General features: G+C 61.0%; 166 protein-coding genes, 4 tRNA genes, 1 rRNA gene and 3 pseudogenes. 98 read left to right on the forward strand and 76 right to left on the reverse strand.

Features of this window, described 5'->3' with window-relative positions; translation table 11 throughout:
* The first annotated feature begins 97 nt into the window (after positions 1 to 97).
* Positions 98 to 213: ribosomal RNA gene (rrf, locus tag BK665_RS28390) — 5S ribosomal RNA — on the forward strand.
* 154 nt (positions 214 to 367) lie between these two features.
* On the opposite strand, the gene BK665_RS28395 is transcribed toward rrf, so the two are convergent.
* Positions 368 to 1,291, reverse strand: a complete 924-nt coding sequence (locus BK665_RS28395) for a TIGR03571 family LLM class oxidoreductase (protein ID WP_123409842.1) — start codon at positions 1,289 to 1,291, stop codon at positions 368 to 370.
* Between the two features lie 276 nt (positions 1,292 to 1,567).
* On the opposite strand from BK665_RS28395, the gene mrdA reads away from it, so the two are divergent.
* Positions 1,568 to 3,460 carry a penicillin-binding protein 2 gene (mrdA, locus tag BK665_RS28400; RefSeq protein ID WP_123409843.1) on the forward strand — a complete coding sequence of 631 codons (1,893 nt, stop codon included), beginning with the start codon at positions 1,568 to 1,570 and terminating at the stop codon, positions 3,458 to 3,460.
* 12 nt (positions 3,461 to 3,472) lie between these two features.
* On the opposite strand, the gene BK665_RS28405 is transcribed toward mrdA, so the two are convergent.
* On the reverse strand, positions 3,473 to 4,432 hold the full coding sequence (locus BK665_RS28405; protein ID WP_123409844.1) for a LysR family transcriptional regulator: 960 nt from the start codon (positions 4,430 to 4,432) through the stop codon (positions 3,473 to 3,475).
* A 156-nt stretch (positions 4,433 to 4,588) separates the two neighbouring features.
* Here BK665_RS28405 and BK665_RS28410 point away from each other — a divergent pair, with 156 nt between their 5' ends.
* The 6 genes from BK665_RS28410 (at position 4,589) to BK665_RS28435 (ending at position 10,052) form a co-directional block, all read left to right on the forward strand.
* Positions 4,589 to 5,890 carry an MFS transporter gene (locus BK665_RS28410; protein ID WP_123409845.1) on the forward strand — a complete coding sequence of 434 codons (1,302 nt, stop codon included), beginning with the start codon at positions 4,589 to 4,591 and terminating at the stop codon, positions 5,888 to 5,890.
* The gene (locus BK665_RS28415; protein ID WP_123409846.1) at positions 5,887 to 6,642 is read left to right on the forward strand and encodes a class II aldolase/adducin family protein; all 756 of its coding nucleotides are present in this window, start codon (positions 5,887 to 5,889) and stop codon (positions 6,640 to 6,642) included. Before BK665_RS28410 ends, BK665_RS28415 begins: the two co-directional genes overlap by 4 nt.
* A complete protein-coding gene (locus BK665_RS28420) occupies positions 6,639 to 7,568 on the forward strand; it encodes a 2-hydroxyacid dehydrogenase (protein ID WP_123409847.1) in 930 nt (309 codons plus the stop codon). The genes BK665_RS28415 and BK665_RS28420 overlap by 4 nt, the downstream gene beginning before the upstream one ends.
* Before the next feature lie 104 nt (positions 7,569 to 7,672).
* A complete protein-coding gene (locus tag BK665_RS28425) occupies positions 7,673 to 9,037 on the forward strand; it encodes an MFS transporter (protein ID WP_123409848.1) in 1,365 nt (454 codons plus the stop codon).
* Positions 9,038 to 9,055: 18 nt separating this feature from the next.
* Complete coding sequence (locus BK665_RS28430; protein WP_123409849.1) at positions 9,056 to 9,448, forward strand: RidA family protein; 393 nt, start codon at positions 9,056 to 9,058, stop codon at positions 9,446 to 9,448.
* A complete protein-coding gene (locus BK665_RS28435; RefSeq protein WP_123409850.1) occupies positions 9,441 to 10,052 on the forward strand; it encodes an RraA family protein in 612 nt (203 codons plus the stop codon). Before BK665_RS28430 ends, BK665_RS28435 begins: the two co-directional genes overlap by 8 nt.
* On the opposite strand, the gene BK665_RS28440 is transcribed toward BK665_RS28435, so the two are convergent.
* Positions 10,049 to 10,981, reverse strand: coding sequence for a LysR family transcriptional regulator (locus BK665_RS28440; RefSeq protein ID WP_123409851.1), 933 nt, complete (start codon positions 10,979 to 10,981; stop codon positions 10,049 to 10,051). The two genes, BK665_RS28435 and BK665_RS28440, sit on opposite strands and share 4 nt — an antisense overlap.
* Before the next feature lie 163 nt (positions 10,982 to 11,144).
* Here BK665_RS28440 and BK665_RS28445 point away from each other — a divergent pair, with 163 nt between their 5' ends.
* The 7 genes from BK665_RS28445 (at position 11,145) to qhpG (ending at position 20,706) form a co-directional block, all read left to right on the forward strand.
* Positions 11,145 to 12,455, forward strand: coding sequence for an MFS transporter (locus BK665_RS28445; protein WP_123409852.1), 1,311 nt, complete (start codon positions 11,145 to 11,147; stop codon positions 12,453 to 12,455).
* 23 nt (positions 12,456 to 12,478) lie between these two features.
* Positions 12,479 to 13,708, forward strand: coding sequence for a Zn-dependent hydrolase (locus BK665_RS28450; RefSeq protein ID WP_123409853.1), 1,230 nt, complete (start codon positions 12,479 to 12,481; stop codon positions 13,706 to 13,708).
* A 155-nt stretch (positions 13,709 to 13,863) separates the two neighbouring features.
* Entirely contained in the window at positions 13,864 to 14,889 is a 1,026-nt protein-coding gene (locus tag BK665_RS28460) for a histone deacetylase family protein (RefSeq protein ID WP_123409854.1), read from the forward strand.
* Between the two features lie 241 nt (positions 14,890 to 15,130).
* Positions 15,131 to 17,035, forward strand: coding sequence for a sigma-54-dependent Fis family transcriptional regulator (locus BK665_RS28465; protein ID WP_123409855.1), 1,905 nt, complete (start codon positions 15,131 to 15,133; stop codon positions 17,033 to 17,035).
* On the forward strand, positions 17,035 to 18,753 hold the full coding sequence (locus BK665_RS28470; protein WP_123409856.1) for an ABC transporter ATP-binding protein: 1,719 nt from the start codon (positions 17,035 to 17,037) through the stop codon (positions 18,751 to 18,753). The genes BK665_RS28465 and BK665_RS28470 overlap by 1 nt, the downstream gene beginning before the upstream one ends.
* Complete coding sequence (gene qhpE / locus BK665_RS28475) at positions 18,743 to 19,420, forward strand: subtilisin-like serine protease QhpE (RefSeq protein ID WP_123409857.1); 678 nt, start codon at positions 18,743 to 18,745, stop codon at positions 19,418 to 19,420. The genes BK665_RS28470 and qhpE overlap by 11 nt, the downstream gene beginning before the upstream one ends.
* Entirely contained in the window at positions 19,417 to 20,706 is a 1,290-nt protein-coding gene (gene qhpG / locus BK665_RS28480; RefSeq protein WP_123409858.1) for a flavin-dependent monooxygenase QhpG, read from the forward strand. Before qhpE ends, qhpG begins: the two co-directional genes overlap by 4 nt.
* Positions 20,707 to 20,820: 114 nt before the next feature.
* Here the strand turns inward: qhpG and BK665_RS28485 are convergent, their stop codons facing one another.
* Complete coding sequence (locus BK665_RS28485) at positions 20,821 to 22,311, reverse strand: aldehyde dehydrogenase family protein (RefSeq protein ID WP_123409859.1); 1,491 nt, start codon at positions 22,309 to 22,311, stop codon at positions 20,821 to 20,823.
* Positions 22,312 to 22,584: 273 nt separating this feature from the next.
* Between BK665_RS28485 and BK665_RS28490 the strand changes: the two genes are divergently transcribed.
* The 5 genes from BK665_RS28490 (at position 22,585) to peaD (ending at position 27,741) form a co-directional block, all read left to right on the forward strand.
* Positions 22,585 to 22,839 (forward strand): DUF1652 domain-containing protein, encoded by a 255-nt coding sequence (locus BK665_RS28490; RefSeq protein WP_123409860.1) that lies wholly within the window; start codon positions 22,585 to 22,587, stop codon positions 22,837 to 22,839.
* A 342-nt stretch (positions 22,840 to 23,181) separates the two neighbouring features.
* Complete coding sequence (gene peaA / locus BK665_RS28495; protein ID WP_123409861.1) at positions 23,182 to 24,762, forward strand: quinohemoprotein amine dehydrogenase subunit alpha; 1,581 nt, start codon at positions 23,182 to 23,184, stop codon at positions 24,760 to 24,762.
* An 81-nt stretch (positions 24,763 to 24,843) separates the two neighbouring features.
* Positions 24,844 to 26,274: a quinohemoprotein amine dehydrogenase maturation protein gene (gene peaB, locus BK665_RS28500; RefSeq protein ID WP_123409862.1), complete on the forward strand. Its 1,431-nt coding sequence runs from the start codon at positions 24,844 to 24,846 to the stop codon at positions 26,272 to 26,274.
* A 1-nt stretch (position 26,275) separates the two neighbouring features.
* A complete protein-coding gene (gene qhpC / locus BK665_RS28505; protein ID WP_123409863.1) occupies positions 26,276 to 26,599 on the forward strand; it encodes a quinohemoprotein amine dehydrogenase subunit gamma in 324 nt (107 codons plus the stop codon).
* Between the two features lie 23 nt (positions 26,600 to 26,622).
* Positions 26,623 to 27,741, forward strand: a complete 1,119-nt coding sequence (peaD, locus tag BK665_RS28510; RefSeq protein ID WP_123409864.1) for a quinohemoprotein amine dehydrogenase subunit beta — start codon at positions 26,623 to 26,625, stop codon at positions 27,739 to 27,741.
* 112 nt (positions 27,742 to 27,853) lie between these two features.
* On the opposite strand, the gene BK665_RS28515 is transcribed toward peaD, so the two are convergent.
* The gene (locus BK665_RS28515) at positions 27,854 to 28,255 is read right to left on the reverse strand and encodes a lysozyme inhibitor LprI family protein (protein ID WP_123409865.1); all 402 of its coding nucleotides are present in this window, start codon (positions 28,253 to 28,255) and stop codon (positions 27,854 to 27,856) included.
* 187 nt (positions 28,256 to 28,442) lie between these two features.
* Positions 28,443 to 29,369, reverse strand: coding sequence for an ADP-ribosylglycohydrolase family protein (locus BK665_RS28525; protein ID WP_123409867.1), 927 nt, complete (start codon positions 29,367 to 29,369; stop codon positions 28,443 to 28,445).
* Between the two features lie 197 nt (positions 29,370 to 29,566).
* Between BK665_RS28525 and BK665_RS28530 the strand changes: the two genes are divergently transcribed.
* From BK665_RS28530 to BK665_RS28550, 3 genes are all read left to right on the forward strand, one after another.
* Complete coding sequence (locus BK665_RS28530; protein WP_123409868.1) at positions 29,567 to 30,055, forward strand: SRPBCC family protein; 489 nt, start codon at positions 29,567 to 29,569, stop codon at positions 30,053 to 30,055.
* Positions 30,056 to 30,856: an aminoglycoside phosphotransferase family protein gene (locus tag BK665_RS28535; RefSeq protein WP_123409869.1), complete on the forward strand. Its 801-nt coding sequence runs from the start codon at positions 30,056 to 30,058 to the stop codon at positions 30,854 to 30,856.
* A 1,128-nt stretch (positions 30,857 to 31,984) separates the two neighbouring features.
* Positions 31,985 to 33,379, forward strand: coding sequence for a delta-60 repeat domain-containing protein (locus BK665_RS28550; protein ID WP_185076670.1), 1,395 nt, complete (start codon positions 31,985 to 31,987; stop codon positions 33,377 to 33,379).
* Between the two features lie 154 nt (positions 33,380 to 33,533).
* Here BK665_RS28550 and inhA read toward each other — a convergent pair whose 3' ends face one another.
* Positions 33,534 to 34,217, reverse strand: coding sequence for an isonitrile hydratase (gene inhA, locus BK665_RS28555; protein WP_123409872.1), 684 nt, complete (start codon positions 34,215 to 34,217; stop codon positions 33,534 to 33,536).
* Between the two features lie 90 nt (positions 34,218 to 34,307).
* Here inhA and BK665_RS28560 point away from each other — a divergent pair, with 90 nt between their 5' ends.
* On the forward strand, positions 34,308 to 35,291 hold the full coding sequence (locus BK665_RS28560) for a GlxA family transcriptional regulator (RefSeq protein ID WP_123409873.1): 984 nt from the start codon (positions 34,308 to 34,310) through the stop codon (positions 35,289 to 35,291).
* On the opposite strand, the gene BK665_RS28565 is transcribed toward BK665_RS28560, so the two are convergent.
* From BK665_RS28565 to BK665_RS28585, 5 genes are all read right to left on the reverse strand, one after another.
* Positions 35,260 to 36,162, reverse strand: a complete 903-nt coding sequence (locus BK665_RS28565; RefSeq protein ID WP_259699671.1) for an alpha/beta fold hydrolase — start codon at positions 36,160 to 36,162, stop codon at positions 35,260 to 35,262. The two genes, BK665_RS28560 and BK665_RS28565, sit on opposite strands and share 32 nt — an antisense overlap.
* 55 nt (positions 36,163 to 36,217) lie before the next feature.
* Complete coding sequence (locus BK665_RS28570) at positions 36,218 to 36,607, reverse strand: hypothetical protein (RefSeq protein WP_123409874.1); 390 nt, start codon at positions 36,605 to 36,607, stop codon at positions 36,218 to 36,220.
* 421 nt (positions 36,608 to 37,028) lie between these two features.
* The gene (locus BK665_RS28575) at positions 37,029 to 37,898 is read right to left on the reverse strand and encodes a PI-PLC domain-containing protein (RefSeq protein WP_148053260.1); all 870 of its coding nucleotides are present in this window, start codon (positions 37,896 to 37,898) and stop codon (positions 37,029 to 37,031) included.
* 206 nt (positions 37,899 to 38,104) lie between these two features.
* Positions 38,105 to 39,931 carry a glycoside hydrolase family 15 protein gene (locus BK665_RS28580; RefSeq protein ID WP_123409876.1) on the reverse strand — a complete coding sequence of 609 codons (1,827 nt, stop codon included), beginning with the start codon at positions 39,929 to 39,931 and terminating at the stop codon, positions 38,105 to 38,107.
* Positions 39,924 to 40,724, reverse strand: coding sequence for a glucose 1-dehydrogenase (locus BK665_RS28585; RefSeq protein ID WP_123409877.1), 801 nt, complete (start codon positions 40,722 to 40,724; stop codon positions 39,924 to 39,926). The genes BK665_RS28580 and BK665_RS28585 overlap by 8 nt, the downstream gene beginning before the upstream one ends.
* Positions 40,725 to 40,992: 268 nt before the next feature.
* On the opposite strand from BK665_RS28585, the gene BK665_RS28590 reads away from it, so the two are divergent.
* On the forward strand, positions 40,993 to 42,165 hold the full coding sequence (locus BK665_RS28590; RefSeq protein ID WP_123409878.1) for an MFS transporter: 1,173 nt from the start codon (positions 40,993 to 40,995) through the stop codon (positions 42,163 to 42,165).
* Between the two features lie 110 nt (positions 42,166 to 42,275).
* Here the strand turns inward: BK665_RS28590 and BK665_RS28600 are convergent, their stop codons facing one another.
* Positions 42,276 to 43,409 (reverse strand): cupin-like domain-containing protein, encoded by a 1,134-nt coding sequence (locus BK665_RS28600; protein WP_123409879.1) that lies wholly within the window; start codon positions 43,407 to 43,409, stop codon positions 42,276 to 42,278.
* Positions 43,410 to 43,541: 132 nt separating this feature from the next.
* On the opposite strand from BK665_RS28600, the gene BK665_RS28605 reads away from it, so the two are divergent.
* The 4 genes from BK665_RS28605 to BK665_RS28625 all read left to right on the forward strand — a co-directional run bounded on the left by BK665_RS28605 (position 43,542) and on the right by BK665_RS28625 (position 72,938).
* Entirely contained in the window at positions 43,542 to 44,276 is a 735-nt protein-coding gene (locus BK665_RS28605) for a thioesterase II family protein (protein ID WP_123409880.1), read from the forward strand.
* A 255-nt stretch (positions 44,277 to 44,531) separates the two neighbouring features.
* Positions 44,532 to 56,903 carry a non-ribosomal peptide synthetase gene (locus tag BK665_RS28615; protein ID WP_123409881.1) on the forward strand — a complete coding sequence of 4,124 codons (12,372 nt, stop codon included), beginning with the start codon at positions 44,532 to 44,534 and terminating at the stop codon, positions 56,901 to 56,903.
* Positions 56,903 to 71,938 (forward strand): non-ribosomal peptide synthase/polyketide synthase, encoded by a 15,036-nt coding sequence (locus BK665_RS28620; protein ID WP_123409882.1) that lies wholly within the window; start codon positions 56,903 to 56,905, stop codon positions 71,936 to 71,938. The genes BK665_RS28615 and BK665_RS28620 overlap by 1 nt, the downstream gene beginning before the upstream one ends.
* A 49-nt stretch (positions 71,939 to 71,987) precedes the next feature.
* Complete coding sequence (locus tag BK665_RS28625) at positions 71,988 to 72,938, forward strand: alpha/beta hydrolase (RefSeq protein ID WP_123409883.1); 951 nt, start codon at positions 71,988 to 71,990, stop codon at positions 72,936 to 72,938.
* A 347-nt stretch (positions 72,939 to 73,285) separates the two neighbouring features.
* On the opposite strand, the gene BK665_RS28630 is transcribed toward BK665_RS28625, so the two are convergent.
* The 5 genes from BK665_RS28630 to pvdM all read right to left on the reverse strand — a co-directional run bounded on the left by BK665_RS28630 (position 73,286) and on the right by pvdM (position 81,197).
* Positions 73,286 to 75,748: a TonB-dependent siderophore receptor gene (locus tag BK665_RS28630; RefSeq protein WP_123409884.1), complete on the reverse strand. Its 2,463-nt coding sequence runs from the start codon at positions 75,746 to 75,748 to the stop codon at positions 73,286 to 73,288.
* A 117-nt stretch (positions 75,749 to 75,865) separates the two neighbouring features.
* Positions 75,866 to 77,515, reverse strand: coding sequence for a cyclic peptide export ABC transporter (locus BK665_RS28635; protein WP_123409885.1), 1,650 nt, complete (start codon positions 77,513 to 77,515; stop codon positions 75,866 to 75,868).
* A gap of 127 nt (positions 77,516 to 77,642) precedes the next feature.
* The gene (gene pvdO / locus BK665_RS28640; RefSeq protein WP_123409886.1) at positions 77,643 to 78,530 is read right to left on the reverse strand and encodes a dihydropyoverdine dehydrogenase; all 888 of its coding nucleotides are present in this window, start codon (positions 78,528 to 78,530) and stop codon (positions 77,643 to 77,645) included.
* Positions 78,531 to 78,549: 19 nt separating this feature from the next.
* Positions 78,550 to 79,830 carry a pyoverdine-tailoring periplasmic protein PvdN gene (gene pvdN, locus BK665_RS28645; protein WP_123409887.1) on the reverse strand — a complete coding sequence of 427 codons (1,281 nt, stop codon included), beginning with the start codon at positions 79,828 to 79,830 and terminating at the stop codon, positions 78,550 to 78,552.
* A complete protein-coding gene (gene pvdM, locus BK665_RS28650) occupies positions 79,827 to 81,197 on the reverse strand; it encodes a pyoverdine-tailoring dipeptidase-like protein PvdM (protein ID WP_123409888.1) in 1,371 nt (456 codons plus the stop codon). Before pvdM ends, pvdN begins: the two co-directional genes overlap by 4 nt.
* A 243-nt stretch (positions 81,198 to 81,440) precedes the next feature.
* Here pvdM and pvdP point away from each other — a divergent pair, with 243 nt between their 5' ends.
* Positions 81,441 to 83,060, forward strand: coding sequence for a pyoverdine maturation tyrosinase PvdP (pvdP, locus tag BK665_RS28655; protein WP_123409889.1), 1,620 nt, complete (start codon positions 81,441 to 81,443; stop codon positions 83,058 to 83,060).
* 668 nt (positions 83,061 to 83,728) lie between these two features.
* Here the strand turns inward: pvdP and BK665_RS28665 are convergent.
* Genes BK665_RS28665 through BK665_RS28675 form a run of 3 tightly spaced genes read right to left on the reverse strand, consistent with a single transcriptional unit; the run spans position 83,729 to position 88,277 of the window.
* Positions 83,729 to 85,123 (reverse strand): efflux transporter outer membrane subunit, encoded by a 1,395-nt coding sequence (locus tag BK665_RS28665; RefSeq protein ID WP_123409891.1) that lies wholly within the window; start codon positions 85,121 to 85,123, stop codon positions 83,729 to 83,731.
* 7 nt (positions 85,124 to 85,130) lie between these two features.
* The gene (locus tag BK665_RS28670) at positions 85,131 to 87,104 is read right to left on the reverse strand and encodes a MacB family efflux pump subunit (protein WP_123409892.1); all 1,974 of its coding nucleotides are present in this window, start codon (positions 87,102 to 87,104) and stop codon (positions 85,131 to 85,133) included.
* Positions 87,105 to 88,277 (reverse strand): efflux RND transporter periplasmic adaptor subunit, encoded by a 1,173-nt coding sequence (locus tag BK665_RS28675; RefSeq protein WP_123409893.1) that lies wholly within the window; start codon positions 88,275 to 88,277, stop codon positions 87,105 to 87,107.
* 318 nt (positions 88,278 to 88,595) lie between these two features.
* On the opposite strand from BK665_RS28675, the gene BK665_RS28680 reads away from it, so the two are divergent.
* Both BK665_RS28680 and BK665_RS28685 read left to right on the forward strand, forming a co-directional pair.
* Positions 88,596 to 89,078: a sigma-70 family RNA polymerase sigma factor gene (locus BK665_RS28680; protein WP_123409894.1), complete on the forward strand. Its 483-nt coding sequence runs from the start codon at positions 88,596 to 88,598 to the stop codon at positions 89,076 to 89,078.
* A 146-nt stretch (positions 89,079 to 89,224) separates the two neighbouring features.
* Complete coding sequence (locus BK665_RS28685; protein ID WP_123409895.1) at positions 89,225 to 90,562, forward strand: lysine N(6)-hydroxylase/L-ornithine N(5)-oxygenase family protein; 1,338 nt, start codon at positions 89,225 to 89,227, stop codon at positions 90,560 to 90,562.
* 340 nt (positions 90,563 to 90,902) lie between these two features.
* Here the strand turns inward: BK665_RS28685 and BK665_RS34555 are convergent, their stop codons facing one another.
* Positions 90,903 to 91,067 carry a hypothetical protein gene (locus tag BK665_RS34555; RefSeq protein WP_185076672.1) on the reverse strand — a complete coding sequence of 55 codons (165 nt, stop codon included), beginning with the start codon at positions 91,065 to 91,067 and terminating at the stop codon, positions 90,903 to 90,905.
* On the opposite strand from BK665_RS34555, the gene mgtA reads away from it, so the two are divergent.
* From mgtA to BK665_RS28705, 4 genes are all read left to right on the forward strand, one after another.
* Positions 91,066 to 93,771, forward strand: coding sequence for a magnesium-translocating P-type ATPase (mgtA, locus tag BK665_RS28690; protein ID WP_123409896.1), 2,706 nt, complete (start codon positions 91,066 to 91,068; stop codon positions 93,769 to 93,771). The genes BK665_RS34555 and mgtA overlap by 2 nt on opposite strands.
* A gap of 328 nt (positions 93,772 to 94,099) precedes the next feature.
* Positions 94,100 to 94,531 carry an ANTAR domain-containing protein gene (locus BK665_RS28695; protein WP_123409897.1) on the forward strand — a complete coding sequence of 144 codons (432 nt, stop codon included), beginning with the start codon at positions 94,100 to 94,102 and terminating at the stop codon, positions 94,529 to 94,531.
* Between the two features lie 142 nt (positions 94,532 to 94,673).
* Entirely contained in the window at positions 94,674 to 95,294 is a 621-nt protein-coding gene (locus BK665_RS28700) for a response regulator transcription factor (RefSeq protein ID WP_123409898.1), read from the forward strand.
* A 36-nt stretch (positions 95,295 to 95,330) separates the two neighbouring features.
* Positions 95,331 to 98,507, forward strand: coding sequence for a transporter substrate-binding domain-containing protein (locus BK665_RS28705; protein ID WP_375538957.1), 3,177 nt, complete (start codon positions 95,331 to 95,333; stop codon positions 98,505 to 98,507).
* A 3-nt stretch (positions 98,508 to 98,510) separates the two neighbouring features.
* Here BK665_RS28705 and dkgB read toward each other — a convergent pair whose 3' ends face one another.
* Both dkgB and BK665_RS28715 read right to left on the reverse strand, forming a co-directional pair.
* The gene (gene dkgB, locus BK665_RS28710; RefSeq protein WP_123409900.1) at positions 98,511 to 99,314 is read right to left on the reverse strand and encodes a 2,5-didehydrogluconate reductase DkgB; all 804 of its coding nucleotides are present in this window, start codon (positions 99,312 to 99,314) and stop codon (positions 98,511 to 98,513) included.
* A 220-nt stretch (positions 99,315 to 99,534) separates the two neighbouring features.
* On the reverse strand, positions 99,535 to 100,074 hold the full coding sequence (locus tag BK665_RS28715; RefSeq protein WP_123409901.1) for a PaaI family thioesterase: 540 nt from the start codon (positions 100,072 to 100,074) through the stop codon (positions 99,535 to 99,537).
* A 203-nt stretch (positions 100,075 to 100,277) separates the two neighbouring features.
* On the opposite strand from BK665_RS28715, the gene BK665_RS28720 reads away from it, so the two are divergent.
* The 3 genes from BK665_RS28720 (at position 100,278) to BK665_RS28730 (ending at position 103,497) form a co-directional block, all read left to right on the forward strand.
* Positions 100,278 to 101,144, forward strand: a complete 867-nt coding sequence (locus BK665_RS28720) for a pirin family protein (RefSeq protein ID WP_123409902.1) — start codon at positions 100,278 to 100,280, stop codon at positions 101,142 to 101,144.
* 208 nt (positions 101,145 to 101,352) lie between these two features.
* Positions 101,353 to 102,801 carry a mechanosensitive ion channel family protein gene (locus BK665_RS28725; RefSeq protein ID WP_123409903.1) on the forward strand — a complete coding sequence of 483 codons (1,449 nt, stop codon included), beginning with the start codon at positions 101,353 to 101,355 and terminating at the stop codon, positions 102,799 to 102,801.
* 255 nt (positions 102,802 to 103,056) lie between these two features.
* A complete protein-coding gene (locus BK665_RS28730) occupies positions 103,057 to 103,497 on the forward strand; it encodes a carboxymuconolactone decarboxylase family protein (RefSeq protein ID WP_054051525.1) in 441 nt (146 codons plus the stop codon).
* Here BK665_RS28730 and BK665_RS28735 read toward each other — a convergent pair whose 3' ends face one another.
* The 3 genes from BK665_RS28735 to BK665_RS28745 all read right to left on the reverse strand — a co-directional run bounded on the left by BK665_RS28735 (position 103,498) and on the right by BK665_RS28745 (position 107,062).
* A complete protein-coding gene (locus BK665_RS28735; protein ID WP_123409904.1) occupies positions 103,498 to 105,087 on the reverse strand; it encodes a DHA2 family efflux MFS transporter permease subunit in 1,590 nt (529 codons plus the stop codon).
* Positions 105,084 to 106,202, reverse strand: coding sequence for an HlyD family secretion protein (locus BK665_RS28740; RefSeq protein ID WP_123409905.1), 1,119 nt, complete (start codon positions 106,200 to 106,202; stop codon positions 105,084 to 105,086). The genes BK665_RS28735 and BK665_RS28740 overlap by 4 nt, the downstream gene beginning before the upstream one ends.
* Positions 106,203 to 106,297: 95 nt before the next feature.
* Positions 106,298 to 107,062, reverse strand: coding sequence for an AraC family transcriptional regulator (locus tag BK665_RS28745; RefSeq protein ID WP_123409906.1), 765 nt, complete (start codon positions 107,060 to 107,062; stop codon positions 106,298 to 106,300).
* Between the two features lie 100 nt (positions 107,063 to 107,162).
* Here BK665_RS28745 and BK665_RS28750 point away from each other — a divergent pair, with 100 nt between their 5' ends.
* Together BK665_RS28750 and BK665_RS28755 are read left to right on the forward strand one after the other, a co-directional pair.
* A complete protein-coding gene (locus tag BK665_RS28750) occupies positions 107,163 to 108,284 on the forward strand; it encodes an MFS transporter (protein WP_123409907.1) in 1,122 nt (373 codons plus the stop codon).
* A gap of 284 nt (positions 108,285 to 108,568) precedes the next feature.
* Complete coding sequence (locus BK665_RS28755; RefSeq protein WP_123409908.1) at positions 108,569 to 109,306, forward strand: class II aldolase and adducin N-terminal domain-containing protein; 738 nt, start codon at positions 108,569 to 108,571, stop codon at positions 109,304 to 109,306.
* A 30-nt stretch (positions 109,307 to 109,336) separates the two neighbouring features.
* Here the strand turns inward: BK665_RS28755 and BK665_RS28760 are convergent, their stop codons facing one another.
* From BK665_RS28760 to BK665_RS28770, 3 genes are all read right to left on the reverse strand, one after another.
* Positions 109,337 to 110,401 carry a GlxA family transcriptional regulator gene (locus BK665_RS28760; protein ID WP_123409909.1) on the reverse strand — a complete coding sequence of 355 codons (1,065 nt, stop codon included), beginning with the start codon at positions 110,399 to 110,401 and terminating at the stop codon, positions 109,337 to 109,339.
* Between the two features lie 9 nt (positions 110,402 to 110,410).
* Positions 110,411 to 112,072, reverse strand: a complete 1,662-nt coding sequence (locus tag BK665_RS28765; protein WP_123409910.1) for a choline dehydrogenase — start codon at positions 112,070 to 112,072, stop codon at positions 110,411 to 110,413.
* A gap of 148 nt (positions 112,073 to 112,220) precedes the next feature.
* Positions 112,221 to 113,390: an aromatic ring-hydroxylating oxygenase subunit alpha gene (locus tag BK665_RS28770; RefSeq protein ID WP_123409911.1), complete on the reverse strand. Its 1,170-nt coding sequence runs from the start codon at positions 113,388 to 113,390 to the stop codon at positions 112,221 to 112,223.
* Between the two features lie 248 nt (positions 113,391 to 113,638).
* On the opposite strand from BK665_RS28770, the gene BK665_RS28775 reads away from it, so the two are divergent.
* From BK665_RS28775 to BK665_RS28785, 3 genes are all read left to right on the forward strand, one after another.
* Positions 113,639 to 114,139 carry a sigma-70 family RNA polymerase sigma factor gene (locus tag BK665_RS28775; protein WP_054617329.1) on the forward strand — a complete coding sequence of 167 codons (501 nt, stop codon included), beginning with the start codon at positions 113,639 to 113,641 and terminating at the stop codon, positions 114,137 to 114,139.
* A gap of 40 nt (positions 114,140 to 114,179) precedes the next feature.
* The gene (locus BK665_RS28780; protein WP_123409912.1) at positions 114,180 to 115,154 is read left to right on the forward strand and encodes a FecR family protein; all 975 of its coding nucleotides are present in this window, start codon (positions 114,180 to 114,182) and stop codon (positions 115,152 to 115,154) included.
* Between the two features lie 97 nt (positions 115,155 to 115,251).
* Positions 115,252 to 117,678 carry a TonB-dependent siderophore receptor gene (locus BK665_RS28785; RefSeq protein ID WP_123409913.1) on the forward strand — a complete coding sequence of 809 codons (2,427 nt, stop codon included), beginning with the start codon at positions 115,252 to 115,254 and terminating at the stop codon, positions 117,676 to 117,678.
* 525 nt (positions 117,679 to 118,203) lie between these two features.
* Here the strand turns inward: BK665_RS28785 and BK665_RS28795 are convergent.
* Together BK665_RS28795 and BK665_RS28800 are read right to left on the reverse strand one after the other, a co-directional pair.
* Entirely contained in the window at positions 118,204 to 119,355 is a 1,152-nt protein-coding gene (locus tag BK665_RS28795; protein WP_123409914.1) for an MFS transporter, read from the reverse strand.
* 137 nt (positions 119,356 to 119,492) lie between these two features.
* Positions 119,493 to 119,744 carry a hypothetical protein gene (locus tag BK665_RS28800; protein WP_123409915.1) on the reverse strand — a complete coding sequence of 84 codons (252 nt, stop codon included), beginning with the start codon at positions 119,742 to 119,744 and terminating at the stop codon, positions 119,493 to 119,495.
* A gap of 92 nt (positions 119,745 to 119,836) precedes the next feature.
* Between BK665_RS28800 and BK665_RS28805 the strand changes: the two genes are divergently transcribed.
* On the forward strand, positions 119,837 to 120,613 hold the full coding sequence (locus BK665_RS28805; protein WP_123409916.1) for an AraC family transcriptional regulator: 777 nt from the start codon (positions 119,837 to 119,839) through the stop codon (positions 120,611 to 120,613).
* Between the two features lie 6 nt (positions 120,614 to 120,619).
* On the opposite strand, the gene BK665_RS28810 is transcribed toward BK665_RS28805, so the two are convergent.
* Genes BK665_RS28810 through BK665_RS28825 form a run of 4 tightly spaced genes read right to left on the reverse strand, consistent with a single transcriptional unit; the run spans position 120,620 to position 126,337 of the window.
* Positions 120,620 to 120,835 carry a hypothetical protein gene (locus tag BK665_RS28810; RefSeq protein ID WP_123409917.1) on the reverse strand — a complete coding sequence of 72 codons (216 nt, stop codon included), beginning with the start codon at positions 120,833 to 120,835 and terminating at the stop codon, positions 120,620 to 120,622.
* Between the two features lie 42 nt (positions 120,836 to 120,877).
* Positions 120,878 to 121,714: a tetratricopeptide repeat protein gene (locus BK665_RS28815; protein WP_259699672.1), complete on the reverse strand. Its 837-nt coding sequence runs from the start codon at positions 121,712 to 121,714 to the stop codon at positions 120,878 to 120,880.
* Positions 121,715 to 121,769: 55 nt separating this feature from the next.
* Positions 121,770 to 123,959, reverse strand: coding sequence for a phospholipase D-like domain-containing protein (locus BK665_RS28820; RefSeq protein ID WP_123409919.1), 2,190 nt, complete (start codon positions 123,957 to 123,959; stop codon positions 121,770 to 121,772).
* Positions 123,960 to 123,976: 17 nt separating this feature from the next.
* Complete coding sequence (locus tag BK665_RS28825) at positions 123,977 to 126,337, reverse strand: type VI secretion system Vgr family protein (RefSeq protein WP_123409920.1); 2,361 nt, start codon at positions 126,335 to 126,337, stop codon at positions 123,977 to 123,979.
* A 263-nt stretch (positions 126,338 to 126,600) separates the two neighbouring features.
* On the opposite strand from BK665_RS28825, the gene BK665_RS28830 reads away from it, so the two are divergent.
* Entirely contained in the window at positions 126,601 to 127,593 is a 993-nt protein-coding gene (locus BK665_RS28830; protein ID WP_123409921.1) for a diaminopimelate epimerase, read from the forward strand.
* 102 nt (positions 127,594 to 127,695) lie between these two features.
* On the opposite strand, the gene codA is transcribed toward BK665_RS28830, so the two are convergent.
* The 6 genes from codA to BK665_RS28880 form a co-directional block, all read right to left on the reverse strand.
* Positions 127,696 to 128,940, reverse strand: a complete 1,245-nt coding sequence (codA, locus tag BK665_RS28835) for a cytosine deaminase (protein WP_123409922.1) — start codon at positions 128,938 to 128,940, stop codon at positions 127,696 to 127,698.
* Between the two features lie 13 nt (positions 128,941 to 128,953).
* Positions 128,954 to 130,225, reverse strand: a complete 1,272-nt coding sequence (gene codB / locus BK665_RS28840; RefSeq protein ID WP_123409923.1) for a cytosine permease — start codon at positions 130,223 to 130,225, stop codon at positions 128,954 to 128,956.
* A gap of 240 nt (positions 130,226 to 130,465) precedes the next feature.
* The gene (locus BK665_RS28845; RefSeq protein WP_123409924.1) at positions 130,466 to 131,296 is read right to left on the reverse strand and encodes an alpha/beta fold hydrolase; all 831 of its coding nucleotides are present in this window, start codon (positions 131,294 to 131,296) and stop codon (positions 130,466 to 130,468) included.
* Positions 131,297 to 132,025: 729 nt separating this feature from the next.
* Positions 132,026 to 132,478: a GNAT family N-acetyltransferase gene (locus BK665_RS28870; RefSeq protein WP_123409925.1), complete on the reverse strand. Its 453-nt coding sequence runs from the start codon at positions 132,476 to 132,478 to the stop codon at positions 132,026 to 132,028.
* A 111-nt stretch (positions 132,479 to 132,589) separates the two neighbouring features.
* The gene (gene queD, locus BK665_RS28875; RefSeq protein ID WP_123409926.1) at positions 132,590 to 132,946 is read right to left on the reverse strand and encodes a 6-carboxytetrahydropterin synthase QueD; all 357 of its coding nucleotides are present in this window, start codon (positions 132,944 to 132,946) and stop codon (positions 132,590 to 132,592) included.
* A gap of 85 nt (positions 132,947 to 133,031) precedes the next feature.
* Positions 133,032 to 134,111, reverse strand: coding sequence for a patatin-like phospholipase family protein (locus BK665_RS28880; protein WP_123409927.1), 1,080 nt, complete (start codon positions 134,109 to 134,111; stop codon positions 133,032 to 133,034).
* Between the two features lie 262 nt (positions 134,112 to 134,373).
* On the opposite strand from BK665_RS28880, the gene BK665_RS28890 reads away from it, so the two are divergent.
* From BK665_RS28890 to BK665_RS28905, 4 genes are read left to right on the forward strand one after another with little or no spacing between them, the layout of a single operon-like run.
* The gene (locus BK665_RS28890) at positions 134,374 to 134,682 is read left to right on the forward strand and encodes a PepSY domain-containing protein (protein WP_123409929.1); all 309 of its coding nucleotides are present in this window, start codon (positions 134,374 to 134,376) and stop codon (positions 134,680 to 134,682) included.
* Positions 134,682 to 134,987 carry a PepSY domain-containing protein gene (locus BK665_RS28895; RefSeq protein ID WP_123409930.1) on the forward strand — a complete coding sequence of 102 codons (306 nt, stop codon included), beginning with the start codon at positions 134,682 to 134,684 and terminating at the stop codon, positions 134,985 to 134,987. The genes BK665_RS28890 and BK665_RS28895 overlap by 1 nt, the downstream gene beginning before the upstream one ends.
* Before the next feature lie 3 nt (positions 134,988 to 134,990).
* The gene (locus BK665_RS28900) at positions 134,991 to 135,659 is read left to right on the forward strand and encodes a response regulator transcription factor (protein ID WP_123409931.1); all 669 of its coding nucleotides are present in this window, start codon (positions 134,991 to 134,993) and stop codon (positions 135,657 to 135,659) included.
* Entirely contained in the window at positions 135,656 to 136,969 is a 1,314-nt protein-coding gene (locus BK665_RS28905; RefSeq protein ID WP_123409932.1) for a sensor histidine kinase, read from the forward strand. Before BK665_RS28900 ends, BK665_RS28905 begins: the two co-directional genes overlap by 4 nt.
* A 173-nt stretch (positions 136,970 to 137,142) precedes the next feature.
* On the opposite strand, the gene BK665_RS28910 is transcribed toward BK665_RS28905, so the two are convergent.
* The 3 genes and pseudogenes from BK665_RS28910 to BK665_RS35450 form a co-directional block, all read right to left on the reverse strand.
* Positions 137,143 to 138,825 carry an MFS transporter gene (locus BK665_RS28910; RefSeq protein ID WP_123409933.1) on the reverse strand — a complete coding sequence of 561 codons (1,683 nt, stop codon included), beginning with the start codon at positions 138,823 to 138,825 and terminating at the stop codon, positions 137,143 to 137,145.
* A gap of 535 nt (positions 138,826 to 139,360) precedes the next feature.
* Positions 139,361 to 140,116: a methyl-accepting chemotaxis protein gene (locus BK665_RS35445; RefSeq protein ID WP_375538958.1), complete on the reverse strand. Its 756-nt coding sequence runs from the start codon at positions 140,114 to 140,116 to the stop codon at positions 139,361 to 139,363.
* A 102-nt stretch (positions 140,117 to 140,218) separates the two neighbouring features.
* A pseudogene (locus tag BK665_RS35450) lies at positions 140,219 to 141,508 on the reverse strand (methyl-accepting chemotaxis protein); the annotation flags it as partial.
* Positions 141,509 to 141,858: 350 nt separating this feature from the next.
* Here BK665_RS35450 and BK665_RS28920 point away from each other — a divergent pair.
* Together BK665_RS28920 and ctpM are read left to right on the forward strand one after the other, a co-directional pair.
* Positions 141,859 to 143,178: a Na+/H+ antiporter family protein gene (locus BK665_RS28920; RefSeq protein WP_185076678.1), complete on the forward strand. Its 1,320-nt coding sequence runs from the start codon at positions 141,859 to 141,861 to the stop codon at positions 143,176 to 143,178.
* A 199-nt stretch (positions 143,179 to 143,377) separates the two neighbouring features.
* The gene (gene ctpM / locus BK665_RS35545) at positions 143,378 to 145,054 is read left to right on the forward strand and encodes a methyl-accepting chemotaxis protein CtpM (RefSeq protein WP_511261982.1); all 1,677 of its coding nucleotides are present in this window, start codon (positions 143,378 to 143,380) and stop codon (positions 145,052 to 145,054) included.
* A gap of 144 nt (positions 145,055 to 145,198) precedes the next feature.
* On the opposite strand, the gene BK665_RS28930 is transcribed toward ctpM, so the two are convergent.
* Entirely contained in the window at positions 145,199 to 146,134 is a 936-nt protein-coding gene (locus tag BK665_RS28930) for a LysR family transcriptional regulator (RefSeq protein WP_123409937.1), read from the reverse strand.
* Between the two features lie 289 nt (positions 146,135 to 146,423).
* On the opposite strand from BK665_RS28930, the gene BK665_RS28940 reads away from it, so the two are divergent.
* From BK665_RS28940 to BK665_RS28955, 3 genes are all read left to right on the forward strand, one after another.
* On the forward strand, positions 146,424 to 146,918 hold the full coding sequence (locus tag BK665_RS28940; RefSeq protein WP_123409938.1) for a DMT family transporter: 495 nt from the start codon (positions 146,424 to 146,426) through the stop codon (positions 146,916 to 146,918).
* A complete protein-coding gene (locus BK665_RS28945) occupies positions 146,918 to 147,376 on the forward strand; it encodes a DMT family transporter (RefSeq protein ID WP_123409939.1) in 459 nt (152 codons plus the stop codon). Before BK665_RS28940 ends, BK665_RS28945 begins: the two co-directional genes overlap by 1 nt.
* A 274-nt stretch (positions 147,377 to 147,650) precedes the next feature.
* A complete protein-coding gene (locus tag BK665_RS28955; protein WP_123409940.1) occupies positions 147,651 to 147,815 on the forward strand; it encodes a metallothionein in 165 nt (54 codons plus the stop codon).
* Positions 147,816 to 147,891: 76 nt separating this feature from the next.
* Here BK665_RS28955 and BK665_RS28960 read toward each other — a convergent pair whose 3' ends face one another.
* The gene (locus tag BK665_RS28960; RefSeq protein ID WP_123409941.1) at positions 147,892 to 148,119 is read right to left on the reverse strand and encodes a DUF6555 family protein; all 228 of its coding nucleotides are present in this window, start codon (positions 148,117 to 148,119) and stop codon (positions 147,892 to 147,894) included.
* A gap of 145 nt (positions 148,120 to 148,264) precedes the next feature.
* Between BK665_RS28960 and BK665_RS28965 the strand changes: the two genes are divergently transcribed.
* The 3 genes from BK665_RS28965 (at position 148,265) to BK665_RS28975 (ending at position 150,402) form a co-directional block, all read left to right on the forward strand.
* Positions 148,265 to 149,035, forward strand: coding sequence for an AraC family transcriptional regulator (locus BK665_RS28965; protein WP_123409942.1), 771 nt, complete (start codon positions 148,265 to 148,267; stop codon positions 149,033 to 149,035).
* 205 nt (positions 149,036 to 149,240) lie between these two features.
* Positions 149,241 to 149,414 (forward strand): DUF1427 family protein, encoded by a 174-nt coding sequence (locus BK665_RS28970; protein ID WP_123409943.1) that lies wholly within the window; start codon positions 149,241 to 149,243, stop codon positions 149,412 to 149,414.
* Between the two features lie 31 nt (positions 149,415 to 149,445).
* A complete protein-coding gene (locus BK665_RS28975; RefSeq protein WP_123409944.1) occupies positions 149,446 to 150,402 on the forward strand; it encodes a quinone oxidoreductase family protein in 957 nt (318 codons plus the stop codon).
* Between the two features lie 119 nt (positions 150,403 to 150,521).
* On the opposite strand, the gene BK665_RS28980 is transcribed toward BK665_RS28975, so the two are convergent.
* Both BK665_RS28980 and BK665_RS28985 read right to left on the reverse strand, forming a co-directional pair.
* Positions 150,522 to 151,556 carry a purine-nucleoside phosphorylase gene (locus BK665_RS28980; RefSeq protein WP_123409945.1) on the reverse strand — a complete coding sequence of 345 codons (1,035 nt, stop codon included), beginning with the start codon at positions 151,554 to 151,556 and terminating at the stop codon, positions 150,522 to 150,524.
* Positions 151,557 to 151,565: 9 nt separating this feature from the next.
* A complete protein-coding gene (locus tag BK665_RS28985) occupies positions 151,566 to 152,522 on the reverse strand; it encodes a nucleoside-specific channel-forming protein Tsx (RefSeq protein WP_123409946.1) in 957 nt (318 codons plus the stop codon).
* Positions 152,523 to 153,085: 563 nt separating this feature from the next.
* Here BK665_RS28985 and BK665_RS28990 point away from each other — a divergent pair.
* The 3 genes from BK665_RS28990 (at position 153,086) to mnmH (ending at position 165,972) form a co-directional block, all read left to right on the forward strand.
* Positions 153,086 to 163,537 (forward strand): autotransporter-associated beta strand repeat-containing protein, encoded by a 10,452-nt coding sequence (locus BK665_RS28990; protein ID WP_259699674.1) that lies wholly within the window; start codon positions 153,086 to 153,088, stop codon positions 163,535 to 163,537.
* Positions 163,538 to 163,834: 297 nt separating this feature from the next.
* On the forward strand, positions 163,835 to 164,869 hold the full coding sequence (gene selD / locus BK665_RS28995; protein ID WP_123409948.1) for a selenide, water dikinase SelD: 1,035 nt from the start codon (positions 163,835 to 163,837) through the stop codon (positions 164,867 to 164,869).
* Positions 164,869 to 165,972: a tRNA 2-selenouridine(34) synthase MnmH gene (gene mnmH / locus BK665_RS29000; protein WP_123409949.1), complete on the forward strand. Its 1,104-nt coding sequence runs from the start codon at positions 164,869 to 164,871 to the stop codon at positions 165,970 to 165,972. The genes selD and mnmH overlap by 1 nt, the downstream gene beginning before the upstream one ends.
* A gap of 136 nt (positions 165,973 to 166,108) precedes the next feature.
* Here mnmH and BK665_RS29005 read toward each other — a convergent pair whose 3' ends face one another.
* Positions 166,109 to 167,164 (reverse strand): permease, encoded by a 1,056-nt coding sequence (locus BK665_RS29005; protein WP_123409950.1) that lies wholly within the window; start codon positions 167,162 to 167,164, stop codon positions 166,109 to 166,111.
* A 91-nt stretch (positions 167,165 to 167,255) separates the two neighbouring features.
* A complete protein-coding gene (locus BK665_RS29010; protein WP_123409951.1) occupies positions 167,256 to 167,930 on the reverse strand; it encodes a histidine phosphatase family protein in 675 nt (224 codons plus the stop codon).
* A 306-nt stretch (positions 167,931 to 168,236) separates the two neighbouring features.
* Here BK665_RS29010 and BK665_RS29015 point away from each other — a divergent pair, with 306 nt between their 5' ends.
* From BK665_RS29015 to hemB, 3 genes are all read left to right on the forward strand, one after another.
* Complete coding sequence (locus BK665_RS29015) at positions 168,237 to 168,935, forward strand: glutathione binding-like protein (protein ID WP_123409952.1); 699 nt, start codon at positions 168,237 to 168,239, stop codon at positions 168,933 to 168,935.
* A gap of 24 nt (positions 168,936 to 168,959) precedes the next feature.
* On the forward strand, positions 168,960 to 169,802 hold the full coding sequence (locus BK665_RS29020) for a PhzF family protein (RefSeq protein WP_123409953.1): 843 nt from the start codon (positions 168,960 to 168,962) through the stop codon (positions 169,800 to 169,802).
* A gap of 265 nt (positions 169,803 to 170,067) precedes the next feature.
* Entirely contained in the window at positions 170,068 to 171,042 is a 975-nt protein-coding gene (gene hemB, locus BK665_RS29030) for a porphobilinogen synthase (protein WP_123409954.1), read from the forward strand.
* A 268-nt stretch (positions 171,043 to 171,310) separates the two neighbouring features.
* Here the strand turns inward: hemB and BK665_RS29040 are convergent, their stop codons facing one another.
* Together BK665_RS29040 and BK665_RS29045 are read right to left on the reverse strand one after the other, a co-directional pair.
* Complete coding sequence (locus BK665_RS29040; protein WP_123409956.1) at positions 171,311 to 172,840, reverse strand: FAD-dependent oxidoreductase; 1,530 nt, start codon at positions 172,838 to 172,840, stop codon at positions 171,311 to 171,313.
* Between the two features lie 164 nt (positions 172,841 to 173,004).
* Positions 173,005 to 175,218 carry a TonB-dependent receptor gene (locus BK665_RS29045; protein ID WP_123409957.1) on the reverse strand — a complete coding sequence of 738 codons (2,214 nt, stop codon included), beginning with the start codon at positions 175,216 to 175,218 and terminating at the stop codon, positions 173,005 to 173,007.
* 342 nt (positions 175,219 to 175,560) lie between these two features.
* Between BK665_RS29045 and BK665_RS29050 the strand changes: the two genes are divergently transcribed.
* Positions 175,561 to 176,652, forward strand: coding sequence for a DUF1615 domain-containing protein (locus tag BK665_RS29050; protein WP_123409958.1), 1,092 nt, complete (start codon positions 175,561 to 175,563; stop codon positions 176,650 to 176,652).
* An 80-nt stretch (positions 176,653 to 176,732) separates the two neighbouring features.
* Here BK665_RS29050 and BK665_RS29055 read toward each other — a convergent pair whose 3' ends face one another.
* Positions 176,733 to 177,170 (reverse strand): phage infection protein, encoded by a 438-nt coding sequence (locus BK665_RS29055; protein WP_123409959.1) that lies wholly within the window; start codon positions 177,168 to 177,170, stop codon positions 176,733 to 176,735.
* Between the two features lie 275 nt (positions 177,171 to 177,445).
* Positions 177,446 to 178,240 (reverse strand): DUF4349 domain-containing protein, encoded by a 795-nt coding sequence (locus BK665_RS29060; protein ID WP_123409960.1) that lies wholly within the window; start codon positions 178,238 to 178,240, stop codon positions 177,446 to 177,448.
* A gap of 148 nt (positions 178,241 to 178,388) precedes the next feature.
* Here BK665_RS29060 and BK665_RS29065 point away from each other — a divergent pair, with 148 nt between their 5' ends.
* Positions 178,389 to 179,012 (forward strand): glutathione S-transferase, encoded by a 624-nt coding sequence (locus tag BK665_RS29065; protein WP_123409961.1) that lies wholly within the window; start codon positions 178,389 to 178,391, stop codon positions 179,010 to 179,012.
* 131 nt (positions 179,013 to 179,143) lie between these two features.
* Here BK665_RS29065 and BK665_RS29075 read toward each other — a convergent pair whose 3' ends face one another.
* Together BK665_RS29075 and BK665_RS29080 are read right to left on the reverse strand one after the other, a co-directional pair.
* Positions 179,144 to 179,584, reverse strand: a complete 441-nt coding sequence (locus BK665_RS29075) for a CBS domain-containing protein (protein ID WP_123409962.1) — start codon at positions 179,582 to 179,584, stop codon at positions 179,144 to 179,146.
* A 111-nt stretch (positions 179,585 to 179,695) separates the two neighbouring features.
* Positions 179,696 to 180,586, reverse strand: a complete 891-nt coding sequence (locus tag BK665_RS29080) for a LysR family transcriptional regulator (RefSeq protein ID WP_123409963.1) — start codon at positions 180,584 to 180,586, stop codon at positions 179,696 to 179,698.
* A 216-nt stretch (positions 180,587 to 180,802) separates the two neighbouring features.
* Between BK665_RS29080 and BK665_RS29085 the strand changes: the two genes are divergently transcribed.
* Both BK665_RS29085 and BK665_RS29090 read left to right on the forward strand, forming a co-directional pair.
* On the forward strand, positions 180,803 to 181,630 hold the full coding sequence (locus tag BK665_RS29085) for an SDR family oxidoreductase (RefSeq protein ID WP_123409964.1): 828 nt from the start codon (positions 180,803 to 180,805) through the stop codon (positions 181,628 to 181,630).
* 174 nt (positions 181,631 to 181,804) lie between these two features.
* The gene (locus tag BK665_RS29090) at positions 181,805 to 184,165 is read left to right on the forward strand and encodes a DNA polymerase II (RefSeq protein ID WP_185076674.1); all 2,361 of its coding nucleotides are present in this window, start codon (positions 181,805 to 181,807) and stop codon (positions 184,163 to 184,165) included.
* Here BK665_RS29090 and BK665_RS29095 read toward each other — a convergent pair.
* The 3 genes from BK665_RS29095 to BK665_RS29115 form a co-directional block, all read right to left on the reverse strand.
* Complete coding sequence (locus BK665_RS29095) at positions 184,130 to 184,600, reverse strand: DUF1810 domain-containing protein (protein WP_123409966.1); 471 nt, start codon at positions 184,598 to 184,600, stop codon at positions 184,130 to 184,132. The two genes, BK665_RS29090 and BK665_RS29095, sit on opposite strands and share 36 nt — an antisense overlap.
* 28 nt (positions 184,601 to 184,628) lie before the next feature.
* Positions 184,629 to 185,450 carry an aldo/keto reductase gene (locus BK665_RS29100; protein ID WP_123409967.1) on the reverse strand — a complete coding sequence of 274 codons (822 nt, stop codon included), beginning with the start codon at positions 185,448 to 185,450 and terminating at the stop codon, positions 184,629 to 184,631.
* A 621-nt stretch (positions 185,451 to 186,071) separates the two neighbouring features.
* Complete coding sequence (locus BK665_RS29115; protein ID WP_123409969.1) at positions 186,072 to 187,220, reverse strand: aldose epimerase family protein; 1,149 nt, start codon at positions 187,218 to 187,220, stop codon at positions 186,072 to 186,074.
* A gap of 236 nt (positions 187,221 to 187,456) precedes the next feature.
* On the opposite strand from BK665_RS29115, the gene BK665_RS29120 reads away from it, so the two are divergent.
* The 5 genes and pseudogenes from BK665_RS29120 to BK665_RS29140 all read left to right on the forward strand — a co-directional run bounded on the left by BK665_RS29120 (position 187,457) and on the right by BK665_RS29140 (position 193,223).
* On the forward strand, positions 187,457 to 188,194 hold the full coding sequence (locus BK665_RS29120; RefSeq protein WP_123409970.1) for a hypothetical protein: 738 nt from the start codon (positions 187,457 to 187,459) through the stop codon (positions 188,192 to 188,194).
* A gap of 229 nt (positions 188,195 to 188,423) precedes the next feature.
* Entirely contained in the window at positions 188,424 to 189,209 is a 786-nt protein-coding gene (locus BK665_RS29125) for a sulfite exporter TauE/SafE family protein (RefSeq protein WP_123410059.1), read from the forward strand.
* Positions 189,210 to 189,535: 326 nt separating this feature from the next.
* Complete coding sequence (locus BK665_RS29130) at positions 189,536 to 190,135, forward strand: biliverdin-producing heme oxygenase (RefSeq protein ID WP_259699673.1); 600 nt, start codon at positions 189,536 to 189,538, stop codon at positions 190,133 to 190,135.
* Positions 190,132 to 192,370 (forward strand): annotated as a pseudogene (locus BK665_RS29135) (ATP-binding protein). The gene BK665_RS29130 and the pseudogene BK665_RS29135 overlap by 4 nt, the downstream one beginning before the upstream one ends.
* Before the next feature lie 289 nt (positions 192,371 to 192,659).
* Positions 192,660 to 193,223, forward strand: coding sequence for a DUF4174 domain-containing protein (locus tag BK665_RS29140; protein WP_123409971.1), 564 nt, complete (start codon positions 192,660 to 192,662; stop codon positions 193,221 to 193,223).
* 118 nt (positions 193,224 to 193,341) lie between these two features.
* Here BK665_RS29140 and BK665_RS29145 read toward each other — a convergent pair whose 3' ends face one another.
* Positions 193,342 to 194,136 (reverse strand): SDR family NAD(P)-dependent oxidoreductase, encoded by a 795-nt coding sequence (locus tag BK665_RS29145; protein WP_123409972.1) that lies wholly within the window; start codon positions 194,134 to 194,136, stop codon positions 193,342 to 193,344.
* 189 nt (positions 194,137 to 194,325) lie between these two features.
* Here BK665_RS29145 and BK665_RS29150 point away from each other — a divergent pair, with 189 nt between their 5' ends.
* On the forward strand, positions 194,326 to 195,453 hold the full coding sequence (locus BK665_RS29150; RefSeq protein WP_123409973.1) for an MFS transporter: 1,128 nt from the start codon (positions 194,326 to 194,328) through the stop codon (positions 195,451 to 195,453).
* Positions 195,454 to 195,568: 115 nt separating this feature from the next.
* On the opposite strand, the gene ampC is transcribed toward BK665_RS29150, so the two are convergent.
* A complete protein-coding gene (gene ampC, locus BK665_RS29155; protein ID WP_123409974.1) occupies positions 195,569 to 196,738 on the reverse strand; it encodes a class C beta-lactamase in 1,170 nt (389 codons plus the stop codon).
* A gap of 135 nt (positions 196,739 to 196,873) precedes the next feature.
* Here ampC and BK665_RS29160 point away from each other — a divergent pair, with 135 nt between their 5' ends.
* On the forward strand, positions 196,874 to 197,749 hold the full coding sequence (locus BK665_RS29160) for a LysR family transcriptional regulator (protein WP_123409975.1): 876 nt from the start codon (positions 196,874 to 196,876) through the stop codon (positions 197,747 to 197,749).
* Positions 197,750 to 197,870: 121 nt separating this feature from the next.
* Here the strand turns inward: BK665_RS29160 and gudD are convergent, their stop codons facing one another.
* Positions 197,871 to 199,214: a glucarate dehydratase gene (gene gudD / locus BK665_RS29170; RefSeq protein WP_123409976.1), complete on the reverse strand. Its 1,344-nt coding sequence runs from the start codon at positions 199,212 to 199,214 to the stop codon at positions 197,871 to 197,873.
* Between the two features lie 25 nt (positions 199,215 to 199,239).
* Positions 199,240 to 200,562: an MFS transporter gene (locus BK665_RS29175; protein WP_375538959.1), complete on the reverse strand. Its 1,323-nt coding sequence runs from the start codon at positions 200,560 to 200,562 to the stop codon at positions 199,240 to 199,242.
* Positions 200,563 to 200,854: 292 nt separating this feature from the next.
* Between BK665_RS29175 and BK665_RS29180 the strand changes: the two genes are divergently transcribed.
* Entirely contained in the window at positions 200,855 to 201,568 is a 714-nt protein-coding gene (locus BK665_RS29180) for a FadR/GntR family transcriptional regulator (protein ID WP_123410061.1), read from the forward strand.
* A gap of 92 nt (positions 201,569 to 201,660) precedes the next feature.
* Complete coding sequence (locus BK665_RS29185; RefSeq protein ID WP_123409978.1) at positions 201,661 to 201,891, forward strand: hypothetical protein; 231 nt, start codon at positions 201,661 to 201,663, stop codon at positions 201,889 to 201,891.
* 172 nt (positions 201,892 to 202,063) lie between these two features.
* On the opposite strand, the gene BK665_RS29195 is transcribed toward BK665_RS29185, so the two are convergent.
* Positions 202,064 to 202,981 carry a DMT family transporter gene (locus BK665_RS29195; protein WP_123409979.1) on the reverse strand — a complete coding sequence of 306 codons (918 nt, stop codon included), beginning with the start codon at positions 202,979 to 202,981 and terminating at the stop codon, positions 202,064 to 202,066.
* Positions 202,982 to 203,077: 96 nt separating this feature from the next.
* Between BK665_RS29195 and BK665_RS29200 the strand changes: the two genes are divergently transcribed.
* Positions 203,078 to 203,941, forward strand: coding sequence for a LysR family transcriptional regulator (locus tag BK665_RS29200; RefSeq protein ID WP_123409980.1), 864 nt, complete (start codon positions 203,078 to 203,080; stop codon positions 203,939 to 203,941).
* A 131-nt stretch (positions 203,942 to 204,072) separates the two neighbouring features.
* On the opposite strand, the gene trhP is transcribed toward BK665_RS29200, so the two are convergent.
* Positions 204,073 to 205,392, reverse strand: coding sequence for a prephenate-dependent tRNA uridine(34) hydroxylase TrhP (gene trhP, locus BK665_RS29210; RefSeq protein ID WP_123409981.1), 1,320 nt, complete (start codon positions 205,390 to 205,392; stop codon positions 204,073 to 204,075).
* Positions 205,393 to 205,560: 168 nt separating this feature from the next.
* Here trhP and BK665_RS29215 point away from each other — a divergent pair, with 168 nt between their 5' ends.
* Entirely contained in the window at positions 205,561 to 206,622 is a 1,062-nt protein-coding gene (locus BK665_RS29215; protein ID WP_123409982.1) for an AI-2E family transporter, read from the forward strand.
* Here BK665_RS29215 and BK665_RS29220 read toward each other — a convergent pair.
* From BK665_RS29220 to BK665_RS29230, 3 genes are all read right to left on the reverse strand, one after another.
* Positions 206,619 to 206,801 (reverse strand): hypothetical protein, encoded by a 183-nt coding sequence (locus BK665_RS29220; RefSeq protein WP_123410062.1) that lies wholly within the window; start codon positions 206,799 to 206,801, stop codon positions 206,619 to 206,621. The genes BK665_RS29215 and BK665_RS29220 overlap by 4 nt on opposite strands.
* Before the next feature lie 103 nt (positions 206,802 to 206,904).
* Positions 206,905 to 207,099 (reverse strand): hypothetical protein, encoded by a 195-nt coding sequence (locus BK665_RS29225; RefSeq protein ID WP_123409983.1) that lies wholly within the window; start codon positions 207,097 to 207,099, stop codon positions 206,905 to 206,907.
* A 235-nt stretch (positions 207,100 to 207,334) separates the two neighbouring features.
* Positions 207,335 to 207,694, reverse strand: a complete 360-nt coding sequence (locus tag BK665_RS29230) for a hypothetical protein (protein ID WP_123409984.1) — start codon at positions 207,692 to 207,694, stop codon at positions 207,335 to 207,337.
* 245 nt (positions 207,695 to 207,939) lie between these two features.
* Here BK665_RS29230 and BK665_RS29235 point away from each other — a divergent pair, with 245 nt between their 5' ends.
* Positions 207,940 to 208,758: a shikimate 5-dehydrogenase gene (locus tag BK665_RS29235; RefSeq protein WP_123409985.1), complete on the forward strand. Its 819-nt coding sequence runs from the start codon at positions 207,940 to 207,942 to the stop codon at positions 208,756 to 208,758.
* 186 nt (positions 208,759 to 208,944) lie between these two features.
* Here the strand turns inward: BK665_RS29235 and BK665_RS29240 are convergent, their stop codons facing one another.
* A complete protein-coding gene (locus tag BK665_RS29240) occupies positions 208,945 to 209,592 on the reverse strand; it encodes a YceH family protein (RefSeq protein WP_123409986.1) in 648 nt (215 codons plus the stop codon).
* A gap of 140 nt (positions 209,593 to 209,732) precedes the next feature.
* On the opposite strand from BK665_RS29240, the gene BK665_RS29245 reads away from it, so the two are divergent.
* A complete protein-coding gene (locus tag BK665_RS29245; RefSeq protein ID WP_123409987.1) occupies positions 209,733 to 210,242 on the forward strand; it encodes a DUF1993 domain-containing protein in 510 nt (169 codons plus the stop codon).
* Positions 210,243 to 210,429: 187 nt separating this feature from the next.
* Here the strand turns inward: BK665_RS29245 and sstT are convergent, their stop codons facing one another.
* Positions 210,430 to 211,662, reverse strand: coding sequence for a serine/threonine transporter SstT (sstT, locus tag BK665_RS29250; RefSeq protein WP_123409988.1), 1,233 nt, complete (start codon positions 211,660 to 211,662; stop codon positions 210,430 to 210,432).
* A 330-nt stretch (positions 211,663 to 211,992) separates the two neighbouring features.
* On the opposite strand from sstT, the gene BK665_RS29255 reads away from it, so the two are divergent.
* On the forward strand, positions 211,993 to 213,153 hold the full coding sequence (locus tag BK665_RS29255; RefSeq protein ID WP_123409989.1) for an MFS transporter: 1,161 nt from the start codon (positions 211,993 to 211,995) through the stop codon (positions 213,151 to 213,153).
* Here the strand turns inward: BK665_RS29255 and nhaR are convergent.
* Positions 213,140 to 214,039 (reverse strand): transcriptional activator NhaR, encoded by a 900-nt coding sequence (nhaR, locus tag BK665_RS29260; protein ID WP_123409990.1) that lies wholly within the window; start codon positions 214,037 to 214,039, stop codon positions 213,140 to 213,142. The genes BK665_RS29255 and nhaR overlap by 14 nt on opposite strands.
* A gap of 134 nt (positions 214,040 to 214,173) precedes the next feature.
* On the opposite strand from nhaR, the gene BK665_RS29265 reads away from it, so the two are divergent.
* Together BK665_RS29265 and BK665_RS29270 are read left to right on the forward strand one after the other, a co-directional pair.
* Positions 214,174 to 214,416 carry a hypothetical protein gene (locus BK665_RS29265; RefSeq protein ID WP_123409991.1) on the forward strand — a complete coding sequence of 81 codons (243 nt, stop codon included), beginning with the start codon at positions 214,174 to 214,176 and terminating at the stop codon, positions 214,414 to 214,416.
* A 28-nt stretch (positions 214,417 to 214,444) separates the two neighbouring features.
* Complete coding sequence (locus BK665_RS29270) at positions 214,445 to 215,194, forward strand: TerC family protein (RefSeq protein WP_123409992.1); 750 nt, start codon at positions 214,445 to 214,447, stop codon at positions 215,192 to 215,194.
* A 78-nt stretch (positions 215,195 to 215,272) separates the two neighbouring features.
* On the opposite strand, the gene BK665_RS34560 is transcribed toward BK665_RS29270, so the two are convergent.
* A complete protein-coding gene (locus tag BK665_RS34560; RefSeq protein ID WP_185076676.1) occupies positions 215,273 to 215,464 on the reverse strand; it encodes a hypothetical protein in 192 nt (63 codons plus the stop codon).
* Positions 215,465 to 215,607: 143 nt separating this feature from the next.
* On the opposite strand from BK665_RS34560, the pseudogene BK665_RS29275 reads away from it, so the two are divergent.
* From BK665_RS29275 to BK665_RS29285, 3 genes and pseudogenes are all read left to right on the forward strand, one after another.
* Positions 215,608 to 216,335 (forward strand): annotated as a pseudogene (locus tag BK665_RS29275) (peptidase C39 family protein).
* Between the two features lie 92 nt (positions 216,336 to 216,427).
* On the forward strand, positions 216,428 to 216,634 hold the full coding sequence (locus BK665_RS29280) for a DUF6021 family protein (protein WP_123409994.1): 207 nt from the start codon (positions 216,428 to 216,430) through the stop codon (positions 216,632 to 216,634).
* Between the two features lie 18 nt (positions 216,635 to 216,652).
* On the forward strand, positions 216,653 to 216,868 hold the full coding sequence (locus BK665_RS29285) for a hypothetical protein (RefSeq protein WP_123409995.1): 216 nt from the start codon (positions 216,653 to 216,655) through the stop codon (positions 216,866 to 216,868).
* Between the two features lie 54 nt (positions 216,869 to 216,922).
* Here the strand turns inward: BK665_RS29285 and pbpG are convergent, their stop codons facing one another.
* The 3 genes from pbpG to folD all read right to left on the reverse strand — a co-directional run bounded on the left by pbpG (position 216,923) and on the right by folD (position 219,804).
* A complete protein-coding gene (pbpG, locus tag BK665_RS29290) occupies positions 216,923 to 217,861 on the reverse strand; it encodes a D-alanyl-D-alanine endopeptidase (RefSeq protein ID WP_123409996.1) in 939 nt (312 codons plus the stop codon).
* Between the two features lie 128 nt (positions 217,862 to 217,989).
* Positions 217,990 to 218,778 carry a methanethiol S-methyltransferase gene (mddA, locus tag BK665_RS29295; RefSeq protein WP_123409997.1) on the reverse strand — a complete coding sequence of 263 codons (789 nt, stop codon included), beginning with the start codon at positions 218,776 to 218,778 and terminating at the stop codon, positions 217,990 to 217,992.
* 171 nt (positions 218,779 to 218,949) lie between these two features.
* On the reverse strand, positions 218,950 to 219,804 hold the full coding sequence (folD, locus tag BK665_RS29300) for a bifunctional methylenetetrahydrofolate dehydrogenase/methenyltetrahydrofolate cyclohydrolase FolD (RefSeq protein ID WP_123409998.1): 855 nt from the start codon (positions 219,802 to 219,804) through the stop codon (positions 218,950 to 218,952).
* A gap of 275 nt (positions 219,805 to 220,079) precedes the next feature.
* On the opposite strand from folD, the gene BK665_RS29305 reads away from it, so the two are divergent.
* From BK665_RS29305 to BK665_RS29355, 11 genes are all read left to right on the forward strand, one after another.
* Positions 220,080 to 220,156, forward strand: a tRNA-Arg gene (locus tag BK665_RS29305).
* 32 nt (positions 220,157 to 220,188) lie between these two features.
* A tRNA-His gene (locus tag BK665_RS29310) sits at positions 220,189 to 220,264 on the forward strand.
* A gap of 57 nt (positions 220,265 to 220,321) precedes the next feature.
* Positions 220,322 to 220,406, forward strand: a tRNA-Leu gene (locus BK665_RS29315).
* 77 nt (positions 220,407 to 220,483) lie between these two features.
* Positions 220,484 to 220,559 (forward strand) — tRNA-His (locus BK665_RS29320).
* Positions 220,560 to 220,962: 403 nt separating this feature from the next.
* Positions 220,963 to 222,273, forward strand: coding sequence for a trigger factor (gene tig, locus BK665_RS29325; RefSeq protein ID WP_123409999.1), 1,311 nt, complete (start codon positions 220,963 to 220,965; stop codon positions 222,271 to 222,273).
* Between the two features lie 93 nt (positions 222,274 to 222,366).
* Positions 222,367 to 223,002, forward strand: coding sequence for an ATP-dependent Clp endopeptidase proteolytic subunit ClpP (gene clpP / locus BK665_RS29330; protein WP_008148423.1), 636 nt, complete (start codon positions 222,367 to 222,369; stop codon positions 223,000 to 223,002).
* A 112-nt stretch (positions 223,003 to 223,114) separates the two neighbouring features.
* Positions 223,115 to 224,398, forward strand: a complete 1,284-nt coding sequence (gene clpX, locus BK665_RS29335) for an ATP-dependent Clp protease ATP-binding subunit ClpX (protein WP_007901798.1) — start codon at positions 223,115 to 223,117, stop codon at positions 224,396 to 224,398.
* Positions 224,399 to 224,560: 162 nt separating this feature from the next.
* Positions 224,561 to 226,957, forward strand: coding sequence for an endopeptidase La (lon, locus tag BK665_RS29340; protein ID WP_123410000.1), 2,397 nt, complete (start codon positions 224,561 to 224,563; stop codon positions 226,955 to 226,957).
* A gap of 148 nt (positions 226,958 to 227,105) precedes the next feature.
* Positions 227,106 to 227,378 carry an HU family DNA-binding protein gene (locus tag BK665_RS29345; protein ID WP_002552737.1) on the forward strand — a complete coding sequence of 91 codons (273 nt, stop codon included), beginning with the start codon at positions 227,106 to 227,108 and terminating at the stop codon, positions 227,376 to 227,378.
* Positions 227,379 to 227,611: 233 nt separating this feature from the next.
* Positions 227,612 to 229,483 carry a SurA N-terminal domain-containing protein gene (locus BK665_RS29350; RefSeq protein ID WP_123410001.1) on the forward strand — a complete coding sequence of 624 codons (1,872 nt, stop codon included), beginning with the start codon at positions 227,612 to 227,614 and terminating at the stop codon, positions 229,481 to 229,483.
* A gap of 227 nt (positions 229,484 to 229,710) precedes the next feature.
* Positions 229,711 to 230,532, forward strand: coding sequence for a DUF2242 domain-containing protein (locus BK665_RS29355; RefSeq protein WP_123410002.1), 822 nt, complete (start codon positions 229,711 to 229,713; stop codon positions 230,530 to 230,532).
* Positions 230,533 to 230,686: the final 154 nt, after the last annotated feature.

Consider the following 230,686-nt stretch of genomic DNA (forward strand, 5'->3'; position numbering starts at 1 on the left):
ATGAACCGAAAGTTCGCAGCAAAAAAACACACAAAGCTGTCACATACCCATTCGCTGGAGCGTGATCCGCAAGGAAAACGAGCCGGCTACCGAATTTCTTGACGACCATAGAGCATTGGAACCACCTGATCCCATCCCGAACTCAGCAGTGAAACGATGCATCGCCGATGGTAGTGTGGGGTTTCCCCATGTGAGAGTAGGTCATCGTCAAGATTAAATTCCGAAACCCCTATCTGCGTATGCAGGTAGGGGTTTTGTTTTGCCTGCGAGAAAGTACGCTGCATTAAAAAGCCCCACACAGGAATCTCTGGTGGGGCTTTTTCGTTCCTGACTACTAAGCGTGATCAGGGTTTCCCCAGCCGCACCCTCACTGAAACTTCGGAAGAATGTGTTCAGCAATCTCTTCAATCACCTCCGCCACTGGCCGTTCACTACGACGCATATGCAATCCAACATGCTGCACCCCTGCGTCACGCAAAGCCTGTAGTTCATCAATCAACGCCAGTCGCCCGCAACTGCCGCCAAAACGCACGCGCCGCATTGGCGCATAAGGATTTGCTTCCAGATCCAGATGAACAAAGCTGATATAAGGCTTATCGCCGCCGACCTCACGCCACAGCCCCACTCGACGACGATGCTCATCCGGAGTGCCAGGGTAGGCGAGCCAACCGTCCATATGCTGGCCAATCCAGGCCGGAGACTGCTGCCCCAGTCCCGCCACCAGCAACGGCACCGGCTGATCACGCTCCGGTAGCAGGCGAGCGCCTTCCGGCAAGCGACCTTCACCCTGGCTACGCAACAACTCGACCGTGTCGCGAAAGATCTCGCCACGCTGCCCGTAGTCGACCCCAAACAACGGATATTCCATCGGACGGTCACCACTGGCGACCCCAAGGAGTAACCGCCCGTCACTCAGCTCATCAACGCTATTGGCAGCCTTGAGCGTCAACCACGGCTGACGTAACGGCAACACCACCGCTGCCGTCCCCAACATGATGTTGTCAGTAATCCCCGCCAGATAACCCAAATACGAAAAGGCTTCGAATACCTGCGCTGCATCGCCGAAATTGGGGTCATAGACCGGTACGTCGCGCACCCAAAGCGCCGCAAACCCAGCCTTGTCAGCCAAGCGTGCCATCGCGGCATGTTGCTTCAGATCGGGAACACCGAAAGGCCTGTCCTCGACCGCCCGAAGCCGTTGCCCAGCCGTGGACCAATCGTTATCCAGCGGCAGTTCCAGGCCAATGGAAAACCCGGTCGAGCCCAGTAATCGTTGAAATCGTGAGTGCATGGAAAGCTCCAAAAAAGGGAATCACATGCACTCAGTATCTACAGGCCCAACCACAAGAAAAATGCATGAATGGGAATATCAATCTTGAGTAAAACGCACGAGTTCACCAAAAAACCACACACACCCGACCGTCGTTTTGGCCCTCAAGGACAACCGTTTGAGGAAATCGCGCTAAAGTGCTGGCGTCATTTTTGGTATGGTGCAGCTCGTTTTTTAATGGACTGATTACAACGCTGAGGATCGGCCCCCCTTCATAGTCAAAGAGCTGCTGCAGAAATGCCCGAACCAATACCGATCAAGGATCACGAAAAAGAGACGCGCCTGGTCAATAAAAGACTGATGGCCTGCGCCTTGTTTGTGGTCGCCATCACCTGCGCCCTGGTCGTGCGCATGTACGTGCTGCAAGTGGTCGAATTCGATTACCACTCGACCATTTCCGAAAACAACCGCGTCCACGTTTTGCCGATCACCCCGACCCGAGGACTGATCTATGACCGCAATGGCGTGGTTCTGGCGGATAACCGCCCCAGCTTCAACCTGACCATCACCCGCGAACGCGCCACGGATGTCAAAGAAGAACTGGATGAGGTGATCAACCTCCTGCATCTGCCCGCCGAAGACCGCACGTTGTTTGACAAGGCCATGAAACAGGCACGGCATCCGTTCGTTCCAGTGACCTTGTTCTACGAACTCACCGAAGAGCAGATCGCCGTGCTTGCGGTCAACGAGTTCCGTCTGCCGGGGCTGGATGTTGAGCCGCAATTCGTCCGCCACTACCCGATGGGCGCGCACTTTGCCCACTCGATCGGTTACGTCGGTCGTATCAACGAGAAAGAATCCAAGGCCCTGGACGGTGTGGAATACCGTGGCACCCAGTCCATCGGCAAGACCGGCATCGAGAAATTCTACGAATCCGAGTTGCACGGCCACGTCGGTTACGAAGAAGTCGAGACCAACGCCCAGGGCCGCGTGCTGCGGGTGCTTAAGCACACCGATCCGACCCCCGGCAAAAACATCGTTCTGAGCCTCGACGTGCACCTTCAGGAAGCCGCCGAGGATGCCTTGGGGGATCGCCGTGGTTCTGTGGTCGCCCTCGATCCATCGACCGGCGAAGTGCTGGCCATGGTCAGCAAGCCAAGCTTCGATCCGAACATGTTCGTGACTGGTATCAGCTTCAAGGAATACGCGGCGCTGCATGACTCCATCGACCGGCCGCTGTTCAACCGCGTCCTGCGCGGCCTCTATGCGCCGGGCTCGACCATCAAGCCGGAAGTGGCCATCGCCGGCCTCGACGCCGGCGTGGTCACCCCGCAGACCCGCGTCTTCGATCCCGGCTATTACCAACTACCGGACTTCGATCACAAATACCGCAACTGGAACCACAGCGGCGACGGCTGGGTGGACATGGACGCAGCGATTATGCGTTCCAACGACACCTACTTCTACGACCTGGCGCACAAGCTCGGCATCGACCGCCTGCATGACTACATGGCCATGTTCGGCCTCGGCGAGAAAGTCTCCCTGGACATGTTCGAAGAATCCCCCGGTCTGATGCCGTCCCAGGCCTGGAAACGTGCGACACGCCGTCAGCCATGGTTCCCCGGTGAAACCGTGATCCTGGGCATTGGCCAGGGCTACATGCAGGTCACGCCGCTGCAACTGGCCCAGGCCACGGCGCTGATTGCCAACAAAGGCGTGTGGAACCGACCGCACCTGGCCAAGACCGTCGATGGCGTTGCGCCGGTGGACGAGAACCCGATGCCGAACATCCTGCTCAAAGATCCGCGTGATTGGGAGCAGGTCAACCACGGCATGCAAATGGTGATGCACGATGCCCGCGGCATTGCCCGCGCCGCAGCGGTGGGCGCCCAGTACCGCATCGCCGGCAAGAGTGGTACGGCGCAGGTGGTGGCGATCAAGCAGGGCGAGCGTTACAACCGGGCGAAAACCCTGGAACGTAACCGCGACAACGCCTTGTTCGTCGGTTTCGCCCCGGCCGAACATCCGAAGATTGTGATCTCGGTGATGATCGAAAACGGCGAAGCCGGTGGTCGGGTGGCCGGTCCAGTGGTGCGGCAGATCATGGACGCCTGGCTACTCGACCAGGACGGCCATCTCAAGCCGCAGTACGCCACGCCCGCCAAAGCGCCGGGCGATCCTCACGTCTAAGTGGTCGGGGCTTCACAGCACAGGCTCACGGATGCTGAGCATGTGCTGGAAGCTCTCCAGGAACACCGTTTCCGCTTGAGTCATCTTCTGCTCGCGATTCCACAGCAGTTGGATATCGAAATCCACCACGCCGTCTTCCGGCGGCAAACGCCAGAGCAAACCTTGCTCGACATCCCGCCGCACCAAGTGCACCGGTAAACACCCAATTCCAAACCCTGCGCAGATCAAGCGGTAAATCTCTTCGAAACTGGTGGAGGACGCGACGATCTTGCCGGTAAAGCCCTGTTCATCGCGAAACAGCGTCAACGGTGAAAGATTGCCGCCCAGTTGATCGCTGGTAAAGCTGACGAAGTTCTCCGCCGCCAGTTGCTCCAGGGTCAGGTTTTCCTGACCGAACAACCGATGACGCTGGCCGCAGAAGTACGCATAGCGCTCGCGAAACAGCACCCGCTGTTCCAGCCGTGGCTGCGGTAATCGGCACAGGCCGACGCCAATGGTCGCGGTCTTTTGCAGCAATGAACTGATGATGTTCGAGCTGCCCATCACCTCGACTTCCAGTTCGATTTTCGGGTGGGTTTCATGGAAGTCCGCAAGGAATTCATCGTAGTGCCGCGCCTGCACGCCACTGACGGTGAGAATGCGGATCTTGCCCACCACATCGTCATGCCGACTTTCCACCACCGTGCCCAAACGGGAAATATCGCCGTAGATATCCGCCGCAATGCGCAGGACTTCTTCCCCGGTTTCCGTCAGATCAAAGCGTCGGCCGCTGCGGGCAATCAGCACACATTCCAATTGTTCTTCCAGACGTTTCAGCGCCTGGCTCACCGCCGACTGGGTGATGTGCAAACGCGCGGCAGCGCGGCTCATGCTGCCTTCCTGGCCAATCACCAGATAAGTGCGAAGCAGGTTCCAATCGAGGCGGTCATTGAGAAATCGACGACCGACCCACGGGTTCGAAGTGGAGGACATAAATGATCCATGTAGTAGCACAGCTAATAGTAAAGATAAGAATTTGAAAATTGACTAATCCTGGCATGGAAGCGATAAAGCCCACAAGCGCCACAGAGTGCAACCGTATCCAGCCTTCAGTACCTGCCCAAAACTATAAATACACAGGGTCCTTGCATGCACACCACCCCTCAACCGCGACGCGCCGCGGCCGCTGCCTTCATTGGCACGACCATCGAGTTCTACGACTTCTACATCTACGCCACTGCGGCGGCGCTGGTGCTCGGGCAAGTGTTCTTTCCCAGCAGTGACCCGGTGATGAGCACCTTGGCCGCGTTCGGCAGTTTCGCCGTCGGCTTCATTGCCCGCCCCATGGCCGGCATGGTCTTCGGTCACTTGGGTGATCGCCTCGGTCGCAAGAAAATGCTGCTGGTGACCATGGCGCTGATGGGCCTGGCCACCGCCGGTATCGGTTTGCTGCCCAGCTACGCCAGCGTTGGCATTTGGGCGCCGGTCGGTCTGATCGTGCTGCGTTTGATCCAGGGTATTTCCGTCGGCGGCGAGTGGGGCGGGGCAGTGCTGATGGCCAGTGAGCACGCACCGGCCAAGCGCAAAACTTTCTACGCTTCGTTCGCCCAACTCGGCAGCCCGGCGGGTTTGCTGCTGGCGTTGATCGCTTTTCGTTTGGTGACATCCCTTGAGCCCGCGGACTTCCTGGCTTGGGGCTGGCGTCTGCCGTTCCTCGCCAGCGGTGTGCTGATGATGGTTGGCTTGATGATCCGTTCCGGGGTCCACGAATCACCGGAATTCGCCAAGGCCAGGGACAACAACGAAACGGCCCAATACCCGGTGAAGGACGTGATCCGTACCTGCTGGCGGCAGATCCTGTTCGCCGCTGCGGCCGTGACCATCGGTTCCGCCGGGTTCTTCTTCACCAACACCTTCATGATCACCTACGTCACCCAATACCAGGGCATCCCGCGCTCGACCATTCTCGATTGCCTGTTCCTGGTGACGGTCATTCAATTGCTCTCGCAACCACTCTCCGCATTGCTCGCCGAGCGCATCGGTGAAGGTCGCTTCCTCAAACTCGTCGCGCTGTTGTGCATGGTCACGCCGTACCCGATGTTCCTGCTGGTCGGCACGCAAAATATCGTGTTGATGACCCTCGGCATCGCCTTGGCGGTGGTGATCCTCTCGGCGCTGTACGCGGTGATTGCCGGGTACATGACCCAAGCGTTCCCGGTGCACCTGCGCTACTCGGGCATTTCCATCGCTTACCAGTTGAGCTGCGCCCTGGCCGGCGGCACCACGCCGCTGATCGGCACGCTGCTGGCCAGCAAGTTTTCCGGGCAATGGTGGCCGCTGGCGGTGTTCTTCACCTTGCTCTCGGCCCTGTCCCTGATCGGTGTTTGCGGCCTGGCCCGCCTGCGCGCCAACCCGGTCGTCACCCACGCTGCTAAAGAGGTGTATTCGTGAGTAAACCCGCACACATCGACCCGATTGAATGGCAAGCCCGTTGCGAACTGGCGGCGCTGTATCGCTTGGTCGCGCACTTTCGCATGACCGACCTGATCGACACCCACATCACCCTGCGCATTCCGGGACCGGAGCATCATTTCCTGATCAACCGCTACGGGGTGATTTTCGACCGCATGCGCGCCTCGGACCTGGTGCGCATCGATCAGGACGGACGCATCGTCGATCCCGAATACGCCGGTCACCGGGTCAACGCCGCAGGATTTGTCATTCACTCGGCGATCCACATGGCGCGTCCGGACCTGAACTGCGTAATCCACACGCACACCGCCGCTGGCATGGCCGTCGCGGCGCAGAAACAAGGCTTGCTGCCGATCACTCAGCATGCGCTGAAGTTCTACGGAAAATTGGCTTATCACACCTACGAAGGCATCGCGTTGTCGCTGGATGAGCGCGAGCGTTTGATTGCCGATCTTGGACCGCACCGGGCGATGATTCTGCGCAATCACGGCTTGCTGGTCGGCGGCTCCGGTGTGGCCCAGGCGTTCCAGGAAATCCACTTCCTGGAGCGTGCCTGTCAGGCGCAAGTGGCGGCGCTGGCCGGTGGTTCGGCGTTGCATTACCCGTCGCCGGAAGTCTGCGCCCACACCGCCGAACAGTTTGACCGTGATGAACAGGACAACATCATCGACCTGGCCTGGGAGGCCGCCTTGACCCTGATCGAATCCCAGCGCGAGTCCTACCTTTCATGAACACCGTCGTCCTGCTGTCCCGCGACAGCCTGTTACTCAAGCAACTGCAAGCCGCGTTCGCCCGCAGCGCGCCGCAACTCACCACGGTGCTGGCCGATGATCCGCTGGCCAAGAATGCGCAGATCGCCGCGTGCTGGTTTCCCTTGCCCGGCAGTCTCGCGGCATTGCCGAACCTGCAAGTGATTCACTCGGTCGCCGCCGGTATTGATCACTTGGAGCACGACTCGTCGTGCCCGGATTTGCCGGTGTGCCGGGTGGTCGATCCCGGCCACCGCCAGGGCATGACCGAGTACGTGCGCTGGGCGGTGATTCACTATCACCGGGGCTTCGACCAAATACTGGAGCAACAGCGGCAGCAACACTGGGAACGCCCGCTGCAACGGGCGGCGGGGCAATTCAAGGTCGGGGTGATGGGGCTTGGTTCGCTGGGCAGCGCGATTGCCGAGGATCTGGCCAGCGCGGGTTACGACGTTCGTGGTTGGGCACGTCGTGGCAAGGATCTGAGCGGTGTCCAGACCTTCGCCGGTGCGGAGCAACTGAACCCATTCCTCGATGGCTTGGAACTGCTAATCAACCTACTGCCATTGACTAGCGAAACTCGCGGCATTCTTGGCAATGCAACCTTCGAACACCTGGCCAATGGCGCCGCGCTAATCAATTGCGGACGCGGCGGCCATCTGAATATCGATGACCTCGAACACGCCCTGAAACGAGGGAAACTGCGCGGCGCTTTGCTGGATGTTTTCGAACAGGAACCGTTGCCCGCTGATCATCGACTCTGGAGCATGCCCGGCGTCACGATCACGCCACACATGGCCTCGGCAGCTTCCCACGATTGTATTGCCGAACAAATAGCAGAGAACTTTCGCCGTTTAAGCGCCGATGAACCGCTTTTGAATTGCGCCGACCGAACACTCGGTTACTAACAACAAACTCGCCCACTAAGTTGGGCGAGGCATAACAACAATCCCTCACTCTCAAACGATTTACTGCCAGTAAAAAACAATTAATCAAATTCCTGGAGTCAGTGATGAGCGATCTATCGTCCGCAGAAAAGTCCGGCGACCCGCCGATCAGTATGAAAAAAGTTGCTGTGGCCAGTGTCATCGGCACCACCGTTGAATGGTACGACCTGTTTGTTTTCGCTACGGCGTCGGCGCTGGTGTTCAACAAAGTGTTCTTCCCGGATTTTGTGCCGTTGATCGGCACGTTACTGGCCTTCGGCACGTTCGCTTCGGCGTACCTGGCGCGGATCGTCGGCGCAGCGTTGTTCGGGCACTTCGGTGACAAACTGGGACGCAAGTCGATGTTGCTGATTTCCCTGCTGACCATGGGCGCCGCCACGTTCGCCATCGGTTTGTTGCCCAACTACGCGGCTATCGGCATCTGGGCGCCGATCCTGCTGTTATTGCTCAGGGTGATTCAAGGTTTGGCGCTGGGTGGCGAGTGGGGCGGGGCGGTGTTGATGGCGGTAGAACATGCACCGGCCAACAAGCGCGGCTTGTACGGTTCGTGGGTGCAAATCGGCGTCCCGGCCGGAACCATGATCGCCAACCTGGCCTTCCTGTTGATCGCGGCCTACCTGTCCCCGGAAGACCTGTTGGCCTGGGGCTGGCGCATTCCATTTCTCGCCAGCATTTTGCTGATCGCCGTGGGTTTGTACATCCGCTTGAACATCGCCGAAACCCCGGCTTTCAACAAGGTCAAGGAGGCCGAAGTGCAGGTGAAAATGCCCCTGGCCGAAGTGTTTCGCAAGTACTGGAAGCAAGTGGTGCTCGGCGGCATCGCGACGATGTCGACCGGTGCGTCATTCAACATCATCGTCGCGTTCGGCCTGACCTACGGCACGCAGAATCTCGGCTTCAGTCGCAGCACGATGCTCGGCGTGGTGTTGCTGTCCTGCGCCTGGTGCATCGTGATGTTGCCGGTGTTCGGCGCGCTGTCGGACCGCTACGGTCGCAAGCCGATCATCGTCGCCGGCATCGTTGCTGAAGCCCTGGTGGCGTTCCCGATGTTCTGGTTGATGGACACCAAAGAGCTGCCGTTGGTGATCTTCGGTTACCTGATGTTGATGACCGCGTTCGCCGCCAACTACGGACCGATTGCGACGTTCCTCGCCGAATTGTTCGGCACGCGGGTGCGCTATTCGGGGTTGTCGATCAGCTACATGTTGTCCGGTTTGCTCGGCAGCGCGGCGACGCCGATTGTCACCACCGCTTTATTGGCGGCGACTGGCAAAGGGTCTTCGGTGGCCTGGTACATGATCGGCGCGGCAGCGATTTCATTGCTGGCATTGTTGCTACTGACCGAGACCTTCAAGCGCGACATCAGCGAAGTCCCAGTCGAGGCTCCGGCCGACCCGCAACACAAACCCTTCAAATCGGCTGCGGCCTAAACCCAGGAGTTCCAAAGCATGCGCAGAATCCAATCCGCCCCGGGTTTCATCGGCCCGGTCGGGCCTTACTCCCAAGCGGTGGTCAGCGGTCATCTGGTATTCACCGCCGGGCAGATTCCGGCTCAGAGTGGGCTCGACGATCAACCCGCCGAATTCCCCGAACAAGTGCGACAAACCTTGCGCAACCTGGAGGCGATCCTGATTGAAGCCGGCTCCGATTTCAGCCATGTGATCAAGGTCAACGCCTACCTCACCGATCCGGCGCAACTGGAACCGTTCAACGCCGTGTATCGCGAACTCCTCGGCCATGCGCCGCCGGCACGCACCACGGTGTGCGTGACGTTGTGGGGTGTGTCGCTGGAAATCGAGTGTGTCGCCGAGTTGATAACGAAGGAGTTGCACAATGGATGAGTCGAAACTGATCGAGCAGCTCAAAGCAGTGAGCTTTCCAACCCTCGGGCATTTCCTGGAGGAGGGCTTCGCCGATTCGCAACTGCGGGCGATGGTGCCCAATGTGAAAGTGGTCGGTCGCGCACTGACCCTGAAACTGGTCGGTGCCGATGCCATCGCGGTCAACCAGGCGTTGGCGCTGATCAAACCCGGTGATGTGCTGGTGATCGACACCGGAGGCGATCACCGGCACGCCCCGGTCGGCGCGGTGACCAGTTGCGCCGCGAGATGCGCCGGGGTTGTGGGGATTGTGGTGGACGGGGCGGTGACTGATCTGCTGGAACTGCGTGAGGCGGGTCTACCGGTGTTCGCTCGCGGCACCAGCCTGCTGACCACCAAGCTGCATGGGCGCGGCGATAGCCAGATCAATCAGCCGATCCACTGTGCTGGCGTCACGGTAAATCCCGGGGATTTGGTGTTGGCAGACGACAACGGCGTGCTGTTTCTCGACTGGCTAACCGCTGCGACGGTCATCGATCAAGCCCTGGCTTCCGATCACGCCGAGCCGCGTTTGCTGGAACGGTTAAAATCTGGCGAACCGGTTGCACAGGTTTTAAAAACTTAAGCCGTCAAACACGCCTGCAAGCTCTCGATAAACAACGTCTCCGCACGACTCATGCGCTGCTCGCGGTTCCACAACAAATGAATGTCCACATCGGCAATCCCTTCGTGGGGCGGCAGGCGCCAGAGCAATCCGACGTCGACGTCCGCCGCCACCACATGCTCGGGCAGACAGCCGATGCCGAACCCGGCGATCACCAGTCGCCGGACTTCTTCGAGGCTCGGCGACGACGCCACAATGCGTCCGCTGAAACCCTGCTGATCACGAAAAATCGTCAGCGGCGACAGCATGCCGCCAATCTGATCGCTGGTGAAACTGACGAAATTCTCCCGCTGCAAATCCCCCTCAGCGACGTTCTGCTGGCCGAATAATGCATGGTGCTTGCCGCAGAAAAACGCATAGCGCTGCCGCAGGAACAGCCGCTGTTCCAGACGCGGTTGTGGCCGGCGATTGAGACTCAAACCGAGGGTCGCGGTTTTCTCCTGCAAGGCGCTGACGATGTCGGAACTGCGCATCACGTCCACTTCCAGATCCACCCGTGGGTGCTGACGGTGAAAGTCGGCGAGGAAGTCATCGAAACGCTCAGAGAAGATCCGACTGATGATCAGCAACCGCACCTTGCCGATCACTTCGTCGGCCGGTTGCTCCAGCACGCTGCTGACTTGCGACATCTGCCCATAGATTTCACCGGCCAGTTCGAAGATCTGCTCGCCGACCTCGGTCAGGGCAAATCGCGGTCCGCGCCGGGCGATCAATTGTCGGCCCAGTTGTTCTTCCAGCCGCTTCAACGCCTGGCTCACCGCCGGTTGCGTGAGGTGCAGGCGTGCGGCGGCGCGGCTGATGCTCAGTTCCTGGCCGATGACCCGAAAGGTGCGCAGCAGGTTCCAGTCGAGGCGGTCATTGAGCAGGCGTTGCAATTCGCGTTCGGCCATGGTGACCCTCGATTATAAGCTGGCGTAATAGTCCGCATAATAAATAGAAAATTGACTAATCATAGCCCCGAGACGATAAATCAACTCCAAGACAGGCGCCGCCAGAGTGCCTTGATGCATCCGATTTCCTCCTGCCAAAAAAACAATCAAAGGAGCCCGACCCATGACGCCTCAAGCTTCGTCCCAACCGCGCCGTGCGGCAGCCGCAGCCTTCATCGGCACCATGATCGAGTGGTATGACTTTTACATCTACGCCACCGCCGCCGCCCTGGTGTTCGGTGCGCTGTTCTTCCCCTCCGACGACAAACTGTTCAGCACCATGGCCGCGTTCGGCACCTTCGCCGTGGGTTTCTTCGCGCGACCGTTGGGCGGGATTATCTTTGGCCATATCGGCGACCGTATCGGGCGCAAGAAGTCGCTGATCATCACCTTGTTGATGATGGGTGTGGTCACGGTGTGCATCGGTTTGCTGCCGACCTACGCGCAAATCGGCGTTGCGGCGCCAGTGCTGTTGATCCTGTTGCGCATCGTCCAGGGCATTGCCGTCGGCGGCGAGTGGGGCGGGGCGGTGTTGATGGCCGGCGAGCATGCGCCCAAGGGCCGTCGCAACTTCTTCGCTTCCTTTGCACAACTGGGCAGCCCGGCGGGTTTGATCCTGTCGTTGCTGGCTTTCAGTGCAGTCACTCGCTTGCCGGAAGAAGACTTGATGAGTTGGGGCTGGCGCCTGCCGTTCCTCGCCAGTTCGCTGTTGTTGCTGGTGGGTTTGGCGATTCGACTCGGTGTGAATGAATCGCCGGAATTCCTCGCCAGCCGCGAACTGGCCAGCAAAAGCACACGCAAGGAGCAGGCGCCGGTGATGGAAGTGCTGCGTACTGCGTGGCGTCCGCTGCTGCTGTGTATCGGCGCCAACACCCTCGGGATCGCCGGGGTGTATTTCACCAACACTTTCATGATCGCCTACACCACCCAGCAACTGGAGTTGCCGCGCTCACTGATCCTCGAGTGCCTGTTTGTGGTGGCGATTATTCAGTTCTGCATTCAGCCATTGGCGGCGTGGGTCGCGGAGAAAATCGGGGCGACGCGTTTCCTCTGCCTGATGTCACTGTTGGCGATGGCCTCTCCGTATCCGATGTTTGTGCTGGTCAGCTCGGCCCAGCCGTCGCTGATCATCCTCGGCATCGCCCTGGCGGTGGTGTGCATGGCCTCGTTCTACGCGGTGATCGCCGGTTACGTCAGCGGCATGTTCGAGACCCGCGTGCGCTACACCGCGATCTCCCTGGCTTATCAGATTTGCGGTGCGCTGGCCGGTGGCCTGACGCCGCTGATCGGCACGATGCTGGCGCATAAATTCGCCGGCCAATGGTGGCCGCTGGCGGTGTTCTACAGCCTGATCGCCGCCACTTCGCTGATCTGCGTCTTGTCCCTTGCTCGCCGCCATGCCAGTGCTGAACGTATCGAATTGGCCAACGCTTAATCCCGATTTTCGAGGAGTTATTTATGTTGAAGATTAATGGTGAACGCCTGTGGGCGAGCCTGATGGCCATGGCCGAAATCGGCGCCACGCCCCGGGGTGGCAGTTGCCGGTTGGCCTTGAGCGATGAAGACAAGGCCGGCCGCGAACTCTTCGCCCACTGGTGTCGCGAAGCCGGGATGACCCTGAGCGTGGACGCCATCGGCAACCTGTTCGCCCGCCGCGAAGGCACCGACCCGGATGCTGCGCCGGTGATGATGGGCAGCCACCTCGACACCCAGCCTGAAGGTGGCCGCTTCGATGGCGTCTACGGCGTGCTTGCCGGCCTGGAAGTGGTTCGCTGCCTTAATGACCTCGGCATTCAGACCCGCAAACCGCTGGAAGTGGCGGTGTGGACCAACGAAGAAGGTGCGCGCTTCACCCCGGCGATGTTCGGCTCGGCGGTGTTCACCGGCATCATGCAACTGGACGCGGCGCTGGCGGTGCGTGACATCGACGGCATCAGCGTTGCCGAAGCCCTGCAACGCACCGGTTATGCCGGCGAGCGTCCGTTGGGCGGTGCGGTGGATGCCTACTTTGAAGCGCATATCGAGCAAGGGCCGATCCTTGAAGACAACGCCAAGAGCATTGGCGTGGTCACGGGCGGCCAGGCGATTCGCTGGCTCGACGTGCGGGTTGAAGGCATGGCGGCTCACGCCGGTACTACGCCGATGCCATTGCGCAAGGACGCCCTGTACGGCGTGGCGCGGATGATCCAGGCCATCGAGGTTCTGGCTGCCGATTTCGCCCCCGAAGGCCTGACCACGGTGGGCGAGTTGAGCATTAACAAATCTTCGCGCAACACCATTCCGGGGTTGGTGAATTTCACGGTTGATCTGCGCCATCACCGCGACGAAGCCATCGAGGCGATGGAACAGCAAGTGCGCGCACGACTGCAGGCGATTGCCGACGGTCGCAGGTTGAACCTGACGATCACCCCGCACTGGATCAGCCCGGCGACACCGTTCGACGCCGAGTGCGTGGCAGCGGTGCAGCATGCGGTGGATGCCCTGGGCTACGCTCAGCAATCGATTGTCAGTGGCGCCGGGCATGACGCGATTCACTTGGCGCGGTACTGCCCGACGGCGATGGTGTTTATCCCGTGTGTCGGTGGTTTGAGCCATAACGAAGCCGAGGATGTGCTGCCTGAGGATGTGCGCCAGGGCACTGACGTGCTGCTCAACGCCGTACTGGCCCGCGCCTTAAAAACTGAATAGACCCAATCCCTAATGTGGGAGCGGGCTTGCTCGCGAATGCGGTGTGTCATTCAACAATGATGTCGACTGACACTCCCTCTTCGCGAGCAAGCCCGCTCCCACAGTTGAACGCATTCTGTTTCAAGATCCATGACTAACTGACAGGAATTCACCCCATGCGCAGTTTTTTCCACCCCGAACAATTGCTCCATCACCCACGCAGCTACTACTCCCGCGGGCAGATGCGCACGCCGCAGGAAGTCCCGGAGCGTGCGCAACGGCTGGTACAGGCCTCGCATTCCCTGGGCTTCAACGTCGAGCAACCCGCTGACGCCGGACTTGCGCCATTACTGGCGGTCCACGGTGCGCCATACCTGACGTTCCTCCAGGAAGCCCATCAACGCTGGAAGGAAATCCCCGAAGACTGGGGCGATGAAGTCATGTCGAACATCTTCGTCCGCGAGCCCAATGCCCTGCGCGGGATTCTCGCCCAAGCCGCTCGTTATCTGGCCGATGGCAGTTGCCCGGTGGGCGAGCAGACCTGGCGCTCGGCCTATTGGTCGGCGCAAAGCGCAATTGCCGGGGCTCAGGCGTTGCTCGATGGCGAGTCGGCGGCGTATGCCTTGTGCCGTCCGCCAGGTCACCATGCTCGGGCCGAGGCGGCCGGTGGTTTCTGCTACCTCAACAACGCAGCAGTGGCGGCGCAGGTCTTGCGCGCAGGGTTTGAGCGGGTGGCGGTGCTGGATACCGACATGCATCACGGCCAAGGCATTCAAGAGATTTTCTACGACCGTGACGACGTGCTGTACGTCTCGGTGCATGGCGATCCGACCAATTTCTATCCGGGCGTGGCCGGGTTTTCCGATGAGCGCGGCGTTGGCGCGGGGGAGGGGTTCAACCTCAATCTGCCGATGGCCCACGGCGCCAGTGAAGCGGATTTCCTCGGGCAACTTGAGGTGGCGCTCGCGGCGGTGAAAGATTTTGGCGCCGAGGTGCTGGTGCTGTCCCTGGGCTTCGATATTTTCGAGCTGGACCCGCAGAGCAAAGTGGCGGTGACCCGGGAAGGGTTTGCGCTGCTGGGCGAGCGGATTCGTAGCCTTGGGTTGCCGTGTTTGATTGTGCAGGAGGGTGGGTATCACCTGGAGAGTCTTGAAGATAATGCGCGGGCGTTTTTTGTTGGGCCGGAGGTTTGGCAGCTCTGAGTTTTTGAGTTGTCCGGGAGATTGCCTTCGCGAGCAAGCCCGCTCCCACAGGTTGACCGCGTTCCCATGGGGGTACTCGGTCACCTGTGGGAGCGGGCTTGCTCGCGAAGAACGATAACGCGGTCCCCCAGATGCGACACAAACGCCCTACGGCACTTGCCATCGCCCTGACGTTAACGTAAAGATTGACGCCACGGCGCTGATCTCAAAAAGCGCAAAGCGGACCGCTGCGGAGCGCTTGATGACGCTAATAAAAACAACACACCCCAAACCCCATCAGGAAGCCCGGCTGGCCCGGGAAAAGCTTCACCTCGAAGGCGAAGTCCCTGATGGCGTATTGCGTGCGGAAATCGACGCCTCATGGCGGCGCAGCCTCAGCCACGGCGTGCATTTCAACGGCAAGCACGAGCTGACCCTGGAATCGAGCGCCAGCCTTGAAGTGCTGTTGGCGAGCAACCGCTTGCTGATCGACGCCGCGATGCCGGCCATCGATTACTTGGCCGAACGCCAAGGTAAAGAAGGCCTGATCATCCTCGCCAATTCCGACGCGACCATCCTCGCCGTCGAAGGCCGCGCCGATCGTCTCAAGGGCTCCGGCCTGCAAGACATCACCCTTGGCGCCTGTTGGAGCGAAGCCGCTCGCGGCACCAACGCCCTCGGCACCGCGTTGGTGGAAGCCCGGCCAACCCTGATCGATTGCGGCGAACATTACCTGGATCGGCTGAGCGATTTTTCCTGCACTTCGGTGCCGATTCACTGCCCCCAGGGCGATATCCTCGGCGTCCTCGACCTGACCCGCGAAGGCCCTCTCGGCCGGGTCCACGACAGCACCGCGCTGCTGGCCATGGCCGTCAGCCAGATCGAGAGCCGGGTGTTCAACGCCAGTTACCCGGACCAGATCGTCCTCGCGTTCCACAGCCGTCGGCAGTACCTCGAATCCCCGTGGCAGGGCCTGTTGGCGGTGAGCCTCGGCGGACAAATTCTCGCGGTCAGCGCCCAGGCCTGTCAGTTGCTGCGCGCCGAACGCTCGGCGCTGGTGGGGCATCGCTGCGAAGAGTTTCTCGGGGTCGATGGCTTGCAACTGCTGGCGCGTTTGCAGCAGGGCGGCGTCGGCAGTCTGCAAACCGCCAAGGGCGAATTCTTCTACAAAACCCTGCGCGCACCCCAGCGGTCGATCAACGTTGGCACCACAACCCGCCCGGTGGCCAAACCCGCCAAACCCCAACCGGATCTTGAATCCCTGGCCGGCAGCAATGTCCGTTATGCCCGGGCGTTGCGCATGGCCCGCCAAGGTCTGGCTAACGAGTTACCGGTGTTGCTGCTCGGCGAAACCGGCACCGGCAAGGAAGTCATCGCCCGTGCCTTGCACATGGCCGGCAGCCGTTGCGATAAACCCTTCGTCGCAGTGAATTGCGCGGCGATTCCCGAAGGCCTGATCGAGTCAGAACTGTTCGGCTACCGCGAAGGCGCGTTCACCGGTTCCCGCCGTGGGGGCATGGTCGGGCGCCTGCAACAGGCCCATGGCGGCACCTTGTTCCTCGATGAAATCGGCGACATGCCGTTGGCCTTGCAGGCCCGGTTATTGCGCGTCTTGCAGGACCGCAAAGTCGCACCATTGGGCGCCGGCGAAGAGCAGGACATCGACGTCGCCCTGATCTGCGCCACCCACCGCGACCTCAAGCGCCTGGTCGAGGACAAACACTTTCGCGAAGACTTGTTCTACCGGGTCAACGGCATCAGCGTGATGCTCCCGGCCCTGCGCGAGCGCGAGGATTTCAGCGGTCTGGTCGGTCGTCTGCTGGCCAAACTCGACGCGCCGACGGTCACACTGCATGAAGACCTGAGCAAACTGCTCGGCGGCTATCACTGGCCGGGCAATATCCGGCAGTTGGAGATGGTGTTGCGGACGGCGCTGGCGATGCGCGAACCGGGCGACAGCGTGCTCACCCTCGACCACTTGCCCGACAGCATGCTCGACGACTTGACGGCCACCGAACGCCCCCAGGCCGGCAGCATTCGTGAAAACGAACTGGAGTTGATTCGCCAATCCCTGGACGCGCATCAGGGCAACGTCTCGGCCGCCGCCGATGCGTTGGGGATCAGCCGCGCGACCCTGTACCGCAAGCTCAAACAGTTGCGCCTGTGATGCAGCGCCTGATCGTGCGCTTGATCGACAGCCGCGACCCGCAAGCCCTGCAAGCGGCACTGCGCTGGCTATACAGCTTTGTGCGCCCCCATCGGCTGGCGATTGCCGGGTTGCTCGGCTTGTCGGTCTGCGCCTCGCTGCTGGTGCTGGTGCAACCGTGGCTGACCAAACTGCTGATCGACGATGGCCTGCTGGGGCGCAATTTCCCGGTGCTGGTGCTGATTGCCGGTTTGATGATCGTCGCGGGTTTGCTCGGCACCGCGCTGTCGGGGATCAACCGTTATCTGCACACGCGGTTGTCGGGGCGGATTCTGTTTGCTTTGCGCGATGATCTTTATCGGCACTTGCAGACGTTATCGCCGAGCTTCTACGGTCAGCGACGCATTGGCGACTTGATGTCGCGCCTGGATGGCGACGTGGCGGAGATTCAGCGCTTTGCCGTGGACTCGTTGTTTTCGGCGGTATCGAGCGTCATCGGCCTGTTCTTTTCCGTGGCGATGCTGCTGACCTTGTCGTGGAAACTGTCGCTGCTGGCGCTGGTGCTGATCCCCCTCGACGTGCTGTGGCTGCGCTGGATGCGGCGCAAGGTCGAGCGCGATGTGCGGCAGTTGCGCGAGCGTTCGGCGGACATGTCCTCGTTCATGGTCGAAACCTTGCCGGTGATGAAATTCATCCAGTCCGCCGGTCAGCAACAGCGCGAAGCGCGACGGCTGGAGACCTTGGGCCAGGGCTACATGAGCCAGTTGCTGCGCCTGCAAGTCACCGAGTTTTTCACCCAGGCTGTGCCGGGAACCCTGACTTCCTTGTCCCGCGCTTGTGCGTTCTTGATCGGCGGTTATTGGGTGGTGCAGGGCACGTGGCAACTCGGCGCGCTGATCGCGTTTTCGACCTACCTCGGCATGGCGGTGGGGCCGGTGCAGAGTCTGCTCGGGCTCTACGTCGCGATCCAGCGCATGACCGTCAGCCTCGGCCGGGTGATGGAGTTGCGTGGCGAAGAACCGACCGTGCTGACCCCTGTCACGCCGCAGCCGATGCCGAGCTCCGGTGAGCTGCGTTTCGACAATGTGCATTTCAGCCATCCGGGGCGCCCGAGCACCTTGAGCGGGATCGATGCGCGCATTCCCTACGGCTTGAAAGTCGCCCTGAGCGGCGGCTCCGGCGTCGGCAAAACGACCCTGATCGACCTGTTGCAACGGCATCACGATCCACAGTCGGGTCGGGTGTTGCTTGGGGACGTGGACCTGCGGGATCTGGACCTGTTTCAACTGCGGCGGCGCATTGCGGTGGTCAGTCAGGACATCGTGCTGTTTCGCGGCAGCCTCGCCGACAACCTGGCCTACGCGGTGCCGGACGCCAGTCGCGAAGCGATTGCCGAAGTGGCGCGGCTGGCGCAACTCGACAGCCTGATCGCGTCTTTGCCCGAAGGCCTCGACAGTCCCTTGGGCGAGCGTGGCCAGCAGTTGTCCGGTGGGCAGAAACAACGGATCGCCATTGCCCGCGCCTTGTTGCAGGACCCGTTGATTCTGGTGCTCGACGAGGCCACCTCGGCGGTGGATGAAGCCACCGAGCGCGAAGTGATCGAAGCCATCGACCGCTTGTTTGCCGGACGCACGCGTATCCTTATCAGCCATCGCCCATCGACGTTGGCCGATGCTGATCTGCGTTTTGAATTGCTCGACGGCGTGCTCACGTCGAAAACGGTGCTGCATGAAGCCTGAACTGCGAATTGGCGTGGTGGACAGCGGACACTCGGCGGCGCAGCGGGTGCAGGTTGTCGCGGGGCGCAGGTTTTCGTTGCTTGAGGATGGGCTGGCGGAAGGGGATTTGCGCGACGATCCGCTCGGTCACGGTAGCGCGGTGATCGAAGCGATTGGGCGGCGGGCGCCGGCGGCGGTGTTTTGTGTGGCGCAGGTGTTCGACCAGCGTGGCGTGACCAGTGCCTTGCAGATTGCCACGGCGATTGACTGGCTGGTGGCGCAGGACGTGCGGTTGATCAATTTGAGTCTTGGCTTGCGCCAGGATCGCAGTCTGTTGCGTGAAGCCTGTGGCCTGGCGGTGGCGCGGGGGGTGTTGCTGTGTGCATCGAGCCCGGCCCAGGGAGAGGGGGTGTTCCCGGCGAAGTATCCGCAGGTGGTGCGGGTGACCGGTGATGCCCGTTGCGCCGAGCATGAATGGTCCTGGCTCAACAGCGCCCAGGCAGATTTCGCGGCGTGTGTGCATGGGACCTATCCGGGGCAATCCGGCGCCAGTCTGGGGTGTGCGGCTTTAAGTGGGCACATCGCCGGTTTCCTGGTGGCGCATCCCGATGCGAGCAATCAGCAGGTCATCGAATGGCTGCGGGATCACGCCCGTTACCGTGGGCCTGAACGGCGTTTCGGGCCGTGATTTGCGTTCTTGGCGCAGGACCGGCGGGCGCGGCGGTGGCCTTGGGTTTGCGTCGGCTCGGTTACCCGGTGACGCTGGTCAGTGAATGGCGCCGTTTTGCCGCGCTCGAAGGGGTTTCCATGCGCGTGCTGGAGGCTTTGCGCGGCGCCGGTTTGCATCAGGTGTTGGCGGATGCGGCGCTGCCTTCGCAACGGCAGGTGTCGTGGAACGGCCAGCAGCATGCGCAGAACATCGAATTTTTACTGGATCGCCCGAGTTTTGATCGAGGCCTGCGCGAGGATCTGCGTGGGGCTGGGGTCGAGTTGATCGAGGGGCGGGTGTTGATCGTGCAGTCCTCGGCGGCGGGACATCGAATCGAGATCGAAGGGCACGCAGCGTTGCTCGCGGATTTCCTGGTGGAGGCTCGGGGGCGTTCAGCTCCAGCCCTCGGCAAAGGCCTGCGCGGACCGGAGACGGTCAGCCTGCTCAATCGCTGGCAGGCCACGCCGGGCGACACCGCCAGCGCCGTGGAAAGTCTTGAGGACGGTTGGGCCTGGATGGCGCGACGGGCCGACGGTCAGTGTTATTGGCAATGGACGGTGGACGTGGCCAGCGCTGAGTTGCCGGGTAAGGCGCGGTTGCTTGATTACTGTCGTCAGCGACGCCACGCCTCGGAAGTAGCTCGGGCGTTTTTTGGCGATGGGCCGCAAACCGATCTGCAACTGCATGCCCGCAGCAGCACCGCGATCCTGTGCCCACAGGTGTGCGGCGAGAACTGGATTCGCGTGGGCGATGCGGCGATGGCGGTGGATCCGTTGTCGGGCAACGGGATTTTCCAGTCCCTGTCCTCGGCGTTACAGGCGCCGACGGTGATCAACACCTTGCTGCGTAAACCCGAGCGAGCGGCGCTGGCACAGCGCTTTCACCAGCAACGGGTGGAGCAATTGTTTTTGCGCTTTGCCCGGATCGGGCGGGACTTTTATGCCGATGAACGGCGGTGGTGGGAGCAGCCGTTCTGGCAGGCGCGGCGGTGTTGGCCGGATGCTGAAGTGGCGCATGCAGAGGCGGATTTTGCTTCATTGCGGATTGAGCGGGCACCGGTATTGCGCGATGGGTTTGTGGATGAGGCCGAGGTGGTGATCACGGCGGATCAGCCGCTGGGAATCTGGCATGTGCAGGGGGTTGAGATGGCGCCGTTGCTGCGGCGGTTGTGGAATGAGCCTGCCGAGCAGGCGTTGGCGGGGTTGACGGTGGAGCAGGGGCGGGTGGTTCGGGGGTGGTTGTTGGCTCAGGGGTTCAAGCCCTGATATTTGCGTTGTTTGAAATGGCCTCTTCGCGAGCAAGCCCGCTCCCACAGGGGAATGCATTCCAAATGTGGGAGCGGGCTTGCTCGCGAAGGCGGCCTAAAGAACGACAAAGATTCAGAGCTTGATCAACACCGACTTCAACTCGGTGTAATGCTCAATCGCTGCATACCCCATCTCGCGCCCGACCCCGGACATTTTGTACCCACCAAACGGCAATGCCGGATCCAGCGCACTGTGGCAATTGACCCACACCGACCCTGACTTGATACGCGGAATCATCCGATGCACCGCCGCCAAATCATTCGACCAGATACTCGCCCCCAACCCGTAAGGGCTGTCATTGGCCATGCGCAACGCATCCGCCTCATCATCAAACGGAATCGCCACCAGCACCGGCCCGAAAATCTCTTCCTGCACCAATGAATGCTTCTGATCGACGTCGACAATCACCGTCGGCTTGACGAAGAACCCAGGCCCGAATTGTTCGCCACCGCAGGCAATCGTCGCGCCGCTTTCCCGGCCCTTTTCGATGTAGCCGTAAACCCGTTCCTGCTGCCGCTTCGAAATCAACGGCCCCATGTCGACCGTCGGGTCCATGCCGTTGCCGAGCTTCATGGCGTTGGCGATGTCGGCGATGTCTGCCACCACGTTGTCGAAATGCTTGCGCTGCACATACAGCCGCGAACCGGCGCAGCAGACCTGGCCCTGGTTGAAGAAAATCGCACTGGCAGCGCCGGCGGCGGCGATCTTCAGATCGGCGTCGGCCATGACGATGGTCGGCGATTTACCGCCCAGTTCCAGGGTCACGCGGGTCATGGACTCCATGGCGATCTTGCCGATCTGCTTGCCCACAGCGGTGGAGCCGGTGAAGGTCAACTTGTCCACCAAAGGATTGTGGGTCAGCGCCGAGCCGGCGGTGATGCCGGTGCCGGTCACGACGTTGAACACGCCTTCGGGGTAGCCGGCTTCCAGCACCAGTTCGGCGAGTTTCAGCGCGCTCAGCGGGGTTTCATCCGCAGGCTTGAGCACCACCGTGCAACCGGTGGCCAGGGCCGGGCCGAGTTTCCAGCAGGCCAGCAGCAACGGGAAGTTCCAGGCAACGATGGCGCCGACTACGCCCACCGCTTCACGACGGATAAAACTGTGGAATTGATCATTGGGCATCAGCGGCAACGACACCTCGACGCTGGAACCTTCGATCTTGGTCGCCCAACCCGCCATGTAGCGCAGGAAATCGATGGACAGTTGCACGTCCATCACCTGGGCCACCGCCGCGCTCTTGCCGTTGTTCAGGCATTCCAGTTGCGCCAGCAGCTCGGCGTCGCGCTCCATCAGGTCGGCGAGTTTCCACAGCAGATTCTGTCTTTCCCGAGGGCGGGTGCGGGTCCAGGTTGAATCGTCGAAGGCATGACGGGCGGCGAGCACGGCGCGGTCAACGTCGTCCGGAGTGGCCCGTGGCACCACACACAAAATTTCACCCGTGGCGGGGTTGTGCAGGGGCATGGTCTGGCCATCGGCGGCCTCGACCCAGTCACCGCCGATCAGCATGCGCGGAGCGCGCTGGATAAACGCCGAGGTGGCGGGATGCAAATAAGGGAGGGACATGGCGAGCGCTCTTTTTATTCGTGAGATCCAGGCTTTCGCAATGGCTGTGCCAAGTGCCGGAAACGGCAGGATGGCCCTTGATTGACCGGGTTTGGCGGGTTTTAACGAATGATGCAGCTCTGGATTTTTTCGCAATTTGCGACAGCGGCTGAGACGACGAGCAACCGGGTTGCGCCCTTGAGCGCCCCAACATTGAGGACTAGAATTTTCAGGCTCGGTGGGCGAACGAGGGAGTCTTCGCCCGGCCACACATCTGGCGTGAGGGAGGTAACAATGTTCCTTTCAACCCTGGAAATTCAAAACATCATTGAACACAGCTTTTTGCCTTCGGTGTGCACCTGCAAGATGGAGGCAGACCAATCCCTGACCATTCGGGTCTGCGACTGCATGACCGGTAAAGTCGACATGGTGGCGACCCATGTCCCGCTCTGGACCCTGGACAGTCCGCATGCCATCGCCTCGTTGGTGGCGGACATGCGCCAGGAAATCGAGGTCCACAAAGGCGTTCACCCGACCTTCTACATCTGAACCGACGGCATGCCGCCCTTTCGCACAGGACGGCATGCCGCCGAACGTTCAGGCCGCTATTTTCCGCACGACCCCGGCGAGTGCATCGTGGCAGCTACGCTTGTCTCAGACTGCAACAGTTGTCGCGATATTAGACGCGGGTGATCGGCTCCACACCGGGCCTTCGGCTTTCATATTTACGTAACTGATTGATTAAAAACGATATCGGTAAGCTGGCACGCTCCGTGTATTGCTCATCGCAGACGTTTCTCTTGCCTCCGTCTGCGGTGCGCCGCCGGCGGCAGAAACCATAAAAACGATAAGCCACAACAATAAGAAAGCACCGTGCGAGGTTCGACGTTGATGAAGAGAAGAATCCGATCAGGCATGAGCGCCGGCCTGCTGGCCGTGGCCGCTTGTGTGGCGCTGCATTCGCCTGACAGCCTGGCAGCCCGCGATGCCCAGACCATCCTCAAGGAAACCTGTCAGGGCTGTCACACCCCCGAAGCCGATAACGCCCTGAGCCGCATCAGCCACCAGCGCAAAACCCCCGAGGGCTGGCTGATGAGCATCGCCCGGATGCAGACCATGCACGGTTTGCAGATCAGCGATGACGACCGCCGCACCCTGGTCAAATACCTGGCCGACACCCAAGGCCTGGCGCCGAGCGAAACCGATGGCGTGCGCTATGCACTGGAACGGCGGCTTAACACTGTCGAGCATTTCGACGATCAAACCAGCCAGATGTGCGGCCGCTGCCACTCCGGTGCGCGGGTCGCCCTGCAACGGCGTCCGGCCCAGGAATGGGAACGCCTGGTGAATTTCCACCTCGGCCAATGGCCGTCCCTGGAATACCAGGCCCTGGCCCGGGATCGCGACTGGTTTGATATCGCCCGCAAGGACATGGTGCCGCTGCTGGCCAAGCGTTATCCGCTGGACAATCCGGCCTGGAAAAAATGGCTGAGCACCGCGCCGAAAAGCGACGCGCTGGTCGGCGACTGGAGCTTCAGCGGTCACTTGCCGGGCAAAGGGGAATTGGCCGGGGTGATGAGCGTCAGCGCCGATGCCGGTGACACCTTCAAGGTCAACGTCAAAGGCCAATACGCCGATGGCAGCCCGTTCAACGGCGACGGCAGCGCGATTCTCTACAGCGGCTACGAATGGCGCGGCAACGTGACCGTCGACGGCGTGACCATGCGCCAGGTATTCGCCGCCCAGGGCAACGCGATGCAAGGCCGGATGTTCGAGGCCGAGCACGATGAGCGGGGGCTGGATTTTGTTGCCGCCAAGCAGGGTTCGAGTCGGTTACTGGCCGTTCAACCCGGTTACCTGAAGGCTGGCGCTGAAACTGAAGTGACGTTGGTCGGCAGCGGTCTTACCGGCAAACCGAACTTCGGCAAAGGTGTGGAAGTGGTCGCCGTCGTCGAGCAAAGTCCTGAGCGTATACGCGTCAAACTCAAGGCTGCCGCCAACGCTCAACCGGGTCTGCGCAACGTCACCGTCGGCACACTGAAAGGCCCGACCCTGTCGGTGTACAACTCGATAGCCAGCGTCAAAGTCGTGCCGGAATTCTCCGTGGCGCGGATCGGCGAGGGCGGCGGTTCAACCCCGAAAGTCCAGGGCCGTTTCGACGCTGAAGCCTGGGGCAAGGGCGCCGATGGCAAGCCGTATCGCATCGGCGTGTTCCCGGCGCAGTGGAAGGTCGAGGCCTTCGACGACCGCGCCAAGGAAGACGAAGACGTTAAGTTCGCCGGCACCATGCAGGCTGACAGCGGCGTGTTTACACCGGGCGATGCCGGGCCGAACCCGCAGCGCAAAATGTCCACCAACAATGCCGGCAACCTCAAGGTGATCGCCGCCGTCGACGATGCAGGAAAATCCCTGACCGGCGAAGGCCACATGATCGTCACGGTGCAACGCTGGAACAATCCACCCATTCCATGAGTTGGCTGATCGTTAACGGTTTCAGACACTTTTCGGAATGACCGCAGGCTCCGCCAAGCGGGGTTTGCACAGGAGGTTGCAATGGGCGCTATTTTGAATCTGGTCGAACGGAATCTGCACGAAGTGCACGTCGATGCCGACCGCATGCTGTTTCATATCCCTAGCAGTTCGCTGTTCGCCAGCGATGAACTGACCGGCACCATCATCGACACCTTGCGCGGTCCCGGCTGTTCGTCGGATGACCTGATCGAGCGCCTGGCCGCACGCTTCAACGGCGAGGAAATCACCGAAACCCTGCGCGAGCTGATGGCCCTGGAACTGGTCAGCGACGGCTCGCCACTGACCCCGGACATCGGCACCACACGGGTCGAGCGTACGGCGATCAACACCGTGGTGCTCAACGTCAATACCGGTTGCAATTTGAGCTGCACCTACTGCTACAAGGAAGACCTCGACAAACCGTCGGCGGGCAAGAAAATGGATATCGAAACCGCGGTGGCTTCGGTGGAAATGCTGCTGCGTGAATCCCCGGATGAAGAGCGTTTCACCGTGGTGTTCTTTGGCGGCGAACCGCTGAGCAATCGCAAGCTGATCGAGTACATGGTCGACTACTGTGAGAAGCGGTTTTCGGAGGCCGGCAAGTTCGTCGAATTCGTCATGACCACCAACGCCACGCTGCTCACCGAAGACACCGTGGACTACCTAAACGCCCACCGTTTCGGGCTCTCGGTGAGTATCGACGGGCCGAAAACCGTGCACGACCGCAACCGCATCACCGTGGGCGGGCAGGGCACCTACGACGTGGTGCGGCGCAAGGCCGAGATGCTGCTGTCGCGCTATAACAGCCGTCCGGTGGGGGCGCGGGTGACCCTGACCACTGGCGTCACCGATATCGAAACCATCTGGGATCACCTGTTCAACGAACTGGGGTTCGCCGAAGTCGGGTTTGCCCCGGTGACTTCGGGTGACATCAGCACCTTCAACCTCTCCAGCGACGAATTGATCGAAGTCTTCGCCAACATGAAGAAGCTCGGTCGGCGCTATCTGGAAGCGGCGCTGGAACACCGCAATATCGGTTTCTCCAACCTGCACCAGTTGATCACCGACATCCACGAAGGCCACAAAAAAGCCCTGCCGTGCGGCGCCGGTTTGAAGATGCTGGCGGTGGATCACAAGGGTGAGCTGAACCTGTGCCACCGCTTTACCGGTTCGTCATTGCCGACCTTCGGCAACGTCCACAGCGGTGTGAAGCAGGTGGAATTGAACGACTTCCTGTCCCAGCGTCTGGACCGCACCAACACCGGGTGCGAGGACTGTCAGATCCGCAACCTGTGCTCCGGCGGCTGCTATCACGAAAGCTATGCCCGTTACGGCGACCCGACTCACCCGACCTATCATTACTGCGAACTGATGCGTGACTGGGTCGACTTCGGCATCGAGGTCTACACCCGGATCATGGCCCACAACCCTGCGTTTATCAGCAGCTACATCACTCCGCGCAAGGCTCACTGATATGAAACATCTCAAGGCAATCAATAACAAAGCGCTGAAGCTCGACCAGGCCGCGGCGGAAAACCGCATTGAAGAAGTGGTGGCGATGAGTTCTGTCGCGGGCTGTGCCTCGACCACCGACCCGGGTTGGGAAATCGATGCGTTTGGCGGGGTGTCGTCGCTGTGCCAGCCGATGGAAGCGGACTTGTATGGCTGCTCCGACCCGTGCTGGTGGCCGGCCCAGGTGCCCGACATGATGAGCACCTACCCGGACTGGAACAAGGACGCCCAAGCCTCCAACGACAACTGGCGCAACCTCGGGACTGTCTTTCCAAAAGACAAGTGATCGGACCTCAGAAGGATTCCAGCATGCTGACTGCAAAAGCCTGCGGCCTGGCCGCGTTCGCCGTCCTGAGCGCCTGTTCGCTCAACGTTCTGGCCGATGAAAATTCCGCGTTGCAAGACGGTCACGAGTACATGTTGACCACCAATTACCCGAACAACCTGCACGTGATCGACCTGGCAACCGACAGCCTGTTCAAGACCTGCAAAATGCCGGACGCCTTTGGTCCGGGCACCGTGCAACTGTCGCCGGACCGCAAGACCGCTTACGTGTTGAACAATCACTACGCGGACATTTACGGCGTCGAACTCGACAGCTGCAAACAGGTGTTCCACGCCAGCATCACCCAGAAGCCGGGGGAAAAAGCGAAGTCCATGTTCGCCTTCACCCTCAGCCACGACGGCAAGGAACTGTTTGCCATCGCCAACCCGACGCTGATGCTCAACGACCGCTATGAAGTGCAGCAGCCTCGGCTGGATGTGTATGCCACCGACGCCGGCATGAACGCCAAACCGGTGCGCAGTTTCCCGGCGCCGCGGCAGTTGACCATCATGCAAAGTGGCGATGACGGCACGCTGTATGTGGCGGGGGCGGACGTCTACAAGGTCGATATCAAAACCGGCAAGTTCGACGTGCTGATCCCCAGCCGTCACTGGAAACGCGAAAACTACAGCGCGCCGGACGTGCTCTACGTGTGGAACCAGCAGACCTATCGCCACGACTTCTCGCTGCTCTACACCGCAGCGAAATTCAAGGACAAAAAGCAGGACCCGCTGACCGCCGAATACCTCTACGGGCTGTTCAGCATCGACCTGAAAACCGGCAAGACCGAAACCACCGACTTCGGCCCGTTGACGGAAATCTACTTCAGCGGCATGCGCTCGCCCAAGGACCCGAACCTGATGTTTGGCGTGCTCAACCGTCTGGCCAAGTACGACATCAAGCAGAAAAAAATGCTCCAGGCCGCGACGCTGGATCACTCCTACTACTGCATTTCCTTCAACAAGGATGGCAGCAAGATCTACCTGGCCGGGACGTTCAATGACGTGGCGATTTTTGATGCCGAGAGTTTGAAGCAGGTGGGGAGCATCAAGTTGCCGGGTGGGGATATGGCGATTACCACGGCGCAGATATTTGTTCGGTAATTGCGGCGCTCGGGCTGACGCCTTCGCGAGCAAGCCCGCTCCCACATTGGAATGCATTTCAACTGTGGGAGCGGGCTTGCTCGCGAAGAGGCCCTAAAAAACAATCGAGAAATTACTGCCCCGGCACCGGGCAACTCAAATCCCCTTCCTCACACTTCAAATAATTCTTGAACGCCTCGACCCGCGCCTTGGTCAGGCTGGTGGTGCAGTTGCTATAGATCAGCGGATACACACTCCCGCCATCCACCCCGGAGGCCGAAAACTTGCACTCCGCATCCCGAAACGCCACCCAACTCCGTTGCGCACTGACCAGCAGCTTCTTCGCATCGGGACTGTCCTTCAAGCGTTGGGTGATCTGCTGATACAGCGTATTCAGCTCTTTATCCGCAGTCTTGTATTGCTGGCCGGCGCACTGATTCATATCGCCCTGGGTCGTGGCATTGTCACAGTCCACGGCGTGAGCGGCGGTGATAAACAGCAGCGGCGTCAGCGCCAGGAGAAAGCGTGGGTGCATGGGGGATTCTCGTGGTGAGGTTGGAAAGTGAAGGGCAGTGTAGCGAATCTACGACTCACCACTCACCCTGTGGGAGCGGGCTTGCTCGCGAAAGCGGTGTGTCAGGCTGCATTACTGTCGACTGACACGCCCTCTTCGCGAGCAAGCCCGCTCCCACAGGGATTTGTGCAGTCTGGTGAATGGTGGTTCATGGCGATTCTCCGGTAGAGCCCGATGCTGCGTGAAACAAGTCTTGAGCCATGGCGTCGATATCATCGCCCTGATGCAATTTCGTCAGCCAACTCGGGGGAATTCCTTGCACCCCATAATAGGCTCCGGCCAGCTGCCCAACGATGGCAGCGGTCGTATCAGCATCGTCGCCCAGATTGGCGGCTTCCAGGATGGCCGTTTCAAAACTGTCCGTATGTTGAAAACACCACAATGCCGCTTCCAGCGAAGCGACGCAGTAACCAGAGCCACGGATATCGTTTTTTGACTTGCCCAGATAGTCGCCTCGGGCGATGGCTGCGACTTTGGGCTCAACGAATGCCAACTCTGGCAGGCTGCGTAAATCCACTTTAGGCGCGCCTTGCAATGCTTTGCCAATCAACTCGGCAAACAACTGACAACATTCGATTGCTTCCGGTGCCCCATGGGTGGTCTTGGAGCTGTCTGCGGCCAATACGCTAATTCGCTCTCGATGGGGAAAGTAATACAGCACCACCGGCACTAGCCTCATCAACGATCCATTGCCGGCGCTGTGCGGATCGATAGCGCCGGCAAAAGGTTCGCCGGACTCCTGATAACGGGTCAGGGCATCACGCACGGTCATGCCAATGTCGAAGCATTCTCCGGTTGAGCTCAGATAACCCCAATGCCACCAATTGAGGTATCGGGTCATTTGATCGATCGCGTTGAAGCCGTTTTTGGTCAGCAGGCTTTCCGTCAGGCAAAGCGCCATCGATGTGTCGTCGGTCCATTGTCCCGGCTTCAAGTTGAAGGGGCCGCCACCCACCATGTCAGTCTGGGGCGGGAACGAGCCACGGGGCTGGAATTCGACACTGGTGCCCACGGCATCACCACAAGCCAGCCCCAGCAGGGCTCCGCGATAACGTTCCAAAAGTGTTGGCTGCATGAATCTTCCTTGTCTGGGTCCACTTCGCTGCGAACGTTAGCAGTTTTGGCTGGCTGACTCTTGTTCCTGATCCAGAACTCATGATCTGAAATACGGCCTGATATTTCAGGCTATGTTGATAGTCGCACTGGCTTGATACAACTTTAGGGTTGGTCTTGTGGTCTTACAGGCCTACTGTTCAGTACAGGAGGTGACTTATGAATCCAGCATCAGATCGCATCGAAAGAAAGATTTTGCTCAAGGCGCCGCGTACGCATGTGTGGCGCGTGTTGGCTAATGCCGAGGCGTTTGGCCAGTGGTTTGGCGTGGCGCTGGAGGGCAAGCGCTTTGTCGCCGGTGAATGGACCCAGGGGCAGATTACCTATCCGGGTTATGAGCACTTGCTGTGGAATGTCCTGGTGGAGCGGGTCGAGCCGGAGCGGGTGTTTTCGTTTCGCTGGCATCCGTATGCCGTGGAGCCTCACATCGACTACTCCCAGGAACCCACCACCCTGGTGCTGTTCGAACTCGAAGACATGGATGACGGCACCTTGCTCAAGGTCACCGAGTCTGGTTTCGATCACATTCCCCAAGAGCGCAGGCTCAAGGCATTCCGCATGGACAGCCGGGGTTGGGATGAACAGATGAACAATATCGAAGAGTTTTTGAAGACCAGCGCCAAGGCCCGCGAACATCAAGGGGAGTAAATGTTTGAACCCTGGTTGAAGCGCTGGGCGCTGGTGCCGGACGGCGAGCCGATGATCACGCCCGGCAGTCGGTTGCTGCCGGTGCGGATGGGGGAAGTACCGGCGATGTTGAAGGTGGCGGTGGATGCCGAAGAGAAGTTCGGCAATCTGCTGATGACCTGGTGGGACGGTGAGGGGGCAGCCCAGGTGTTCGCCCATCATGGTGATGGGTTGTTGCTTGAACGTGCCATTGGCCGGCGTTCGTTGATGAACATGGCGCTCAACGGCCAGGACGACGAAGCCAGCCAGATTCTTTGTGCAGCGGTGGCGCGGTTGCATGCGCCGCGCCCGTCGCCCTTGCCGCCGCTGGTGCCGTTGGCGCAATGGTTCAAATCGTTACGCTTGGCAGCCGCGCAGCACGGCGGCCTCTATTCCCTGAGTCTTAGCACCGCTGAAGCCTTGCTGGCCGAGCCACAAGATGTGGTTGTGCTGCACGGCGACATCCATCACGAAAACATTCTGGATTTCGGCCCGCGAGGCTGGCTGGCCATCGACCCCAAACGGGTGATCGGCGAGCGCGGTTTCGATTACGCCAACCTGATTTGCAACCCGGAACTGCCCACGGCGACGGATCCACTGCGTTTTGCGCGACAAATCAAGGTCGTGGCGAAAGCGGCAGGGCTTGAGCGCCGGCGTTTGCTGCAATGGGTGCTGGCGTTTGCAGGATTGTCGGCGGCGTGGTTTCTGGAGGATGGCGACACCCTGGCAGCCGAAGGTCAGCTGCAGGTCGCTAAACTCGCGGCTTGCAGGCTGAATGCCTGAGGTGACTAAGGGTTTTCGGAAGGGGCGGTATAGCGAATGTCTTACACGCGGTAGTAGCTATGTCGTCTATTGCACATTGGATCCGAAGCGTAATCTAGCCTCATCAACTGAAGCACAGGGAGTGCTCAGGATCACGGATGATCGACCATAAGCAAGGATTCGCTGCCGACAGGGAGTCGTAATGGTCTTGGGAAAAACCCGCTTCGGCGGGTTTTTTTTCGTCTGTCGAAAATGGGTTGGCTTTGTGGGGCGGGCTTGCTCGCGACAGCGGTGGTTCAGTGACATTGATGCGGGATGTGCCGCCGTATTCGCGAGCAAGCCCGCTCCCACAATAGATCTCTGCCACGCCCAAATATCGCGCCGAACCGAAATCCCCCTGTGGGAGCGGGCTTGCTGGCGAAGAGGCCATCCCATGCAAAATGGATGTTGGCTGACCCACCGCTTTCGCGAGCAGGCTCGCTCCCACAGTAAATCGCTGCCATCCCCAAATACCGCGCCGAACCCAAATCCCCTGTAGGAGCAAGGCTTGCCCGCGAAGAGGCCCTCACATCCAACATCAATGCCGACTGACCCACCGCTTTCGCGAGCAAGCCCGCTCCCACAGTAAATCGCTGCCATCCCCAAATACCGCGCCGAACCCAAATCCCACAGGGAAAAGCGGCCACCAATGGTCAATCGCTTACACGCACTCGCGGGTATGTCGTCTGTTTAAGCTTCGGCGATGCGCCTATTCTGGATCCATCAACTGAAGCACAGGGAGTGCTCAGGATCACGGATGATCGACCATTAGCCAGGAAGGCTGCCGACAGGATGTCGCAATGGTCTTGAGAAACCCGCTTCGGCGGGTTTTTTTATGCCCGAAAGAATATCGCCTGCGATGTCGCGCTAATCATTACAACGCTCTCGTGCAGGAATTCACCTGGAATACTTCCCGTCCCTCCCTATGCCGACCATAGAAGTTCTTCGGAAACGATCCTATGGGGTAACAACACGGTATCGTCCCTAAAGACAAGTGTTTGGCCTGCAAAGATACTAGAACTGTCATTTATAACAGCTTAGCAGGCAACGATTTGCTTGATTCACTGGTAACCCATGTCCAATCGGACATCGTTTATCAGGAGAACAATTATGGAAAACAAACTGCAACCAGTGTCGGCCGGTACGCTCGACCCTTCTTTCGGTAAACAAGGCGTACTGGAGTTCCCGGTTCCGGCGATTTCAGCGCTCGAACCCTTGGCCATTCTTAATCTTCCAAATAATAAGTTGTTGGTAGCGCTATCGTTGGTATCGGAGGAGGGAGGTATCGCGATAGCACGACTTCATGAGAACGGGACGTTTGATCTTGAGTTTGGCGAGAACAAACACGGGTTCGTGGAGGTGCTATTTGATGGACTACATGAGTCTACTGTATGGGGTCTGACACCATTGGCCGATGGTGGCTGGCTGGTCCTCGGTCAGTATTCAAAGCTGCCCGCTGAACCGGGTTTTCCCATGGATGGCGGCTTGTTTCTGGTCCGGCAACGTGCGGATGGTAGTCTGGATGCATCATTCGGCCAAAATGGCATCCAGCTACTCAGCTATTTCACTATTGGATATCCTGAAGGAAAGAGTGCTGGCAGCATCCGTCCCGCCGCAAAAATCTTCAACGCAGCCAATCAAGTCACCAGTGGAGTCGGGGTGGTTGAACAACCCGACGGCAAAATTGTGTTGGCCACGAACACTACCAATACAGCGGCACCAATAGGCATGTCAGGAGTTGTATTACGACTCAATTTGGACGGTTCCTACGACAAGACTTTCAACAAAACCGGCTATGCAACTATCAAGCTAGCAGGCATCAATCATTCCTGGAGCGAAGCAAGAGGGGTTGCCGTTCAGGCGGATGGTCGGGTGCTGGTGTGTGGACACTTTGCCAGAAAAGATTTCTCACCCCTCCATGCCTTTGTCACTCGTTTAACCTCTGAAGGTCGCGTTGATACGGACTTTAACAACGGCCAGGCAGTGACGGTTTTTGAGCCGAAATTTTACTGGCATACGTTTAATGCCATTACCGTGAGGGAAAGTGACGGCATGATTGTGGCGGTTGGCGAAGCTCGTCGCTCAGAGTACCGTAAAGCCGATGGATTAATCGTCGCATTGAATCCCAGCGGATCTTTCAATCTGATATTCAATGATGGCAAACCCTTGTTTTCTGATCCGCATCACAACGGTGTTCTGTGGAGGGGCTGTAGAGTACAAAAGAACGGGGCGCTGATTGTCGTCGGAATAACGGGAAACGGTTATGTAGGTGAGGAGCTTTCAGCCATCACGGCTCGATATCTTTCAAACGGCACCCTGGATCGAGACTTCAACGGCGGTCAGGGTTATACCGTTTACCTTTCGGATCAAGGGTTCACCGCAACGAAAGGTATGGCGTTGTATGAGGATGGCCGGATCACTGTTAACGGTATTTCGCGCAGATTTTTAGACGATAGTCCTTTACCAATAGGGGCGGGTGGCTGGGTGGTGCGTTATCTGGCATGAAACACTTGCCTGACTAGCATTGGAACCCTTCGCGGTGACGATAGTGGTCTTGCTGTTATATAAAAGGGACGCACTGCGTCCCTTCCCAAGTCCGATTAAAGCATGCCCGCGCGTAAGCGTAGACATGACCATCAACTAGCAAGAAGGCCGGAGACTATCCAAATAACTTGGCGGCGGCTCGCTCGACTATCAGCTTGCGCTGCACATACGATGGCGCCGCTCGCCGTTGTGCTTCATCCACGATGCTCTGCGGCGCGGTTTCCGGGCTGCCGGACTGAAACGGTGGCGACGGGGCGTATTCCAGTTGCAGTTGAATCACTTGCGCAATGTCCTTATCGAACAACTCCGCAGCCAACGTCAGCGCGAAGTCGATGCCCGCCGTGATCCCGCCACCGGTAAACAGATTACCGTCGCGTACCACCCGATCCTTCACCGGGATCGCCCCCAGGGGCGCGAGCAAATCGTGGTAAGCCCAGTGCGTGGTGGCGCGTTTGCCTTGCAACAGGCCAGCCGCACCCAACACCAGTGAGCCGGTGCACACCGATGTCACGTAACGGGCGTTGGCCGCCTGAGCCTTGATAAAAGCCAGGGTGACTTCATCTTCCATTAACGGCCCGACACCGCTGCCGCCGGGAATGCAGATCACGTCCAGCGCCGGGCAATCGTCGAACGTGGTGGTCGGTTTCAGCACCAGCCCAGTGCTGGCGGTGACTGGCACCAGGTCCTTCCAGATCAGATGCACCTTCACGTCTGGCAGCGAGGCCAGTACGTCATAGGGGCCGGTCAGGTCCAGTTGTTGAACCTGTGGAAACAACAGAAAACCGATCTGCAACGTCATGGCACTTATCTCCTGATGGGGGTGGACGGCTTCACTGTAGGCTCGTAGCATCTGGCGTATCCGCCAATCACCCCACGAATTACGCCAATCATGCCCAAACCCATTCATGTACTCGCGTTTGCCAACGTCCAGGTGCTGGACGTCACCGGACCGTTGCAGGTATTCGCCTCGGCCAACGATATCGCCCGTCAACTGGGTTTGCCAGCGCCCTATGCGCCGTCGGTGATTGCCAGCGGTGGCGGGGCGGTGATGTCGTCGGCGGGGTTGGCGCTGTTGGCGGAACCGTTGCCCTCGGGCGGCAGTGACACGTTGATCATCGCCGGCGGTTGGGGCGTTTACTCGGCGTCGGAAGACGCGCGGCTGGTGGCGTGGGTACGCGAACACGCGGCGAGTTGTCGTCGGGTTTCCTCGGTGTGCACCGGCGCATTTTTACTGGCGGCCAGTGGCTGGCTTGACGGTCGGCGGGTGGTGACTCACTGGACCCGTTGCGAGGAACTGGCGCAAAAGCACCCGCGCCTGCAAGTCGAGCCTAACCCGATCTTTATCAACGACGGCCCGGTGTGGACCTCGGCTGGGGTCACCGCCGGCATCGACCTGGCGCTGGCCATGGTCGAAGAAGACCTTGGCCGTGCCATGGCCCTCGATGTTGCGCGGCATTTGGTGGTGTTTCTGAAGCGTCCGGGCGGTCAGTCGCAGTTCAGCGTGACCCTGTCGTTGCAACAAGAAGGCAACCGCTTCGACGAACTTCATGTCTGGATCAGCGAAAATCTCACCAAGGATCTCGGCGTCCCGACCCTGGCCCTGCAAGCCGGTATGAGCGAACGCAGCTTTATCCGTCACTACCGCACCGACACGGGCCAGACCCCGGCCCGGGCGATCGAACTGATTCGGGTCGAAACCGCGCGCCGATTGCTCAGCGACACCGGCGTACCGATCAAACGGGTCGCGGTGCAATGCGGGTTTGGCAGCGAAGAAACCCTGCGCCGCAGTTTCCTGCGAGCCATGGGCGTGACGCCCCAGGCGTATCGCGAGCGCTTCAGCGTCAGCCTTTCAGTAGATCCAGTAATGCCTTGATCGTCGCGTCGGGCGCTTCTTCGGGAATGTTGTGCCCAACGCCTGCCAACACGCGGCGTTCGTAGGGGCCAGTGAAGTGTTCGAGGTCATCGTCGGCCTCCGGCGCCGGCCCCACACCATCGTCGGCCCCGCACAGGGAAATCGTTGGCACGCTGATCGGTGGTTGCTTGGCCAGCGCTTCCTCCATCCATTCCAGCGCCGGGTCGCCCGCAACGTACATGAAGCGATGCCGGTAAGAGTGAATCACCACCTCGACGAAATCCGGGTTATCGAAGGCCGGCGCACTCAAGGGATAACGCTCGTCGTTCCTGGCCCAGGTCGGCGACCACAGGCGCCAGAGCAATTCGCAAAAGGCCCGGCGATTTTGGGTCAAGCCGTCAACACCGCGCTGGGTGTGAAAGTAGAACTGATACCAGAGACGATGCTCGGTTTCCGGGGCCCGTGGCCGGATCGAGCCGGGAATATTCTGCAACTTGTAGCCATCGCCGGTGACCAGGCAGCGAACCCGCTCCGGCCACAACGCCGCCGCGATACACGCCGCGCGACCACCCCAGTCATAGCCGCAAAGCGCGGCTTGGGGGAGGCCGAGGGCGTCCATCAGGTCCAGCAAATCCTGGGCGAGCGCGGCTTGCTGACCGGAGCGCAGGGTGTCGGGGCTGTTGAAACGGGTCGGGCCGTAGCCGCGCAGGTATGGAACGATGACGCGATAGCCCTGCGCGGCGAGGGCCGGGGCGATTTCGTCGTAGCCCCTGGGCGAGTAGGGGAAGCCGTGGAGCAGGATGACAGGATCGCCGGTGGTGGGGCCGTGATGTTCGTAGGCGATAGTCAGTTGAGGCGTTTCAATGTGTTGAATGACGGGCGATTGGGTCACGACCGAACTCCTGAGCATGGGCATCCGAGCACATTAGCTGATGAATTGTGTCATCTCAGGCTTCCACTTCCGCCACCTGATTAAAGTACTTCGCCCGATCCGGCGTAAACGTCACCACCATTTTCGTTCGCGAGCAGGTCAACGCCCGCTCCGTCGCCAAATCAATATCCAGATCTTCCCCGCGCAAACCCTGCCATTGCGCCAGGTACTTAAGCGATCCGTATTTTTCGAGTTTTTTCAGGCTGCGGCTCACGCCACCTTTCCAGCCCAGCACCGGCAATTCGCCGGCGAGGCACTGTTGGGCGACGTCGGGAAATCGCGCGGCGCGTTGGCGGCCGATTTCCCAGCATTTGATCAGTCCCTTGTCGTGGGCTTCCCACAGTGCATCCCGGTTCAGGCCGGTGCGCAGTGGGTTGTCGATGGTGCGGTGGATACGCTGGGTCATTCTTGTTCCTTGAATTCGGGTTTTGTTGGACAGCTCCGCTGTGCCCGTTGACGGTGGATGGTAGGGGTGGATGTAACAGCTGGCAACAAGGTATTTGCGGGTGTAGGCAACATTCGTAGAGGGTGAAACGCTTGGTTTGTTTGGCCGCTGTAGGATCATGTCCTGCGCGACTTTGTGGCGAGGGGGCTTGCCCCCGTTTGGCTGCGAAGCAGTCGCAGACCAGCAAATGCGCTGCTTTTGGAGAAATGAGTTGGCAGGTTTGGGGGGCGCTGCGCACTCAAACGGGGGCAAGCCCCCTCGCCACAGGGGGGCCGGCGGTCAGATGAACCGCATTTTTTTGGTCGCATTGACCAGAAGAAGAGACATTTCCGACAAGCGCTGTAGGTTATGTATGACCCTCAATGTCGATTTAAACGCCTCATCAGTAAGGTCGTTTCAACTCGGGCTCCCGAACCAGGCGACTGTTGGCGCCAATGCAATATTCCACGAGTTTGCTTTCATCAAAAAAGTCGACGCTGATAATACTCGAGCGATAAAGGAAATAGCTGTCCATATCAAACCAGGCATTAATTTCCTTGGTTAATTTAGTGGGGCCAAAAGCAAGGGTATATTGCGTCATGGACAGTCTCCACGGATAAGTGGACGTGGGTGGATTCTGCATCACTTTCGTGATGTATTTTGCAAGCTCTGCAGCGGTGACATATTTATCTCCCTGCCAGCGGTTGCTAAAAGCGGGCCAGAACAGTTCGGAGTTAAACTTCTCATAGTATTCAATCGAAAGAATGACCCGGCGTTTCGGGCTGATTTTTTTCAATTGTGCGAAATCCAGGTGTCTGTCGCGATGTGGGATCAGACGCTCTTCCAACCCTCGAAGTACTTCGGCTTTGAACGCCTGGTGATCAAACCGGTTACTTTTTTCGTCAAGCAGTTTGTTGAAGTCCAGAATAATGAACTCATCTGGATTTTCATCGAGGAAGGTATTGACTGAGGCGATGATTTCCTTGAGCCGTCGACCGCGGATCAGCGAGTGAAAAGTCATGAATTCATTCTTGCGGGTCATCATGCGCAGATCAAACGACCGGGCGCCGTTTCTCATCTGCCACAGCAAGTCGTGATTTTGACAAAGTGACCAATGGGCCGATGTGGATTCCGGAAACGGATGGCCGATGTCCCAATCCATACCCGCGTTGTGGCAGCCTGGCCAGATAAATTGGCCGATCGTCAGACTGTCAATGTGCGGGGTGGTACTCATCCAATTAGCGTAGTTGTTGTGTGTGACTGAATTGTTCATGATAAATAATCTAATAATTAGTTGCGCGGCCGGTTTGTGAGTTGCCGGGTCTGGCAACTTTATAGTCGAACATACGGGTTGAATTAAAGTCGGAAAGTGTGGCAATAAAATACAACGGAGATAGGGCGATTATAGTTCGGCGGTGTTGGTTGTAAGTTTAACTTGAGAGTCGCCGGCATTCAGCAAGGTAATGCCGGCGACGCAGCTCAAGGTTGCCAGTAATTCTTTTCCCCACTCAACTTTCGATCAAGGAAACTGGCTGCACTAATTAACGCCAGATGCGTCAGCGCTTGCGGTGTATTGCCCAAATGCCGGGCATGACTGTCGAACTCTTCGGCATACAACCCCAACGGGTTGGCGTACCTCAGTAACTGTTCAAACTCCAAATGGGCCTTTTCCACCTGACCGGCCCGGGCCAGGCATTCGACATACCAGAACGAGCACGCAGCGAAGGCGCCTTCGGTGCCGGACAAACCGTCGATCTGGCTGTCGTCGTTGCGGTAGCGGTAGACCATGCCGTCGCGCACCAGGGTTTTCTGGATCGCTTCCAGGGTCGAGAGCCAGCGCGGATCCTTGGCACTGACGAAACGCACCAGCGGCATCAGCAGCATCGAGCCGTCGAGGGCAGTGCCGCCGATGTGCTGCACGAAATGTCCGCGCTCTTCGTTCCAGAAGTTTTCCCAAATGTCGGCGTAGATCGCTTGACGGGTCTGGTCCCAGCGGGCGAACGGAGCGGGCAACGAGCGTTTCGAGGCCAGGCGAATGGCGCGGTCCACGGCGACCCAGCACATCAGTCGCGAGTGCAGGAAGTGATGCTGCTCGCCGCGCATCTCCCAGATGCCGACGTCCTTGCTCTGCCAGGTTTCGCAGACCTGATCCACCACTTCCACGACGTGCCTCCAGCCTTCATGGGAAATCGCTTCGCCGTACTTGTTGACCAGGTACACGGCGTCCATCAGCTCACCGAATATGTCGAGCTGGATCTGGTCGTAAGCCTGGTTGCCGATGCGCACCGGTTTTGCGCCGCCGTGGCCGCTCAGGTGGGTGAGTTCGGTTTCCGGCAATTCCTGGCGGCCGTCGATGGCGTAGAGGATGTTGATTTTCATCGACTGGCCGTGGCAATCGCTGACCCGATGGCGCATCCATTTCATGTAGGCGTTGGCCTCCTCGACAAAGCCCAGACGCATGAAGGCGTAAACGGTGAACGAGGCGTCGCGGATCCAGGTGTAGCGGTAGTCCCAGTTACGTTCGCCGCCGGGCGATTCCGGGAGGCCGAAAGTTGCAGCGGCGAGGATCGCGCCGTGTTTGCGCGAGGTCAGCAGCTTCAAGGCCAGGGCCGAGCGGTTGACCATTTCCCGCCAGCGCCCGCGATAGTTGGACTGGCCGATCCAGTCGCGCCAGAACTTCAAGGTGCGTTCCATGCACAATTCGGCGGCGCCTTCCTTGAAGCGTGGGTCGTCGATGGCACCCAGCAGAAACGCCGCGCTGTCACCTTGTTTGAGGGTGAATTCGGCGATGGCGGCATTGCCTTCGATGCTCAGCACCTGATCCGAAGACAGGCGCAGGGACGGTTGATCCGCCGCCTCGAAGGCCACGTACTTTTCATCCATGCGCGCGCGGGTCTTGGCGCGGGCGTAGTCATGCCGCACCGCGCAACGCATGCGCATCGTCGCGGTGCCGCTGACCACCCGCACCCGGCGCATCAGCATCGGCAGGTCATCCTCGCTGTCGCCGATAGGCAGCAGGTCGGTGACTTCGACCACGGCACGGTCGCTCAGCCAACGGGTTTGCAGCACGTTGGTGTCCGGCAGGTAGATTTGCTCGCGGCGGGCGTCGGGCAGGTCCGGGGACAGTTGGAAAATCCCGGCCTCGGGCGTGTCGAGCAGCGAGCAGAAAATCGACGGGCTGTCGAACTCCGGCCAGCAGAAAAAATCCACGCTGCCCTTGTCGTTGACCAGCGCCGCACTGCGCATATCGCCAATGATGCCGTGGGCGTCGATGGCGCTTTGTCGTTCGGGATGATGATCAGCCATTGCCACGGAACTCCGGATAGAGGCTCATGCCGCCGTCGATAAACAGGGTTGTGCCGACGATGTAGTCGGAGGCATCGGACGCGAGAAAGACCACGGCGCTGGCGATGTCGTCGACGTCACCGATACGGCCGTAAGGAATGAGTTTGAGCAGTTCCTGCGCGGCATCGCCCTCGGTGGCGGCGCGGTTGATCGCCGTGCGAATCGCCCCCGGCGCGATGCCGTTGATGCGGATCTTCTGGTGGCTGACTTCCTGGGCCAGGGTCTGCATCAGCATATCGACGCCGCCCTTGGACGCGGCGTAATTGACATGCCCGGCCCAGGGAATGCGCTGGTGTACCGAGCTCATGTGAATGATCTTGCCGGCAGCCTTGGACACGCCTTCGCGAACGCCTTGTTGATTGAAAATCCGCAGGGCGGCGCGGGCGCAGAGGAACTGGCCGGTGAGGTTGACGCCGATCACCTGGTTCCAGTCGGCGAGGCTCATGTCCACGGCGTTGGCGTCTTTCTGCATCCCGGAGTTGGCTACCAGGATATCGAGGAAACCGAAGGCTTCGAGGGTCTGGGCGAACAGGCGTTCGACGTCTTCTTCTTTCGAGACATCGGCGCCGATGGCGATGGCGCGACCACCGCTTTCATTGATCTGCCGGGCCAATGCTTCGGCGGGTTCGGCCTGGGAGTTGTAGTTGATGACCACCGCTGCACCGGCAGCGGCCAGGGCTTTGGCGGCCCCGGCACCGATGCCGGAACTGGCGCCGGTGACCAGCGCCACTTGTTGATCGAGGGAAATCTGCATGAGCGTTAGCGCCTTGAAGGGAGGGCCTAAGTAGCTGACTTGCTTACGGGGCAGAGAGTTCATTTGTGGGTGGTAGTGCCGGCCTCTTCGCGAGCAAGCCCGCTCCCACAGGTTGGGTGGTGCTCACACAAGAGTGTTCACACCGCAAATCCACTGTGGGAGCGGGCTTGCTCGCGAAGGGGTCTTAACATTCAACCAACAATTCCCCGCTTTCCCCTCAACCAGCCTTTATGGCAACTTGCACACCCGAATCAAGGCCCGCACCCCCATGGCAAACCCCTACCGCGAACTGTTTAAAGCCCCTGGCGCCGGGGCCTTCGTGCTGGCCGGGATGATTGCGCGCATGCCGATTTCCATGACCGGCATCGGCCTGATCACCATGCTCTCGCAGATAAAGGGCGGCTACGGATTGGCCGGCGCCGTGGCGGCGACCTTCGCCCTGGCCACGGCATTCTGTGCGCCGCAAGTATCGCGGCTGGTAGATCGTTACGGCCAGGGCCGGATTCTGCCGGTGTCGGCACTGTTGGGCGGGGGTTCGCTGTTGCTGCTCTTGTTGTGCACAAGGTTGCAGGCGCCGCACTGGACGCTGTTCCTGTTCGCCGCCCTGGCTGGGTGCATGCCGAGCATGTCAGCCATGGTGCGGGCGCGCTGGACCGAGCTGTATCGCGGTCAGCCGCAACTGCAAACTGCCTATGCCCTGGAATCGGTGCTGGATGAGGTCTGCTTTATCGTCGGGCCGCCGCTGTCGGTGGGCCTGTGCGTGGTGGCGTTCCCCGAGGCCGGGCCGTTGGCCGCATTGTTGATGCTGGCCATCGGCGTCACCGCGTTTGTCTTGCAACGCAGCACCGAGCCATCGGTGCATCCCCATGAAATTCACCATCAGGGCTCGATCATTCGCTCCGGGGAAATCCGCCTGTTGATGCTGTTGATGACCGCCATGGGCGTGATTGTCGGCGTGGTGGACGTGGTCAGCGTCGCCTTCGCTCAGCAGCAGGGCCAACCGGCGGCGGCGAGTATTGTGTTGTCGGTGTATGCCATCGGCTCGTGCCTGGCGGGGTTGGTGTTCGGCGCGTTGCGCTCGAAATTGCCGCTGCCGAGGCTGTTCCTGTATGGCGGTGTGATGACCGCCGTGACCACCTTGCCATTGCTGTTGGCGACCAATATTTTCGGCTTGGCCCTGGCGGTGTTTGTCGCGGGGATGTTCTTTGCGCCGACGTTGATTGTGGCGATGGCGTTGGTGGAGCGCATCGTAACCCCGGCCAAACTGACCGAAGGCCTGACGTGGCTGATCACCGGGCTGAGCATCGGCGTGGCGATTGGCGCGGCGAGTTCCGGGTGGCTGGTGGATGCGTTTGGGGCGCGTAGCGGGTTTTGGGTGGCGATTGCGGCGGGGGTTGTGGTGTTGGGCTCGGCGATCCAGAGCTTCCGCCATTTGAAATGAGATCTAAATGTGGGAGCGGGCTTGCTCGCGAAAGCGGTATGTCATTCAGCAAAGATGTTGACTGACACACCGCTTTCGCGAGCAAGCCCGCTCCCACAGGGGACTCTGGGTTACCAGCCCCGGCCTGAGTTGACCCAGAAGTTCACCGACAACGACGTCGACACCGATTCCACCTGATGGAACCAGCCCTCGGGCAAAAACAGCAAATCCCCGGCCTCCAGGGTCACGCGCAAAAACGTCACGTCCCGGGCCTTGGGGAAGCGCTGGTAATCCGGCGCATCCGGGTTGAAGTCGCAACCGTCCAGCCCGCCCTCGGGCGCGGTGGACCAGGTGCCCAAGGCCTCGCGATGATGCGGCGCGGCGAGGGTGAAGGTTTTCTGGCCCCAGACCTGGGCGAACAGGTTATCGGTGTCGTCGCGGTGCAGCGGCGTCAGGGTGCCTTTGGGGCCGATCCAGATGCGGGGCGGGATGAACAGCGACTGATCGAAGTAGGGCGGATACTTGATCTGCTGCATCAGTTGCGCCGGCAGGATGTTGTTGCCCATGTACGCCGGCGGTTCGCCATTCGCGCCCTTGACCGCCGGGCTGTCCAGCGAGGCGATGAAATCGGCCATGGACGTGGAACGGAAATCCCGCTCGGTGGAGAAAGTTTTCTTCACGTAATCGCCATGGCGGGTGATGCCTTGCAGCTCGGCGAAATGCACCAACGACTCTTCGCGGCTGAGCTTGAACAACGGCCAGTCCTGCAACGCATCGCTGATCACCAGCGGAATGCCGTGGGGCAAATAGTGGGTGTCGAACTCGCGCTTGGACAGCGAACTGCGGGTCCGGCGCTCCACGCTGCGCTGGGTTGGCAGGCTGGCGGTCAGGCGTTCGCTCAGGCGTGGCGGGGTCGGGTAGCGCTTGTTCATGTCGACCTTTTCGACCACGGCGCCGCCATGCCGGGCGTGGTCGATGATCTGCGGCAGCATCGTCGCCAGGCCCATGTTGCCGCCGATCTTCAAGCGACCGCTGGCGAACAGTTCTTCGACGTTGGCCATGCCGCCCATGATCCCGAGGAAGTCTTTTTCCGCCACTTCAATGGTCACGTCGGGGCTGGCGTGGCGCCCGGCTTCGGTGCGGCTGCTGGCCTTGACCTCGGACCAGTACGCCTGGTGCGGGCCGAAGACGAATTGAAAAACCCCTTCGATACCGACGGCGCCGGCATTGGCGAACAGTTTGCCCAGAATGGTCTGCAGGTCCACGACGTTCACTCTTGTTGGTTTTGGTCTGATGAGGGAACGAGCGCCCGGGCGGCAAATTTAACCCTCCGTGACTAATTTGCGCCGACGCCGGACCGTTCCTTTCTACAGACCTATTTTTTCGAGGAGCCCACGGTGACCAAGCTGACCCTGCTGTGCCTGCCGTATTCCGGCGCCAGCGCCATGGTCTACAGCCGCTGGCGGCGCAAGTTGCCGGAGTGGCTGCACCTGCAACCGGTCGAATTGCCGGGGCGCGGAGCGCGTTTCGACGAGCCGTTGCAAACCGACCTGCGCGCCCTGGCCATGCAATTGGCCAAAGAACTGCGCCCGACGTTGAAAGCGCCGTACGCCTTGTTCGGCCACAGCCTGGGGGCGTTGATGGCCTGCGAACTGGCCCACGCTTTGCGCGCACTCGGTTGCCCGGAACCGGTGGCGCTGTTCGCCTCCGGCACGGCCGCGCCAACCATGCGCGCCGACTATGATCGCGGGTTCGCCGAACCCAAGACCGATGCCGAGCTGATCGACCAGTTGCGCACCCTCAACGGCACCAGCGAAGAAGTGCTGGCCAACGAAGAGCTGATGAGCCTGACCCTGCCGATCCTGCGGGCGGACTTTCTGTTGTGCGGGCGTTTTCAGCCGGTGCAGCGGCCCTTGCTCAAATGCCCGGTGCACGTGCTCGGCGGCAAGGCCGACAAGGCCACCACCGAACAATTGATCGGCTGGAGCAAGGAAACCCACGGCAGCTTCTCGGTGGACATGCTGGCGGGCGGGCACTTCTTTATCCATGAGCACGAAGCCAAGGTGCTGCGGGTGATCAAGGACCAACTGGACGTGCACCATCGACGGCATGCCATGGCGGTCGGCGCCTGACCCTGCACACTGCTTTTCCCCTGTGGGAGCGGGCTTGCTCGCGAAAGCGGTGTGTCAGTCAACATCTTTGCTGAATGACACACCGCTTTCGCGAGCAAGTCGAATCGTCGCACCGCCGCTCCCACATTGTTCTGTGACCCCCGCGACATCTCCCTTCTGACACTTATTCTCATTCGCTAATTTTTCCGGTCTGCATTCGTTTTATAGGGACGACGTGCCTTTGTGCTTCCTGCCTACTGATCCGGATGCTAAGAAATGAATGCTGAAGACTCCTTGAAACTTGCTCGCCGGTTTATCGGGTTGCCCCTGGAAAAGCGCCAGATGTTCCTCGCGGCCTTGCACAAGGAAGGCGTGGATTTTTCCCAGTTCCCGATCCCGGCCGGGGTCGAGGCCGAGGATCGCCAGGCGCTGTCCTATGCCCAGCAGCGTATGTGGTTTCTTTGGCACCTGGACCCGCAAAGCGGCGCCTATAACCTGCCGGCGGCGGTGCGCCTGACCGGACGTCTGAATCAGGCTGCGCTGGAGCAAGCGTTCGCCAGCCTGATCGAACGCCACGAAACCCTGCGCACGGTGTTCCAGCAACAACCCGACGACAGCCTGTTGCAAGTCTCGGTGCAGCAACCGCTGGACATCGAGCGCATCGACCTCAGCGCCTGTTCGCCGGCAGAGCGTGAATCCCGGGTGGCCGAAGCCGCCGAGCAGCAATCGCTGATTCCATTCGATCTGGCCCAGGGCCCGCTGCTGCGGGTGCGTCTATTGAGGCTCGACGAGCAGGAACACGTGCTGCTGCTGACCTTGCACCACATCGTCTCCGATGGCTGGTCGATGAACGTGTTGATCGACGAATTCTGCCGTTTCTATGACGCCCATGATCAAGGCCGGACCCCGGATTTCGCGCCGCTGCCGATTCAGTACAGCGACTACGCCCTGTGGCAGCGCCGATGGCTGGAAGCCGGGGAGCAGCAAAAACAACTGGATTACTGGCTGGCGCAATTGGGTGACGAACACCCGGTGATGGAGCTGCCGCTGGATCACCCGCGCCCGGTATTGCCGAGCTATCGCGGGCGCCGCCATGAGCACGTGGTCGACGCAGCCCTGGCCGAGCAATTGCGCGGGGTTGCCCGCCAGCACGGCGTCACGTTGTTCATGCTGTTGCTCGGTACTTTCAATATTCTGCTGCACCGTTACACCGGCCAGAACGACCTGCGCATCGGCGTGCCGATCGCCAACCGCAATCGCCGGGAAATCGAAGGGCTGATCGGTTTCTTCGTCAACACCCAGGTGCTGCGGGTGCAACTGGATGGCCAGACCCGTCTCGGCGATCTGCTGCGCGACCTCAAGGAGACCGCCCTCGGCGCCCAGGCCCATCAGGACTTGCCGTTCGAGCGTCTGGTCGAAGCGCTGAAACTGGAGCGCAGCCTGAGCTACAACCCGCTGTTCCAGGTGATGTACAACCATCAGCCGGAAGTGGCGGACGTCACCACGCTGAAGGTCGGCACCGGCCTGGAGCTGGGGGTCATCGAGTGGGAAAGCCGCAGCACCCAATTCGACCTGAGCCTCGATACCTATGAAAAGGCCGGGCAACTGCACGCGGCGTTTACCTACGCCAGCGACCTGTTCGAGCCGCAAACCATCGAACGCCTGGCCCGGCACTGGACCCATCTGTTGCGCAGCATCGTCAACGATCCGCAGCAACGGGTCGGCGAGATCCCGCTGCTGGACGCTGACGAATATCAGCAACTGGTCGCGGATTGGGGCCGCAACGACACGGTGTGGCCGAGTGAGCGCCCGGTGCACGAACTGTTTGAAACCGCTGCCGTGAACACCCCCGACGCCACCGCACTGATCTTCGACGGCCAACGGTTGGTCTACGGCCAGCTCAACGCCCGGGCCAACCGCTTGGCGCGCACGTTGGTGGCGCAAGGCGTGGGGCCGGACGTGCTGGTGGGGATCGCAGTGGATCGCGGGCTGGACCTGATCGTCGCGATTCTCGCGGTGCTCAAGGCGGGCGGCGCCTACGTGCCCCTGGACCCGCAATACCCCCGCGACCGCTTGCTGTGCATGATCGAAGACAGCGCCAGCCAGTTGATCCTCAGTCAGAGCCATCTGCTGGAACGCCTGCCCGTTCCTGCGGGCGTGGCGTGCCTGTGCCTGGATCAGGCCGATGCCTGGATGTCCCCGGACGAAAGCAATCTCGCGCGCCCGGTGTGGGCGGAAAACCTCGCTTATGTGATGTTCACCTCGGGTTCCACCGGTCGCCCGAAAGGCGTCGGCATCAGCCACGGCGCGTTGAGCAAACACGCCTTTGCTTCGCAGCATTACTACAACCTCAGCGCCGCCGATTGCGCGCTGCAATTCGCCACGTTCAACTTCGATGCCTTTGGCGAGCAACTCTTCGGCCCGCTGACCTGCGGTGCTTCGGTGGTGCTGCGCGGCAACGACATCTGGGACAGCGAAACCCTGTACCGGCAGATCGTCGAGCAGGGCATTACCGTGATGGACCTGACCACGGCCTACTGGAACATGGTCGCCAAGGAATTCGCCGCCGTCGGCCCCCGCGACTACGCGGCCCTGCGCCAGGTGCACAGCGGCGGTGAAGCGATGCCGCCGGAAGGCGTGCTGGCGTGGCGTCAGGCCGGTCTGGAACACGTCAAACTGCTGAACACCTATGGCCCGACCGAAGCCACCGTGACCGCCACCACACTGGATTGCAGCGACTACGTTTTCGCTCGCCAACCTTTGCCGCTGACCCTGCCCATCGGCAAGCCACTGCCGGGCCGCCACACCTACCTGCTCGATGAAAACGGCCAACCCGCCCCGGTCGGTGTGATCGGCGAACTGGTGATCGGCGGCGAGCTGCTGGCTCGTGGTTACTTCCAGCGCCCGGACCTGAGCGCCGAGCGGTTTATCCCCGATCCATTCTCCGGTTCCGGCGCACGCCTGTACCGCACCGGTGACCTGGCCCGGTTCAATGCCCAAGGGGTGATCGAGTACGTCGGTCGGGTTGACCATCAAGTGAAGATTCGCGGTTTCCGCATCGAGCTGGGTGAAGTCGAGGCGCGGTTGTTGGAATTGGAATCGGTTGGCGATGCCGTGGTGCTGGCGGTGCAGGGCGGTAGCAGCCTGCAACTGGTCGGCTACGTGGTGCCGAAGGACACTTCGTTGGTGAACGCCAGCGCCGAAGAACAAAACGCCGTCCGCGAAACAATCAAGGCGCAACTCAAAGACAACCTGCCGGATTACATGGTGCCCACGCACCTGCTGTTCCTCGCCGCTTTGCCGCTGAGCCCGAATGGCAAGCTCGACCGCAAGGCCTTGCCAGCCCCGGACGCCAGCCAGATGCAGCACACCTACGTGGCGCCGCGTAGCGAACTGGAACAGAAAATCGCCGGCATCTGGCAAGACGTGCTCAAGCTCGAGCAGGTCGGCCTGACCGATAACTTCTTCGAGTTGGGCGGTGATTCGATCATCTCGATTCAAGTGGTCAGCCGCTCGCGCCAGGCCGGGATTCATTTCAGTCCTCGCGACCTGTTCCAGCATCAAACCGTGCAAGGTCTGGCGGGTGTTGCGCAGCAAGGCGTCGCGGCGCTGGCCATCGATCAAGGCCCGGTGACCGGCGGGATGCCGTTGCTGCCGATCCAGCAAAGCTTCTTCGAAGAACAGATTCCACAGCGTCATCACTGGAACCAGGCAGTTTTGCTGCGTGCCCACCAAGGCCTGCAATCGGCACCATTGGCGCAAGCGCTGAACGCGTTGCTGGCCCATCACGACGTGCTGCGTTCGCGCTTCACCGAAGGACGCGCCGAAGTGGCGGCCATCGCCGTCGACAACGAGTTGCTGTGGACCGCCGACAATGTCAGCGCCACCGATCTGGACGCGCTCTACGCCAAGGCCCAACGCAGCCTCGACCTGCAAAACGGCCCACTGCTGCGCGGCGTGTTGGCGACCTTGAGCGATGGCAGCCAGCGCCTGTTGCTGGCGATCCATCACTTGGCAGTGGACGGCGTGTCCTGGCGCATCCTGCTGGAAGATTTGCAGCAGGCTTATCAACAAGCGCTGCAAAAGACAGCGATCAAACTCCCGGCGAAAACCAGTGCCTACAAGGCCTGGGGCGAGCATCTGCAGGCCTATGCCAGCAGCGAAGCCGTGCAAGCAGAATGGTCGTTCTGGCGCCAGCAACTGAGCGGCGCCTCCGTGGACTTGGCGTGGGACAACCCTCAAGGCAGTCAGCAAAGCCGTCATGCCCACGTGGTGCATAGCCGACTGGACAAAGCCTTCACCCAACAATTGCTGCAACAGGCGCCCGCCGCCTATCGCACCCAGGTCAACGATTTGCTGCTGACCGCCCTGGCCCGGGTGATCTGCCGCTGGACCGGCCACGCCGACACCCTGATCCAGCTCGAAGGCCACGGTCGCGAAGACCTGTTCGATGACATCGACCTGACCCGCACCGTGGGTTGGTTCACCAGCCTGTTCCCGGTGCGCCTGACGCCCGCCGACTCCCTGGCAGCGGCACTGAAACAGATCAAGGAACAACTGCGCGCCATCCCGAACAAAGGCCTCGGTTTTGGCGTGTTGAAATACCTCGGCGATGAAGCCACGCAAGCCAGCCTCAAGACCTTGCCGACGCCGCGCATCACCTTCAACTACCTCGGTCAGTTCGACGGCAGTTTCGATGCCGAGGACGGTGCGCTGTTCAGCCCGGCCGGTGAAAGCGCCGGTGGCGAGCAAAGCGTCGAGGCGCCGCTGGACAACTGGCTGGGCGTCGAAGGCCAGGTGTTCGAAGGCGAACTGGACCTGCGCTGGACCTTCAGCCGCGAGGTGTTCAACGAAGCGACCATCGCCCGTCTGGCGGAGGAATACGCCCGGGAACTCGAAGCGCTGATCAGCCATTGCTGCCTGCCGCAGACCATGGGCGTCACGCCGTCGGACTTTCCCCTGGCGCGCATCGATCAGGCACAACTGGATGCGATCCCGGTGCCCGCCGCCAGCATCGAAGACATCTACCCGCTGTCGCCGATGCAGCAAGGCATGCTGTTCCACACCCTGTACGAACAGGGCACCGGCACCTACATCAACCAGTTGTGTGTCGATGTCGATGGCCTCGACGCCGAGCGTTTCCGCGACGCCTGGCAGGCGACCATGGATGCCCACGACATCCTGCGCAGCGGTTTTATCTGGCAGGGCGAGTTGCAGGAACAATTGCAAATCATCCATCGCCACCTTCAGTTGCCGTACGTGCTGCTCGACTGGCGCGAGCGCAACGACCTCGCCCAAGCCCTCAGGGATTTCACCGCCGCCGACCTCGCCCAAGGCTTCGACCTGACCCAGGCCGGGCTGCTGCGCCTGACCCTGATCCAGACCGGCGACACCCGTCATCACCTGATCTTCACCAATCACCACATCCTTATGGATGGCTGGAGCAGCGCGCAGATGCTCGGCGAGGTGTTGCAGCGTTACAGCGGTCAGCAACCGCCGCGTCCGGCAGGGCGTTATCGCGATTACATCCAGTGGCTGCAACGCCAGGACGGCGCGGTCAGCGAAGCGTTCTGGCTGGCGCAACTGGCAGACTTCCAGGAGCCGACCGTGTTGGCCCACGCCGCGGCAAGCGCTGGCGAGGTGCTGCTGGAAAGCGGTCACACGCTGCGGCATTTCGCGGCAGACGCGCTGCGTACCCAGCGCCTGAACGAGTTCGCCCGTCAGCAGAAAGTCACCGTCAACACCCTGGTGCAAGCCGCGTGGCTGCTGCTGTTGCAGCGCTACACCGGCAGCGAGTGTGTGGCGTTCGGCACCACCGTGGCCGGGCGTCCGGCGGACCTTGTGGGCATCGAGCAACAGGTCGGCCTGTTCATCAATACCTTGCCGGTGATCGCCGGTTCGCGTCCGGACCAGAGCGTCGGTGCGTGGCTGGCGGCGGTGCAGGCGCAGAACCTCAGCCTGCGCGAGTTCGAGCACACGCCGCTGGCCAATATCCAGCGCTGGGCCGGGCAGGGCGGTGAGTCGCTGTTCGACACCTTGCTGGTGTTCGAGAACTTCCCGATTTCTGAAGCCCTGCAACACGGCACCGCCCAAGGCGTGGTGTTCGGCGAAGTCGCCAACCAGGATCAGACCCACTATCCGCTGACCCTGGGCGTGACCCTCGGCGACACTCTGGCGCTGCACCTGAGTTTTGATCAGGGGAAATTCAGCGTCGCGACGGTCGAGCGCCTCAGTGCGCAGTTGCTGCACCTGCTCGACACCTTTGCCGAGTCCGCCGAGCGACGCCTGGGTGAAATCGCTCTGGTCACGGCGCAAGAACAAACCCTGCAACAAGCGAACAATCAGCCGCAGCCGTACCCGGTGAATGTCGCGGTGCATCAGCGTTTTGCGGCGCTCGCAGCCGAGCGTCCAGAGCGCACGGCGGTGATCTTCGACGGTCAGCGTTTCAGCTACGGCGAACTCGACCTGCGGGCCAATCGCCTGGCCCATGAACTGGTGGCCCAAGGCGTCGGCCCGGAAGTGCGGGTCGGCGTGGCCATGCCCCGTGGCGAAGGCCTGATCGTGGCGTTGCTGGCGGTGCTCAAGGCCGGTGGCGCCTATGTGCCGCTGGATACCAGTTATCCCCGGGAACGCCTGACGTACTTGATGCAGGATTCGGGTCTGGCGTTGCTGCTGAGCGATTCTCGGATTTGCGCGCAATTGCCGATTGAAGACGCCATGAAGGTGCTGGAACTGGATCGCCTCGACCTGAGTGCGCATGCGGTCACGGCGCCGCTGGTCAACCTCGATCCGGACAACCTCGCCTACGTGATCTACACCTCCGGCTCCACCGGCAACCCGAAAGGCGTGAGCGTGACCCACGGTCCGTTGGCGATGCATTGCCAGGCCATCGGTGAACGTTATGAAATGCGCGACAGCGACTGCGAATTCCATTTCATGTCGTTCGCCTTCGACGGCGCCCATGAACGCTGGTTGACCAGCCTGACCCACGGCGCGTCGCTGCTGATTCGCGACGACAGCCTGTGGACCCCGGAGCAGACCTACAACGCCATGATCGAACACGGCGTGACCGTGGTCGCGTTCCCGCCAGTCTACCTGCAACAACTGGCCGAACACGCCGAGCGCGAGGGCAACCCGCCGAAGGTGCGGATCTACTGCTTCGGCGGTGATGCGGTGCCGAACGCCAGTTTCGAACGGGTCAAGCGTGCGCTGAACCCGGAGTACATCATCAACGGCTACGGCCCGACCGAAACCGTGGTTACGCCGCTGATCTGGAAGGCCGGGCGTGATGTGCAGTGCGGCGCCGCCTACGCGCCCATCGGCAGCCGCATCGGCGACCGTAGCGCCTACGTGCTCGACGCCGACCTTAACCTGTTGCCCCAAGGCATGGCCGGTGAGCTGTACCTCGGCGGCACCGGGCTGGCCCGGGGTTACCTGAACCGTCCGGGGCTGACGGCGGAGCGCTTTGTCGCCGATCCGTTCAGCGCCACGGGCGGCTTGCTCTATCGCACCGGTGACCTGGTGCGCCAACGCGCCGACGGCACCTTCGATTACCTGGAACGGATCGACAATCAGGTGAAGATCCGCGGTTTCCGTATCGAATTGGGGGAAATCGAAGCGCGCTTGCAGACCTTCGACGGTGTGCGTGAAGCGGTGGTCGTGGCTCAGGAAAGTGCTGGCAGCAAACGCCTGGTGGCTTATGTGGTCGGCGATGCTCAAGGCAAGGATTTCTCCGAATCACTGCGCGAACAACTCAAGGCTGCATTGCCGGCACACATGGTCCCGGCCTACATCTTGCTGCTGGAACGCATGCCGTTGACCCCCAACGGCAAGCTCGACCGCAAGAACCTGCCGCGCCCGGACGTCAGCCAATTGCAGCAAGCCTACGTGGCGCCGCAATCCGCGCTGGAACAGCAACTGGCGACGATCTGGCAGGACGTGCTGAAGCTGGAACGGGTTGGTTTGAGCGACAACTTCTTCGAGCTGGGTGGCGACTCGATCATCTCCATTCAAGTGGTCAGCCGCGCCCGTCAGGCCGGTTTGCGCTTCACCCCGAAAGACTTGTTCCAGCACCAGACCATTCAGGCACTGGTGGCGGTGGTGCAGACCGGCGAGCCGTTGCAACTGATCGATCAAGGTCCGGTGACCGGTGAACTGCCGTTGTTGCCGGTGCATCAGGTGTTCTTTGCACAAGCTATTCCGGATCGTCATCACTGGAATCAGTCGGTGATGCTCAAGCCGACTCAAACCCTGGATCCTGAAGCGTTGGAGCGGGCCTTGGCCGCGCTGGTGATTCATCACGACAGCTTGCGGTTGAATTTCATCGAGCAGGGCGAAGGCTGGTCTGCGCAGTATCGCGATAACAAGGCCGAGCCGATCCTCTGGCGGGCCGATGTCGCCGATCTGGCCGCCCTCGAAACCTTGGGCAACCAGGCCCAGCGCAGCCTGCAATTGAGCGGCGGCTCGCTGATCCGCGCCGTGCTGGCGAACCTCGCCGATGGCTCGCAACGCTTGCTGTTGATCGTTCACCATTTGGTGGTGGATGGCGTGTCGTGGCGCATCCTTTTCGAAGATTTGCAGACGGCCTATCGCCAAGGCCAATTGCCGGCCAAGACCAGCGCGGTAAAAGCCTGGGCCCAAGCGCTGCAAGGTTATGCCGCCAGCGCACCGTTGCAGGCCGAGCTGATTTATTGGCAGCAGGAACTGCAAGGCGCGCCAGTCGCATTGCCGTGCGACAACCCGCAGGGCGGCCAGCAACATCAAAAAGCGTTGGCGATCCGCAGCCGCCTCGACAAAACCCTGACCCGGCAATTGTTGCAAGAGGCCCCGGCGGCCTATCGCACCCAGGTCAACGACCTGCTGCTGACCGCCCTGGCGCGGGTGATGGTGCGCTGGACCGGCGACGACAGCGTGTTGGTGCAGCTTGAAGGTCACGGTCGTGAAGACCTGTTCGACAGCGTGGACCTGACCCGCACCGTCGGTTGGTTCACCAGCCTGTTCCCGGCGAAATTGACCCCGGTCACCGAGCTCGACGCCTCGCTGAAACAGATCAAGGAGCAACTACGGGCCATCCCGAACAAAGGCATCGGCTTCGGTGCCCTTGCGCATCTGGGCGATGACCACGCACGGCAAACCCTGCAAGCGCTGCCAAAACCGCTCCTGACCTTCAACTACCTCGGCCAGTTCGATGGCAGCTTCGACGGGGCGCACGATGCCTTGTTCGTGCCGACCAGCGAATCCGGCGGCCAGGAAGTCAACATGCAAGGCCCGCTCGGCAACCAGTTGGCCCTCGATGGCCAGGTGTTTGGCGGCGAACTGGACCTGAGCTGGACCTTCAGCGCCGAGATGTTCAACCCGGCGACCATCCAGCGTCTGGCCGACGATTACCTGCAAGAACTCACCGCGCTGATCGCCCATTGCTGCGACAGCGCAAACCGTGGCGTCACGCCATCGGACTTCCCGTTGGCGCGGTTGTCGCAAGCGCAACTGGATGGGTTGGTGGTGCAGCCCCAGTCCATCGACGACATCTATCCGCTGTCACCGATGCAGCAAGGCATGCTCTTCCATACGCTGCTGGAGCACGGCACCGGCGACTACATCAACCAGATGCGCCTGGACGTCGATGGCGTCGACCCGCAACGCTTCCGCGACGCCTGGCAAGCGGTGCTAGATGCCCACGACATCCTGCGCAGCGCGTTCCACTGGCAGGGTGATCTTGAGCAACCGGTGCAAGTGGTGCATCGCCATATCGAGGTGCCGTTCCGCGTGCTGGACTGGCGTGAGCAAGTCGATCTCGACGCGGCTTTGAAGGCATTGGCCGATGAAGAGCGAGCCCAAGGCCTGGACCTGACCCAGGCTCCGCTGTTGCGTCTGGTGCTGGTGCAAACCGCCACCGACCGGCATCACCTGATCTACACCAACCATCACATCCTGATGGACGGCTGGAGCAGTGCGCAGTTGCTCGGCGAGGTGTTGCAGCATTACAGCGGCCAGGGCGTGACGCGCCAACCGGGGCGTTATCGCGACTACATCGCGTGGCTGCAACGTCAGGACGCGGCGGTCAGCGAAGCGTTCTGGCTGTCGGCGCTGAGCACCCTGGAAGAACCGACGCGACTGGCCCACGCCATCGCCCGGCCAAAAGAGATCAGCGTCGGTTATGGCGATCACTACCAAGTGCTCGACGCCGACCTGACCCAACGTCTGGCCGAGTTTGCCCGCGCCTCGAAAGTCACTGTCAACACCCTGGTGCAAGCCGCATGGTTACTGCTGTTGCAGCGTTACACCGGTAAACACAGCGTGGCGTTCGGCGCGACGGTGGCCGGGCGTCCGGCGGACCTGCCGGGTGCCGAACAGCAGATCGGTCTGTTCATCAACACCCTGCCGGTGATCGCCGGCCCCCGTGCCGAGCAGAGCCTGGCGAGCTGGTTGCAGAGCGTGCAGGCGCAGAACCTGGCGTTGCGCGAGTTCGAGCACACGCCGCTGGCGGATATCCAGCGTTGGGCCGGGCAGGGCGGCGAGGCGTTGTTCGACACCCTGATGGTGTTCGAGAACTACCCGATCTCCGAAGCCCTGGAGCAGGGCGCGCCGCAAGGTTTGCGCTTCGGTCCGGTGGCCAACCATGAACAGACCAACTACCCGATGACCTTGCTGGTGAGCCTTGGCGAGCAGCTATCGGTGCATTTCAGCTATCAGCACGACAGTTTTGCACCATCCGCCGTGGCGCAGTTGGGCGGGCACTTGCAGCACCTGCTGGCCCAGATGACCGGCGCCGGCGAACGTTCGCTCAGCGAATTGACCTTGCAGGATTCTGTCGTCCTGACCGCGGAGGCGAACTTCGCCACTGAGCTGTGCATTCACCAGCGCATTGCGAACCAGGTCGCCGCCACGCCGGATGCCCTGGCCGTGACCTTCGCGCAAACGCACCTGAGCTACGCCGAACTCGACAGCCAGGCCAATCGCCTGGCGCACAAATTGATTGAACTGGGCGTCGGCCCGGAAGTGCGGGTTGGCGTGGCGATGCAGCGTTCCGAGCAACTGTTGATCGCGCTGCTGGCGGTGCTCAAGGCCGGTGGCGCCTATGTGCCGCTGGACCCGGATTACCCGGCCGAACGCGTGGCCTACATGCTCGAAGACAGCCGCGCCTTGGTGTTGCTGACGGAGCAGGAAGTGGCGGCGACGTTGCAAGTCGGCGTAGGTACACAAGTGCTGCTGATGGATCAGATCCAGCTCGGCAATTATTTGTCCAGCGCTCCAGAAACGTCGGTCGCCCCGGACAACCTCGCCTACGTGATCTACACCTCCGGCTCCACCGGCAAACCGAAAGGCGTGGCCATCGCCCATCGCAATGTCATGGCGCTGATCGACTGGTCGCAATCGGTGTACAGCCGCGACGACATCCAGGGCGTGCTGGCCTCGACCTCGGTGTGTTTCGACCTGTCGGTGTGGGAACTGTTTGTCACCCTGTCCAACGGTGGCTCGCTGATCATCGCCCGCAATGCCCTGGAACTGCCGCAACTGCCGGCCCGGGATCAGGTGCGCCTGATCAACAGCGTGCCGTCGGCGATTGCTGCGTTGCAGCGTGCCGGGCAGATTCCGGACAGCGTGCGCATCATCAACCTGGCCGGCGAACCGCTGAAACAGGCGCTGGTGGACACGCTGTATGAGCAGGCCAACATCGAGCACGTCTACGACCTCTACGGCCCGTCGGAAGACACCACCTATTCGACCTGGACCCGCCGCGAGGCCGGCGGCACCGCGAGCATCGGCCATGCGTTGAAGCACACCAGCAGCCATTTGCTGGACGCCGATTTGCAGCCGGTGCCTCAAGGCGTTTCTGCGGAGCTGTACCTGGCCGGCGCCGGCATCACGCGCGGTTACCTGGCCCGCCCGGGGATGACTGCCGAGAAGTTTGTGCCTAACCCGTTCTCCACCAACGGCGAGCGTCTGTACCGCACCGGCGACCTGACCCGTTATCGCGAGGACGGCGAACTGGAGTACATGGGCCGTATCGACCATCAAGTGAAAATCCATGGTTTCCGCATCGAGCTGGGCGAAATCGAAGCGCGACTGCAGGCGCAGCCAACGGTCACAGAAGCGGCGGTGTTGGCCTTCGATGCCGAGGGTGGCGCGCAATTGGTGGCGTATGTGGTCGCCCCATCACTGGCGCTGGACGACAGCGAGGCGCAACGACAATTGCGCGAGGGACTAAAGACTGCGCTCAAGTCTTCGTTACCTGACTACATGATTCCGGCGCATCTGGTGTTCCTCGGGCAATTGCCCCTGACCCCCAACGGCAAACTCGACCGCAAGGCCCTGCCGGCGGTGGACGCGAGCCAGATGCAGGCCAGTTATGTCGCGCCGGTCAGCGAACTTGAACAACAGGTCGCGGCGATCTGGCAGCAAGTCCTCACCGTTGAGCGCATCGGCTTGCACGACCACTTCTTCGAACTGGGCGGGCATTCGCTGCTGGCGGTCAACGTGGTGTCGCGCATCGCCCTGGAACTGGGGCTGACGCTGACGCCGCAATTGTTATTCCAGCACCCCGTCCTGGGCGATTTCGTCGCTCACCTCGCTACCGAAGACGGGGCCATCGATGAACAGAAACTGAACAAGCTGGAAGCCCTGCTTGACGAAATGGAGGAAGTCTAATGGACAAGAGTGTTGCTTTGAGGATTGCCAAGCGCTTTATCACTCTGCCGCTGGACAAACGTAAGCTGTACCTGGCCAAGATGCTGGAAGAGGGTGTGTCCCCGGCGAACCTGCCGATCCCCGAAACCCGCTCCGGGTTCGAGGCGATCCCGTTGTCCTACGCCCAGGAACGCCAGTTGTTCCTCTGGCAGATGGACCCGCACAGCACCGCGTATCACATTCCCAGCGCCCTGCGCCTCAAGGGTCGGCTGGATGTGGCGGCGCTGGAGCGCAGCTTCAATGCCCTGGTCACCCGTCACGAAAGTTTGCGCACCACCTTCGTCGAGCAGGATGAGCAAACCTGCCAGGTGATTCATCCGCAGATGCCGCTCCGCATCGCGTTGCAACCGTTGCCCGAAGGCCTGGACGCCGAAGGTGTCGAAGCCCACATCAAGGCGTTCGTCGAGAACGAAACCGCACGCCCGTTCAATCTGCAACAGGGGCCGCTGCTGCGGGTTTCGCTGCTGAAAATCGCCGAAGACGACCATGTGCTGGCGCTGATCCAGCACCACATCATCTCCGATGGCTGGTCGATGCAAGTGCTGGTGGGCGAGCTGATCAAGCACTACGCCGCCGACACCAGCGGCCATTCGCTGACCTTGCCTGAACTGGAAGTGCAATACGCCGACTACGCGATCTGGCAGCGCCACTGGCTGGAGGCCGGCGAGCGTGAGCGTCAGCTTGCGTACTGGATGGAAACCCTGGGCGGTGAGCAACCGGTGCTGGAGTTGCCGATCGATCACCCGCGCCCGGCGGTGCAGAGTTATCGCGGTGCGCGCCTGGACCTGAATCTGTCGGCGGAACTCGGCGAGTCGCTCAAACAACTGGCCCAGCGCGAAGGCGCGAGCCTGTTCATGGTGCTGCTGGCCTCGTTCCAGGCCTTGCTCCATCGCTACAGCGGCCAGCCGCAAATCCGCGTTGGCGTGCCGGTGGCCAACCGCAACCGGGTCGAGACCGAAGGGCTGATCGGCTTCTTCGTCAACACCCAGGTGCTCAGCGCCGACGTGAACGGGCAACTGCCGTTCAACCAGTTGCTGGCCCAGGTCAAGCAATCGGCCATGTCGGCCCAGGCCCACCAGGATTTGCCTTTCGAGCAACTGATCGAAGCCCTGCAACCGGAGCGTAGCCTCAGCCACAGCCCGGTGTTCCAGGTGATGTACAACCACCAGGCAGTCAACGACCAGACCCAACGCCAGAGCCAGGTGCAACTGCCGCAACTGAGCGTCGAAGACATCGTCTGGGAAGGGCGCACCGCGCAGTTTGACCTGACCCTGGGCACTTACGAGTCGAGCGAAGGCGTCGCCGCCGAACTGACCTACGCCACGGATTTGTTCGAACCCGCCACCGTCGAGCGTCTGGCGCGGCATTGGCAGAATCTGCTGCAAGGCATCGTTGAAGAACCGACCCAACGCATCGGCGAACTGCCGCTGCTCGACAGCATTGAACAAACGGCGATCCTGCAAGACTGGCACCGGGTGGTCGAGCACACGGCTGACGCGCCTTGCGTGCAGCAGCGCATCGCGGTCCAGGCTGAATTGACGCCGGACGCCATTGCCCTGATCGTCGGCGAAGCTTCCCTGACTTACGCTCAGCTCGACACCCGCGCCAACCAGCTCGCGCACAAACTGATTGAAGCGGGCGTTGGCCCGGATCGCCTGGTGGGGATTGCCGTCGAGCGCAGTGTGGAAATGATCGTCGGCCTGTTGGCGATCCTCAAGGCTGGCGGCGCGTATGTGCCGCTGGACCCGGCGTATCCCGAGGATCGCCTGGCCTACATGATCGAAGACAGCGGCCTGAAACTGCTGCTGACCCAATCCCATCTGCAAGCACAACTGCCGATCCCGGCGGGGCTCAACACCTTGCTGCTGGATCAGCCGCAGGACTGGCTCGCCGCTTATCCACAGACGTGCCCGGTGGTAGCGCTGAACGGTGAACACCTCGCTTACGTGATCTACACCTCCGGCTCCACCGGCAAGCCGAAAGGCGTGATGGTGCGCCACGGGGCCCTGTGCAATTTCGTCGCGAGCATGGTCAAGCAGCCGGGCCTCAGTGCCCAGGACCGCATGCTGTCCCTGACCACGTTCTCGTTCGATATTTTCGGTTTGGAAATCTACGGTCCGCTGCTGGCCGGGGCCAGCGTGGTGCTGACCGGCAAGGACGTGCATCAAGACCCGCAAGCGGTGCTCGAACTGATCGAGCGTCACGGCGTGACGGTGTTGCAAGCCACGCCATCGACCTGGCGCATGCTCCTCGACAACGAACAGGCCTCCGTCCTTGCCGGGCGCACGTTCCTGTGTGGTGGTGAAGCCCTTCCGCAAGAACTGGCCCAGCGCATGCTTGCGCTGACGGCGAGGGTCTGGAACCTCTACGGTCCGACCGAGACCACGATCTGGTCGGCGCTGCACCCGTTGTCCGCCGAACAGCCGCGCCCGTTCCTCGGCAAACCGATCGACAACACCGGGTTGTACATCCTTGGCAGCGACCTGGAACTGAACCCGGTCGGCGCACCGGGGGAATTGCTGATTGGCGGCGAAGGCCTGGCCCGTGGCTACTTCGAACGTCCGTCCCTGACTGCCGAACGCTTTGTGCCGGACCCGTTTTCGTTCAGCGGCGAGCGTTTGTACCGCACCGGCGACTTGACCCGTTATCGCGCCGAGGGCGTGATCGAGTACATCGGCCGCATCGACCATCAGGTGAAAATCCGTGGTTTCCGTATTGAACTCGGCGAGATCGAAGCGCGGTTGCTGGCCCTCGATAGCGTGCGGGAAACCGTGGTGGTGGCCCAGGATGGTCCGACGGGTCCCCAACTGGTGGCCTACGTCGTAGCCGCGTCGACTGTTGATGATGAAGCCGCGTTGCGCGCCGAACTCAAGGCCAGCCTCAAGGCCGAGCTGCCGGAATACATGGTGCCCGCGCACCTGTTGTTCCTCGCGCAACTGCCGCTGACCCCTAATGGCAAGGTTGACCGCAAGGCATTGCCGGATCCGGACGCCAGCCAGTTGCATTCGACCTACATCGCGCCGCAAACCATCACCCAGCACACCGTCGCCGACATCTGGCAAGCGGTGCTCAAGCTGGAGCGGGTGGGTTTGGGCGACAACTTCTTCGAACTTGGCGGCCACTCGCTGCTGGTGACCCAGGTTGTGTCGCGAGTGCGTCAGGCGCTGAACGTGCAAGTGCCGCTGCGCACCTTGTTCGAACACAGCACCTTGCAGGATTTCGTCGCCGCCCTCGGCGTCGAGCAGGCGCAGCAAGAACCGCCGATTGTGGCGTTGCCGCGCCTGCACCCGATGGCGTTGTCCTATGCCCAGGAACGCCAATGGTTCCTCTGGCAACTGGAACCGACCAGCACCGCGTACCACGTGCCGGCGGCGCTGCGACTGCGTGGCGAACTGGACCTGTCGGCGTTGCAACGCAGCTTCGACAGCCTGATCGCCCGCCACGAATCCTTGCGCACCTGCTTCGTTGAAGAGCAGGGCCAGACCCTGCAATTGATCCACGCCCACGCTGCGCTGGACCTGCAAGTGGTGGCACTCGAGCGCGACCTCGACGATGCCGCGCTTCAGGCGTTGGTCGCCGAAGAAACCTTGCACCTGTTCAACCTGCAACAAGGCCCGCTGCTGCGGGTCAAGCTGTTGCGCCTGGCCGCCGATGACCATGCGCTGATCATCACCCTGCACCACATCGTGTCCGATGGCTGGTCGATGGGGATCATGGTCGATGAACTGATCGCGTTGTATGCCGGTTTCAGCCAGGGCCAGACGCCCGTGTTGCCAGCGTTGCCGGTGCAATACGCCGACTATGCCGTGTGGCAACGGCAGTGGATGGAGGCCGGTGAGCGTGAGCGCCAACTGGCGTACTGGACCGCGCAACTGGGCAGCGATCAGCCGTTGCTGGAGCTGCCGACCGACCGTCCGCGTCCCGCCGAGCAAAGCTATCGCGGTGCCCGCCAGGACATCCCGCTCAGCGCCGAATTGGCGGCGGGCCTCAAACAAGTGGCGCAGCAGGAAAACGTCACGCTGTTTGCCCTGTTGTTGGCCTCGTTCCAGACCTTGCTGCATCGCTACAGCGGCCAGTCCGATATCCGCGTCGGCGTGCCAGTGGCCAACCGCAATCGCATTGAAACCGAAGGCTTGATCGGCTTCTTCGTCAACACCCAAGTGTTGAAGGCCGAGATCGACAGTCAGCAAACGTTCCGCAGCCTGTTGGCCCAGGTGAAAAACACCGTGCTCGGCGCCCAGGCCCATCAGGACCTGCCGTTCGAACAACTCGTCGATGCGCTGCAACCAGAGCGCAGCCTCAGCCACAGTCCGTTGTTCCAGGTGATGCACAACCACCAGAGCCAGGCCCGGGAAGGGCGGGGCGCGGCGCGGTTGCCGCAGATCGCGATTGAAGGCTTGAGCTGGGTTTCGCACACCGCGCAATTCGACCTGACCCTGGACACCTTCGAGTCCAACGATAACGTTTGGGCCGAGTTGACTTACGCCACCGACCTGTTCGACGCCGCGACCCTGCAACGTCTGGCGCAGCACTGGACCCACTTGCTGCACGCCATCGTCGCCGATTGCGGCCAGCGCATCGCCGAGTTGCCGCTGCAAGACGCCGCTGAACACGCGGCCACGCTGTTGCAGTGGAACCCGACGGTGGCCGATTTCCCGAGCCAGGGTTGCCTGCATGAGCTGATCGAAGCTCAGGCCCTGCGGGCGCCGCAAGCGATTGCCGTGAGCTACGACGCGCAAACCCTGAGCTACGGCGAATTGAATCGCCGCGCCAACCAATGGGCGCACAAGCTGATCGAAAACGGCATCGGCCCGGACGTGCGCGTCGGCCTCGCGGTTGAGCGCAGTCTGGAGATGCTGGTCGGCCTGCTGGCGATCCTCAAGGCTGGCGGTGCCTATGTGCCGCTGGACCCGACTTATCCGGAAGAACGCCTGGCCTACATGATCGGTGACAGTGGCATTGGCCTGCTGTTGACCCAAAGCCATCTGCTCGCGCGCCTGCCGGTGCCAGACGCGGTGCGCAGCCTGATGCTCGATCAGGACGGCGATGGCCTCGAAGGCTACAGCGATGCCAATCCGCAGGTGCGCATGAGCCCGGATAACCTGGCTTACGTGATCTACACCTCCGGCTCCACCGGGCAACCAAAGGGCACCTTGCTGGCCCATCACAACGTGCTGCGCCTGTTTGAAGCGACCCAGGATTGGTTCAGCTTCGGCCCGCAGGATGTCTGGAGCCTGTTCCACTCCTACGCGTTCGATTTCTCGGTCTGGGAAATCTTCGGCGCGCTGCTGTACGGCGGCAAACTGGTGGTAGTGCCTTACGAAACCAGCCGCTCGCCGGAAGACTTTTACGCCTTGCTCTGCCGCGAGCGCATCAGCGTGCTCAACCAGACGCCGTCGGCGTTCAAGCAGTTGATGCAAGTGGCGTGCGCCCCGGAGCACGCCGCGTTGCGACCGTCCCTGCGCTACGTGGTGTTCGGTGGCGAGGCGCTGGAGGTCAAAAGCCTGCGTCCATGGTTCGAGCGTTTCGGCGACCAGGCCCCGCAACTGATCAACATGTACGGCATCACCGAAACCACGGTCCACGTGACCTACCGGCCATTGTCCATGGCCGACCTGCAACGGGAAGCGAGCAGCCCGATTGGCGAGTCGATCCCGGACTTGTCGTGGTACTTGCTCGACGGCGATTTGAACCCGGTGGCCAAGGGTTGCATCGGCGAGCTGTACATCGGTCGCGCCGGCCTTGCCCGGGGTTACCTGAACCGTGCCGACCTGACCTGCCTGCGCTTTATCCCCGATCCCTTCGCCGCTGACGGCGGCCGCTTGTACCGCACCGGCGACCTGGCGCGGTGTCGCGCAGACGGCGTCATCGAGTACGTCGGGCGCATCGACCATCAGGTGAAGATTCGCGGCTTCCGCATCGAACTCGGCGAAATCGAAGCGCAATTGCTGGAACAGGACGTCATCCGTCAGGCAGTTGTTCTGGCGCAGCCCGGTCTCAGCGGTCAGCAACTGGTCGCGTACCTGGTCCCAAGCGATGCCGCACTGCTGGAGGCCAGCCCGACCGAACAAGGGCTGTGGCGCGACCGCGTGCGTGCCACGCTCAAGGAAAACCTGCCGGACCACATGATCCCGGCGCACCTGTTGCTGCTGGCGCAACTGCCGCTGACCGCCAACGGCAAGCTCAACCGCAACGCCTTGCCATCGCCGGACGCGAGTCAGGCGCAGCAGGCGTATCAGGCGCCACAAAGCGAGCTGGAGCAGCGCATCGCCGCCATTTGGCAAGACGTGCTGAAGCTGCCGCAAGTGGGCCTCAACGATAACTTCTTCGAACTCGGCGGCGACTCGATCATCTCGATCCAGGTGGTCAGCCGCGCCCGGCAACTGGGGATTCGCCTGAGCCCCAAAGACCTGTTCCAGCACCAGACCGTGCAACGTCTGGCACTGGTGGCGCAGGTGGGTGAAAGCGAATCCGGCATCGATCAACACGCGGTGAGCGGCGCGGCGTTGCTGCTGCCGATCCAGCAGCAGTTCTTCGACGATGAAATCCCTGAGCGGCATCACTGGAACCAGTCGGTGCTGCTCAAGCCACGGCTGGCGCTGGATGCGGAGAAAGTCGAGCAAGTTTTGCAGGCATTGGTGGCGCACCACGATGCCTTGCGCCTGAGCTTCACCCAGCACAACGATGGCTGGGTGGCGGAGCATCAGTCGATTGAACAGCAGCAGCCGTTGCTGTGGCAGGAATCGGTGGCCGATGCCGCTGCCCTCGAAGCCTTGGGCAACCGCGCCCAGCGCAGTCTCGACCTGCAACAGGGTCCATTGCTGCGTGCGGTGTTGGCGACGTTGGCCGATGGCAGTCAGCGTCTGTTGCTGGTGATCCATCACCTGGCGGTGGACGGTGTGTCGTGGCGGATTCTGCTGGAAGATTTACAAAACGCTTACCAGCAAGCGCTCGACGGCCAAACCCTGAACCTGCCGGCCAAAACCAGTGCCTTCAAGGACTGGAGCGAACACTTGCAGCGCTACGCCAACAGCCCGGCGTTACAGCAGGAACTGGCCTACTGGCAAGCCTGCTTGAGCGATGTCAGCACCGAGCTGCCGTGCAAGCGTCTCGACGCTGGCCAGCAGAATCGCCTGGTGGTGAACGTGCAGACGCGCCTGAATCAGGAGCTGACCCGGCAACTGCTGCAAGAAGCTCCGGCGGCCTACCGCACCCAGGTCAACGACCTGTTGTTGACCGCGTTGGCGCGGGTGATCGGGCGCTGGACCGGCCAGGCCTCGACGCTGATCCAGCTCGAAGGCCATGGCCGCGAAGAGCTGTTCGACGGTGTTGACCTGACCCGCACCGTGGGTTGGTTTACCAGCCTGTTCCCGGTGCGCTTGACCCCGTCCGACACGGCGGGCGATTCGATCAAACAGATCAAGGAACAACTGCGCTCGATCCCGCACAAGGGCATCGGTTTCGGCGCCTTGCGTCACCTCGGCGATGCCCAGGCGCAGCAAACCCTGCGCGCACTGCCGAGTCCACGGATCACCTTCAACTACCTCGGCCAGTTCGACGGCAGTTTCGAAGGCGATGACGGCGCGCTGTTCATCCCGGCCCAGGAAAACGCCGGGCTGGAGCAGAGCCTCGACACACCGATGGGCAACTGGCTGACCCTCAATGGTCAGGTGTATGGCGGTGAGCTGAGTGTCGGCTGGAGCTTCAGCAGCGAACGCTTCGACACCTCGACCATTGAGCGTCTGGCCGAAAACTACGCCACGGAACTGGCCGCGTTGATCGCCCATTGCGTGACCCCGGGTGTGCAGGGCCTGACACCTTCGGACTTCCCGCTGGCCGGCCTGAGCCAGGCGCAACTCGACAGCCTGCCGGTGGCCGCGCAGCAGATTGCCGATGTTTATCCGCTGTCGGCGATGCAGCAAGGCATGTTGTTCCATAGCCTCTACGAGCAATCGAGCGGCGACTACATCAACCAGGTCCGCCTCGATGTCGAAGGCCTCGACCCGCAGCGCTTCCAGCACGCCTGGCAAGCGGCGGTGGACAGCCACGACATCCTGCGCACCAGTTTTGTCTGGCAAGGGCAGGTGGCGCGACCGGTGCAAGTGGTGCACAAGCAACTGGACATGCCGTTCAGCGTGCTCGATTGGCGTGACCGTAGCGATGCGCAAACGGCGCTGGATGCACTGGCCGCCGCTGAACAGGTGCAAGGTTTCGACCTGGCCCAAGGGCCGCTGCTGCGCATGGTCGTGGTGCGCCTCGATGACCAGCGCTGCCATTTGATTTACACCAACCACCACATCCTGATGGACGGCTGGAGTAACTCGCAGTTGCTCGGCGAAGTGTTGCAACGCTACAGCGGCGAGCCGATGCCGGCCCTGGCCGGGCGTTATCGCGACTACATCGACTGGCTGCAACGCCAGGACGTGGCAGTCAGCGAGCATTACTGGAAAGGCCAGTTGGCCAATCTTCAGGAACCGACGCGTCTGGCCCAGGCGATTCAGCGCCAGTCCGTCGAAGAACAACTCGAGGGTCATGGCGAGCGTTATTGCTTCCTCAGCGCCGCGCAGACCCGGGAACTGGGCGAGTTCGCCCGTCAGCAGAAAGTCACCCTCAACACCCTGATCCAGGCTGCGTGGTTGTTGCTGTTGCAGCGCCTGACCGGCCAGGACAGCGTGGCGTTCGGCGCGACCGTGTCCGGTCGTCCGAGCGAGCTTAAAGGCGTCGAGCAGCAAATCGGCCTGTTCATCAACACCCTGCCAGTGATCGCCAGCCCCCGTTCGGAACACACCGTGGGCCAGTGGTTGCAGAGCGTGCAGGCGCAGAACATCACCTTGCGCGAGCATGAACACACGCCGTTGTTCGACATCCAGCGCTGGGCCGGCCAAAGCGGCGAAGCGCTGTTCGACAACATCCTGGTGTTCGAGAACTACCCAGTGTCCGAGGCCCTGGAGCAGGGCGCCCCGTCGGATTTGCGCTTTGGCAACGTCAACAACCACGAACAGACCAACTACCCGCTGACCCTGGCGGTGAACGTCAGCGATGAACTGTCGCTGCATTACAGCTACCAGCGCGCTCAGTTCGCCGATTCGGTGATCGTGCAGTTGAGCCAACACCTCGACACCTTGTTGCAGCAAATGGTCCAGTGCGGCGAAGCGACCCTCGGTTCGCTGAACCTGCTGGGCAGTGCTGAGCAGCAACTGATGGTCGAGCAGTGGAATGCCACCGGGGTTGCCTACCCGCTGGAGCAGGGCGTGCACACCCTGATCGAAGCCCAGGCCCGACGTACACCAGAGGCTGCGGCGCTGGTGTTCGGCGAGCAATCGCTGAGTTACGACCAACTCAACGCTCGCGCCAATCAGTTGGCCCATGCCTTGATTGCACGCGGTGTCGGCCCGGATGTGCTGGTGGGCATCGCGGTTGAGCGCAGCCTGGAAATGGTCGTCGGCCTGCTGGCGATCCTCAAGGCTGGCGGCGCCTACGTGCCGCTGGACCCGGAATACCCGCGTGAGCGTTTGAGCTACATGATGGCCGACAGCGGCATCGATCAGTTGCTGACCCAGCCGCATCTGCTGGCCAGCCTGCCGATTCCCGATGGCGTGCAGACCCTGTGCCTGGAGGCGTCCGGCGCCGATTTTGCCGCGTTCCCGAGCAGCGATCCGCAGGTCAGTTACGAGGCGAGCAACCTCGCTTACGTGATCTACACCTCCGGCTCGACTGGCATGCCGAAGGGTGCGGGTAACTCGCACAAAGCGCTGACCAACCGTTTGATGTGGATGCAGCAGGCTTATGGTTTGGGCGCTGGCGACACCGTGTTGCAGAAGACGCCATTCAGTTTCGACGTCTCGGTCTGGGAGTTTTTCTGGCCGCTGATGACCGGCGCGCGTCTGGTGGTGGCCGCCCCGGGGGACCACCGTGATCCGGCGAAGCTGATCGCGTTGATCAACCGGCAACAGGTCAGCACGCTGCACTTCGTGCCATCGATGCTCCAGGCGTTCCTGCAAGATGCCAACGTGGGCAGTTGCGTCAGCCTGACGCGGATCGTGTGCAGCGGTGAAGCGTTGCCGGTGGACGCGCAGACCCAAGTGTTCGCCAAACTGCCGGGCGCCGGGTTGTACAACCTGTACGGCCCGACCGAAGCGGCCATCGACGTGACCCACTGGACCTGCCGCGATGAAGGTCGCGACGGCGTACCGATTGGCCAACCGATTGCCAACCTGACCACGTACATTCTCGACAGCGGCCTCAATCCGCTGCCCATCGGCGTGGCGGGCGAGTTGTACCTTGGCGGCGTCGGCCTGGCCCGTGGTTACCATCGTCGTGCCGGGTTGAGCGCCGAGCGTTTTGTCGCCAGCCCATTCGGTGATGGCCAGCGCCTGTACCGCACCGGTGACCTGGCGCGGTATCGCGCTGACGGCGTGATCGAATACGTCGGGCGCATCGACCATCAGGTCAAGCTGCGTGGCCTGCGGATCGAACTGGGGGAAATCGAAGCGCGGCTGATGGAACATGCCGCCGTGCGTGAAGCGGTGGTTGTTGCGCAAGATGTATTGGGCAGCAAACAATTGGTGGCGTATCTGGTGCCGGTGGATCCGGCTAATGTCGATGCCGCCGAATCCCTGCACGATGACCTGACTACCTGGTTGGGCGCCAGCCTGCCGGACTACATGATCCCCGCGCACCGCGTGTGGCTGGCGCAGATGCCGCTCAGCCCCAACGGCAAGCTCGACCGCAAACGTCTGCCGGCGCTGGAATTCGCCGCTTCGCAACAACACGTCGAACCGGCCAACGCCACCGAAAAAACCCTGGTGGATATTTGGCAAGCGGTGTTGGGCCTGGAGCGGATCAGCACCACCGACAACTTCTTTGCCCTGGGCGGCGACTCGATCATCTCGATTCAGGTGGTCAGCCGTGCCCGTCAGCAGGGGCTCGAGCTGAGCCCCAAAGACCTGTTCCAGCAACCGACCATCCAGCAACTGGCCCTGCGCGTGCAAGCCACGGTCGGCACACACCAACCAGCGGCGACGCTGATCGACATGCCGCTGCATGGCTTGAACGACGCGCAATTGGCCGCGTTGCCATTGCCCGAAGGTCAGCTCGACGGTTTGTACCGTTTGTCACCGATGCAGCAGGGCATGCTGTTCCTCGGCTTGAACTCGCCGGACGGCGACCTGTACATCAACCAGTTGTGCATTCCGGTGCAAGGCCTGGAACCGCTGCGGTTCAAGGCTGCATGGGAAGCGGTGAGCCGGCGTCACGACATCCTGCGCACCGGATTCCTCTGGCAGGACATGGCCGAGCCGCTGCAATTCGTCCTCGCCGATCCGCAACTGCCCATCAGCCTGCTCGACTGGCGCGAGCAGGACCATTCGCCCGAAGCCTTGCAACAACTGGCCGACAGCGAACGGGCCAAGGGTTTTGACCTGGATCGTCCGCCGCTGCAACGCCTGACCCTGGTGCAAGTGGGCGAGGACAGCTATCAGCTGATCTGGACCTATCACCACATCCTGATCGACGGCTGGAGCAGTTCGCAGTTGATCGGCGAAGTGCTCAGCCAATATTCCGGCCAGGCCTTGCCCGAGGCGGTGCCGTACCGTCGCTACATCAACTGGCTGCAACAACAGGATGCCAACGCCAGCGAAGGGTTCTGGCGCGAGCAACTGGCGCAACTGGATGAGCCGACCTATCTGGCGGACGCCGTGCCGCGTATTGGTCAGGGCCACGGTCACGAAGCGCTTTACAGTCGCCTCGGCGAAACCCGCACCGAGCAACTCAAAGCGTTTGCGCAATCCCAGCAAATCACCCTCAACACGTTGGTGCAGGGTGCGTGGCTGGTGCTGCTCAGCCGTTACAGCGGTCAGCGTTGCGTGGCGTTCGGCGCCACGGTGGCGGGGCGTCCGGCGAGTCTGCCGGCGTCGGAATCGATCCTCGGCCTGTTCATCAACACCTTGCCGGTGATCAAGGACGTGCGTGCCGAGCAGGCGGTCGGTGACTGGTTGCGCGACTTGCAGGACTTCAACCTGGAAATGCGCGAACGCGAATACACGCCGCTGAGCGACGTGCAGCGCTGGGCCGGACGTGCCGGGCAATCGCTGTTCGACAGCATCATCGTGTTCGAGAACCACCCAATCGACCAGGCCCTGCGCGAATGGCGCGACGACTCGCTGAAGTTCGGCGAAACCAACAGCGCCGGCCTGACCAACTTCCCGATGGACCTGATGGTCACCCTCGAAGAAGGCCTGGTGATCGAGTACATGTTCCTGCGCGAGCATTTCGACCTGGCGACCGTGGAAGGCATCCGCAGCAACATGGAAGGCTTGCTTGCGGCGCTGGCCGAGGACGCGGCGCAGCCACTGGGCCGGATTGGTCTGGTGACCGGGCAGGCGTTGCCGATTGCAGCCGTGGAATCGCAAAAAGCTGCGGCGCCGGTTCATCAGCGCATCGCGCAATGGGCTGCGCCGCTGGGCGACAAAACCGCCGTGATCTTCAACGGGCAATCGTTCAGCTACGGCCAGATCGAGGCCCGGGCCAATCGCCTGGCCCATGCGTTGATCGCCGAAGGCGTCGGCCCGGAAGTGCGGGTCGGCGTGGCGTTGCCGCGCAACGAAAACATGATTGTCGCGCTGCTGGCGGTGCTCAAGGCCGGCGGTGCCTATGTGCCGCTGGACGCGACGTATCCCCGTGAGCGTTTGAGCTATTTGATGCGTGACTCCGGGATCGCCTTGCTGCTCAGCGATTCCAGTTTGCGCGATGTATTGCCGAGCCAGGACAACCTGCACGTCATGGCCCTGGATCAACTGGACCTCGACGGGCAGCCAAGCCACGCGCCGCAGATCGACGTACAACCGGGCAACCTTGCCTACGTGATCTACACCTCCGGCTCCACCGGGCAACCGAAGGGTGTCGGCGTGGCCCACGGGCCGCTGGCGATGCACTGCCAGGCCATCGGTCAGCGTTATGAAATGAGCGAAGCCGACTGCGAATTGCACTTTATGTCCTTCGCCTTCGACGGGGCCCATGAGCGCTGGTTGACCACCCTGACCCACGGCGGGCGCTTGCTGATCCGCGACGACAGCCTGTGGACCGCCGAACAGACCTACACCGCGCTGCACGAACATGGCGTCACCGTGGCGGCATTCCCGCCGGTGTACTTGCAGCAACTGGCCGAACACGCCGAGCAGCAGGGCAATCCACCGGCGGTGCGCATCTACTGCTTCGGCGGCGATGCAGTGCCGGCGGCGAGTTTCGAACTGGCCAAGCGTGCGCTCAAACCGCAACACATCATCAACGGCTACGGCCCGACCGAAACCGTGGTCACGCCACTGATCTGGAAGGCGGGCGTCGAGGATGAATGCGGCGCGGCGTACGCACCGATTGGCACCGTGGTCGGTGAGCGCAGCGGTTATGTGCTGGACAGCGACCTCAACCCGTTGCCGGCCGGTATCGCCGGGGAACTGTACCTGGGCGGCGCGTTGGCCCGGGGTTATCTGGGCCGTTCGGGCGGCACCGCCGAACGCTTCGTCGCCAACCCGTTCAGCGCCGATGGCAGTCGTCTGTACCGCACCGGCGACCTGGTTCGCCAGCGCGAGGACGGCACCATCGACTACCTGGGACGCATCGACCATCAAGTGAAGATTCGCGGTTTCCGCATCGAACTGGGTGAAATCGAAGCGCGGCTCAAGCAGCAACCGGGGGTGCGCGACGCTGCGGTGGTGGCCCGCGAAGGTGTCAGCGGCAAGCAATTGGTCGGCTACGTGCTGGCCAACGCCGAGGCTCCGGCGAGCGGTTTGTGCGAGCAATTGCGCGAACAGCTCAAAGCCAGCCTGCCGGACTACATGGTGCCGACGCACCTGGTGTTGCTGGAGCGCATGCCGCTGACCCCGAACGGCAAACTCGACCGCAAGGCCTTGCCGAGCCCCGAGGCGGATCAGCGTCAGGAACACGTGGCGCCGAGCACCGAACTGGAAAAAGCCCTGGCGAAAATCTGGCAGGACGTACTGAAAATCGAGCGCGTGGGGCTGACCGATAACTTCTTCGAACTGGGTGGCGATTCGATTCTCAGCCTGCAAGTGATCGCCCGCAGCCGACCGCTGAAGGCCCAGGGCCTGAGCTTGAAACTGCGCGACCTGATGCAGAAACCGACCATCGCCGAACTGGTGGCCAGCACCCAGGGCAGCGCCGAGAAAACCTCCGGGTTGTTGGCGATGAACGCCGAGGTCAAAGGTGTCGCGCCGCTGTTCTGCATCCATGCCGGTTTCGGCACGGTGTTCGACTACGAGCCATTGGCCCGGGGTTTGAGCGGTCAACGCCAGGTGCTGGCGATCCAGTGCCGGATGCTGCTCGATCCGGCCTGGAACGATGTTTCGTTGGAAAGCATGGCCAGTGCTTACGTGGCGCAGATCCGCGAGAAACAGCCGCAGGGGCCGTATCACCTGTTGGGCTGGTCGTTGGGCGGCACGTTGGCGATGCTGATGGCGGCGCAACTGGAGCGGGAAGGGCAGAGGGTGGAATTTGTCGGGTTGGTGGACAGCTTCGTGCCGTCGGCGGCGATCAATGCCGGCGCGGTGGATGACTGGCAAGCCGACCTGCGGGACTTCCTGCGGGTGACGTTGGGCGATGCCGCACAAGGGCTGGTGATCGAGGGTGAAGAGACAGCGCAAAACATACGGGCGGTGCTGACTACGGCGATGACCGCAGCGGCTTCGACTTACGCGGCACTGGGCGCCGATGAGTTGGCCCATGTGTTCGGCGTCGCCCGGCGCCTCAAGCGGTTGTCCCTGAAGCTGGATCGCTGCACGGCGCTGCAGGTTGAACCGAGCTGCTGGTGGACCCTGGGCCGTGAAGACGAAGCCGTCGAACTGGCCGGGCAACTGGGCCAACCGGCGCTGGCCGGGGAATGGATCGATTGCGGACACTTCCAGATTCCACGGGATGAAACTTTCCTCGCCGAGGCTGAAGAAATGCTCGGCGAGATCGTTGAGTCAGTAGCCCTGTCATAACACTGGAAACCGGTCGGGCGTGCTGCCCGGCCGGTTTGGAGAATTGGTAATGTCGTTGAACCCTGATATCGCCGCATTCCTGGAACTGGTCGGCAACGGCCGGGCCAGCGGCAAACGCGTGGGCATGCATGAGCTAAGCCCCGAACAGGCCCGCGAACAGTTCGATCAGTCGTCGCTGTTGATGGACGCGGGCGGTGAAGCACTGGAAGTGGTCGACGAACTGCAAGTGCCGGTGCGCGACGGCACGCGCCTGAACGCACGGATCTACAGTAACCACTCATTGGAAAAGGGCGCCAAGCGTCCGGCGCTGTTGTATTTCCATGGCGGCGGTTATGTGGTCGGCAGCCTCGATTCCCATGACTCGCTGTGCCGTGCGTTGGCGGTCATGGCCGATTGCGTGGTGTTGTCGGTGGCCTATCGGCTCGCACCGGAGTTTCGTTTTCCGACGGCGGCCGATGATGCGCTGGATGCGTGGAACTGGTTGGTGGCAAATGCCGATGAATTAGGCATCGATGCTTGGCGTCTGGCGGTGGGTGGCGACAGCGTGGGCGGCAGTTTGGCCACGGTGCTGGCGGCACAGCAGTCGGTGCTACCGTTGTTGCAGGTGTTGATCTACCCGGTGACCGATGCCAGCCAAAGCACGCCATCCATCGAGCGTTATGGGGTGGGGCATTTGCTGGAGAAGGATTCCCTGCATTGGTTCTACGAGCACTATCAGCGTGACGTCAGCGATCGTCTGGACCCGCGCTTCTCACCGTTGCTGGCCGAAGTCCCGGCGCACATGGCCCCGGTGCTGCTGATCCTCGCCGAATGCGACCCGCTGCACGACGAAGGCGTGGCCTATGCCCGGCATTTGCAGGCGGCGGGGGTGGACGTGGAGCTGAAAATCTTTGAGGGCATGACCCACGACTTCATGCGCATGGGCGCGATCATCGACGAAGCCGAAGAAGCGCAGCAACACATCGCCGAACGATTGGTGCGAGTGTTTGCGGCGGGGTGATCGGTTGCATCAGCAACAACCCAACGCCGGCATTTGCCGGCGTTTTGCATTCCATCAAACACCCTAAATCCCTGTAGGAGCGAGGCTTGCCCGCGAAGACGGTGTGTCAGTCACCATCAATATCGACTGGCAGACTGCTTTCGCGAGCAAGCCCGCTCCCACAGGGTTTTCTGCTGACTTTAGATCCCTGTAGGAGCGAGGCTTGCCCGCGAAGACGGTGTGTCAGTCACCATCAATATCGACTGGCAGACTGCTTTCGCGGGCAAGCCTCGCTCCTACAGAGGTTTGGTGGGGCTGGAAACGCAAAACGCCGGCATCCGCCGGCGTTCTGGGTAGCGTGGAGCCTGTTACCAGTTGTAGGTCACATCCGCTGTCACGGTACGGCCTTCGCCGTAGTAGCAGTCCAGGGTGCTGTTGCAACTGGCGACGTATTTCTTGTCCTGGAGGTTTTCCAGGTTCAGTTTCAATTTGGTGCCTTTGATGTGCAGCGGCGATTTTTGCAGGTCGTAGGAGACCATCGCGTCGTACACGGTGTAGGACGGAATCTGGAAGGAATCTTCCTCGTAGTCCGAACCGTAGCTGCTGCGCACATAACGCAAGCCGATGCCCGCGCCCAAACCACTCAACACGGTGGAAGTGTCGAAGTCGTAGTTGACCCAGGTCGAAGCGGTCAGCGGCGGGCTCATGGCCAGGGTGCGGCCTTCGCGACCGTCGTTCACGCTGCGCCATTTGTTCTGGTTACGCGAGACCGCGGCCAATACGCGCAGGTTCTGGGTGACGTTGACCTTGCCTTCCAGTTCCACACCGCGAGACCGCACCGAACCGCTCTGGCTGCTGAAGCCGGGGTTTTGGAGGTCGTTGGTCAGCATGTTGTCCTGGTCGATCTGGTACGCCGACAACTGAATGAAGCCGTCGACGAACGTCGGTTCATATTTGACGCCCACTTCATACTGCTTGCCGGTGGTCGGTTTGAACGGCTTGGAATTCATGTCGACGCCGGTCTGCGGCAGGAACGATTCGGAGTAGCTGACGTAAGGCGTCAGACCGTTTTCAAATTCGTAGCCCAGGCCCGCGCGGCCGGTGAATTTTTCATCTTTGATGTTGGAGTGAGTCCCAGCCAGCGGCTCTTTGTTATCGGTCTCGGCGAAGTCATAACGACCGCCCAGGGTCAGGAACCACTGGTTCCAGCGCAACTGATCCTGTGCGTACAGGCCGGTCTGCTTGATGGTGTTGTCCCAGCGATACGGTTGGGTGAAGTTGAACTCACTGCCGTAGACCGGGTGGTACAGGTCGATGCCCGGCCCCTGGCGGTCATACAGGCCAAGGAACTTGGTGTTGAAGTGGTAGTAATCCACGCCCAGCAGCACGGTGTGGTCCAGCTCACCGGTCTTGAACTTGGCCTGGGCGGTGCTATCGATGCCGTAGACCTTGTTGGTCTGCGACCAGTCCACGCCGAAGCGGCTCTGGTAGCTGTTGTCATCCCGCCCGGTGACCGGGTTGGTCGGGAACGAATAGCCGTGCAGTGGCGCGACGTATTGGTCGTCGAGGTAGGCGTAGCTGCCGCGTTGCTTGAAGGTCCAGACGTCGTTGAGTTCGTAGGACACGTCGTAGCCGGTCACGAACTGCTCGCGATCGTACTTGTTCAGGCCCGGTTCGCCGATGAACAGCTTGCGGCTGATCCGGCCGTTCGGGCCTTTGTACACGGTGCCTTCAGCCGGCAGGCCTTGTGCTTCCGGGGTATCGCGGTCCTTTTGATACTGGGCGAACACGGTGACGCTGGTGCGGTCGTTCGGCAGCCAGGTCAGGCTTGGCGCCAGCAGCATGCGGTTCTGGTCGGCGTAGTCGATTTCCGAATTGCTGTCGTTGACCAGGCCGGTCAGGCGATAGAGGAATTCACCTTGATCATCGATCGGGCCGCCGAGGTCGAAGGCGCCGTACTTGCGATCATAGCTGCCGCCGCCGAGCACGATTTCGTGCAGCGGGGTGGCGGTCGGACGCTTGCCGACCATGTTGACGATACCGCCAGGCTGGTTCTGGCCGTACAGCACCGACGCCGGGCCTTTGAGCACTTCGATGCGCTCCAGGGTGTACGGGTCGATCTGCAGCGAACCGCCGGTGCTGCCGCCGCCATAAGGCAGGTGCAGGCCGTCGAGGTACAGCGGGGTCGGGGAGAAGCCACGGGAGGTCGGCTCGTCGAACATCTTGACCCGGTCGGAGAAGCCGCCACCGGTCATGCCGGCGGTGTAGCGCAGGGCCTCGGAGACCGATTGCGCGCCGCGCATCTTCACTTCATCGGCGGTGATGACGTTGACGGTCTGGGGGATTTCATTCAACGGGGTATCGGTTTTGGTGCCGGTGCCGCTGCGCTTGGCCACGATCCCGTCCACCGGGCCATAGGCCGATTCCTGGGTCGCGGAAATGCTGGTCGGCGCCAGGTCCAGGGTGTTGCCACCGCTGCTGCGCGCACGCAGGGCTACGCTGTTGCCATCCACCGAGTAGGCGATGCCGGTGCCCTGGAGCAACTGGGCCATGGCGGCGGCCGGTTCCAGGTTGCCGTTGACCGCCGTGCTGTGCAAGCCGCTGACTTCATCCGGGCTGTAGAGCACTTGCAGGTTGGTCTGGCGACCGAATTCCTGCAGGGCGCTGCCCAGCGATTGCGCTGGAATATTGATCGCGGCGGTCTGGGCCTGGGCCTGGCCGATCATCGGCAACGTCAGGGCCAGGGCGCAAAGGGCCGGCAGGGTCGGGCGCAGTGAATGGCGGATCAGCAGAGCCTTGGCGAGCGGGTGGAGTCCGTGCGGTGCGGGCATTATTCTTCTACTCTTCAAAGTGTTGACTGAGAACTATTTCTATTAACTGTTAGTGAGACGTTGAGCCCTCCGGAAACCGGAAAGACTCCACGTCTTTTTTTTACGAAATTTTCACAATCAAGCGGTTTGAAGTTCGGTGACCACTTTGCCGGCGTCCATGCGCACCAGTTGATCGGCCACATCGAAGTAACGATCGTCGTGGGAAATGACGATGATGGTCTTGCCCAGACGTTTCAGGTCCGGCAGCAATTCGGTGTAGAAAATGCGCCGGAAGGTCGGGTCCTGGTCGGCGGCCCACTCATCGAACACCAGCACCGGACGTTCCTCCAGCCACGCATTGACCAGCGCCAGACGCTTGCGCTGGCCGGTGGACAGGTCGGTGGTGGTGAACGAACCGTCGCGCACGCTGACCTTGTGCGCGATCTCCAGGCGTTGCAGGTATTTGTTGGCGTCTTCCGGGATATGCGTGTCGCCCTGCACCACATCGTCGAACAGGTAGTAGTCGGCGAAGATCGTGGTGAACAACTGGCGGTAATCGTCCCGGGTCACGGCGGTGACCACTTGATCGTTGAGGCGGATTTCGCCGTGCTGCGGCGCGTACAGACCGAGCAGCAATTTGATCAGCGTGGTCTTGCCACAACCGTTTTCGCCGACGATGAAAATAATGTCGCCCTGATCGATCTTCAGGTTCACCGGCCCGAGGCGGAACGGCGCGCTGCCTTCGGTGGCCGGGAAGCTATAGGACACCTCGTTCAGTTCCAGGCTGTGCACCACGGTGCTTTTGTGGCCCTGATCGCTGAGCAGCAGGTGCGGCTCCGGCGAAGAAAACTGTTCGGACAAATCGGCGATGCGGCGGAACGCGATCTGCGCACGGCTGACAATCGGCAAGGTGCCGATCAAGTGCTCCAGCGGGCCTTTCATGTACAGCAACACCAGCACGAAGCCGCTCATCACCGCTTTGTCCGCGCTCGGCCACAGCGATTGCAAGGCCAGGGCGAGGCCGATCACCACGAAGAACAGCATCGAGCCGAGGGTCTTGGCCACCACGAAAATATTCACCGAACGCACTTGGGTGTCGCAGATCTTGTCCGCCGTGGCCTCGATGCCCGAGACGAACATGCGATGCCGGCGCGGACGGTGGATGCGCAGTTCCTTGGCGCCTTCGGCCACGGCGTTGTAGTGCTTTTGCAGCTCGTCTTCGTAATCCCGGGCCTTCATGAAACCCATCATGCCGCGCCCACGGGCGATGTACTGGATGACCGTGCCGATCACGATGGCCACGACCATCATCAGGAACATCGGCCACGACAACATCGCCAGGTAACCCATGCAACCGAGGGTCACGGTCAGGGAAATCGCCAGGGGCGCGAAGGCGAAGGCGAAGTCGCTGATGGTGTCGACGTCGTGGGTCAGCACCGGGATCAGGCGATGGCTGCGGTAGCGTTCGATCTGCTCGATGGGCGCCGACAGCACTTTCTCGCCCAGCTCTTTACGCAGCTTGGCGATGATGTGCTGGCCGACGTAGTTGGTGCCGATGTCGGAAAAAATCGAGCTGATCAATGCCAGCAGGCACAGCCCGGCGAACGCGCCGACCACGGTGTTGGTCAGGCCGCCCTCGGAGTGCAGCACATTATTGATGGTCGCCAGCAACGCGGTGACGCTCAGACCGCCGACCATGCCGAGCAGGATGGAGCCGGCGACGATCAGCCGAAAGGGTTTGAGCAGGGTGAACAATTCATTGATCACCCCGCGTGTTGGTTTGCTCATGGAGGTTCCCTGCTTGAAAAGAGTGGCGACGGCCGGGCATCGCTGAAGGACATAGAGGGCGGTGGCGCGCCGCTGACGGACGCGCACACCTATAGAACGACTGGCGGGATGGCTAATTTAGCGGGGCTTACAGGTCCCGGGCGACGCGGAAGCCGATCCAGTCGCCACGATCACCGGGCACCAAGGCGTTGCGGTTGCCGGAGCGGGAGAACACCGGCGCTTCGCCCCAGTCATTGCCGCGAATGCGCTTGAACTGGCACTTGCCGGTCAGCCAGGCGCTGCCATCGCTTGGCGCGCCAACGTAGTCTTCGTTGTAGCAATCGGCGGTCCATTCGTAGACGTTGCCGTGCATGTCGTACACGCCAAACGCATTGGGCGGAAAGCTGCCGGCCGGGGCGGTGAAGTTGTAGCCATCGGCCGCGCCGTAGGTATTGGCGTGTTTGGCGATGCTGTATTCCTTGCCCTCATCGAAGGGGAAGGGGAACGGGCCGCTGGTGCCGCCGCGAGCGGCGTATTCGCGCAGGGACTCGCTGACCAGTCGATACTGCTGGCCGGTTTTCTTCGACAGCCACGCCACGTAGGCGTTGACCTCGGCGAAGTCCATGCACACCGCCGGATGCTTGTTGGTGTACTCGTAGCGCGGGATGCCGGCCTTGCATTCGCGGCCCGGGCGGTCGTCGCCGTCGGGCATGACGTAGCCGGTGTCGCGGATATAGGCGTCCCATTCACCCTTCAACACCTGGAAGCGGCTGATCGCCAGGGGCTTGGCGAAGGTCACCGGGTGCATCGGTCCTTCGTCGGGCTCGCGGCCGACTTCATCCTCCGGGGTGCCCATGGTGAAGGTGCCGGTGGGCAGCACGACCATTTCCGGGCAGTCCTTGCAGTCCTTGAACACCTTGCCCGGTTTTGCCGGTTCGCTGGCCTGGGCGATGCCCGGCGCGAGGCTGACGGCCAGGGCGGCCAGCAGCAGGGCCGGGAGCGCCTTCAAGGAAAAACTTCGCAGGTCACTGTTCATCATTGATCTCGATACAGGTTCAAAGGGTTTTGTCGAGCACGGCCAGCAATTGGTCGATTTGCGCCTCGGTGTTGAGCAGGCCCGGCGCGGTGCGGATCACCGGCCCGACGTCACGCTCGACGGCATCGGCGACCACGCGGTTTTTCATCAGGTAGGCGGCGATCTTGTCGCTGTCCTTGCCCTTGACCCGGAAGAAGGTAAAACCGGCCGACAGTTCCGGACTCAACGGCGTGACCAATTCCACCTGCGGACGTTGTTGCAGGCGTTTTTTCAGGTAGCTGTTCAGCTCATGGATGCGCGCCTGGACTTCGGCCTTGCCCAGTTGCAGGTGCAACTTGAAGGCTTCATCCAGCGCCCAGCGATGCTCGAATGCGTGATAACCACCCGGGGTCATGGTGGTGGAAAAATGCTCGGCCTCGGAGAAGGTCGGGATGATCGGCGTGACGTATTTGACCTCGGTGCTGCGGCTGCACACGATGCCGGTGCCCCGGGGGCCGAACATCCATTTGTGGGTGCCGGCAATAAAGAAGTCGCAGTTCATGGCCGGGAAGCTCAGGTCGTCGACGCCAAAACCGTGGACGCCGTCCACCAGATAGATGATCCGGTCCGCGTCGCTGCGGTTGCGGTTGTGCTTGTCCACCAACGCGCCGATCTCGCTGATCGGGGTTTTCACGCCGCTGCTGGAGTGCACCCACGTCATGCCGAGTACCCGGGTTTCGGGTTTGATGCTGCGGTCGATGGAGGCGAGGATTTCTTCCTTGGTGACCGTCTGCGGATCCTTGAACAGCCGGATCTTGCGCACCTTGGTGCCGTCCCGTTGCGTGCGCAATTCGAGGATGGTGTGGGTCGCGTAGTGCTCGTGTTCGGTGGTGAGGATTTCCTGGTCCGGGCGCACGTGCACGCCGCCGTAGATCATCGCCAGGCCTTCGGTGGTGCTACCGGTCAGGGCGATTTGCCTGGGGTCGGCTTGCAGGTATTTGCCGGCCCAGACCCGCACGTTTTCTTCCCGCTGCTCGATCACGCCCAGGTCCCAATCCATCGCCAGCCCCGGATTCTTGTCCAATGCGGCGCGGTGCATTTCGATGGCGTCACGCACCGGTTTGGGGTGGGTGGTGATCAGGAAATTGGAGAAGTGCAAGTAGTCCGGGTCTTGATTGAACAACGGCTGCAACTGCGCCCATTTGCCCTTGGGTTGCGGTGCAGTCGTGGCGGCGCTGGCGACATTGTTCAGGCCCGCGCCCAGGGGCAGGGCAGCGGCGAGAATCCCGGCCTGCTTGAGAAAGTCTCGACGATTGCTCATGGCTTGGCGGCTTCCCGGGCAGAAATCAGCGCGGGTTTGGACAGTTTTTCCACTTGATCCCAGACCCGCAGGAAATTGCCACCCCACAGCTTGGCGATGTCCGCTTCGGAGTAACCGCGAGACAACAACTCGGCGGTGACGTTGCGGATTTCGCCAACGTTTTCCCAGCCTTTGACCCCGCCGCCTTCGTTGAAGTCGGAGCTGATGCCGACGTGGTCGATGCCGATCTTGCGCACCGTGTAATCGATGGCGTCGCCCAAATCCTTGAGGCTGGCCTTGGGTTCTTCGTCGAGGATCGCGTAGAGCTGGCTGGCGTACTCGCCGAACTTCTGCTCGGACCATGCGGCGATGATCGGGTCACCCGGCATCAGGGCGTAGGCGAGGTTCGGCAGTGGCGGCAGGTCGAAACGGGCGCGCAGGGCGTTGAGTTTGTCCTGGGTGCCTTGGGTCAGCGGGCGCAGGTATTGGGAGAAACCGACGATTTGCACCACGCCGCTGCTGTTCTTGATCAGCTGCAACTCCTTGTCGCTGAGGTTGCGCGGGATATCGACCATGGCGCGAGGTGCCGAGTGTGAGGCCACCAACGGCGCACGGCTCAATTGCGCGACTTGCTCCAGGGCCTTGGTCGACATCTGCGACACGTCGATGATCACGCCCAAATCATTCAGGCGCTGCACCGCTTGCTTGCCGATGTCCGACAAACCGTCGAGGGCGTCCGGTGAATCATTGAAGAACGGCAGCGGGCGCGAGGAGTCGGCCCAGTCGTTGTTGCCGACATAACTGAAGCCGAACATGCGCATGCCCCGGGCGGCCCACAGGTCCAGCAGGTTCAGGTCATGGCCCAGGGGATAGGCGTTGAGCATGCTCATGAAAATCGCGAACTTGCCTTCGCCGTGCAGGCGCCGGAAGTCGGCGGGGGTGTAGGCGATGGCGACCTGATTGGGGAAGTCGCGAACCATGCCGGAAATGATCTTGTAACGGATCTCCTGCTGGTTGCGCGCTTCGGCGACAAAACCGGCAGTGGGTTTGTGCGGCGCGTTGGGGCCGTTCCACAATTCCGGCCAGCCGAAAATCGTCAGCGCCGCGCCAGACAGGCGTCCGCGATTGGCTTTGACCAGGTCGAACTGGCCGGTGCCGTCCTTGTCGATTTCGTTGCCGACGGTGCCAAAGTCCTGGGGCACGGTGATGTGGCTGTCGAACGAAAGCATGTGTTCGTGCAGCTCATCGGCCTGCTGGATGACTTTGAGCGGGTAGCCGGGGTTGTCCCTGAACCAGTGATCCCAAACCGCAAAACCTGCACCGGCGCTGATCGCCAGGGCCAGCGGCAGGCCGATGTAAAGAGCCTTTTTTGAACGTGGTTTTGTCATTGCCATCTCAGTCAGGTTCGCCGCCCCGGTGCGGGCGCAGGGGCCTTTGCTATCTGGGAAGAACGAGTGATCGACTGGGAAATTTAGGTGGATGTGATGGCCTCTTCGCGAGCAAGCCCGCTCCCACAAGGTTGATGTGATTCCTGTAGGAGCGAGGCTTGCCCGCGAAGCTCTTAAATTTCTGGCGGCGATGAACGTTCTAGCTTGGATAAAGCCTGCTTCATGGCTGACACAGGTAGGGCAATGACGATTTCTCGACGATGGTTCATGGCGGGCCTGGCGCTGACCGGCGCCGCCGTGCCTGCGGCTTTTTATGGGCATCGCGAATGGACGAAGCCGGACCCGACGATCACCCCCGGTGAAGCGTCGTTCAATGTGGCGGACGTCGCCGGCCAACGCCTGGCGGATGCCTTGCGTGGGGTCTGGAGCATTCGTTTCGAGGGCCGCGATGCCGGTCTCGACGGCGTGCCCCGTGACGGCCTCGAAGTGTTTCTCGACATTGGCCATAAGGGCTGCGGGGTCAGTGGTTTTCTCGACACCGCCGAGCGTTTGCGCAGTGCCGATGCGCCGCGCTACCGGATCTTCGGCGACCTGGCCGACACCGATGCCGCGCAGTTGAGCTGGCGGCTGGTCGGTGCCAATGGCAGCACCGATTACGAATTCAACATGCGCCTGGACGAAGTCTGGGCCGCGTTTGGCAACGCCGGCAGCGGCAGCCTCAGTGGCCGGGTGTCGCGCCTTGATCGCCCGTTGGCCTTGCCGATGCAGGACAACCGCTTTATCGCGGTCAAACACCTGTTCCCCGAAGCCCGGGAGCGCACCGGGCTGAACCCGCCGCTGCTGGCGTGGCTGGTGTCGCCGGAGCATCGGTTGTTTCACCAGCTCTGGCATGCGTCCCGGGACAAATGGCACACCCTGTCCGAAGACAAGCGCAATGCCCTGCGCGGCATTGGCTGGCAACCCGGACCCCGTGATCAGGAGCGCGATGCCCGGGGCAAGCACAAGGATCGCAACGGCTCGGGCGTCGATTTCTTTTTCATGCACCGGCACATGCTCGGCACCGCACGCTCGATGCAGGAGTTGCCGTCCTGGCAATACTTCCCGTTGCCGCAGCCGGAACTGGTGCGCGATCGCGTCGGTTTCGCCCGTTATTTCGACAACCACGACGGCACCGCGCTACCGCCGACCTGGCTGGCCGAAGGCGATGACGAATACACCCAATGGGTCGCCGATCTGAAGACCGCCGAGACGTATCAAACCAATTTCCAGGTCTGGGAATCGCAGTACCGTGATCCGCAGTACCTGTCGAAGTTGACCCTGGGCCAGTTCGGTTCCGAAGTGGAACTGGGCCTGCACGACTGGCTGCACATGCGTTGGGCCTCGGTGCCCCGCGATCCTTCCAACGGTGCGCCAGTGCCGCTGGCCCGGGACCTGGACGACTTTGCCGCACGCTGGTTCGCCCCGGAAAACGACTTCCTCGGCGATCCGTTTTCCTCCCACGTAAACCCGGTGTTCTGGCATTTCCATGGCTGGATCGATGACCGAGTGGAAGACTGGTTCCGCGCCCATGAGCGTTTCCATCCGGGTGAAGTCAGTCGTCTGGAAGTCAACGGCGTGCACTGGTTTGCGCCGGGGCGCTGGGTTGAAGTCGATGACCCATGGCTCGGCCCGACCACCCACGGCTGCAGCACCACGCCGGGGTTGCAGGCCAACAAGTCCGTGGAAATGGACCCGGAAACCATGAAACTGGCCCTGCGCATCACCTTCGGCGAAGACGAAAAGAAACTCGCCGACCTGTTCCGCCGCGTGCCGAAACGGCCGTGGTATGCACGCAATTTGAAGGCCAAGGAACGTTCGGCCTGATACCGCGTTATCGTTCATTCGCGAGCAAGCTCGCTCCCACAATGGTTCTTCAGCGCACACAGAGTTTACGCCTGAAACACATCCCCTGTGGGAGCGGGCTTGCTCGCGAAGGGGTTATCACCTGCAACATCTATTAGCCTGACAGACCGCTTTCGCGAGCAAGCCCGCTCCCACAAGGGATCTTCAGCGCACACAGAATTTGCGCCTGACACAGATCCCCTGTGGGAGCGGGCTTGCTCGCGAAGGGGCCATCACCTGCAACATCTATGTGCCTGACAGACCGCTTTCGCGAGCAAGCCCGCTCCCACAATGGTTCTTCAGCGCACACAGGATTTGCGCCTGACACCGATCCCCTGTGGGAGCGGGCTTGCTCGCGAAGGGGTCATCACCTGCAACATCTATGTGCCTGACAGACCGCTTTCGCGAGCAGGCTCGCTCCCACAAGGGATCTTCAGCGCACACAGAATTTGCGCCTGACACAGATCCCCTGTGGGAGCGGGCTTGCTCGCGAAGGGGCCATCACCTGCAACATCTATGTGCCTGACAGACCGCTTTCGCGAGCAAGCTCGCTCCCACAAGGGATCTTCAGTGGACACAGGATTTACGCCTGACACACATCCTCTGTGGGAGCGAGCTTGCTCGCGAAAGCGGTCGGACTGCCAACGCGATCACAACGCCTGCCACCCCCCACCCAACGCTTTGTACAACGCAATGCTCGCCTGCAGCCTCGATAGTCGCAGTTGCACATTCAAATCCTGCGCCGCGTACAGCGTGCGCTGGGTTTCCAGCACGGTCAGCAAATCCTCGGCGCCCGCCTGATAACGGCTCTGGGCAATGTTGAATGCGGTTTGCGCCTGGCTCAACTCTTCACCTTGCCACTGTCGCTGTTGATTCAGCCCACGAATGCTGTTGAGGGCTTTTTCGACGTCGGCGAAGCCGTTGATGATCGCGCCGCGATAGGTGGCCAGCAGTTCTTCCTGTCGCGCCGTGGCTTTGTCGCGTTCGGCGCCGAGGCGGCCGTTGTTGAAGATTGGCGCGACCAGTCCGGCGGTGAGGTTGTAGAACGGGCTGCGCATGATGTCGGAGAAGCTGTTGGCCCCCGAACCGATGTTGGCGCTCAGGGTGACGGTCGGCAGCATGGCGGCGCGGGCGACGGTGACGTCGGCCTGGGCGGCTGCCAGTTGCGCTTCGGCGCGGGCGATGTCCGGGCGACGGCTCAGCAGTTCGCTGGGCAGGCCGGTGCCGATACTCGGCCATTGCAGGCTATCGAACGCTTCCTGACTCAGGCTCAGCTCCTGAACCGGCCGGCCGAGGAGGGTGGCGAGGCTGATCAACGCGTCCTGGGCCTGTTGCTGCACCAGTGGCAATTGCCGTTGTTGGGCGGCCACCAGGCTCTTCTGCTGGGCCAGTTCCAGGGCCGTGGCTGAGCCTGAGTCGAAGCGGGTCTGCACCAGTTTCAAGACGTTTTGCGCATTGGCCAGGTTCAACTCGGCGATGCGACTTTGTTCACGCAAAGACAAGGCTTGCGCATAGCTGCTGGCCACGCCGCTGAGCAAAGTCAGCTCCACTGTCGCTTGATCAAACTCGCTGGCCTTCAACCCAAACTGCGCACTGTCCCGGGACGCCCGTTTACCGCCCCAGAAATCGATTTCATAACTCGCACTGAGATTGGCATCAAAGTAATCCACCGCCTGGTTGCTACTGTCGGCATCGAGCTGACTGTAGCCATTGCCCCGCAGCAATTTCTGCCGGTTGGCATTGCCCGCCGCTTTAATTTCCGGCAACTGCGAACCCCCGGCAATTACCGTCCCGGCCTGGGCCTGGCGCACCCGGGCGACCGCTGCCGCCAGGTCAAAACTGCCGACCCGGGCCTGTTCAATCAGGCGATCCAGTTGCGGGCTGCCGAACTGCGTCCACCATTGCCGGTTATCCAGCGTGGCGCTGTCGCTGTGGGGCGATTGCCAGGTGGCGGGCGGTGCGAGGCCGCTGTCCGGGCGCGGGGCAGGGTTGGCGCAGGCGCCGAGCAGCAGGCAGAGGGTCAATAGACTGAGGGGCGGCTTCATAGGTCGATCATTCACTGGTAAGGGCCGTGACCGGGTCGAGCCGGGCAGCTTTGCGGGCCGGCATGAAGCCGAAGACAACACCGGTAACGAGGGCGCAGCCGAAGGCGCCGAGCACCGCCATCAAGGAAAACGCCACGGCGACTTCGCTCAGCACCAGCACGCCGCCGACGATCAGCGCCAGGGCAATCCCGGCCAGGCCGCCGACCACCGAGAGCATCACCGCTTCGGTGAGGAACTGGCGCAGGATGTCGCGTTGCCGGGCGCCGGTGGCCATGCGGATACCGATCTCGCGGGTGCGTTCGCGCACGGTCATGAGCATGATGTTCATCACGCCAATCCCGCCGACCAACAGCGAAATCGCTGCAATCGAACCGAGCATCAGCGACAGGGTGTTCTGGGTCCGGGCCTCGGCCTGGATCATCGCCGCGTTGTTGGTCAGTTCGAAATCCTGCTTGCCGTTGTGCAGGCGCAGCATCAATTGCTTGATCGCGATTTCCGCTTCCTTGACCTTGCGAGCGTCAGCCGCGGCGATGGCCACGTATTCCGGATTGTGCGTGCCGAACAGCCGCACACTGGCCGCCGAATAAGGAATGGCGATGCGGTTGTCGCTGTCGGTATCCCCGGAACTGGCACCTTTTTCCCCGAGCACGCCGACCACCTGGAACGGCACGTTTTCGATGAGGATGTACTGGCCGATGGGGTTGGCGATGTCCTTGAGCAACTTGGTGCGCACCTTGTGCCCGATCACCGCCACGGCGGCGGCGTTCTGTTCGTCGGCCTCGGTGAAATAGCTGCCCTGGACCACCGGCCAATTGAAGATCGCCGGGAAATGGGTGTCGTTGCCGCCGACGTAACTCATGTGGTCGACGTTGCCAAAGCGTACCCCGGCCTCGGCGCCATTGACCGGCATGATCTGCCGGACTTGCGGCAGGCTGGCCAGGGTGGCGACGTCATCGAGGGTCACCACCCCCGGCGGCGTGCGCGGGTTTGGCGCCGAACCGCTGAGGTAAATGATGTTCGAGCCGAAGGCGCCCATCTGCGCCATGACCTGGCGTTTGCTGCCTTCACCGACCGCGAGCATGACCACCACCGACGCCACGCCGATGATGATCCCCAGCAAGGTCAACGCGGTGCGGAAGCGGTTGATCCACATCACCCGCCATGCCGCGTGCACTGCATCCACCAGTTCACCTTTCCAGGCCCCGGTGGCTTCGGCGCCTTCACTGAGACGCTTGCGCAGGTCCACCGCTTGCAACGCACCGGGGTTGGCCGAGGTGTGTGCGGTGGGATCGTCGTGGGCGCTGTCGTGGATGATCAGGCCGTCGCGGATTTCGATGATGCGCTTGGCCCGGGCCGCCACTTCGCGGTCGTGGGTAATCAGAATCACCACGTGGCCCTGGCTCGCCAGTTCGTCGAGCAGGGCCATGACCTCGGCGCCGCTGTGGCTGTCGAGGGCGCCGGTGGGTTCATCGGCGAGGATGATGTGGCCGCCGTTCATCAAGGCGCGGGCAATCGACACCCGCTGCTGCTGGCCGCCGGAGAGCTGGTGCGGACGGTTGCCGGTGCGCGAAGCCAGGCCGAGGCGGTCAAGCAGGGCGGCGGCGCGGGCGTGGCGTTCGGCGGCCGGGGTGCCGGCGTAGATCGCTGGCATCTCGACGTTTTCCTGAGCCGAGCCGGACGGGATCAGGTGATAGCCCTGGAACACAAAACCGAAGGCTTCGCGGCGTAGCCAGGCCAGTTCATCGCTGTCGAGCTGGGCGACGTTTTCCCCGGCGAAGCGATACTCGCCCGAGGTTGGCCGGTCGAGGCAGCCGAGGATGTTCATCAACGTCGATTTGCCGGAGCCGGAAGCCCCGACAATCGCCACGAATTCGCCGGCATGGATCGCCAAGTCGATGCCGCGCAATACGTGAACTTCCGGAGCGTCGCCGCCGCCATAGGCCTTGCGGATGTCTTGCAGGTCGATCAAAGGCGTTTGCATTCAGCCGCCACTCCCGTCGGCCGGGCCGATCAACAGGTGATCGCCTTCTTCCAGGCCATCGACGATCTGCACTTTCAGACGATCACTGATGCCGGTGCGCACCACCCGTTGTTGGATGGCGCCGTTTTTCGCGACGACTTGCGCGGTCTGGCTGTCCGCCTGGGGGCCACCCTGCAACGCGGCAATCGGCGCGGTGAGGACGTTTTTCGCCTGGTTGGAAACGAAGAACACCTGGGTGGTCATCTCCGCCATCAAGGCGTTGTCGGCGTTATCGACGTCGAGCAACACCGTATAGAGCACCACGCGGCCGGTGCCGCTTTTACTCGAGCTGGCGGGACTGCCGCCGCCCTGGCTGGTCTGGTCCAGGGGTTTGGGCGGGATCGGCAGAATCTGCCGCACCGTGCTGCTCCAGCGTCGGTTACCGCCGCTCAACGTCGTGAACCAGGCGTTCATGCCGGGTTTGACGTGGCCGATGTCCGCTTCTGAAACTTCGGCCCAAACGGTCATTGGCGACAGTTTGGCGATACGCAAAATCAACGGCGTCTGTTGCTGGGCGTTGAGGGTCTGGCCTTCCCGGGCATCGAGGGCGACCACGGTTCCATTCATGGGCGCATAAATACGCGTGTAGCCGAGTTCAGCCTGATCGCTGCGCAGGCTGGCCTGGGCCTGGCGGATCTGCGCCTGGAACATGTCGACCCGAGCCTGGGTGGCACGCAGTTCGGCCTGGGCGGTTTGCACGTCTTCGGTACGGGTGGCGCCACCGGCGGCGAGGTTCTGCTGGCGCTGGAATTTCTGTCGGGCCAGTTCATGCTGGGCCTTTTGTTCTTCGAGCTGGGCCTTGAGGTTGTCGATGGAATAACGCCCGGCGTCGAGTTTGGCCTGTTGGGTCGATGGGTCGATCTCCACCAGCAGGTCGCCTTCCTTGACCACATCGCCGACTTCCACATGGATCTTGTGGATCTGCCCCGAAGCCTGCGCACCGACATCGACATAACGTCGCGGTTGTAAGGTGCCGAGGGCCGTGACGCTGCTTTCGATGTCGCCACGGCTGACTTGCACCGTGGCGAACTGATCGCGGCCGGGGGGCAGGATCTGCCAGGCGGCGACGGCGATAACGGGGATCAGACACAGTGCTACAAGCAAGGCGCGTCGTGCGGTGCGGGGACGTTTCATGCAGGGTTCCGGCCAATGGAATTCGGCCCGTCGCCCGCAAGCCGCACCCAATCGGGCGACAGTCGGGCGCTGTCGCAGGGCGACAGACACGGGGAGCTGTCCTGTAAACGAGGCGGGAAGGGTGGAATTTAAGCGCGGAAACACGGAGTTACAGCTATAGCGGTGACTATTTATCGGGCAAACGGAAACAGCACTTTAAATCTATATGAGAATTACTATAAATTACGCGACTCAAATTGCCACCATCGTGCTACTGCCCATTTGGCGGTCGCGGATCTGGCTCAAGGACACAAACCGCACCCCGTGCGGCCGGGAGTCATGTTGGAAAACTACTATCGAGAGCTGGTGTGTTTCCTGAACGCCAAGCTGGGCAACCGTCAGGTGGCCGAAGATGTGGTGCATGACGCTTATGTGCGGGTACTGGAACGTTCCAGCGACACGCCGATCGAGCAGCCCCGGGCCTTCCTTTATCGCACCGCACTCAATCTGGTGATCGACGACCATCGGCGCAATGCCCTGCGGCAAGTCGAATCCCTGGAAGTGCTCGATACCGAAGAGCGCTACTTCACTCCATCGCCGCACACCAGCCTTGATCACGGCCAACGCCTGGCCATGCTCCAGCGCGCCCTGGCAGAGTTGCCGAGGCTGTGCCGCGAGAGTTTTCTGCTGCGCAAGATCGATGGCCTGTCCCACCCCGAGATCGCCGAACACCTGGGGATTTCCCGGGCGCTGGTGGAAAAGCACATCGTCAACGCCATGAAACATTGCCGGGTGCGCATCAAGCAATGGGACGCCCATTGATCCCCTCGGCCCGTAAAAAACAACGCTAAATTTTTTTTCATTGTCCTCGTTTCCTATCAACAGACGATCTGCTGTCCTGCTCCGGGCCGGCCAGGTCACTTAGGCTTCCTCCCCTTGTTGAGGGGTTCATCCAGAGGACACTGGAAATGACACAGGCAATTGCATCGCCCATCGTTCACGACCTGATCGGCGTCGGTTTCGGCCCTTCGAACCTGGCCCTGGCCATCGCCCTGCAAGAGCGCGGGCCGAGTCAGGGTGAACTGGATGTACTGTTTCTCGACAAGCAGGCCACCTATAGCTGGCACGGCAACACGTTGTCGACCCAGAGCGAGTTGCAGATTTCCTTCCTCAAGGACCTGGTGACCCTGCGCAACCCGACCAGCCCGTACTCGTTCGTCAACTACCTCAAGCACCACGGGCGCCTGGTGGACTTCATCAACCTGGGCACCTTTTATCCATGCCGCATGGAGTACAACGACTACCTGCGCTGGGTCGCCGGGCAGTTCACCGAGCAGAGCCGCTACGGCGAAGAAGTGCTGACCATCGAGCCGGTGCTGCACAACCAGCAGGTCGAAGCACTGCGCGTAATCTCCCGGGACACCCAGGGCCAACAGCATGTGCGTACCACCCGTTCGGTAGTAGTCAGCGCTGGCGGCACACCGCGCATTCCGGAAGCGTTCAAGGCGTTGAAGGATGACGGCCGCGTGTTCCACCACTCCCAGTACCTGGCGCAAATGGCCAAGCAGCCGTGCGTGAACAACCAACCGATGAGCGTCGCGATCATCGGCGGCGGGCAGAGCGCGGCGGAAGCCTTTATCGATTTGAACGACAGCTTCCCGTCGGTGCAGGTGGACATGATCCTGCGCGGCTCGGCCCTGAAACCGGCGGACGACAGCCCGTTCGTCAACGAAGTGTTCTCGCCGGAATTCACCGACCTGGTGTTCCAGCAAGAGAGCAGCGAGCGTGAGCGCCTGGTCAACGAGTACCACAACACCAACTACTCGGTGGTGGACATCGACCTGATCGAACGCATCTACGGCATCTTCTATCGCCAGAAGGTTTCGGGGATCGCCCGCCATGCGTTCCGCACCCTGACCACTATCGAAAAAGCCACCGCCACCGAGCGCGGCATCGAACTGGCGGTGCGCAACAACGCCACGGGCGAAGTCACCGTTCGGCATTACGACGCTGTGGTCCTGGCCACCGGTTACGAGCGCCAGATGCACCGCAAACTGCTGGCGCCGCTGGAGCAATACCTGGGCGACTTCGAAGTCGATCGCAATTACAAACTGATCACCGACGAACGCTGCAAGGCCGCCATCTATATGCAGGGCTTCTGCCAGGCCAGCCACGGCTTGAGCGACACCTTGCTGTCGATCCTGCCGATTCGCGCCGATGAGATTGCCGGTTCGCTGTATGACCATGGCAAGTCCCGTGGGCATGGGCGGTCGGTGATGGATTTGTTGCTTGCCACTGCCAGCTAATCCCTTCGGCGGCTGTGAGGCCGCCTTCGCGAGCAAGCCCGCTCCCACATTTGATCGGTGAACGCAGGTCCATTGTGGGAGCGGGCTTGCTCGCGAAGGGGCCAAAAAGAACACCACAATTCCCCGATCCTGAACCCTTCCTGAAGAACCCGCCGATTCCCCCTGCACTCGCCCAAGCATCGTTTACTCTCCAGAAATCGGGGCGTAAGCTTCGCGCGTTTTCATCAATAGCGGAGACCCACAGTGGGTACTTGTTCGAGTGACAGTAGTCGGCCGGTTGCAGTAACCGGCATTTTCTCGGCAAGCTAACGCGCAGTTTTTTGTGCCGTTACCTTGCTGACTAGCGAGTAGCGGCATCCCGATCGCGGCCCATGGCGGCCCGATACCCGACGTCCCTCTCATCGACGCTGAACCGTGCGTGATGCTCGACTTGCCAGTCGCCATCGCGGCGACTCGACGCGCCTGCTCGACGGTTTCCCGGCTGACCCTGGGGGGCAACTGCCATGAACCTGACCTTGCTCAAGGAATTCTTCGCCGGATTCCTGCGCACCCGCCACATCGCCCGGCACTTCCGTCGCCTGGCCTTGATGGAAAGCATCAACGACACCACGGTCAGCCGTGAAGTACCGCCGACGTTGGCGCAAACCCTGGTGTCCGCCGCCAACAGCGACACCGGCCAATTGCTGGACAGCCTCGGCAGTCACAGCGATGGTTTGAGCGAGCTCGAAGCCGACACCCTGCGCGAACAGTTCGGCCTCAACGAAGTCGAGCACGAACAGCCGCTGCCGTGGTGGGTGCACCTGTGGCACTGCTACAAAAACCCGTTCAACCTGCTGCTGACCTTGTTGGCGGCGGTGTCGTGGTTCACCGAAGACATCAAGGCTGCCGTGGTGATTTTCTCCATGGTGGTGCTCTCGACGTTGCTGCGGTTCTGGCAGGAAGCCAAGTCGAACCAGGCCGCCGACGCGCTCAAGGCCATGGTGAGCAACACCGCCACCGTGCTGCGCCAGGGCGCGCAGCGCATCGAGTTGCCGATCAAACAATTGGTGCCCGGGGACCTGATCGTGCTCTCCGCCGGTGACATGATTCCCGCCGATTGCCGGGTGCTCAGCGCCAAGGACCTGTTCGTCAGCCAGGCGGCGATGACCGGCGAATCCATGCCCGTGGAAAAATTCCCCCGCCAGCAGGACAGCGACACAGCCAACCCGCTGGACCTGGACAACATTCTGTTCATGGGCACCAACGTCGTGTCGGGTTCGGCCATTGCGGTGATCCTCACCACCGGCAACAGTACGTATTTCGGCGCCCTGGCCCAGCGGGTCAGCGCCACCGACCGCGCGCCCACCTCGTTCCAGAACGGCGTCAACAAAGTCAGTTGGTTGCTGATCCGCTTCATGTTCGTGATGGCGCCGCTGGTGTTGTTCATCAATGGCTTCACCAAGGGCGACTGGATGCAGGCGCTGCTGTTCGCGCTGTCCATCGCCGTGGGCCTGACCCCGGAAATGCTGCCGATGATCGTCACCTCGACGCTGGCCAAGGGCGCGGTGTTCCTGTCGCGCAAGAAAGTCATCGTCAAGCGCCTGGACGCGATCCAGAACTTCGGCGCCATGGACGTGCTGTGCACCGACAAGACCGGCACCCTGACCCAAGACAAGATTTTCCTCGCACGGCATGTGGACGTCTGGGGCGAAGAGTCCGATGACGTGCTGGAAATGGCCTACCTCAACAGCTACTACCAGACCGGCCTGAAAAACCTGCTGGACGTGGCGGTGCTGCAACACGTCGAAGTCCACCGCGAACTGGAAGTGGCCACGGCGTTTGCCAAGGTCGATGAAGTGCCGTTCGACTTCACCCGCCGGCGCATGTCGGTGGTGGTGGCCGAGCATGATCAGCAGCACCATTTGCTGGTGTGCAAAGGCGCGGTGGAAGAAATCCTCGCCGGCTGCACCCGGGTGCGCCATGGCGACTACGACGAGCCGCTGACCGATGAACTGCTGGATCGGATTCGCGAAGTCACCGCCTCGTTCAACGAAGAAGGCTTGCGCGTGGTGGCCGTGGCGGCGCGGCACACGCCCAAGGATCAGGCGGTCTACAGCATCGCCGACGAGCAGGAAATGACTTTGATCGGCTACGTGGCTTTCCTCGATCCACCGAAGGAAAGCACTGCGCCGGCCCTGCGTGCGTTGGCCGAACACGGCATCGCGGTGAAAGTGCTGACCGGTGATAACGAACTGGTCACCGCGAAGATCTGCCGCGAAGTGGGTCTGGAGCAACAAGGCCTGCTGATGGGCAACGATGTGGAGCGCATGAGCGATGCCGAACTGGCCGTAGCCGTGGAAACCACCAACGTCTTCGCCAAACTGACGCCGTCCCACAAGGAGCGCATCGTGCGGTTGCTCAAAGGCAACGGCCACGTCGTCGGCTTCATGGGTGACGGTATCAACGACGCCCCGGCGCTGCGTGCCGCCGACATCGGGATTTCGGTGGACAGCGCGGTGGACATCGCCAAGGAAGCGGCCGACATCATCCTCCTGGAAAAAAGCCTGATGGTGCTGGAGGAGGGCGTGCTGGAAGGGCGGCGCACCTTCGCCAACATGCTCAAGTACATCAAGATGACCGCCAGTTCGAACTTCGGCAACGTGTTCTCGGTGCTGGTGGCCAGTGCGTTTATCCCGTTCCTGCCGATGCTGCCGATGCACCTGCTGGTGCAAAACCTGCTGTATGACATTTCGCAGATCGCCATCCCGTTCGATAACGTCGATGCCGAGATGCTGAAAAAACCACAACGCTGGCAACCGGCGGACGTCGGGCGCTTCATGCTGTTCTTCGGGCCGATCAGCTCGATCTTCGACATCACCACGTTTGCCTTGATGTGGTACGTGTTCGACGCCAACACGCCGGACCACCAGACCCTGTTCCAGTCCGGCTGGTTCGTGGTGGGGCTGCTGACCCAGACGTTGATCGTGCACATGATCCGCACGCCGAAGATCCCGTTCCTGCAAAGCCGCGCCGCCATGCCGTTGATGATCATGACCGGGGTCATCATGGCGATTGGTATCTTCCTGCCGATGGGACCGTTCGCGCACTACTTTAAACTGCAGGCGCTGCCGTCGCTGTATTTTGTGTTTTTGCCGGTGATTCTGCTGGCATACATGGGGCTGACCCAAGCGGTGAAAGGGTTCTACATTCGCCGGTTTGGCTGGCAATAAAACGCAGCTGTGGCGAGGGAGCTCCCTCGCCACCGTTATTGCCCCAGCGCCCCCCGATGTGGGACTTGCTGAAGAGACATTTCAGACCTGTCTTACATGAGTATCTAGTTGTTTCATCTAGCGTAAGGAAAACCCCCGCCAGTCGATAACCATGGCCCTTCAACCCCTGAGCATCGCTATTCCTCCGAGCCGTTCGCACCCTTCGTGTTTTTTCAGAGCGCCATTGCACGGTGAGGCTTACCGCTATTTTTAGGAAAAGTCCTACAGAAACCGCCGCCAGTGTTCCGTAGCCTTGCGCCCCACGAACTTCTCACTCCATGGGCCACTGATGCCGAACAAAGCCTTACGAATCCTGATCGCCGACGAGCAGCATTTCCATCGGATGAACGTCGAGCGCCTGTTCAATCAACTCGGTTACTTCCGGGTGGCGCCGGCGCAAAACCTTGAAGAGCTGCTGACCCTGGTGGAATACAGCTGCGAGCCGTTCGAACTGGTGCTGATCAATGGCTGCATGGCGACCGGTGCCCTGGACCTGTCTGGCTTTTTCCAGGACAACCCGCAAGTGCACCACGCCTTGATCTACAACGGTGAGCACGCGCAATTGCCGCCGATTCCGGCCGGTGCCCGGCAAAAGGTGCACGTCAGCCAAGGCCCATTGCCTGACTTGAGCACGCTGCATCGGTTAATGGCCCGCATCGACCCGCCGCTGCAGGACGATCAGCCTTGGCTGACCCCGATATACAAGCAAATGCGTGGTTGACCGTTTGTCGGAACTGTCAGATCTGACAGGTGGTTTTGCCTGCCTGCCCATGCAAAAGTCATTGCGCAGCCGTTGCGTCTACACCGGGCCTGTCCCGGGGCATTCGCATGGCAAACGTCATGCCTTTGCACAGGGAGTTGCCATGAAGTCAGCGCTGATTGTGGACGATCATCCGGTGGTACGGGCCGCAGTCAAAATTGTCCTTGAACTAGAAGGGTTCAAACAGATTCACGAGGCGGCCAACGGTAACGAGGTCATGTCGCTGCTGCGTGATCACTCGCCGCAACTGTTGGTGCTCGACCTGGTCATGCCCTCGCTCGATGGGCTGGACGTGCTGGAACGCATCAAGGCCAGTGATCACTCATGTCGGGTGGTGGCGTTTTCTTCACTGGACCCGCTGCATTTCCAGGAGCGTTGCATGCGCGCCGGTGCCCTGGCCTATGTTTCAAAAACCAACAGCCTGGGCCAGTTACATAAAGCGGTGCAGGCAGTCATGGCCGGCTATACCTATTTCGCCCGTTTGCCCACGGCCTCGCTGGACAATTTGCAAGTCAGTGAAGCGCAGATGATCGACAGCCTCTCCAACCGCGAACTGACCATCCTCCAACACTTGGCGCGGGGTATGAGCAACAAGGCCATCGCCGAAGCCATGCACTTGAGCCACAAGACGGTCAGCACCTACAAGACGCGCCTGGTGGAAAAACTCAGGGTCGCCTCGGCGGTGCACCTGCGCGATTTTTCCAAACGCAATCATCTGATTTGAGTGGGCCGGACCGTGCGCACCTGTCTGATGTTGCTGATGGTGTTCGCGGCGCTGCAAACGACGGCCATGGCGACAAATGAGCCGCAGTTGCAGCACTTGCTCGGACACTCGACCGTGGAGGGGTATGAAGTCCGCCTGGACGAAAATGACTGGCAATGGCTGCGCGGCAAACGGGTGCTGCGCCTCGGGGTCTCGGGGCCGGACTACCCGCCCTTCGAAGTGACGCGCAATCATGATGAACTGGAAGGCATTACCGCCGACTACGCTGATCTGCTGGCGCAGTTGCTGCACGTCAAGGTCGAGGTGCGGCGCTACGGCACACGTGAAAACGCCATGGCCGCGCTCAAGCACGATGAGCTGGACCTGCTGGGCACGTCGAACAACTTCGAGGTCGCCGACCCGGACCTGATCCGCTCCCGGGCCTACGCCGAAGATCAGCCAATGCTGGTCACCCGCCTCGACGAGCCCATGCCTGATGACCTTGCGGGCAAGCGCATGGCCATGGTCGACGACTACCTGCCGGTGACCAGTGTCCAGGCCTACTACCCCGAGGCGAGCGTGCATCTTTACGCCTCGACACTTGAGGCCCTCGGCGCCGTCGCGTTTGGCCAGGATGATGTGTACCTGGGGGACTTCATCAGCGCCAATTACCTGATCAACAATAACTACCTCAACAACGTGCACCTGGCGGGGCCATCGGGCCTGGATGCCAATCCTTTCGGCTTTGCGCTCGCTCGCAGCAATGGGCGGCTGGCCGGCATTGTCGATCGGGCATTGGCGGCCATACCCATGGAACAGAGGGCGGCCATCGAGACGCGCTGGAGTGCGGGACGGGCCTCGGTGTCGGGTCAGCAAAACGTTCGGTTGAGCGCCAGCGAGCAGCGCTGGCTGGCGCGGCACCCGACGCTGACCGTGGGCGCCGTCGAGGACTTCGCGCCGCTGACATTTTTCGATGCCCAGGGCCGCTTCAGCGGGTTGACGGCGCAGTTACTGACCTTGATCAGCCAACGCAGCGGCCTGACCTTCAATGTGCAACGTAACCGTTCACTGGATCAGCAGATTCAGCAACTCAATGCCGGGAAGATTGACCTGCTACCGGCGATCATCCCCAGCGCTGAACGGGAGGCCGAGTTGCGCTTTACCCGGGCCTACCTGAGCAATCCATTCGTGCTGGTCAGCAGCACGACCCCCGGCAGTCCGCGAACCCTGGGCGATCTGGCTGGCAAGCGTCTGGCGATCAATCCGACCCATCCGTTGCAAGCCTTTATTCTGGCGCGGGCACCGGGTGTCCGCTGGGTGGACGTGCAAAGTCCGGCCCAGGGCCTTGAATCGGTGATCAAAGGCCAGGCTGATGCGGCTATTAGTTCGTTGATCCTGACCCGTTATCTGGTCGCCCGGCATTACCGCGACCGATTGCGGATCAACAGCACCGTGGGCGATGAACCGGCGCGCATCACTCTGGCGACCGGGCGCGGTGCAGTGGAGTTGCAGTCGATCCTGAACAAGGCGCTGCTGAGCATTTCGCCCCGGGAGATGGACGAGTTGGTGGCCCGCTGGAGCAACGACATGGTGCCGGATGACAGCTATTGGCGGCGTCATCGCCAGATCATTCTCCAAGGCTTCAGCGCTGCCGGCGCGTTGCTGTTGCTGGCCCTGGGCTGGATCGCCTGGCAACGGCGGCAGATTCGCCAGCGCCAGCAATGGTTGCAGCAATTGCAGGAAGCCAAGGACGCCGCCGACGATGCCAACCGGGCGAAAACCACGTTCCTGGCGACCATGAGCCATGAAATCCGCACGCCGATGAACGCGCTGATCGGCATGCTTGAACTGGCCCTCAAACGCTCCGAAGAAGGCATCACCGATCGCTTCGCCATTGAAGTGGCATCCAGTTCCGCCCAGCAACTGCTGGTGTTGATCGGCGATATCCTCGACATCGCCCGCATCGAATCCGGGCATTTGTCCCTGGCGCCGGAGCGGGCCAATCTGCACGAATTGACGGTATCGGTGTGCCGGGTGTTCGAAGGCCTGGCGCGGGAAAAAGCGCTGCGGTGGTGGGTCGAGCTGGACCCACGCAGCGACCGCGATGTGTTGATTGACCCGCTGCGCTTCAAGCAAGTGCTGTCCAATGTGCTGAGCAATGCCATCAAGTTCACTGACGAAGGCACCGTGAGCCTGACCCTTGGCGTGGAGCCTGGGCTGTCCGGTCATTTGACGGTGACCGTGGTGATTGAAGACAGCGGCATCGGCATTAGCGTCGCCGATCAGCAGCGGCTGTTCAGCCCGTTCGTCCAGGCTGGCAACAACCCGCAATCCGGGCGCAGCGGTTCGGGACTGGGGCTGGTGATCAGCCGTTCCTTGTGCGAAATGATGGGCGGGCGCCTGCAACTGCACAGCGATCTCGGTTGGGGTACGCAGGTCAAGATCAGCCTGGACGTGCCCGCGCTGCAACCGCGGGTTGGCGGCGACGTGCCCGCGAACGGGGTGCCGGTGTCGACCCGTTCGCTGACGATTCTGGTGGTCGACGATTACCCGGCCAATCGCCTGCTGTTGTCCCGGCAACTCGGTTATCTGGGGCATCGGGTGCTGGAGGCCGAGGATGGTGCGCAGGGGCTGGAGCAGTGGCGCAAACAGACGCTGGATGTGCTCATCACCGACTGCAACATGCCGGTGCTCAGCGGCTATGAACTGGCGATGGCCATTCGGGATGAAGAACAGGCTTTGCGGTTACCGGCGACGCCGATCCTGGGCTTTACCGCCAATGCCCAGCCTGAGGAAAAATCGCGCTGCCTGGAAGCCGGGATGGATGATTGCCTGTTCAAACCGATTCGCCTGGGGGATTTGAGTGCCTGGCTGGCGGCCCGGTTTGCAGATGAGGCGCCCCCGGTAGCGGAGTTTGACCTGAGCGGCCTCGAACAATACGTCGGCACTGATCGCACCTTGATCAATCGCCTGGTGCACGATCTGGCCGTGACCAACCGCGAAGATCGCGAGCGGTTGCTTGAGGCTCACGCAGCAGGCAATCGTCAGGATCTCCAGGACCTGGCGCACCGCATCAAGGGCGGTGCGCGCATGGTCCAGGCGATACGGGTGATCGAGTGTTGCGAGCAATTGGAGCAGGCCTGCGCCGAAGGTGGAGCGGCCATGATCGACGACGCCGTCGAGCGCTTGCAGCAGACCATGGCGCGTCTGGACCGAAGCCTCGACCGGCGCTGAAGATCAATCCCAGTGCGGGGCGATGCCTTTGGGGCTGGTCAAGCGCTGGCCACGATCCAGGCCGGCGATCAACGCCATGTCGGCGTCGCTCAGGGTCAGGGCGCAGGCCTCCAGATTGCTTTCCAGGTTGGCGCGTTTGGTCGATGAAGGAATCACCGCATAACCCAATTGCATGGCCCAGGCCAGGGTGACTTGTGCCGGTGTCGCCTGAAGACGCTCGGCGATCTGCTGGATGACCGGGTCCTTCAGTACCTCGCCGTAGGCCAGGGTCATGTACGAGGTGATCTGGATGCCCTGGCTCTGGGCGAATTCGACGACCTTGCGGTTTTGCAGGTACGGGTGCAGCTCGATCTGGTTGGTGGCGATGTTCTCGGCACCGACGGCGGCGATGGCCTGTTTCATCAGGTCCACGGTGAAGTTAGACACGCCGATCTGGCGGGTCAGGCCCATGTTCTTGGCTTCGAGCAGGGCGCCCATGAATTCTTCGATGGGCACTTGGTCTTCCGGGGACGGCCAGTGGATCAGCGTCAGGTCCAGGTAATCGGTCTGCAAGCTGCGCAGGCTCTGTTTGAGGCTGTCGATCAGGCGATCCTTGGCGAAATTGGCCACCCAGATTTTGCTGGTGATGAACAACTCATGACGCGGCACGCCACTGGCGGCGATGGCCTGGCCGACCTCGGCTTCGTTCTCGTAGATTTGCGCGGTGTCGATGACCCGGTAGCCCAGTTCAAGACCGGTGCTCACCGAATCGATGACCACCTGGCCTTGCAGGCGAAACGTACCAAGACCGAATGCGGGAACAGACATAGATGACTCCAGGGTTGCAGTGGGAATGGACACGAGTATCCGCGCTGAGGTCCTTGAGAAAAACCGCAGGCAGGTCAAGTCAATGTTTACCGCAAGTCATGAATAGTGAAATTGTGGTTGTCTGGTCTGGCGCTTTCGCGAGCAAGCCCGCTCCCACATTGGAACGCGGTCGAATGTGGGAGCGGGCTTGCTCGCGAAGGCCGCGCCGCGGTCTTGGAACCTACCCCCGCGCCTCAAGAATCATGCAAGTCGTCGACCCCGTCGCATACAACCGCCCATCCACATCATAAATCCGCCCCTCGGCCAGCGCCGTCGAACGCCCCAGGTGCACCACTTTGCCCTCGGCCCGCACCGGTCCGCTGGCGCCGGTCAACGCCCGGACATAGCTGATGCGCAGATCCAGCGTCGTGTAGCCCTGGCCTTTCTTCAGTTGCGTGTGAATCGCGCAACCCATGCACGAATCCAGCAAGGTCGCCGCGTAGCCGCCATGCACGCTGCCCAGCGGGTTGTAGTGCCGCGCATCCGGTGTGCCCTGGAACAGGAACAGTCCGGCCGACCACTCAATAGGGATGAAATCCATCAGCGTGCCAATCGGCGGCGAGGGCAGTTCACCGTTGCCGATGCCCTCGAAAAACTCGGCGGGGGAGAGGGCGCTGACCTCGGCCATGGACAGGCTGCCGGGGCCGGCGAGGCGGGCGCGCATCGCCTGTTCCTGGGCGATCCATTGGGCGAGGGTGGCTTCGCGGGTCGGGCTTTGCATGGTCAATTCCTCGGACGGATATTACGGCTGTAATGTGCGTCGATATTATGTCCGAAATAAAAACCTGACTACCCCCGTTCCCTATGAATAATGCGGCTGTCGTCCTGCTGGTAGAACGCTAAAGCCGGTTTTTGCCGCCTAGTGCCGGATTGGTATCAGATTTAAGCTGGGTTCATGCTTCACCCACCTATTTCGGAGGCGCGATGAAAAACATCATCGGTATCTACACCAGTCCACGGGCCCATTGGGTCGGCGACGGTTTTCCGGTTCGCACGCTGTTTTCCTACGACACGATGGGCCAACACATCAGCCCGTTCTTGCTGCTGGATCACGCCGGTCCCGCTGAATTTACCCCGACAACCGAACGGCGTGGCGTCGGCCAGCACCCGCATCGCGGTTTTGAAACCGTGACCATCGTCTACGACGGCGAAGTGCAGCACCGCGACTCCACCGGCAGCGGCGGCACCATCGGCCCCGGCGATGTGCAATGGATGACCGCCGCCTCGGGGATCATCCACGAGGAGTTCCACTCCGACGATTTCGCCAAACGCGGCGGCAAACTGGAGATGGTGCAACTGTGGGTCAACCTGCCGGCCAAGGACAAAATGGCCGACGCCGGTTACCAGACGATCCTCGACCGCGACATCCCGAACATCCCGCTCAAGGACGACGCCGGTCGCCTGCGCCTGATCGCCGGTGAGTTCGACGGCCATACCGGGCCGTCCCGCACGTTCACGCCGATCGATGTCTGGGACCTGCGCCTGAACGCTGGCAAGTTGCTGACCCTGGACTTGCACGAAGGGCGCAACACTGCCCTGGTGGTGCTGCGCGGCACGGTGCAGGTCAACGGCCTGGAATTAGTGCGGGAAGGGCAACTGGCGCTGTTCGAGCGTGATGGAAAGCAGCTCAGCCTGGAAGCCAACAACGACGCAGTGGTGTTACTGCTCAGCGGCGAACCGATCGACGAGCCCATCGTCGGCCATGGTCCGTTCGTGATGAACAGCGAACAGGAAATCCACCAGGCGTTTGCCGACTTCCAGTCGGGGCGGTTTGGACGGATGAGCCACTAAACCCCGCCACACCGCAATTCCCCTTGTGGGAGCGGGCTTGCTCGCGAAAGCGGTGTGTCAGTCACTATCAATGTCGATTGACACACCGCCTTCGCGAGCAAGCCCGCTCCCACAGTTGTATTGGGTTGTTCTTGAGAAATCAATTTGCTCCTACACTGTGCCCAATGTGTGAAATCTTCGCGCCATTGGCCCTTGCTGGAGTTGCTTGATGCTGTCACTGCTCACCGATCACCCGCTGCTCGCCGCGCTGGCCCTGATCCTGATTGATCTTGGCTTGTGGCGTTTGATCAGCACCAACGGCAGCAACTGGAAACTGGTGGTGCGGCTGGTGATTTTCGCGTTGTTCAGCATCCTGCTGTTCAACGAGGGCCTGAACCCGCTGGAGCCCGCGCCCTGGGCCGATAACGTGCCGCTGCACCTGGCCGCCACCGGTCTGCAGATCGGCTGGTGGTTGTTCGGCGCGCGGACCCTGACGGTGCTGATCGGCGCGGTGATGATGCAACGGGTCGGGCATACCGGGCGTTTGCTCCAGGACTTGCTCGGCGCGGTGATTTTCCTGATCGCGATCATCGCGGCCATGGCCTACGTGCTCGACTTGCCGGTCAAGGGCGTGCTCGCTACCTCCGGCGCAGTGGCGATCATCGTCGGCCTGGCGCTGCAAAGCACCCTCAGCGACGTGTTCTCCGGCATCGTCCTCAACACCACCAAGCCTTATCAAATCGATGACTGGATTTCCATCGACGGCACCGAAGGCCGGGTCACCGACATCGACTGGCGCGCCACGCGCATGCAAACCGCCCAGGGCAGCCTGGCGGTGATTCCCAACTCCCTAGCGGCCAAGGCCAAGATCATCAACTTCAGTCGGCCGAGCGACATGTTCGGCGTGTCCATCTGCCTGCAACTGAGCCCCCACGCCCGGCCGAACACGGTGGTCGAAGCCCTGGAACGGGCGATGCAGGGGTGTCGTTTGCTGCTGGACCACCCGGCGCCGAATGTCGCCCTGAAAAGCTCCAGCAGCGCCGGGGTGGAATACGAAATCAGCGGGTTTGTCGCCTCGATGGACCAGAAGCGCACCGTGCGCAATCTGCTGTTCGACCTAGCCTACCGGCACTTGCAGGCCTCCGGCATCAACCTGCTGTCGAGCGTCGAACCCAACCCGCCGAGCAACGTGTCCCGGCCGCGGGCGCTGCTGGAAAGCTCGGCGATTTTCTCGACCTTGCGCCAGGAAGAAAAAGAAACCTTCAGCCAGAACATGACCCTGCAAACCTTCCGCGCCGGCGAGACGATCCTGGCGGCGGGGGAGGTCAGCGATCACTTGTTCATCATCGAATCGGGGGTTATTTCAGTGACCCTGATGCGCCACGGTACGCCGTTCGAATCCGGGCGCATGGGGCCGGGGGAGGTGATCGGCGAGGCCGGCATCCTGTCCGACACCTCGGTGCCCGCCGCGTTTACCGCCAAGACCTTCTGCGCCCTGTATCGCATCGAAAAGGCCTACCTCAAGCCATGCCTGGATGCCCGGCACGACATCAACGATGCGATGAAGGCGTTGCTGGATTTCCGTTTGCACAAGGCCCGGACCTTGACCCAGGACGAGCCGGTGGTGGTGCAGAAGAAGGGGTTTTTGCAGTGGTTGCGCAATCGTAATCACGGATAGCGCGGGTTTTTGTCGCCAGGGCGGGCCTATTCGCGAGCAAGCCCGCTCCCACATTGAATCTGTGAACGCCGCAGATCCACTGTGGGAGCGGGCTTGCTCGCGAAGGCGATACCAGCATCGCTATAACTCCTGGAATGAAACAGGTTTTTCGGGCGGCCCCTCAATGGCCTCCTCGTCTTCCCGAATATTGGCTATTTGTCACAGACGTGGGCGGGCTTAACTTAGCTCCACACCCACTTGTGACGGAGCCCCACCATGAAACCTCGTATCGATTTCTACACCGCTTCCCCAGACGCTCTCAAAGCCATGATCGCCCTGGAAACCGCGGTCTCGAAATTGCCGCTGGAAAAGAACCTGATCGAACTGGTCAAGCTGCGCACTTCGCAAATCAACGGCTGCGCGTTCTGCCTCGACATGCACAGCGCCGATGCCCGCAAGGGCGGTGAAGACGAACGTCGACTGGCCACCTTGTCGGCCTGGCGTGAAACGCCGTTCTTCACCCCCCGTGAACGTGCGGCGATGGCCTGGACCGAATCCTTGACCTTGATCAGCCAGACCCACGCCTCGGACGAAGACTACGAACTGGCCGTCTCCGAATTCAGCCCCAAGGAAATGGTCGACCTGACCGTGGCCATTACCACCATCAACGCCTGGAACCGCCTGGCCATTGGGTTCCGCAAAATGCCTCAAGCCTGATCAATGAGCGTCTGCTGACGGCGCGGCCGGTGGTTGCACCTTGCGCATCAAGGGCACCATCGCCGTGGCGATAATGAAGCAGACCATGATCACCAAAAACGCGTCGCCATAGGTTTGTGTCTGGGCTTCGCGATACGTCAGCAACCACAGCTGATGCAGGCTGGCGGTGACCCCGGCGTCACCGCTCTGGCCCAGGGCGGCGAAGTTGTTGCCGACTTGGGACAGCCACTGGTTGAGCGCTTCGTTGGTGCTGTTCAGGTGCTCCGCCAACCGCGTGAAGTGCAGGTTGGTGCGGTCGTTGAGGATGGTGGCACACGCTGCGATACCAATCGCACCGCCCAGGTTGCGCATCAGATTGAACAACCCCGAAGCATGTTTGAGCCGCGCCGGCGCCAATCCACCCAGGGTTAACGTCACCGCCGGTGGCACCGCCAATTGCTGGGCAATCCCGCGCAGGGCTTGCGGCAGCATCAATTCTTTGGCCCCCCAGTCATGGGTGATCGGGCTGAAATCCCACATCGATAACGCGAATAATCCAAGGCCGGTCATCATGATCCAGCGCAGGTCGATGCGGTTGGCCATAAAGGCGTACAGCGGAATCGCCATGATCTGGAACACCCCGGTGGAGAAAACCGCCAGACCAATGTCCAGTGCGCTGTAGCCACGCACCCGACCGAGAAACAGCGGCGTCAGGTAAATGGTGGCGAACAGGCCGATCCCGGTGACAAAGGAAAAGAAGCAACCGAGGGCGAAATTGCGGTCCTTCAGGGCGCGCAAATCGACGATCGGATTGGCCACGTACAACGTGCGGCTGATAAAGGCCAGTCCGGCGAGGCCGCTGATCCACGCGGTGGCCAGGATCGTGCTGTCGCTGAACCAGTTCCAGCGCGGGCCTTCTTCGAGGGTGTATTCCAGGCAGCCGAGAAACAGCGCCATGAACACCATGCTGAGGTAGTCGGCGCCCTTGAGCAGGGACAGTTCTGGCCGATCGATCTTTACCAGCATCGGCACGACCACGGCGACGAAAATCCCCGGCACCAGGTTGATGTAGAACAGCCAGTGCCAGGACGAAATATCGGTGATCCAGCCACCGATCACCGGGCCCAACGTCGGCGCCAGGGACGCCACGGCGCCGATGGTCGAGGCGGCGATCACCCGTTGTTTGCCGGTAAAGAAAAAGAACGCCGTGGTGAACACCAGCGGGATCATCGAGCCGCCGAGAAAGCCTTGCAGGGCACGGAAGGCGATCATGCTCTGGATGTTCCAGGCCACGCCGCAGAGCAGGCTGGCCAAAGTGAAACCCACCGCCGAAGCACAGAACAGCCAACGAGTCGAGAACACCCGTGACAGCCAACCCGACAACGGAATCACGATGATTTCAGCGATTAGGTAACTGGTCTGCACCCACGCGGTTTCGTCGGTGCCGGCCGAGAGTCCGCCGCCGATGTCACGCAACGAGGCGGAGACAATCTGGATATCCAGCAGCGCAATGAACATGCCGATGCACATGCTGGCGAAAGCGAAGACCTTGGTCGCCGTCGCCATGTCCGCGACATTGAATGGCTGCGCGGGAGCGGTGACGGTGCTCATGGCGCGCTGGCCACGGCTGGGGTTTTATCGTCGGCACGGGTGTCGACTTCAGCAGTCACCGACAGCCCCGGACGCAGATGGCCGAGCACGCCATCCGCCGGGTCCAGCACGATGCGCACCGGCACCCGCTGGACGATTTTGGTGAAGTTGCCCGTGGCGTTTTCCGGTGGCAACACGCTGAACTGCGCACCACTGGCCGGGGCGAGGCTGTCCAGATGACCGTGGAACACCTGGCCCGACAGCACGTCGGCGCGGATGATCACCCGCTGACCGGATGTCATCCGCGCCAGTTGGTCTTCCTTGAAATTGGCATCGACCCACAGCCCGCTCGATGGCACCACCGACAGCAGTTGCGAACCGGCCTGGGCGTAAGCGCCGACCCGCGCCCGACGGTTACCCACCACACCATCCACCGGCGCTTTGAGTTCGGTGTAGCCAACGTTGAGTTGTGCCAGGTCACGCTCGGCCTTGGCTTGCATCAGCGCGGCGCGGGCCTGTTGTTTCTGGGTTTCGATCACGTCCAGTTGACGCTGGGAGGCGAGCAATTCCGCCTGGGCTCGAGCGCTGATGGCTTGGGCGGTCTTGAACGTGGCGTTGGCCCGTTGCGCGCTTTCCACCGAGACGGCGTTGCTGCCCACCAGTTTTTTGTAACGCGCATCGTCATCCCGGGAACGGGCGGTTTCGGCGCCGGCGGCATCGATCCCGGCGCGGGCCTGGCCGATCACCGCGTGTTGCAATTGCTCGGTGGCGTCGAGGTTGGCGAGCAGGGCTTCTTCGGCGGCGACCGCGCCTTCAGCCTTGGCCAGGTTGGCGCGGTAGTCCCGCGAATCCAGGCGCACCAATACATCGCCGGCCTTGACCTTCTGGTTGTCGGTCACCAGCACTTCTTCGATATAACCCGCGACTTTTGGCCCGATCACCGTGACGTCACCGCCAATATAGGCATCGTCGGTTTCTTCGAGGAAACGCCCGGCGCTCCACCAGTGGGCGCCGTACAACCCGATGCCGACCAGCGCCGCGATGGCCACGGTCAGCAACAGCAGACGCTTGAGCACGGGCGGCTTGGCGGTCACCGGGACAGCCAGGTCGGGTTCAACGGTGGGCATGCTGGTCATGGAGAAATACCTGTGGGGAGGGGCTTTATTACGGCTGTAATATGACGCATGTCATATTTGCTTGCAATTAATTTTTGCTGCCGATCGTCAGGTGCTTATTTGAGCCAGTTGCCGGGCGTGACGCCGGTCATGTCCTTGAAGAACGCGATAAACGCGCTGTCGCTGGCAAACCCCAGTTCGAAGGCGCTGTAAGAGAGGCTGCGACCGGTGGCGAGCAGTTCCATGGCGCGCATCAATCGCCATTGCTGGCGCCACTGCTGATAACTCATGCCGGTTTCGCGCTGGAAGATGCGGCCGATGGTTCGTCCGCTGGCGCCGATCTGCCGTTCCAGCACCTGCAGTTCCGGTGGCAGGCGTTCGGGTGTGGCCAGCAACGGTGCCAGGCGTTTGTCATAGGGCAGGGGCAGGAGCATCGGTTGCTGCGCGGCCTCGCGAATTTCGCTCAGGCACAGGCCCAGCAGGTGGACGAATTTGCCCTGCTGCCAATCGGTGGAGAAATCCGCCAGCGCCATCGGTTCCAGCACCGCCCGCAGCAGCGGACTCACCTCAATCACACAGACCTGTTGCGGCAGGTCGATACACAACGCTGGCGTCAGGTAAATCGATCGATAGTCCACGCTGTGGTGCATCACCGCGCGGTGCGCCACGCCCGAGGGAATCCACGCGGCGCGGGAGGGTGGCAACAAGCACAACTGCTGGGCGAGGGTGATGCGCATGCAGCCCCGGCGGGTGAACAGCAGTTGCCCGCGCTGATGTTGATGCAGGCCGGAATCGTGGTCGCCGAGTTGCGAGGCAATGCCGATGACACTCGCCGGGTAGCGATCAGGGTCGAAGGTGACGTGGGATTCGAGCCAGGCCATGAAGATGTCCGATTTCAACGATAACGTGTCAGGGTTTGGATAATACGTCACTCAGCGCTTCTTAAACTCTTCGCCAGTTTTATTGAAGAGTGACGCTGTGATGAATTCCCGAAACCTGTTGGTGCTGGCGATTGCGTTGTTGATGTTCCCGCAGATCGCCCAAACCCTGTACAGCCCGGCATTGGCGGATATCGGCCAGGCCTTCGGCGTCGGCCCGCAAGCGGCGGCACAAACCCTGTCGGTGTATTTCCTGGCTTTTGCGTTCGGCGTGGTGGTGTGGGGGCGGGTGTGTGACCGCATCGGTCGGCGGCCGACGATGCTTGGCGGTTTGGCGTTGTATGTCTGGGCTTCGATGCTGGCGTTGAACGTCAGCACCTTCGACGGTCTGCTGATGGCCCAGGCACTGGCTGCCTTCGGCGCGGCGGTGGGCTCGGTGGTGACGCAAACCCTGCTGCGCGATCGCTTCCAGAGCGCCGAACTGGCTCAGGTATTTTCCCTGGTGGGCATCGCGCTGGCGGCCAGCCCGGCCCTCGGTTTGTTCAGCGGGGCGAGCCTGGTGCACGCCTTTGGTTATCGAGGTGTGCTCGGGTGTCTGTTGCTGTTGTCCCTGGGATTGTGGCTGTGGTGCTGGCGAAGCCTGGCGGAAACCCGACCGCAACACCTGACCCGCGCCGGCCTGTTCGAGACCCTGTGGCGCATGCTGCAAGACCGGGACATCTGGCGTTCGACGCTGCTGGTCGCGTTGTTCAACATCGCCTTGTTCAGCTATTACAGCCTCGGTCCTTTTATCTTTGAGCGGCTGGGGTTGAGTGGGCAATTGTTCGGCTACAGCGGGGTGATCCTGGCCCTGGGGGCCGGCCTTGGTGCCTGGCTCAACAAACGTCTGCTGCGTCGAGGCGTCACGGGTTTGCGCTTGATCCGTCTCGCGGCGAGCACGGCATTGCTCGGCGGCATCGGCGTTTGGTGGTTGCAAGGCAGTGGCCTGTTTGTGTTGCCGATGCTGTGGGTGCTGCTGGCGTTCGGCATGGCGATCCCGAATATCCTCGGCTCGGCCCTGCTCAACTACGGTGATCGACTGGGCACCGCCGGCGCGCTGTTTGGCTTGATGTATTACCTGTTGATTGGTGGCGGTCTGATGCTGGTCGGCTGGTCCCAGGCATTGGGCGAAACCTTGATGCTGTGCGGCGCATTGGCCTTGCTGCTGGTCTGGCGGAAAGACTGACCAGTTTTTCACTGTCTTACACAGATTTGGGTTCACTGAAGATCTTCTGTGGGAGCGGGCTTGCTCGCGAAAGCGGTGTCTCAGTCAGTATCAATGTTGAATGATCAAATGCATTCGCGAGCAAGCCCGCTCCCACATGGATGGCAGGTGTTCAGTCCTTCAGTGATCTTTACCTCAATGCCCAGGCCGAGAAATAACGGCAGCCAATGTCGCTTCCCATCAAGTGCCGGCGCGGCGTCTCTCTACACTGCGCAAAAGCCGATCCACCACGCCGAGAACACCCGATGAATCCATCTGTCGAGCAACTGAGAATCCGCCTGGCCTGTGCCTTTCGCTGGGCGGCGCGGCTGAACCTGCACGAGTCCATCGCCAATCACTTCAGCGTCGCGGTGTCGGGGGACGGTCGGGAGTTTTTGATCAACCCGTACGGCAAGCATTTCTCGCGAATCAAGGCCAGTGACTTGCTGCTGGTCAACGCCGATGACCCGGCCAGCCTCGACCGCCCGGACGCGCCGGACATCACTGCCTGGGCCTTGCACAGCGCACTGCACCGCAACCAGCCCCACGCCCGCTGCATTCTGCACACCCACTCCAAATACGCGACGGCGCTGGCCTGTCTGACCGATTCGCGGTTGCCACCGATCGAGCAAAACGCGATGCGTTTTTTCGAGCGCGTGGCGATAGATGACGGTTTCGACGGCATGGGATTGGGCGAGGAGGCGGAGCGGGTCAGTCACTTGCTCGGCGACAAACCGATCATGCTCATGGGCAACCACGGCCTGCTGGTGGCGGCACCGACCATCGCCCAGGCGTTCGATGATTTGTACTACTTCGAACGCGCCTGCGAGACCTACATCACCGCGCTCTCGACCGGCCGCGAGCTACGGATCGCCAGCGATGAAATCGCACGCAAGACCTGTCGGCAATGGCTGGATTACCCGGGTTTTGCCGACAAGCATTTCGACGCACTGATGGAAATTCTGGACGAAGAAGAACCCGACTATCGGTTAATCAGGCCGTAACACAACAACGAGTGTGGTTATCGGCGGTAATCAGTCCGCCTCGGCCGGGCGCCGTTCCTTGCTCAAGGGCTGGCGCATCACCGGAGCGGTAAAGACCTGGCTGCGGTCTTCACTGGGCGGGCAGCCGAAGCGGGCGCGGTAAGTGCGGGAGAAATGCTCCAGCGAACCAAAGCCTGAACACGCCGCCACTTGCGCCACGCTCAACCCCGTTTGTTGCAGCAAACTGTGGGCCTTGGCCAAGCGCAGGGTGATGTAGTACTTGAGCGGTGACAGGCCGGTTTGATGTTTGAACTGACGCTCCAGTTGCCGCCGCGACAGCCCGACCTGACTGGCAATCGCCTCGCAATCGAGTGGCTCTTCCAAGGCTTTTTCCATCAACTGCACCGCCCGGCGAATCTTGCTGCCGTACATCCCGGTGTTGCCCGGGCCGCCGTCGAGTTGATTGTCCGCTGGCGCCCGTACATGCCCCATCAATAGGTGCATGGCGATTTCCCGGGACAGGTCGCTGTCGACGCTTTGGCCGATCCAGCCGAGCAGCATGTCCAGGGTCGTGGTCGCGCCCGCGCAGGTCATGCGCTGGCGTTCGAGGGTGTAGAGCTGCGGCTTGGCGTGCACCCGCGGATAGCTTTCCTGAAACCCCTGCAGATTGTCCCAGTGCACCGCTGCTTCGTAACCGTCCAGCACCCCGGCGGCCGCGAGCAATTCGGTGCCGGTCTCCACGCCCATCAACACCGCGCCGAACAACGCCTGTTTGCGCAGCCAACTCTTGAGCGCCAGGTTGCGGCTGTGTTTGTGCACGTCGAAACTGGCGATCACCAGGCACACATCAAATCCCTGGTCCGCGCGCAACCCGTCGTTGGCTACGCTGCTCAGGCCATTGCTGGCCTGCACCGGTTCGCCGTCCAGGGACAGCAGCGACCATTCGAAAAGCTGCCGTTGAGTCAGCCAATTGGCAATCGCCAACGGCTCCAGCACCGCCGCCAGGCCGAAGTTGGAAAACGACGGCAGCAACAACACCGCGACCCGCAACGGTGCGACATCGCCGCGCCGCCAGGTGAAGCGGGTTTGCGGGCTGTTGGACGACTGATCAGTCATGAGCGATCTCTATCGTTGTCGAGTCTGCCACTGCGGATGAATCCAGACCGGTGCATCCAGTGCCACCAGCGGTGGCAGGTCACGAATCAGGTCGCTGGCCTTTTCCGCGATCATCACCGTCGGTGCGTTGGTGTTGCCGCTGACGATCACCGGCATGATCGAGGCATCCACCACCCGCAAGCCGTCGAGGCCGTGCACCCGAAGCTGCGGATCGACCACCGCTTGCGAGTCGCTCGCCGGCCCCATCTTGCAGGTGCCGCTGGCATGGTAGCCGGTTTCCGTGACCTGCCTGGCCCAGGCATCCAGCGCTTCGTCGCTCTGGGCGTGGGGGCCGGGGACCAATTCTTCACCTTTGAAAGCAGCCATGGCCGGTTGCTCGATGATCTCGCGCACCAGCCGGGCGCCGGCGCGCATGTCGGCTCGATCCTGCTCGGTCTTCAGGTAATTGAACAGGATGCGCGGCGGTTGTCGAGGGTCGGCGCTGTTGAGCGTGACGCTGCCCAGGCTGGTAGGGCGCATCAGGTCGATATGAATCTGGAACGCGTGGCCCGGCACCAGATCGACGCTGCCCGGCTTCACCGCCAGCGGCATGAAGGTCAGTTGCAGGTCGGGATGTTCGACGCCAGCGCGCGAGCGGATAAACGCCCCGGCCTCGAAATGATTGCTCGCCGCCAGACCATCGTGGGTGACGAACCAACGGGCGCCGATCCACCACTTGCCCGGCGCGGTGGTCCAGGGATAGAGCGACACCGGTTTTTTGCACAGGTACTGCACGACGGTGTCCGGGTGATCGTTCAGCCGTTTGCCGACGCCGGGCAGGTCGTGAAGCACGCTGATGCCGAGGTCGCGCAACTCCGCCGCCGGACCAACGCCCGACAGCAACAACAACTGCGGCGAATTGATCGCCCCGGCGGTGAGCAACACTTCGCGACGGGCAAACGCCTGATGGATCTTGCCGCTCTGTTCGTACTCAATGCCGACGGCGCGCAGGCCGTCGAACAGGATGCGCAACGCCAAGGCATCGGTGGTCACCCGCACATTGCCCCGCGCCAGTGCCTCGCTCAGATACCCTCGCGAAGTACTCCAGCGCCGCCCGTTGCGAGTGGTGCGATCCACCGGCCCGAACGCTTCCTGACGATAGCCATTCAAATCGCTGCTCAAGCCGTACCCGGCCTCGGCGCCCGCCGCCAGAAACGCCGCGCACAATGGCGTTTGCGTATCGCCGGGGGTGACGTGCAGATGCCCGGTCGCGCCTCGGTAATCGTCGGCGCCATCGGCATGGGTTTGTGCGCGTTTGAAATACGGCAGCACCTCTTGATAGCTCCAACCGGCGCAACCTTGCTCGGCCCAACCGTCGTAATCCCGGGCATGGCCACGGATGTAGACCATGCCGTTGATCGACGACGAACCCCCCAGCGTCCGGCCTCGCGGCGTGCCAATCCGGCGGCCGTCCAGATACGGTTCCGGCTCGGAGGTGTAGCTCCAGTTGTAGCGCGTGCCACCGACGACGATGCCCACGGCGGAGGGCATGTCGATGGTCCAGCTCTGGTCCGCCGGGCCGGCTTCCAGGACCAGAATCCGCACACTGGAGTCTTCGCCAAGACGATTGGCCAGCACGCAACCCGCTGACCCTGCGCCCACAATCAGGTAATCAAACTCATGATCGGCCATGGTTTGCGTTGCTCCATCAATAGTTATGAAGTGGCCTCAGTCCTGTGGGAGCGAGCTTGCTCGCGATGGCGGTGGGTCAGTCAGCATTAGTGTTGAATGATCAATCGCTATCGCGAGCAAGCTCGCTCCCACAGGAACTGTGCTGGGTTCAGATGGCACGCGGACCATGAATCCCGTTGAACACCAACTTATGAAAGTGATGCACCAAGTGCTCGCTTTCATTGCTGCGCTGGGCATCGATCATGTAGCGCCCCTGGTCGTAACCCAGGGAATGCAGGCCTTTCTGCACTGAGATATTCAACGCGATATCTTCCGGTCCCAGATCCTCATTCATCCACTTCATGCACGACGCACTCACCGGTGCCGTTTCGCCGTTATTGGAGTAGTAGCCGAAGCGCAGTAGCGAGCGCTCGGCGTCCAGCGGGATCATGATGAACGAGCCCAGAAACTCCGAGAACGGGAAGGTGTAGAAGGTGTTGTTCGGCCACATGCCGATGTTGAAGAAACACTCATCGGGGTTCATCTCGGGCCTCAGCGGCACGCCGTAGGCTTCGGTCACCGAGAGGTTGGCCGGGGCGATGTAGGTCCACCAGTTGTCGCGTTTGGTCAACTGATAGCCCTTGAAGTCGATCAGCTTTGCCAGGTCGATATGGCACGGCCCGGACAACTTGAAGTGATAACCCTCGATGGAGTTGTCCATGATCACCTTCCAGTTGGCCGGTACGATCACGTCCTGTTCCTCGATCAGGCGCATGTTCGCCAGGTTCGGAAACACCCGGCGCATCTCTTCATCGGCACCGGGAAACAGATCGCGCAACGACGGCGCCGCCGGGTCGAGGTTGAAGTAGATGAACCCGCCCAATTCTTCAGTACGCACTTGCGGAATATTGAACTGCTGCAACTCGAAGTTCTTCATCTTCTCGCAGCGCGGCGCTCCACGCAGGGTGCCGTCCATCTCGTAGCACCACGAGTGATAGGCACAACGCACCACGCCACCGGTGGTGCCGCGCCGTGCTTCGAGCAAGCGATTGCCGCGATGCTGGCAAACGTTGTGGAACCCATGAATCTGACCCTGACGATTGCGCGCCACCACCACGCTCTGATCAAACAGATCCGTCACCACGTACTGACCCGGCTCGGCGAACTCGCTGACATGCCCGGCCACGTGCCAGGCATGCATGAAAATATTGTCGCGCTCGGCCTTGAACAGCGTCTCGTCGAAAAAATAACGCGAAGGCAGGGTGAACGCTTCTTCCGGGTCCTGATGATCCCAACCCTCGACGGGGCTTTGCTGTTTGCGGGTCTGGAAGTTTTGCATCGGGGCGATCTCCACAGTGACTGGCCGCACGGCATGGCGGCGTGTTCTGGGAGTTAATCTAGGGCGCGGGGCAGGGCGGGGATTGATGGATTGCGACGAGTTGGGTGGGGGAATGATCAAGGACTGTGGCTGTGATGCAGTGCTATGACGTCCAGGAGAGCCGCCCCTTCATCGACCCCCTGAGGAATGATTTGCCGGGCTTAATAGGAAGCATTACTATTCACGCCTTCTCCCCACAGCACACCGCAATGACCCCCAAGCTGCCCCGCACCCACGGCTTTTTCGAGCATTACGAAGAGTTGATCGGCACCTGGACCCGTCGCCTGAGAAATCGTCAGCAGGCCGAGGACCTGGCCCACGACACCTTTGTGCGGGTGCTTGAGTCGGATTCGGCGGCGGTGGAGCAGCCTCGGGCGTATTTGCACCAGACCGCGCGCAATATCGCGGTGGATGGTTATCGGCGTGAGGATCGGCGGGGCGCCATGGAGTCCGAGGCGATTGATCACAGTGTGTCGTCGTCCGGCGACCCGGAGCATTTCATGCATGCGATCCAGTTGGCCGATTCCATTGAACGGGCGCTCACCGAGTTGCCGATCAACTGCCGCAAGGTGTTTGTCTGGCAGAAGATCGAAGGCCTGACCCAGGCTGAAATCGCCGAGCGGTTGGGGCTGTCCAAGAACATGGTGGAAAAGTATATGATCCGCACCCTGCGGCACTTGCGTGATCGCCTCGACGGATTGCAGCCATGAGCGGCCGCGCCTTTTCATCCCCGGCCCAACAGGAATTTCCATGATGGATACTCGTGATTGCGCGTGCGGGCAAACAGCGGTTCGCGACGAGGCGGCACGGTGGTTTGTGCGTTTGCAGGAGCCGGCGGTGGATGTCGTGGAGCATCGACGTTTCGAAGTCTGGCTGAATGAACATCCGCAGCATCGCGATGAATTTCAACTGCTCCAGGGCTTGTGGTCGGCGGCGGATCTGTTGCCGGCTAAACGCCTGCAAGCCTTGTGCGAAGCGCCGCCGCAACGGCGCAAACGTCGTCCGCTGGTGCGCTACGCGGTGGCCGCCAGTGTGTTGGCGGTGGCGCTCGGTTTTGGGCTGTTCAGCGGTTTGAATCACCCGGCGACCTACACCGCCGAATTCTCCACAGGGTTGGGCGAGCGCCAGCATGTGGCGTTGCCGGATGGTTCGATCATCGACCTCAACAGCCGTAGCCGGGTCCAGGTGCGTTTTGAAAAGAACCTGCGCGGCATCGAGTTGACCGAAGGCGAGGCGATGTTCAGCGTCGAGCACGACAGCCGCCGCCCGTTCGTGGTCGACACCGGTAACGGCAAGGTCACGGTCACCGGCACCCGCTTCGATGTGCGCCGGGACCTGACGCAAACCAAGGTCGCGGTGGAGCAGGGCACGGTCAAGGTTCAGGGGCAGGGCGCCGATTTCATCAGCCTGACTGCCGGCCTGGGCACGCACATTGATGCCCAAGGCAAAGTGGCCTCGGCCTACGCGGTCAACCCACAGGAATTGACGGCCTGGCGTGGCGGCAAACTGGTGTTCAACAACGCCAGCCTGGCCGAAGTTGCCGCCGAAGTGTCGCGCTATCGGGAGAAACCGCTGACCGTCGGCAACGACAAAGTGGCCAATCTGCGCCTGACCAGCGTGTTCAAATCCGACAATACCGATGCCTTGCTCAAGGCCTTGCCGAGCATCCTGCCGGTGGCTGTGCGCACGCTTTCCGACGGTAGCCAGGAAATAATTGCGCGATAGATTCAGGTTTTTTTCGAGTTCTTCGTCTTCTTGTCCAACTGCAACTGGTTTGCATTAACAGCCGCGTATTCTTGCGATCCACAGGACAACGTTCGACGTGAAAAAAACCACCGCTAAAAACAACAAATCACCTTGGCTGCCGCTCGCTTTGGCGTTGGCCGTCAGCGCCGCGCTGCCCCAGGCGTTCGCCGCCGATGCCATCCATATTCAGGCGCAGCCATTGGGCCAGGCCTTGAGTCAGCTCGGTCAGCAAACGTCGCTACAGGTTTTTTTCAGCCCGGAACTGGTCGCCGGCAAACAGGCCCCGGCGGTGGACGGCAATCTTTCGCCGGAACAGGCCCTGCGCCAATTGCTGCAAGGCAGTGGCCTGGAATACCAGATCGATGAAGGCTCGGTGACCCTGACACCGGCACCCACTTCCGCCGCCACCAACGGCCCGTTGGAACTGGGCGTCACCGACATCAAAGTGGTCGGCAACTGGCTCGGCGACGCCGATGCTGCTGTGGTGCAAAACCATCCCGGCGCCCGCACCGTGATCCGCCGCGAAGCGATGATCGAACAGGGTGCGATGAATGTCGGCGACGTGCTGCGCCGCGTGCCAGGCGTGCAAGTGCAGGACGCCAACGGCACCGGCGGTAGCGATATCGCCCTGAACGTCGGCGTACGTGGCCTGACCTCGCGCCTGTCGCCACGCTCCACGGTGTTGATTGACGGCGTACCCGCTGCATTCGCCCCGTATGGCCAGCCGCAACTGTCGATGGCACCGATTTCCTCGGGCAACCTCGACAGCATCGACGTGGTGCGCGGCGCCGGTTCCGTGCGTTATGGGCCGCAGAACGTCGGCGGGGTGATCAACTTCGTCACACGCGCCATCCCGGAAAAAGCCACTGGTGAAATCGGCACCACCCTGGAAACCTCCCAGCACGGCGGCTGGAAACACATCGACACCGCATTTGTCGGCGGCACCGCAGATAACGGCATGGGCGTGGCGCTGTTGTACACCGGGGTCAACGGCAACGGTTACCGCGAAAGCAACAACGGCAACGACATCGACGACGTGATCCTCAAGACCCACTGGGCACCCACCGACGTTGACGATTTCAGCCTGAACTTCCATTACTACGACGCCAGCGCCGACATGCCCGGCGGCCTGACCCAGAAGCAGTACGACGCCAGCCCGTTCCAGTCCGACCGCGACTACGACAACTTCACCGGGCGCCGCAAAGATGTCTCGTTCAAGTGGGCGCGGCAGATCGACGACCGCACTCAGGCCGAGGTGCTGACTTACTACACCGACAGCTTCCGTGGCAGCACCATCGCCGCCCGGGATCAGAAAACCCTCAGCTCTTATCCGCGTTCCTACTACACCTTGGGTGTCGAGCCGCGGGTATCCCATGTGTTCGATGTCGGCCCAACCACCCAGGAAGTCAGCGTCGGTTATCGCTACTTGAAAGAAGCGATGCACGAGCAGTCGAGCCGTGTGGCGCTGGTGAACAATCAACCGGTGATCACACCGACGTCTGACGGCCATGTGTTCCAGGATCGCACTGGCGGCACCGAGGCCAATTCGGTGTACCTCGATAACAAAATCGACGTCGGCAACTGGACCATTACGCCGGGTATCCGCTTCGAGCACATCAGCACCGACTGGCACGACCGCGCCGTCCTCGATACCGCTGGCAAGCGCGTCCCGGAGAAAAACCGCAGCATCGAAAGCAACGAGCCACTGCCGGCCTTGAGCGTGATGTATCACTTGTCCGATGCCTGGAAGCTGTTTGCCAACTACGAGACCTCGTTCGGCAGCCTGCAATATTTCCAGCTCGGCCAGGGCGGTTCGGGTGACAGCACCGCCAACGGCTTGAATCCGGAGAAGGCCAAGACCTACGAGATCGGCACGCGCTACAACGATGACGTGTGGGGCGGGGAAGTGACGCTGTTCTACATCGACTTCGATGACGAACTGCAATACATCAGCAACGATGTCGGCTGGACCAACCTCGGCGCTACCAAGCACCAGGGCCTGGAAGCGTCGGTGCATTACGACATGTCCGCGCTCGACCCACGGCTCGACGGCCTGACCGCCAACGCCGGTTTCACCTACACCCGCGCCACTTATGAAGGCGAGATCCCGGGCTTCAAGGGCCGTGACCTGCCGTTCTATTCGCGTCAGGTGGCGACGGTCGGTTTGCGTTATGACATCGATCGCTGGACCTACAACATCGATGGTTTCGCCCAGTCCAAGCAGCACTCGCCGGGCACTGGGGTGAACGCCGATGGCAGCTTCACCGGTAACTACATCACCGACGGCAGCGCCGATGGGCAGTATGGCAACATGCCGGGCTACGTGACCTGGAACGTGCGCGGCGGCTATGACTTCGGTTCACAACTGTCGAACCTGAAACTCGGCGCCGGGGTGAAAAACGTGTTCGACCACCAGTACTTCACCCGCTCCAGCGACAACAACTCGGGCATTTACGTGGGTGCACCGCGCACGTTCTTTGTGCAGGCCAGCGTCGGGTTCTGATAGATCGGTGTGGCTTCATTCGCGAGCAGGCTCGCTCCCACATAGGATCTGCATCGAACACAAATCCTGTGTTCACCAAAGATCCCCTGTGGGAGCGGGCTTGCTCGCGAAGACTGAATACCCGCCGCTGAAGATTTCGCCTGAGATACCGCCTTCGCGAGCAAGCCCGCTCCCACATGTTTGATCTGTGTCGAACACAAATCTGTGTTCACCAAAGATCCCCCTGTGGGAGCGGGCTTGCTCGCGAAGACTGACTAACCGCCGCTGAAGATGTCGCCTGAGACACCGCTTTCGCGAGCAAGCCCGCTCCCACATTTTTGATCTGTGTCGAACACAAATCTGTGCTCACCAGAGATCCCCTGTGGGAGCGGGCTTGCTCGCGAAGACTGACTACCTGTTGATTAAGATGTCGCCTGAGACACCGCTTTCGCGAGCAAGCCCGCTCCCACATTTTTGATCTGTGTCGAACACAAATCTGTGTTCACCAAAGATCCCCTGTGGGAGCGGGCTTGCTCGCGAAGCTGTTCAGACCTTCAACACTTTCCCGCCAATGGCCACCGCCACCAGCAACACTGCCATCAACCCAAAGGCAAAGCTCAAACTGCTGCCATGGGCGATAAACCCGATCAGCGCAGGCCCGGCGAGGATGCCTGCGTAGCCGAGGGTGGTGATGGCCGGTACGGCGATGTTTTCCGGCATGACGGTCTGTTTGCCTACCGCCGTATACAGCACCGGCACAATATTCGAACATCCCGCCCCGACCAGTGCATAACCCACCAGCGCCGCTTCCCAGGTCGGTGCGAACGTCGCCAATGCCAGGCCCACCGCAGCGGTCAGCCCGCCAAATACCATCACCTTCGTCGCGCCCAGGCGCCGCACGATTACGTCCCCGGTCAAGCGTCCGGCGGTCATGGTCAGTGCAAATGCCGCGTAACCCAGCCCGGCATAGGCCGTGTCGATACCGCGCTCGGACGCCAGGAATACTGCGCTCCAGTCGAGCACCGCGCCTTCGGTGAGGAACACGATGAAACACATCACGCCGATAAACAGCACGATGCCATGGGGCACGGCGAACGCCGGGCCGGAGCTTTCACTGCCGTAAGGCAACAGGTACGGCACGGCTTTCAACAACGCCGCGATCAGTACCACGACCACGACCAGCGTCGCCCCAAGCGGCGAAACACCCAGGCCCAGCAAACCGCTGACTCCCGCCGCGCCGACGATCCCGCCCAGGCTGAACAAGCCATGGAACCCCGACATCATGGTCTTGCCACTGGCCCGCTCGACGATCACCGCTTGCAGGTTGACCGTCGAATCCACCGTGCCCAGCCCCGCGCCAAACATGAACAGCGTCGCGATCAACGCCGGAATCGACGACACCGTGGCCAACAGCGGCAGCGCCGCGCAGATCAGCAACACCCCGGCGCTGACCACCCGGCGACAGCCGAAACGCGTGGCAAGGATCCCCGCAATCGGCATCGCCAGAATCGATCCCACCCCCAGGCACAACAGCAGCAAACCGAGCGTCCCTTCATCCAGCCCGGCCCGCGCCTTGGCATATGGCACCAACGGCGCCCATGCGGCGATGCCCAGGCCGGCGATGAAAAAGGCGATGCGGGTGGACATCTGTTCCAGGCGTCCGGGAACAAAAGCGGCTTGCGTGTTGAGGTTGGTCATATCGATCCTTGGCAAAAAACGTCGCGTACCCAAGGGACAGTGACTTACCGGTCAGGTTCGATCAGCGTCCGCAGCGGTTCGCGGTCAGGCAGGGTGACATCCTTGCACAGCCCGGCCCTCAATCGCGAGCGCGGGTGTCACGGGGCCTCACATAATCGGCGCAGTTGCTCATCACGTAGTTGCAGGATTTCGAACAAACCCAATGCCCGTAGCGCTGGCAATGCCTCGATGATGTCCTGCTCGGCTTGTCGACGTTGTTCGTCGCTAGAGAGCGGATCAACCAGTACCCGCGCATTGATCAGAAAAGCCCCGACCGTGCCCTTGCGCACGGTGGTGCCGTTGAATTCGCCTTGGTTCAGATCGTCGGGAAGCAGGTCTTCGGCGCGCATATCGGTGACTCCTGTTGAATGAGTGCTCAGCCTAAAGCGCCGTTCATGGCTAAACTGCCTTATTAGGGTCATTCAATAACGTGAAGCTGCCAATGAATAAACTCCTGATATCCACCGAACTGGCGCAATCGTCCACGGCGGCGCAGGTGATTGCCGTCACCCTGGACAGCCCCGTCGAACGCCAAAGCGCGTTGCACCAGCATGCCCGCGGCCAATTGCTGGGGGCACGGCGCGGGTTGTTGTCGGTGGATGCGGCGGACCATCATTGGGTAGTGCCGGCCACCCACGCGGTGTGGATTCCGCCAGACTGTCTGCACGGCTTGCGCTCCCATGGTCCGTTCCATGGCTGGAGCGTCTACGTGGCGGCGCCTGCCTGCGTCGAGTTACCGCAACAGCCGTGCATCATCGCCACCTCGGGTTTACTGCGCGAAGCCGTGGACCGCGCCGCGACCTGGGACGAGGGCGCCCGGGATCAGCGCCAGGAACGGATCGGCCAGCTCATCCTCGATGAAATCGCCGGCTCCCCCGCCGAACCGTTCGGTTTGCCACTGCCTCAGGACCCGAGACTGCGCCGCATCACCCAGGCACTGGGCGATGACCTGACGGACAACCGCTCACTGGAGCAGTGGGCGCAGTGGGGCGGGTTGTCGGCGCGAACCCTGGCCCGACGCTTCGTCAGCGAAACCGGCTTCACCTTCAGCCAATGGCGCCAGCGCGCGCGGTTGTTGCGGGCGCTGGAGTTGCTGGCGGCAAGGACGGCGGTGACGACCATTGCGCTGGAGTTGGGCTATGAAAACGTCAGCGCGTTTATCGCGATGTTCCGGCGCACATTTGGGGTGACGCCGGGGCGGTATTTTGGTGAGTCTTGACGCGGTTTATTCGGCTTTATCTTTCGGCCAGCAAATCGCAATGACACCGCCGGCCAGGCTTAAGAAAAACAGCACTTTGGCCGCCATGAATGCGACATCCACATCACCAGAGACTTTTCCGGCACCGGACGCTGCACCGGCGACGCCGCCTAGCCCGATCAAAGCGCTGAATAGGGAAATGGCCAGCAGGATGGCGGCGAGAATGGCGAGGGTTTTACGCATGGTGTAGCTCCTTTGTTGATGGGTCTTCCGTGGGGATTGGGGTTATAGCTCGGGGCGACGGTCCGGGTGTTCGGCGTCGAAGCCTTGTTTGGGGTGGGGAGGGAGAGGGTGGTCTACCATCAGGTTGGGGAATCGCAAATTACGGTCGGCTCGAAGTTTTTTCCATAGATCGGAATAAAGTTCATGGAGTTTTATATTTGGCTGATACCCAAAATCATCCACAGGTTTCGGTTGAGCCGAAAATACTCCGCTGAGATAACTGAATCCCGTGGTGCTTCCCATTGACGCTGCGCGTTGATAATAAAATAAAGCCCTAGGTTTGTTCTCCTTCGAAATATCATAGAAGGCGGCTGTTTCTATGATTGCTTCTGGGGAGTCCTGAGCGCCAGCACATCGAAAATAGCGTTCTGCCATTTCTTCGTCTTGTTTGTCTTTAGGTAGTTGGAATGCAAAGTAATTTCCGATACGCACCTGAGCCAACGGATTTCCCAATTGTGCCGCTTGGAACATGTAGGAACTGGCCATCCGGTCCGATTTCAATATCCCACGCCCGTGTTCGGCCACTACAGCCCAATCGTAATAACCCAACGGGACTTTGAGTTTTACCATCCGCTCGTAGAGATCAAGCATTTTGCTAGTGTCTTGTTCAACACCAGGCTGCCCTGGCCAGCCGGTTCGATAGAGTCCTGCCAGGTTATGCATTGCCTTCCAATGGTCTTTCGCAATAGCTTTTTCGTAAAGCCCGACAATGGTTTGCCAGTCTTTGACTCCTCTAACTTTCTCTAACGCGCGAGCTTGTTGAAACCAACGTTCAGCTTCAGCATCCAGCACAGGGTTGTGGTCTTTTTCATAGGCGCAGGTAAATGTTGGATAGGCCATGGCCGGAGCTCCGCTCAACAACATGGAAATTACAAGAGCACAGAGAGAAATAGCATTAGTCAATGGCTTTGGCATAAGGCGTCTCCACATCCCAGAAACGGGTTAGATGGGCGACTAATGGCTTGTTTTGCGCCTTCATCTTCCAGTTTTTATCCATTACTTTATTCCACGCATCAAAGTTGGAAGCTGCATCACAGCGTCCTTTATCATCGTTAAACGATTCATTTACATGCAACCCCCACAACTCCTCCCGCCACTGCTTCGCCAACTCCGGATCCGGCATCGCAACCCCCAACTCCGAGTCAGTATGCATACTGCGGGTATTGATATTCGCTGAGCTCAGCAAGCTGAAAACATCATCCACCACCAGCAATTTCGAGTGCACGTAGATATCCCGGAAATAGGCTTGGTCGCCTTTGCCCAACGTGCCGCCAGGCTCTGGCGTGCAAGCGGTGAGGGTGGCGATGGCGACTTTGATGCCCGGCAAATCCTTGAGGGTATAGGGTTTCGCGTCTTCGTCGTCATCCGATTTCGGTTTGCCGAGTTCCGGGACGTCTTTTTGTTTGAGGCCGCCCATGCGTTCTTCCACTTCCGGGGTGACGCCCTTTTTTTCCAGTCCAGTGATCTCGCGCTTCAATACTGCGGCGCGATTGAGTTGAGCACGTTGTACGTAAGGATCGTTGTGTGGATTGGCTTCGAGATAGGCCAATTCGCTACGTTTACGCAGCATGTCTTCTGCCAGGCTGCGCTGGGCCTGGGGCATCAGTTGTTCCTGCCCCAGTTCTTGCAGGCTTGAATAAGTGGTACTGGAAAAATCCTTGGAGTTCGGGTTGTTGGTGACCACGAATACATACAAGTCTTTGTCTCGACCTTTGGCAATGTAGGCCGTTGCCAGTTCACGAAGTTGCCGGGAAAACGGCGCATAGCGGAAGTACTGGTTTTCAAAGTAGACGTAATCGCGCACGTTACCGAGGGCCTTGTGGTAAAGCTCCAGAATCGACGTTTCCGCCCCTTCTTGCGGTTGCGTGCGGCATATTTGAGCCGTGGTCGTGCCGGCGGCTTTGAAGTTGTCCGGCTTGATGGCTTGGCGCTGTGCCTGCATGCCGTCTTCAAACCATTTTTTGACCCAGAAGGTTTCTCGGTCCCAGGCGCTGGTGAAGTTGTGATTCAGATCATGCAGGGCCGGGCCTTGTACCTTGGTGGACAGGTCCTGCCACGGGCCGAAGCCCGGACTGCGCTTTGCGGCTTTGTCGTTGTACAGGTGCGCACTGGTGTCCCAGTAGTTGCGATGCATGTTGTGACCCATGACAAATCCCACCGCGTTCGCGGCATCTTCATAGTCCACCAGGACCATCTTCTGGTGGTGGCTGGCAAACAGGGTCAACCCCAGCATGTGGGCAAAATGGGTGTCCGGCGCCTCGTCTTTCATCAAGCGATACAAGGTCGCCAAGCGTCCTTTTTCCTTGGCCATTTGTGGACCGCGAATGATGGCATTCAGCGGTATTTCGGTAGAGAAGTCTCGGGTGCGAAACTCGACGTTTTGCATTCGCCCATCGTGGATGCGATTGAACCATTCCCGGGTGTATTCTTCGTCGTCTGGCGAGTACCCCGGGGCGCCAGAACCCCTTAATTTGTTGTAAGCGCCCTGGCCGTTCAGTTTGTTTTCCGTGTCGAGCAGAATGGCCTGCAGCTCCTTTTCACGCTGCTCGTAGCGATAACCACTGGTGCCATAGGCAGGGATTTCACCGGCACGAAGTTTGGTCAATTCGTGTTGGTGAATCGTGCGGCGATACTCCAGTTGCTGGCGATCTTCGAGCGTGCGGTTGGAGCCGGCACTGCCCTTGGTCATGCCCGAGCCCATGGCCGTCCCGCCTGAGCCTGCCAGGCCATCGCCGATGATGGTGTTTTCAACAAAGTTGGCCAGCGGGTTCTTCCAGATCAGCACGCGGGTTTTTACGCCGTGGCGCCCTCGAACATCCAGCAGTTCGCCGATGCGATCGCCGCCCGGCTTGAAACGCATCGCCGGGTCGAATCCCCAGCTGATGATCTCGACGCTTTTCTGCGCCGACTGGATCGCATCGTAAACCGCACCAAACGCCTTATCGCCATTGATCAATGGGGTGACCTTGATCCCGGCTCGCGGAGGGTACATCGCTTTGGCCGCGAACCAGTCCATGGTCAGGGCCGTGGACTTGTGCTCTTTGGGCGTTAGCTGAATCACTTCTTTGCTGTAATCAGTTGTCATTCGATGGCTTCCTGCACTCAAAGGCTTTTCGGCTTGTTGGCGGTGTTCAGGGCGGCGGCACGGTAGTCGTCCGTTGAGGCCAAGGGTTCAAGCTGATCTGCTTTTGCGTGGTAGTCGCGATAGCCCTGGCGCGCCAATTGCTGATGTTGTGACGCTGATTCGCTGCTTTCTTCCTTGGGTTCGATCTCGAAGCGATGACCGTTCACCAGTTCCACCGCGTAGGCCTGGGTGCCGGGCACGTGGTCAAACTTGATCACGCCGTCTTCGCCGGTCAGGCCTTCCTGAACCACAGCGCCATCGGCGAACAGCGTATAGGGCTCATCTTCGTAGCCAGGATGACCGGGCACTGCACTAATGGTTGCGCTGAGTTTATGAATGACTTCCGGTGCCGGTTGTGACTCGCCACGTTCCGGCACTTCTCCCGCCTTGTCAGAGGCGGCGGGCAGGGGGATCAGCGGCAAGAACGCGGCATTTCCGGTGCCGACACCTGATGCACCTCCGGCATTCAGTTTGATCACCGGCCCGACCACGGTGATGCCGCCCGCATCCAGCTTGATGAAACTCCCGCCGGCCTTCACCGTGAGCTCCATACCCGCTTCGATGACCATCTTCTGCCCGGCCTTGAGATGGATTTCATTCCCGGCCCTCATCAATTGAGCGGTCCCCAGTTTGATGTGCTGGTTTTGGCCAATGACCAAGTGATCGTCGGCTTTGACTTCAACTTTTCGATCCGCAATCGTCGTGCGATGTTCTTCAGCCTTCAGTTCGGTGTAAGTGTTCTTCTCCACCGTATCGTGGCGTTCATTGCCGACGCGAATCTTCTGGTCGTGCTCAATGTTTTCATCCCAATCCCGCTGGGCGTGGATGAATATCTGTTCCGCGCCTTTCTTGTCTTCAATCCGCAGTTCATTGAACCCGCCGCCCCCCGGTGAGCTGAGGGTTTTGAACACGGTGCGGGTTTTGTTGGCCGGCAGTTCGTAGGGAACCTGGTTTTCCTTGTGGTACAGGCAACCGGTTACCAGCGGCTGATCGGGGTCGCCTTCGAGGAAGGTGACGAGGACTTCCATGCCGATGCGTGGGATGGCGATGGCGCCGTAGCGGTCTCCGGCCCAGCTGCTGGAGACGCGCATCCAGCAGCTGGTTTTGTCGTCGGCCAGGCCTTCGCGGTCCCAGTGGAATTGGACTTTGATGCGGCCGTATTGGTCGCAGTGGATTTCTTCGCCTTTGGGGCCGGTGACCATGGCGGTCTGGCTGCCGAGGACGCGGGGTTTTGGGTGTTCCAGGGCCGGGCGGTAGAACACGGCCCATGGCGTGGCCAGGAAGCGGTTGCGGTAGCCCTGGTGGAAGTCGTCTTTTTTGTCGGTGGTGTCGCTGGGCACCGATTCTTCCAGCACTTGCGGCTGTTTGACTTCGTGGAAGATTTCGGTCAGCAGCCAGAGGTCGTTCCATTCGGTGCGTGGGTGGTCGGACATTTCGAGGAAATGGCCACTCACCAAACGCGTCTGGTCGCCCCAGCCTTCGGCTTGCTGGTAGTCGGCGCGGTGGCGTTCCAGAGCGCGTTGGCTGAGGAATTTGCCACGGGCGCGGTCGATGAAACGGCCGGGGTAGTCGTAGTCTTCCAGATCCGGCTCGGTGCTTTCACCGTCGGGTTTGTAGGCGGATTCCAGTTGAAGGCGGGGCTTTTCGAAGTCGTAGTCGCGACGGGTGACGCGGCCGGTGCGGGTTTCCAGGCGCAGTTTGAAGCCCTTGATCACTGGTTCGTCCGCGACCATGCCGCTGCCCTGCACATATGCGGTCGGTTGGCCGAGTTTCGGGAATACCGTTTGGTCGTCGCCGAACACCAGCAGGTGAGCCTTTTCGCTGTGCTGGAAGTGGTAGTGAATGCCTTCTTCTTCGCACAGGCGCTGGACGAAGTGCAGGTCGGTTTCGTCGTATTGCACGCAGTAGTCGCGGTCCGGGCAGGTTTCGCTGAGCTGGAAGCTGTAGGCGTTGCCCTTGATGCCGTGCTCGTCGAGGATCAGCGCGATGATTTTCGGCGCCGACATCTGTTGGTAAATGCGCTGGTTGGTGCGGTGGTGCAGGTATTGCAGTTGCGGCACCAGGGAGATTTTGTAGCGGGTCAGGCGTTTGCCGGCATCGCCCTGGGCCACGCGGTAGATCTGGCCGTGGATGCCGGAGCCTTGCGGGTCTAACGCCAGGAACGCCTGTTTGTGCAGGAGTTTTTCCAGGTCCAGATCCGGGTTTTCGCTGACCAGTTCAATGTCGAAGCGATACGGCTGGCTGATGCCTTCGGTGCCGGTGAACGACAGCACTTGCAGGTCATGCTCAAGACCTTCAATGGTCAGGCTGAAATGGGTCTCGTTGGCTGGGCTGAACATCTCTGGCTCCTTGAGGTGTCGCGGGTGCTCCATGAAATTGCTGATCCGCGCACTGCTCCGAGTGCGAAATCCAGAATTGCGCTGGATGATAAAGGCTTAAAGTTGCGCAAGAAGTTGCGCACATTGGCTTAAGGCCACGGCCTGACTGGGCAGATCAGTTGTGATGCAAGATGTTTCTTGGCGAAGTGCTATCGATTTTTGCCTTGAAAACGTCGCGACGCTTAAAGTGACCGTCATTTTCCAGCGGATTGAAGGACAGGCTCATGGCGCAGTTCTACGACGCACGGGGCAATATCTACGGTGTGATCACGCCCGAGGCGGTGCGTAACGCTGGCATTCGCATGCCGGCGACGGCCCAGGCGTCGGCATTGGTGCGGGATCTCTGGAGTCGCGCGGCGGTGGATGCGTTTTGCGAGTGGCCTCAGGGCAAGCGTGCAGCCGGTGCCAAGGAGCATCGCTGCGATGGCCTGCTGATCGGCCCGTTTCAAGCGGCGCCTCCATTTGATCTGTTGATCGTCAACACCGACGGCACCCTGGCCGAGCGCAGTGGCAACGGGCTGACGATTTTTTCCCAATCCCTTAGCGAGCAAGGGCTGATGCCGGTTGATGACGGTTGTTTACTCAGGGTTCATCACGACAAATCCGATGCTTTATCGCCCGTGGAAACATCGGTGAAACCGGCCAAGGCCGATGGCGTGCCAGGCTTTTGGCTGGACTTGGGCAAGCCGTCATTCGGACCGCAAGCGGTCGGCGCACAAGGCACTGAAAGAGTGATGTTGAACGGCCGTAACGTCAGCCATGTGCCACCGTTGTCGGCGCTCAATCCCGCCTGGGCGCGCAGCCAGTTTGTACGAATCGGTAATCCCCATTGCGTGACCTTGGTCGCTGAAGCCGAAGCACTACCGAGCAACGCGCAAATGCGTGAACCGGCATTGGCCGAAGGGCTGACGCGCATCGCCTACGCCACACCGACTGGCGCCGGACAGCCTTTTGCGGCGGGGGTGAACCTGCAATGGGCGAGGCTTGAGTCTGAAGGCCGAATCGTGGCTCGGGTGTTTGAGCGAGGGGAAGGGCCAACCGCCTCGTCGGGCACCAGCGCCAGCGCGGTGGCTTGCGCGGCATGGCGGGTGGGTTGGGTGAAGGCTGGTGAAGTGAGCGTGATCATGCCCGGCGGGACGGCGCCGATTCTGCTGGAAGAGCAGGGTGGGGAGTTGAGTCGGGTGAGGTTGTTCGGCATGGCGCGGTTGATGGGGTGAATTCAAGATCGTCTTCGCGAGCAAGCCCGCTCCCACAGGTACAACGTGATCCCTGTAGGAGCGAGGCTTGCCCGCGAAGAGGCCCGCCCAGTCAGCGAAAATTCAAACCTGTTGCGCCCACTCCACCACCGGCATCTGCCGCTTCATCAACACCTCGCCCCCGCGAATCGAATACAACGGCAAGCCCTGGCTGCGAATCACTTCGTAATCACTGTCCGCCGACAGAATCAGCAAGTTCGCCGGCCGCCCGCGCTCCAGTCCATAACGATCCCCCAAAGCCATCGCTTTGGCGCTGTTGTCAGTCACCAAATCCAGCGCACTTTGCAGGTTGCGGTATCCGAGCATATGGCAAATATGCAGGCCGGCTTCGAGGACGCGCAGGATGTTGCCGTTGCCCAGGGGATACCACGGGTCGACGATCGAATCCTGGCCGAAACACACGTTCATCCCCGCTTCGAGCAATTCGTTGACCCGGGTCACGCCACGGCGTTTCGGGAAGTTGTCAAAGCGACCTTGCAGGTGGATGCTTTCGGTCGGGCAGGACACGAAACTGATCCCCGAATGCCCGAGCAAACGGAACAATTTGGCACAGTACGCGTTGTCGTAGGAGCCCATGGCCGTGGTGTGGCTGGCGGTGACGCGCGAGCCCATGTCGCGGCTGCGGGCTTCTTCGGCCAGTACTTCGAGGAAGCGTGAATGCGGGTCGTCGGTTTCGTCGCAATGCACGTCCACCAGGCAACCGGTGCGTTCGGCCAGGTCCATCAGGAACTTCACCGAGCTGACGCCCTGGTCCCGGGTGTACTCGAAATGCGGAATACCACCGACCACATCGGCGCCCATGCGAATCGCTTCTTCCATCAGCTCGCGACCGTTGCGGTAGGACTCGATGCCTTCCTGGGGGAATGCGACGATTTGCAGGTCGATCAAGTGGCGGCTTTCCTCGCGCACTTCGAGCATCGCCTTGAGCGCGGTCAGGGTCGGGTCGGTGACATCGACGTGGGTGCGCACATGCTGGATGCCGTGGGCGGCCAGGGTCTGGATGGTTTTCTTGGCCCGGGTCTTGGTGTCTTCGAGGGTGATGGTGGCTTTGCGTTCGCCCCAGCACTCGATGCCTTCGAACAGCGTGCCGCTCATGTTCCAGCGCGGTTCGCCGGCGGTGAGAGTGGCGTCGAGGTGAATGTGCGGCTCGACGAAGGGTGGCACCACCAGGTTGCCGCCGGCGTCCAGGTCGTCGGGGCCCAGGGTCGGGGCTTCGGTCTGCCGGGCAATGCTGCCGATCAGGCCGTTTTCCAGGTGCAACTCATGCAGGCCTTCTTGGTTGCGCAGGCGGGCGTTGATGATGTGCATCAGGCGAATCCTTTTAGAGATCTTGTAGTGGTGCATCGGCAGTGCGGACACCCAGCACGCCGGTCAATATCACATACGTTAGCGCGGCTGCGGCAATGCCTACCAGCGGCGCGAGCCATGGCGAGCTGAACGCGGCCACCGTGCCGACCGCGTATGCACTCAGGCCGGACCAGTTGAAGGCCGGCAGGCGAGCGTCGGCCAGACGAGGATATTGACCGCGATATCGGAAGAAAAAGTCCGCCATGATCACACCGCCAATCGGAGGAATGACCGTGCCGAGCAAAATCAGGTAGGGCACCAGCATGTCGTACATGCCCAGCAGCGCCAAAAACGTGCCGATCACGGCGCCGGCCAGGGTCACGGTCTTGCGTCGGCCGGTGCGCAGCAGGTTGCACCCGGCGACGGCAAAGTTGTAGATGGTGTTGTCCTGGGTGCTCCAGATATTGAGCAGCAACATCGCCATCGCCGCCATGGCGAAGCCTTGCAACAGCAGCACTTCGACCACGTCCGGTTGCTGATAGACGATCGCCCCGTAGGCGCCGATCAGCACCATCAAGCCATTGCCGATGAAGAAACCGATCAGGCTCGCCAGCACCGCGACCCGCGCCGAGCGCGAGAACCGCGTCCAGTTGGTGGCCTGGGTCGCGCCACTGACGAAAGTGCCGAACACCAAGGTTATGGCCGTCGACCAATCCAGCGTCTCGGTCGGCACCACGGCCAGCAAACCGTCGAGCCCGCCGACCTTTACCGTCGCGACCCACATCGACAGCATCAGCAGCAACATCATCGCCGGCACCGCGATGTACGACAGAATTTCCAACCCGCGATAACCGACATACGCCGTGGCGCAAAACACCATCCCGAACAACACCATCAGCCCGAGCACCGTGCCTTCGTCCAGCTCGAAATACTTGCCCAGCACCACCGCAGCCGTCGCCGTGCCCCAGGCGTACCAGCCGATCTGGGTGAAGCCGAGGATCAAGTCACTGAGCTTGCTGCCCACTTCGCCGAAACAGAAACGCCCCATCAACACCGAGTTGAGGCCGCTCTTGAACGCGATATAGCCCAGCCCGGCGGCGTAGATGCCCAGCAGCAGATTGCCGACGATGATCACCGCCATCATCTCGCCAAAACTGAACGCCACCCCGAGCTTGCCGCCGGCAAACATGGTCGCGGTGAAGAAGGTGAAACCTAGCAGCACCATGGCGGTGGAAGCCAGGCCTTTGCGGGCATGCATCGGGACTTCGCTGAGGGGGTAATCGTTACCGGGGTCGTTCTGCGTCATGGTGCGTTCCTTGCTGGGTGAGAGACGCGGAGGAGGTTGCAGTGGTCGTGCCAGGTGTGGGGTGGTGGGGTTATTTATAGACGAGGCAGGGGAGTTGGGCGCGAAAGCGGTGCAACTGACGGGGCACAAGACCCATGTGGGAGCGGGCTTGCTCGCGAAGGGGCCGTGTCAGCCAACATCCATATTGACTGACCCACCGCTTTCGCGAGCTAGCCCGCTCCCACAGGTGATCGGGTTTCTTCAGGGGGATGAGTGCTGCGGTAGAAACCGTAGCAACGCCGCGACGATAGCCTCGGGCGCATCTTCTTGCACTAGATGCCCGGCATTGGGAATGGCATGGAATTGGGACCCGGGGATCAAGCCATGTAACGCTCGCCCGCGCTCGATGGGAATCCACTGATCATCCTCGCCCCACAAAATTTGCACCGGGCAGCGAATCGTCGGGTACAGGCCTTCGGCTTCTTGGGTATAGCGTTCGTCCATCTGCGCAATCTGCCGGTAGAACGCTGCTTGCCCCGGTTCCCCCAGCCATGGCTGCACATAGGGCGCTAATTCAGGGTCGGGGATTTCGCGCTTGATTGCGCCACGGATGTAGGTCGGCACAATCGCTCGCTGGATGTAATCGGGCAGTCCGCTGAATGCCGCTTCATGCTGGCGCACATGCTGCACGAACGGCGAGCCCCAGGGCGTGAGTGCCACTGGGTCGATCAGGGTCAGGCTGCGGTAGTTTTTGCCGTTGAGCAGGTGGGCGCGCAGGGCGGTGGCGCCGCCGAAGTCGTGGGCTACTACGTCCGGGCTGTCCAGGCCCCAGTGCTCCAGCAGTTGCGTCAGCAGTTCGTTTTGTACGCCGAGGGACACGTCACTGTCGGGTTGCGCGGATTGCCCGTACCCCAGCAAATCAAAGTAATGCACCCGATGGGTGGTGATGAAATGCGGGGCGATCCGGTGCCACACGTAGGAGGAGAAGGGCGTGCCATGCACAAACACCAGCGGCGGACCGTCGCCCCGCACGGCGTAACGAACGGAATGCCCGTTGAAGCGGTAGGTTTGAGGCAGAGGCCAGTCAGTCATGGGGGTGTCCTCTTGGCGGGAAGCGCCAAAGAGCATAGGCAAAAGATAACGGATACAGCAACTGACGAAACACATGCCCCCCTGTGGGAGCGGGCTTGCTCGCGAAGGGGCCGTGTCAGCCACCATCAATATTGACTGAACCACCGCTTTCGCGAGCAAGCCCGCTCCCACAGGGGATTGGCGCCGTGCGCTGATTCTGTGGCCACTGAAGGACAATTGTGGGAGCGGGCTTGCTCGCGAAGGGGTCGTGTCAGCCACCATCAATATTGACTGCTCCACCGCTTTCGCGAGCAAGCCCGCTCCCACAGGGGATTGGCGCCGTGCGCTGATTCTGTGGCCACTGAAGGACAATTGTGGGAGCGGGCTTGCTCGCGAAGAGGCCGTGTCAGCCACCATCAATATTGACTGCTCCACCGCTTTCGCGAGCAAGCCCGCTCCCACAGGGGATTTGTGTCGAATACGGATTCTGCGGCCACTGAAGGACAATTGTGGGAGCGGGCTTGCTCGCGAAGGGGCCGTGTCAGCCACCATCAATATTGACTGCTCTACCGCTTTCGCGAGCAAGCTCGCTCCCACAGGGGATTTGTGTCGAATACGGATTCTGCGGCCACTGAAGAACAATTGTGGGAGCGGGCTTGCTCGCGAAGGGGCCGTGTCAGCCACCATCAATATTGACTGATCCACCGCTTTCGCGAGCAAGCTCGCTCCCACAGGGTTTTCAGGTGTTTTTTAGCTCAGTGCTTTGCGCATGTGCACGCGCCGCAAACCGTTCTCTTCCACCCGGTGGGTTTCCACATATCCCCGGCGCAGGTACAGCGCGATGTTTTCGCTCATGGCTTCGTTGGTGTAGAGCCGGATCGACGGGTAACCCGCGTCGAGCGCATGGCGTTCGGCGAAGTCGAGCAACTGGCGGCCATAACCCTGGCCCTTGACCGCCGGGTTGACGGCGATGTTGTCCAGCAGCAAGTACTCTTCGGTGTCGATCAGCACCACGAAACCGCTGAGGGTCTTTTCATGCGCGAGGACATGCACGCGCCGGGCCAGCACCTGGCTGGCGTAGTCATCCAGCATCGGCGCGGGTTTGCGGCCGATGCGTTCGATGTAAGGCGAATAGGCCGCCTCGACGATGGCCTCGATCTGCGCGATGTCCTCAAGCGTAGCGGGGCGGATAAGCAGCGACATGAGACGGGTTCCTTTGGGCCAAGGATGGGGCCTGACTGTACTCGGCGTCAGCCTGAAACGACAGGCATAAAAAAACCACCGTCGCCGATGGTTCTTCTCGATCAGGTGGTTTTACTCACCGTGATAGATGCAGCCGCTGGTGCAGGTTTCGTGGATACGAATGGCGCTGAGTTCCGGCAGCAGTGGCTTCAACTCGGTCCAGATCCACTTGGCCAGCACTTCGCTGGTCGGGTTTTCCAGGCCAGGAATGTCGTTCAGGTAGTTGTGATCGAGGCGCTCGTAGAGCGGCTTGAAGATCGCCTTGATTTCCGAGAAGTCGCGGATCCAGCCGGTGTGCGGATCGAGGTCGCCGCTCAGGTGAATCGCCACTTTGAACGAGTGACCGTGCAGGCGACCGCACTTGTGGCCTTCCGGTACGTGGGGCAGGCGGTGGGCGGATTCGAACGTAAATTCTTTGAAGATTTCCACAGTGATTTTCAGCTCTGTCAGGTGGCGATCGCCGCGGCGATGTGGGCAGGCGGCGAGTTTACCAGAGCGACGGGCAAAACACTGACTAAAGGGTCAGCAAGCGCTCGCCGAGGCGACCGCTGGCGGCCAGCTCCAGGAATTCGTCGCCCATGCGACGGCTTTCATCCATCGCCGCACGCCAGTATTTCTGCCGGCTCGGCGCATCGCCCATGAAGCGTTTGAAGTCATTGCGATCCGGCAGTTTGCCGTAGGGCAGGCGCGACAAATAATCCTTCGACGGCGCCAGCAGCAGGACGTCCTGCAAGCGCGTGGTGCAGGCCCTGCGCCAGGGCAGGGTCTTGTCGAACCAGCCCGGAATCACCCGGTCGGTGAAGTGCGGATAAAGCACGATGCCGTTGCCGCTGTAGGGCAGGTCCAGGTGATAGTCCAGCAGACCGCCGTCGCGAAATGTTCCAGCGCCGGCACCGGGCAAATCACGCACGCCTTCCATGACCATCGGGATCGAGCCCGACGCCAGCAGGGCCTGGCGCAGGTTGCCGGTGTTCAGGGCGACGAAGCGCGAAGGGAAGTCGTTGAGCGTATTGACCGGCGGCGCCAGGCGCGGGTCGTGGATGATCAGCCGCTCGAAATGCTTCGACAGCCGCGCGCGACCGCGCAGGTTGTCGGCGATCACCGACGACAGGCCCAGCCCCAGGCGACCGCGATGGTCGTGGGCGAGCAGGCCGTGGCTCTTGACCACCATGATGTTCAGTCGGTAATGCGCATTGTCCAGAATCAAAGCGTCGCGCCCGTCCAACAGCTCATCGAGCATGCGCCGGGAGCTCTGGCTGATTTGCGCCATGGTCACGCCCTTGTCGAAGTTCTGCTCGGTGTACAGATGACCGAGCCGGCGAATGCCTTCGGCGGCATCCGGCAGGCACGCGCTGGCGAACCGCCAGGAACCCACCGAGGCACCAATCAACGAGCGTTCCCGCGGTGCCGCCGGCAGCCATTCGCCGAACAGCGCCAGGTCCAGACCCTGAATCCCCAACGCCTTGGGCCCACCGGCGGCGCCCGGCAGCGTGCCGACGTCAGCGGCGCTCAAACCGTTTTCACGAATGCGTGCAAAGGCCCGGGGGCCGGCCTTGAGGGTCAGGGACGGGAACTTGATGTGGATAGCGGTCATACCGGTCTCGATGTCGGGCAAGCCGAGGATTATAGACATCCACAATTCCCCTGTGGGAGCGGGCTTGCTCGCGAAGACGTCTGTACATTCAACATCTATGTGACTGATACACCGCCTTCGCGAGCAAGCCCGCTCCCACAGGGAATTGGGCAAGGCCAAGAGGGGATGTTGTCATGACCAATGATGGCAATTCAGTTTCAGTTAAGTTCGCCCCGTTAAGGTGCACTCCGTACGCAATACATAAAAAATACGGAGACACCCCATGAAAACCCTGACTGCCCTGTTCACCGCGTCCATCATCGCCATGACCGCCAGCCTGGCCCACGCCCGTGACTTGGGTCCCGACGAAGCCCTGCGGCTGCGTGACGCTGGTAACATTGTGTCTTTCGAGAAACTCAATGCCATCGCCCTGGCCAAACACCCGGGCGCCAAGGTCACCGAAACCGAGCTGGAAGAAGAGTACGGCAAGTACGTCTACCAGGTGGAACTGCGTGACCCGCAGGGCATTGAGTGGGACCTGGAATTGGACGCTGCCAGCGGGCAGGTTCTCAAGGATCATCAGGATACGTAATGAAGGTGCTTTCATTTTCACGCACTGCGCTGGTGCTGTTGGCGTTTTGCTCGGTGGTCGTGGCCCGCGACCTGGATCAGGACGAAGCCCTGCGCTTGCGTCAGCAGGGTGTGATCCTGCCGTTGGAGCAGTTGTTGAAGCAGGCGCTGGATCGCTACCCCGGCAGCAAATTGCTCGAAGCCGAGCTGGAAGAAAAACACGACGTCTACATTTATGAAGTCGAGTTGCTGACCACTGAAGGCGTGGTCCGCGAGCTGGACATCGAGGCCGCAACCGGCCATTTATTGAAAGACAAGGAAGATTGACCGATGCGATTGCTGTTGGTGGAAGACCACGTGCCCCTGGCCGACGAATTGATGGCCGGCCTCAACCGCCAGGGCTACGCCGTGGATTGGCTGGCCGATGGGCGTGACGCGGTGTACCAGGGCAGCAGCGAGCCCTATGACCTGATCATCCTCGACCTCGGCCTGCCGGGTTTGCCGGGGCTTGAGGTGCTGACCCAGTGGCGCGCGGGTGGTTTGTCGACCCCGGTGCTGATCCTCACCGCCCGGGATTCCTGGGCCGAGCGCATCGAAGGCCTCAAGGCTGGCGCCGACGATTACCTGAGCAAACCCTTTCACCCCGAAGAGCTGCACCTGCGGGTCCAGGCCTTGTTGCGCCGTTCTCACGGCCAGGCCAACCAGCCGACGCTCAAGGCCAACGGCTTGCACCTGGATGAAGGCCGCCAGTGCGTGACTCGCGACGGTGCCGACATCCAACTCACCGCTGCTGAATTCCGTTTGCTGCGCTACTTCATGCTGCACCCCGAGCAAATCCTTTCCAAAAGCCACCTCGCTGAACACCTCTACGACGGTGAAACCGAGCGCGATTCCAATGTGCTGGAAGTCCACGTCAACCACTTGCGGCGCAAGCTCGGGCGCAGCGTGATCGAAACCCGTCGTGGCCAGGGTTACCTGTTCGGTGGGCAAGCCCAGTGAGGTCGATCCAGCGCCGCTTGAGCCTGGGCCTGATCAGCGTGATGGTGATCGTCGGCCTGGTGCTGGCGCAAACCAGTCTGTGGCTGTTCGAAATGGGCTTGCAGCGTTACCTCGAAGCCGGATTGCGCAACGACAGCGAAAACCTGCTGACCGCCCTGGTGCGCGGCCCCCAGGGTTTGCAACTGGACGAGCGCCACCTGGCGCCGGCCTATCAGCGGCCGTTTTCCGGGCATTACTTCCGTATCGACTTTGCCGACAGCCACTGGCGCTCCCGTTCGCTGTGGGACCAGGAACTGCCGCGTTTGGAGAACCCTGGCCTGGAGAGCAATCTGCAACTGGGCCCGGAAGGCCAGCAATTGCTGGTGCTGCGCTCGGACTACCGCCGGCTCGGCCAGTGGATTTCCATCAGCGTGGCCCAGGATTACACCCCGGTGCGCGACAGCTTTTTGCGCATGCAACAGGTGGGTCTGGGCCTCGGTCTGGCGGGGCTTTTGCTGATTCTGCTGCTGCAACGGATCACCGTGCGCCGCGCGTTGCGGCCACTGGAAAAGGCCCGGGAGCAGATTGCCCAATTGCAACAGGGTCAGCGCTCACAACTGGATGATCAGGTGCCGGTGGAGCTGGAACCGCTGGTGGCGCAGATCAACCATTTGCTGGCCCACACCGAAGACAGCCTCAAGCGTTCGCGCAATGCCCTGGGCAACCTCGGCCACGCCTTGAAAACCCCGCTGGCGGTGTTGCTCAGCCTGGCCTCCAGCGAAAAACTCGATGCTCACCCGGAGCTGCGCAAGGTCATCCAGCAACAGTTGGAACAGGTCCAGCAACGGCTGAACCGCGAACTCAATCGCGCTCGCTTGTCCGGCGATGCGTTGCCGGGGGTGTTGTTTGATTGCGATGCCGAGCTGCCGGGGTTACTGGCCACGTTGAACATGATCCACGGCGAGCATCTGGACCTGAGCTACCGCGCCCCGGCCGGTTTGCTACTGCCCTGGGATCGCGAGGATTTGCTGGAATTGCTCGGCAACCTGCTGGATAACGCCTGCAAATGGGCGGATGCCGAGATCCGCTTGAGCGTGGTCGTCACGACTGCAGGTTTTTCCCTGAGCGTGGAAGACGACGGCCCGGGCATTCCCGAGGATCAGCGCACCCAGGTGTTCAGTCGCGGCACGCGGCTGGATGAACAGACCGACGGGCACGGCCTGGGCCTGGGCATCGTGCGCGACATCGTTGACACCTGGGGTGGCAAGTTGCTGTTGCAGGAAAGCGAGTGGGGCGGGTTGAAAGTCGTGATCGAATTGCCAAAGCGCTGATCCGAATTCCACCTTCATCCCAACACCTGTAGGAGCCAGGCTTTGTGGCGAGGGGGCTTGCCTGTGGCGAGGGAGCTTGCTCCCGCTGGACTGCGCAGCAGGCCCTTTTTTTTGGGGTGCGCTTCGCACCCCAGCGGGAGCAAGCTCCCTCGCCACAGGGTTCAGCGTCGTTCTTACGTGTGATGAATCTCCCGATCCTTGGTTTCCGGCATGAAGAATATCCCCAGCACCGCCGTCATCACCGCAATCACAATCGGATACCACAACCCGTAATAGATATCCCCGGTGGCCGCCACCATGGCAAACGCCACCGTCGGCAGAAATCCGCCGAACCAGCCGTTACCGATGTGATAAGGCAGCGACATCGAGGTGTAGCGGATGCGCGCCGGGAACAGTTCCACCAACCAGGCAGCAATCGGGCCGTAGACCATGGTCACGTAGATCACCAGGATGGTCAGCAACAGCAGCACCATCGGGTAATTGGTCTTGGCCGGGTCAGCCTTTTCGGGGTAGCCGGCCTCTTTCAGGCTGGTGCCCAGGGACGCGGTGAATGCATCGTTGCGGGCCTTGAAGTCGGCGGCGGGCAGGCCGGTGCCTTCGAAGCTCAGCACCACTTTATCGCCGATACGCACCTGGGCGACGGTGCCCGGCTCGGCGTTTTCGTTCTTGTAAGGGATCGCCCGTTTCGCCAGCAGGGTCTTGGCCAGGTCGCAGGAACTGGTGAATTTGGCCTTGCCCACCGGGTCGAACTGGAACGAGCACTGGTCCTGATTGGCAATCACCGTGACCGGGTTCCTTTCCTGGGCGATGAACACATCGGGGTTACCGTATTGGGTCAGCCCATGGAAGATCGGAAAGTAGGTCACGGCCGCGAGGATGCAACCGGCCATGATGATGCCCTTGCGCCCGATGCGGTCGGACAGGCTGCCGAAAATCACGAAGAACGGCGTGCCGATCAGCAGCGAGCCGGCGATCAGCAGGTTGGCGGTCTGTGGGTCGATCTTCAGGGTTTGCAGCAGGAAGAACAGCGCATAGAACTGCCCGGTGTACCAGACGACGGCCTGGCCGGCGGTGCCGCCGAGCAGGGCCATGATCACGATTTTCAAGTTGTCCCAGCGAGCGAAGGATTCGGTCAGCGGCGCTTTGGAGGACTTGCCTTCGGCCTTCATTTTCATGAACACCGGCGACTCGCTGAGTTGCAGGCGGATGTACACCGAGACGATCAGCAGCAGGATCGACAGCAGGAACGGAATCCGCCAGCCCCAGGCCTCGAAGGCTTCGGTGCCCAGCGCGGTGCGGCAGGCAAGGATCACCAGCAGCGACAGGAACAGACCCAGCGTCGCGGTGGTTTGAATCCATGAAGTGAAATAGCCGCGTTTGCCTTTGGGCGCATGCTCGGCGACGTAGGTCGCCGCGCCGCCGTACTCACCGCCCAGTGCCAGGCCTTGCAGCAGGCGCAGGGTAATCAGGATGACGGGCGCCGCCACGCCAATGGTTTCGTAACCCGGCAGGAACCCCACCACGGCGGTCGAGACACCCATGATGACAATGGTGATCAGGAACGTGTGCTTGCGCCCGATCATGTCGCCCAACCGGCCGAACACGATTGCCCCGAACGGTCTGACGGCGAAACCGGCGGCGAAGGCGAGCAGGGCGAAGATGAAGGAGGTGGTCTCGTTGACGCCGGCGAAGAAGTGCTTGGCGATGATCGCGGCGAGGGAGCCGTAGAGATAGAAGTCGTACCACTCGAACACCGTGCCCAGGGACGAGGCAAAGATGACCTTGCGCTCCTCCCTGGTGACGCCGTGGTGGGGCGCGCTGCCCATTCCCGTAGTGGTGCTGTCGATTGTGGCCATGGGTGTTCTCCGTCTTGCTCTTGTCGTAGGCCGGAGCACCTCAAAATACCCGTGTTGCCGCACCCAGGCCCTGGGTCTGATGTTGTCGGATTGCTCCTAGAAGCATAATCAGCTACGCGCAAATATCCACTCGACCAACTCGCAACCTTCAGAACCTGTGGAGACCCTGTGGGAGCGAGCTTGCTCGCGAAAGCGGTGTGTCAGTCGCCATTGATGGTGGCTGACCCGGCCTCTTCGCGAGCAAGCTCGCTCCCACAGGGAGTTTGTGTCGTTTGCTGTTTCTGGGGCCACCGCAGAATCATTGTGGGAGCGAGCTTGCTCGCGAAAGCGGTGTATCAGGCGCCATTGATGGTGGCTGACACGGCCTCTTCGCGAGCAAGCTCGCTCCCACAGGGAGTTTGTGTCGTTTGCTGATTCTGGGGCCACCGCAGAATCATTGTGGGAGCGAGCTTGCTCGCGAAAGCGGTGTCTCAGTCGCCATGAATGGTGGCTGACCCGGCCTCTTCGCGAGCAAGCCCGCTCCCACAGGGGGCATCTAAACCCGGAATTGATCCATCAAGCTCTGCTGCTGGTTGGCCAGGCTGTTCAGCGACTGGCTGACCCGTGCCGATTCATTGGCTTGCCCCGACAGCGATTCGGTCACGTCGCGGATGGTCGCCACGTTGTTGTTGATCTCCTCTGCCACGGCGCTTTGTTCCTCGGCGGCGCTGGCGATTTGCAGGTTCATGTCGGTAATCACCGTCACGGCCTCGCCAATCTGGCGCAGGGCGGTGACGGCCTGGCTGACTTGCTCGACGCTGCTCTGGGCCTGACGATGGCTGTTGTTCATCGAGCCCACCACATCCTGGGTGCCGCTCTGCAACTGCTCGATCACCTGGCGGGTTTCCTCCACCGATTCCTGGGTACGCCGCGCCAGGTTGCGCACTTCATCGGCGACCACGGCAAAGCCGCGTCCGGCTTCACCGGCGCGGGCCGCTTCAATTGCCGCATTGAGCGCCAGCAGATTGGTTTGCTCGGCAATGGCGCGAATCACTTCCAGCACCGAACCGATTTTCTCGCTGTTCGCCGCCAGACCTTCGACTTGCACCATCGCCGCGCTCATGTCGGCAGCGAGGTTGTCGATGCTGGTGGTGGTGCGGTCGATCACGGTCAGGCCCTGACGAGTCGCCTGATCCGCATCCCGCGCTGCATGGGCCGCCTGGGCCGCGCTGCGGGCAACGTCCTGGGCGGTGGCGCTCATTTCGTGGGAGGCGGTGGCCACCTGATCGACCTGGCGGTATTGCTGCTCCATGCCGGCGCTGGTCTGGGTGGCGATGGCGGAGGATTGATCCGCCGTGCTGCGCGCATCCTGCACCGAGCGTTTCACCTCGGCGATGATCGGTTGCAGCTTGTCGAGGAAACGGTTGAACCAACCGGCCAACTGGCCCAGTTCATCCTTTTTGTCGTAGGCCAGACGCCGGGTCAAATCACCTTCGCCGCTGGCAATGTCTTCCAGCATATGCGCCACACCGAGGATCGGCTTGGTCACGCTGCGGGCCATCAACCACACCAACAACAGGCCGATCAACGCCGCGATCACGCCCAGGCCCAGCTCCACCAACGTGCCGGCACGGTTACTGTCATCGAGCTGTTTTTTCAGCGCTTCGGCCGGGCCGACCAGGACTTTTTCCGGCACGTCGAGCAACACGCCCCAGGACTTGCCGCCGGGAATCGGCTGGAACGGCGACAGCACTTTCAACTGTGCATTGCTGTGCAGGCTTTCAGTCTTGCTGCTGGCGGCAAGCCTGCGGATCAGCTCGGCACCGTTGGTTTTATCCACGGCATCCAAACGCTGGCTGAGTTTGCTGGCGTCCGGGCTGTAACCGGCGAGCAGGCCCGCCGGGCTGAGAATGCTGACGCTGGTCTGGCCGTCGTAGAGCTTTTTGCTCGCGCCCTGGCTGATCGCTTGCAGGCTGTTGAGGTTGATGTCCACCGACAGCGAGGCGATGACTTTACCGTTGACCATCAGCGGGAACACGATGCTGGTCATCAGCACGTTCTGGCCGTCGATCACATAGAAGTAGGGTTCGATCACGCATGGCTTGAGCGTGGTGCGCGGGCACGTGAACCAGGCATTGGCCGCTTCGCCGCTGGGGCCGGTGCTGGTGTCGGCCATGTCACTTTCCGGCAGCGCCATCGAGGTCAGTTTGCCCGCCGTCGGTTGCGACCAATACAGGGCGAAGCGACCCTTGTCATTGCTGCCGAGCTCGGCCTGGCCGGCGAACAGTTCGTCCTTGCCGTCCAGCGCATTGGCTTCGAACACCAGGGACAGCCCGAGTAATTCCGGGTTGGCTTGCAGGGCCGATTTCACTTGGCGGGTCAGGTCTTCGCGCAGGTCGAAGGCGTCGAGAAAACGCTTCTCGGCCTGCTCGCGCAGGAACAGCACCTGGCGCGAGAAACCGTGGCCATATTGATAGGCGTCCATAAATTGTTGGCGAATGTTCAGCGCCTGGTTTTCACCCTGGGACTCGATCCGCGCCTGGGCGGATTCGGTGAGCATCTCCATGCTCGACGCCTTCACCAGCGCCGAACTGTGCTCCATGCGATACAGCGAAAGACCCACCAGCAGGGTCACGATGCCGGCCAGGCACAGCCCGGCCAGCAGGGTGATTTTCCATTGGATGGAGAGTTGTCTGAGCGACATGGAGAGACGTCCTTATTCGATATTTATCTGAGACTTTGCACTGTAACGGCCGCCAATCGCCTTTCTTAAGGACAAATCCAAACCTGTAGGAGCGAGGCTTGCCCGCGAAGGCGACGGCACATTCAGCATTCATGTTGACTGACACACCGCCTTCGCGGGCAAGCCTCGCTCCTACAGAGAGCGGTTCGATGATCGCAAGCTGTTACACATTTCCAGGCCCCGTGCGCTTTGACACCGGCGCCTCTGTGCGGCACAGTGCGCGCCCTCTAATAAAACCCATTCCTTATTTCGCTGGCGGCGCTTCGCAGACTGCCGGCGGAGCTCATTCCGCTTGCCCAGAGGTAACGATGATTAATGCTGTAATTGCCGCGGTCGGCGTCATGCTGGTGCTCAGCCTGTCCCGCGTGCATGTGGTGATCGCGCTGATTGTCGGCGCGTTGGTGGGTGGCTTGACCGGTGGCCTGGGCATCGACGCGACGTTGAAAGCCTTCAACAGTGGCCTGGGCAATGGCGCCACGGTGGCGTTGTCCTACGCGTTGCTCGGCGCGTTCGCCGTGGCCATCGCCAAGTCCGGCCTGGCCCACGCCCTGGCGGACAAGGCCTTGCTGATGGTCGACCGCCAGCACGCCAGCGGCGGGCGGCAGGTCAAGTGGTTGTTGATCGGTTTGCTGTGGGTGGTGGCCATCGCTTCCCAGAACATTCTGCCGATACATATCGCCTTCATCCCGTTGCTGGTGCCGCCGCTTTTATATGTGCTGACCAAGCTGCAACTGGACCGGCGCCTGATCGCCTGCGTCATGACTTTCGGCCTGATCACGCCGTACATGGTGTTCCCGGTGGGCTTCGGCAATATCTTCCTGAATCAGATCCTGTTGGCCAACGTCGCCAAGAGCGGCGTCGATATCAGCCAGATCAACGTCATGCACGCCATGGCGATTCCGGCGATGGGCATGGTGTTCGGTCTGTTGGTGGCGGTGTTTTTCAGCTACCGCAAAAAACGCGTCTACGACCTGGCGAAAATCGAGCAGGTGGAGCAGGTCAGCGTCGCCTACAACCCGCTGACACTCTGTATTGCCGGTCTGGCGATTGCGGCGGCGTTCATCATTCAGCTACTGCTGGACTCGATGATCATCGGTGCCCTGGCGGGTTTTCTTATTTTCTCGGCATCGGGGATTGTGAAGTGGCGTGAAACCGACGACCTGTTCACCGAAGGCATGAAGATGATGGCGATGATCGGCTTCATCATGATCGCCGCCTCGGGTTTTGCCGAAGTGCTCAAGGCCACCGGGCAAGTGCGCACGCTGGTGGAAAGCGCGGCGGCGTGGATCGATCACAGCAAGGCCATCGGTGCGCTGCTGATGCTGCTGGTGGGGTTGATGGTGACCATCGGCATCGGTTCGTCGTTCTCCACCGTGCCGATCCTGGCGGCGATCTTCGTGCCGCTGTGCGTGCAACTGGGCTTCAGCCCGATGGCGATCGTGTGCATCGTCGGCACCGCCGGTGCGCTGGGCGACACCGGTTCGCCGGCCTCGGACTCGACCCTCGGCCCGACCTCCGGCCTGAACATCGACGGCCAGCATCACCACATCTGGGACACCGTGGTCCCGACCTTCCTGCACTACAACCTGCCGCTGCTGGCGTTTGGCTGGGTGGCGGCGATGGTCCTCTGATCACCGATCCCCTGTAGGAGCGAGGCTTGCCCGCGAAAGCGGTGTGTCAGTCACATAGATGTCGAGTGTGCCGCCGCCTTCGCGGGCAAGCCTCGCTCCTACAAGTTGATTGTGGTGACCGATGATTCAACTTTTGATCCGGCCTGCCGTTAAAGCCTTAACCACGCCAATAAAATCAAAAGAGTGAACCGTCATGCGCATGAGCCTGAAGGCTAAAGTCCTGTCCCTTGCCGTTCTCCCGGTGTTGCTCTTCGCGCTCGTCATCAGCCTGACCACGCTGTTCATTCTTCAGGAACAGGCGCGCAAGGAGGTCGAGGAAACCCGCCAGAGCCTGCTCAAGGACGCCAAGGCCACCCTGCAAAGTTACGTCGCCGTGGCCATGACCGCGATCAAACCGCTTTACGACGCCGCCGCCCCTGGCGATGACGCCGCGCGAGCCCAAGTGGTCAAGTTGCTGTCTAGCATCAGCTACGGCAAGGACGGCTACTTCTTCGGCTACGACTCCAACACCGTGCGCCTGTTCAAGTCCAACAGCCCGGACGGCGTGGGCCAGAGCTTCAAGGACAACCGCGACCCTAATGGCGTTTACGTCAATCGCGACCTGGTGAAAGTGGCGAAGGACGGCACCCACTATCTGGAATACAGCTCGCCGTTGCCCGGCAACACTCAGGTGCTGGTGCCTAAACTCGGCTACACCGAATACCTGCCAAAGTGGGACATGGCGGTTGGCACCTCGGTCAACCTCGATGGCATCGAAGCCCAGGTGGCGTTGGTCCAGACTAAAGTCACTGAGCGCATGGAAGGTGTGGTGCTGAGCATCGTCGGGATCGCTGTCATTGTGCTGCTGGTGATTGCGGCGGCAGGCATGCTGCTGGCCAATGCGATTCTGCGCCCGCTGAACCTGATGAAAGCCAACCTCGACGACATCGCGGCGGGCGAGGGCGACCTGACCCGGCGCCTGACCATCACCAGCCAGGACGAACTCGGGCAACTGGCGGGCTCGTTCAACCGTTTCGTCGACAAGATCCACGGCCTCGTGCGCCAAATCACCGAGATGACGTCGCAACTGACCGGGCTGGTGAACCAGGTTTCAGACCAGGCCCAGCGCTCGGATCAGGCCATGGAACGTCAGCGTCACGAAACCGATCAAGTCGCGACCGCGATCAACGAAATGTCTGCCGCCGCCCAGGAAGTGGCGAAAAGCGCCCAGAACGCAGCAGTCGCCGCCCAACAGACCGACGCCGAAGGCCAGGCCGCCAAGCGTGTAGTGGCGGGCAGCATCGTGAAAATTCATGCGTTGGTGGACGACATCCGCACCAGCGGCGTGTCCCTCGACAGCTTGCAAAAAGACGTGTCGTCGATTGTCAGCGTGCTCGGCGTGATCCGCTCGATTGCCGAGCAGACCAACCTCCTGGCGCTCAACGCCGCCATCGAAGCCGCCCGCGCCGGTGAGGCCGGCCGTGGTTTTGCGGTGGTGGCGGACGAAGTCCGGGCCCTGGCCAGTCGCACGCAAATCAGCACCCAGGAAATCCAGGGCATGATCGACCGCTTGCAGGCCGGCACCCAGTCGGCAGTGGAAGCGATGCGCCGCTCCAGTGAAGCGGGCGACGGCACCTCGGCCCAGGCCAACGAAGCCGGGGCTTCGCTGGACACCATGGCGCAGTTGATCGGCACCATCAACTCGATGAACGCCCAGATCGCCAGCGCCGCAGAAGAACAGACCGCTGTGGCCGAAGAGATCAACCGCAGCGTGCATCAGATTGCCGTGGCGGTGGACAGCGTGGCGGATGAAACCCAACTCGGCGCCCAGACGTCCCGCAGCCTGGCGGACCTTGGTCAACGCCTGGGTAAACTGGTCGGCCAGTTCCGGATCTGAACCCCTCATCGCGGGCAAGCCATGCTCCTACAAGAGCAGATTGTGCGACCACCGACTGTAGGAGCAAAGCTTGCTCGCGAAGGCGTACTTGAGGGCGCCTTCGCCGGCAAGCCTGGCTCCTACAGAAAGCAATTTGCATTGTTGTCAGGGTCTGTCCCAATACGGCACCGCTCCAAAACACTCCACATAAAAATCAATCACCGTCCTGACCTTCACCGACAACCGTCGGCTCCCCGGCCACAGCACCGCAATCTGCTGCGGTTCAACGCTGTTGGACACTTGATAGTCCTTCAGCACCGGCACCAGTGTCCCCGCGCGCACCGCTTCGCCAATCAACCACGACGGAAACATCACCAGCCCCAGCCCCTGTTCGGCGGCTTGGGTCAGGGTGTCGGCGTGGTTGCCGGTGATTGGGCCTCGCACTGAGTAGGGCGTCCAGTCCTGCTGGCCCTGGCGGAAAAACCAGCGCTGCTGGCCGGTCACGCCTTTGTAGGCCAGGCACTGGTGGGTGGCGAGGTCTTCGGGGTGTTGCGGGATGCCGTGGCGTTCTAAATACGCGGGGCTGGCCGCGACCTGAAAGCGATGGGGCGCCAGGATCCGCGCCTGCATGCTCGAGTCGTGCAGCGGGCCGATGCGAAATAACAGGTCGGCGCCTTCCTGCAACGGGTCGACGTAGCTGTCGGTCTGCTGGATATCCAGTTGCAGCTTCGGGTAACGCTCACAGAGTTGCCCCAGCCACGGCGTGAGGTGCCGCTGGCCAAACACCACCGGCGCATTGATCCGCACCAGGCCGCTGGGTTCGCTTTGCTGTTCCTGCAAGGCCTGTTCGGCTTCTTCCAGTTGCACCAGCACCAGCCGTGCATGGTGGCCGAGCATGCGCCCGGCCTCGGTGGGCGTGACGGCGCGGGTGTGGCGGTAGAGCAATTGCTGGTTGAGGGCTTGTTCCATCAACTGGATTTGCCGGGAAATCGAAGAGGGCGCCAGGCCTTCGCGGCGGGCGACTTCGGAAAAACTGCCGTGGTCGAGCACCGCGACAAACAGCCGAAGCGCCTTGAATCCCAGTTCGTTGAGGCCGTGCATGGTTCATCCTGCTGTGCGAGTTGCGCAAAAGTGTTGTCCGGATGCTCCCATTTATCGCAAAGGACCGCCAGCCGATAATGCGCGCCTATCCCAGACACCACGGACCCCTGTGGGAGCGGGCTTGTGTGGCGAGGGGGCTTGCCCCCGTTGGAGCGCGAAGCGGTCCCAAAAAAGCAGGCCTGCTACGCAGTCCAACGGGGGCAAGCCCCCTCGCCACAAAAGCCTCCTAGCCACACAAGCCCGCTCCCACAGGGTTCGTGCCATAACTGATCAATCGCAGGTTTTTCTTATGCAATCTTCTTCAATCGATAACGTCGGTGTTATCGCAACGCCAACCACCAAACCCGGGCTGCGGCTGTTGCTGCTGCCTTTGGTCATCCTCGCGGGCATGGGCCTGTCGGTGGAGGCCGGTCTGCTCGGGCCGCTGGGTGTTCAGGTCGGGCATCTGTGGGCGACCCTGAGCATCTTCGGCGTCGGCTCGGCGATTCTGTTTTTGCTGCTGTTGTTCAGCGGCCCGCAGCAGGGGCCGACGCTCAGTGAACTGCCGCGCTGGCAGTTGATCGGCGGGTTTCTCGGGCCGATCTACGTGGTGGTGCTGACCCTGGCCACGCCCTCCATCGGTATTGCCATGACCATGATCGCCATCCTCTCCGGGCAGGTCGGCAAGAGCGTGCTGATCGACCACTTCGGCTGGTTTGGTGCGACGCGCAAAAAGGTCAACGGTGAACGTTGGCTGGCTCTGCTGCTGATCGTCGCGGCACTCGTTTTGATCGCAAGGGGTTGATGATGAATCTGATTATTTTGTTGGCCGTGGTCGTAGCGGCCGGTGCGGTGTTGAGCGTGCAGGCCGCGATCAACGGGCGTCTGGGGGAAACCGTCGGTGTGTTGCGCAGCAGTTTGTTGACCTTTGTGGTTGGCGCGATTGTCACCGGGTTGCTGATCCTGTTCTTCGAACCGGCCCACGCCGTGAGCCTGTTGGACGTGCCGAAATGGCAACTCAGCGGCGCGCTGTTTGGCGTGGTGTACATGATGGTCATGGTCGGCGCGGTGCCGCGAGTGGGGACGGCGGTGGCGACGGTGGCAGTGATCGTCGGGCAACTGGGCATGGGCATGCTGATCGACAACTTCGGCTGGCTCGGCAACCCGGCGATTGAATTGTCCAGCAGTCGGATATTGGCGATGGTGTGCCTGGCGTTGGCGTTGGTGTTCATGTATCGCAGCAGTACCCGAAACGTCGCTTAACATCGATCCCCGTAGCAGCTGCCGAGCCTGCGAGGCTGCGTTCGAGGACGCAGTCCTCGCAATCCTGTGTATGCGGTTTACCTGACCCACCATGGTGTTTGATTCGCGACCGCTTCGCGGCCGAACGCAGCCTCGCAGGCTCGGCAGCTGCTACGGACCGGGGTAATGGCGAAGAGATCGCAGCCTCGTTCTACTCGTCAGCTCCTACAGTTCTACACTGGTTACACGGTGCGAACGCTTTGCACCGGACGACCATAACCGTGGAGTCCGTCTCATGATCGACAGTGAAAGTACCTGCGACTGCCCCAAATGCTCCTGCAAACTGGGCCAACATCCGATCGCGCGTCACGGCAAGCATTACTGCTGCGAAGCCTGCGCCAAGCACCATGAACACGGTGAGGCGTGCACCGGCAAGGGCTGCAAATGTGCCCAGGGCTGAGTGTTCCACCACCCAAAAAAAGTGGAGCCTCAGGGCTCCACTTTTTGCTGTCTGACGTTCCTTGTCGGGTTATGGGCTAGTTCGCCGGTCGCCACTTGACGTTTTCGACGCCGAATTTCTCCGCCAGCGGCTTGCTGGTCTTCTGCACTTTTTCACGACCGAATCGTGGTATTCGCCCAACCCCGGCGTCGCAGCTTGCCCAATGCCAGGCCTCGGCGTTATCCATCTTGTCCAGGCGGATAATGAAAGACTTGGGAACGCCATGAAGGGTGTATTCAATGACGAAGAGTTTTGCGTTGTTCATAAAGCCCGTATTCCTCCCTGTGGTAATAGAGGGATCGCTGGCGGCGCTGAAAATTCACTCGGATTGTCAGATGGCGGCGTCACTGGCGGCGAGCCAGACGCCTCGCTACCATGGTGACTCCCCCGAACCCCAATGAACGCACCCTATGGCCCTCGCCGCACCGCCCGACCTGACCGATACCGACGTGCCCGTGCAACCCCTGGCGCGCACCTACCCGCGCGGCTTGTTTATCGAGCCCCATGAGCATGCCTGGGGTCAATTGTTGTATGCCATGAGCGGGGTGATGTGGGTCGAAACACCCCACGAAGCCCTGGTGGTGCCGCCGCAACGGGCAGTATGGCTGCCGCCGGGCGTGCCCCATGGGATTCGTGTGGTGTCGGACTTGCAGATGCGCAATATCTACCTGCGCCCGGCGTTGGCCGCGACCCTGGATGACAGCGTACAGGTGATTGAGGTCGGTGGACTGCTGCGTGAATTGATTGTCGGTCTGGTGGAGCAGGGCGACGACGGCGCTCCGGAGTATTACGAAGCGCTGGTCGGCCTGGCGTTGCTGGAACTGCAACGGGCCAAGCGCTCGATGCTGAAAATCCCGTTGCCGGACGATTCTGATCGGCGCCTGCTCAACCTGTGTCAGGCGGTGATGGCCGCGCCGTCCCTCGATATTGCTTTTGAGCAGCACGCGGAAAATGCCGGGGCCAGCGTGCGCACCTTGGCGCGGCTGTTCAAGGATGGGCTCGGCATGGGGTTCGCTGAGTGGCGGCGCCAGGTGCAACTGGCGACGGCGGTGGCGGAATTGATCCAGGGTGTGCCGGTCAGCGCGATTGCCCGAGAGCTGGGGTACTCGCCGAGTAGCTTCAGCGACATGTTCCGCCGGGAGCTTGGTGTCGCACCTTCGCAGTTCAACGTGAATCGGTAAGGCGAACACCTTCCCTGTAGGAGCGAGGCTTGCCCGCGAAGGCGGCGGCACATTCAACATTGATGTGACTGACACACCGCCTTCGCGGGCAAGCCTCGCTCCTACAGGGGATTGAGGCTTTGGCAGAAATTCAGAAGTACTTGGCCGGTGCCATTTACGCCCTCGCTCTAGACTCTGCGCATACCCCCAATGCCACGGAGTCATCATGAACTACCTCATTTCCCTGGCCATCGGCCTCGGCGTCGGTCTGCTGTACGGCGCGCTGGATTTTCGTTCCCCGGCACCACCGGCCATCGCGCTGGTAGGGCTGCTGGGCATGCTTGCCGGTGAGCAGTTGTGGCCCATGGGCCGGCAACTGATCGCTGGCTGGATGTCCTGAAAACCTCTCATCCCTTTGATGGAAGCTCCCCATGAAAGCTCTGCAATTCGACAAAACCGGCGACCTCTCGGCCCTGCGCTTCGTTGAAGTCCCAACCCCCGTTGCCGGCGCCGATGAAGTGCTGGTGCAGATCAAGGCCGCTGGCCTCAACCCCAGCGATGTGAAGAACGTGCTGGGGCGTTTTCCCTACACCACCTTGCCACGGATTCCCGGCCGGGATTTCGCCGGGGTGGTGGTGCAAGGCCCACAGGCGTTGATCGGCCAGGAGGTCTGGGGCACCGGCCGTGAGCTGGGTTTCTTCGCCGATGGCTCCCATGCGCAATTCGTCAAGTTGCCGGCCAATGGCGTGGCGCTGAAACCGACGCACCTGAGTTTCAGCCAGGCCGCCAGCCTCGGCGTGCCTTACACCACGGCGTGGGATGCACTGGAACGCAGCCTGGTGAAGTCCGGCACGCGCTTGTTGGTGATCGGCGGCGGCGCGGTGGGCAGTGCGGCGCTGGCGCTGGCCAAGGTGCGCGGCGCTCAGGTGCTGGCGGCGGCGCGGCGGGTGGAGCAAGTCAAGGAATTGCAGGCCCAGGGTTATCAGACCCTGCAACTGGACAAGCCTGAAGACCTCGGCGCGCAAGTCAATTCTGTGTATGCCGGCGGCGCCGATGTGATCTTCGACACCACCGGTTTCTGGCTACCAGCTTCGGTCCCGGCCCTGGCGCCGTTCGGCCGCATCGCCATCATCGCCGCGCCGGTGGACGGCCTCGTGCAATTGCCGGCGCTGGCGTTGTACCGCAAGGGTGGTTCGGTGGTGGGGATCAATTCGCTGCTGTACGGCGTTCAAGCCTGTGCCGCGATGCTGGATCAGTTTGGCCAGTTCTTCGATCAGGGCTTGTTGCCGTTGCCGGAAGGGTTGGTGGAATCGCCATTGGCTGAAGGGCTGGAGCGTTATGCCGAGGTGAATGCGGGCGGTGGTGACAAGGTGATTTTGTTGCCATAACGCAAGACTAATGTGGGAGCGGGCTTGCTCGCGAAAGCGCTGGGTCAGTCAACAGAGATGTTGAATGTGCCGGCCCCTTCGCGAGCAAGCCCGCTCCCACAGGGTTTTGGGTTTTCAGGTCAGGCCTCGGGAACACCTTTTTCCCAAGCCGACCAATTCTTCAAGATGTCCTGCACCAACGGATTGCCGGTGCGATACAGATTCTCCAGCGCCGGCACAAACCCACCCTGGTCCGCATATTTGAGCAGGTTATCCACCTCGCTCTGCCCCGGCGCCGGGCGGTCGAAGTCGGAGCCGGCGCGCACCACCGCCAGGCGTTGCACGTCCACCAGACCTTCACGACTGGCCCGCAGCAGCGCTTCGTAGGTGGAGTTGTCTTCCTGCTGGGTGGTGCAGTACTCGCCTTTGTTGTCCGTCAGCAGTTTGGTCCAGACTTCCGCACGCTCGCTCAGGCGAGTGCCGGAGAACCAGGTATTGCCCGCCGCTGTGTCGCATTGGGTCACCACCGGCGGCTGGTTGGCCGGGGCCGACGGGTATTTCATGCGCCAGGCCGCCGATTCCTTGCTCTCGGCCAGCTCGACTTTATGCGAAAGCGCAAACGCCTTGGCCTGCAATTTCGGGTTGAGTTCGAAGACCTCAGTCTTGTAGTCCAACGGCGGTTTTTCGTTCGGGCCTTTGGTGTTGATGCCGATGTAGCCGGTCGGCCAGTCTTTCGGTGCGTCCCGGGAATCGATCTCCCATTGGGTGCCGAATTCCACCAGGTAATGCGCCCACGCGGCGGTGCCGATGGTCCCGTGTTTCGGGCTGATGCCGGCGATCCCGGCGATCAGGAAATAGCTTTTACGCAGGTCGAATTTCGACGACAGCGCCAGAGCCAAAGTCGAGGCCGCAGCGTTGGTCTGGCCCATGCCGGTGACCATCAGGCACACCTGCTGCGCGTTGCAGCGAACGGTCGGGTACTCGGCGGACAGGCCCGGTACGCGAATTTCCTGCTTGAGTTCCAGGCGATCGATCCAGTTCTGCGCCTCGGGGGCGAACATGGTGATCAGCATCACTTTCGGCTGGATCGGTTTTTCAATCGCCCACGCGGTGGAAGCGAGCAGGGTGCCGCAGGCCAAACCTACGGATAACGAAAGACGCGTCATTGCTTTCATAAGATCTCCTTAGAACTGATAACCGATGCCGGCGTAGTAACCCCAGCCGTTGGAGCGGGCTTTGAAGTCGCCATCGCCGAAATTCAACTCGCTGCCATCCTCCCAGTTGCCGCCGTTGTGGAAATAACGGCCGACCAGGGTGAAGCGCAGATGGGTAAACGAGTAGAGCAACACGTTGGTGGCCACGGTGGCGTTGGCGGTGCGGGCCGGGTTGTCCTTGTGCAGGTCCGAACCGAAATCGAAGTTGGTAAAGCCGATGTAGGTCAGCGACGCGCCGTTGCTGAAGCTGCTGATGGGCACGATGTATTTCAACTGGGCGCGGTAGCCGTCCCAGGAATACTCGTTGCTGGCACCGTAGTTTTCCCACTGGTAGCGACCGTAGAAGTTGGCCGACAGGTTGACCCGCGAGTGGGTGTCGATGTCGGTGCCCAGGCCGCTGTACAAGGTGTTGGCGCGATTGCGGGTGTTGCTGCCGTGGTCGTAGATCCAGTCGAACGCCACGTACCATTCCTTGAACGGCCCCACGGCCAGGCTGCGACCGGCCAGATAGTCGATGGAGATCCGCGGTTCGTGCTCCATGAACAGCGGCGAACCGTGGTCCCACGCGCCTTTGTCATGGCTGTTGCCGATGTCGAAGATTTTCGGGATGTCGACATAGCCGTACAACTCGAACGGTCCCTTGCGACCGAAGTACTCGTATTCCAGGTACACATCGTCGGCCGGTTGCGGGCCGAAACTGATGTCCTTGCTGCCGATGACCGTCAGGTCCTGGTTGAACCAGTCCGACAGGTACGCGCCTTTTTTCGGTGGGTTGGCTTCCGGGCTGAGTGCTTCGCCCTGGGCTGACTCTTCGGGGAGGACGGGTTGCGCCAAAACGGTGCTGCTGAGTAGTCCTGTAACGCTGGCCAGTAGCAAAGAAACAGCAAAGGTGCGCGAGCAAGTCACGCGGCTGGACGTGCGAAGCATTGAAAGTCCCTTTTCGTGCGGATCGAAGGCCCGGTTTTTCGGGCTTGCGCAGTTAGGTTGCGAAAAAGCCGTTATCGGCGACTCGCAAACGTTTGCACATCCCATACCAATTGTTTCAATCGCATGAAAATCCGAAGAAATCGGTGGTTTTACTGTCCTTTTGATCAGGTAATGCGATTGCCCATACAACGCTGATCCCCTGTGGGAGCGGGCTTGCTCGCGAAAGCGGTATGTCAGTCAATGATGATGTCAACTGATCCACCGCCTTCGCGAGCAAGCCCGCTCCCACAGGGGTTGCGCCCGAAAGTATTAATGCTAATTAACCCGCGCGCATACCTGCCCCAGCACGGGGCATCAACTAACGTGTGTCCAGACTGAAATGGTTTTGTACAGCGTCGTAGTCTTGATATGCGTGTCGTTGTATCCAGGGCCAAGGGTGGCCGCTGCTACGCGCCTTTCAAGGAAGAAGGTTTACCCACGTAAAGGAATTGCCCGTGGACTTGAGATCCGTCATCACTCCGATTTTCCGTGTTTCCCCTCTTTTTCTCGCTGTTCGCCTCGGTATGGTTGGAGTGTTCGTCGGCCTCGTCAGCCCTCAAGCCATGGCCGCTTGCACGCCCGGCAGCCCGACGGCGGGCGGGACGGTGACCTGCAGCGGCGTGCCGTCGTTGCCGCTGTTTCTCAACACCTTTTCCAGTGCGGTGAACGACCTGACGATCAACGTCGGCTCGGCGGCGCAACTGAACGCGACCCTGGGCGGGCAGGTGCTGAACCTCACGGGTAACAACATCACGCTGAACAACTCCGGGTTGATCGACCCTGCGCTGCTCGGCGCGGTGACGGCCCTGAGCGCGGGCGCGGTGATCGGCAACGCGGGGGCCTCGGTGATGAACATCACCAACGCGGCGACCGGGATCATCCGTGGCACCGGCGACGTGCTTGGCGTCAATCTGGTCAGCCTCAACGGCATGGCACTGAACCTCAACAACAGCGCCGGCGGCAGCACCAACATCGTCAACAACGGCACCATCGGTTCGACAGCCTTGTTGAACCTGACGCTGTTTTCCGCCGACACCCCGATCGTCGCGGCGCGGGGCGGCGCCCAGGTCAACGTGATCAACGCCGGCACCATCAACGGCCGGATGGCCTTCGAGACCTCGGCCAGCGGCAACACCTTCGTCAACTCCGGCACCATCGCCGGCGGTGTGTCGATGGGCGACGGCAGCACCAACACCTTCACCGCGATTACCGGTTCGACCATCACTGCCGGTGGCGGCATCGGCCTGGCGCTGGGTGGGTTGATCGGCGTTAACCTGACCTTCGCACCCACCGGCCAGATTGACGGCGGCGCTGGCGGCATCAACTCGCTGATCCTGCAAAACCCGATCGGCATCGGCGGCGGCACTTCCGGGGTCGGCACTGTTTCGAGCGCCAACTACGTCAACTTCAACAACCTGACGATCAACAGCGGCACCTGGACTCTGCAAGGTCCGTTGATCAGCGGCAGCACCACGCTCAATGGCGGTATCGCCCAGTTCAACAACAGCGCGACCTTCGGCAGCGGCGTCCTGACCGTCAACGGCGGCGGGTTGCAGGCCAGCACCGGCGGCTTGTCGCTGAGCAACCTGATCAACGTCGGCGCCGCCGGCTTGCTGCTGCAGGGCACCAACGCCATCACCATCGGCAACGTGATCAGCGGCAGTGGCGGCATCATCAAGAACGGCACCGGCCAACTGATTCTCAACGGCGCCAACACCTATTTGGGCAACACCACCCTCAACGGCGGCTCGGTGCAACTGGGCAATAACCAGGCGTTCAGCGCCGGCACGGTGACGTTCGGCGGCTCCACCGTGTTGCAGGCGCCGGGCACCATTACCCTGAACAACAACATGGTGCTCAACAGCGCCATCGGCACGTCCGGTGTCGGCAGCCTGACCCTGGCGGGGTTGATCAGCGGTGCGGGCGGGATTTCGAAAAACGGCAGCGGCACCTTGGCCCTGACTGGCAACAACACCGGCTATACCGGCAGCACCGACCTCAACGCCGGGACCCTGAGCCTGGCGAATAACAATGCGCTCGGCAGCGGCTCGTTGAATGTCAACGCGGCGGCGAGCCTCAACACCACCAGCGGCGTGACCCTGAATAATTCGCTGGCGCTGAACGGCAATCTGACCGTCGTCGGCAGCAACAACCTGACCCTCAATGGCTTGATATCCGGCTCCAGCGGCCTGATCAAGAATGGCTTGTCGACCCTGACCCTGACCGGCAACAACACCTACCTGGGCCCGACCTCGCTGAACGCCGGCGCGCTGGTCCTGGCGTCCAACACCGCGCTGGGCACTGGCGCGCTGAACGCGGCGGCCGGCACTTCCCTGGACACCAACCTCGCCGTGACCCTGGCCAACGCGGTCAACCTCGGCGGCAACCTGACCCTCGGCGGCACCCAAGCGCTGGGCCTGACCGGCGCCATCAACGGCGCGGGCGGGCTGATCAAGAACGGCAGCGCTGCGCTGAATCTCAGCGGCAACAACGGCTACGCCGGCAACACCACACTGAACGCCGGCACCCTGATTCTCGGCTCCAACACGGCGCTGGGCCTGGGCACCTTGAACACGGCGGCGGGCACCACACTGGATGCGAGCTCCACCGTCGCAGTGGCCAACGCGGTGAACACCACCGGTGACTTGACCCTCGGTGGCACCGCCAACCTGACCCTCGGTGGCGTGGTCGGCGGCACGGGCGGGCTGATCAAGAACGGCGCGGCCAACCTGACCCTCAACGGCGCCAACACCTTCCTCGGCAACACCACCCTGAACGCGGGCACCCTGACCGTGGGCAACGTCAATGCCTTGAGCGGCGGTGTGCTGACCGTGGCCGGTTCTTCGACGCTGGACAGCAGCGCCGGTGTCGCCATCGCCAACAACATTGCGCTAAACGCTGACCTGAGCGTCGGCGGCACCAACCAACTGACCCTCGACGGCGTGCTCAGCGGCACCAACCAGTTGATCAAAAACGGCGCGGCCAACCTGGCGCTTAACGGCGTCAACACCTTCGCCGGCGGCACCACCCTGAATGCCGGCAGCATCACCGTCGGCAATGCCGACGCACTGAGCACCGGCGCCGTGACCGTGGGCGGCGCAAGTACGCTCACCGGCAGCGCGGCCCTGAGCCTGAACAACGCGATCAACCTCAACGCCAACCTGACCACCGGCGGCGCCAATGCCCTGACCCTCGGCGGCGTCGTCGGCGGCCTGGGCGGGCTGATCAAAACCGGCGCGTCCAGCCTGACCCTCACCGGCGCCAACACCTATTCCGGCACCACCGCGCTGAACGCCGGCACCTTGATCGTCGGTTCGAACACCGCAATTGGTAGCGGCGCGTTGAACGCGTCCGGCGGCACCACCCTCGATGCGAGCACCGCCACCACCCTGGCCAACGCGGTCAACCTGGGCGGCAACCTGACCCTCGGCGGCACCAACGCGCTGATCCTCAACGGTGCCGTCAGCGGTATCGGCGGCTTGATCAAAAACGGCGCGGCCGACCTGACCCTCAACCACGCCAACAACTACCTCGGTTCCACGGCGCTGAACAACGGCACGCTGATCGTCGGTGCCAGCGGCGCCTTGGGTGCCGGTGTGTTGAACGCGGCGGCCAACACCACCCTGGACAGCAACACCGCCGTGAGCCTGAGCAATCAGGTGAACCTGGCCGGTGCTTTCAACGTCGGCGCCACGGCGGACCTGACCCTGACCGGGCTGGTCAACGGTGCGGGCAGCCTGGTGAAAAACGGTGCCTCTAACCTGATCCTCAACGGCGCCAACGGCTTCCTCGGCGGCACCACCCTGAACGCCGGCACCTTGACCGTCGGCAATGGCTCGGCACTCGGCCTCGGCGGTTTGACCGTCGGCGGCGCGGCCACCCTGGACAGCAACGCTCCGGTCAGCCTGGGCAACAACGTAGCGCTGAATGCCGACCTGACCGTCGGCGGCACCTCGAACCTGACATTGGGCGGCGTCGTCAGCGGCACCAATCAGCTGATCAAAAATGGCGCGGGCAACCTGACCCTCAATGGCGTCAACACTTATCAAGGCAACACCACCCTGAATGCCGGCAGCCTGACCTTGGGTAACGGTGCGGCGCTGGGCACTGGCGCGTTGATCGTCGGCGGTACTTCGACTCTGGACAACAGCGCAGCCTTCAGCGTGGCCAACGCCGTGACCCTGAACGCTGATCTGAACGTGGCGGGCAACAACAACCTGAACCTCGCCGGCGTCATCGATGGCGCCGCTGCGCTGAATAAAAACGGTCTGTCCGACCTGACCCTGAGTGGCAACAACAGCTTCACCGGGGCCTTGAACATTTTGTCCGGCAGCGTCACCGCCGCCAGCACCGGGGCGCTGGGCAACACCTCCGGCGCCAACGTCAGCGCCGGCGCCAGCCTCAACCTGGGCACCGACGCCAGCCTGGCCGGCCTCAGCGGCAGTGGTGATGTGCTGATCGGTTCGGGCAACACCTTGTCGGTAGGCGGCGTCAATACCACCAGCACCTTCGACGGCGGCCTGTCCGGCCCGGGCGGCCTGGCCAAAGTCGGCACCGGCACCCTCAACCTTACCGGTATCAACGGACTCACCGGCGACACCGCAGTCAACGGCGGCACCCTGGACCTCAGCGGTTCTCTGGGCAGTGCCAACGTCAACGTCAACAGTGGCGCGACCCTGACCGGCACCGGCTCGATATTGGGCGCGTTGAACGTGGCCAACGGCGGGCACCTGGGCCTGAGCAGCGGCAACACCTTGTCGGTGGGTTCGCTGGCCTTGAACAGCGCTTCGAATATGGACGTCGCCCTCGGCACACCGTCCACCAATTCGCTGCTGAACATCGGCGGCAACCTGACCCTGGACGGCTTGCTCAACGTCAGTGATGCCGGTGGTTTCGGTGTCGGTGTGTATCGCCTGATCAACTACACCGGCAGCCTGCTGAACCTGGGCATGAACGTCGGCGCGACCCCGATCGGCTACAGCCTGGCGGACCTGGCGCTGCAAACCTCGGTCGGCAACCAGATCAACCTGCTGGTGACCGCGCCTAACGCGAACCTGCGTTTCTGGGATGGCAGCCAGACCATACCGAACGGTTCGGTGGACGGCGGCAACGGCACCTGGAGTGCCGGCAGCACCAACTGGACTTCGGTCGATGGCTTGACCAATCAGACCTGGGCCAGTGATTTCGCGATCTTCCAGGGCACGGCGGGCAACGTGACGGTGCTCGGTCCGCAGACCTTCACCGGTATGCAGTTCGTCACCGACGGCTACAACCTGTTGACCGGCGCGGCGGGCAAACTCACCGCCGTCAATGGCACCAGCGGCAACACGGCGATCCGGGTTGATCCGGGTTCGACGGCGACCATCAGCGTCGCTATCGACGGCGCCGGCACCCTGGCCAAACTCGACAGCGGCACCCTGGTGCTCAACGGCGCCAACAGCTACACCGGCGGCACTTTGCTCAATGGCGGCACACTCGTTGTGGGCAGCAACACGGCGCTGGGCAGCGGTGTGCTGACCACCGCTGCGGGCACTACTCTGGACAGCAACGTCGCCGTCACTCTGGGCAATGCCGTCGATCTGGCGAGTAACCTGAATATTGGTGGCAGCAATGCCCTGACCCTTAACGGCGCGATCAGCGGCGTCGGCGGTCTGGTCAAGGCTGGCGGGTCCAACCTGATCCTCGGCGGCAATAACAGCTTCCTCGGCCCGGTGAGCCTGCTTTCCGGTGGCCTGGTGCTGGCCTCCGACTCGGCCCTCGGCGCCGGTGCGCTAAATGCCGCCAACGCCACGACACTGGATGCCGCGACAGCGGTCACCGTCGGCAACGTGATCAACCTGGCGGGCAACCTTACCGTCGCTGGCACCGCTGACCTGACCCTCGCCGGCGCCGTCAACGGTGCCGGTAGCCTGAGCAAAACCGGCGCGGCGAATCTGGTGCTCAATGGCGCCAACGGCTTCCTCGGCGGTGTCGACCTGAACGCCGGGACCCTGACAGTCGGCAATGCTTCAGGCCTGGGCCTGGGTAACCTGACCGTGAGTGGCGCCTCGACGCTGGACAACAACACGGTGCTGAGCCTGGCCAATAACGTTGGCCTGAACGCCAGCGTGGCGGTGGGCGGCAGCAATGACCTGACCCTGGGCGGCGTGATCAGCGGCGCGGGCGGCCTGAGCAAGAATGGCGCGGCCAACCTGACCCTCAACGGCGTCAACGTTTATCAGGGCGATACGACCCTCAACGCCGGCACCCTGACCCTCGGCAACGCGGCGGCACTGGGCTCGGGCGCCTTGACCGTCGCCGGCGCTTCGACCCTGGATAACAGCTCGGCGCTCAGCCTGGCCAATAACGTCAACGTCAACGCCGCGCTGAATGTGGCCGGTGTGAATTACCTGACCCTGACCGGCGTCGTCGCCGGTGCCGGCACCCTGGACAAAAACGGCGCGGCGGACCTGACCCTCAGCGGCAACAATACCTTCAGCGGCACCTTCAACGTGCTTGGCGGCAGCTTGAGCACCACCAGCGCCACGGCCCTGGGCAGCAACGCCGGGGTCAATCTGGGGGCCGGCACCAGCCTTAACCTCGGCGCCTCCGGCAGCCTCGCCAGCCTGACCGGCACCGGCACGGCGCTGTTCGGCGTCGGCAATACGCTGAGCCTCGGCGGCAACAATGCCAGCAGCACCTTTGACGGTGTGCTCGACGGCAGCGGTTCGCTCGATAAACTCGGCAGCGGCACCTTCAACCTCACCGGCATCAACAGCCTGACCGGCGACACCAGCATCAACGGCGGCACCCTGAATGTCAGCGGCTCCCTGGCCAGCGCCAACGTTGCGGTCAATAACGGCGGCACATTGGCTGGCAGCGGCAGCCTGCTTGGCGCGGTGAATGTCGCCGATGGCGGTCACGTTGCACTGGCGACCGGCAGCACGCTGTCGGTGGGCTCCCTGGCCTTGAGCGGCAACTCCAACCTCGACGTCGGGCTTGGTGCGCCGGTGTCCGGTGGCGGCAATGCGCTGATCAATGTCGGTGGCAACCTGACCCTCGACGGCACCTTGAACGTCAGCGACATCGGCGGTTTCGGCAGCGGTGTGTATCGCATCATCAACTACACAGGGGCCTTGACCGACAACGGCCTGCTGATCGGCAGCGTGCCGGGCAGCGTGACGCCGGGCAATCTGCAAGTGCAGACCGCCGTGGGTAGCCAGGTCAACCTGCTGGTCACCGCACCGGGCACCACCGTGCAGTTCTGGGACGGCACGCAAGCGGTCGGCAACGGCGCCATCGATGGTGGCAGCGGCACCTGGGGCAGTGGCAACACCAACTGGACCAATGTCGACGGCACGGTCAATCTGGGCTGGGCCAACAGCTTCGCGGTCTTTCAGGGCACAGCGGGTACGGTGACGGTCAACGGCGCGCAAAGCATCACCGGCATGCAGTTCGTCACCGACGGCTACAGCCTGGTGAACGGCACGTCGGGCGCACTGAATCTGGTTAACGGTGGCTTGGGCAACGCAACGTTCCGTGTCGATCCGAACAGCACCGCGACCATCGGCGTGGCAATCAACGGCGCCGGCACCCTGGGCAAATACGACACCGGCACTCTGGTGCTCAACGGCGCCAACGGTTACACCGGCGGCACCGCGCTGAACGGCGGCACGTTGGTCGTGGGCAACAACGCGGCGCTGGGCAGCGGTGCACTCACCGCCGCCAACGGCACCACCCTGGACAGCAACACCGCCGTCAGCCTGGCTAACGCGGTGGTGTTGAACGGCGGCATGAGCGTCGCCGGTTCCAACGCACTGACCCTCGATGGCGTCGTCAGCGGCACCGGCAGCCTGATCAAGAATGGCGCTTCGAGCCTGACCCTCAACGGCAGCAACACTTACTCCGGTGGCACCCAGTTGAATGCCGGCTCGCTGGTCCTCGGCAACAACAGCGCCATCGGCACCGGCGCACTTGGCGTCGGTGGCAGCGCGCAACTGGACAGCACCGCAGCCCTGCAACTGGCTAACGCCATCAACCTGAGCGGCGAGTTGACCCTGGCCGCCACCCAGGCCACCACCCTCAGCGGCATCATCGCCGGCACCGGCAGCCTGGTGAAAAACGGCAACGGTGCGTTGCTCCTCAGCGGCACCAACACCTACAGCGGCGGCACCACCCTCAACGCCGGCAGCACCCGCGGCAACACCACCAGCCTGCAAGGCGCGATCCTCAACAACGCGGCGCTGACCTTCGAGCAAACCAACGACGGCAGCTACACCGGTAACCTCACCGGCAGCGGTACGCTGACCAAAAACGGCACCGGCCAATTGTTGCTGACCGGCACCAACGGCCTCACCGGCGATACCAACGTCCAGGCCGGCGCGTTGCTGGTCAACGGCACGCTCAACAGCGCCAATGTGAACGTGGCGAGCGGGGCGACACTCGGCGGCAGCGGCCAACTCGCGGGCGCCGTGCAACTGGCCAGCGGTGCAACCCTGGTCGGCGGCGGCAGCACCACGCCGTTGTCGGTCGGCTCCCTGGCCTTGTCGTCGGGCACCGATCTGGACTTCAGCCTCGGCTCGGCGACCAGTACCTCCAACGTGGTTAACGTCGCCGGTAACCTGACCCTCGACGGCACGTTGAACGTCACCAATGCCGGCGGCTTCGGCACCGGCGTCTATCAACTGTTCCGCTACGGCGGCGACCTGACCGACAACGGTCTGACCTACGGCACCTTGCCCGGCGGTGTATTGCCGGCGAGCCTGACCCTGCAAACCGCACTGGCCAATCAGGTCAACCTGCTGGTGCAAAGCAGTGCGGGTGAAGCGCAGTTCTGGAACGGCAGCAAAACCAACGCTGACGGGACGATCAGTGGCGGCGACGGTATCTGGGGCTCGGGCACCAACTGGACGGACGCCGGTGGTACGGCGAGCCAGGGCTCGGCCCGTCGGTTCGCGATATTTGGCGGGCAGGGCGGCACCGTGACGGTGGTCGGTAACCAGGGCTTCACCGGATTACAGGTTCTCGACAGTGGGTATCGCCTAGTTGCCGGCACGGACGGCAGTCTGTCTCCGACCGACACCGCCGATGGCACCCTGGCCGCGGTGCGGATCAACGGCGGCGTGACCACACAAATCTCGGCACCGTTGGTGGGTACGGGCGGGATCGAAAAACTCGACGCCGGCACCCTGGTGCTCAGTGGCGCCAACACCTACAGCGGCGGCACCACGGTCAGTGGCGGTACGCTGGTCGGCAACACCACCAGTCTGCAAGGTCGCATCCTCAACAATGCGCGGGTGCTGTTTGCCCAGACTGGCAACGGGGCGTTCAACGGCACCCTCAGTGGCACCGGTGATCTGGTCAAACAAGGCACCGGGACGCTGCTGTTAGAGGGCGATCATCCGTTCAGCGGCACCGTTGAAGTCGAGCAGGGCCTGTTGGTGGTCGGTGATCCACCGGCGACGCTGGCCGGGCAGGTCACCGTGTTCCACGGCGCCGCCCTGACTGGTAACGGCAGTGTCGGTTCGGTGGTCAACCACGGGGTGTTCTCATCCGGTGCCAACGGCGAAATCCTGCAAGTGACTGGCAACCTGACCAACGCCTCCGACGGTCTGCTGGCGCTGACTGTCACCTCACCGACCATCACGCCGTTGGTGGTAGGCGGTACGGCAAGCCTCGATGGCGCGTTGCAAGTGACCAGTCTGCTGCCGTACAGCGGCGACACGACCTACAAGCTGATTACGGCGGGCGGCGGCGTCACCGGTACGTTCAGTGCGACCGATCTGCCGGAACGGGCATTCCTCGACACGTCGCTGGTGTACAGCGCCAACGATGTCGATCTGGCGGTCAGTCGTAACTCGACATCCTTCGCCACGGTCGCGGCTACGGGTAACCAACGGGGCACGGCGTCCGCACTGAGCCGCAACGGTGTGGCCGGTGCTGCGTTGCAGAACGAAATCGTCAACCTGAGCACTGCCGGTGCCCGTGCCGCTTTCGACAACTTGTCCGGGGAGATTCACGCCAGCACCGCCAGCGCAATTCTGGAAGATTCGCGCTACATCCGCGACGCGGTCAACGACCGTATGCGCCAACCGTCCTGCAGCGGGCCTGACGATCCTCGCCGTGCCCTGGCACCCAGCGAAAATCGCCTGACCAGTGGTGGCTGCCATGGCGAGATGGTCGGCTGGATGCGCGCACTCGGCGCCTGGGGCGAGATGGATGGCAACAGCAACAGCGCCAAGCTTGATCGCAACCTCAGCGGTTTCATGCTCGGCACCGACAAACAGATCGACGATCAATGGCGTGCCGGGATGGCCGCCGGTTACACCCGCAGCGACCTGGATGCCCATGACCGTCGTTCCGACGCCACGGTCGACAGCTATCACCTGGCCGCGTACCTCAACTCGCAGTTCGACGCCTTGGCCGTGCGCCTCGGTGCCGCGTACAGCTGGCACGACATCGAGACCAAGCGTGACGTCACGGTCGGTGGCTACAACGACCGCTTGAAAGGAAACTACGACGCCCGCAGCGCCCAGGTGTTCGGTGAAGTGGGTTACACCGTCGAAGCGGCCGGGATTGCCCTGGAACCGTTCGCCGGCCTGTCCTACGTCAACTACGACAGCGACACCGTGCATGAGAAAGGTGGAGTGGGGCGCCTGAAAGGCGATTCCAGCCAGGACATCACCTTCTCCACCCTGGGCCTGCGCGCCGGCAAAGTCATCACCCTGGCCAACGGCGGGCAATTCACCCCCCGTGCCGCCATCGGCTGGCGCCATGCCTACGGCGACACCAAACCGGACGCCGACCTGAGCTTCATCGACGGCGGCGCGTCGTTCAGCACCCAGGGCGTGCCGATCGCCAAAGACAGCGCGCTGCTTGAAGCGGGCGTGGACTTCCAGATCAGCCCGACCGGCAAACTCGGCCTCGGCTACTCGGGGCAGGTGTCGGGCAAAAATGAAGATCATGCGATGACCGTCAGCTTCACCCTCGGCTTCTGATCATGGTCGAAGCGTTTTAGCCGCCTGAAAGGGCGGTTTTTTTTGCCCCGAAAACTGCAACCACCCCTGTAGGAGCAAAGCTTGCTCGCGAAGAGGCCATTACATCCAACATCTGGTTCGGCTGTTACACCGCTTTCGCGAGCAAGCCCGCTCCCACAGTTGATCTATGGTGGACACAGAATTTATGTCCACATGCGATCCAATGTGGGAGCGGGCTTGCTCGCGAAGAGGCCTTCACAGTCGCCGCCGTTCGGTCTGCTAGAATCGCCCCCATTGACCCCACGAGGTGCACCCCCCATGAGCGAGCCGATTCGCCTGACCCAATACAGCCACGGCGCAGGATGCGGTTGCAAGATTTCCCCTCAGGTCCTGGAAGTGATCCTGGCCGGCAGCGGCGCGCAGAACCTGGACCCCAAGCTCTGGGTCGGCAACGCCTCGCGCGATGACGCGGCGGTGTATGCCATCGACGACGAGCGCGGCGTGGTCTCGACCACCGACTTCTTTATGCCGATCGTCGACGACCCGTTCGACTTCGGCCGCATCGCTGCCACCAATGCCATCAGCGACATCTACGCCATGGGCGGCGATCCGTTGATGGCGATTGCGATCCTCGGCTGGCCGGTCAATGTGCTGGCCCCGGAAATCGCCCGGGAAGTGATTCGCGGCGGCCGTTCGATCTGCGACGAGGCGGGTATTCCCCTGGCCGGTGGGCACTCCATCGACGCCCCGGAACCGATCTTCGGCCTGGCCGTTACCGGCCTGGTGCAAAAACGCCACATGAAACGCAACGACACCGCCACCGCCGGTTGCCTGCTGTACCTGACCAAACCCCTGGGCATCGGCATCCTCACCACCGCCGAGAAGAAGGGCAAGTTGCGCCACGCCGACATCGGTCTGGCCCGGGACTGGATGTGTACCCTGAACAAACCCGGCAGCCGTTTCGGCAAACTCGACGGCGTGACGGCGATGACCGACGTCACCGGTTTCGGGCTGTTGGGGCACCTGGTGGAAATGGCCGATGGCAGCCAATTGACCGCTCGTATCGAATACAACCGGGTGCCGCGCCTCGCTGGCGTCGAGTACTACCTGGAACAGGGCTGTGTGCCCGGCGGCACCTTGCGCAACTTCGACAGCTACGCCAGCAAACTCGGGCGCTTGCAGGAACTGCACAAACGGGTGCTGTGCGATCCGCAAACCAGCGGTGGCCTGTTGATTGCGGTCACGCCCGAGGGCAACGATAAGTTCCTCGCGGTCGCCGCCGAACTGGGCCTGAACCTTGAGCCGATCGGTGAACTGGTTGAGCGACAGACCAACGCGGTCGAGGTGTTTTGATGTCAATCGACTTCACCGATTACCGCGACCTCTTCCTCAACGACCGGCCGATGATGGACGCCCGCGCACCGGTCGAATTTCTCAAGGGCGCGTTCCCCGGCGTGGTCAACCTGCCGCTGATGAATGACCACGAGCGGCAACGTATTGGCACCTGCTACAAGCAGCACGGCCAGCAAGCGGCCATCACCTTGGGGCATCAATTGGTGTCCGGTCCGGTCAAGGCCCAACGCATTCAGGCCTGGGCCGATTTCGCCCGGGCTCACCCTGAGGGGTATTTGTATTGTTTTCGCGGCGGCTTGCGCTCGCAGATCGTCCAGCAGTGGCTCAAGGACGAGGCGGGCATCGACTATCCGCGAGTCGGTGGTGGCTACAAGGCCATGCGTTCCTTCTTGCTCGACACCATGGACCAAGCCGTGGCCCAGTGCGATTTCGTGTTGCTGGGCGGCATGACGGGCACCGGCAAGACCGAAGTCCTGACCCAGTTGCGCAACGGCCTGGACCTGGAAGGCCACGCCAATCATCGGGGCTCCAGCTTCGGTAAACGCGCCACCGGCCAACCCTCCAACATCGACTTTGAAAACCGGCTGGCGGTGGATGTGCTGAAGAAGCGCGCCCGTGGCATCGAGCAATTTGTGCTCGAAGACGAAAGCCGTGCGGTCGGCAGTTGTGCCTTGCCGCTACCGTTGTATCAGGGCATGCAGCAATTTCCGATGGTCTGGCTGGAAGACAGTCTGGAAGGGCGGGTCGAGCGGATCTTGCGCGATTACGTGGTGGACCTGTGTGCCGAGTTCATCGGCGTGCATGGCGAGGAAGGTTTTGCGCTGTTTTCCGAGCGCTTGCTGGAAAGCCTGAACAATGTGCAGAAACGCCTGGGCGGGGAACGCCATCGGCGGATGCTGCTGTTGATGGAAGACGCCTTGGCCGAGCAGGCGAACAGCGGCGCAGTGGACCTGCACCGGGGCTGGATCGAAGGCTTGCTGAGCGAGTATTACGACCCGATGTATGCCTTCCAGCGGGAGAAGAAGGGCGTGCGGATCGAATTTGCCGGGGAGCGGGGGGCGGTTCTTGAGTACCTGCGCGAGCGCGGTAGTCAGCGAGGGTGATGTTGTTTTTGCTGGCCCCTTCGCGAGCAAGCCCGCTCCCACAGTGGATCTTCAGTGAACACAATTTTGTGTACGACGCAGATCCAATGTGGGAGCGGGCTTGCTCGCGAAGAGGCCCTGACAGTCACTACAAATCTCAGAGCACCGCAGCCCCGATCAACCCACACACCACGCCAATCCCCATGGTCATCAGCGCCACGCTCACCAGCACCCGAGTGTCGAAATCCTTGCGCAACATCAACAGCGACGGCAGGCTGATGCTCGGCAGGGTCATCAGCAGCGCGACCGCCGGGGCGGTGCCCATGCCGAGGGTCATCATGGTCTGCACAATGGGAATTTCGGCGGCGGTGGGGATCACGAACAGCGTGCCGATGATCGCCAGCGGCACCAGCCACAACAGGCTATTGGCCATGGCGCCATCGATGTGCGGGAACACCCATACCCGCACCGCGCCCAGCACCAGCACCGCCAGCACGTAGATCGGAATGGTGCTCCAGAACAATTGCCAGATCGTCCGGCCCCAGCGGGTCAGGAACGGTTGTGAATTGACCTCGCGAGCTTCGACCACGGCTTCGACGGCGGCTTCCGGCAAGGTCTCCGGGCCGGCGATACGCTGGGCCACCCACGACACGCCGAACACCAATACGACACCCGCCACCAGCCGCAACACGGTAAAGCCCCAGCCAAGCACGAAGCCCATGAACACCAGCGTTGCGGGGTTGAGCACCGGGTTGCCGATCCAGAACGCCAGCGCTGCACCCACCGAGACGTTTTGCCGACGCATGCCGGCGGCCACCGGGGCGGCGCAGCACGAGCACATCATGCCGGGCAGGGCGAACAGCCCGCCACGCAGGGTCGAGGCAAAACCGGCACGGCCGAACAGGCGCAGCAGCCAGTCCCGGGGAATCAATACTTGCAGGAGGGAGCCGAGGATCACCGCCAGGACTGCGGCTTTCCAGATCGCCAGGAAGTACACCTTGGCATACGCCAGGGCGGCGACCAGCGGGTCGGTTTGTTGATCGTTGATGATCGAGGCGCCGATGCTGTGATTGTCAGCGGCGACGAAGGCCTTGAGGTAGTAAGGCGACCATTTGACGTAGTAGAGGCCGACGCAGGCCACCAGGACGAACAGGGCGGGTTTCCACCAGAACGACCAGCCCCGGACGGGGACAGCTGTGGATGAGAGCGACATGGCGAAGTTCCGGGCAAGTGGGAGATGAAGTCATGATAGCCCAGCCCCTTCGTACACGTGGCCCCGACAATGCGTGGGACCTGGAGACCCGTTATGTAGGACAGTTCTGCGAGCCGTTATCCAGCCCTTGCTTGTAGCTGTGGCTGACCAGCGTGGCCTTGCCGTTGTGCCAGGTCAGGGTCAGCACGTACAGCGAGTCGTAGTCGCTGGATTCCCAGTCATCGGTGATGTTCTGTTTCTTGCCCACCGCTTCGCCGGCGACCTTGTTGATCAGCTCTGGCAGGTAGCCGTGGGACCAGGCGGTGTAGATGATCGAGTTGTGGTACTTGTCGTGGAGCAGTTCGTCCGCCAGATCGCTGGTGTCATTGGCCGAATATTCGATGTTCACCGGCAAGCCGAGCTTGATCGCGCTGGGGCTGATGGTCATCAGGGGACGAATGTAGCTGTAGGAATTGTCCAGTTCGCCTTCCTCGACATTACGCGTCGGGTTGGCGGCAAACACGTAGTTGGCCTTGCCGAATTTCTCTGGCAGCAGGGTCGACAGGTTGATCGCCCGGTTCAGACCCTGGCAATTGAGCTGGCCCAGACCGCCGTCGGGTTTTTCCGCGTGACGCAGGAACACCAGCGTCTGGGTGCCGTCCGCCGGTTGGGCGCGGCTTTCGCTGGATTCCAGGGATAGGAACAGTGCACTGGCCGCCAGCAAGGTAGGCAAGAAGATATAGGCGCGATGCTTGAAGCGTTGAGCGAATTTCACAAGGTTCTTCATTTAATAAAGGATCTTCAGCGCATTCGATTAAGGCTGACAAACCTTTACACCACGCGCTTCCTGCAGCGGGTGTGTTCCATGTCGTTGAGCCGGTCCGTTTTCCGTGAAGGGCAGTGCTCAGAGTCCCCTGAAGCCCATTTGGTTCGATACCGGCGGGTTCGCGGCACTTTAGCCGCAACCTTTGACGGGATGGCCGAAGGTTATCGACAGGATGTTTCGGATTTATGGACGTCGGCACGATTGGGTATGCCAGACGCTCCGATCCTCCCTTATGATCGTCGCTCCAATGACTGCGTGGATGCTCCCATGACCGATCTCTCTGCGTTTCCGATTTCCGCCAAATGGCCGGCCCGATACCCCGAGTGGATTCAGCTCTATTCCTTGCCGACCCCTAATGGCGTCAAGGTCTCGATCATGCTTGAAGAGACCGGCCTGCCGTACGAGCCGCACAAGGTGAGCTTCGAGACCAACGATCAGTTGTCGCCCGAGTTCCTGTCGTTGAACCCCAATAACAAGATCCCGGCGATCATCGACCCCCACGGTCCGGGAGGGCAGCCGCTGCCATTGTTCGAGTCCGGGGCGATTCTGATCTACCTCGCCGACAAGAGCGGCCAGTTGCTGGCCCAGGAATCGGCGGCGCGTTATGAGACCATCCAGTGGTTGATGTTTCAGATGGGTGGTATCGGGCCGATGTTCGGCCAGGTCGGTTTCTTCAACAAATTCGGCGGTAAGGACTACGAAGATAAACGGCCCCGCGATCGTTACGTCGAAGAAAGCAAACGGCTGCTGAAGGTGCTCGATGAACGCCTGAAAGGCCGCGACTGGATCATGGGCGAGCGCTACACCATCGCCGACATCGCGACGTTCCCGTGGATACGCAACCTGATCGGCTTCTATGAGGCCGGTGATCTGGTCGGCATCAAGCAATTCTCCAATGTTACCCGGGTGCTGGAGCGCTTCCTGGCGCGGCCGGCGGTGATGCGCGGGCTGGAAATTCCCAAGTAACGCGGTTCAAGACCAAGGCAGGCCATGCGTTCATTCCCCTTTAAACAAGTTGATGTCTTCAGCCGAACGCCGCTCAAAGGCAACCCGCTGGCGGTGGTGTTCGGCGCTGACGAACTCAGCGACGAGCGCATGGCGGCGTTCGCGACCTGGACCAACCTCAGCGAAACCACGTTTGTGCTGGAGCCCCAAGACCCACGGGCGGATTACCGGGTTCGGATTTTCACCACCTTGTCGGAACTGCCGTTCGCCGGCCATCCGACCTTGGGCACGTGCCACGCCTGGCTTGAGGCCGGTGGCGTGCCCAAGGGCGAGGAGATCATTCAGGAGTGCGGCGTCGGGCTGGTGCGGGTGCGGCGGCAAGGGACGGAGTTGGCGTTTCTCGCGCCGCCCCTGCTCAGGACCGGACCGGTGGAGGCGGATGTGGTGGAGCGGGTTCGTCTCGGGCTCGGCCTGCCAGCGGACGCAATCGTCCGCACGCAATGGGTCGATAACGGCGCCGGATGGCTGGCGGTGATGGTCGAGGATCGGCGGCAGGTGCTCGACTTGCAGCCGGACCATGCGCAAATGCTCGGGTTGGCGGTGGGCGTGATCGCGCCGTGGCACCCCGAGCGCGATGGCGATGGGGCGCAATTCGAAGTCCGCGCCTTCATCTCCGGCGACGGCATGCCGGAAGACCCGGCCACCGGCAGCCTCAACGCCGGGATCGCCCAGTGGCTGCTCAGCGAAGGCTTGGCCCCGGAATCCTACGTGGTCAGCCAGGGCCTGAGCATGGGCCGCGCCGGGCGGATTCAGGTGGATCGGGTGGGGGATGAAGTCTGGATCGGTGGCGCGGTGGTGACGTGCATTGACGGGACGCTGACGCTGTAGCGGATCTTCGGGATAACCCCAAGACCCTGTGGGAGCGGGCTTGCTCGCGAATGGGGTGGGTCAGTCACCATTTGCATTGGCTGACCCACCGCTTTCGCGAGCAAGCCCGCTCCCACAGTGGTTCGGCGTCGTTGATTTGATCCGGGCTCCCACAAAGGTGGATTGTTGTCAGGTTGGTAAAGGTTTGTTCCTTTCCTGATGTTTGTGTCCGACGCGGAACAGGGCATAAGCTTCGCCCCCTACGACTTTTGTCTCAGGAAAACCCATGCCCAGTCAGTTCCCCGAAGCACGTCCACGCCGTTTGCGCCGCAATGCGAGCCTGCGCAGTCTGTTCCAGGAAACCGAGTTCAGCCTGAACGACCTGGTGCTGCCGATTTTCGTCGAGGAAGAAATCGACGATTTCGTGCCGATCAAAAGCATGCCCGGTGTGATGCGTATTCCCGAGTCTAAACTGGCCGGCGAGATCGAGCGTTATGCCCGTGCCGGGATCAAGTCGGTGATGACCTTTGGCGTGTCCCATCACCTGGACAGCAACGGCAGCGACACCTGGAATGACAACGGCCTGGTGTCGCGGATGTCGCGGATCGCCAAGGACGCGGTGCCGGAGATGATCGTGATGTCCGACACTTGTTTCTGCGAATACACCGACCACGGTCACTGCGGTGTGGTGCATAACCACGAAGTCGACAACGACCAGACCCTGATCAACCTCGGCAAACAAGCCGTGGCCGCGGCCCGTGCCGGCGCTGATGTGATCGCCCCGTCGGCGGCCATGGACGGCCAGGTCCAGGCGATTCGCCGGGCGCTGGATGAAGCCGGTTTCACCCAGACCGCGATCATGGCTTATTCGACCAAATTCGCCTCGGCTCTGTATGGCCCGTTCCGTGAAGCGGGTGGCAGCGCGTTGAAAGGCGACCGCAAAAGCTACCAGATGAACCCGATGAACCGCCGCGAAGCCGTGCGCGAATCGCTGCTGGACGAACAGGAAGGCGCCGATGCGCTGATGGTCAAACCGGCCGGCGCCTACCTGGACATCATTCGCGACATCCGCGAGGTCTCGCGCCTGCCACTGTCGGCGTATCAGGTCAGCGGCGAGTACGCGATGATCAAATTCGCCGCCCAGGCCGGGGCCATCGACGAAGATCGCGTCGTGCGTGAAAGCCTCGGGGCGATCAAGCGGGCCGGCGCGGATTTGATCTTCACCTACTTCGCAATGGACCTGGCCCTGGCCGGGATCTAATTACCACCACAAATCCCCTGTGGGAGTGAGTCTGCTCGCGAAAGCGGTATGTCAGCCAATACATATGGCGACTGATCCGCCGCCTTCGCGAGCAAGCCCGCTCCCACATTTGTTGGGTGGTGGTCACAATTGCTTTGCCAGACACAGCCCCCCTGTGGGAGTGAGCCTGCTCGCGAAAGCGGTATGTCAGCCAATACATATGGCGACTGATCCACCGCCTTCGCGAGCAAGCCCGCTCCCACAGTTTTGGTCTGCGGTGCTTGAGGGGTCAGGCGAAAAACGCCCGTATCCCATGGTCCCGAAAGTACCGCTCGATCACCTTCGGATCGGCACTGTTATCGGCAATCGCGACATAGGTATCCGGGCGCAGCAGATAAAATCCGTTTCGCGCCAACCCCGCCGTTTCAAACGCTGGACGCCAGTCGAACACGTGCAGCGGTAGATGATGTTCGATGCACCAGGCGATCATTTCGTCGCTGGTGTCGCCGTACACATGCACCTGCCACGTCGGGATTTTCAGGGGTTCGTAATTGTCGCCTTCGCCATCGTGGGCCCAGGGCAAGCGGTCGCCGCCGTGGACGTGGCCGGTGACGCCTTCGCTCAGCGGCATGCCGCGATAGTTGACGGTGATCTGGGAAATGGTGCGAAACAGAAACTCCCGGCTCGCCCCGAACGACGTCAACTTCGGGATCAAAAACGGTGCCAGCCGCGTGCGCAGCAGGTCGGCGACTTTGCCCTCGGCGGTGACGAAGCTGAACACCCGGTCGGTGGTGGACACCAGGCGCCGGGCAAAGGCGATGCGTTCGGCTTCATAGCTGTCCAGCAGTTTGGCGCTGGCGCCGCCGCTCAGCACCGAGGCCAGTTTCCATGCCAGATTGATCGCGTCGCCAATCCCGGTGTTCATGCCCTGGCCGCCCGCCGGGCTGTGGACATGGGCCGCGTCGCCGAGCAAGAACGCACGGCCGCTGCGAAAGAACTCCGCCACCCGGTGATGCACGCGGTAAGTCGAAAACCAGTTCACCTGTTCGACGTTGACCTTCAAATGCTCGATGGCCCGGCTGCTGACGTCTTCGAACTTCAGGGTTTCAGCATGTTCGGCCCGCTCATCGCGCACGGTGCCGATCAGCCGCGCATGCCCCTCGCTGGCCAGCGGAAACACCGCGAGGAAGTCTGCTTCATCAAGGTCCACATGCAGTTCGCCGTTGAACGCCGGACCGCTGGCCTGCACATCGGCCACGTAGAAAATCTGCTGGTAAGTGCCGCCGGGAAAACCACTGTCCAAGGTTTTGCGAACGATCGAGCGGGCACCGTCGCAACCGGCGATATAACAGGCCTGGCAGGTTTCCTCCTGGCCATCCGGCAGGCGCAACTGTGCGGTGATGCCGTCGCCGGTTTCCATGAAACTTTCCAGCTCGGTATTGCGCTCCACACGGATGCCGAAGCGGGCGAGGCGTTCGATCAGCAGCGCTTCATGCTCGTCCTGGGGAAAGATTTCCAGGAACGAATAAGGCGTCAGGCCTTCGCCGATCCGGGTCAACGGCAGGCGAGCCACGGCTTCGCCCTTGACCCAGAAATTTGCCGCCGCTACCCGATGACCGTTCTGCACGATGGCGTCGGCGAGGTCGAGTTGACGGTACAACTCCAGGGTCCGCGCCTGCACGGCCAAGGCCCTTGAAGTGGTGCCGGGGGCGGTTGTCTTGTCGATGATGCGCACTTGAATGCCAAGCTTGCTCAGCCACAGCGCCAGCACCAGGCCGGTGGGGCCGGCGCCGATGATCAACACGTCGCTACGGTTCATGGGGGGCATTCTCCGAGAGGGTGTGTGGGGCAAGTATGGTTCAGGCTCGGCGATCCAGCCTTGTGAACACTAATCCCACAGGGTTTGGTGTTTGCCTTGTCTCTGCGCAATAAAAAGGCCCCGCAGCCGTGAAGCAGCGGGGCCTTTTCGTTGAGCTGTGGGGCTTAGAAGTCGATGGTGCCCGACAGCTTCGCCACCCGCGGCTCACCTTGGGTCAGGTAGCCGGCCTGGGCCGATTCCCAGTACTTCTCGTTCGCCAGGTTCTCGATGTTCAGGCGCAGGGTGATGTCTTTCTGGTCGACTTTGAAACCATAGCGGGCGCCGGCGTCGAAGCGGTTCCAGGTCGGCAGGCTGAGGTTGTTCGCCGCGTCGGCGTATTGGCCGCCGGTACGCAGCATCCGCGCGTTCAGCGCTACGCCTTGCAGGCCCGGTACGTCCCAATCCACTCCGGCGTTGAACTGGAAGGTCGGTACGCCGATGGCACGGTTGCCGTCGTTGGCGCCGTTCTGGGTATTCTTCAGTTCGGTGTCCATCAGGGTCAGGCCGCTGATCAGGCGCAGGCCTTCGATCGGCTCGCCGAAGACGTTGAGTTCGACGCCTTTGTTGATCTGCTCACCCTGGCGCACGAACTCCGCGGTGGTCGCGCTGGTGATCACCGAGTAGCCATCGCTCGGTTGTTCGATGCGGTACACGCCCAGGCTGGCGCCGTAGGTGCCCATGTCGACTTTCACACCGGCTTCGATTTGCTTGGAACGGGCCGGGGCGAACGCTTCGTTGCCGTTGGTGACGACGCGGTTGCCGGAGGTGAGTGGCGAGATCGGGCCTTTCGCCAAGCCTTCAATGCGGTTGGCGTAGAACGACACATGCTCCCACGGCTTGAAGACGATGCCGTAAACCGGTGTGGTGATCGATTCGTCATAGGCGGAGGTGCGGCTGCCGGAACCGTAAGGCGCGTAGCCGTAGCCTTGCACCACCAATTGCTGGCGACGCAGGCCGACGGTCAGCAGCAGTCGGTCATCGAAGAAACCAAGGGTATCGGACACCGCCGCGCTGCGGTTGAAGGTTTTGCCGACGATGCCCGGGTCGTTCAGGTCGCCGCCGGAGAAGTTGCCGACCGGTGATGGGGTTTGCACCGGATGGTAGATGTTGTTCGAGTAGCGGGTCAGGTCGAAATCGTAGGCGCTGCGCTGTTCGGTCCAGATCCCGGCCAGGCCGAAATTGAGTTTATGCGTGACCGGTCCGGTGGCGAATCGGCCGTTGAGGCCGGCCATGACGCTGGTGTTGTCTTCGTCGTGGGGGATGAACGAGCCGGTTGTGGTAGATGCACCGTCGTTGCCCACCAGCGTGGTCGAGTTGTAGCGCCCGACCTCACGGGTGTGCTTGGCGCCGCCCGCGGCGTAGGCCGTCCAGTTGTCATTCAGGTCGTACTCGGCGCGCAGCATGCCGAAGGTGTCTTCGATGTCGGTGAAACCCCACTTCGGCGCGTAGTTGGTGTCCGCCGAGGGCGCTTCCGGAATGTGCGTGGCCGTGCCGAGGTTCACGCTGTTGCGGCCACCATTGACCCGCTCTTTCTGGTAGGCGAAATCACCGGAAATACGCAGGGCGTCACCGCGATAATCGAGGCCGATGGAGAACAGTTTCGAACGCTGGTTTTCGTGGTCGATGCCGGTGTCGCCTTCACGCTGGGCCAGGTTGACCCGTGCACCGAATCGGTTGTCTTCACCAAAGCGCTGACCGAGATCGAGGTGCTGACCGACGCGGCCTTCATCGTTGATGTCGGTGGTGAAGCGGCGTGTTGGCACGTCACCGGCGCGCTTGGGTTGCAGGTTGACGCCGCCGCCGATGCCGGAACCGGTCGGGGTCACGCCGTTAATGAAGGCGTTCGGGCCTTTGAACACTTCCACGCGCTCCAGGGCGTCGGTGGAAATGATCTGCCGCGGCAACACGCCGTACAGGCCGTTATAGGAAATATCGTCGCCGGTCAGCGGCAAGCCGCGGATCATGAAGATCTGCGCCTGGTTGGAAAAACCGGACGCCTGGCGCACCGAGGAATCGTTGAGCAATACGTCGGCGACGTCTTCGGCTTGCTGGTCCTGGATCAGTTGTTCGGTGTAGGCGGCCATGGTGAATGGCACGTCCATCATGTCCTGATTGCCCAGCACGCCCAATTGGCCGCCGCGAGCCACCTGACCGCCGGCAAACACCGGGGGCAGGGCAGCCGTCGAGGTCGGGGCCTGGGCGTTGACGTTCACTTCGTCCAGCACCAGCGCTTTGTCGTCATTATTGGTGGTGGCGGCGTGGGCAGAGACGGACAGGGCGCAAAACAGGGCGAGAAGTGTCGGGCGATAGGGAACGCCGAGTCGGGCTGGAGTGGGCATGTTCGATCCTGGCGGCGCGCCGCCGATGAGAAAAAGAGATAACGGCGCGGGGAACTCCTTGCGCAAATACGACTCCAGGCGCGAATGATAGTTTTTCTCAGTAACGTTCTGCAATAAGTTTGTCACGCAATCTCCCCTGTGGGAGCGGGCTTGCTCGCGAAAGCGGCGTATCAGCCAATACATGTGGTGACTGACACACCGCTTTCGCGAGCAAGCCCGCTCCCACAGGGGATGTGTGTCGGGATAAAGGATTGGTGGAACAGCCGCCCATCAGCACAGTCATAGCCTGCACCCGGCCATTGATCGTATGGTTAACCCGGCTAAACGGATTTTTGGAGCACCATGCACGCCCACCGATTGATCATGAGTCTCGCTGCCTTGCTGGTCCTGGCCGGTTGCGGTATCCGGCAGGCCCAGGAAGCGCCGGCCCGCAAGCCCGCCGAGGTCAAGGCGCAGATCGTGCGTCTGTTGCCGGCGAAAACTGTCGACCGCGAGGGTTGGGCGACGGATATCTATGCAGCGTTTGCCGCCCAGGAGATTTCGCCGACCACACAAAACCTGTGTGCGGTGCTGGCCGTCACCGAACAGGAATCAACCTTTCAGGTAGATCCAACCGTGCCGGGTCTGGGCAGGATTGCCCGGGACGAGATCGACCGCCGCGCCGCCAAGGCGCATATCCCCGGCCTGTTGGTCAGCGGCGCGTTGCAGGTGCGTTCGCCCAACGGCAAGAGCTACAGCGACCGGCTCAATGCCGCCCGCAGCGAAAAAGAACTGAGCGCGATTTTCGATGACTTCATCGGCATGGTGCCCATGGGCAAGACCCTGTTCGGTGGTTTCAACCCGGTGCACACCGCCGGGCCGATGCAGGTCAGCATCGAATTCGCCGAGCAGCAGACGCGCAATTATCCCTATCCGGTTGAAGGGTCGATCCGCCATGAGGTGTTCAGCCGTCGCGGCGGTATGTATTTCGGCATTGCGCATTTGCTCGGCTATCCGGTGAGCTACACCCAACCGCTGTACCGCTTTGCCGATTTCAATGCCGGGTGGTACGCCAGCCGTAATGCGGCGTTTCAGAATGCGCTGAGCCGGGCGTCCGGCATCCCGTTGGCGCTGGACGGTGACCTGATCCGCTACGACTCGATCATGCCCGGCACCACGGAACTGGCGGCGCGCACCCTCAGCAAGCGATTGGGCATGCGTAATCCGACGATTCGCGATCAATTGGAAAAAGGCAAAAGCCTGGAATTCGAGGAAACGCGGCTTTACCAGGAAGTCTTCGCCCTGGCCGACAAGGCCGAAGGCCGGACGCTGCCCCGGGCGGTGTTGCCGGGGATTGTGCTGGAAAGCCCGAAAATAACCCGCAAACTCACCACGGCGTGGTTCGCCAAGCGGGTGGACGAAAGGTATCAGCGCTGCATGGCGAAGGGGCGTTGACGATCAAAAGATCACAGGCATAAAAAAACCCGGCGGATAAGGCCGGGTTTTTCGTCGAGTACCGCGGTGAAGCAATTCATTCAAGCGGTGCGGTTTTGGATCAGACGGTCGGAACCACCTTCAGCAACGCGATTCTGAATCAGACGATCCGAGCCACCTTCGGCAACGCGTTTTTCGATCAGACGATCCGAGCCACCTTCAGCAACACGATTCTGGATCAGACGATCCGAGCCACCTTCAGCGACGCGTTTTTCGATCAGACGATCCGAGCCACCTTCAGCAACACGATTCTCGATCAGACGATCCGAACCACCTTCGGCAACGCGTTTTTCGATCAGACGATCCGAACCACCTTCAGCAACGCGATTCTCGATCAAGCGATCCGAACCACCCTCAGCCACACGGCTTTCGATCAGGCGATCCGAGCCGCCTTCAGCGACCATGGTGTGAGACGAAGCGGCGAAAGCGTTAACTGCGAAAACCGAGAAAGCGATGCTGAGGAAGAGTTGGCGTTTCATGGTGGTGTGCTCCGGGGTGCTTATTGGTTGGGTATGGAGCGGATGTTACGCCGGGGATTTTTTATGAGAACTTCATTGACGTGATGGTGACCATCGACGGCAATGATGGTTGGCGCGAAGGCCCCTTCGCAGGTTGATAATGCGATCCCTGTGGCGAGGGAGCTTGCTCCCGCTGGGCAGCGAAGCGGCCCCAAACCAGCAATCGCGACCCATCAGGCAGACTGCACAGCCGAGCGCGAGCAAGCTCCCTCACCACAGGGATGCATTCGGGACGATCACACCCGGCGACGAACAAACTTGCGCCACAACCAGACCCACAGCATCAACAGCGGGAAGGCCAGGATCAGGAACGGCAACGCATAACTGCCTTTTTCCAATGCATCGACGGCACCATCGGCCAGGTTGTCCAGCAAGTTGCTGAACGCCCGGCTCAGGTGCGACGAGCGACTGCTGGCGCCGGTCGGCTGGAACGACAGGGTGACGCGGTTGGTGTCGAGCCGGCGCTGGTGTCCGGCGGCGACCTGGGCCAGGGCTTGCAGGTCGTTTTCGATGCCGGCCTGTTCCTTGCTCAGGGCGATCAGGTCGGTGACGCTGATGTCCTTGCGGCTGGCCAGTTGATCCAGGCGTTGCTGCTGGGCCTGGAGGCGTTCCTGACGGCGGCGGGTGTCGTCCACCGCATCGGCCAGGTCCTCGGCGCTGGTGATCCGCTGGCCCATTTCGCCACCCTCGGCGGCCATGGCGACCAACGGCTCGACCCCGGCGGGGGCAATGCGCAAGGTGATCTCGGCGCGGCCGGCGCCTTGCTCGATGCGCAACACATTACAGGCGCCGAAACGCGCGGTTTCGCAGGCCTCGCGGGTGGCTTGCAAGCGCGGCATGATTTGCGCTTCGGGCAGCATCAGTTGCACATCATGCTCGTAGGCGAGCATCGCGCCGCCGCGTCCCTGTTCACCGGCTAGACTGGCCGATGACGACCGTTCGCTCGGCGAGCAGCCGACCAGGGCCAGACAGGCCACTACACACCAATAGACGCGAGGCATTGAGGCAGGTTTGCCATCCGGTTGGCGCATGTTCGTTCCTTGACAGTGGCAGGCGGGACGTCGGCAGTGCGTCCCGGGAGCGCGCATCTTACCTGCATCATTCGGCCAAATGGCAGGGAACATGCTCCCCAGGCTCGCCGTCTACCGACAGACTGTTTGTTCGCCGGGAGGGCGCGACATGTATCAGCTTTATGGACACCCGAATTCCGGCGCGGCGGCAATCGAGGCGGCCCTCGAACTCTGCGCGATTCCTTATCGTTTCATCGATGTGGCGGCGTCTGTCGAGGCCGCTCACGCGCTGGAAAAACTCAACCCGCTCAAGCAGATTCCGGCCCTGGAACTGCCCGATGGCAGCGTCCTCACCGAAAGCGCGGCGATCCTGATTCACTTGGGGCTGACCTTTCCCTCGTCGGGCCTGTTGCCCGACGACCCGATAGAACGTGATCAGGCCATTCGCGGCCTGGTGTACATCGTCAGCAATTGCTATTCGGCCATCGGCATCATCGACTACCCCGAGCGCTGGTTGATCAAGGCGGATGAGGCGTCCAGGGAAAACCTCATGGCCGGCGCCCGCAAACGCTTGCACTGGAGTTGGGAGGTGTTTGCCGATGAGTTTTCCGGCGAGCTGTACCTGGGCGAAGAGACGCCGGGGGCGCTGGATGTACTGGCGGCAGTGGTGTCGCGCTGGGCCGGCAGCCGCGAGCATTTACGCAATGCCCGGCCCGGGTTTTATGCCTGGCTGACGCGGATTGATCGGCATCCGACATTGGCGCCGGTCTTCGCCAGGCATTGGCCGACCTGAGCAACACCAACGATCAAATGTGGGAGCGGGCTTGCTCGCGAAAGCGGTGTGTCAGCCAACACATGTAGTGACTGACACACTGCATTCGCGAGCAAGCCCGCTCCCACAAGAGGATTTGCGGTGTTCTGGAGTCATTCCCCGCGAATGTACTGCTCCAGTTGCTTTATCAGTTCCGCCTGTTCGGCAATCGCTTCCTTGACCAGGTCACCAATCGACAGCAGCCCCAGCAGCTTGCCGTTTTCCACCACCGGTAAATGCCGCAGGCGTTTGTTGGACATGATGCCCATGCAGGTTTCGACGGACTGATGGGTATCCACGGTAATGACTTCCTTCACCATGATGTCGCTGACCGGTGTGCCGACCGAGGAGCGTCCCTTGAGCACCAGTTTGCGTGCGTAATCACGCTCGCTGATGATGCCCACCACCTCGCCATGGGCCACTACCGGAAGCGCACCGACGTTTTTCGCGGCCATGATCATCAGCGCTTCCAGCACCATTTGATGCGGGGCAATGGTATGGACTTCCTGGTTTTTGAGGTCCTTTAACTTGAGCAGTTGGGCGACGGTTTTCATGGCGGCTTCTCTGGTGTTGTCGTTGTTCTTGAAGAATCGTAGACGCAAGCGTTCAGGGCAAGGAGGAAAGCGTCAGATAACACGCAAAAAACGTCATTCGGTGGTTTTTCTTCAGTCAACCTCGCGAACCAAGTCGATAAACGCGCGCAAACCGGCGGGTACGTGGCGGTTGGCCGGGTAGTACAGGTACAGGCCGGGGTAGGGCGGCAGCCAGTCTTGCAGTACCCGAATCAGCCGACCGGCGGCCAGATGCCCGGCAATCGAGTGTTCACTGGTACAGGCCAGTCCGACGCCCTGAAGCGCCGCGTCAACGATCAGTTGATGGCTGTCGAGGGTCAGCGGGCCGTTGACGTCGATGATCTGCTGCTGGCCACGTTTTTCGAATTCCCAACGGTACAGCGTGCCGCTGGCAAATCGCGTGCGAATGCAGCTGTGCCCGGCCAGGTCTGTCGGTGAACGGGGTTTGGCATGGCGGGCGAAGTAGTCGGGTGAACCGACCACCGCAAACTGCAACGATGGGCTGCAAGGCACGGCAATCATGTCCAGGGGCACGCTGTCGGCCAGGCGAATGCCGGCGTCGAAACCGTCGGCGACAATGTCCACCAACCCGGTGTCGGTGACGATGTCCAAGCGCATGTCCGGGTAGCGCTTGAGGAACTCAACCACCACCGGCGTCATGATCATCTGCACCGCGGCTTCGGAGGCGTTGATGCGCAGGGTGCCGCTCGGGGTGTCACGAAACTGGTTCACCGCTTCCATTGCCGCCGAGATCTCGTGCAACGCCGGCCGCACCCTGGCCAGAAACTGCTCGCCGGCCTCCGACAGCGACACACTGCGGGTGGTGCGATTGAACAACCGAACGCCCATGCGCTGCTCCAGCGCGGCGATGGCGTGACTCATGGCCGAAGGCGACATGCCCAGTTCATCCGCGGCACGACGGAAACTGCGGTGGGTCGAAACGGCGACTACCGCATTGAGTTCCAGCAAACCCATCTTTTGCATTGTGCTGTTTCCTGCATCAGTTCATCCCATATTAGCCCGATTGTTTGAAGGATGGTGGGGGCCTACCTTGACCTCCGCCACACCACAAATTCCCCTGTGGGAGCGGGCTTGCTCGCGAAGGCGGTGTGTCAGCAAATACATGTGGTGGCTGACACACCGCTTTCGCGAGCAAGCCCGCTCCCACAGGGGGACCTCTGTCTATTCGGGAATATCGCAATGACCCAGACTGTTTTGATCACCGGCGCCTCCACCGGCTTCGGCCAATCCACCGCGCAATTGTTTGCAGCCCAGGGCTGGAACGTCATCGCCAGCATGCGCAACCCTTCCGCCGGCGCCGCCCTGGTCACCTTGGAAAACGTACTGGTTACTCGCCTCGACGTTGAGGACCTGAGCAGCATCGACAGCGCCATTGCCGCCGGTATCGAGCGCTTCGGCCAAATCGATGTGTTGGTCAACAACGCCGGTTTCGGCCTGTTCGGCGTGTTCGAAGGCACGTCCCGGGAGAAAATCCGTGAGCAGTTCGACGTCAATGTCTTCGGCGTGATGGACGTGACCCGGGCGATCCTGCCGCATTTTCGCCAGTGCCGGGCCGGGGTCATCGTCAATGTCAGCTCCGGCGCCGGGGTGTTTGGCTTGCCGATGATTTCGGCCTACAACGCCAGCAAATTTGCCCTGGAAGGTTTTTCGGAGTCGCTGTCCTATGAACTGGCTTCGCAGAACATCAGAGTGAAAATCGTCGAGCCGGGTGGGGTGGTCAGCACCGGGTTCGGTTCGCGCTCGGCGGCCGAGGCCGCACAACTGAGTACGCCGGGGGATTACGACGCATTTGTCGGCGCAGCGTTGAAGGCATTCGAAGGGTTGCGCGGGGAACGCCTGGCCACCTCCGAAGACGTGGCGCAGGTGATCGTTGATGCGGCGAGTGACGGGACTGACCGCTTGCGCTATGTGGCGACCCAGGACATCGAACCGCTGGTTAAAGCGCGGCGGGAAACGTCGGAGGTGGAATACATGGCGCTGATGCGCGGCAAGTTCGCAACCCTGTAACACCGCGCAAAATCCCTGTGGGAGCGGGCTTGCTCGCGAATGCGGTGTGTCAGTCACCCCATGTATGGCCTGACACACCGCTTTCGCGAGCAAGCCCGCTCCCACAAGGGATCGCCTGCACCTTGCGCAGAGCGCGTAGAATTGCGCCCCTGAATCAGTTTCGAGGTTGCAGTGGTGGATTTACAGCAGGGCTTCGTCCTGACCCGGCATTGGCGCGATACCCCGGCCGGCACGGAAGTCGAGTTCTGGCTGGCGACCGATGCCGGTCCCCGGCGCATCCGCCTGCCTTATCAACCGTCGGTAGCCTTTATCCCGGCCGAACAGCGCGAGCAGGCCGAAAGCGTGCTGCGTGGCGAAAAGAACGTCGAGCTGCGGCCCCTGGCGCTGCTGGATTTCGAGCATCGCCCGGTGCTCGGCCTGTATTGCCAGCAGCACGGTCAGTTGATGCGCCTGGAAACCGCGCTGCGCAGGGCCGGGGTCGAGATGTTCGAGGGCGACGTGCGCCCACCGGAACGCTACATGATGGAACGCTTCATCACCGCGCCCGTGCAGTTCGGTGGCACTCCCAACGCCGACGGCTTGCTGCTCGACGCGCAAATGAAACCCGCGCCGGGCTATCGGCCAACGCTACGCCTGGTGTCCCTCGATATCGAAACCACCGCCCAGGGCGATCTCTATTCCATCGCCCTGGAAGGATGCGGCGAGCGTCAGGTGTACATGCTCGGCCCGCCCAACGGTGATGCCAGCGCCGTGGATTTTCAGCTTGAATACTGCGATTCCCGCACCCTGCTGCTGAAGAAACTCAACGACTGGTTCGCCCAACACGACCCCGACGCGATCATCGGCTGGAACGTCGTGCAGTTCGACTTGCGGGTGCTGCACGAACACGCCCGGCGCCTGGCGGTGCCGCTGAAATTGGGGCGTGGCGGCGAAGAGATGCAGTGGCGCGAACACGGAAGCCGCAATCATTACTTCGCGGCTGCGGCAGGGCGCTTGATCATCGACGGCATCGAATCCCTGCGTTCGGCGACCTGGAGTTTCCCTTCATTCAGCCTGGAAAACGTCGCGCAAACCCTGCTCGGCGAAGGCAAGGCGATCAGCACGCCGTACCAGCGCATGGACGAAATCAACCGCATGTTCGCCGAGGACAAACCGGCGCTCGCCACCTACAACCTCAAGGACTGTGAACTGGTCACGCGGATTTTCGCCAAGACCGAGTTGCTGACCTTCCTGCTGGAACGGGCCAGCGTCACCGGGTTGCCGGCGGATCGCAGCGGCGGCTCGGTGGCGGCGTTCACCCATTTGTATATGCCGCTGATGCACCGCCAGGGCTTCGTCGCGCCGAACCTCGGCGGCAAGCCACCCCAGGCCAGCCCCGGCGGCTTTGTGATGGACTCGCAACCGGGGCTCTACGAGTCAGTGCTGGTGCTCGACTACAAGAGCCTGTACCCGTCGATCATCCGCACCTTCCTCATCGACCCGGTGGGGCTGATCGAAGGCCTCAAGCACCCGGACGACAGTGAATCGGTGCCGGGCTTTCGTGGCGCTCGATTTTCAAGAACGCGGCATTGCCTGCCCGCCATCGTCGCTCGGGTCGCCGAAGGTCGGGAAACCGCCAAGCGCGAACACAATGCGCCACTGTCCCAGGCCTTGAAGATCATCATGAACGCCTTCTACGGCGTGCTCGGTTCCAGCGGTTGTCGCTTCTTCGATACGCGTTTGGCCTCGTCCATCACCCTGCGCGGCCACGAGATCATGCTGCGCACCCGCCAGTTGATCGAAGCCCAGGGCCACGCGGTGATTTACGGCGATACCGACTCGACCTTCGTCTGGCTGCGTCGCGCCCACGGTCAGCAAGAAGCGGCGCAGATCGGCCGCGCCCTGGTGGATCACGTCAACCAGTGGTGGCGCGAGCATGTGAAGGCCGAATACGGATTGGAAAGTGCGTTGGAATTGCAGTTTGAAACCCACTACAAACGCTTCCTGATGCCGACCATTCGCGGGGCCGAGGAGGGCAGTAAGAAGCGCTATGCCGGGCTGGTCACCCGTGCCGACGGCACGGACGAAATGATCTACAAGGGCCTGGAAACCGTGCGCACCGACTGGTCGCTGCTGGCCCGGCAATTCCAGCAGGAGCTGTATTCGCGGATCTTCCATCGCCAACCGTATCAGGACTATGTGCGCGACTACGTGCGCAAGACCCTGGCCGGTGAGTTCGATGAACGCCTGGTCTACCGCAAGCGCCTGCGCCGCACCCTCGACGACTATGAACGCAATGTGCCGCCCCATGTGCGAGCGGCGCGGATGGCCGATGCCTACAACGATGAACAGGGACGGCCCCGGCAATATCAGAACGGCGGCTGGATCAGCTACGTAATCACCGTCGCCGGACCGGAGCCGCTGGAAATCCGCAGTGCACCGATCGATTACGACCACTACGTGACCCGGCAACTGCAACCGGTGGCCGACGCGATCCTGCCCTTTGTCGATGACGACTTTTCAACCCTGATTGGTGGGCAGCTTGGCTTGTTTTAAGTCCAGCAGCGACAGCGTCCAGTCATCCTGTATGCCGTGGAAATAATGCTCCAGCGCCTGGTGGAACAGGCTGCCGTCGGGGGCAACCTGGGCGAACAGGGTCATGGAGGAGTGAAATTTGAGGTCATCGGGGTGGCCGAAAATGTCGGCAATCGAGCGTTTTTTGAGGTTCAGCACTAACTGGGTGCACGTGCGCAGACGGGGTCCCAGCAAGGGGTGGTTCAAGTAGGCCGCCGCTTCTTCGGCACAACTGATGGCGAAGTGGCGCGACATTTCGCTACCGCCGAGCCCGGCGATTTGCGGAAAGACGAACCACATCCAGTGCCGGCGTTTCTGCCCGGCGCGCAGTTCCTCCTGGACCCGGTCGAACACCGGATCCTGTGCCTGGAGGAAGCGTGGCAGATTGAACGAGTCGAGCTGATCGGTGCTTCTCATTCCGAAGCCCTCTACAGGTCGCGATGGCTCAGACCATGGCCAACCGCTGCTTTCGTTGTGGCGCGCGAAACGCTTGGTCCAGCGCCTCCAGATCCGTCGCTTCCAGCTTCAACTGCGCGGCTTGCGCATTGAGCATCACGTGCTCCGGTCGGACCGCTTTGGGAATGGCGATGACACTGTCCTGACGCAGTATCCATGCCAGTGCTGCCTGGGCCGGGGTCACCCCATGACGGGCGGCCACCTGCTTGAGCGTTGAGTTGACCAGCATATGCCCACCCTGGCCGATGGGACAGTAGGCCATGACCGGCATTTGCTGTTGCTGGCACCAGGGCAGCAGGTCGAATTCGATGCCGCGCTCCTCCAGGTTATACAGCACCTGATTGGTGGCGCAGGCCGGTGCGGACAGTTCGTGCAAGTCATCGACGTCGAAATTGGACACGCCCCAACGACCGATCTTGCCTTCTTCACGCAGGCGTTCGAAGGCTTCGACGGTTTCTTCCAGGGGGTATTGGCCGCGCCAGTGCAGCAGGTACAAATCGATGTGATCGGTGTTCAAACGTCGCAGGCTGCGCTCGCAGGCCTGGGGGATGCCTTTGCGGCTGGCGTTGTGCGGGTAGACCTTGCTGACCAGGAACACCTGATCACGCAGGCCGGCGATGGCTTCACCCACCACCTCTTCGGCACCGCCCTCGGCGTACATCTCGGCGGTGTCGATCAGGCGCATGCCCAACTCGACACCTTGGCGCAGCGCCGCGACTTCACTGCGGCGGGCCGAACGGTCCTCGCCCATGCGCCAAGTGCCCTGGCCGATCACCGGGACCTGAACGCCGGCGAGTTCAAGGGTTCGCATAAAACCTCCTTTTTGCAACGCGATCGATACTACAGTGGGCAGCAGAATAGCCTGTGGGTTCCCCTGTGGGGTTTTGTGGTGAGTCAGGAATTTGTATACGACGCGATCCCTTGTGGGAGCGGGCTTGCTCGCGAAGGCGTCGTGTCAGTCAATACAAATGGCGACTGACCCACCGCCTTCGCGAGCAAGCCCGCTCCCACAGTGGTTTTGGGTTGAACCAGCCACTTATGCATGACCGTAACCCTTGTGGGAGCGAGCCTGCTCGCGAAAGCGGTGGATCATTCCCTATTGATGTTGACTGACACGACGCCTTCGCGAGCAGGCTCGCTCCCACAGTGGTTTTTTGGTGAGTCAGGAATTTATATACGACGCGATCCCTTGTGGGAGCGGGCTTGCTCGCGAAAGCGGTGTATCAGTCAATACAAATGGCGACTGACCCACCGCTTTCGCGAGCAGGCTCGCTCCCACAGTGGTTTTTTGGTGAATCAGGAATTTATATGCGATGCGATCCCTTGTGGGAGCGGGCTTGCTCGCGAAAGCGGTGCTTCAGTCAATACACATGGCGACTGATTCACTGCCTTCGCGAGCAAGCCCGCTCCCACAGGGTCTTGTGTCAGGTTGTTACTTGGCGGAGAACTTGAACACGGTGTGCTGGGTGTAGGTTTTGCCCGGATCCAGGCGTGTAGACGGGAAGTTTGGCTGGTTCGGCGAGTCCGGATAGTGCTGGGTTTCCAGGGTGAACGCGCTCCAATGCGCATAGACCTTGCCAGCCTTGCCCTTGACCGTGCCGTCGAGGAAGTTGCTGGTATAGAACTGCACCCCCGGCTCGCTGGTGTAGAGCTGCAAGCGCCGGCCGGATTGGGGATCGCTGACATCGGCGGCGAGTTTGCTCACGTCGCCCTTGGCATCCAGCGCCCAGTTGAAGTCGAATCCGCCCTGTTTCGGCTCGGCGAATTTCAGCTGCGGGTGATCGGCCTTGATGTTTTTGCCGATGGCGGTCGGTTGGGTGAAGTCCATCGGCGTGCCGGCCACGGGGGCCAGTTCACCGGTAGGGATCAGCGTGCCGTCGATCGGCGTGTAATGGCTGGCGTGCAGGGTGGCGAGTTGTTGCAGCACGTCGCCATTACCGGCGCCGGCCAGGTTGAAATAGCTGTGGTTAGTCAGGTTCAGCACCGTGGGTTTGTCGGTGCTGGCCTTGTAGTCGATGCGCAGTTCGTTGTTCTCGGTGAGGCTGTAGGTCACTTCGGTTTTCATATTGCCGGGGAAACCCATTTCACCGTCCTTCGACAGGTAGGTCAGGGTCACGCCCACCGAGTCCTTGCCTTTGCTCGGCTGCGCCTTCCACACGTGCTTGTCGAAACCCTGAGTACCGCCGTGCAAGGAGTTAGGGCCGTCGTTTTTCGGCACCTGGTAGCTTTTGCCATCCAGTTTGAACGCGCCGCCGGCCAGGCGGTTGCCGTAGCGGCCGATGGTCGCGCCGAAGTACGCGGTGCCAGCCTGATAACCCTGGACGTCATCAAAGCCGAGCACGATATCGTCGACCTGACCGTTCTTGTCCGGCACTTTCAAAGACTGCAACGTCGCGCCGTAGGTAATGACCGTGGCTTGCACGCCATGGCTGTTGCGCAGGATGTATTGCTCGACAGGCGTGCCGTCATTGGTTTTGCCGAAGGCCTTGTGTTCACTGGACAGGCCGGCGGCGTGGGCGGGAAGGGTGGCGATCATCAGGGACAGTCCGAGGCCGGAGAGCAGGTAGCGGGATTGAAGCATGGTTGATCTTCCTTTTTGTTGTTTTGATCAGTAGTCATACTAAATATAGACTGAATGAAGATTTATAGCCTATAGATCGATTTATTCCAGAATAAAGTCTGACTAAATAAGAGGCGGACAATGGCCGGTGATCGGTCCGGCACCGTGAACACTGCACTTTTTCCGATTATCCGGCTCTATCCATGGCCAGGCTGCGGCGACTCCCGCCGCGCAGGAATGTGTCAGCCCAAGAACCCATGGCTCGAGTGTCAACCCGCTTTCAAACCCCCATTCGCCTGCTGGCGTGCCTGACGTTGCTGTTCGCCAGCGGTTGCAGCCAGCAACAGGGCAGCGACGTGATCAGCCAGTTTCGCGAAGGCAAACCCCAGGAGTTCCTCCAGACCAGCGTCGATCGCATGGCCACGTTGTCGATGCACGACAACCTCGAAAGCCTGTACCTGCTGATGAGCAAGCTCTACCTGCGCAACCCCCAGGAGCTGAAGAAATCCGGCTTCCTCGATGCCCGCGCCGCCGAGAAACAAGTGCGCGAGGCCATCGAGCTGCAACAGCCGCTGCCGACCCTGGGCGGCAAAAAAGACCTGGCGGCGCTGAGCTATGCCATGAGCCCGGAATTTCTCGGAGATCGGGTCGGCGCCTTCATCTATGCCATCGGCAGCATGCTGGTCACCGCCCATGGCAATCGGTTGGAGTTCTACATGACCGACGCGATCAACCCGGTCTTCATCAGCAACGCCGCACGCAACATCGAAAAAGCCACGTGGATACTGAGTCAGCGGCAGAACAAAAACGGCGAGCCGTTGCTGTTCTCCAATGAGATTTCGGAGGAGGGCAGCAACCTGAGTTTCGCCGTGGAGTTCGGCAAGATCGTGGCGAGGCTGGATTTGCTGACGCAGATGCTGGATGAGCGCTACCGAAGGATTGGACTCAACTATGCGCAGAGCTTGCTCTTCCTGAATTTCCTCCCCGTCCAATAATCCCCCCCGCAATCCTCTGTGGGAGCGGGCTTGCTCGCGAAAGCGGTGTATCAGCCCATACATGTGGCGACTGATCCAGCGCATTCGCGAGCAAGCCCGCTCCCACAGGGATTTCGTTGTTCCAGCAGATTTGCTTCAGGCATAACGATAGACCGCATCGATATAAGTGGTTATAAGAAAAATCGCTATGCTGCGGGCCAGTTTTTCCATGGGTTTTGTGGGCGTATTAATGGATTTCGGAAATTTCGGTCTAGTCGTCGCGGGTTTGGTGGTGGGCTTTATCGTCGGCATGACCGGCGTGGGCGGCGGTTCACTGATGACGCCGATCCTGTTGTGGTTTGGCGTCAACCCGGCCACGGCGGTGGGCACCGATTTGTTGTACGCGGCCATTACCAAATCCAGCGGTGTGCTGGTGCACCGCAAAAACCAGAACATCGATTGGGCGATCACCGGTTGGCTGACCCTGGGCAGTGTGCCCGCCGTGGCCATGACCCTGTGGTTCCTCAGCAGCCTGCACACCGCGCCCGAAACCATGAACGCCATCATCAAGCAGGCCCTGGGCTTCGTGCTGTTCGCCACGGCCCTGGCGATTTTCTTCAAGAAACGCCTGCTCGACTTCGCCCACAAACGCGCCGGCGGCAACTACAACCCCAGCGGTAAGCGCCTGAACGTGATGACCGTCATCACCGGCCTGATCCTCGGCACCATGGTCGCCCTGACCTCCATCGGCGCCGGCGCCCTGGGCACTGTGGCGCTGTTTATCCTCTATCCGCTGCTGCCGACCCGCCGCCTCGTCGGCACCGAAATCGCCCACGCCGTGCCCCTGACCCTGGTCGCCGGCCTGGGCCACGCGAGCATGGGCAACATGGATTGGCATGTGCTGGGTTTCCTGTTGATCGGTTCGCTGCCGGGGATCTGGCTGGGCAGCCACCTGACCGGGCGCATCTCCGATGAACTGCTGCGCCCATGCCTGGCGACGATGCTGTTGTTGATCGGCTATAAATTGGCGTTCTGACCTTCTTGATTCTTTCTGACCCACCCCTTACCTGTGGGAGCGGGCTTGCTCGCGAAGGCGGCGTGTCAGTCGACATCAGTTTTGACTGACCCACCGCTTTCGCGAGCAAGCCCGCTCCCACAGGTGAGGGGTGGTGTTCAATCATGCAAACAAACCCCTTATCGCCCCCCATAGGTGCTACGGTGACGCGCCACCCTTTCATCCCAGCGCGGATGACCTGTCGGCATCCCCCCGTGATCGACAAGCAAGAGGTGACCTGTGCACGCGTTTATCGACGTCGCTGAGCGACAAATCCACGCAGCCGGGTATTGCCTCGACACCTCGTCGTGACGGTCCCGCCCAAGAGTCTGCCGCTGATTCTCAGTGAGCTGCGCATCGCCACCACCCAGCAGCATCAGGTGCTGGAAAAACGCATTCCGTTTTTCACTGCCGACCAAGCCCTCTACACCCGATTGCTTGAAGCCTATTACGGCTTCTACCGGCCCCTGGAAAACCTGTTGTTCCAGATCGCCATGAGCATTCCTGACCTGGACTGGCTGATTCGCAGTAAAACCCCTTCGCTTGAAGCCGACCTGTATGCATTGGGCCTGGATGCGGACACAATCGCGGCCATTCCCCAATGCCGGTTTTCCCTGCCGATCAAATGCGCGGCCGATGTGCTGGGCGTGCTGTACGTGCTTGAAGGCGCAACGTTGGGCGGGCAATCCCTGCGCAATGGCTTGTACTCGCGTCTGAGAATCGATGAACACCGGGGCGGGCGATTTTTTGCGGTGTATGGCACCTCGACCCTGGTGATGTGGCGTGGTTTTCTCGCCTGCCTGTACGAGGTGCGCGACCCGGCGGAGCGAGCCCGATCGGTGGTGGCCGCCGAGGCGACGTTCAAGACGTTCGAGCATTGGCTCGAGCAGCGCGGGGTATTGCAATGACGCGTCTGAGCGCTGAACAACTCGAGGCCGCCCTCGCGCAATGTGCCAGCGAGCCGATCCGCATTCCCGGCTCGATCCAGCCCCATGGCGTGCTGCTGACGTTGAGCGAGCCGGGGTTGATCATCGGTCAGGTCAGCAGCAATTGCGCGGCGATGTTCGATCATCCGGTCGAGGCCTTGTTGCAGCAGCCTTTGGCGAGCTTGACCGGCGTCACAGTGGTGGAGCAGGTCCGGCAGGCGTTGTCCTTGCCAGACCTTGAAGACGCCAACCCGTTGCTGCTGGAAATCAACGGTCAACGCTTCAATGGCTCCCTCAGCCGCCACGACGCCTTGGTCATTCTTGAGCTGGAACCCTTGCTGGAAGCGACCCAGGACAACACCGCCATTCTGCTGCGTGCCTTGCGGCGGATGCAGGCGGCGGCGACCTTGCAGGATTTGTACAGCGTCAGCGTCGAGGAAATCCGCCACCTGACCGGTTTCGACCGGGTGTTGATTTACCGTTTTGAAGCGGCCGGTCACGGCCGGTCACGGCCAGGTCATCGGCGAAGCACTGGGCGGTCAATTGCCGAGTTACCTGGGCCAGTGTTTTCCCGCATCGGACATTCCGCCCCAGGCTCGGGAGCTATACCGCTTGAACTGGATCCGGGTAATTCCCGATGCGCGTTATGTGCCGGTGCCGATCCTCCCGGTGCTGCGTCCCGACACCGGGCAACCCCTGGACTTGGGCTACTCGATGTTGCGCAGCGTGTCGCCGATCCATTGCCAATACCTGAACAACATGGGCGTGCGCGCGTCCATGAGCCTGTCGCTGCTGGAGCAGGACCGACTCTGGGGCCTGATCACCTGCGCCGACCCTCAGCCGCTGCTGGTCAGCCACCCGGTGCGCACCATGTGCGCGGCCATCGCCCAATTGCTCAGCGTGCAGATCACTGCGTTGCAAACCCGAGACCTGCAAGCCGAGCGCGAGCGCAAGTCGCTGTTGATCAACGAGCTGAGCGCTGCCATGCGCCTGGCCACGCACGATGTGCTGGACGGTCTGGCCAATCACCCGCAGCAATTGCTGGGCTTGACCGGCGCCAGCGGCGTGGCGGTGCTGATCGAGGATCGCTTGCAGTTGATCGGCCAATGCCCGACCGAGGAGCAGGTGCGGGCGCTGTACCTGTGGGTGCGCGAACAGTGCCTGGACAGCGGCGAGTTGCTGGTGACCGAGCACCTGCAAAGCCTGCATGGCGGCAGTGCCGTCTACAGCGATGTCGCCAGCGGTTTGCTGGCGTTCGTGCTGCCCAAACCGGTGGACAACGGCGTGATCTGGTTTGGCGCGCAACTGCGTTCCAGCATGCAATGGAGCGGCAACCCCGACGAGCATTTCGTCGCCGGCACCGACGCCCATCAACCCCTGCAACCGCGCAAATCTTTTGAGGTCTGGGAACAACAGGTGGAAGGCCGGTCGCGGCCATGGAGCGCCGCCGATGCCTTCGCCGCGTTGCAACTGCGCCGCGCCGCCATCGAGGACGACCTGGCGCGCCAGGTGCGCCGCGAACACGAAGCGGTGCGGGTGCGCGATGAGCTGGTGGCCGTGGTGTCCCATGACCTGCGCAACCCCATGACGATCATCATCATGCAATGCGGAATGATGCAGCGCCTGGTTTCCCGGGACGAAGGCAAGCACACCGTGCGCCTGAGCGCGGCGCTGGGCACCGTGGAAGAGGCGACCTCGCGGATGAACGCGCTGATCGCCGATCTGCTGGATAAATCGAAACTGGACGCCGGCCAGTACCCGCTCGATTGCAAGCCACTGGATGTGGTCGAGTTGCTGGAGCAGGCGTGCGCGTTGCTGGTGACCCTGACCTCGCACAAGGACATCGAGCTCAATTGCAGCAGCGTCGCGGGCCTGAGTATCGACGCCGACCCGCAGCGGCTGTTCCAGGTGTTGTCGAACCTGTTGGGCAATGCCATCAAGTTCACTCAGGCGGGCGGGCGCATCGACGTTCGCGCCTGGCAGGTGGACGACAACGTCATGATCTCGGTGCGCGACAACGGCGGCGGGATTCTCCCGGCGCAATTGCCACATATTTTTGAACGCTACTGGTCGGTGCGCGAAGGCAACCCCAATGGCAGCGGCCTGGGCTTGTATATCTGCCGCAGCATCGTCCAGGCCCATGGCGGCAAACTGTGGGCCACAAGCGAGCCGGGTGTGGGCAGTGTGTTTACGTTGTCCCTGCCGGCCATTGCCTAGGCGCGGTTCCCTGTAGCAACGACCAATCTATTGTGGGAGCGGGCTTGCTCGCGAATGCGGTGCATCAGTCAATACAGGTGGCGACTGACACACCTTATTCGCGAGCAAGCCCGCTCCCACATGGGTTATCTGATCACTTGAAAGCGTGCACACAATCCTTCTTCATCTGTTGCGCAATGCCGCCCCTGACCTAAGCTTTGGCCTAAGCGGAACATATTCGTGGATCGTCACCCGGAACGATCGCCGCGATGCGCAATCATTAGAGCGTGGATATCAAAAGGAGATGCGCATGCTCATCAGGTCTTTGACCCTGACAACCTTCCTGGCGCTTGCCGGCCCTTTGCTCGCCGTCGCTGACGATTCACCGCTGGATGTCGATAAGGGCAGGGCGAGGCCGTTGATCGTGATCACGCGCAGCACCATCGACCCGGTGTGGCTGAGCCTGAAAAAATCCCTCGACGATCCCGCCAACAAACAGGGGGTCGCCCAACGCAATATCAAGGTCTACAGCGTGTTGAACATGTCCGGCCAACTCGACGGCAAGGATATGGGCCAGCAGGACACCATGGCCCTGATCCGCTCGCTGAAACTCGGTGCCGGCGCGTTGCCCAAGGTCATCCTGCTGGGCAAGGATGGCAATGAGAAGATCAACGTGTCGGGGGCCGAATCGAAGTCGGTTGATCTGAAGAAAGTCTTTGACACCATCGACGCACTGCCAGCGGAGGAGAAAGACATCGCGGCACCGACGCCACCACCGGTCGCGGCCGAACCGGCACCGACCAAAGGCACCAAGGGCACCAAACCGGCCAAGCCTGCCAAGCCTGCGAAACCGGCTGAGCAGCCGGATGATTGATGAATACCTGTGGGAACGGGTTTTGCTCGCGAAGAGGACGTATCAGTCGACATTGACGTGAGGTGGATGAGCTCTTCGCTAGCAGGCTCGCTCCCACAGGGAGGATGGGGTTGGCGGGTCAGGCGATGGTGTCTACGACGCCGCCGTCTACCCGCAGCGCCGCGCCAGTGGTGGCGGATGCCTGGGGCGAGACCACGTAGACCACCATATTCGCCACTTCCTCCATGTTCGCCGCCCGCTGAATGATCGAAGTCGGGCGGTTGGCCATGACAAAGTCCGCCGCGACTTTTTCCATCGGCTCGCCGGACTTCTGCTGTTCATCCTTGAGCATTTCTTCCAGGCCCTCGGACAACGTCGGCCCCGGCAACACCGCATTCACCGTCACCCCGGTGCCCGCCATGCGTTTGGCCAAACCCCGGGAAATCGACAGATTGGACGTCTTGGTGAAGCCGTAATGAATCATGTCCGCCGGAATGTTCAGCGCCGACTCCGACGAAATAAACACCACCCGACCCCAACCATTGCTGGCCATGTCTTCCAGATAGGCACGGGACAACCGCACGCCAGACATCACGTTCACCTCGAAAAACTTCTCCCAGACCTCGTCTTCAGTCTGGAAAAAATCCTGCGGGCCATAAATACCAACGTTATTCACCAAAATATCCACCCGAGGCAGGGCCGCGACCATCGCCTTGCAACCCTCGGCGGTGCCGACATCGGCCGCGACACCACGCACATTGGCGGACGGCAGCAAGTGCTTGAGCTGTGTGACGGCGGCGTCTACCGCGTCTTGCTTACGGCCATTGATCACCACCTGCGCGCCTGAAAGAGCCAGGCCTTTGGCGATGGCGAAACCGATGCCCTGGGTGGAACCGGTGATCAGGGCGGTTTTGTTGGATAGATCGATGTTCATGGGGATCGCTCTCTTGAAGGGGAGGTAAGAGGGATGACTGCGTGGGGGATAGCCTAGTTCAAGTGATCAGCCTTTCTTTGCCTGATTCAGAACCCTGTGGCTTGACCACTTTTTTGTTAAACCATTTGTCAGAGCCGTCGCTTCACGCCAGTCTGGACCCGACGATTTTTGCCAAGGCCTTTCGCTCCCATGTCCGAAAAAACCGCCGACCAACACTCCGCCCGCGCCGCTTCCGTATTGGCCCTGTGTCTACCCGGCGACGTTCTGTTGTATTTGCTTTTACCCATGCAGCCCCAGGCGTTTGGTATCAGCCTGGCCGAGGCGGGGATTTTGTTGGCGGCGAATCGGTTGGTGCGGATTTTCGGGTATCGCTATGTGATGGAGTTTTACACCCGCCAGGGCGATCGCCCGGCGTTATTGCTGGCCACCGGGACGGCGGCGGTGTGTGCGTTGGGGTATGCGACGTTGTCGGGGTTTTGGTGGTTGTTGCTGTTGCGTCTGGGGTGGGGGTTGTCTTATGCCGCGCTGAATTTGTCCACGCAGGTGATGGCGACCGCCGAGCCTTTGGGGGCGGCGCGGCGTACCGGGCGGTCGCGGGCGGTGATTGCGGCGGGGCCGATGCTGGCGTTGCCGTTGGGGGCGTTGCTCAGTGTGGAATATGGGCCGCGGGTGATCTTTTTTGTGATGTTCGCCACCTCGCTGATCGCGATGTGGCTGGCCCTGGGGCTGCCGTCGAAGCCGCACCCGATGGCGGCATCGACCCGGCGTTTCAAGCGTCCCGACAGTGTGGCGATGTGGTCATTCATCGAAGGCCTGACCCTCGATGGCCTGTTCATCATCGGCCTCTCACTGTTGGCGCAGCACCTGCTGGAAGGCAATGCGGTGGTGGTCGCCGGGACGTTGCTGGCGCTGCGTTACGTGTCCGAATTGTTGCTCAGCCCCTTGGGCGGGATCGCGGCCCAGCGCTGGGGGGCGACGCGGATGTTGATTGTGTTCTCGTTGCTGACGTCGATGGCGCTGATCGGCTTTGGCTTTCATTGGCTGATCGTCGGCGGGGCATTGGTGCTGGTGCTGCGGGCGCTGCAACTGCCGTTGGTGGTGACGGTGATTGCGCAACGTCACCCGGATAGCGGGCGTGTCCGGGCGTTGGCGGGGAATGCGGTTTGGCGCGATATCGGGGCGGGTGTGGGGCCGCTGTTGGCCGGGTTTCTGTTGCCGGTGGCGCCGTCGGAGTGGGTGTATACCGGGGCGGCGCTGTGCCTGGCGGTAAGTGCGTTGGCTTGCAGGGATCGGAAAAAGCTTCAGACCAGCACATAACCCCCTGTGGGAGCGGGCTTGCTCGCGAAGGCGTCCTGTTAGTCAGCGTCTATATCAACTGACCGAATGCTTTCGCGAGCAAGCCCGCTCCCACAGGGGATGGTGGTCTTCCGGGCTATTGCGTCAGCGCACTCAGGATCTGATGCGCCGCTTTGACCCGCTCCGGGATCGGGTAGTTTTTGTTGGCCAGGATCACGATGCCGATGTTCTTGGCGGGCACGAATGCAACATAAGTCCCGAAGCCACCGGTCGAACCGGTTTTGTTGATCAGCACACTGGCGGGCTCAGGCTGTGGCGGGTTCAGCCACTGGACTTTATGCGCTTGCATCGCCATCGGCGTGGAGTTGCCTTCCAGCAACTTATCGAGGGTGATCGGGTAGCTGTAGCGTTCCCAGCCCAGGCCCTGAGTCATGTTGCCAACGGTGTAATAACCGGTGTGGGTCGTGGCGATGGCTTGCTGCAAAGGCTTGTCCAGTGAAGCCGGTTTCAGGTTCGCCTGAACAAACCGGATCATGTCCGCCGCACTGGTTTTTACCCCATACGCCTCGGAATCCAGCGCCCCCGGCCCGACCCGCACGGGTTTACCGTCCTTGTCGTAGCCTTGGGCGTAAAGGCTCATCTGATCCTGCGGCACCTGGAGGAAGGTGTGCTTCAACCCGAGTTTGGGCAGCAGGGTTTTCGTCATGGCCTCATCAAACGGCAGGCCCAGGGTATGGGCGGCCAGATAACCGAACAAGCCGATGCTCGGGTTCGAATACTGGCGATGAGTACCCGCCGCATACACCGGTTTCCACTGCTTGAAATAGCCGAGCATCTTGTCCGCGTGATCCGCCTCGTCCGGGAACTGCAACGGCAAGCCGCCAGCGGTGTAGGTGCCCAGTTGCACCACGCTGACCTTATCGAAGGCACTGCCGCGCAAGTCTGGCAGAACCGTGCTGGCCTTATCCGACAGGGCCAGTTTGCCGGTCGCAGTGGCGTAGCCGCCGAGGGTGGCGGTGAAGGTTTTGCTCACCGAGCCGATTTCGAACAGCGTGTTTTCGGTGACGGCCTGGGCGTTTTCTTTGGCGGCGACGCCGTAGTTAAAGTAATGCGGCTCGCCGTTGACGGTCACTGCCACGGCGATGCCGGGAACGCCCTGGGCTTGCATCATCGGTTTGATGGCGGCATCGACCGTGCTTTGAATCTGCTGGTCTGTCTGCCCTTGGGCCAGGCACTGGCCGGCGCCGAGCACGGCCACGCAAGCCCCTAAAACAGACAGTCTGGTGATATTGATTGTGATCGTCATTGATTCTGTTCCCTGCGAATGGAGGCCGCTACCGGTAGACTGCCCGCTGAACGGCGAAGCAAATCTAGGCAGTCTGGCGCTGTTCGACAACCGATGATATTTCGCACGAGCCATTAGAAAATTTTGGGAGTGGGCATGATCCGGCCTCAATTACCGTTGAATGCACTGCGCGCCTTTGAAGCGTCGGCACGGCATCTGAGCTTCACCCGGGCGGCGGTGGAGTTGTGCGTCACGCAGGCAGCGGTGAGTCATCAGGTCAAAAGTCTTGAGGCTCAGCTTAACGTAACCCTGTTCAAACGCTTGCCCCGTGGCTTGATGTTGACCAGCGAGGGCGAAACCCTGTTGCCGGTGTTGCGCGAGTCGTTCGACCGAATCGCCGAAACCCTGGAGCGACTGGAGGGCGGGCATTATCGGGAAGTGCTGACGGTGGGCGCGGTGGGGACGTTTGCGGTGGGCTGGCTGTTGCCGAGACTGGCGGACTTCCAGGTGAAACATCCGTTCATAGATTTGCGCTTGTCGACCAACAACAACCGAGTGGACGTGGCCGCCGAAGGGTTGGACTACGCGATCCGCTTTGGCGCGGGCGCGTGGCATGGGATTGAGGCGCTGCGGCTGATCGAAGCGCCATTGTCGGTGTTGTGCGTGCCCGAGATTGCCCGGCAACTGCGGTCGCCAGCGGATCTGTTGCAGCAGACGTTGTTGCGCTCCTACCGCACGGACGAGTGGCCGGACTGGTTCGCAGCGTCCGGTCTCTCGACCCACGCCGCGCCGCCCCAGAGCATCATGTTCGACTCGTCCCTGGCGATGATGGAAGCGGCCTTGCAAGGCGCGGGTGTGGCATTGGCACCGCCGCTGATGTTTGCCCGGCAACTGGCGGCGGGGGCGATTGAACAGCCGTTCGCGATCCACATTACGACGGGCAGTTATTGGTTGACGCGGTTGCAGTCGCGGGCGGAGACGGCGGCGATGGGAGTGTTCAAGCAATGGCTGCTACAGATAACTCAGGGTTAAACCCTAACCTGTGGGAGCGGGCTTGCTCGCGAAGGCGGCGTGTCAGTCGACATCAGTTTTGACTGACCCACCGCTTTCGCGAGCAAGCCCGCTCCCACAGGGGAATTGCAGTGTGCTGGCGTTAGCGCACCAAACACGGCCGCTTGTTATCGAACTTCCAACCTGGGATCAGGAACTGCATCGCCACGCTGTCATCCCGCGCGCCCAGGCCCATGCCTTTATACAACTCATGGGCCTTGGCCACTTGATCCATGTCCAGTTCCACCCCCAGCCCCGGCTTCTTCGGCACCTGCACACAGCCACCAACGATTTGCAGCGGGGCCTTGGTCAGGCGCTGGCCGTCCTGCCAGATCCAATGGGTGTCGATGGCGGTGATTTCACCCGGCGCAGCAGCGGCGACGTGGGTGAACATGGCCAGGGAAATATCAAAGTGGTTGTTGGAATGCGAGCCCCAGGTCAGGCCCCACTCGTGGCACATCTGCGCCACGCGAACCGAGCCCTGCATGGTCCAGAAGTGCGGGTCGGCCAGGGGAATGTCCACCGATTGCAACTGGATCGCGTGACCCATTTCCCGCCAGTCGGTGGCGATCATGTTGGTCGCGGTTTTCAGCCCCGTGGCCCGGCGAAACTCAGCCATGACTTCACGGCCCGAGTAACCGTTTTCCGCACCGCACGGGTCTTCGGCGTAGGCCAGTACGCGATGCTGATCCCGGCACAGGCGGATCGCTTCTTTCAGTGACCACGCGCCATTCGGGTCGAGGGTGATGCGCGCATCGGGGAAGCGTTCGGCCAGGGCCGTCACCGCTTCGATTTCTGCGTCGCCGCTGAGTACGCCGCCCTTGAGCTTGAAGTCCTTGAAGCCGTAACGCGCATGGGCCGCCTCGGCCAGGCGCACCACGGCGTCGGCGGTCATGGCTTTTTCGTGCCGTACGCGAAACCAGTCGTTATCGGCGTCCGCTTCGCTGCGGTAGGCCAGATCGGTTTCGTTGCGATCACCGACATAAAACAGATAACCGAGCATCTTCACTTCATCCCGCTGCTGGCCTTCACCGAGCAGCGCCGCGACCGGCACGTCCAGATGCTGGCCGAGCAAGTCTAGGAGGGCGGCTTCCAGGCCGGTCACCGCGTGAATGGTGATGCGCAGGTCAAAGGTTTGCAGGCCACGGCCACCGGCATCGCGGTCGGCGAAGGTCTGGCGAACCTGGTTGAGGATCTTTTGATAAGTGCCAATCGGGCTGCCGACCACCAGCGAGCGGGCGTCTTCCAGGGTCTGGCGAATACGCTCGCCGCCCGGTACTTCACCGACGCCGGTGTGCCCGGCATTGTCGGTGAGGATCACGATATTACGGGTGAAAAACGGCCCGTGGGCGCCGCTCAAATTGAGCAACATACCATCGTGACCGGCCACCGGAATAACCTGCATGCTGGTGATGATCGGAGCTTTTGCAGTGTCTTGAGGGTTCATTTTTATTGTCCTTAACAACGGAAATTCAGGCGTGGCTGGAAGTGGGTTGACCGACGGCGACGGCTGCTGGTTTGGGCGTGTTGCGCGCAGCGAAAACGATGATCGCGGCGATGATCGACGTCGCGGCCAAGCCATAGAGCCCGCCCTGGATCGAACCGGTGTGTTCTTCCAAAAGACCAAACGTGGTCGGAGCGACGAAACCACCCAGGTTGCCCACCGAGTTGATCAGCGCGATTACCCCCGCAGCGATCCGCGCATCCAGGTACGCCTGGGGAATTGGCCAGAACAGCGACGACGCCGATTTGAAACCCAGCGCCGCAAAGCAAATCGCCACGAACGCGAAGATCGGACCGCCGGTGGTGGACATGAACATCCCGGCGGCGGCAATCAACAGGGCCGCAGCGACCCAGGCTTGCTGATGTTTCCACTTGGCGGAAAACGCGGCGAAGGCGTACATGCCGACAATCGACAGCAACCACGGAATCGAGTTGAACAGCCCGACCTGAATGTCGCTGAGATCGCCCATCTTCTTAATGATGCTCGGCAGCCAGAAGGTCGCGGCGTAAATGGTCAACTGAATGAAGAAGTAGATCAGGCAGAACAGAATGATCTGGCGATCCTTGAGCAGTTTGCCCAGCGACGGTTTGATCGGCGTTGCGGCTTCCCGGGCCAGTTGTTCGTCGTCGATGGCCTTGACCAGCGCGTCTTGTTCTTCGCGGCTCAGCCATTTGGCGTCGTGGGGTTTGGAGTCGAGCCAGAACCACACGAACACGCACAACCCGACCGAGAACATACCTTCAATGAAGTACATCCATTGCCAGCCGTGCAGGCCCAGACCGTTGATTTGCAGCAGCATCCCGGACAGCGGCCCCGAGATCAGCGAGGCAACCGCCGAGCCGCTTAGAAAGATCGCAATCGCCTTGCCGCGCTCAACCCCGGGCAACCAGCGGGTGAAGTAGTAGATCACCCCGGGAAAGAACCCGGCTTCAGCCACGCCGAGGAGAAATCGCAGAATATAGAAGTGGGTTTCGTTCTGGATAAACGCCATGCCGGCGGCGACCAGCCCCCAGGTGAGCATGATGCGGGTCAGCCAGATGCGGGCGCCGACTTTTTGCAGCAGCATGTTGGAGGGGACTTCGAACAGGGCGTAACCGATGAAGAACAGGCCGGCCCCGAGGCCGTAGGCGGCAGCGCCGATGCCTAGGTCCTGTTCCATGTGGGCGCGGACGAAGCCGATGTTCACGCGGTCGATGTAATTGACGATGAACATGATCACGAACAACGGCAGGACGTGACGTTTCACTTTCGAGATGGCGGATGCGAGGACCGAATCGGTGCCGTCGTTCATCCCGGGCAGGGCTTTGTTCACTTGCGTTTCTCCCACTGATTATTTTTATGCGGGGTGTGACAGGTGTTGCGATGTTGATAGACATCATACAACTGCGTTTTTTCCGAGCGCAAGGGTTGTCGTCCAACAAAATGGCGCTGTTTTGGTGGGTTATTATTCTTTAGTCGGTTGGGCTGGCTTGTTTTCCAGGCGATTAAGGGTGTTTTGTTGAGTGTTGTCATACAAGTTGAGCGATGTTTTCTGCGGAGGCCGGTGCTACGATCCGCACAGCCCTGCTTTTCGGATGATCGCCATGCAAGAAGACCTCGACGCACCTGCCCGCAAGCGCAGCCATAACCTGGCTCATGACTTGGTGGCCAAGCTGACCCAGAGCATCCTGCTCGGCCAGATGCTGCCGGGGGACAAGCTGCCGTCGGAGAACAGCATCGTTCAGGAGCATGGGGTCAGCCGCACGGTGGTGCGCGAGGCGATCTCCAAGTTGCAGGCCTCGGGGCTGGTGGAAACCCGGCATGGCATCGGCACCTTTGTCATCGAGCGCGCAGCCGAGCAGGGGCTGCGGCTGAACGTCGACACCGCGCTGGGGGTGCGCAGTATTCTGGAATTGCGCATGGGCCTGGAAACCCAGGCCGCCGCATTGGCGGCGAGCCGTCGCACCGAGCCGCAACTGGCGCAGATGCGTGAAGCGCTGGATGACTATCAACGCCTGCTGGCCAATAACGACAGCTGCGTGGAGGCCGACAAGCGCTTCCACCTGCTGATCGCCGAGGCCACCGGTAATGTCTGTTTCACTGAAATCATGCAGCACTTGGGCAACGCCATGATTCCCCGCACCCGCGTCAACGCCGCCGAGCGTGGCGCCACGGATTTGAGCAAACTCGGGCAACTGGCCAATCAGGAACACGAGGCGATCCTCAACGCCATCAAGCGCCAGGACCCGGACGCCGCGCGCGCCGCAATGTGGCTGCACCTGACCAACAGCCGCGACCGCTTCCTGGCTCAGGGCTGACAACCGTTGGTCTACTCGATAGCACGCCAATCCTGCGCCCGCTTCCAACTGATATGGCCCGGATTAACCGGGCCACATCAGTGAGGTGCATCATGGCTAACGATTCGATGTTCCAGGGCGGCACACCCCAAACCGACCCGACCCGTCCCGTGCCCGGTACGGACGAGCCTACGCTGGACCAGGATGCACCGGCCGGGATGGACCCGACCCGAGATCCTGCCTTGGGCGACGCTGATCGTCCTGACGACTGGAAGGATCCGACTGCGGATGAGGACATGCCTGCGGCGGATGAAGAAACGCCGCTGTCCGATGACAGGCGCTAAACAAAACCCGGCCGTTGCGCCGGGTTTTTTTGTATTCACAGAGCAATGTGGGAGAACCCTGTGGGAGCGGGCTTGCTCGCGAAAGCAATCTGTCAGTTGATATAGATGTTGACTGACAGGACGCCTTCGCGAGCAAGCCCGCTCCCACAGGGGATCGGTGTTGTTCTTGCGGTCAGTGTGGGAGCGAGCCTGCTCGCGAAGGCTTCAGAAGCATCACCACCCGCCGCTCCAGATTCAACGCCAGCACACTGACCAACACCACCATCGCCCCAACGATCACCATCAACGCCGGCTGTTCTCCCAGCGCCATCGAGGCAATCAGCATCGCCGTCGGCGGAATCAGGTACATGAACATCGCCGCCCGACTCAAATCCACATGGGCCAGCACATACGCCCAGGCCAGGTACGCCAAGGCACTGGGAAACACCCCCAACCCCATCACCGCTATCTGCACCTCAACCGGCGCCTTCAGCACCTGGTCCGCCAACCCCGGCATATAAACCAGCAACAACAGCGTCCCGGACCACACCGAGTAACAGGTCAGGGTCAAACCGTCATAGCGTCCGGTGTGATGTTTTTGCAGGGCGAAGTAAACACTCCACGACACCGCCGCCAGCAAGATCAGCACGCCATGGGCATCGATGCTGCCGAGCCCTTTATCGCCGGCCACCACGATGACTACGCCGATCAATCCCAGCAACACACAGCCCCAACGCCAGAGGCTGACTCGATCCTTGAACACAAACCGCGCCAGCAATGTGCTGAAAATCGGCGTTGATTGCGCCAACACACTTGAAGCCCCGGCGCTGACCCCTTGCTGGCCAAAATTCAGCAAGACGTGATGCAGGCTCACGGCAAAAAAGCCGAGGGCGATCAGGAACGGCAGGTCGCGCAGTTTCGGCAGGCTGATGCCGCGCCACACCGCGATCACCGCCATGAACAGCGAGGCCACGAGAAACCGCAGCAATGCCAGGTGGCCGGGGTCATAGGCTCGCAAACCGATGTGGATGCCGGTCGGCGAGTAACCCCAGCACCCCACGACAAATGCCATGGCCAGGAGGATTTTCAGGGGAGGGGGCAGTGGCAGCATGGTCGGGCACCTGTGAGTTGATGCACCCAGTATCAGAAGCCCGACCATTCGCCACAACTGACTTATACTGCGCCAACTCTTCACTTTGGGTGATGTATGGAATTGGCTCAGATTCGCATGTTCAAAACCGTTGCCGATGTCGGCAGCATTGCCCGGGCGGCCGAGCTATTGCACTGCGTGCCGTCGAATATCACGGCGCGGATCAAGGCCCTGGAAGCTGAGTTGGGCGTGGCGTTGTTCCTGCGCGAGGGTCGGGGATTGCGGATCAGTCCTTGCGGTCAAACCTTCCTGGTCTACGCCGCGAAAATCCTCGCCCTGACCGCTGAAGCCAAACGCGCCGTGGACCCGTCCGCCGAGCCCTCCGGGCCGTTGCGCATCGGCGCCATCGAATCTTCGGCCACCGGTCGCTTGCCACGCTTGCTGGCCAAATTCCACAAGCGCTACCCCGGCGTGGCGCTGGAACTGACCACTGGCACCTGGAGCCAATTGCTCGACGACACCGCCAATCACCGCCTCGACGGCGCCATCGTTGCGGTGGATGTCGAGCGTTCACAACTCAAGCGCACGCCGATGTACCGCGAAGAGCTGCTGCTGATTGCCTCGACGTCCCTGGGGCCAGTGCGCGATATCGCCGATTTGCAGGACAAAACCGTGTTCATGTGGCCCCAGGGCTGTCCGTATCGGGCGGCGCTGGAGCATTGGTTGCTGCGCCAGGGCCAGGCGTTGCCGATTGTCAGCCTGGCCAGCTATGGGGCGATTGTCGGTTGCGTCAGTGCCGGGGCGGGAGTGGCGCTGGTGCCCAAAGGCGTGTTTGATCAGTACGCCAAAGGCGCCGGATGCGCGGGGTATGAATTCCCGGAACTGACGGCGGTGGAGAATTTGTTCTACTGGCATGAAAACGCCGGGGTTCACCCGGCGCGGGAGGCGTTTGTAGGAATGTTGCGCGAAGAGTTCGCCTAAACCTCACCCCCTGACCCTGTGGGAGCGGGCTTGCTCGCGAAGGCGTCGTGCCAGTCGACCTCATTGTTGACCGATCTACCGCTTTCGCGAGCAAGCCCGCTCCCACAGGGTTTTGTGTGGTTTGAAAGATTTCAGCCCTCGCCGATATCGCGCATCAACAACCCAAACCGCAAATCCACCGCATCCGGAATCGGCACATACACCGTGTGCCCATCCCCCGGTGCCACTTCTATCGGCTCGCCCCTGACGTTTTGCAACTCATGCAAATCAAAGTGAAAGTTGCCCTTGGGCGTCATCAGTTCCATATGATCGCCCAGGCCAAAGCGATTTTTTACCTTCACTTCGGCCAGGCGATCGCGCCGTTCGCCGGTCAATTCCCCGACAAACTGCTGGCGCTCCGACACCGAGCTGCCGTTCTGGTAGTTCTGGTATTCGTCATGCACATGCCGACGCAGGAAGCCTTCGGTGTAACCGCGCTGGGCCAGGGATTCCAGATCCGTCATCAGAGAGCGGTCGAACGGGCGACCGGCCACCGCATCGTCGATGGCCCGGCGATAGACCTGGGTGGTGCGGGCGCAATAGAAGTGGGATTTGGTCCGGCCTTCGATCTTCAGGGAGTGCACGCCCATGTGCGTCAGACGCTCGACGTGTTGCACGGCGCGCAGGTCCTTGGCGTTCATGATGTAGGTGCCGTGCTCGTCCTCGAAGGCCGGCATCAGCTCGTCCGGGCGATTGGCTTCCTGCAACAGGAACACTTGGTCGGTGGGGGCGCCGATCCCCAGGGTCGGCTGGAACTGCTGGACGATTTCGCCGAGCTGGTTTTGCGTGGCCTCTTGCGCCGAGTACTTCCAGCGACAGGCATTGGTGCAACTGCCCTGGTTGGCGTCGCGCTTGTTCATATAGCCCGAGAGCAGGCAGCGCCCGGAGTAGGCCATGCACAACGCACCGTGGACGAACACTTCCAGTTCCATGGCCGGCACTTGCTGGCGGATTTCGGCGATTTCTTCCAGGGACAATTCCCGGGACAGGATGATTCGGCTCAAACCCTGTAGCTGCCAGAACTCGACGCTGGCCCAGTTCACCGTGTTGGCCTGCACCGAGAGGTGGATCGGCATGCCGGGAAAGTGCCGGCGCACCAGCATGATCAGGCCGGGGTCGGACATGATCAGCGCGTCCGGGGCCATGGCGATCACCGGCTCCAGGTCCTTCAAAAACGTCTTGAGCTTGGCGTTGTGCGGCGCGATGTTCACCACCACATAGAAACGCTTGCCCTGGGCCTGGGCCTCGCGGATACCGAGGGCCAGGTTGGCGTGGTCGAATTCGTTGTTGCGCACTCGCAGGCTGTAACGCGGCTGCCCGGCGTACACCGCATCGGCGCCGTAGGCGAAGGCATAGCGCATGTTCTTCAGGGTGCCGGCGGGGGCGAGCAGTTCGGGTGTCGCAAGGGTCATGGCGGTATCGATCGCAAAAGTCGCGCAGGATAGAAGGCTTGCCCCCGGCAACTATTGATCTGGATCTATGCTTGATGAACAAACGGATGGCACTCGCGCGAACCGTGGCGGACTAAGCATCAGGAGACGAGTTTCGCGCTCCTTTTTGCGCACTGACATGGATCGGACATGAAAGAAACCACGCTACAAAACAGATCGCTGCTGGTGTTGCTGCTGGTGGTCACCCTCGCGTTTATTGGCATCCTGCTGCCGTTCTACGGCGCCGTGTTCTGGGCCATCATCCTGGGCATCGTCTTTGCCCCCCTGCAGCGGCGGCTGCAAATGAAATTCGGCTGGCAGCGCAACCTGACATCGTTGTGCACCTTGAGCGTCTGCCTGGTGATCGCGATTCTGCCGGTGATCATCATCAGCGTGCTGCTGGTTCAGGAAGGTGCGTCGCTGTACAGCCGCATCGAAAGTGGCGAGCTGGACATCGCCAGTTATGTGTCGCAGTTCAAGCATGGCTTGCCGCCGTACTTCCAGCATTTGCTCGATCGGTTTGGCGTCGGTGAGTTGAAGGGTTTGCAGGACAAAGTGGTCAAGGGTGCGATGCAGGGCAGTCAGTTCGTTGCCGCCCAGGTGGTGACGTTCGGCCAGGGCACATTCGAGTTCATCGTCAGTTTCTTCATCATGTTGTATTTGCTGTTCTTCTTCCTGCGGGACGGCGCCGACCTGGCCCGCAAAGTCCGCACCGCCGTGCCGTTGCAGGAACACCAGAAGCGTCGGTTGCAGCTCAAGTTCAATCGCGTGGTGCGCGCCACCGTCAAAGGCAATCTGCTGGTGGCGATTACCCAAGGTGCGCTGGGCGGTTTGATTTTTTGGTTTCTGGATATCCCGAGCGCGTTGCTCTGGGCGGTATTGATGGCGTTTCTGTCGCTGTTGCCAGCGGTGGGGGCGGGAATTGTCTGGGCACCGGTGGCGCTGTACTTCCTGCTCAGCGGCTCGATTTGGCAGGGCGTGGTGCTGGGGTTGTTCGGGGTGTTCGTGATTGGCCTGGTGGATAACGTGCTGCGCCCGCTCCTGGTGGGCAAGGACACAAAAATGCCCGACTACATGATCCTGATCTCGACCTTGGGCGGCATGGCCGTGTTCGGTCTGAACGGATTTGTCATCGGGCCGTTGATCGCCGCGCTATTCATGTCGAGCTGGGCGATCTTCATCGAAACCAAGCCGCGAGTGCAGTTGCCTTAGGCCGTGAGTCGGATGGTGCCGATGCGTTGCGACAGGGCCTGGGCGGCGGGCAGCGAGGTGAGCGGACCGCTGATCGGTTCGCCGTCGCGCATCAAATACCAACAGGCGAGCAATCCCAGCTCTCTGAGCGGTGCGGGAACGGCGCTGCCGATTACTGACATGATCTGAACCTGGGACATCATAAGTACCTCCATCAAACTATGGAGCTACCCTACGGACCGGACGGTTCGACGGACAATCAACTTTCTCGATAGTGGTCATTGATGCCAGTGAGTGTGGCGATCAATCCACGACCAGATCGAGCATGTGCACGACTTCCTGCTCGTTGAGCAAGCCTTTGCGCACCAGGTTCTCGGCCAGCAGCGAAAGAAACTTGGCGCTGCGATGGCCTTCCAGGTGCTTGAGTTCGGTCAGTGCGTTGTACACCTTGCTGGAAGTGCACAAACCGACATTGCGGTGCGGGTTCTGCGTGGGCATGAGGTCGTCCTTGTTTTTATCAACCTGTTGTTTACGGACAGATCCAAGCTTGCGGACCTGTCATGACATAAATATGACCGTTTTCCCCAAAGCGAGGGAAGGGCGTTACGTCAATCTTGCCAACTTTACGTGCCTGCACTGTCCTGACAGCGACCTTGGCGAGATTTATTCAGACCTCGCCCGACTGGCGGGCATAAAAAAGGCCCCGCTGTTAAGGCGGGGCCTGATAAGTCAGTTAGTAGCGTGGGCCACCATAGTAACCATGGGGATGGCCGTAGTAACCGCGTGGCGGACCGTAATAAACCGGTGCAGGGCGGTAGTAGACCGGTTGTTGCACGTACACCGGGGCCGGTTGGTAGTAGACCGGTGGTGGCGGTTGCTGCACGTAAACCGGTTGTGGCTGAACGTAAACCGGCGCCTGTTCTACGTAGACGGGCCGATTGGCGTTAATCAGGGCCGAGCCGACGATGGCCGAGCCAACGATCGCACCAAACACCGCTGGACCTTGCCAACCGCCACCGCCATGGGCCTCTGCCTGTCCTGCGACAGCCAGTACACCAATCAACAAGGCTACTGTGGGGATTTTACGGATCATGATAATTCCTCGGTTCTTCGACCCGGCGCTTGAATCTGCAATAGACCCAAGGATTGTCGCGGGGATACTTCTAAGACAGCGCTTTTTTGAAAAACTGCACAGCCGTTAGGTAAATTTTGTGTAAGGTCTGTACCGGCTTCTTTACCGTGCTGCAAAGCCGCATGTAGACAGGCCCTATGATCGAACAGAACAGGATGGAATGGCTAATCCCGTCTATCTGAAAGTGCATTTGAAGGAGAAGTTTCATGCAGATGAACCCCAACAAAGAGACCCAATTGTGCATGTCCCTGTCCGGACGCCCCGGGAACTTTGGCCTGCGATTTCACAATCATCTGTACGAACAGTTGGGGCTGAATTTTTACTACAAAGCCTTTAGCAGCAAAGATCTGACCGGCGCGGTCGGCGGCATTCGTGCCCTGGGCATTCGCGGTTGCGGGGTGTCGATGCCGTTCAAGGAAGCCTGCATTGCGCTGGTGGATGAGCTGGATGCGTCTGCGGCGGCGATCCAGTCGATCAACACTATCGTCAACACCGACGGCCACCTCAAGGCCTACAACACCGATTACATCGCCATCGCCCAATTGCTGGAAACCCATCAGGTGCCGAAGGATTCGACCTTTGCCCTGCGCGGCAGCGGCGGCATGGCTAAAGCGGTGGCCAGTGCCTTGCGCGATGGCGGTTACGCCAATGGCTTGATCGTGGCCCGCAACGAGCGTGCCGGGCGAGCGCTGGCGGACGCCCTGGGTTATGAATGGCAAGCGGAGTTGGGCGCGCAACGCCCGCAAATGCTGATCAACGTCACCCCCATCGGCATGACCGGCGGGCCGGAAGCCGATCATTTGGCGTTTGAGGCTGATGTGATCGCAGCGGCCGAGACGGTCTTCGACGTGGTAGCGATCCCCTCGGAAACCCCGCTGATAGTGCGTGGCCGGGCAGAAGGCAAGCGGGTGATCACCGGGCTGGAAGTGATTGCGATCCAGGCGCTGGAGCAGTTTGTGCTGTATACCGGCGTGCGGCCGACGCAGGAGCAGTTCCAGGCGGCGGTGGCGTTTGCCCGTAGTTGAATCATTGAATTAATGGGTTGGAGTCGCTGGCCTCTTCGCGGGCAAGCCTCGCTCCCACAAGGACTGCGCAAAACCTGTAGGAGCGAGGCTTGCCCGCGAAGACGGAGTATCAGTCAACATCAATATGGACTGATGCGCCGCATTCGCGAGCAAGCCCGCTCCCACATTGGAATCTGTGTGTTCGGGTTATTCGAGGCGCGCCAATCGTTCTTCCAGCGCCGCAATCCGCGCTTCCAGCTCTTCAATCCGCTCCACCGACACACCGCCACCCGCGCCGCGCTCCGTCGGGTTCTGCCGCGCCGCGAGGATCGCCTCGATATCCGCCGGATCCCCCAGCGCATGCATGTAACGGTCTTCACGCTGCCCGGCCTGACGCGGAATCAGCAGCGCCAGGCCGCGAGCGATCAGGCGCTCCAGTTGATGTACCACCTGCTCGGCATCTTCGAATTCATGCATGCGACCGCTGCGAGTCAGCAGTTCATTGACGGTTTGCGGGCCGCGCAGGAACAGCAGCCCGGCCAGGATCACCTGGGCCGGCACCAGTTCCAGCGCCTTGTCGACCTTGTGTTCCCAGCGATCGGCGCGGCTGCCCATCACCAGTTTGGTGAAGCCGCGACCCTCGAGGGCGCGCAGGCTCTGGCCAACCTGGCCCTGGGTCAGGTTCATCACCGGTTCGCGGCTGGTTTTCTGGTTGCAGGCAATGACCAGCGCATTGAGGGTCAGCGGATAGGTTTCCGGGCTGGTGGCCTGTTTCTCGATCAAGGCGCCCAGAATGCGGATTTCCGTGCTGTTGAGGCGCGGTTCGTCGAAGGTCGTCTCTTGCTCAGTGCTCATTCGCGCTTTTCCCTTTGCTGTCGAAGCGTGCAGTCGAAGCCGCCTAGCCTAATCCTTGCAAAACAAAAGGCAAGCCGCCCGGTCATCAAGCATGGCTATAATCGCCCACGTTTTCACACCCGCCACAACACGAGACTGCCATGACCATTTCTTTGTACGCCGCTTCCGTCCCGGTTTTCCAACAAATGCTCAACGCCCTGAGCGACGTTCTGAACAAGGCCGAAGCCCACGCCACCGCCAAGAACATCGACCCGAACGCGTTCCTGCAGGCCCGCCTGTACCCGGACATGTTCCCGCTGGTGCGCCAGGTGCAGATCGCCGTTGATTTCGCCAAAGGCGTTTCTTCGCGCCTGGCCGAAGTTGAAGTGCCTAAGTACGACGACACCGAAACCACCTTCGCCGAACTGCAAGCGCTGATCGCCAAGGTTCTGGCCTACATCGGCGAGATCAAGCCTGAGCAGATCGATGGCAAGGAAGGCATCGAGATCGTTACCCGTCCAGGCACGCCGAAAGAGAAGCGCTTCAGCGGCCAGGCTTACCTGCTGAGCTACGGTCTGCCGCAGTTCTTCTTCCACGTCACCACCACCTACGCCTTGCTGCGTCACAACGGCGTGGAAGTGGGCAAGCGCGATTTCATGGGCGCGTTCTAAAACATCCGGCTACAAAAAAGCCCCCGCAGCCATAGGTTGCGGGGGTTTTTTCATGGGTAAACATTTTTCAACTGCGCCGCAGCCCCTGTGGGAGCGGGCTTGCTCGCGAAGGGGCCATCAACCTCAACATCAATATTGACTGGTACACCGCTTTCGCGAGCAAGCCCGCTCCCACAGGGTTACGCAGTTAGGCCACGCCTTGTGTTTTCCGTTCTTCACTGAGGCACGCGGCAGCGGTAAACAACACATCCGTAGACGAATTCAACGCCGTCTCCGCCGAGTCCTGCAATACACCAATAATGAAACCCACCGCCACTACCTGCATGGCGATTTCGCTTGGAATGCCGAACAGGCTGCATGCCAGCGGAATCAGCAGCAGCGAACCACCCGCCACCCCCGAAGCGCCACAGGCGCAAATCGCCGCCACGACGCTGAGCAAAATCGCGGTCGGAATGTCCACGGCAATCCCCAGGGTATGCACGGCGGCCAGGGTCAGCACGGTGATGGTGATCGCCGCGCCGGCCATGTTGATGGTTGCACCGAGGGGTATCGATACCGAATAGGTGTCTTCATGCAGGCCCAGGCGCTTGCTCAGTTCCAGGTTGACCGGAATGTTCGCCGCCGAGCTGCGGGTGAAGAAAGCGGTGATGCCGCTCTCCCGCAGGCACATCAGCACCAGCGGATACGGGTTGCGGCGCAATTTCCAGAACACGATGACCGGGTTCATCACCAGCGCCACGAACAGCATGCAGCCGAGCAACACCGCCAGCAGATGCACATAGCCGATCAAGGCACCGAAGCCCGAGGTGGCCAGGGTCGAGGCCACCAGCCCGAAAATCCCCAGCGGTGCGAAGCGAATCACCAGGCGCACGATCAAGGTCACGCCGTTGGACAAGTCGCCGAGCACCTCGCGGGTGGTGTCGCCGGCATGGCGAATGGCAACGCCCATGCCGATCGCCCACGCCAGAATGCCGATGAAGTTGGCGTTCATCAGCGCACTGACCGGGTTGTCGACCACACTCAGCAGCAGGCTTTGCAGCACCTCGCTGATGCCCCCCGGCGCGGTGATCGCGACATCGTGGGTCGACAGCACCAGGCTCGACGGAAACAACGCGCTGGCCACCACTGCGACTACAGCAGCGGCAAACGTGCCCAACAAATAAAGAAACAAAATCGGTCGGATATGCGTTTCCTGGCCATGTTTATGGTTGGCGATCGAGGCCATGACCAGCACGAACACCAGGATCGGCGCGACGGCTTTAAGCGCCGAGACAAAGACCTTACCGATGAAGGTGGTGGACTTCGCCAGGTCCGGCGCGAACAGGGCCAGGGCGATGCCGGCGATCAGGCCGATGATGATTTGCGTGACCAGGCTGGTGCGTTTCAAGCGGTGCAAAAGGGACGGGGATGAAGCGCTCATAACGGTATCTCTGATTTTTTTGGGTGCAGGGTTCCACGATCGTGCAGCAGTAAGCAGGGCAGGCCACAGGAAGGAACCGAGGGGGTAACGCGACATCACTGCCAGAAACTGGCCGATGAACAGGGTGTACGAATCGCAGGGCGCGGACTTTATCACAGGGTCGGCAAGATCCTTCAGACCTGTGACGATCTGCCGCCCGCCAATCAACAAGATAGGCAGGTTCGTGCAACCCGGTTTGGAAACACTCTGTTAAGCTTCGCCATCCTCTTTTCAAGTTCTGCCAGTGAGCCTTCGGGCTGTCGCTGCTGTCGTCGTTTTCTGGAGTTCTGCATGCTGCTGCCCATCCTTCTGTTGTCTGCCGCCGGTTTCACGGTGCTGACTACGGAATTCATCATCGTCGGTCTATTGCCGGCCCTCGCTCGCGATCTTGAAGTCACCATTCCCCAGGCGGGATTGCTGGTGACCTTGTTTGCTTTCACCGTGGCGGCGTTCGGCCCTTTCCTGACCGCGTACTTCGCCCGGTTCGAGCGGCGCAAGCTGTTTATTTCGGTGCTGATCATGTTTGGCGTGGCCAACACGGTCGCGGCATTGGCGCCGAACATCTGGGTGATGGCCGCCGCCCGGTTGATCCCCGCATTGGGTTTGCCGGTGTTCTGGGCCTTGGCCAGTGAAACCGCAGTGGACATTGTTGGGCCGGATTACGCCGGACGGGCGATCGCCAAAATCGGTTTCGGCATCGTTTGCGCCACGGTATTCGGCATTCCGGTGGGCACCTTGATTTCCGACGCGTTCGGCTGGCGCACCGCTTTCGGCATCCTGGCAGTGATCGCTTTTGCCAAGGCCTTGCTGCTGTTTATCTACCTGCCCAAAACCAGTCTGCATCAGCATCAGGTGAGCTTCCTGTCGCAGTTCAGGATCCTGCGCAGTCCGCTGATGATCGGCCATGTGCTGCTGTCGATCCTGGTGTTCAGCGGCATGTTCACCGCCTACACCTACCTGGCGGACATCCTTGAGCGCCTCGCCGGTTTCAACGGCACGCTGGTCGGCTGGTGCCTGATGGGCTTCGGTGCGGTGGGCTTGATCGGCAACTCGCTGGGTGGTCGGGCGGTGGATCGCCACCCGTTGATCGCGTCGATGATGTTCTGTGCGTTCATGATTGCCGGCATGGTCGCGCTGGTGCCGAACATTCACTCGCCGCAGGGTCTGGCGGCGGCGATGGGGATTTGGGGCGTGACCCAGGCCGCATTGTTCCTGGTCAGCCATGTGCGTTTGATGAAAGCCGCGCCCGAGGCGCCGGCCTTTGCTGCGTCGCTGAACATCGCCGGGGCCAACCTCGGGATCGGTCTGGGCGCGATGCTCGGCGGCCGGGTGATCGACAGTTTCGGCTTGCAAGGCCTGGGGTTCGCCGCTGCCGCGATTATCCTGGCCTCGGTCCTGCTGGCCATGGCGCTGATGACCATGAAGCCCCGCGAGATCCTCACAATTCAGTAAATAGCTGCCGTCGGGCACCTTCGGTAATCGCCACGATGCCGGGGTGCTTGACCTTGCGTTCCACTGAAATGGCATAGAACGACTCGGTCACCGCGTCGGTCTGGCCAATCAACTCCACGCCGTACTGGCGTTTCACCTCATCGGCAATCACGCTCGGGCCGATGAAAATCCCGCTGCCGGATTGGCCGAAGGCCTGCATCAGTGCGCTGTCGTCGAATTCGCCGACGATGCGCGGCTGAATCTGCTGCTCGGCAAACCAGCGTTGCAAACGACTGCGCACCACGGTTTCCGGCCCGGGAATCAGCAACGGTGCGCCGTGCAGGCTATGGGGGAAGTCCTGGCCGTACTGCGCCGCCAATGCTTGTGTCGCAAAAAAGCTGATCCCGCACTCACCGAGCTTCTGGCTGTAGCCCTTGATGTCCAGGTGCGACGGCATCGGACTGTCGGAAATCACCAGGTCCAGGCGCTGGATCGCCAGGTCGGCGAGCAGGCGTTCCAGTTTGTCCTCGCGACAGGTGATGCGCAGTGGTTCGCTCAATTCCATGGTTGGCGCGATCAGGCGATAGACGATGGATTTGGGCACCACGTCCGCCACGCCGACGCGAAACAGGATCTGCTGCTCATTGGGCTGGGCGCGCAGCATCAACTCCAATTCGCCGCCGAGCTGGAACATCTGCTCGGCGTAGGGCAGGGTCTGGCGCCCGGCTTCAGTGAGTTCCAGATTGCGCCCGACCCGGCGAAACAGCTCGATGCCGTAGGTTTGTTCGAGCAGGGAAATCTGTCCGCTGATGGTCTGTGGCGTCAGGTTCAGTTGCTCACAGGCGCGCACGATGCTGCCGGTCTTGGCCACCACCCAGAAATAATGCAATTGCCGATAATTGAGCATGGCGACCTACAGTTCGTTAAAACCGAAGTATAACCGCTGAAAATACGAATTTTCCTGAAGTGTTCACCTCCCTAGAATGCCTCGCTATCGACGGGGTGCGTTTAGCGCCTGTCCGTTCTATCGAGGAAAGCACCATGAAAATTACCGCCACGGCGCTGTTGATTACGTCTTTACTGGTTCTGGCTGGTTGCGACCAGGCCGAAAAGAGCGCCCAGCAACTGATGGGCAAGGCCACCGAGACCGCCAAGCAGGCCATCGACGACACCCATAAAGCCGCAGAAAAGGCACTCAGCGACGCCACTGGCGGCCTGATCAGCAAGAAAGAACAACCGGCCGAAGATAAAGAGAAAACCGAATCTTCGTCCCAGGACATCTAAACCGTCTCAAGCGAGTCAGGACTGACCCATGGAATACCTTGTAGAACTAGCCGCCAGCCCCACCGCCTGGATCGCCCTGGCGACCTTGATCGTCATGGAAATCGTGCTCGGCATCGATAACCTGATCTTCATCTCGATCCTGACCAATAAATTGCCCGAGCAGCATCGGCAGAAGGCGCGCCGCATCGGTATCGGCATGGCGCTGATCCTGCGCCTGGCGCTGTTGAGCACCATCGCCTTCATCGTTCAGTTGACCGAGCCGGTGATCGATATCCTCGGCCAGACATTCTCCTGGAAGGACATGATCCTGATCGCCGGTGGCCTGTTCCTGCTGTGGAAGGCAACCACCGAGATCCATCACAGCATGGACCCGGCGCCGGATGATCCGATGTCGGCCACCTCTGGCGTCAGCCTGGGCTTTGCTGCGGCGATCGGGCAGATCCTGATGCTCGACATGGTGTTCTCCATCGACAGCATCATTACCGCTGTCGGCATGACCGAGCACTTGCCGATCATGATCATCGCGGTGGTGGTGTCGGTCCTGGTGATGTTGCTGGCTGCTGATCCGCTGGCCAAGTTCATCAACGACAACCCTACCGTGGTGATGTTGGCCCTGGGCTTCCTGATCATGATCGGCATGACGCTGATCGCCGAAGGCTTCGGCGCCCACGTACCGAAAGGCTACGTCTACGCGGCCATGGCGTTCTCGGCGACGATCGAGGGCTTGAACATGATGTCCCGGCGAGCCAAACAGAAGCGACTGGCTGCTGAAGCGTAACCGGCGCTGAAACGAACGGCCGCCTGCACTCGAAAGAGTCCAGGCGGCCGTTTTTATTGGGCGGGCGAAAAGTGCCGGTCAGTGGGCGGTGGCGTGGCGCGGCGTCGATTGCTCGATTTTCACCTTGGGCACCGGTTGCACCGGATGATGGTGGCGGCGGGTAATACGCAAGACTCCCCATAACATGGCGGCGGCCACGGCCAGCCAGCCGGAAATCAGCATTACGATTGTCATTGTCAGGCTCATCGGTGCCTCCTCTTTGCCCTGCATCGGGCACACACTCTCTGCAAATGACAGTCTAGACGTTGCCATGTTTCAGGCTATTGACCAAAGGTCGCCTGTGACCAATCGGTTCGCTCTATCGAAAGCAAACAACTACCGGTTAAGGCTATACCGCTGCCGCGCGGCATCCTATGATCAGTGGCCAAGCCGGGGGCGGATTGCCTGGCGTCTGAACAAGAGAGTGATGATGGTGCGGGTATTTTCTCGAATTCGTGGTGCCGTTCTGGTGGTCGGCTGCGTAAGCGTGTTGGCGGGTTGCGCCGGCAGCGTGACGCCGGAGGTCAAGCGCCTGCCGGAACGGGTTGAGCTCAGCGGCACGTTCTATCGCGGCGAAGCCAATCAAAGTGGGCCGCAGGTATTGGCGAGCATGTTGTCCCAGCAGGGCATCGTGATTACTCCGGGGCTGTTGGAAAAACCGCTGAAACTGCCCGGCGCTGAGGCGCAGTTGCAGCAGAACATGCAAAACCTGGCCCGCGAGTACGGCATGGTGGTGTACCCCCTCGATAGCAATCTGTCGGCGTTGTTGACCCAGGTCGCGGCCGGTTATCCGGTGATGGTGCGCTTTACCGAGGGCTCGGCGTTCTGGTCCGAACCGCGTTACGCCATTCTGGCCGGGTATAACCGCCAGAAGCAGACGGTGCTGTTGCGCTCCGGGATGAACCGGCGGTTGTTGATGGGGTTCGGCTCGTTTGAATCATCGTTCAAGGATGCGGGTGGTTGGGCGGTGCTGATCCAGAAACCGAACCAGATTCCGGCCAAGGTCGATGATCAGCGCTGGCTCAAGGCTGCGAGCGATCTGGGACAGGCGGGTCAGGAGCAGGCGGCGGCGCGGGCGACCAAGGCGCTTAAAGCTCAATAACTCCGTTCGTCATTTTCAGGGCACCGTCGTGTGCCCCAAGCCTCTTATGGGTAGGGCCCGGATTCTCCCGGGCCAGACCCAAGGAGGCGTCCATGGCAGATTCCAAGACTTCAGATGGCCCACACTCGTCCGAGCATTCGTCCGGCGATGAGCTGGGCTTCGATCCCGATTCGCCCGACCTGGCCGACCCGCAGGTCGATCCCGTCGGGCCGGCCAAGGCGCCCAGGGATATCAAACCGGGCGATGACGACAAGAAGCCGGCAAAGCCCTATGACCCGCTGGGCGATCTCAAACCCTGATCCGAAATGAGGTGGCTTATGTCTACCGATTCGAGTTTCGACGACAAACATCCGGAGAGCGTTCCGACCACTCCCGAAGATGATGTTGACCCGGTGATGGATCCGGAAAGTCCGCTCAGGGATCCACTGGCTCGGCCGATGGTGGTGCCGACGGAACATCCCCACGGCCAGCGCGATCCCAGCGCCGGCGACGGTATCCCCGACGATGACCAGATGCCATTGCCCAACGACTGACGTTTCGCCATAAAAAAAGCCCCGACTGATCGGGGCTTTGTTTTTTCTGCTGCGTTATTTCGACGCTTCAACCACGCCGCTCTGGCGATGCTTGAGGTTCTTCGCGGCTTTGTATTGCAAGGCCACCGACGGCGCGTTGGTGCTGCGGCCGGTTTCGACCCAGCTGCGGATCCGCGTGGCGTCGGCGAAGTGTGTGTACTTGCCGAAGGCATCGAGAATCACCAGCGCCACCGGGCGATTGCCCATGCTGGTGACCAGCACCAGGCAATGCCCGGCCTCGTTAGTGAAACCTGTCTTGGTGATTTTGATATCCCAGTTGGGCTTGTTCACCAAGTGGTCGGTGTTGTGGAAACCCAGGGTGTAGTTGGGTTTACGGAACGCCACCGTGGTTTCCTTGGTGGTGGTCAGCTCGGTCAGCAGCGGATATTTGTGCGCAGCGATCAGCAATTTGCTCAGGTCGCGGGCGGTCGAGACGTTCCGAGGGGACAGACCGGTCGGTTCGACGAAGTGGGTATTGGTCATGCCCAGGGCCTTGGCCTTGGCGTTCATGGCGGCAATAAATGCAACGTAGCCGCCTGGGTAGTGGTGAGCCAGGGTCGCGGCGGCGCGGTTTTCCGAGGACATCAGGGCGATCAGCAACATCTTCTTGCGCGGCAATTCGCTGTTGAGCTTGACCCGGGAGAACACGCCTTTCATTTCCGGCGTGTGGCTGATGTCGACGTTGATGTATTCGTCCATGTTCTGATGGGCTTCAACCACCACCAGGCCGGTCATCAGTTTACTGACCGAAGCAATGGGTACGACCACGTCGGGGTTGCTGGAATAAATGACTTTGTTGGTCTGCAGATCCATCAGCAGCGCGCTACCGGAAGCGATCTTCAGTGACGAGGCGTCGCGGGGGGCCGCGGTGGTTTCCGCAGCGTGGGTCAGTGGCGTGATAACAGTCCCTGTAAATGCAAAAAATAGACTCAGGATGGAAAGACGGATTTTCACGCGGGCGAACTCATAAGGGTGGATATGCCGTTTTGTTACGGGCTGTTTCTTAAAAACGACGCATTCTAGGAGTATGAGCCACGAAAGCGCTAGGCGCCCGTATGACGAGAGCTTTATATGAAGAAAATTTAATGTTTTTTGCCGGGTTTGCGTTTGATCAAGGGCACAAGCGCGGCGACGTTATCTTGATAGCGTCGATAGTGTTCGCCAAACATTTCCACCAGATCCATTTCTTCAAAATGAACGCCGATCAGAATGTAGAGTGTATTGAGTAGCGCAAACAGCAGATGTCCGGCCGTCATGTCGGGTGTCGCCCAGAACACGATCAGAAATCCCAGATACAACGGGTGGCGGACTAACTTGTAGAGCAAAGGCGTCTTGAAGGTAGGGTTGTCGGGGCGATCGGGGTAAAACGCGTTGAACGCCTGTTTGACGCCCAGCAGTTCGAAATGGCTGATCAGGAATGTCGCGAGCACCACCACGCCCCAGCCCAGCCAGAACAACCCCATCAGCAAACCATGACCCCAGGCCGACGTTACTTGCCAGATCGAAGTTGCGATGGGTTGCCACAGCCAAAAAAGCAGCACGAGCACCAGGCACGAAGACAGTACGTAAGTCGCGCGCTCGATGGGCGCCGGGATGAACCGGGTCCACCAGCGCTTGAAACGCTGTCGCGCCATGCCGCTGTGCTGGACCGCAAACAGCGTGATCAGCAGGGTGTCGACGATCACCGCCAGAGGCCAACTGAGGCCGGGGCCGGTATTGATGTCCTTGGGCACGCCGATGCCCGAGAGAAAGCCAATCATGTACAGCGCGGTAGCCAGGAAAAACACATAACAGCAGAGGCTATAAAGCAGCCCCGTCAGTTTGCCTGCGAAGGCATTCGTCTGCTGTTGCGTTGGGTGTTTTGGCTTCATGGACAACTCCTTGGCGAGCTCCATTTATAACCGGTGCAGTGCTGGGGTCTGTAGGTCGATTACCCTATGGCCTGTCTCTTTATTCTGAAACGCGCGGATTGTTTGTCCAGTGCCCAAAAACAAAAAAGCCCCGCAACTGACGGGGCTCTTTTATGCGGCAAGCCGGCGAACTCAGCTATGCAGGGTTTCCGCCGCGTACAGCGTGTTTTCCAGCAGGCAGGCGCGGGTCATCGGGCCGACACCACCCGGCACCGGGGTGATCCAGCCGGCGCGGGGCAGGGCGGTCTCGTAGATCACGTCACCGACCAGTTTGCCGTCTTCCTGACGGTTGATGCCGACGTCAATCACGATCGCGCCTTGCTTGATCCACTCACCCTTGACCAGGCCCGGCTTGCCGGCGGCCACCACCACCAGGTCGGCGCGGCCGACGTGGCCGGCCAGGTCCTTTGTGAAGCGGTGGGTGACGGTGACGGTGCAGCCGGCCAGCAGCAATTCCATCGCCATCGGGCGGCCGACAATGTTGGAGGCACCTACAATCACGGCGTCCATCCCATAGAGATCAGCGCCGGTGCTTTCCAGCAGGGCCATGATGCCTTTGGGGGTGCACGGACGCAGCAGGGGAATGCGCTGGGCCAGGCGACCGACGTTATAGGGGTGGAAACCGTCGACGTCTTTATCCGGACGAATGCGCTCCAGCAATTTGGAGGCGTCCAGGTGGGCAGGTAAAGGAAGCTGGAGCAGGACGCCGTCGATTGCCGGGTCGTCATTCAGGCGATCGATCAGACCCGCCAGCGCTTCTTGAGTGGTTTCAGAAGGCAGGTCGTAGGCCTGGGACAGGAAGCCGACCTCTTCACAGTCTTTACGCTTGTGCGAGACATAAACCTGAGAGGCAGGATCGCTGCCGACCAGGATCACCGCGAGGCCGGGCGTGCGCAGGCCTTGCTGGCGACGCTCGGCAACTCGTTTGGCGATCTGCTGGCGCAGGCTGGCGGCGATCGATTTGCCGTCGATTAGTTGTGCAGTCATTGCGCGTGATTAACCATCGAGAGGGGAAAAAAAGAGAGCGCATTCTCGCATGTCAGGCGGTGAGGGCAAAGGCGCTTGGTCTGCAAATTCCTCTAAGCCCTTTAATTAAATGAATTTTTTTTAAAAAGGATTTGACGGCCTTTGGGGCGCTCTATACTATTCGTCGCACTTGTCGGGCACAGCCTAGCACTGGATGAGAAGGTCAAGCGGGATTACGGTTCTGCAAGACTGGAAAGCACTTAGTTTGTAGTCCTCCAAGAGTACAGATTAATAAGGCGCCCGTAGCTCAGCTGGATAGAGCATCCGCCTTCTAAGCGGATGGTCGCAGGTTCGAGTCCTGCCGGGTGCGCCATTAGGCAGCTTTGGCACAAGTAGCGCAATATGGTGGGCGTAGCTCAGTTGGTAGAGCACGGGATTGTGACTCCCGTTGTCGAGGGTTCGATCCCCTTCGTCCACCCCATATTTCGAAAGGCGCCAGATTAACAGTCTGGCGCCTTTGCTTTAACAGCTTCAAGCCGCGGATGTGGTGGAATTGGTAGACACACTGGATTTAGGTTCCAGCGCCGCGAGGCGTAAGAGTTCGAGTCTCTTCATCCGCACCAAATAAAGCTTCACTTGGGCCGTTGGCCTGGTTGGGGCGCAGCAAGGAAGTTGTTTGGCTTCTTTGTAAGGCAATATGGTGGGCGTAGCTCAGTTGGTAGAGCACGGGATTGTGACTCCCGTTGTCGAGGGTTCGATCCCCTTCGTCCACCCCATATTTCGAGAGGCGCCAGATTTAACAGTCTGGCGCCTTTTTTGTTTTAGCGGTTCGAGTGTTCAGCGACTGCAGGTTCTGGGTCGCGGCGGTGGGGTGTTTCGTCGTATTTATGTTTCTCGATGATGCCGCGCCGCCCGCCGGCCTTGCTCGCAAGATCGGCTGTCAGGGAGATGATTGGCCACTTCTTCTATATATAGAAGGGTCGGTGCAGAGCCCTGGCTGGATTGGCTTTATTTGCTAACAGGGCGAGGCATAACCATTTGTCCCTCGCCTATAAATTGCCTGCTGTTTTTTTACCCGTTTTCAGTAGGGTGACTTCTTGAGTTTGACCCACTAGAATGCATGCCCTTGATTCTGGGGTCGGAAACGGCCGGCTAACGTCTGTGCAACGAGGAATATCCATGCAAGTTTCTGTTGAAAATACTACTGCTCTTGAGCGCCGCATGAGCGTCACCGTGCCGGCTGAGCGCATTGAGAGCCAGGTCAACAAGCGTCTGCAGCAGACCGCGCAAAAGGCCAAGATTGCTGGCTTCCGTCCAGGCAAAGTGCCAATGAGCGAAATCAAGCGCCGTTTCGGTGCTGATGCACGCCAGGAAGCTGTTGGCGATGTGATCCAGTCCTCCTTCTACGAAGCTGTGGTTGAGCAGAAGCTGAACCCGGCTGGCGCTCCTGCCATCGAGCCTAAGTCGCTCGAAGCGGGCAAAGACCTGGAATACGTCGCGATTTTCGAAGTGTTCCCGGAATTCACTGTAGCCGGTTTCGAAGGCATCACTGTTGAGCGCCTGAGCGCTGACGTGGCTGACGCTGATCTGGACAAGATGCTGGACGTGCTGCGCAAGCAGAACACCCGTTTTGAAGTGGCCGAGCGCGCTGCCCAGAACGAAGACCAACTGAACATCGATTTCGTTGGCAAGGTTGACGGTGAAGTGTTCGCTGGCGGTTCCGCCAAAGGTACTCAGCTGGTTCTGGGTTCCGGCCGCATGATCCCTGGTTTCGAAGACGGTCTGGTTGGCGCTAAAGCCGGCGAAGAGCGCGTTCTGAACCTGACTTTCCCAGAGGACTACCAGAACCTCGACCTGGCGGGCAAAACTGCTGAGTTCACCGTCACCGTGAACACTGTTTCCGAACCAAAACTGCCAGAGCTGAACGAAGAGTTCTTCGCTCAATTCGGCATCAAGGAAACCGGTCTGGAAGGCTTCCGCACCGAAGTTCGCAAGAACATGGAGCGCGAGCTGCGTCAGGCGATCAAATCCAAGGTCAAGAATCAGGTAATGGACGGTCTGCTGGCCACCAACCCGATCGAAGTGCCTAAGGCTCTGCTGTCCAACGAAGTTGACCGTCTGCGCGTGCAGGCTGTTCAACAGTTCGGTGGCAACATCAAGCCTGACCAACTGCCGGCCGAGCTGTTCGAAGAACAAGCCAAGCGCCGCGTTGTGCTGGGTCTGATCGTGGCTGAAGTGGTCAAGCAGTTCGACCTCAAGCCTGACGAAGCCCGCGTTCGCGAAATGATTCAGGAAATGGCTTCGGCCTACCAAGAGCCTGAGCAGGTTGTGTCCTGGTACTACAAGAACGACCAGCAACTGAACGAAGTCCGTTCGGTTGTGCTGGAAGAACAAGTTGTGGATACTGTTCTGCAGAAGGCTAATGTGACCGACAAAGCGGTCTCTTACGAAGAAGCAGTCAAGCCGGTGGAAGCTCCACAAGCCGACTGATCGTTTCTACGCTAAGAAGTAATCACCATAAGCCAGCCATCGAGCTGGCTTATGCGTATTCAAGACATAACTATTTGGGAGTGACTGCAGAGCATGTTCCGTAATTCGTATATTCAGCAGAACTCTGATATCCAGGCCGCAGGCGGCCTGGTCCCGATGGTTGTCGAGCAGTCTGCTCGTGGCGAGCGCGCTTACGACATTTACTCGCGCCTGCTCAAGGAGCGAGTGATTTTTCTGGTTGGTCCGGTAGAGGACTACATGGCCAACCTGATCTGTGCGCAACTGCTGTTCCTTGAAGCGGAAAACCCGGACAAGGACATCCATCTTTATATCAACTCCCCGGGCGGTTCGGTGACAGCAGGGATGTCGATCTACGACACCATGCAATTCATCAAACCCAACGTGTCGACTACCTGTATCGGCCAGGCGTGCAGCATGGGCGCGTTCCTGCTGACGGCCGGTGCCGCTGGCAAGCGTTTCTGCCTGCCGAACTCGCGTGTGATGATTCACCAGCCATTGGGCGGTTTCCAGGGTCAGGCGTCGGATATCGAAATCCATGCCAAGGAAATTCTCTTCATTCGTGAGCGTCTGAACACGCTGATGGCCAAGCATAGCGGGCACACGCTGGAAGAAATCGAGCGCGACACCAACCGCGATAACTTCATGAGCGCAGAAGCCGCGCGTGAATACGGCTTGATCGATGAAGTGATCAGCCAGCGCCCCGCTTAAAATAAGCAGCTCAAAATAGGCTTGGTCGGCCGCTCCGATCACTCGCGGGCTTGAAAAAGCCCGCAATAGCCTTCATCTTGTGTTGCAAGCCTATCGGATTTGGATCGAACGAATGACTGACACCCGCAACGGCGAGGACAACGGCAAGCTGCTCTATTGCTCCTTCTGTGGCAAAAGCCAGCATGAAGTGCGCAAATTGATTGCCGGCCCCTCGGTCTTTATCTGCGACGAGTGCGTCGACCTGTGCAATGACATCATCCGAGAGGAGGTGCAGGAAGCCCAGGCCGAGAGCAGCGCGCATAAATTGCCTTCGCCTAAAGAAATCAGCGGCATCCTTGATCAGTACGTGATTGGTCAAGAGCGTGCAAAGAAGGTTCTGGCCGTAGCGGTGTACAACCACTACAAGCGTCTGAACCAGCGTGACAAAAAGAATGACGACGTCGAACTCGGCAAGAGCAACATCTTGCTGATCGGCCCGACAGGCTCGGGTAAGACCCTGCTTGCCGAAACACTGGCCCGCTTGCTGAACGTTCCGTTCACCATCGCCGACGCAACCACCCTCACCGAGGCGGGTTACGTAGGTGAAGATGTCGAGAACATCATTCAGAAGCTGCTGCAGAAGTGCGATTACGACGTGGAAAAAGCCCAGATGGGCATTGTCTACATCGATGAAATCGACAAGATTTCGCGCAAGTCTGACAACCCGTCGATCACCCGGGACGTTTCCGGTGAAGGCGTGCAGCAGGCCCTGCTCAAGTTGATCGAAGGCACGGTCGCTTCCGTTCCGCCACAAGGTGGTCGCAAGCATCCGCAGCAGGAATTCCTTCAGGTCGACACCCGTAACATCCTGTTCATTTGCGGTGGTGCGTTCTCCGGTCTGGAAAAGGTTATTCAAAACCGTTCCACCAAGGGCGGCATTGGTTTCAACGCAGAAGTTCGCAGCAAGGAAGAGGGCAAGAAAGTCGGTGAATCCCTGCGTGAAGTCGAGCCTGACGATCTGGTCAAGTTCGGTCTGATCCCGGAATTCGTCGGACGTCTGCCGGTCCTGGCTACGCTGGACGAGCTTGATGAGGCTGCGTTGATGCAGATTCTCACCGAGCCGAAAAATGCTCTGACCAAGCAGTACGCCAAGTTGTTCGAGATGGAAGGCGTGGACCTGGAATTCCGGGCCGACGCACTGAAATCGGTCGCTAAACGTGCCCTGGAACGCAAAACCGGTGCCCGTGGCCTGCGCTCGATTCTCGAAGGTGTGTTGCTCGACACTATGTATGAAATCCCCTCGCAGTCCGAGGTGAGCAAAGTAGTGATCGATGAAAGTGTTATCGAAGGCAAGTCCAAGCCACTGTATATCTACGAAAACAGTGAGCCGACAGCCAAGGCCGCGCCAGACGCTTAAGCGTCACGCTGCTGGAACAAAGAAGGGGCCTTCGGGCCCCTTTTCTTTTAAAGCTTTTTTAACATCCTCTTTGCGCTTGTTTTTTTTGAAAGCAGCCCCCATCTTGGTTTCAAGCTTACTTCCATCTGTTTACGGCCATATGGCCGCCGTAGAGGCGAAATCATGAAGACAACCATCGAATTGCCTCTCTTGCCATTGCGTGATGTCGTGGTTTATCCGCACATGGTTATCCCGCTGTTTGTGGGGCGCGAGAAATCCATCGAAGCCCTCGAGGCTGCGATGACGGGCGACAAGCAGATCCTTCTGCTGGCTCAGAGAAACCCTGCTGACGACGATCCCGGTGAAGAAGCACTTTATCGCGTAGGTACTATTGCCACTGTTCTGCAACTGCTCAAGCTGCCTGACGGCACCGTCAAGGTTCTGGTCGAAGGCGAGCAGCGGGGCGCCGTGGAGCGCTTCAGCGAAGTGGACGGCCACTGCCGTGCCGAAGTCTCGCTGATCGACGAAGTCGACGCGCCTGAGCGTGAATCGGAAGTCTTCGTGCGCAGCCTGCTGGCTCAGTTCGAACAATATGTACAGTTGGGCAAGAAAGTCCCGGCTGAAGTCCTGTCGTCGCTCAACAGCATCGACGAGCCAGGTCGCCTGGTCGACACCATGGCCGCGCACATGGCCCTGAAGATCGAGCAGAAGCAGGAAATCCTCGAAATCATCGATTTGTCGGCCCGGGTCGAGCACGTTCTGGCGTTGCTGGATGCCGAGATCGATCTGCTGCAAGTCGAAAAACGCATCCGCGGTCGCGTCAAGAAACAAATGGAGCGCAGTCAGCGCGAGTACTACCTGAATGAGCAGATGAAGGCCATTCAGAAAGAACTCGGCGACAGCGAGGAAGGCCACAACGAAATCGAAGAGCTGAAAAAGCGCATCGATGCCGCCGGCCTGCCGAAAGATGCCTTGGCCAAGGCCCAGGGCGAACTGAACAAGCTGAAACAAATGTCGCCAATGTCCGCGGAAGCGACCGTGGTGCGTTCGTACATCGACTGGCTGGTTCAAGTGCCGTGGAAGGCCCAGAGCAAGGTACGCCTGGACCTGGCCCGTGCCGAAGACATTCTCGACGCCGACCACTATGGTCTGGACGAAGTGAAGGAACGCATCCTCGAATACCTCGCGGTGCAAAAGCGCGTGAAGAAGATTCGTGGTCCGGTGTTGTGCCTGGTCGGTCCTCCGGGTGTGGGTAAAACCTCCCTGGCGGAGTCGATTGCCCACGCCACCAACCGTAAATTCGTCCGTATGGCCCTCGGTGGTGTGCGTGATGAGGCGGAAATCCGTGGTCATCGCCGTACTTACATCGGTTCGATGCCAGGAAGATTGATTCAAAAGATGACAAAGGTTGGGGTTCGCAACCCGCTGTTCCTGCTCGATGAAATCGACAAAATGGGCAGCGACATGCGTGGCGACCCAGCGTCGGCGTTGCTGGAAGTGCTCGATCCGGAGCAGAACCACAACTTCAACGATCACTATCTGGAAGTCGACTATGACCTGTCCGATGTGATGTTCCTTTGCACCTCCAACTCGATGAACATTCCGCCGGCGCTGCTGGACCGGATGGAAGTGATCCGTCTGCCCGGCTACACCGAAGACGAGAAGATCAACATCGCGGTCAAATACCTTTCGCCAAAGCAGATTCAGGCCAATGGCTTGAAGAAAGGCGAGCTGGAATTCGACGCCGAAGCGATCCGCGACATCATCCGCTATTACACCCGCGAAGCCGGTGTACGGGGGCTTGAGCGCCAGATTGCCAAGGTTTGCCGCAAGACGGTCAAAGAGCACGCACTGGAAAAACGCTTCTCGGTGAAGGTCACCGCAGACATGCTGGAACACTTCCTCGGCGTGCGTAAATTCCGTTATGGCCTGGCTGAATCCCAGGATCAGATTGGTCAAGTAACCGGTTTGGCGTGGACTCAAGTGGGCGGCGAACTGCTGACCATCGAAGCCGCTGTCGTGCCGGGCAAGGGGCAGTTGATCAAGACCGGTTCCCTGGGTGATGTGATGGTCGAATCGATCACCGCCGCCCTGACCGTGGTCCGCAGCCGTGCCAAGAGCCTGGGGATCCCCCTGGACTTCCACGAGAAGCGCGACACGCACATCCATATGCCGGAAGGGGCGACCCCGAAGGACGGCCCTAGCGCGGGTGTAGGCATGTGCACGGCCCTGGTATCAGCATTGACCGGGATTCCTGTACGCGCAGACGTGGCCATGACCGGCGAAATCACCCTGCGTGGCCAAGTGCTGGCGATCGGTGGTTTGAAGGAAAAACTGCTGGCGGCTCACCGTGGCGGGATAAAGACCGTGATCATTCCTGAAGAGAACGTACGCGATCTGAAGGAAATTCCTGACAATATCAAGCAAGATCTACAGATTAAACCAGTTAAATGGATTGACGAGGTCCTGCAAATTGCGCTGCAATACGCGCCGGAGCCCTTACCGGATGTGGCTCCGGAGATAGTTGCAAAGGATGAAAAACGCGAGTCTGACTCTAAGGAAAGAATTAGCACGCATTAGTACGCATTTGCCTGGGGGGCTTCCTTGACAGCTTTTTAGAGCCCTTGTTATAAAGCGGCTCTTAAGTGTCTGTAGGCCATTCAGCACTCGTTTTTGCTTTCACCAAAAAACTTAGAATCATACTCAAATAGATATAAGGGGACTTAGAGTGAACAAGTCGGAACTGATTGATGCTATCGCTGCATCCGCTGATATCCCGAAAGCTGCTGCTGGCCGTGCGCTGGACGCTGTAATCGAATCCGTCACTGGCGCTCTCAAGGCTGGCGACTCCGTAGTTCTGGTTGGTTTCGGTACGTTCTCCGTGACCGATCGTCCTGCTCGCATCGGTCGTAACCCACAGACCGGTAAGACGCTGGAAATCGCTGCAGCCAAAAAACCAGGTTTCAAAGCCGGTAAAGCACTGAAAGAAGCTGTCAACTAAGTTCGATTCAGGTTTTTGCCTATCCGGGTCGGGGTCATGCCTGACCTGGCAGCGGAGCGGTAGTCCAGCCAACAAGTCGTTGATCTGAGACACCGAGGGTCGCAAGTTCGAACCCTCGGTCCGTTCCGCCAGTTACGAGAAGGCGCATCCCCGGATGCGCCTTTCTTCTATCCGGATTCTACCCACGCTCCACGGTTGCCTAATTTTGAAGTTCAACCGTTTCTGGGGGACGCATGCTGCAGAATATCAGGGACAATTCACAAGGCTGGATTGCCAAGACCATTATTGGAGTCATCGTTGCACTGATGGCTCTGACCGGTTTCGACGCCATTTTCAAGGCTACGACGCACAGCAATGATGCGGCCAAGGTCAACGGCGAAGAAATCAGCCAGAACGAGCTGAGCCAAGCCGTCGATATGCAACGCCGTCAGCTGATGCAACAGCTGGGCAAGGATTTCGACGCTTCGCTACTCGACGAAAAAATGCTGCGCGAATCGGCTCTCAAAGGCCTGATCGATCGCAAACTGTTGCTGCAAGGCGCAGAAAAATCGAAATTCGCTTTCTCCGAAGGCGCTTTGGACCAGGTGATCCTGCTGACGCCTGAATTCCAGGTTGACGGCAAGTTCAGCCCTGAGCGTTTCGACCAGGTGATCCGTCAACTGGGCTACAGCCGTATGCAGTTCCGCCAGATGCTGGCTCAGGAAATGCTGATCGGCCAGTTGCGCGCTGGCCTGGCCGGTAGCGGCTTCGTCACCGATGCACAGGTTCTGGCCTTCGCCCGTCTGGAAAAACAGACCCGCGATTTCGCTTCCCTGAACGTCAAGGTTGACCCGGCGGCGGTGAAATTGACCGACGATGAGGTCAAGGCTTACTACGACGAACACGCCAAGGAATTCATGACGCCGGATCAGGTGGTCATCGATTACCTGGAATTGAAGAAGGCTTCCTTCTTTGATCAGGTCAGCGTGAAGGACGAAGACTTGCAAGCGGCCTATCAGAAAGAAACCGCCAACCTGGCCGAACAACGCCGGGCTGCGCATATTCTGATCGAAGTGAACGACAAGGTGACCGAGGCGCAAGCCAAGGCCAAGATCGAAGAAGTTCAGGCGCGCCTGGCCAAAGGCGAGAAATTCGAGGCGTTGGCCAAGGAATTCTCCCAGGACCCGGGTTCGGCCAACAACGGTGGTGACCTCGGTTACGCCGGTCCTGGCGTTTACGATCCAGTGTTCGAAAAAGCCCTGTACTCGTTGAACAAGGATCAGGTATCGGAGCCAATCCGTACCGACTTCGGTTTCCACCTGATCAAGCTGCTGGGCGTTGAAGCGCCGCAAGTCCCGACGTTTGCCAGCCTCAAAGACAAGCTGACCCGCGAGCTGAAAACCCAGCAGGTCGAGCAGCGTTTTGTCGAGGCGACCAAGCAACTGGAAGACTCCTCGTTCGAAGCGTCTGACCTGGCCCAGCCAGCGCAGGACCTGAAACTGACCGTCCACACTTCCGCGCCGTTCGGCCGTGAAGGTGGCGAAGGTGTCGCGGCAAACCGTGCCGTGGTCACCGCAGCGTTCAGCCCTGAAGTGCTGGATGAGGGTGCCAACAGCACCGCCATCGAACTCGATCCGGAAACCGTGATCGTGTTACGCGCCAAGGAGCACTTGAAGCCTGCGCAGTTGCCGCTGGAAAGCGTTGCCGCCAGCATTCGTACGCAATTGGCCAAGGAGCACGCCAGTGCTGCTGCCAAGACCAAGGCTGATCAGTTGATCGCCAGCCTGCGCGACGGCAAGACTCCACTGGACAAGGCCATCGACGGCCAGAACTGGAAGGTCACCGCGGCCGCCACTCGCGCACAGGAAGGGGTTGACCCTGCCGTGCTGCAAGCGCTGTTCCGCATGCCAAAACCTGCCGCCAAGGACAAGCCGACCTTCAGCAGCGTGACCCTGGCCGATGGTAGCCTGGTGATCGTGCGCTTGAACGGCGTAAACGAAGCCGCAGCGCCGACCGACGAAGAGAAGGCTCAATACCGTCGCTTCCTCGCCTCGCGCATTGGCCAGCAAGACTTTGCGGCCTACCGCAAGCAGTTGGAAAGCGAAGCCGAAATCAAGCGTTACTGATAACTGGCTGAGTTTCGCGCTACACAAGAACCCCGGCTCAAAGGCCGGGGTTTTTTGTGGGCGATCGAAAAGATTGGCCTGCCCATCGGTTATTCATCATGCCATGCGACTTTTCCTGCATATAACGGTCAACACCCCTGTAACCGTTTTAAGACACTATTCGATGCGCACCTAAGCATCGATCTGTTGCACAATACGCCCCGGACCGTTTTCTCTCAGGATGTTCAATGTTTAGATCAATTCCCATGCGTGTTGTCGGGCTAGCCTTGGTGCTGGCCGTTGCTGCCGGTTGCTCGTCGAAGAAAGCCGCCATCTATGAGCATGAGAACTTCGACGACTCCGGAACATTTTCCCGCAGCTATCCGGTGACCGATGCCCAGACCTGTGAAGCGGCGCGCCGCGCCTTGCTCAGTCAGGGCTACATCATCACCAGCAGCGATCCGAAACTGGTCAGCGGTCACAAGAGCTTCCAGCAAACCGGTGAAACCCACATGGAGATCAGCTTCAGTGTGGTGTGTGCCGATGATGGCTCCGAAGGGCACCACGCGACCATGTTCGCCAACGCCTTGCAGGACCGCTATGCGCTGAAGAAGACCAACAACTCTGCCAGCCTCGGCGTCGGTGTGTTGGGCTCGGTGTCGATGCCGATTGGCTCGTCCGATGACTCGATGGTCAAGGTCGCCAGCGAAACCGTGTCCTCGGCCAAGTTCTACGAGCGTTTCTTTACCCTGGTGGAGCTGTTCCTGCCGCCGGAAGCGAAGAAAGCCGCGCACATCGTCGAGAAGCCGAAAACCGACCTCGGTGTGCCTGAAGCCAAGGCTGCCCCGGCGGCACTGGCGCCAACGCCGGCACCCGCCGCAGAACCTGCAGCGGCTCCGGCACCTGCTGAAGCAGTTCCAGTCAGCTCGGAACCCGTAGCACCGCCTCCGGAAGCGGCTCCGATTGCTCCTGCTGAATCGTCCGAACCGGCTCCAGCCGCCGAAACCATCACACCGCCGACGCATCCGGACAACATGCCACCCCCAAGCGAACCGATCCCGGCGCAGTAATCGGTAAGCGCCCCAGGCCTTGCGGGAGCGTGTCACACGGCACGCTTCCCGCAGCGACCAACGAGTTTGACCCACGTCAAAGCAGGCCGTTTTCCTACGGGCTGTATCGAAAAAATCCTGTGATAAATTCCTGACCACCTGCTACGTTTTATTC

Source organism: Pseudomonas frederiksbergensis, assembly GCF_003732665.1.
GTDB lineage: Bacteria > Pseudomonadota > Gammaproteobacteria > Pseudomonadales > Pseudomonadaceae > Aquipseudomonas > Aquipseudomonas frederiksbergensis_G.

Coding starts and splice junctions, on each gene's coding strand:
- BK665_RS28395 (WP_123409842.1), bottom strand. CDS start 1,291: ATGCACTCACGATTTCAACGATTACTGGGCTCGACCGGGTTTTCCATT.
- mrdA (WP_123409843.1), top strand. CDS start 1,568: ATGCCCGAACCAATACCGATCAAGGATCACGAAAAAGAGACGCGCCTG.
- BK665_RS28405 (WP_123409844.1), bottom strand. CDS start 4,432: ATGTCCTCCACTTCGAACCCGTGGGTCGGTCGTCGATTTCTCAATGAC.
- BK665_RS28410 (WP_123409845.1), top strand. CDS start 4,589: ATGCACACCACCCCTCAACCGCGACGCGCCGCGGCCGCTGCCTTCATT.
- BK665_RS28420 (WP_123409847.1), top strand. CDS start 6,639: ATGAACACCGTCGTCCTGCTGTCCCGCGACAGCCTGTTACTCAAGCAA.
- BK665_RS28425 (WP_123409848.1), top strand. CDS start 7,673: ATGAGCGATCTATCGTCCGCAGAAAAGTCCGGCGACCCGCCGATCAGT.
- BK665_RS28430 (WP_123409849.1), top strand. CDS start 9,056: ATGCGCAGAATCCAATCCGCCCCGGGTTTCATCGGCCCGGTCGGGCCT.
- BK665_RS28435 (WP_123409850.1), top strand. CDS start 9,441: ATGGATGAGTCGAAACTGATCGAGCAGCTCAAAGCAGTGAGCTTTCCA.
- BK665_RS28440 (WP_123409851.1), bottom strand. CDS start 10,981: ATGGCCGAACGCGAATTGCAACGCCTGCTCAATGACCGCCTCGACTGG.
- BK665_RS28445 (WP_123409852.1), top strand. CDS start 11,145: ATGACGCCTCAAGCTTCGTCCCAACCGCGCCGTGCGGCAGCCGCAGCC.
- BK665_RS28450 (WP_123409853.1), top strand. CDS start 12,479: ATGTTGAAGATTAATGGTGAACGCCTGTGGGCGAGCCTGATGGCCATG.
- BK665_RS28460 (WP_123409854.1), top strand. CDS start 13,864: ATGCGCAGTTTTTTCCACCCCGAACAATTGCTCCATCACCCACGCAGC.
- BK665_RS28465 (WP_123409855.1), top strand. CDS start 15,131: ATGACGCTAATAAAAACAACACACCCCAAACCCCATCAGGAAGCCCGG.
- BK665_RS28470 (WP_123409856.1), top strand. CDS start 17,035: ATGCAGCGCCTGATCGTGCGCTTGATCGACAGCCGCGACCCGCAAGCC.
- qhpE (WP_123409857.1), top strand. CDS start 18,743: ATGAAGCCTGAACTGCGAATTGGCGTGGTGGACAGCGGACACTCGGCG.
- BK665_RS28485 (WP_123409859.1), bottom strand. CDS start 22,311: ATGTCCCTCCCTTATTTGCATCCCGCCACCTCGGCGTTTATCCAGCGC.
- BK665_RS28490 (WP_123409860.1), top strand. CDS start 22,585: ATGTTCCTTTCAACCCTGGAAATTCAAAACATCATTGAACACAGCTTT.
- peaA (WP_123409861.1), top strand. CDS start 23,182: ATGAAGAGAAGAATCCGATCAGGCATGAGCGCCGGCCTGCTGGCCGTG.
- peaB (WP_123409862.1), top strand. CDS start 24,844: ATGGGCGCTATTTTGAATCTGGTCGAACGGAATCTGCACGAAGTGCAC.
- qhpC (WP_123409863.1), top strand. CDS start 26,276: ATGAAACATCTCAAGGCAATCAATAACAAAGCGCTGAAGCTCGACCAG.
- peaD (WP_123409864.1), top strand. CDS start 26,623: ATGCTGACTGCAAAAGCCTGCGGCCTGGCCGCGTTCGCCGTCCTGAGC.
- BK665_RS28515 (WP_123409865.1), bottom strand. CDS start 28,255: ATGCACCCACGCTTTCTCCTGGCGCTGACGCCGCTGCTGTTTATCACC.
- BK665_RS28525 (WP_123409867.1), bottom strand. CDS start 29,369: ATGCAGCCAACACTTTTGGAACGTTATCGCGGAGCCCTGCTGGGGCTG.
- BK665_RS28530 (WP_123409868.1), top strand. CDS start 29,567: ATGAATCCAGCATCAGATCGCATCGAAAGAAAGATTTTGCTCAAGGCG.
- BK665_RS28535 (WP_123409869.1), top strand. CDS start 30,056: ATGTTTGAACCCTGGTTGAAGCGCTGGGCGCTGGTGCCGGACGGCGAG.
- BK665_RS28550 (WP_185076670.1), top strand. CDS start 31,985: ATGGAAAACAAACTGCAACCAGTGTCGGCCGGTACGCTCGACCCTTCT.
- inhA (WP_123409872.1), bottom strand. CDS start 34,217: ATGACGTTGCAGATCGGTTTTCTGTTGTTTCCACAGGTTCAACAACTG.
- BK665_RS28560 (WP_123409873.1), top strand. CDS start 34,308: ATGCCCAAACCCATTCATGTACTCGCGTTTGCCAACGTCCAGGTGCTG.
- BK665_RS28570 (WP_123409874.1), bottom strand. CDS start 36,607: ATGACCCAGCGTATCCACCGCACCATCGACAACCCACTGCGCACCGGC.
- BK665_RS28575 (WP_148053260.1), bottom strand. CDS start 37,898: ATGAACAATTCAGTCACACACAACAACTACGCTAATTGGATGAGTACC.
- BK665_RS28580 (WP_123409876.1), bottom strand. CDS start 39,931: ATGGCTGATCATCATCCCGAACGACAAAGCGCCATCGACGCCCACGGC.
- BK665_RS28585 (WP_123409877.1), bottom strand. CDS start 40,724: ATGCAGATTTCCCTCGATCAACAAGTGGCGCTGGTCACCGGCGCCAGT.
- BK665_RS28590 (WP_123409878.1), top strand. CDS start 40,993: ATGGCAAACCCCTACCGCGAACTGTTTAAAGCCCCTGGCGCCGGGGCC.
- BK665_RS28615 (WP_123409881.1), top strand. CDS start 44,532: ATGAATGCTGAAGACTCCTTGAAACTTGCTCGCCGGTTTATCGGGTTG.
- BK665_RS28620 (WP_123409882.1), top strand. CDS start 56,903: ATGGACAAGAGTGTTGCTTTGAGGATTGCCAAGCGCTTTATCACTCTG.
- BK665_RS28625 (WP_123409883.1), top strand. CDS start 71,988: ATGTCGTTGAACCCTGATATCGCCGCATTCCTGGAACTGGTCGGCAAC.
- BK665_RS28630 (WP_123409884.1), bottom strand. CDS start 75,748: ATGCCCGCACCGCACGGACTCCACCCGCTCGCCAAGGCTCTGCTGATC.
- BK665_RS28635 (WP_123409885.1), bottom strand. CDS start 77,515: ATGAGCAAACCAACACGCGGGGTGATCAATGAATTGTTCACCCTGCTC.
- pvdO (WP_123409886.1), bottom strand. CDS start 78,530: ATGAACAGTGACCTGCGAAGTTTTTCCTTGAAGGCGCTCCCGGCCCTG.
- pvdN (WP_123409887.1), bottom strand. CDS start 79,830: ATGAGCAATCGTCGAGACTTTCTCAAGCAGGCCGGGATTCTCGCCGCT.
- pvdM (WP_123409888.1), bottom strand. CDS start 81,197: ATGACAAAACCACGTTCAAAAAAGGCTCTTTACATCGGCCTGCCGCTG.
- pvdP (WP_123409889.1), top strand. CDS start 81,441: ATGACGATTTCTCGACGATGGTTCATGGCGGGCCTGGCGCTGACCGGC.
- BK665_RS28665 (WP_123409891.1), bottom strand. CDS start 85,123: ATGAAGCCGCCCCTCAGTCTATTGACCCTCTGCCTGCTGCTCGGCGCC.
- BK665_RS28670 (WP_123409892.1), bottom strand. CDS start 87,104: ATGCAAACGCCTTTGATCGACCTGCAAGACATCCGCAAGGCCTATGGC.
- BK665_RS28675 (WP_123409893.1), bottom strand. CDS start 88,277: ATGAAACGTCCCCGCACCGCACGACGCGCCTTGCTTGTAGCACTGTGT.
- BK665_RS28680 (WP_123409894.1), top strand. CDS start 88,596: ATGTTGGAAAACTACTATCGAGAGCTGGTGTGTTTCCTGAACGCCAAG.
- BK665_RS28685 (WP_123409895.1), top strand. CDS start 89,225: ATGACACAGGCAATTGCATCGCCCATCGTTCACGACCTGATCGGCGTC.
- mgtA (WP_123409896.1), top strand. CDS start 91,066: ATGAACCTGACCTTGCTCAAGGAATTCTTCGCCGGATTCCTGCGCACC.
- BK665_RS34555 (WP_185076672.1), bottom strand. CDS start 91,067: ATGGCAGTTGCCCCCCAGGGTCAGCCGGGAAACCGTCGAGCAGGCGCG.
- BK665_RS28695 (WP_123409897.1), top strand. CDS start 94,100: ATGCCGAACAAAGCCTTACGAATCCTGATCGCCGACGAGCAGCATTTC.
- BK665_RS28700 (WP_123409898.1), top strand. CDS start 94,674: ATGAAGTCAGCGCTGATTGTGGACGATCATCCGGTGGTACGGGCCGCA.
- BK665_RS28705 (WP_375538957.1), top strand. CDS start 95,331: ATGGTGTTCGCGGCGCTGCAAACGACGGCCATGGCGACAAATGAGCCG.
- dkgB (WP_123409900.1), bottom strand. CDS start 99,314: ATGTCTGTTCCCGCATTCGGTCTTGGTACGTTTCGCCTGCAAGGCCAG.
- BK665_RS28715 (WP_123409901.1), bottom strand. CDS start 100,074: ATGCAAAGCCCGACCCGCGAAGCCACCCTCGCCCAATGGATCGCCCAG.
- BK665_RS28720 (WP_123409902.1), top strand. CDS start 100,278: ATGAAAAACATCATCGGTATCTACACCAGTCCACGGGCCCATTGGGTC.
- BK665_RS28725 (WP_123409903.1), top strand. CDS start 101,353: ATGCTGTCACTGCTCACCGATCACCCGCTGCTCGCCGCGCTGGCCCTG.
- BK665_RS28730 (WP_054051525.1), top strand. CDS start 103,057: ATGAAACCTCGTATCGATTTCTACACCGCTTCCCCAGACGCTCTCAAA.
- BK665_RS28735 (WP_123409904.1), bottom strand. CDS start 105,087: ATGAGCACCGTCACCGCTCCCGCGCAGCCATTCAATGTCGCGGACATG.
- BK665_RS28740 (WP_123409905.1), bottom strand. CDS start 106,202: ATGACCAGCATGCCCACCGTTGAACCCGACCTGGCTGTCCCGGTGACC.
- BK665_RS28745 (WP_123409906.1), bottom strand. CDS start 107,062: ATGGCCTGGCTCGAATCCCACGTCACCTTCGACCCTGATCGCTACCCG.
- BK665_RS28750 (WP_123409907.1), top strand. CDS start 107,163: ATGAATTCCCGAAACCTGTTGGTGCTGGCGATTGCGTTGTTGATGTTC.
- BK665_RS28755 (WP_123409908.1), top strand. CDS start 108,569: ATGAATCCATCTGTCGAGCAACTGAGAATCCGCCTGGCCTGTGCCTTT.
- BK665_RS28760 (WP_123409909.1), bottom strand. CDS start 110,401: ATGACTGATCAGTCGTCCAACAGCCCGCAAACCCGCTTCACCTGGCGG.
- BK665_RS28765 (WP_123409910.1), bottom strand. CDS start 112,072: ATGGCCGATCATGAGTTTGATTACCTGATTGTGGGCGCAGGGTCAGCG.
- BK665_RS28770 (WP_123409911.1), bottom strand. CDS start 113,390: ATGCAAAACTTCCAGACCCGCAAACAGCAAAGCCCCGTCGAGGGTTGG.
- BK665_RS28775 (WP_054617329.1), top strand. CDS start 113,639: ATGACCCCCAAGCTGCCCCGCACCCACGGCTTTTTCGAGCATTACGAA.
- BK665_RS28780 (WP_123409912.1), top strand. CDS start 114,180: ATGATGGATACTCGTGATTGCGCGTGCGGGCAAACAGCGGTTCGCGAC.
- BK665_RS28795 (WP_123409914.1), bottom strand. CDS start 119,355: ATGACCAACCTCAACACGCAAGCCGCTTTTGTTCCCGGACGCCTGGAA.
- BK665_RS28800 (WP_123409915.1), bottom strand. CDS start 119,744: ATGCGCGCCGAAGACCTGCTTCCCGACGATCTGAACCAAGGCGAATTC.
- BK665_RS28805 (WP_123409916.1), top strand. CDS start 119,837: ATGAATAAACTCCTGATATCCACCGAACTGGCGCAATCGTCCACGGCG.
- BK665_RS28810 (WP_123409917.1), bottom strand. CDS start 120,835: ATGCGTAAAACCCTCGCCATTCTCGCCGCCATCCTGCTGGCCATTTCC.
- BK665_RS28815 (WP_259699672.1), bottom strand. CDS start 121,714: ATGGCCTATCCAACATTTACCTGCGCCTATGAAAAAGACCACAACCCT.
- BK665_RS28820 (WP_123409919.1), bottom strand. CDS start 123,959: ATGACAACTGATTACAGCAAAGAAGTGATTCAGCTAACGCCCAAAGAG.
- BK665_RS28825 (WP_123409920.1), bottom strand. CDS start 126,337: ATGTTCAGCCCAGCCAACGAGACCCATTTCAGCCTGACCATTGAAGGT.
- BK665_RS28830 (WP_123409921.1), top strand. CDS start 126,601: ATGGCGCAGTTCTACGACGCACGGGGCAATATCTACGGTGTGATCACG.
- codA (WP_123409922.1), bottom strand. CDS start 128,940: ATGCACATCATCAACGCCCGCCTGCGCAACCAAGAAGGCCTGCATGAG.
- codB (WP_123409923.1), bottom strand. CDS start 130,225: ATGACGCAGAACGACCCCGGTAACGATTACCCCCTCAGCGAAGTCCCG.
- BK665_RS28845 (WP_123409924.1), bottom strand. CDS start 131,296: ATGACTGACTGGCCTCTGCCTCAAACCTACCGCTTCAACGGGCATTCC.
- BK665_RS28870 (WP_123409925.1), bottom strand. CDS start 132,478: ATGTCGCTGCTTATCCGCCCCGCTACGCTTGAGGACATCGCGCAGATC.
- BK665_RS28880 (WP_123409927.1), bottom strand. CDS start 134,111: ATGACCGCTATCCACATCAAGTTCCCGTCCCTGACCCTCAAGGCCGGC.
- BK665_RS28890 (WP_123409929.1), top strand. CDS start 134,374: ATGAAAACCCTGACTGCCCTGTTCACCGCGTCCATCATCGCCATGACC.
- BK665_RS28895 (WP_123409930.1), top strand. CDS start 134,682: ATGAAGGTGCTTTCATTTTCACGCACTGCGCTGGTGCTGTTGGCGTTT.
- BK665_RS28900 (WP_123409931.1), top strand. CDS start 134,991: ATGCGATTGCTGTTGGTGGAAGACCACGTGCCCCTGGCCGACGAATTG.
- BK665_RS28910 (WP_123409933.1), bottom strand. CDS start 138,825: ATGGCCACAATCGACAGCACCACTACGGGAATGGGCAGCGCGCCCCAC.
- BK665_RS35445 (WP_375538958.1), bottom strand. CDS start 140,116: ATGGAGCAGCAATACCGCCAGGTCGATCAGGTGGCCACCGCCTCCCAC.
- ctpM (WP_511261982.1), top strand. CDS start 143,378: ATGAGCCTGAAGGCTAAAGTCCTGTCCCTTGCCGTTCTCCCGGTGTTG.
- BK665_RS28930 (WP_123409937.1), bottom strand. CDS start 146,134: ATGCACGGCCTCAACGAACTGGGATTCAAGGCGCTTCGGCTGTTTGTC.
- BK665_RS28940 (WP_123409938.1), top strand. CDS start 146,424: ATGCAATCTTCTTCAATCGATAACGTCGGTGTTATCGCAACGCCAACC.
- BK665_RS28945 (WP_123409939.1), top strand. CDS start 146,918: ATGATGAATCTGATTATTTTGTTGGCCGTGGTCGTAGCGGCCGGTGCG.
- BK665_RS28955 (WP_123409940.1), top strand. CDS start 147,651: ATGATCGACAGTGAAAGTACCTGCGACTGCCCCAAATGCTCCTGCAAA.
- BK665_RS28960 (WP_123409941.1), bottom strand. CDS start 148,119: ATGAACAACGCAAAACTCTTCGTCATTGAATACACCCTTCATGGCGTT.
- BK665_RS28965 (WP_123409942.1), top strand. CDS start 148,265: ATGGCCCTCGCCGCACCGCCCGACCTGACCGATACCGACGTGCCCGTG.
- BK665_RS28970 (WP_123409943.1), top strand. CDS start 149,241: ATGAACTACCTCATTTCCCTGGCCATCGGCCTCGGCGTCGGTCTGCTG.
- BK665_RS28975 (WP_123409944.1), top strand. CDS start 149,446: ATGAAAGCTCTGCAATTCGACAAAACCGGCGACCTCTCGGCCCTGCGC.
- BK665_RS28980 (WP_123409945.1), bottom strand. CDS start 151,556: ATGAAAGCAATGACGCGTCTTTCGTTATCCGTAGGTTTGGCCTGCGGC.
- BK665_RS28985 (WP_123409946.1), bottom strand. CDS start 152,522: ATGCTTCGCACGTCCAGCCGCGTGACTTGCTCGCGCACCTTTGCTGTT.
- BK665_RS28990 (WP_259699674.1), top strand. CDS start 153,086: ATGGTTGGAGTGTTCGTCGGCCTCGTCAGCCCTCAAGCCATGGCCGCT.
- selD (WP_123409948.1), top strand. CDS start 163,835: ATGAGCGAGCCGATTCGCCTGACCCAATACAGCCACGGCGCAGGATGC.
- mnmH (WP_123409949.1), top strand. CDS start 164,869: ATGTCAATCGACTTCACCGATTACCGCGACCTCTTCCTCAACGACCGG.
- BK665_RS29005 (WP_123409950.1), bottom strand. CDS start 167,164: ATGTCGCTCTCATCCACAGCTGTCCCCGTCCGGGGCTGGTCGTTCTGG.
- BK665_RS29010 (WP_123409951.1), bottom strand. CDS start 167,930: ATGAAGAACCTTGTGAAATTCGCTCAACGCTTCAAGCATCGCGCCTAT.
- BK665_RS29015 (WP_123409952.1), top strand. CDS start 168,237: ATGACCGATCTCTCTGCGTTTCCGATTTCCGCCAAATGGCCGGCCCGA.
- BK665_RS29020 (WP_123409953.1), top strand. CDS start 168,960: ATGCGTTCATTCCCCTTTAAACAAGTTGATGTCTTCAGCCGAACGCCG.
- hemB (WP_123409954.1), top strand. CDS start 170,068: ATGCCCAGTCAGTTCCCCGAAGCACGTCCACGCCGTTTGCGCCGCAAT.
- BK665_RS29040 (WP_123409956.1), bottom strand. CDS start 172,840: ATGAACCGTAGCGACGTGTTGATCATCGGCGCCGGCCCCACCGGCCTG.
- BK665_RS29045 (WP_123409957.1), bottom strand. CDS start 175,218: ATGCCCACTCCAGCCCGACTCGGCGTTCCCTATCGCCCGACACTTCTC.
- BK665_RS29050 (WP_123409958.1), top strand. CDS start 175,561: ATGCACGCCCACCGATTGATCATGAGTCTCGCTGCCTTGCTGGTCCTG.
- BK665_RS29055 (WP_123409959.1), bottom strand. CDS start 177,170: ATGAAACGCCAACTCTTCCTCAGCATCGCTTTCTCGGTTTTCGCAGTT.
- BK665_RS29060 (WP_123409960.1), bottom strand. CDS start 178,240: ATGCGCCAACCGGATGGCAAACCTGCCTCAATGCCTCGCGTCTATTGG.
- BK665_RS29065 (WP_123409961.1), top strand. CDS start 178,389: ATGTATCAGCTTTATGGACACCCGAATTCCGGCGCGGCGGCAATCGAG.
- BK665_RS29075 (WP_123409962.1), bottom strand. CDS start 179,584: ATGAAAACCGTCGCCCAACTGCTCAAGTTAAAGGACCTCAAAAACCAG.
- BK665_RS29080 (WP_123409963.1), bottom strand. CDS start 180,586: ATGCAAAAGATGGGTTTGCTGGAACTCAATGCGGTAGTCGCCGTTTCG.
- BK665_RS29085 (WP_123409964.1), top strand. CDS start 180,803: ATGACCCAGACTGTTTTGATCACCGGCGCCTCCACCGGCTTCGGCCAA.
- BK665_RS29095 (WP_123409966.1), bottom strand. CDS start 184,600: ATGAGAAGCACCGATCAGCTCGACTCGTTCAATCTGCCACGCTTCCTC.
- BK665_RS29100 (WP_123409967.1), bottom strand. CDS start 185,450: ATGCGAACCCTTGAACTCGCCGGCGTTCAGGTCCCGGTGATCGGCCAG.
- BK665_RS29115 (WP_123409969.1), bottom strand. CDS start 187,220: ATGCTTCAATCCCGCTACCTGCTCTCCGGCCTCGGACTGTCCCTGATG.
- BK665_RS29120 (WP_123409970.1), top strand. CDS start 187,457: ATGGCTCGAGTGTCAACCCGCTTTCAAACCCCCATTCGCCTGCTGGCG.
- BK665_RS29125 (WP_123410059.1), top strand. CDS start 188,424: ATGGATTTCGGAAATTTCGGTCTAGTCGTCGCGGGTTTGGTGGTGGGC.
- BK665_RS29140 (WP_123409971.1), top strand. CDS start 192,660: ATGCTCATCAGGTCTTTGACCCTGACAACCTTCCTGGCGCTTGCCGGC.
- BK665_RS29145 (WP_123409972.1), bottom strand. CDS start 194,136: ATGAACATCGATCTATCCAACAAAACCGCCCTGATCACCGGTTCCACC.
- BK665_RS29150 (WP_123409973.1), top strand. CDS start 194,326: ATGTCCGAAAAAACCGCCGACCAACACTCCGCCCGCGCCGCTTCCGTA.
- ampC (WP_123409974.1), bottom strand. CDS start 196,738: ATGACGATCACAATCAATATCACCAGACTGTCTGTTTTAGGGGCTTGC.
- BK665_RS29160 (WP_123409975.1), top strand. CDS start 196,874: ATGATCCGGCCTCAATTACCGTTGAATGCACTGCGCGCCTTTGAAGCG.
- gudD (WP_123409976.1), bottom strand. CDS start 199,214: ATGAACCCTCAAGACACTGCAAAAGCTCCGATCATCACCAGCATGCAG.
- BK665_RS29175 (WP_375538959.1), bottom strand. CDS start 200,562: ATGAACGACGGCACCGATTCGGTCCTCGCATCCGCCATCTCGAAAGTG.
- BK665_RS29180 (WP_123410061.1), top strand. CDS start 200,855: ATGCAAGAAGACCTCGACGCACCTGCCCGCAAGCGCAGCCATAACCTG.
- BK665_RS29185 (WP_123409978.1), top strand. CDS start 201,661: ATGGCTAACGATTCGATGTTCCAGGGCGGCACACCCCAAACCGACCCG.
- BK665_RS29195 (WP_123409979.1), bottom strand. CDS start 202,981: ATGCTGCCACTGCCCCCTCCCCTGAAAATCCTCCTGGCCATGGCATTT.
- BK665_RS29200 (WP_123409980.1), top strand. CDS start 203,078: ATGGAATTGGCTCAGATTCGCATGTTCAAAACCGTTGCCGATGTCGGC.
- trhP (WP_123409981.1), bottom strand. CDS start 205,392: ATGACCCTTGCGACACCCGAACTGCTCGCCCCCGCCGGCACCCTGAAG.
- BK665_RS29215 (WP_123409982.1), top strand. CDS start 205,561: ATGAAAGAAACCACGCTACAAAACAGATCGCTGCTGGTGTTGCTGCTG.
- BK665_RS29220 (WP_123410062.1), bottom strand. CDS start 206,801: ATGTCCCAGGTTCAGATCATGTCAGTAATCGGCAGCGCCGTTCCCGCA.
- BK665_RS29225 (WP_123409983.1), bottom strand. CDS start 207,099: ATGCCCACGCAGAACCCGCACCGCAATGTCGGTTTGTGCACTTCCAGC.
- BK665_RS29230 (WP_123409984.1), bottom strand. CDS start 207,694: ATGATCCGTAAAATCCCCACAGTAGCCTTGTTGATTGGTGTACTGGCT.
- BK665_RS29235 (WP_123409985.1), top strand. CDS start 207,940: ATGCAGATGAACCCCAACAAAGAGACCCAATTGTGCATGTCCCTGTCC.
- BK665_RS29240 (WP_123409986.1), bottom strand. CDS start 209,592: ATGAGCACTGAGCAAGAGACGACCTTCGACGAACCGCGCCTCAACAGC.
- BK665_RS29245 (WP_123409987.1), top strand. CDS start 209,733: ATGACCATTTCTTTGTACGCCGCTTCCGTCCCGGTTTTCCAACAAATG.
- sstT (WP_123409988.1), bottom strand. CDS start 211,662: ATGAGCGCTTCATCCCCGTCCCTTTTGCACCGCTTGAAACGCACCAGC.
- BK665_RS29255 (WP_123409989.1), top strand. CDS start 211,993: ATGCTGCTGCCCATCCTTCTGTTGTCTGCCGCCGGTTTCACGGTGCTG.
- nhaR (WP_123409990.1), bottom strand. CDS start 214,039: ATGCTCAATTATCGGCAATTGCATTATTTCTGGGTGGTGGCCAAGACC.
- BK665_RS29265 (WP_123409991.1), top strand. CDS start 214,174: ATGAAAATTACCGCCACGGCGCTGTTGATTACGTCTTTACTGGTTCTG.
- BK665_RS29270 (WP_123409992.1), top strand. CDS start 214,445: ATGGAATACCTTGTAGAACTAGCCGCCAGCCCCACCGCCTGGATCGCC.
- BK665_RS34560 (WP_185076676.1), bottom strand. CDS start 215,464: ATGCAGGGCAAAGAGGAGGCACCGATGAGCCTGACAATGACAATCGTA.
- BK665_RS29280 (WP_123409994.1), top strand. CDS start 216,428: ATGGCAGATTCCAAGACTTCAGATGGCCCACACTCGTCCGAGCATTCG.
- BK665_RS29285 (WP_123409995.1), top strand. CDS start 216,653: ATGTCTACCGATTCGAGTTTCGACGACAAACATCCGGAGAGCGTTCCG.
- mddA (WP_123409997.1), bottom strand. CDS start 218,778: ATGAAGCCAAAACACCCAACGCAACAGCAGACGAATGCCTTCGCAGGC.
- folD (WP_123409998.1), bottom strand. CDS start 219,804: ATGACTGCACAACTAATCGACGGCAAATCGATCGCCGCCAGCCTGCGC.
- tig (WP_123409999.1), top strand. CDS start 220,963: ATGCAAGTTTCTGTTGAAAATACTACTGCTCTTGAGCGCCGCATGAGC.
- clpP (WP_008148423.1), top strand. CDS start 222,367: ATGTTCCGTAATTCGTATATTCAGCAGAACTCTGATATCCAGGCCGCA.
- clpX (WP_007901798.1), top strand. CDS start 223,115: ATGACTGACACCCGCAACGGCGAGGACAACGGCAAGCTGCTCTATTGC.
- lon (WP_123410000.1), top strand. CDS start 224,561: ATGAAGACAACCATCGAATTGCCTCTCTTGCCATTGCGTGATGTCGTG.
- BK665_RS29350 (WP_123410001.1), top strand. CDS start 227,612: ATGCTGCAGAATATCAGGGACAATTCACAAGGCTGGATTGCCAAGACC.
- BK665_RS29355 (WP_123410002.1), top strand. CDS start 229,711: ATGTTTAGATCAATTCCCATGCGTGTTGTCGGGCTAGCCTTGGTGCTG.